The 169,271-nt window shown below is 67.2% G+C and carries 169 protein-coding genes, 2 tRNA genes and 4 pseudogenes; 66 read left to right on the top strand and 109 right to left on the bottom strand.

Annotation, left to right across the window (positions count from 1 at the left end; genetic code table 11):
- Positions 1-727: 727 nt before the first annotated feature.
- The 19 genes and pseudogenes from AB4Z47_RS05410 to AB4Z47_RS05320 all read right to left on the bottom strand — a co-directional run bounded on the left by AB4Z47_RS05410 (position 728) and on the right by AB4Z47_RS05320 (position 17,096).
- Positions 728-1,435 carry a DUF6390 family protein gene (locus tag AB4Z47_RS05410; RefSeq protein ID WP_441948292.1) on the bottom strand — a complete coding sequence of 236 codons (708 nt, stop codon included), beginning with the start codon at positions 1,433-1,435 and terminating at the stop codon, positions 728-730.
- A 20-nt stretch (positions 1,436-1,455) separates the two neighbouring features.
- Positions 1,456-2,523 carry a HoxN/HupN/NixA family nickel/cobalt transporter gene (locus tag AB4Z47_RS05405; protein WP_441948317.1) on the bottom strand — a complete coding sequence of 356 codons (1,068 nt, stop codon included), beginning with the start codon at positions 2,521-2,523 and terminating at the stop codon, positions 1,456-1,458.
- Between the two features lie 99 nt (positions 2,524-2,622).
- Positions 2,623-3,699: a hydrogenase expression/formation protein HypE gene (gene hypE, locus AB4Z47_RS05400; protein WP_441948290.1), complete on the bottom strand. Its 1,077-nt coding sequence runs from the start codon at positions 3,697-3,699 to the stop codon at positions 2,623-2,625.
- The gene (gene hypD, locus AB4Z47_RS05395; protein ID WP_441948289.1) at positions 3,692-4,804 is read right to left on the bottom strand and encodes a hydrogenase formation protein HypD; all 1,113 of its coding nucleotides are present in this window, start codon (positions 4,802-4,804) and stop codon (positions 3,692-3,694) included. Before hypD ends, hypE begins: the two co-directional genes overlap by 8 nt.
- The gene (locus tag AB4Z47_RS05390; RefSeq protein WP_441948288.1) at positions 4,801-5,127 is read right to left on the bottom strand and encodes a HypC/HybG/HupF family hydrogenase formation chaperone; all 327 of its coding nucleotides are present in this window, start codon (positions 5,125-5,127) and stop codon (positions 4,801-4,803) included. Before AB4Z47_RS05390 ends, hypD begins: the two co-directional genes overlap by 4 nt.
- 17 nt (positions 5,128-5,144) lie before the next feature.
- Positions 5,145-7,556, bottom strand: coding sequence for a carbamoyltransferase HypF (locus AB4Z47_RS05385; protein WP_441948287.1), 2,412 nt, complete (start codon positions 7,554-7,556; stop codon positions 5,145-5,147).
- Complete coding sequence (locus AB4Z47_RS05380; protein ID WP_441948285.1) at positions 7,553-7,795, bottom strand: HypC/HybG/HupF family hydrogenase formation chaperone; 243 nt, start codon at positions 7,793-7,795, stop codon at positions 7,553-7,555. The genes AB4Z47_RS05385 and AB4Z47_RS05380 overlap by 4 nt, the downstream gene beginning before the upstream one ends.
- A gap of 90 nt (positions 7,796-7,885) precedes the next feature.
- A pseudogene (locus AB4Z47_RS05375) lies at positions 7,886-8,404 on the bottom strand (hydrogenase maturation protease); the annotation flags it as partial.
- The gene (locus tag AB4Z47_RS05370; protein WP_441948283.1) at positions 8,355-8,672 is read right to left on the bottom strand and encodes a hypothetical protein; all 318 of its coding nucleotides are present in this window, start codon (positions 8,670-8,672) and stop codon (positions 8,355-8,357) included. The gene AB4Z47_RS05370 and the pseudogene AB4Z47_RS05375, both read right to left, overlap by 50 nt.
- A gap of 23 nt (positions 8,673-8,695) precedes the next feature.
- Positions 8,696-8,815 carry a DUF6893 family small protein gene (locus AB4Z47_RS05365; RefSeq protein WP_441948281.1) on the bottom strand — a complete coding sequence of 40 codons (120 nt, stop codon included), beginning with the start codon at positions 8,813-8,815 and terminating at the stop codon, positions 8,696-8,698.
- Positions 8,797-10,155 carry a hypothetical protein gene (locus tag AB4Z47_RS05360; RefSeq protein WP_441948280.1) on the bottom strand — a complete coding sequence of 453 codons (1,359 nt, stop codon included), beginning with the start codon at positions 10,153-10,155 and terminating at the stop codon, positions 8,797-8,799. The genes AB4Z47_RS05365 and AB4Z47_RS05360 overlap by 19 nt, the downstream gene beginning before the upstream one ends.
- A complete protein-coding gene (locus AB4Z47_RS05355) occupies positions 10,152-10,799 on the bottom strand; it encodes a DUF6084 family protein (protein ID WP_441948278.1) in 648 nt (215 codons plus the stop codon). Before AB4Z47_RS05355 ends, AB4Z47_RS05360 begins: the two co-directional genes overlap by 4 nt.
- Positions 10,796-11,434, bottom strand: coding sequence for a DUF5947 family protein (locus AB4Z47_RS05350; RefSeq protein ID WP_441948277.1), 639 nt, complete (start codon positions 11,432-11,434; stop codon positions 10,796-10,798). The genes AB4Z47_RS05355 and AB4Z47_RS05350 overlap by 4 nt, the downstream gene beginning before the upstream one ends.
- Positions 11,431-12,345, bottom strand: a complete 915-nt coding sequence (locus AB4Z47_RS05345) for a NifU family protein (RefSeq protein ID WP_441948275.1) — start codon at positions 12,343-12,345, stop codon at positions 11,431-11,433. The genes AB4Z47_RS05350 and AB4Z47_RS05345 overlap by 4 nt, the downstream gene beginning before the upstream one ends.
- A gap of 28 nt (positions 12,346-12,373) precedes the next feature.
- Entirely contained in the window at positions 12,374-14,170 is a 1,797-nt protein-coding gene (locus AB4Z47_RS05340) for a nickel-dependent hydrogenase large subunit (protein ID WP_441948274.1), read from the bottom strand.
- Between the two features lie 11 nt (positions 14,171-14,181).
- Complete coding sequence (locus AB4Z47_RS05335; RefSeq protein WP_441948272.1) at positions 14,182-15,237, bottom strand: hydrogenase expression protein HypE; 1,056 nt, start codon at positions 15,235-15,237, stop codon at positions 14,182-14,184.
- 91 nt (positions 15,238-15,328) lie between these two features.
- Complete coding sequence (gene hypB, locus AB4Z47_RS05330) at positions 15,329-16,159, bottom strand: hydrogenase nickel incorporation protein HypB (RefSeq protein ID WP_441948270.1); 831 nt, start codon at positions 16,157-16,159, stop codon at positions 15,329-15,331.
- The gene (locus AB4Z47_RS05325) at positions 16,117-16,491 is read right to left on the bottom strand and encodes a hydrogenase maturation nickel metallochaperone HypA (protein ID WP_441948269.1); all 375 of its coding nucleotides are present in this window, start codon (positions 16,489-16,491) and stop codon (positions 16,117-16,119) included. The genes hypB and AB4Z47_RS05325 overlap by 43 nt, the downstream gene beginning before the upstream one ends.
- Before the next feature lie 230 nt (positions 16,492-16,721).
- Positions 16,722-17,096, bottom strand: coding sequence for a PepSY domain-containing protein (locus AB4Z47_RS05320; RefSeq protein WP_441948267.1), 375 nt, complete (start codon positions 17,094-17,096; stop codon positions 16,722-16,724).
- Positions 17,097-17,216: 120 nt separating this feature from the next.
- Here AB4Z47_RS05320 and AB4Z47_RS05315 point away from each other — a divergent pair, with 120 nt between their 5' ends.
- The 3 genes from AB4Z47_RS05315 (at position 17,217) to AB4Z47_RS05305 (ending at position 20,325) form a co-directional block, all read left to right on the top strand.
- The gene (locus AB4Z47_RS05315) at positions 17,217-17,894 is read left to right on the top strand and encodes a response regulator (RefSeq protein ID WP_441948266.1); all 678 of its coding nucleotides are present in this window, start codon (positions 17,217-17,219) and stop codon (positions 17,892-17,894) included.
- Positions 17,887-19,383, top strand: a complete 1,497-nt coding sequence (locus AB4Z47_RS05310; protein WP_441948264.1) for a sensor histidine kinase — start codon at positions 17,887-17,889, stop codon at positions 19,381-19,383. Before AB4Z47_RS05315 ends, AB4Z47_RS05310 begins: the two co-directional genes overlap by 8 nt.
- Before the next feature lie 396 nt (positions 19,384-19,779).
- Positions 19,780-20,325, top strand: coding sequence for an antibiotic biosynthesis monooxygenase (locus AB4Z47_RS05305; protein WP_441948263.1), 546 nt, complete (start codon positions 19,780-19,782; stop codon positions 20,323-20,325).
- Positions 20,326-20,399: 74 nt separating this feature from the next.
- On the opposite strand, the gene AB4Z47_RS05300 is transcribed toward AB4Z47_RS05305, so the two are convergent.
- The 7 genes from AB4Z47_RS05300 to AB4Z47_RS05270 all read right to left on the bottom strand — a co-directional run bounded on the left by AB4Z47_RS05300 (position 20,400) and on the right by AB4Z47_RS05270 (position 27,978).
- Positions 20,400-21,545 (bottom strand): acyl-CoA dehydrogenase family protein, encoded by a 1,146-nt coding sequence (locus AB4Z47_RS05300; protein ID WP_441948261.1) that lies wholly within the window; start codon positions 21,543-21,545, stop codon positions 20,400-20,402.
- 216 nt (positions 21,546-21,761) lie between these two features.
- Positions 21,762-22,664: a lysophospholipid acyltransferase family protein gene (locus AB4Z47_RS05295; protein ID WP_441948259.1), complete on the bottom strand. Its 903-nt coding sequence runs from the start codon at positions 22,662-22,664 to the stop codon at positions 21,762-21,764.
- A 253-nt stretch (positions 22,665-22,917) separates the two neighbouring features.
- Positions 22,918-24,366 carry a GTPase HflX gene (hflX, locus tag AB4Z47_RS05290; RefSeq protein WP_441948315.1) on the bottom strand — a complete coding sequence of 483 codons (1,449 nt, stop codon included), beginning with the start codon at positions 24,364-24,366 and terminating at the stop codon, positions 22,918-22,920.
- A gap of 175 nt (positions 24,367-24,541) precedes the next feature.
- Complete coding sequence (gene dapF / locus AB4Z47_RS05285) at positions 24,542-25,423, bottom strand: diaminopimelate epimerase (RefSeq protein WP_441948314.1); 882 nt, start codon at positions 25,421-25,423, stop codon at positions 24,542-24,544.
- Positions 25,424-25,454: 31 nt separating this feature from the next.
- On the bottom strand, positions 25,455-26,291 hold the full coding sequence (locus AB4Z47_RS05280; protein WP_441948258.1) for a TrmH family RNA methyltransferase: 837 nt from the start codon (positions 26,289-26,291) through the stop codon (positions 25,455-25,457).
- The gene (gene miaA / locus AB4Z47_RS05275; protein WP_441948256.1) at positions 26,288-27,217 is read right to left on the bottom strand and encodes a tRNA (adenosine(37)-N6)-dimethylallyltransferase MiaA; all 930 of its coding nucleotides are present in this window, start codon (positions 27,215-27,217) and stop codon (positions 26,288-26,290) included. Before miaA ends, AB4Z47_RS05280 begins: the two co-directional genes overlap by 4 nt.
- Entirely contained in the window at positions 27,214-27,978 is a 765-nt protein-coding gene (locus AB4Z47_RS05270; RefSeq protein WP_441948255.1) for a hypothetical protein, read from the bottom strand. Before AB4Z47_RS05270 ends, miaA begins: the two co-directional genes overlap by 4 nt.
- Before the next feature lie 230 nt (positions 27,979-28,208).
- Here AB4Z47_RS05270 and AB4Z47_RS05265 point away from each other — a divergent pair, with 230 nt between their 5' ends.
- Complete coding sequence (locus tag AB4Z47_RS05265; RefSeq protein ID WP_441948253.1) at positions 28,209-29,585, top strand: DUF349 domain-containing protein; 1,377 nt, start codon at positions 28,209-28,211, stop codon at positions 29,583-29,585.
- Between the two features lie 63 nt (positions 29,586-29,648).
- On the opposite strand, the gene AB4Z47_RS05260 is transcribed toward AB4Z47_RS05265, so the two are convergent.
- Both AB4Z47_RS05260 and miaB read right to left on the bottom strand, forming a co-directional pair.
- Positions 29,649-30,377 carry an Rv2732c family membrane protein gene (locus AB4Z47_RS05260; protein WP_441948251.1) on the bottom strand — a complete coding sequence of 243 codons (729 nt, stop codon included), beginning with the start codon at positions 30,375-30,377 and terminating at the stop codon, positions 29,649-29,651.
- Complete coding sequence (gene miaB / locus AB4Z47_RS05255) at positions 30,374-31,927, bottom strand: tRNA (N6-isopentenyl adenosine(37)-C2)-methylthiotransferase MiaB (RefSeq protein ID WP_441948249.1); 1,554 nt, start codon at positions 31,925-31,927, stop codon at positions 30,374-30,376. The genes AB4Z47_RS05260 and miaB overlap by 4 nt, the downstream gene beginning before the upstream one ends.
- A gap of 251 nt (positions 31,928-32,178) precedes the next feature.
- Between miaB and AB4Z47_RS05250 the strand changes: the two genes are divergently transcribed.
- From AB4Z47_RS05250 to AB4Z47_RS05235, 4 genes are all read left to right on the top strand, one after another.
- Complete coding sequence (locus AB4Z47_RS05250) at positions 32,179-32,907, top strand: amino acid ABC transporter ATP-binding protein (protein ID WP_441948312.1); 729 nt, start codon at positions 32,179-32,181, stop codon at positions 32,905-32,907.
- A 159-nt stretch (positions 32,908-33,066) separates the two neighbouring features.
- Positions 33,067-33,903, top strand: coding sequence for a glutamate ABC transporter substrate-binding protein (locus AB4Z47_RS05245; RefSeq protein ID WP_441948247.1), 837 nt, complete (start codon positions 33,067-33,069; stop codon positions 33,901-33,903).
- Positions 33,904-34,012: 109 nt separating this feature from the next.
- Positions 34,013-34,693, top strand: a complete 681-nt coding sequence (locus AB4Z47_RS05240; protein ID WP_441948245.1) for an amino acid ABC transporter permease — start codon at positions 34,013-34,015, stop codon at positions 34,691-34,693.
- Positions 34,694-34,760: 67 nt separating this feature from the next.
- Positions 34,761-35,663 carry an amino acid ABC transporter permease gene (locus tag AB4Z47_RS05235; RefSeq protein WP_441948244.1) on the top strand — a complete coding sequence of 301 codons (903 nt, stop codon included), beginning with the start codon at positions 34,761-34,763 and terminating at the stop codon, positions 35,661-35,663.
- Positions 35,664-35,858: 195 nt separating this feature from the next.
- Here AB4Z47_RS05235 and AB4Z47_RS05230 read toward each other — a convergent pair whose 3' ends face one another.
- From AB4Z47_RS05230 to AB4Z47_RS05215, 4 genes are all read right to left on the bottom strand, one after another.
- Positions 35,859-37,046, bottom strand: a complete 1,188-nt coding sequence (locus tag AB4Z47_RS05230; protein WP_441948242.1) for an MFS transporter — start codon at positions 37,044-37,046, stop codon at positions 35,859-35,861.
- Between the two features lie 532 nt (positions 37,047-37,578).
- A complete protein-coding gene (gene recX / locus AB4Z47_RS05225) occupies positions 37,579-38,160 on the bottom strand; it encodes a recombination regulator RecX (RefSeq protein ID WP_441948310.1) in 582 nt (193 codons plus the stop codon).
- Between the two features lie 271 nt (positions 38,161-38,431).
- Entirely contained in the window at positions 38,432-39,478 is a 1,047-nt protein-coding gene (gene recA / locus AB4Z47_RS05220; RefSeq protein ID WP_441948240.1) for a recombinase RecA, read from the bottom strand.
- Positions 39,479-39,648: 170 nt separating this feature from the next.
- Positions 39,649-40,671 carry an Lrp/AsnC family transcriptional regulator gene (locus AB4Z47_RS05215; protein ID WP_441948238.1) on the bottom strand — a complete coding sequence of 341 codons (1,023 nt, stop codon included), beginning with the start codon at positions 40,669-40,671 and terminating at the stop codon, positions 39,649-39,651.
- Between the two features lie 99 nt (positions 40,672-40,770).
- Between AB4Z47_RS05215 and AB4Z47_RS05210 the strand changes: the two genes are divergently transcribed.
- Positions 40,771-42,180, top strand: a complete 1,410-nt coding sequence (locus AB4Z47_RS05210; RefSeq protein ID WP_441948236.1) for an MFS transporter — start codon at positions 40,771-40,773, stop codon at positions 42,178-42,180.
- 268 nt (positions 42,181-42,448) lie between these two features.
- On the opposite strand, the gene AB4Z47_RS05205 is transcribed toward AB4Z47_RS05210, so the two are convergent.
- The 5 genes from AB4Z47_RS05205 to AB4Z47_RS05185 all read right to left on the bottom strand — a co-directional run bounded on the left by AB4Z47_RS05205 (position 42,449) and on the right by AB4Z47_RS05185 (position 46,518).
- Positions 42,449-43,687, bottom strand: coding sequence for a phosphotransferase (locus tag AB4Z47_RS05205; protein ID WP_441948235.1), 1,239 nt, complete (start codon positions 43,685-43,687; stop codon positions 42,449-42,451).
- On the bottom strand, positions 43,684-43,878 hold the full coding sequence (locus AB4Z47_RS05200; RefSeq protein ID WP_441948234.1) for a DUF3046 domain-containing protein: 195 nt from the start codon (positions 43,876-43,878) through the stop codon (positions 43,684-43,686). The genes AB4Z47_RS05205 and AB4Z47_RS05200 overlap by 4 nt, the downstream gene beginning before the upstream one ends.
- Before the next feature lie 78 nt (positions 43,879-43,956).
- Positions 43,957-45,117 (bottom strand): glycosyltransferase, encoded by a 1,161-nt coding sequence (locus AB4Z47_RS05195; RefSeq protein ID WP_441948233.1) that lies wholly within the window; start codon positions 45,115-45,117, stop codon positions 43,957-43,959.
- Between the two features lie 376 nt (positions 45,118-45,493).
- Positions 45,494-45,667: a hypothetical protein gene (locus AB4Z47_RS05190; protein ID WP_441948231.1), complete on the bottom strand. Its 174-nt coding sequence runs from the start codon at positions 45,665-45,667 to the stop codon at positions 45,494-45,496.
- A gap of 380 nt (positions 45,668-46,047) precedes the next feature.
- Positions 46,048-46,518, bottom strand: a complete 471-nt coding sequence (locus AB4Z47_RS05185) for a MarR family winged helix-turn-helix transcriptional regulator (protein WP_441948230.1) — start codon at positions 46,516-46,518, stop codon at positions 46,048-46,050.
- An 82-nt stretch (positions 46,519-46,600) separates the two neighbouring features.
- Between AB4Z47_RS05185 and AB4Z47_RS05180 the strand changes: the two genes are divergently transcribed.
- Complete coding sequence (locus AB4Z47_RS05180) at positions 46,601-47,833, top strand: FAD-dependent oxidoreductase (RefSeq protein WP_441948228.1); 1,233 nt, start codon at positions 46,601-46,603, stop codon at positions 47,831-47,833.
- Between the two features lie 389 nt (positions 47,834-48,222).
- On the opposite strand, the gene AB4Z47_RS05175 is transcribed toward AB4Z47_RS05180, so the two are convergent.
- Positions 48,223-48,525, bottom strand: a complete 303-nt coding sequence (locus tag AB4Z47_RS05175; protein ID WP_441948226.1) for a hypothetical protein — start codon at positions 48,523-48,525, stop codon at positions 48,223-48,225.
- A 461-nt stretch (positions 48,526-48,986) separates the two neighbouring features.
- Between AB4Z47_RS05175 and AB4Z47_RS05170 the strand changes: the two genes are divergently transcribed.
- From AB4Z47_RS05170 to ctaD, 3 genes are read left to right on the top strand one after another with little or no spacing between them, the layout of a single operon-like run.
- On the top strand, positions 48,987-49,646 hold the full coding sequence (locus AB4Z47_RS05170) for a helix-turn-helix domain-containing protein (protein ID WP_441948225.1): 660 nt from the start codon (positions 48,987-48,989) through the stop codon (positions 49,644-49,646).
- On the top strand, positions 49,646-50,308 hold the full coding sequence (locus tag AB4Z47_RS05165; RefSeq protein WP_441948223.1) for an enoyl-CoA hydratase/isomerase family protein: 663 nt from the start codon (positions 49,646-49,648) through the stop codon (positions 50,306-50,308). The genes AB4Z47_RS05170 and AB4Z47_RS05165 overlap by 1 nt, the downstream gene beginning before the upstream one ends.
- A gap of 49 nt (positions 50,309-50,357) precedes the next feature.
- On the top strand, positions 50,358-52,034 hold the full coding sequence (gene ctaD / locus AB4Z47_RS05160; RefSeq protein ID WP_441948221.1) for an aa3-type cytochrome oxidase subunit I: 1,677 nt from the start codon (positions 50,358-50,360) through the stop codon (positions 52,032-52,034).
- Positions 52,035-52,048: 14 nt separating this feature from the next.
- Here ctaD and AB4Z47_RS05155 read toward each other — a convergent pair whose 3' ends face one another.
- The 5 genes from AB4Z47_RS05155 to AB4Z47_RS05135 form a co-directional block, all read right to left on the bottom strand.
- Positions 52,049-52,606, bottom strand: coding sequence for a hemerythrin domain-containing protein (locus AB4Z47_RS05155; protein ID WP_441948220.1), 558 nt, complete (start codon positions 52,604-52,606; stop codon positions 52,049-52,051).
- Positions 52,607-52,614: 8 nt separating this feature from the next.
- A complete protein-coding gene (locus tag AB4Z47_RS05150; protein WP_441948219.1) occupies positions 52,615-54,411 on the bottom strand; it encodes a thiamine pyrophosphate-requiring protein in 1,797 nt (598 codons plus the stop codon).
- Positions 54,412-54,821: 410 nt separating this feature from the next.
- Positions 54,822-55,580, bottom strand: coding sequence for a PRC and DUF2382 domain-containing protein (locus AB4Z47_RS05145; RefSeq protein ID WP_441948217.1), 759 nt, complete (start codon positions 55,578-55,580; stop codon positions 54,822-54,824).
- Between the two features lie 77 nt (positions 55,581-55,657).
- Complete coding sequence (locus AB4Z47_RS05140) at positions 55,658-55,825, bottom strand: hypothetical protein (protein ID WP_441948216.1); 168 nt, start codon at positions 55,823-55,825, stop codon at positions 55,658-55,660.
- A 255-nt stretch (positions 55,826-56,080) separates the two neighbouring features.
- On the bottom strand, positions 56,081-57,631 hold the full coding sequence (locus tag AB4Z47_RS05135; protein WP_441948214.1) for a bifunctional phosphatase PAP2/diacylglycerol kinase family protein: 1,551 nt from the start codon (positions 57,629-57,631) through the stop codon (positions 56,081-56,083).
- Positions 57,632-57,884: 253 nt separating this feature from the next.
- On the opposite strand from AB4Z47_RS05135, the gene AB4Z47_RS05130 reads away from it, so the two are divergent.
- Positions 57,885-58,085, top strand: a complete 201-nt coding sequence (locus AB4Z47_RS05130) for a hypothetical protein (RefSeq protein WP_441948212.1) — start codon at positions 57,885-57,887, stop codon at positions 58,083-58,085.
- 10 nt (positions 58,086-58,095) lie between these two features.
- Here the strand turns inward: AB4Z47_RS05130 and pspM are convergent, their stop codons facing one another.
- From pspM to pgsA, 5 genes are all read right to left on the bottom strand, one after another.
- Positions 58,096-58,986 carry a phage shock envelope stress response protein PspM gene (gene pspM, locus AB4Z47_RS05125; RefSeq protein WP_441948211.1) on the bottom strand — a complete coding sequence of 297 codons (891 nt, stop codon included), beginning with the start codon at positions 58,984-58,986 and terminating at the stop codon, positions 58,096-58,098.
- 140 nt (positions 58,987-59,126) lie between these two features.
- Positions 59,127-59,957 carry a PspA/IM30 family protein gene (locus AB4Z47_RS05120; RefSeq protein ID WP_441948309.1) on the bottom strand — a complete coding sequence of 277 codons (831 nt, stop codon included), beginning with the start codon at positions 59,955-59,957 and terminating at the stop codon, positions 59,127-59,129.
- Between the two features lie 198 nt (positions 59,958-60,155).
- Positions 60,156-60,611 (bottom strand): helix-turn-helix domain-containing protein, encoded by a 456-nt coding sequence (locus tag AB4Z47_RS05115; RefSeq protein ID WP_441948210.1) that lies wholly within the window; start codon positions 60,609-60,611, stop codon positions 60,156-60,158.
- A gap of 117 nt (positions 60,612-60,728) precedes the next feature.
- Positions 60,729-61,253, bottom strand: a complete 525-nt coding sequence (locus AB4Z47_RS05110; protein ID WP_441948209.1) for a CinA family protein — start codon at positions 61,251-61,253, stop codon at positions 60,729-60,731.
- Entirely contained in the window at positions 61,250-61,903 is a 654-nt protein-coding gene (pgsA, locus tag AB4Z47_RS05105; RefSeq protein WP_441948207.1) for a CDP-diacylglycerol--glycerol-3-phosphate 3-phosphatidyltransferase, read from the bottom strand. Before pgsA ends, AB4Z47_RS05110 begins: the two co-directional genes overlap by 4 nt.
- A 141-nt stretch (positions 61,904-62,044) precedes the next feature.
- Here pgsA and AB4Z47_RS05100 point away from each other — a divergent pair, with 141 nt between their 5' ends.
- Both AB4Z47_RS05100 and AB4Z47_RS05095 read left to right on the top strand, forming a co-directional pair.
- Positions 62,045-62,611, top strand: coding sequence for an amino-acid N-acetyltransferase (locus tag AB4Z47_RS05100; protein ID WP_441948205.1), 567 nt, complete (start codon positions 62,045-62,047; stop codon positions 62,609-62,611).
- A 28-nt stretch (positions 62,612-62,639) separates the two neighbouring features.
- Positions 62,640-62,924, top strand: a complete 285-nt coding sequence (locus AB4Z47_RS05095; RefSeq protein ID WP_441948203.1) for a YciI family protein — start codon at positions 62,640-62,642, stop codon at positions 62,922-62,924.
- Positions 62,925-62,948: 24 nt separating this feature from the next.
- Here AB4Z47_RS05095 and AB4Z47_RS05090 read toward each other — a convergent pair whose 3' ends face one another.
- Positions 62,949-63,941, bottom strand: coding sequence for a TerC family protein (locus AB4Z47_RS05090; protein WP_441948307.1), 993 nt, complete (start codon positions 63,939-63,941; stop codon positions 62,949-62,951).
- 807 nt (positions 63,942-64,748) lie between these two features.
- On the opposite strand from AB4Z47_RS05090, the gene AB4Z47_RS05085 reads away from it, so the two are divergent.
- Positions 64,749-64,825, top strand: a tRNA-Leu gene (locus AB4Z47_RS05085).
- A gap of 331 nt (positions 64,826-65,156) precedes the next feature.
- Here the strand turns inward: AB4Z47_RS05085 and AB4Z47_RS05080 are convergent.
- Both AB4Z47_RS05080 and AB4Z47_RS05075 read right to left on the bottom strand, forming a co-directional pair.
- Entirely contained in the window at positions 65,157-67,730 is a 2,574-nt protein-coding gene (locus tag AB4Z47_RS05080) for a DNA translocase FtsK 4TM domain-containing protein (RefSeq protein ID WP_441948202.1), read from the bottom strand.
- An 81-nt stretch (positions 67,731-67,811) separates the two neighbouring features.
- Positions 67,812-68,435 (bottom strand): TIGR03085 family metal-binding protein, encoded by a 624-nt coding sequence (locus tag AB4Z47_RS05075; protein WP_441948200.1) that lies wholly within the window; start codon positions 68,433-68,435, stop codon positions 67,812-67,814.
- A 391-nt stretch (positions 68,436-68,826) separates the two neighbouring features.
- Between AB4Z47_RS05075 and AB4Z47_RS05070 the strand changes: the two genes are divergently transcribed.
- Both AB4Z47_RS05070 and AB4Z47_RS05065 read left to right on the top strand, forming a co-directional pair.
- Positions 68,827-69,207: a DUF4189 domain-containing protein gene (locus AB4Z47_RS05070; protein ID WP_441948198.1), complete on the top strand. Its 381-nt coding sequence runs from the start codon at positions 68,827-68,829 to the stop codon at positions 69,205-69,207.
- 29 nt (positions 69,208-69,236) lie between these two features.
- Positions 69,237-69,794, top strand: a complete 558-nt coding sequence (locus AB4Z47_RS05065; protein WP_441948197.1) for a hypothetical protein — start codon at positions 69,237-69,239, stop codon at positions 69,792-69,794.
- Positions 69,795-69,860: 66 nt separating this feature from the next.
- On the opposite strand, the gene AB4Z47_RS05060 is transcribed toward AB4Z47_RS05065, so the two are convergent.
- Together AB4Z47_RS05060 and dapA are read right to left on the bottom strand one after the other, a co-directional pair.
- On the bottom strand, positions 69,861-71,840 hold the full coding sequence (locus AB4Z47_RS05060) for an RNase J family beta-CASP ribonuclease (protein WP_441948196.1): 1,980 nt from the start codon (positions 71,838-71,840) through the stop codon (positions 69,861-69,863).
- Positions 71,837-72,745 carry a 4-hydroxy-tetrahydrodipicolinate synthase gene (gene dapA, locus AB4Z47_RS05055; RefSeq protein WP_441948194.1) on the bottom strand — a complete coding sequence of 303 codons (909 nt, stop codon included), beginning with the start codon at positions 72,743-72,745 and terminating at the stop codon, positions 71,837-71,839. Before dapA ends, AB4Z47_RS05060 begins: the two co-directional genes overlap by 4 nt.
- 147 nt (positions 72,746-72,892) lie before the next feature.
- On the opposite strand from dapA, the gene AB4Z47_RS05050 reads away from it, so the two are divergent.
- Positions 72,893-73,336, top strand: a complete 444-nt coding sequence (locus tag AB4Z47_RS05050; RefSeq protein WP_441948192.1) for a hypothetical protein — start codon at positions 72,893-72,895, stop codon at positions 73,334-73,336.
- Between the two features lie 34 nt (positions 73,337-73,370).
- On the opposite strand, the gene AB4Z47_RS05045 is transcribed toward AB4Z47_RS05050, so the two are convergent.
- The 8 genes from AB4Z47_RS05045 to AB4Z47_RS05010 form a co-directional block, all read right to left on the bottom strand.
- Positions 73,371-74,570, bottom strand: coding sequence for a winged helix-turn-helix domain-containing protein (locus AB4Z47_RS05045; RefSeq protein WP_441948190.1), 1,200 nt, complete (start codon positions 74,568-74,570; stop codon positions 73,371-73,373).
- An 84-nt stretch (positions 74,571-74,654) separates the two neighbouring features.
- Complete coding sequence (locus AB4Z47_RS05040; protein ID WP_441948188.1) at positions 74,655-75,674, bottom strand: hypothetical protein; 1,020 nt, start codon at positions 75,672-75,674, stop codon at positions 74,655-74,657.
- On the bottom strand, positions 75,667-76,989 hold the full coding sequence (locus AB4Z47_RS05035; protein WP_441948186.1) for an ATP-binding protein: 1,323 nt from the start codon (positions 76,987-76,989) through the stop codon (positions 75,667-75,669). The genes AB4Z47_RS05040 and AB4Z47_RS05035 overlap by 8 nt, the downstream gene beginning before the upstream one ends.
- Positions 76,953-77,639: a response regulator transcription factor gene (locus AB4Z47_RS05030; RefSeq protein ID WP_441948185.1), complete on the bottom strand. Its 687-nt coding sequence runs from the start codon at positions 77,637-77,639 to the stop codon at positions 76,953-76,955. Before AB4Z47_RS05030 ends, AB4Z47_RS05035 begins: the two co-directional genes overlap by 37 nt.
- Before the next feature lie 111 nt (positions 77,640-77,750).
- Positions 77,751-78,203, bottom strand: coding sequence for a flavodoxin family protein (locus tag AB4Z47_RS05025; RefSeq protein WP_441948184.1), 453 nt, complete (start codon positions 78,201-78,203; stop codon positions 77,751-77,753).
- Positions 78,204-78,231: 28 nt separating this feature from the next.
- Positions 78,232-78,732 carry a hypothetical protein gene (locus AB4Z47_RS05020; protein ID WP_441948182.1) on the bottom strand — a complete coding sequence of 167 codons (501 nt, stop codon included), beginning with the start codon at positions 78,730-78,732 and terminating at the stop codon, positions 78,232-78,234.
- Positions 78,729-79,475 carry a 4-hydroxy-tetrahydrodipicolinate reductase gene (dapB, locus tag AB4Z47_RS05015; RefSeq protein ID WP_441948180.1) on the bottom strand — a complete coding sequence of 249 codons (747 nt, stop codon included), beginning with the start codon at positions 79,473-79,475 and terminating at the stop codon, positions 78,729-78,731. The genes AB4Z47_RS05020 and dapB overlap by 4 nt, the downstream gene beginning before the upstream one ends.
- Before the next feature lie 29 nt (positions 79,476-79,504).
- Positions 79,505-79,960 (bottom strand): hypothetical protein, encoded by a 456-nt coding sequence (locus tag AB4Z47_RS05010; protein ID WP_441948179.1) that lies wholly within the window; start codon positions 79,958-79,960, stop codon positions 79,505-79,507.
- 76 nt (positions 79,961-80,036) lie between these two features.
- Here AB4Z47_RS05010 and AB4Z47_RS05005 point away from each other — a divergent pair, with 76 nt between their 5' ends.
- On the top strand, positions 80,037-80,474 hold the full coding sequence (locus AB4Z47_RS05005; RefSeq protein ID WP_441948177.1) for a MarR family winged helix-turn-helix transcriptional regulator: 438 nt from the start codon (positions 80,037-80,039) through the stop codon (positions 80,472-80,474).
- A 229-nt stretch (positions 80,475-80,703) separates the two neighbouring features.
- Here AB4Z47_RS05005 and AB4Z47_RS05000 read toward each other — a convergent pair whose 3' ends face one another.
- Positions 80,704-81,816, bottom strand: coding sequence for an alcohol dehydrogenase catalytic domain-containing protein (locus AB4Z47_RS05000; protein ID WP_441948175.1), 1,113 nt, complete (start codon positions 81,814-81,816; stop codon positions 80,704-80,706).
- Positions 81,817-82,624: 808 nt separating this feature from the next.
- Here AB4Z47_RS05000 and AB4Z47_RS04995 point away from each other — a divergent pair.
- Positions 82,625-83,020: a VOC family protein gene (locus AB4Z47_RS04995; RefSeq protein WP_441948305.1), complete on the top strand. Its 396-nt coding sequence runs from the start codon at positions 82,625-82,627 to the stop codon at positions 83,018-83,020.
- Between the two features lie 288 nt (positions 83,021-83,308).
- On the opposite strand, the gene AB4Z47_RS04990 is transcribed toward AB4Z47_RS04995, so the two are convergent.
- A complete protein-coding gene (locus tag AB4Z47_RS04990; RefSeq protein ID WP_441948173.1) occupies positions 83,309-83,794 on the bottom strand; it encodes an FBP domain-containing protein in 486 nt (161 codons plus the stop codon).
- 210 nt (positions 83,795-84,004) lie between these two features.
- Positions 84,005-84,355 (bottom strand): LmrA/YxaF family transcription factor, encoded by a 351-nt coding sequence (locus tag AB4Z47_RS04985; protein ID WP_441948171.1) that lies wholly within the window; start codon positions 84,353-84,355, stop codon positions 84,005-84,007.
- Between AB4Z47_RS04985 and AB4Z47_RS04980 the strand changes: the two genes are divergently transcribed.
- The 4 genes and pseudogenes from AB4Z47_RS04980 to AB4Z47_RS04965 all read left to right on the top strand — a co-directional run bounded on the left by AB4Z47_RS04980 (position 84,245) and on the right by AB4Z47_RS04965 (position 85,778).
- Positions 84,245-84,628 carry a tautomerase family protein gene (locus AB4Z47_RS04980; RefSeq protein ID WP_441948304.1) on the top strand — a complete coding sequence of 128 codons (384 nt, stop codon included), beginning with the start codon at positions 84,245-84,247 and terminating at the stop codon, positions 84,626-84,628. The two genes, AB4Z47_RS04985 and AB4Z47_RS04980, sit on opposite strands and share 111 nt — an antisense overlap.
- Positions 84,526-84,975 (top strand): annotated as a pseudogene (locus AB4Z47_RS04975) (alcohol dehydrogenase catalytic domain-containing protein); the annotation flags it as partial. The gene AB4Z47_RS04980 and the pseudogene AB4Z47_RS04975, both read left to right, overlap by 103 nt.
- Before the next feature lie 98 nt (positions 84,976-85,073).
- The gene (locus AB4Z47_RS04970; protein WP_441948319.1) at positions 85,074-85,517 is read left to right on the top strand and encodes a hypothetical protein; all 444 of its coding nucleotides are present in this window, start codon (positions 85,074-85,076) and stop codon (positions 85,515-85,517) included.
- A 30-nt stretch (positions 85,518-85,547) separates the two neighbouring features.
- Positions 85,548-85,778: a hypothetical protein gene (locus AB4Z47_RS04965; RefSeq protein ID WP_441948169.1), complete on the top strand. Its 231-nt coding sequence runs from the start codon at positions 85,548-85,550 to the stop codon at positions 85,776-85,778.
- A gap of 201 nt (positions 85,779-85,979) precedes the next feature.
- Here AB4Z47_RS04965 and AB4Z47_RS04960 read toward each other — a convergent pair whose 3' ends face one another.
- Both AB4Z47_RS04960 and AB4Z47_RS04955 read right to left on the bottom strand, forming a co-directional pair.
- A complete protein-coding gene (locus tag AB4Z47_RS04960; RefSeq protein ID WP_441948167.1) occupies positions 85,980-86,558 on the bottom strand; it encodes a TetR family transcriptional regulator in 579 nt (192 codons plus the stop codon).
- Positions 86,559-86,603: 45 nt separating this feature from the next.
- Positions 86,604-89,606 carry a helix-turn-helix transcriptional regulator gene (locus AB4Z47_RS04955; RefSeq protein WP_441948166.1) on the bottom strand — a complete coding sequence of 1,001 codons (3,003 nt, stop codon included), beginning with the start codon at positions 89,604-89,606 and terminating at the stop codon, positions 86,604-86,606.
- 172 nt (positions 89,607-89,778) lie between these two features.
- Here AB4Z47_RS04955 and AB4Z47_RS04950 point away from each other — a divergent pair, with 172 nt between their 5' ends.
- Genes AB4Z47_RS04950 through AB4Z47_RS04940 form a run of 3 tightly spaced genes read left to right on the top strand, consistent with a single transcriptional unit; the run spans position 89,779 to position 93,299 of the window.
- Positions 89,779-90,951: a hypothetical protein gene (locus AB4Z47_RS04950; protein ID WP_441948164.1), complete on the top strand. Its 1,173-nt coding sequence runs from the start codon at positions 89,779-89,781 to the stop codon at positions 90,949-90,951.
- Positions 90,952-91,003: 52 nt separating this feature from the next.
- The gene (locus AB4Z47_RS04945; protein WP_441948163.1) at positions 91,004-92,041 is read left to right on the top strand and encodes an amidohydrolase family protein; all 1,038 of its coding nucleotides are present in this window, start codon (positions 91,004-91,006) and stop codon (positions 92,039-92,041) included.
- Between the two features lie 10 nt (positions 92,042-92,051).
- Entirely contained in the window at positions 92,052-93,299 is a 1,248-nt protein-coding gene (locus AB4Z47_RS04940) for an MFS transporter (protein WP_441948161.1), read from the top strand.
- 254 nt (positions 93,300-93,553) lie between these two features.
- On the opposite strand, the gene AB4Z47_RS04935 is transcribed toward AB4Z47_RS04940, so the two are convergent.
- The gene (locus AB4Z47_RS04935) at positions 93,554-94,207 is read right to left on the bottom strand and encodes a TetR/AcrR family transcriptional regulator (RefSeq protein WP_441948160.1); all 654 of its coding nucleotides are present in this window, start codon (positions 94,205-94,207) and stop codon (positions 93,554-93,556) included.
- Between the two features lie 498 nt (positions 94,208-94,705).
- On the opposite strand from AB4Z47_RS04935, the gene AB4Z47_RS04930 reads away from it, so the two are divergent.
- From AB4Z47_RS04930 to AB4Z47_RS04920, 3 genes are all read left to right on the top strand, one after another.
- A complete protein-coding gene (locus AB4Z47_RS04930; protein ID WP_441948158.1) occupies positions 94,706-95,944 on the top strand; it encodes an acyl-CoA dehydrogenase family protein in 1,239 nt (412 codons plus the stop codon).
- A 30-nt stretch (positions 95,945-95,974) separates the two neighbouring features.
- Positions 95,975-97,036 carry a phosphotransferase family protein gene (locus AB4Z47_RS04925; protein WP_441948156.1) on the top strand — a complete coding sequence of 354 codons (1,062 nt, stop codon included), beginning with the start codon at positions 95,975-95,977 and terminating at the stop codon, positions 97,034-97,036.
- A 108-nt stretch (positions 97,037-97,144) separates the two neighbouring features.
- Positions 97,145-97,309 (top strand): DoxX family protein, encoded by a 165-nt coding sequence (locus AB4Z47_RS04920; protein WP_441948154.1) that lies wholly within the window; start codon positions 97,145-97,147, stop codon positions 97,307-97,309.
- A 406-nt stretch (positions 97,310-97,715) separates the two neighbouring features.
- On the opposite strand, the gene AB4Z47_RS04915 is transcribed toward AB4Z47_RS04920, so the two are convergent.
- Both AB4Z47_RS04915 and fabG read right to left on the bottom strand, forming a co-directional pair.
- Positions 97,716-98,168, bottom strand: coding sequence for a MaoC family dehydratase (locus AB4Z47_RS04915; protein WP_441948152.1), 453 nt, complete (start codon positions 98,166-98,168; stop codon positions 97,716-97,718).
- Between the two features lie 13 nt (positions 98,169-98,181).
- Positions 98,182-98,943, bottom strand: a complete 762-nt coding sequence (fabG, locus tag AB4Z47_RS04910; RefSeq protein WP_441948151.1) for a 3-oxoacyl-ACP reductase FabG — start codon at positions 98,941-98,943, stop codon at positions 98,182-98,184.
- A gap of 278 nt (positions 98,944-99,221) precedes the next feature.
- Here fabG and AB4Z47_RS04905 point away from each other — a divergent pair, with 278 nt between their 5' ends.
- From AB4Z47_RS04905 to hemB, 7 genes are all read left to right on the top strand, one after another.
- Positions 99,222-99,395, top strand: coding sequence for a hypothetical protein (locus tag AB4Z47_RS04905; RefSeq protein WP_441948149.1), 174 nt, complete (start codon positions 99,222-99,224; stop codon positions 99,393-99,395).
- A gap of 384 nt (positions 99,396-99,779) precedes the next feature.
- A complete protein-coding gene (locus AB4Z47_RS04900) occupies positions 99,780-100,019 on the top strand; it encodes a hypothetical protein (protein ID WP_441948147.1) in 240 nt (79 codons plus the stop codon).
- Between the two features lie 44 nt (positions 100,020-100,063).
- Complete coding sequence (locus AB4Z47_RS04895; protein WP_441948146.1) at positions 100,064-100,363, top strand: hypothetical protein; 300 nt, start codon at positions 100,064-100,066, stop codon at positions 100,361-100,363.
- A complete protein-coding gene (locus tag AB4Z47_RS04890) occupies positions 100,360-101,151 on the top strand; it encodes a maleate cis-trans isomerase family protein (RefSeq protein WP_441948144.1) in 792 nt (263 codons plus the stop codon). Before AB4Z47_RS04895 ends, AB4Z47_RS04890 begins: the two co-directional genes overlap by 4 nt.
- Positions 101,148-102,296: an FAD-dependent oxidoreductase gene (locus AB4Z47_RS04885; protein WP_441948143.1), complete on the top strand. Its 1,149-nt coding sequence runs from the start codon at positions 101,148-101,150 to the stop codon at positions 102,294-102,296. The genes AB4Z47_RS04890 and AB4Z47_RS04885 overlap by 4 nt, the downstream gene beginning before the upstream one ends.
- A gap of 1 nt (position 102,297) precedes the next feature.
- Positions 102,298-103,089, top strand: coding sequence for an aspartate/glutamate racemase family protein (locus tag AB4Z47_RS04880; protein ID WP_441948141.1), 792 nt, complete (start codon positions 102,298-102,300; stop codon positions 103,087-103,089).
- On the top strand, positions 103,086-104,063 hold the full coding sequence (gene hemB / locus AB4Z47_RS04875; RefSeq protein ID WP_441948139.1) for a porphobilinogen synthase: 978 nt from the start codon (positions 103,086-103,088) through the stop codon (positions 104,061-104,063). The genes AB4Z47_RS04880 and hemB overlap by 4 nt, the downstream gene beginning before the upstream one ends.
- A 214-nt stretch (positions 104,064-104,277) precedes the next feature.
- Here the strand turns inward: hemB and AB4Z47_RS04870 are convergent, their stop codons facing one another.
- The gene (locus AB4Z47_RS04870; RefSeq protein WP_441948138.1) at positions 104,278-104,700 is read right to left on the bottom strand and encodes a hypothetical protein; all 423 of its coding nucleotides are present in this window, start codon (positions 104,698-104,700) and stop codon (positions 104,278-104,280) included.
- A 2-nt stretch (positions 104,701-104,702) separates the two neighbouring features.
- Entirely contained in the window at positions 104,703-105,230 is a 528-nt protein-coding gene (locus tag AB4Z47_RS04865) for a DUF2231 domain-containing protein (RefSeq protein ID WP_441948136.1), read from the bottom strand.
- Positions 105,231-105,804: 574 nt separating this feature from the next.
- On the opposite strand from AB4Z47_RS04865, the gene AB4Z47_RS04860 reads away from it, so the two are divergent.
- The 5 genes from AB4Z47_RS04860 to AB4Z47_RS04840 all read left to right on the top strand — a co-directional run bounded on the left by AB4Z47_RS04860 (position 105,805) and on the right by AB4Z47_RS04840 (position 110,052).
- Positions 105,805-106,533, top strand: a complete 729-nt coding sequence (locus tag AB4Z47_RS04860) for an SDR family oxidoreductase (protein WP_441948134.1) — start codon at positions 105,805-105,807, stop codon at positions 106,531-106,533.
- 268 nt (positions 106,534-106,801) lie between these two features.
- Positions 106,802-107,203, top strand: coding sequence for a DUF302 domain-containing protein (locus AB4Z47_RS04855; protein WP_441948132.1), 402 nt, complete (start codon positions 106,802-106,804; stop codon positions 107,201-107,203).
- A 621-nt stretch (positions 107,204-107,824) separates the two neighbouring features.
- Positions 107,825-108,157 (top strand): hypothetical protein, encoded by a 333-nt coding sequence (locus tag AB4Z47_RS04850; RefSeq protein ID WP_441948131.1) that lies wholly within the window; start codon positions 107,825-107,827, stop codon positions 108,155-108,157.
- The gene (locus AB4Z47_RS04845; RefSeq protein ID WP_441948129.1) at positions 108,154-109,329 is read left to right on the top strand and encodes a hypothetical protein; all 1,176 of its coding nucleotides are present in this window, start codon (positions 108,154-108,156) and stop codon (positions 109,327-109,329) included. The genes AB4Z47_RS04850 and AB4Z47_RS04845 overlap by 4 nt, the downstream gene beginning before the upstream one ends.
- 228 nt (positions 109,330-109,557) lie before the next feature.
- A complete protein-coding gene (locus AB4Z47_RS04840) occupies positions 109,558-110,052 on the top strand; it encodes a DUF6933 domain-containing protein (protein WP_441948128.1) in 495 nt (164 codons plus the stop codon).
- A gap of 125 nt (positions 110,053-110,177) precedes the next feature.
- Here AB4Z47_RS04840 and AB4Z47_RS04835 read toward each other — a convergent pair whose 3' ends face one another.
- From AB4Z47_RS04835 to AB4Z47_RS04825, 3 genes are all read right to left on the bottom strand, one after another.
- Positions 110,178-110,582, bottom strand: coding sequence for a type II toxin-antitoxin system VapC family toxin (locus AB4Z47_RS04835; RefSeq protein WP_441948127.1), 405 nt, complete (start codon positions 110,580-110,582; stop codon positions 110,178-110,180).
- The gene (locus AB4Z47_RS04830) at positions 110,579-110,815 is read right to left on the bottom strand and encodes a FitA-like ribbon-helix-helix domain-containing protein (RefSeq protein ID WP_441948125.1); all 237 of its coding nucleotides are present in this window, start codon (positions 110,813-110,815) and stop codon (positions 110,579-110,581) included. The genes AB4Z47_RS04835 and AB4Z47_RS04830 overlap by 4 nt, the downstream gene beginning before the upstream one ends.
- A gap of 239 nt (positions 110,816-111,054) precedes the next feature.
- A complete protein-coding gene (locus AB4Z47_RS04825) occupies positions 111,055-111,465 on the bottom strand; it encodes a hypothetical protein (RefSeq protein WP_441948123.1) in 411 nt (136 codons plus the stop codon).
- Between the two features lie 311 nt (positions 111,466-111,776).
- On the opposite strand from AB4Z47_RS04825, the gene AB4Z47_RS04820 reads away from it, so the two are divergent.
- Together AB4Z47_RS04820 and AB4Z47_RS04815 are read left to right on the top strand one after the other, a co-directional pair.
- The gene (locus AB4Z47_RS04820; protein ID WP_441948122.1) at positions 111,777-113,726 is read left to right on the top strand and encodes a TOTE conflict system archaeo-eukaryotic primase domain-containing protein; all 1,950 of its coding nucleotides are present in this window, start codon (positions 111,777-111,779) and stop codon (positions 113,724-113,726) included.
- Entirely contained in the window at positions 113,614-114,861 is a 1,248-nt protein-coding gene (locus tag AB4Z47_RS04815; RefSeq protein WP_441948302.1) for a restriction endonuclease, read from the top strand. Before AB4Z47_RS04820 ends, AB4Z47_RS04815 begins: the two co-directional genes overlap by 113 nt.
- Positions 114,862-115,139: 278 nt before the next feature.
- On the opposite strand, the gene AB4Z47_RS04810 is transcribed toward AB4Z47_RS04815, so the two are convergent.
- From AB4Z47_RS04810 to AB4Z47_RS04800, 3 genes are read right to left on the bottom strand one after another with little or no spacing between them, the layout of a single operon-like run.
- Complete coding sequence (locus AB4Z47_RS04810; protein ID WP_441948121.1) at positions 115,140-115,925, bottom strand: DUF6119 family protein; 786 nt, start codon at positions 115,923-115,925, stop codon at positions 115,140-115,142.
- 40 nt (positions 115,926-115,965) lie between these two features.
- Positions 115,966-116,271, bottom strand: coding sequence for a hypothetical protein (locus AB4Z47_RS04805; protein ID WP_441948119.1), 306 nt, complete (start codon positions 116,269-116,271; stop codon positions 115,966-115,968).
- On the bottom strand, positions 116,268-116,570 hold the full coding sequence (locus tag AB4Z47_RS04800) for an alcohol dehydrogenase catalytic domain-containing protein (protein ID WP_441948118.1): 303 nt from the start codon (positions 116,568-116,570) through the stop codon (positions 116,268-116,270). Before AB4Z47_RS04800 ends, AB4Z47_RS04805 begins: the two co-directional genes overlap by 4 nt.
- Before the next feature lie 142 nt (positions 116,571-116,712).
- On the opposite strand from AB4Z47_RS04800, the gene AB4Z47_RS04795 reads away from it, so the two are divergent.
- Both AB4Z47_RS04795 and AB4Z47_RS04790 read left to right on the top strand, forming a co-directional pair.
- Positions 116,713-117,273, top strand: coding sequence for a TetR/AcrR family transcriptional regulator (locus tag AB4Z47_RS04795; RefSeq protein WP_441948117.1), 561 nt, complete (start codon positions 116,713-116,715; stop codon positions 117,271-117,273).
- Between the two features lie 328 nt (positions 117,274-117,601).
- Entirely contained in the window at positions 117,602-118,369 is a 768-nt protein-coding gene (locus AB4Z47_RS04790; protein ID WP_441948116.1) for an alpha/beta hydrolase, read from the top strand.
- A gap of 57 nt (positions 118,370-118,426) precedes the next feature.
- Here AB4Z47_RS04790 and AB4Z47_RS04785 read toward each other — a convergent pair.
- The 5 genes and pseudogenes from AB4Z47_RS04785 to AB4Z47_RS04765 form a co-directional block, all read right to left on the bottom strand.
- A pseudogene (locus AB4Z47_RS04785) lies at positions 118,427-119,421 on the bottom strand (IS5 family transposase); the annotation flags it as partial.
- 125 nt (positions 119,422-119,546) lie between these two features.
- On the bottom strand, positions 119,547-120,539 hold the full coding sequence (locus tag AB4Z47_RS04780) for a hypothetical protein (RefSeq protein ID WP_441948115.1): 993 nt from the start codon (positions 120,537-120,539) through the stop codon (positions 119,547-119,549).
- A 79-nt stretch (positions 120,540-120,618) separates the two neighbouring features.
- On the bottom strand, positions 120,619-121,935 hold the full coding sequence (locus AB4Z47_RS04775; RefSeq protein WP_441948113.1) for a hypothetical protein: 1,317 nt from the start codon (positions 121,933-121,935) through the stop codon (positions 120,619-120,621).
- Positions 121,936-122,057: 122 nt separating this feature from the next.
- Positions 122,058-122,133: transfer RNA gene (locus AB4Z47_RS04770), tRNA-Gly, on the bottom strand.
- A 74-nt stretch (positions 122,134-122,207) separates the two neighbouring features.
- Positions 122,208-123,428, bottom strand: a complete 1,221-nt coding sequence (locus tag AB4Z47_RS04765) for an MFS transporter (protein WP_441948111.1) — start codon at positions 123,426-123,428, stop codon at positions 122,208-122,210.
- A 93-nt stretch (positions 123,429-123,521) separates the two neighbouring features.
- On the opposite strand from AB4Z47_RS04765, the gene AB4Z47_RS04760 reads away from it, so the two are divergent.
- Positions 123,522-123,851, top strand: coding sequence for an ArsR/SmtB family transcription factor (locus AB4Z47_RS04760; RefSeq protein WP_441948110.1), 330 nt, complete (start codon positions 123,522-123,524; stop codon positions 123,849-123,851).
- Positions 123,852-123,880: 29 nt separating this feature from the next.
- Here the strand turns inward: AB4Z47_RS04760 and AB4Z47_RS04755 are convergent, their stop codons facing one another.
- The 4 genes from AB4Z47_RS04755 to rpsO form a co-directional block, all read right to left on the bottom strand.
- A complete protein-coding gene (locus AB4Z47_RS04755) occupies positions 123,881-124,297 on the bottom strand; it encodes a hypothetical protein (RefSeq protein ID WP_441948109.1) in 417 nt (138 codons plus the stop codon).
- A gap of 176 nt (positions 124,298-124,473) precedes the next feature.
- The gene (locus AB4Z47_RS04750; protein ID WP_441948301.1) at positions 124,474-125,814 is read right to left on the bottom strand and encodes a M16 family metallopeptidase; all 1,341 of its coding nucleotides are present in this window, start codon (positions 125,812-125,814) and stop codon (positions 124,474-124,476) included.
- A 38-nt stretch (positions 125,815-125,852) separates the two neighbouring features.
- Complete coding sequence (locus AB4Z47_RS04745; protein WP_441948108.1) at positions 125,853-128,129, bottom strand: polyribonucleotide nucleotidyltransferase; 2,277 nt, start codon at positions 128,127-128,129, stop codon at positions 125,853-125,855.
- 857 nt (positions 128,130-128,986) lie between these two features.
- The gene (rpsO, locus tag AB4Z47_RS04740; RefSeq protein WP_327119649.1) at positions 128,987-129,256 is read right to left on the bottom strand and encodes a 30S ribosomal protein S15; all 270 of its coding nucleotides are present in this window, start codon (positions 129,254-129,256) and stop codon (positions 128,987-128,989) included.
- A gap of 238 nt (positions 129,257-129,494) precedes the next feature.
- Here rpsO and AB4Z47_RS04735 point away from each other — a divergent pair, with 238 nt between their 5' ends.
- The gene (locus AB4Z47_RS04735) at positions 129,495-130,313 is read left to right on the top strand and encodes an alpha/beta fold hydrolase (RefSeq protein ID WP_441948106.1); all 819 of its coding nucleotides are present in this window, start codon (positions 129,495-129,497) and stop codon (positions 130,311-130,313) included.
- A 3-nt stretch (positions 130,314-130,316) separates the two neighbouring features.
- On the opposite strand, the gene AB4Z47_RS04730 is transcribed toward AB4Z47_RS04735, so the two are convergent.
- A complete protein-coding gene (locus AB4Z47_RS04730; protein WP_441948104.1) occupies positions 130,317-131,288 on the bottom strand; it encodes a bifunctional riboflavin kinase/FAD synthetase in 972 nt (323 codons plus the stop codon).
- A 623-nt stretch (positions 131,289-131,911) separates the two neighbouring features.
- On the opposite strand from AB4Z47_RS04730, the gene AB4Z47_RS04725 reads away from it, so the two are divergent.
- From AB4Z47_RS04725 to AB4Z47_RS04715, 3 genes are all read left to right on the top strand, one after another.
- Positions 131,912-132,367 carry a cupin domain-containing protein gene (locus AB4Z47_RS04725; protein WP_441948102.1) on the top strand — a complete coding sequence of 152 codons (456 nt, stop codon included), beginning with the start codon at positions 131,912-131,914 and terminating at the stop codon, positions 132,365-132,367.
- Between the two features lies 1 nt (position 132,368).
- Complete coding sequence (locus tag AB4Z47_RS04720; RefSeq protein ID WP_441948100.1) at positions 132,369-133,556, top strand: aminotransferase-like domain-containing protein; 1,188 nt, start codon at positions 132,369-132,371, stop codon at positions 133,554-133,556.
- Between the two features lie 156 nt (positions 133,557-133,712).
- Positions 133,713-134,114, top strand: coding sequence for a hypothetical protein (locus tag AB4Z47_RS04715; RefSeq protein ID WP_441948099.1), 402 nt, complete (start codon positions 133,713-133,715; stop codon positions 134,112-134,114).
- 108 nt (positions 134,115-134,222) lie between these two features.
- On the opposite strand, the gene lhgO is transcribed toward AB4Z47_RS04715, so the two are convergent.
- Together lhgO and AB4Z47_RS04705 are read right to left on the bottom strand one after the other, a co-directional pair.
- On the bottom strand, positions 134,223-135,464 hold the full coding sequence (lhgO, locus tag AB4Z47_RS04710) for an L-2-hydroxyglutarate oxidase (protein WP_441948097.1): 1,242 nt from the start codon (positions 135,462-135,464) through the stop codon (positions 134,223-134,225).
- Positions 135,465-135,499: 35 nt separating this feature from the next.
- Positions 135,500-135,674, bottom strand: a pseudogene (locus AB4Z47_RS04705) (M24 family metallopeptidase); the annotation flags it as partial.
- A 148-nt stretch (positions 135,675-135,822) separates the two neighbouring features.
- On the opposite strand from AB4Z47_RS04705, the gene AB4Z47_RS04700 reads away from it, so the two are divergent.
- Complete coding sequence (locus tag AB4Z47_RS04700; protein WP_441948096.1) at positions 135,823-137,832, top strand: polyprenyl synthetase family protein; 2,010 nt, start codon at positions 135,823-135,825, stop codon at positions 137,830-137,832.
- A gap of 228 nt (positions 137,833-138,060) precedes the next feature.
- Here the strand turns inward: AB4Z47_RS04700 and AB4Z47_RS04695 are convergent, their stop codons facing one another.
- From AB4Z47_RS04695 to AB4Z47_RS04685, 3 genes are all read right to left on the bottom strand, one after another.
- A complete protein-coding gene (locus tag AB4Z47_RS04695; RefSeq protein WP_441948094.1) occupies positions 138,061-138,801 on the bottom strand; it encodes an SDR family oxidoreductase in 741 nt (246 codons plus the stop codon).
- 310 nt (positions 138,802-139,111) lie between these two features.
- The gene (locus AB4Z47_RS04690) at positions 139,112-140,044 is read right to left on the bottom strand and encodes a hypothetical protein (protein ID WP_441948092.1); all 933 of its coding nucleotides are present in this window, start codon (positions 140,042-140,044) and stop codon (positions 139,112-139,114) included.
- Between the two features lie 119 nt (positions 140,045-140,163).
- Complete coding sequence (locus tag AB4Z47_RS04685; protein ID WP_441948300.1) at positions 140,164-140,457, bottom strand: recombinase family protein; 294 nt, start codon at positions 140,455-140,457, stop codon at positions 140,164-140,166.
- 558 nt (positions 140,458-141,015) lie between these two features.
- Here AB4Z47_RS04685 and AB4Z47_RS04680 point away from each other — a divergent pair.
- The gene (locus AB4Z47_RS04680) at positions 141,016-141,762 is read left to right on the top strand and encodes a metal-dependent transcriptional regulator (RefSeq protein WP_441948090.1); all 747 of its coding nucleotides are present in this window, start codon (positions 141,016-141,018) and stop codon (positions 141,760-141,762) included.
- Positions 141,763-141,829: 67 nt separating this feature from the next.
- Here AB4Z47_RS04680 and AB4Z47_RS04675 read toward each other — a convergent pair whose 3' ends face one another.
- The gene (locus tag AB4Z47_RS04675; RefSeq protein WP_441948089.1) at positions 141,830-142,912 is read right to left on the bottom strand and encodes a tartrate dehydrogenase; all 1,083 of its coding nucleotides are present in this window, start codon (positions 142,910-142,912) and stop codon (positions 141,830-141,832) included.
- A gap of 90 nt (positions 142,913-143,002) precedes the next feature.
- Complete coding sequence (locus AB4Z47_RS04670; protein ID WP_441948088.1) at positions 143,003-144,475, bottom strand: NAD-dependent succinate-semialdehyde dehydrogenase; 1,473 nt, start codon at positions 144,473-144,475, stop codon at positions 143,003-143,005.
- Positions 144,476-144,608: 133 nt separating this feature from the next.
- Here AB4Z47_RS04670 and AB4Z47_RS04665 point away from each other — a divergent pair, with 133 nt between their 5' ends.
- Positions 144,609-145,850 carry an aspartate aminotransferase family protein gene (locus tag AB4Z47_RS04665; RefSeq protein WP_441948087.1) on the top strand — a complete coding sequence of 414 codons (1,242 nt, stop codon included), beginning with the start codon at positions 144,609-144,611 and terminating at the stop codon, positions 145,848-145,850.
- An 85-nt stretch (positions 145,851-145,935) separates the two neighbouring features.
- Positions 145,936-146,430: a DUF3830 family protein gene (locus AB4Z47_RS04660; RefSeq protein WP_441948085.1), complete on the top strand. Its 495-nt coding sequence runs from the start codon at positions 145,936-145,938 to the stop codon at positions 146,428-146,430.
- Between the two features lie 51 nt (positions 146,431-146,481).
- Here the strand turns inward: AB4Z47_RS04660 and AB4Z47_RS04655 are convergent, their stop codons facing one another.
- Both AB4Z47_RS04655 and AB4Z47_RS04650 read right to left on the bottom strand, forming a co-directional pair.
- Positions 146,482-147,867, bottom strand: a complete 1,386-nt coding sequence (locus AB4Z47_RS04655) for an amidase (RefSeq protein ID WP_441948299.1) — start codon at positions 147,865-147,867, stop codon at positions 146,482-146,484.
- A gap of 27 nt (positions 147,868-147,894) precedes the next feature.
- A complete protein-coding gene (locus tag AB4Z47_RS04650; protein WP_441948084.1) occupies positions 147,895-148,860 on the bottom strand; it encodes a D-2-hydroxyacid dehydrogenase in 966 nt (321 codons plus the stop codon).
- Positions 148,861-148,946: 86 nt separating this feature from the next.
- Here AB4Z47_RS04650 and AB4Z47_RS04645 point away from each other — a divergent pair, with 86 nt between their 5' ends.
- Genes AB4Z47_RS04645 through AB4Z47_RS04635 form a run of 3 tightly spaced genes read left to right on the top strand, consistent with a single transcriptional unit; the run spans position 148,947 to position 151,100 of the window.
- Complete coding sequence (locus AB4Z47_RS04645) at positions 148,947-149,687, top strand: maleate cis-trans isomerase family protein (RefSeq protein ID WP_441948083.1); 741 nt, start codon at positions 148,947-148,949, stop codon at positions 149,685-149,687.
- A gap of 14 nt (positions 149,688-149,701) precedes the next feature.
- Positions 149,702-150,433 (top strand): maleate cis-trans isomerase family protein, encoded by a 732-nt coding sequence (locus tag AB4Z47_RS04640; RefSeq protein ID WP_441948082.1) that lies wholly within the window; start codon positions 149,702-149,704, stop codon positions 150,431-150,433.
- Positions 150,420-151,100 carry a GntR family transcriptional regulator gene (locus AB4Z47_RS04635; protein ID WP_441948080.1) on the top strand — a complete coding sequence of 227 codons (681 nt, stop codon included), beginning with the start codon at positions 150,420-150,422 and terminating at the stop codon, positions 151,098-151,100. Before AB4Z47_RS04640 ends, AB4Z47_RS04635 begins: the two co-directional genes overlap by 14 nt.
- Before the next feature lie 111 nt (positions 151,101-151,211).
- Here AB4Z47_RS04635 and AB4Z47_RS04630 read toward each other — a convergent pair whose 3' ends face one another.
- On the bottom strand, positions 151,212-151,634 hold the full coding sequence (locus AB4Z47_RS04630; protein ID WP_441948078.1) for a DUF4345 domain-containing protein: 423 nt from the start codon (positions 151,632-151,634) through the stop codon (positions 151,212-151,214).
- Positions 151,635-151,772: 138 nt separating this feature from the next.
- On the opposite strand from AB4Z47_RS04630, the gene AB4Z47_RS04625 reads away from it, so the two are divergent.
- Complete coding sequence (locus tag AB4Z47_RS04625) at positions 151,773-152,378, top strand: TetR/AcrR family transcriptional regulator (protein ID WP_441948077.1); 606 nt, start codon at positions 151,773-151,775, stop codon at positions 152,376-152,378.
- 99 nt (positions 152,379-152,477) lie between these two features.
- On the opposite strand, the gene truB is transcribed toward AB4Z47_RS04625, so the two are convergent.
- From truB to rimP, 11 genes are all read right to left on the bottom strand, one after another.
- Entirely contained in the window at positions 152,478-153,377 is a 900-nt protein-coding gene (gene truB / locus AB4Z47_RS04620; RefSeq protein ID WP_441948076.1) for a tRNA pseudouridine(55) synthase TruB, read from the bottom strand.
- Complete coding sequence (gene npt, locus AB4Z47_RS04615) at positions 153,377-154,045, bottom strand: 4'-phosphopantetheinyl transferase Npt (protein WP_441948074.1); 669 nt, start codon at positions 154,043-154,045, stop codon at positions 153,377-153,379. The genes truB and npt overlap by 1 nt, the downstream gene beginning before the upstream one ends.
- Positions 154,046-154,075: 30 nt before the next feature.
- A complete protein-coding gene (locus AB4Z47_RS04610; protein ID WP_441948297.1) occupies positions 154,076-155,020 on the bottom strand; it encodes a metallophosphoesterase family protein in 945 nt (314 codons plus the stop codon).
- A gap of 153 nt (positions 155,021-155,173) precedes the next feature.
- Positions 155,174-156,517 carry an MATE family efflux transporter gene (locus AB4Z47_RS04605; protein WP_441948073.1) on the bottom strand — a complete coding sequence of 448 codons (1,344 nt, stop codon included), beginning with the start codon at positions 156,515-156,517 and terminating at the stop codon, positions 155,174-155,176.
- On the bottom strand, positions 156,514-157,515 hold the full coding sequence (locus AB4Z47_RS04600; RefSeq protein ID WP_441948072.1) for a DHH family phosphoesterase: 1,002 nt from the start codon (positions 157,513-157,515) through the stop codon (positions 156,514-156,516). Before AB4Z47_RS04600 ends, AB4Z47_RS04605 begins: the two co-directional genes overlap by 4 nt.
- Before the next feature lie 13 nt (positions 157,516-157,528).
- Positions 157,529-157,972 carry a 30S ribosome-binding factor RbfA gene (gene rbfA, locus AB4Z47_RS04595; RefSeq protein ID WP_441948071.1) on the bottom strand — a complete coding sequence of 148 codons (444 nt, stop codon included), beginning with the start codon at positions 157,970-157,972 and terminating at the stop codon, positions 157,529-157,531.
- A 102-nt stretch (positions 157,973-158,074) separates the two neighbouring features.
- Positions 158,075-158,365: a DUF503 domain-containing protein gene (locus AB4Z47_RS04590; protein WP_441948069.1), complete on the bottom strand. Its 291-nt coding sequence runs from the start codon at positions 158,363-158,365 to the stop codon at positions 158,075-158,077.
- Positions 158,366-158,444: 79 nt separating this feature from the next.
- Positions 158,445-161,507 carry a translation initiation factor IF-2 gene (gene infB, locus AB4Z47_RS04585; RefSeq protein WP_441948067.1) on the bottom strand — a complete coding sequence of 1,021 codons (3,063 nt, stop codon included), beginning with the start codon at positions 161,505-161,507 and terminating at the stop codon, positions 158,445-158,447.
- A 108-nt stretch (positions 161,508-161,615) separates the two neighbouring features.
- The gene (locus AB4Z47_RS04580; protein ID WP_441948296.1) at positions 161,616-161,936 is read right to left on the bottom strand and encodes a YlxR family protein; all 321 of its coding nucleotides are present in this window, start codon (positions 161,934-161,936) and stop codon (positions 161,616-161,618) included.
- A 134-nt stretch (positions 161,937-162,070) separates the two neighbouring features.
- The gene (nusA, locus tag AB4Z47_RS04575) at positions 162,071-163,102 is read right to left on the bottom strand and encodes a transcription termination factor NusA (protein WP_441948065.1); all 1,032 of its coding nucleotides are present in this window, start codon (positions 163,100-163,102) and stop codon (positions 162,071-162,073) included.
- Positions 163,099-163,767: a ribosome maturation factor RimP gene (gene rimP, locus AB4Z47_RS04570; protein ID WP_441948063.1), complete on the bottom strand. Its 669-nt coding sequence runs from the start codon at positions 163,765-163,767 to the stop codon at positions 163,099-163,101. Before rimP ends, nusA begins: the two co-directional genes overlap by 4 nt.
- A 201-nt stretch (positions 163,768-163,968) precedes the next feature.
- Here rimP and AB4Z47_RS04565 point away from each other — a divergent pair, with 201 nt between their 5' ends.
- Positions 163,969-164,526, top strand: coding sequence for a hypothetical protein (locus tag AB4Z47_RS04565; RefSeq protein ID WP_441948294.1), 558 nt, complete (start codon positions 163,969-163,971; stop codon positions 164,524-164,526).
- Positions 164,523-164,957: a ferritin-like domain-containing protein gene (locus AB4Z47_RS04560; protein ID WP_441948062.1), complete on the top strand. Its 435-nt coding sequence runs from the start codon at positions 164,523-164,525 to the stop codon at positions 164,955-164,957. The genes AB4Z47_RS04565 and AB4Z47_RS04560 overlap by 4 nt, the downstream gene beginning before the upstream one ends.
- 64 nt (positions 164,958-165,021) lie before the next feature.
- Here AB4Z47_RS04560 and AB4Z47_RS04555 read toward each other — a convergent pair whose 3' ends face one another.
- Complete coding sequence (locus AB4Z47_RS04555; RefSeq protein ID WP_441948060.1) at positions 165,022-166,773, bottom strand: acyl-CoA dehydrogenase family protein; 1,752 nt, start codon at positions 166,771-166,773, stop codon at positions 165,022-165,024.
- 484 nt (positions 166,774-167,257) lie between these two features.
- Here AB4Z47_RS04555 and AB4Z47_RS04550 point away from each other — a divergent pair, with 484 nt between their 5' ends.
- From AB4Z47_RS04550 to AB4Z47_RS04540, 3 genes are all read left to right on the top strand, one after another.
- Positions 167,258-167,668: a hypothetical protein gene (locus AB4Z47_RS04550; RefSeq protein ID WP_441948058.1), complete on the top strand. Its 411-nt coding sequence runs from the start codon at positions 167,258-167,260 to the stop codon at positions 167,666-167,668.
- An 86-nt stretch (positions 167,669-167,754) separates the two neighbouring features.
- Positions 167,755-168,243, top strand: coding sequence for an AlbA family DNA-binding domain-containing protein (locus AB4Z47_RS04545; RefSeq protein ID WP_441948057.1), 489 nt, complete (start codon positions 167,755-167,757; stop codon positions 168,241-168,243).
- Between the two features lie 231 nt (positions 168,244-168,474).
- Positions 168,475-168,963 carry a hypothetical protein gene (locus AB4Z47_RS04540; protein ID WP_441948055.1) on the top strand — a complete coding sequence of 163 codons (489 nt, stop codon included), beginning with the start codon at positions 168,475-168,477 and terminating at the stop codon, positions 168,961-168,963.
- The last annotated feature ends 308 nt before the right edge of the window (positions 168,964-169,271 follow it).

Genomic DNA, 169,271 nt, shown 5'->3' with positions numbered 1-169,271 from the left:
GGGTACCACGACATAGACTGCTTCACCGAGAAGGTGCTCCTGCAACTGCGAACTTCGGTCCTAGACAAATCGAATTATCGCAGTTCAGAGCACCTTTTCCCTAATTCCGGCACGCAGTGCCGGAATTAGCGTGAATGGCCGAGGTTAGCCCGTCGGTCGCAAGCGTCGGGGGCTGGCAACTCAGCGACGGAATCTCTTACAACTTCGTCGGGAATCCGCCTGAGATGGGAGGAGGCTTTTATGGAAGCTACACCCGGAAACCCTCGCCCCGCTGAGCGTGCGACGACCTCCAGGAGCGGGACCAGAACGGGACCACACGCTATGAACGATGCCAAACAACCCGCTGCTCGTAGTGAGCTAGTAAGCTAACGAAATTTGCTGTCTACCTGCCGTTTTCGAGCCGCGGCCGACCTGGGGGTCAAGTGGTCGTTGCAACATCTCAGCTTGAAGGGCGGTGGGTGGAAGTTCCGGATCCAGGATGACCGCAGTGGGGCGGAGGCCGCCGGTTGACGTGTGGGCGGGACGCATACTTCCAGCTCATGCGTCAGGGCTACAGCAGTCGAGAAGCCTGCTGAATCGTCGGCGTCAACGTGCGCGCAGGTGTGAGATGACGCAACGGTTGGCACTCACCGCCGACAGGGAAGCCGGAAACTCCTATCCATGTGGAAGTTTCGACTGCCCGCCCGTCGGCCTGCCGGTGAGGATTGCAGTCACCAAGACAGCGGTCTCAGCGGCGTGCGGCAAGGCGCCTGTTGGTGACCTCCAGCTGGCGCACCGTGCCCGCCGCCAAGGCGCGCACCTGAGCATCGTCGAGCCGTCCGCACAGCCGCCCCCAGTGCACCGCGACCTGTTCCCCCACCGCGATATCCGGCACCGCCGCGTAGCCGTCTACCCGAATCGGCATGGGCCGCACCGTTTCCGCCGACAGCGCGAGCCGCCCGTCCCAGCTCAGCCTGCGACAGCGCAGCGCGATCTCGGTGTCGGTGCGGTCGACCACCGTCCCCCACGTGATCCGGCAACTGTCGAGCACATGCAGCGGATGTCCGTTGCCGCGGTCGAGCAGGCGGGACCACGGATACACGCCGAAGACGTGGAAGCAGTGGTTGGCTACGGCCTCGTTGGCGAGGTCCGGGGTCAGATGCGTCCAGTAGCCGCCGGCGACCGGGCCGAGCAAAGCCAGCAACTCGGCGGTGAACTCGGCCGGGTCCAGCTCGGCGCCGACCCCGCCGCCCAGCCAGTAGGACTCGACGAGGCGGCGATCCAGCGGGTCGGAGATCCCCGTCATCCCCGCCATCACCCGCAAATACGGCCACGCGCCGGTGAATCGCCGAGCCACCGCCCGCACCTGCTCGTCCGTCCCGTCGCGCAGCGCGACCGCATCGGGTGGCCCGCAGTAGCCGAGCCGGTTGGGGGCGTAGGCATACCGGGCGAACATCTCCGCTCCGCCGCCTGCCATCAGCCGGGCCGTTCTGCGATGCGGTCGGCGCGCCACCGCTGTTCGAGATCGCCGAATCGCCACACCCCGACAGCGATCGCCCAGGTGAGCAGGAACAGGCCGACAACGAGGAAGCCGAGCGCGCCGAGATCCAGATCGCCGACCCAGGCCAGCGGACCGTTGGTGACGCCGAACTGGTCGGTCAGGATCGAGATCATCTCCTGCGCGCCGATCAGGAAGGCGACGGCGACCGACAGCCCGGTCACGACGATGTTGTAGTAGATCGTGCGGAGCGGACCGGTGAATGCCCACCCGTAGGCGTAGTTCATGCAGGCGCCGTCCAGCGCGTCGAACAGCGCCATGCCCGCCGAGAACAGCACGGGCAGCACGAGAATCGCATACCAGGGCAGGTCGGTCGCCGCCGCGCCGCCCGCGATCACCAGCAGGCTCACCTCGGTGACGGTGTCGAAGCCGAGGCCGAACAGCAGCCCGACCGGATACATCCGCCACGGCGTGCGCACTGCCCGAGTCAGCGGTCGCAGTATCCGGTTCAGCGCGCCGCGGTGTTCCAGTTGCCATCGCAGCGCGGCCTCGTCGTAGTTGCCGCGCCGCACCCCGCGGAACATCCGCCAGATCCCGATCAGCGACACCAGGTTCAGCAGGCCGATGAGGAGGAGGAAGGTCCCCGAGACGCCGGTGCCGAACACACCGGTCCACCGCTGCAGCCTGGAGTCCCCGTCGCGCAGGTTCGCCGCGAGCGTCTTGACGCCGAATGCCAGCCCCGCGACCAGGACGAAGACGATGGTCGAGTGTCCGAGCGCGAACCAGAACCCGACCGACAGCGGTTTCCGCCCGTCCGCCACCAGTTTCCGGGTGGTGTTGTCGATCGCCGCGATGTGGTCGGCATCGAACGCGTGCCGCATCCCGAGCGTGTAGGCGGTGACGCCGAGCCCGACGCCGAACACCGCCCCGTCCACGATGTAGCGGCCGGGAACGACCAACAGGAGCAGCGCACCCCACCCGAGGACGTGCAGCGCCAGGATGACGAGCGCCATCGCGACGACGCCGCGCCGCTGCCTCCGGTCCAGCCGGGCCCATGCGCCGCGCGGCACCACAGAATGGTCGGCGACCTGGACGATAACGGACACCTCGCCTTCTTGCTCGGACGGGCGGTCGCGCCCGCCGTCTCAACAGATACGCGGCAACTGCTCTCCCGCGGGCAGATCCACCACGCGGGTCCCGCCGAGGGCCGTGCGGGCAACCACCATCCCAGGATGCTCGGCGACACACCGGCCGATGGCCGCCGCCTGCGCGCCCAGCGGGTGCTCCCGCATCGCCGCGAGCACGCGGTCTGCGTCCTCCGCGGCGACGAACGCGAGAAGCTTGCCCTCGTTGGCCACGTACAACGGGTCCAGCCCGAGCAGCCCGCACGCGTCCCGCACACCGGCGGGGACCGGAAGCTGCCGCTCGTCCAGCGCCACACCGACATTCGCGGCGCGAGCGATCTCGTTGAGCGACGCGGCGACGCCGCCGCGGGTGGGATCGCGCAGCATGTGCACGTCGGCGCCGGTCGCCAGCATCGCCGCGACCAGTCCGTGCAGCGGCGCGGTATCGCTGAGCACGGTGGTGCCGAACTCCAATCCCTCGCGACAGCTGAGCACCGCGACGCCGTGCACCCCGATGTCGCCGCTGACCAGCACGACGTCGCCCGGGGTCGCGCGCTGCGGCCGGATGTCCACGCCAGGGTCCACGAGGCCGATTCCGGCGGTGTTGAGATAGATCCCGTCCCCGTGCCCGGCGTCGACCACCTTGGTATCTCCGGTGACCAGCTGGACCCCCGCCGCCAAGGCCGCGGTGCCGACCGCCTGCGCGATGCGCGCGATGTCGGCCAGCGCGGTGCCCTCCTCCAGGATGAACGCGGTCGACAGCACCATCGGGCGCGCGCCCGCCATGGCCAGATCGTTCACCGTGCCGTTGACCGCGAGCTCCCCGATCGTGCCGCCAGGGAAAACGATCGGCTTGACCACGAACGAGTCGGTCGAGAATGCCAGCCGGGCGCCGCCGAGCGTGACCACCGCGGAGTCGCCCATGTCCGCCTGCGCGGCCGAGCCGAACGCGGGCAGGAACAGGTGCTCGATCAGCTCGCCGGACATCGCGCCACCACCGCCGTGGCCCATCACAATGTTCGGCGAATCCCGCAACGGCATCGGACACACCCAGCCGTCCATGTCGATCGTCACAGGAGCTGTGCCTTCCTCAGGCATGGGCCACCTCCGCCGGGAGATCGAGCCGACGGTAGAGGTAGTAGGCGGCGCATGCGCCTTCCGAGGACACCATGGTGGCACCCAACGGGTTTCGTGGCGTGCACTCCTTACCGAAGGCCGCGCACTCATTCGGTTTGATGAGCCCCTGCAACACCTCACCCGAGCGGCAGATCGACGACTCGGCGGTGTGCAGATCCCCCACCGAGAAGCGCTCTTCGGCATCGAACTCGCGGTAGCGCTCCGACAGCCGCCAGCCGCTGCGCGGGATCATGCCGATGCCACGCCACGCCCGGTCGGTCACCTCGAAGACATCCTGCAACATGGCTTTCGCGGCCGGGTTGCCCGCCGCGGCCACCGCACGCGGATAGGCGTTCTCCAGTTCGTGCCTGCCGGTCTCCAGTTGCAGCACCGTGCGGCGAATGCCCTCCAGGATGTCCAGCGGCTCGAAGCCGGTGACCACCATGGGAACCCGGTACTGCTCAGCCAGTGGCGGGTATTCGTCGGTACCCATCACCGTGCAGACATGCCCGGCCGCGAGGAATGCCTGCACCCGACAGGTGGGCGACTCCATGATCGCGGCGATGGCAGGCGGAACGAGCACATGCGACACCAGCAGCGAGAAGTTCCGGATGCCGAGTCGTTTCGCCTGGTAAACCGTCATGGCGTTGGCCGGGGCGGTGGTCTCGAAACCGATGCCGAAGAACACGACCTCGCGATCGGGGTTCTCCTTGGCCAGGTTGAGCGCGTCCAGCGGCGAGTAGACCACCCGGACATCGCCGCCCTCGCTCTTGACCCGGAACAGATCCTTGGTGCTACCCGGCACGCGCAGCATGTCACCGAACGAGCAGAAGATCACGCCGGGCCTTGCCGCGATCTCCAACGCCTTGTCGATCACCTCGAGCGGAGTGACGCAGACAGGGCAGCCAGGGCCGTGGATCATCTCGATCTGGTCGGGCAGTAGCTGGTCGATTCCGTGGCGGATGATCGAATGCGTTTGTCCGCCACAGACTTCCATGATCGACCAGCGTCTGCTGGTGGCGGCACGGATCCGGTCGAGCAGGTGCTTGGCGAGCTCGGGGTTGCTGAATTCATCCAAATACTTCATGGCGTCACCTCTGGTTCCTCGCGTGGCGGCTCGGCCGCGGGGTTGTCGAGACCCGCCTGCTTGGCAGCGATGGCGAAGCCGTCGCCGAATTCCTCGTTCAGTACGCCGAGATGTTCGAACTCGGCCAATGTCTTCAGCGCGGACTCCTCGTCCAGCCGCTGAATCGCGAATCCCACGTGAACCACGACGTAGTCGCCGACGGCCGCGTCCGGGATGTATTGCAAGCACACGTCCTTGTGCACGCCGCCGAAGTCGACGACCGACATCATCGTGCCGTCGCGCTCGTGCAGGCTGAGCACTTTCCCTGGCACCGCTAGACACATCGTTGCTCTCCTTCCGCTCATCCCCCGCTGCCCGCGAGGAGTTGCCCGAACGCGAGGCCGCCGTCGTTGGGCGGCAGCCGGTGATGGCTGATCACGGTGAACCCGCTGTCCCGCAGTAGCGCACAAGACCGCGTGAGCAGCAGGGCGTTCTGGAAGACGCCGCCGGACAGAGCGACGGTCGTCGGGGCCGCGGCGTAGCGGACCGCGAGATCGACCACCAACCGGGCGACGGCCGCATGGAACCGCGCGCCGACCACCGCGGCGGGTACGCCGCTGCGCACGTCGGCCACCACGGCCGCCAGCATCGAGGCAGGATCGATGGCGGCGGGATCGCCCTCGCCGAGCGTGAACCGGTATTCGGTCGCGCCTTCCTCCGCGCCACGCGACCGCCCTTCCAGCTCGATCGCCGCCTGCGCCTCGTAGTCGACCACGTGCCGCACGCCGGTCAGCGAGGACACCGCGTCGAACAGCCTGCCCATGCTGGAAGTGGACGCGCAGCCCAGCCCTGTCTCGAATTGGTGTGCCAGTACCGACCTTTCGTCCGCCGGACACGCGGCGACCGCGGGAATATCCTCGCTCCAATCGATCCCGGCAGACCAGAGATGTGCCAGCGCCATGCGATAAGGCCTGCGGACCGCGAGATCACCACCGGCGAGTGGCACATATTTCAGGTGGGCGAGCCTTCGGTAGCCCTTATAGCCGGCCAGCAGGACCTCACCGCCCCATACCGCGCCGTCCGGACCGAATCCGGTGCCGTCGAAGGCGATGCCGACCACCTGCTCAGAGGCGCCGAGCCCGTGCTCGCCCATCACGGCGGCGATGTGCGCGTGGTGGTGCTGCACGGTGTACATCGCTCGCTCGCCCGCGTGCCTGCGCGCCCACGCGGCGGAGCGGTAGCCGGGATGCGCATCGGCGACGAGCTGCACCGGGCGCACTCCGGTGAGATCGCCGAGATGCCGCTGTGCCGCGTCGAAGGATCGCAGCGTGGCCAGATCATCCATGTCACCGATGTGTTGACTCAGCCAGGCATAGCGGCCGTCGGCCACGGCGCAGGTGTTCTTGAGGTCGGCACCGACCGCAAGGGTCGGCGGCAGCGGGACCGGCAGCGCCAGTGGCAGTGGCGCATAGCCGCGCGAACGGCGCACGGGCAGCTCATGGCCGTCGAGCCAACGCACCACCGAGTCGTCGCAGGGCACGAGGATGCGCCGGTTGTGCGAGAGCCAGCCGTCGGCGAGCCCGGCGAGACGAGTGTGGGCGTCGTCGTCCTCGTAGCAGATCGGCTCGCCGCCGAGGTTGCCGGAGGTCATCACCAGCGTTCTCGGGCCGGGCGGATCGTCGGGTAAGCCGAACAGCAGGAGATGCAGTGGGGTGTAGGCGATCATGACACCCAGGTCCGGATTACCGGGCGCCACGGATTCGGCTGGGGCCGGGCAACGGTGTCGATCGGCGTTCGGCGCGGCGGAAACCGGCGCGCCGGACCTGGCTGCCATCGGTGCCGCGGTGCCACAAGATCCGGGAGCGGACCCGGCCGTCTCGGGATCTCCGTCGACCGCGTGGGGTGCCGCGGGCGCCGCCCGGCGGGAAAGCAGCACGATCGGGCGGGCCGGGCTGGTCAGCAGCGCGGCGGCCGCGTCATCGACCGCGACGATATCGCGAGCTGTCGCGAGGTCGGGCACCATGAGCGCGAAGGGCTTGTCGCCGCGGCGTTTACGCCTGCGCAGTTCGGCAACGGCGGCCTCGTTCGCGGCATCGCAGGCGAGGTGATAGCCACCGATGCCTTTGACCGCGAGGATTCCGCCCGCGCGCAACAGCTCACGCGCGGCGGCCAGCGGGTCACCCGCACCCGGTCCGGAGTACGCCAGCGTCGGGCCGCATTCCGGGCAGGCGATCGGCTGGGCGTGGAAACGCCGGTCGGCGGGGTCGGCGTACTCCCTGGCGCATCGATCGCACATGGCGAAGTCCGCCATCGAAGTCCGTTCGCGGTCGTAGGGCAGGCCGGCGATGATGGTGAACCGCGGCCCACAATTGGTGCAGTTGACGAACGGGTGGCGGTAGCGGCGGTTACCGGGGTCGCGCAGCTCACCCTCACAATCGGCGCAGATCGCGACATCGGGCGAGGCCAGCGTGCGCCCGCCGCAGGCACGGGTGGTGTCGGCAATGTGGAATCCGGTGCCGCCGCGCACCGGAAGGTCGGTCTGGTCGACCGATTCGACCACCGCGAGCGGTGGCGGCCGCAGGCGCAGCCGCTCGGTGAATTCGTCCAGAGCCGTTGGCGTGCCCTCGATTTCGATAACCACCCCGTTGCTGTCGTTGCTCACGCTTCCGGCCAGCGCCAGTTCGGCCGCGGTGGTGTAGACGAACGGCCGGAATCCGACGCCTTGGACCACGCCGCGCACGAGCAGGCGGCGCCGCAGCCGCGCGGCGGTCATAGCTGGTCTCCGCGCTGCAGCAGGCGCAGCCCGTCCAGCGCCGCCGCGGCGCCGGCCTCGTCGGTCTTCTCCACGACGAAGCCCATGTGGATGATCACCCAGTCGCCCGGCCGCGCCGGATCGTCCCCGAGCAGTCCGATATTCACTTTCCGCTGCTCACCGGACACGTCGACGAGCGCGATCTGGTCGTGATAGCCATCGAGGATGTCCACCACTCGTCCCGGGATGCCAAGACACATCGGTCATTCCTCCTGTCGCACTCGCGTCGGTGTCGGCGGCGATCCGTCCCGGGCCGTGCCGACCTGCGCCGTGTGGCCCTCGACGGGCTGGGCACCGGCGGGCATCAAGTCCGCAAGGACACGGCCGACAGCGGCGACCGCGTCGTCCACCGCGGCGGCGACGGGCTCGGACAGTCCGATCCCGTCGTCCACGGAGGCGACCTGGCAACCGACCACGACGGTCGGCGGCAGCGCGCCGCCCAGCGCCCGCACCCCGGCGAACACGGCGGCCGGAGTCATCGCGTGCGCGTCGAGATGCGCGGCGCCGGCGTCGTCGGTCGCGGCGCGGAACACCTCGACACGGCCGGGCTCCCCGTGATCGGGCAGCGCGTCGATCAGCACCAGCGCGTCCCAGGCGTCCAGCAGGTCGTAGGCGAGGTGCATGCCGCGAATGCCGTAGTCCATCACGCGCACACCGGCGTGGGGGTAGTGCGGCAGCCGCCGCACGACCTCGGGTCCGAATCCGTCGTCGCCCAGGAAGATGTTGCCGATCCCGGCGATCAGCACCGTGGCCGTCTGATCACCCCTCCCCTTCGGTCGGCGCCGTCGCGCCGCCGACGTTCGCGTCATCGACCTTGCCGGTCGCCGTCTCGTCCGGTTCGTTCGCGGTCTGCTTGCGTCCCTCGTAGGGCGGGGTGGCCGGTTCATCGCGGTGCCCCTGCGCCGTGCTGGACTCGCTTCGCCGTTCGGTATCGGTGCCGTGGGCCGAGGTGGTCTCCTCGTGTCCGATATCGCCGGGTTCGCGGTCGACGGTTCCGGCGGCCACGGTGTCGGAGCCGGTGTCGCGCGTACCGGGCTCGCCGCGGGCGTCTTGTGGCTCTTCGCGTTGGTTACCCATCATTTTTCCCTTCCGGTCGGCCGCTACATGTGCCGAATCTTCAGATATCGCCGGATATCCGGTATCGCCCGCAGGCCGAGGTACAGACCGGCCGCCGCGAGCACTGCGACGACGGCCGTCGAGATCACTCCCACCGATTCCATAGCGGACTTCCTTTCACTTGTCGGGGGTTGTCGAGCGGCTCCAGTTCGTCGGGCGCGAAATACAGGTAGCGGCCGTACCATTCGTGCAGATCGGCCGCTGGGTCGTCGTCCAGCACGACACCGACGTGCGCTTGCCCGTCCACGTCCGCGTGCACCGAGACGACCCGGGCTGCCTTGCCGTCGAAGAACAGGTCCTGGGCATCGGCCCGCCGAGACGGATGCAGCCGGACGCGGCTTCCCTTGCGCACCAGCACACCCGCGACCGGTACCGCATCGGACTCCGGGCGAACATCGTTGTCGGCCAACGGGTCCCACCAATCGATACCTTCGGGAACCTCCGGTATCAGTCGCGGCGGGTCGAGGTGCGGGTCGCGCAGCACACCGTGCAGCCGGCGCAGGTCCTCGGGCGTCATTCCGTCACAGCGATCGATGATCTCGGCGGCACGCGGATCGGTCGCCCGGGCCAGCACCTTCTCCTCGTCGGTCATCGTCATGACGCGCAGGGTGAGGATTTCGTCGATCTCGGTGGAGTCGAACAGGGGCCCCTCGCTCTGCTCGGCGATCTCCGGGTGGTCGTAGAGGATGATCGGCGAGATCAGCAGCAGGCTGTGGTCGCCGGAGGGTCCGGCAAGCACCGGGAAGCAGCGGTGCCGGTCGCAGCGTTCGGCCGCAGCCGCGGCGTCGGGTGGCGGATCCAGCAGCGAAACAAATTGTGCACCAGCGATTTCCGCGATGACGTGCGTCCCGATCAACGAGCGGGCAATGGCATCCTGCTTGTCGGCGGCCGGCGCGCCTACGTTGCGGACCGCGATCGTGAGCCGCAGGTATCGGTCGTCCCGGTCGATCGTGAGATCGAATCGCCCCGCGAGCGGCAACCGGTTGCGCACGAACGCGCCCACCAACCGTCCCGATGCGTCGGTGATCTCCTCGGTGTCGGTACCGCCCGGAACAGCCAGTGGCCGAACGAGATTCGCGGGCGTCAGCGGGCCGACGACGAGTTCCCGCGCGACGGCCTCGTCCCAGGACAACCACGACCGCGTATCGACGGTCAGCTCGGCGATCGGCGTACCAGCGCCGTCCACCACCTGTCGCCGCTGGAGCTGGAGGAATCGGATGGTGCAGGTGAGCACCGGGTTCTCGGCCGGATCGATCAGGCACTGCGCCGACATCGTGGACTCCTCACCGAGCCCGGCCGCGGCGGCACCTTCTGGACCCAGCACGCCGAACTGCCAGCGCGACTGGTTCTTGCGCGAGTTCGCCCGATACGGATACAGCAGGTAGCCCTCATACAGCACCGCGTCGGCGACGGCACGGGCGCGGGCGCAGGGGTCGGCGGTCACGGTAGCTCCTCCTCGCGGGCCAGCAGCTTGGTCACCGTGTCATCGAACCCGAGCAGGCCGTGCCCGGACTTGTAGGCGGCGAGGGCATCGAGGGTGTCCCGATGCAGGCGCAGCCAGCCGGTGTTCGGGAAATGCGCCGCCATCAGGTCGTGCCAGACCGAGATCGGCATGTCGAACTTGTCCTCGCGGTCCCAGGGAATCTGCTGGATCGCGAATCCTCCGCTGCCCTTGATGAAGACCGTGCCGCTGAAGAGGAACAGCAGTGGAACGACGCCCTCGCGCAGTGCGTGCAGATACTTCGACCCGGTCACCTCGAAGTCATAGGTGCACGGCATCGGCAGATCCACCTCCGCGCCACCGGTGAACCCGGGAACCATGGTGGCGCAGTGCATCCAGAGAAACGACCGCTGCGTGAGGTGCCAGCGCTCGCGCGGGCCGAACAGGTCGGCCAGCCCCGCGCCCTCCTCCTCTGAGTAGCCACGACGGAACGGCTCGATGCGCACCTGCGCGCGCAGGGCGATCGCGTGCACGGGCTCCTCCGCGAGTGCGGCGATACCGACTCGCGCGGACAGGATCGGTGTGACGGCGTACGGTTCCGGCTTCATTTCGAGCACAGCGAACGTCGTCGAGTAGACGGGGCTCATGCCGCACCGCCGCCCCGTCGCGCGCGCGCCGACACGGTGGCGAAGAACTCGTCCAGGTAGCGCCGCACGTCCTGCCCACCGTCGAATCCGCGCCACAGCAGCCGTATCCGGCCGACGAACTCGTAGCAGGTGTCGATCGGCAGCAGCAGGCAGCTCGCCGCCGCGGTTCCGCGTTCGGGCACCCGGATCAGGAGCGCCTCGACGTCGGCGGCCAGCACGTCCAGCTCAGGGTGCCGCTCCAGGATCGAGTTCCACTGTGCCAGAGGAAGTTCCGATTCAGTCGCACCCGCCGGCCCTGGATAGAGGGCCACGGTCCTGCCCAGCGCGGAGTTGCGGAAGAAGAACGCAAGGCCGACCGGTATCTCCAATGCGTCCCATTCGCCCTGGCTGATCGTGAAATCGGGAAACGCGATATACCGGTCCGGCACCGCCCGATAACGCAGCGCCGCGTTCTGGTCCACGAACAGCAGATAGCAGCTGCGGCATACGCACATCAGTTGGCGGCCTTCGACATTCACCACGTGCTGGTGCTCGTCGGCGATCTGTTCGGCGCACATCTCGCACCGTTCGCCCGCCCGCGGCGCGGACTTGCCGTCGGCGGTGATCCGCTGCAGGACCCGGAACGGCGTATTCACCCGCGCACCTCCACCGGCACCGCCACCGACAGTTCACCGGAGCGGACGAGCACCGGGAGTGGCTCGAGGTGTCCCTCGCCATCCACCCGCGCACCGGCGTGCACGACGTCGAAGTGCGCCCGGCAGGTCGGGCAGCGCAGCACCGCATCGCCGACCGGAAACCCGGCGCGCCGATGCAGCGCGGCGCCCGCCAGCGAGTTGTCGCATACCGGGCAGTGGTCCCGGTAGGCGAACACGTCCGAACTCACCCGGCAGGCCAGCACCGCAAGCCCGGCGACGGCGAATCCGCCCACTTCGCCGGCACGCAGCTCGGCCAGTTCGGGAACCGCGATCCAGCTTCCGGACCGGTCGCCGTTCGCGTGCACCCGTGCGAACAGTGAGTCGGCGGAGATCAGCCCCGCCGACTCCGTCTGCGCGACGACTTCGATGGACTCGATCTCCGGCGCCGCCGCGCGTACCGCGTCCTCGACGGCCAACTCCAGCGTCACCGACGAGGACGGGCAGCTGCGGCAACTGCCCGCCAGCTCCAAGCGAACCACGCCGTCGGAGATGCCGACCAGGCTGACGTCACCGCCGTGCGAACCGAGGTAGGGGCGCACGCTGTCCAGCGCCGTGCGTACCCTGGTGTGCACGTCATGCGGGTGTAACCCGTGCACGAGCAGCAGACTCGCGACCAGATCGTCGCGGGCCAGTCGCTCGATCGCCGCCGCGTCCAGCAACCCGAGCACGCGGGCCAGACCCGCGCCGTAGAGGTCGGCGACCTCACGCACCAACTGTTCGGCGCGCTCGCGGGCGAGAGTACCGCCCGCCGAACTCGCCTCCAGCAGCGTCTCGATGCGATCACCCGCCTCGCGCCACCGGCTGTCGGGCGTTGCGTTGTCCTGGCTGTCCGGGCGATCGTCCACCGTCATCTCCCGTCCCGTCGCCGGATCCGGACGCTCACTCCCCGGTGAGGGTCTGAGTCGGTGAGTGCAGTTTCTCCACTGTCTGTCCGTTGCCGAGATACATGTGCACGCCGCACGGCAAGCAGGGATCGAAACTGCGCACAGTGCGCATGATGTCGATGCCCTTGAAGTGCTCGCGGTCGTTCTCCTCGAAGATCGGCTGGCCCTGCACCGCGTCCTCATACGGACCCGGTGTACCGAAGCCGTCGCGCGGGCTGGCATTCCATGGCGTCGGCGGATACGGGTGATAGTTCGCGATCTTCCCGTCCCGGATCACCATGTGGTGCGACAGCACACCGCGCACCGCCTCGGTGAAACCGCAGCCGATGCTCTCGTCGGGCACCTCGAACTTCTCCCAGGTCTTGGTGTGGCCCGCCCTGATCTCCGCGAGGGCTTTCTCCGCGAAGTGCAGCGCGCAGGCCGCCGCGTACGCCTGGAAGTAGGTGCGGGCACGGTTGCGTTCGATCGTGTTGCTGCCCTGCGCGGGAATCTTCCATTCCAAGGTGGCCGGGCCTTTGACCGCGGTCTTGGGCAGGTTGATCTGCACGCTGTTCCCGGTCGCCTTCACGTAGCCGATGTCGACCAGGTTGGCCAGCGCCGTCGACCACAGCCGTGCCAGCGGGCCGCCGCCGGTGTCCAGGGCGAGGTGGTCGGCGCCGTCGAACCAGCGCGGCGACATCACCCAGCTGTATTTGTCTTCCAGGTCGCGCTTCTGCGGCTTGGGATTCGTGTGCTGGTTCCAGGGATGGCGCCGGTCCACCGGGTTGCCGAGCGGATCGGTCGGCACGAACATCTCCTGATCGGTCCAGTCCTCGTAATACGAACTGCCCAAATGGATTCGGATGCCGAGGTTGATATCCAGCAGGGAGGTGGTGCGAAGCTTCCCGTCCACCACGATGCCCGGCGTGACGAACATCTTGCGGCCCCAGTTCTCCATGTCCTTGTACTCGAAGTTGCAGACCTCGGGATCCTGGAACGAGCCCCAGCAGCCCAGCAGCGTGCGCCGCAGGCCGACCTGGTCGTAGCCGGGCAATGCCTCGTAGAAGAAGTCGAACAGGTCGTCGTGCATGGGCACGACCTTCTTCATGAACTCGACGTAGCGCATCAGCCGGGACATGTAGTCGGTCATCAGCTGAACCGTCGCGACGGTGCCCACACCGCCGGGATACAGCGTCGAGGGATGCACGTGCCTGCCTTCCATCAGACAGAACATCTCGCGGGTGGTGCGGCTGACCTGCAACGCCTCTCGGTAGAAATCGCCGGTGAACGGGTTGAGGGCCCGCATGATGTCGGCGATCGTGCGGTAGCCGTGGTCGCCCGCGTGCGGCGCCTCGGTGTTCTCCGCCCTGGCCAGCACGCCGGGATTGGTCTCCGCGACCATCTTCTCGCAGAAGTCCACACCGACCAGGTTCTCCTGGAAGATGTTGTGGTCGAACATGTACTCGGCGGCCTCGCCGAGGTTGACGATCCACTCGCCGAGGTGCGGCGGCTGAACGCCATAGGCCATGTTCTGGCAGTAGCACGAGCACGTCGCGTGGTTGTCCCCGCAGATACCGCAGATACGGCTGGTGATGAAGTGGGCGTCGCGCGGGTCCTTGCCGCGCATGAAGATCGAATAGCCACGGAATATGGACGAGGTGCTGTGGCACTCGACCACTTCGCGGTTCTCGAAGTCGATCTTGGTGTAGATGCCGAGGCTGCCGACGATCCGGGTGATCGGATCCCAGGCCATCTCGACGAGACGGTCCGGTTCGATCGTGCGGTGCGACGGCTCCGGGATGATCTGTGCCATCAGAGACCCTCCTACCAGGTGCGAGTCGCGCCGGTGTCCAGCTTCTGGCCCTTGTGCCGCCAGTGCGGCTCTTTGTCGACCGTGCGGGCGGTGATGTGACGGAGGCTGCGGATCACCGATCCGTAGAGCCCCGACGCGGCGGATGAGAACTTTCCGCCGGGCGGTTCATCCATGAACGGCATGAACTTGTCGGGGAATCCAGGCATAGTGCAGCCGATGCAGATACCGCCCACGTTCGGGCAGCCGCCCACGCCGTTGATCCACCCACGCTTGGGCACGTTGCACTTGACCACCGGGCCCCAACAACCCAGTTTCACAATGCATTTCGGCGAACCGTACTCGGTGGCGAACTCCCCCTGCTCGTAGTAGCCCGCGCGGTCGCAACCTTCGTGCACGGTCGCGCCGAACAGCCACTTCGGCCGCAGCGCTTCATCGAGCGGGATCATCGGCGCCTGTCCTGTCGCCAAGTAGAGCAGGTAGGTGAGCGTCTCCGACAGGTTGTCCGGCTGGATCGGGCAGCCGGGCACGCACACGATCGGAATGCCTGCTTTGCTCGTCCAATCCCAGCCGAGATAGTCGGGTACGCCCATCGCGCCGGTCGGGTTTCCCGCCATCGCGTGGATACCGCCATAGGTCGCGCACGTGCCTGCCGCTACCACGGCGGTCGCCTTGGGCGCGAGACGGTCCAGCCATTCGCTGGTCGTCATGGGCTGGCCGGTGGCGGGATTGTTGCCGAACCCGCACCAGTAGCCCTCCTCGTGGAGCTGCTCGTTCGGGATCGAGCCCTCCACCACCAGCACGAACGGATCGATCTCGCCGCGGTCGGCCTTGAAGAACCACTCCAGGAAATCGTCGGCGCCGCCATTCGGGCCGCACTCGAAATCGATGAGCGGCCAGTGCACGGCGATCTTCGGCAGGCCGGGAAGAGCGCCGAGGGCGATCTCTTCGACGCTCGGCTGAGTGGCCGCGGTCAGCGCGACCGAGTCACCGTCACAACTGAGTCCTGCGTTGATCCAGAGAACGTGGATCAATGTGTCCTCGGCTTGTACTGCTTCTCGTGTAGGCATCGGACTGCCACCTTCCGCAGCGGATCATCGGGAGCCGATCTCACCTTTCTCGAAGAAGGCCACCCGTCGATGTGATCCTTGTCACGTCATTTTAGAGCTCGCCCCATACGTTGCTCAAGGCCACGCCACCGGACCGGCGACGCTGCGCGGTGAGCCAGTCGTACCAGCGAGACAGCCCTTCTCCGGTGGTCACCGAGAGCGGAAGGACCTCGACACCGGGGTGTACCGAGGCGGCGTACGCACGACATCTGTCGAGGTCGAAATCGACGTAGGGCAGCAGGTCCATCTTGTTGACGAGCACCAGGCCCGCCGCCTGGAACATGTGCGGGTACTTCAGCGGCTTGTCGGTCCCCTCGGTCACCGAGATGATCACGACCTTGTCGCGCTCGCCGAGATCGAACAGCGCCGGGCAGACCAGGTTGCCGACGTTCTCGACGAACAACAGCGTGCCCGGCCCGGGATCGAGGGTCTCCAGCGCGCGATACATCATCTCGGCATCGAGGTGGCACCCCGCACCGGTGTTGATCTGGACGACGCGGCAGCCGGTCGCCCTGATCCGTTCGGCGTCCAGCAGCGTCGCCTGGTCGCCCTCGATCACCGCGATCGGCGTCTGACCGAACTCGCGGATGGTCCGCTCCAGCAGGGTCGTCTTGCCCGCACCAGGGGAACTGGTCATGTTGAGTGCCAGGATGTCGCGCTCGGCCAGCCAGGCCCGGTTGCGCCGCGCCAGTTCATCGTTCTTGGCGAGGACCTTCAATTCCAGGCTGACCGTCTCGGTGGCGGGCAGGTGGACGTGGTCCGCGCCATGTGGATGGTCGTGCTCGGACGAGTGGGCGTGGTCGTGCCCGTCGTCGTGGTGATGCTCGTGCGGGACGCGGATCACGGCCGCCGCATCGTCGCCACATCCACAGGTTGCGCACATCTCTCGCTCACCTCCATCGATCGGATACGCAGCTCGCGCCCGGACCGGATCTCCACATCGGCGCTGCCGCACGGACACAGCGGGATCGGATCGGCGAGCCGGAATTCGGCGCCGCAGCTGCGGCATGCCGCGACGCCCGGAATTTCCACGAGGATCAGCTCCGCCCCCGCCGCCACCGTCGCCTCGGCCGCCAGTTCGAAGCAGAACCGCATGGCCCCGGGCACGACGGCGCAGAGCGCGCCGACTTCGACGGTGACGGAGTACACCCGCCGTCCCGCCGCGTGCTCACAGACGGCGTCGATGACACTCTGGGTGATAGCCATTTCGTGCATCGCGGCCTCCGCTCCTCGAGAGGACTCTTCGAGGCTACTCCCGCGCCGAGGCCCGCCGTGCGAAAACAGCGACACCCTGGCAAATGCCGAGAATCCGGCGTGCGACGCACATGCCTGCCGCCGGAGCCCGGTCTCTCGCGCCAGCGAATGATCTCCTGCTGATCTCGGCCGGTGGGAAGAAGATGGCTCATACCGCTACGCCGAGGGGATGCGCCGGCATGCGGCAGGAGTCAGTCGCGGTTGACGGTCGCGAGTACTTTGCCGCTGTTCGCGTCGATGGTCACCTCGTGCTCCACACCGTCGGGGGTGACGAGTTCGACCTCCCACACCGCGCTGGCGCCGTCGGTGTCGAACTCGGCGGACTCAGTCCGGCCGCCGGGCACGGCTTCGACCGCTTTGTCGATGGCTTGCTGCCGGGTGATTCCGGGATCCGCGATCAACGACCAGTCCGTGGCGGTCGCGGAGAAGGAGACGGTGTGCCCGAATTTTTCGCCGGTGGCGACGACCCCGAGGGCGAGGCTCACGCCGGCGACGACGGCCACGGCGGCGGCGCCGACGAGGATCCAGCGAAGACCGGCGAACGCGCGGTGGAGAACGGTTGCCATGGTGAAACCTCCTGCGGGAGTGGTGCTCTCGAATGGAATCATCACTGTGGCAAAGCGAAGCTGAAGGCGAGCTGAAGCCACCTGAAGATCGCTTCAGGGACAGTCTGCCACCCTTGGGGGATGCGTCTGCTGATTGTGGAAGACGAGAAGCGTCTGGCCCTCGCCCTCGCAAAAGGGTTGTCCGCCGAGGGATTTGCCGTGGACGTCGTCCACGACGGCACCGAGGGACTGCACTCGGCCACCACCACCGACTACGACCTGATCATCCTCGACATCATGCTGCCGGGCATGAACGGCTACCGGGTATGCGCCACACTGCGCGACGCGGGCCATGAGACACCCGTGCTGATGCTTACCGCCAAGGACGGCGAATACGACGAGGCCGAAGGCTTGGACACCGGCGCCGACGACTACCTCAGCAAGCCGTTCTCCTATGTGGTGCTGCTTGCCCGCATCCGCGCCCTGTTGCGTCGCCGAACACGCGGCGGTGCACAGGTTTTGCGCATCGGCGATCTGATCGTGGACCCCAACACCCGCACATGCCGGCGCGGCGCACACGACGTGACACTCACCGCGAAGGAGTTCGCCGTCCTCGAGCACCTGGCCGTGCGCGCCGGGGAGGTGGTGTCGAAAGCCGATATCCTCCAGCATGTCTGGGACTTCGCCTACGACGGCGACCCGAATATCGTCGAGGTCTACATCAGCACGCTGCGCCGCAAGATCGACGCTCCGTTCGATCGCCGATCGATCACCACCGTCCGCGGCGCGGGCTACCGGCTGGTGGCCGACCGTGGTTGATCGACCGAGACGCAGTCGAGGGTGGTGGAGTTCGGTCCGGGCACGCACCACCGTCGCGGCCACCGCCGTCGTCGCGGTGGCCCTGACCGCTGCCGGGCTGGCGGTTCTCGCGGTGCTGCGGCACAACTTGGTCGAGAGTGCGAGTCTGCACGCGGAGACGACAGCCCGCGACGTGGCCACCCAGCTCGCGGCGAGCACCGACCTCACCCGGTTGAAGCTGCCCGACGCCGACAGCCAACCGGTGCAGGTTGTTTCGGCCGACCGCCGGGTATTGGCGGCCGACGACGACTTCCGCGGCCAACCGCCCATGGCCGACTTCGGCCCGTACTCGACGTCCCATGAAGACGAGGACGAGCCGGACAACGAGGTGGACGGCGACCAGGACGACGAGGACGACCAGGACGACGAGGACGGGCCGCCCACTGCCGCCACCAACGACCCGACCACCACCGAGGTCGTATTCGGTGATGTGCGGCTGACGGTGAACGGGGGCGAACCAAGCCCCTTCCGGGTGGCCGCGGTCGCGGCGACCACCGCGGGCGGGCAACCCGCCACGGTCTATGCCGGCGTCTCCCTCGACACCGCCGACAGCGCGGTAGCCGACGCGCGGCAAGCCATGCTGATCGGCCTGCCGCCGCTGCTCGCTGTGGTCGCCGGGGTGACCTGGCTGGTCACCCGCCGTGCCCTGCGCCCGGTGGAGTCGATCCGGTCCGAACTCGCGGAAATCATGGACGACGGCGACCTCTCCCGCCGCGTCCCGGAATCCGCCTCGCGCGACGAAATCGCCAGGCTCGCAACCACTACCAACGCCACGCTCGCCGCTTTGGAGGCCTCCGCGGAACGCCAGCGCCGCTTCATCGCCGACGCCGCGCACGAACTGCGCAGCCCCATCGCCAGCTTGCGCACCCAACTCGAGGTCGCCCAGGCACACCCGCACCTGCTCGAACTGGACGGCGTGATCGGAGACACCGTCCGGCTGGAACATCTCGCCGCCGATCTGTTGCTGCTGGCCCGGCTCGACGCGGGCGAGCAACCACGTGCGGACCGGGTCGACCTGGCCGCACTGATCCGTGACGAACTGGCCCATCGGGTCGGCGACCGGATCACCGTCGACACCGCTCTGCCGAACGACCCCGTCTTGGTCACCGGCAGCCGACTCCAGCTCGCTCGCCTACTGGGCAACCTCGTCGACAACGCCCAGCGGCACGCGACCAGCACCGTGCGAGTCGGCCTGCACCACACTGGCGATCACACCGCCGTGCTGGACGTCGCCGACGACGGTCCCGGCGTTCCGGAAGCCGACCGGGCCCGAATCTTCCAGCGTTTCGTCCGCCTGGACGATGCCCGCAGCCGCGACGAAGGCGGTGCAGGACTCGGCCTCGCCATTGTCCGCGACGTCATCGAACGGCACGGAGGCGATATCCGCGTAACCGACGGTATCGACAGCGGCGCCCGCTTCGTCGTCACCCTGCCCACGGTCGATGTGTGACTGCTCCCTGCACGCATCTGCCAAAGGAGTCCGCGAAGCGGAAATCACTTATATGAGAAACCAGAATCATCACGACACTGTCGAAACAGAACCGATACACGCGCAACCATCGATCCTTTTCCGCGCCTTTATATTTCATCATTTCGAGAAGGTGCTCGCCGCGGCAGAGCATTTCAGTAAGAAAATTTGCGCCCAGTTCGAATAACCGGAGAATCTGCCCGAGAAATGAGGCATTGCGCGCACGCCGACACTGGAGGATGGTGAGTATGTCCGGTGGCGCCACCGGGGCGCCGCCCTGACCAGGGCAGGAGGTGGCTCGTGTACGCACGTTCAAGCACAATTGCGGCCCAGCCGTCATCAATCGACAACGGGATCGCAAACCTCCGCGATGAAGTGATGCCGAATCTGTCCGAGATCGAGGGGTGGGTTGGCCTGTCGTTGATGGCAGACCGGGCATCAGGGCGCTGCATTGCCACAACCGCGTGGGAATCCGAGGGGGCGATGCATGCCAGCAGAGGGCGGGCCCAAGCACTGCGTGATGGTCTGGCCCACATGCTCAACGGCCCGGTAGAGCGGGTCGAAGAATGGGAAATCGCGGTTATGCACCGTGATCACCCGGCCGGCGACGGCGCGTGCACTCGCTGCGCGTGGCTGCAGACCGCTCCGGACAACATCGACCAGGTGATCGACACCTTCAAGGTGGGAGTGCTGCCGGAGACCGAGATGATCGACGGGTTCCGCAGCGCCAGTCTGTTCGTCGACCGGGCAACCGGCCGAGTGGTAGGTGCGACGGTCTGGGCGAGCCGCGAGGCGCTGGACAACAGCCGCGAAAAGGCGGATCAGATCAGGGCCGCGGCGACCCGGCGGATGGGTGCCGACGTGCTCGAGGTGGCGGAGTTCGACCTGGCTTTCGCTCATCTGCGCGTGCCCGAGATGGCTTGACATCATCCGTCATCCGGCCGCGAAGTGGGAGACTTCCCGGCCGGATGTCTTGATTCTTTGGAAACCGCCTCCTATCAGGCCAGTTTCAAGCTGCGACCGATGATTTCCTTCATGATCTCGGTGGTGCCGCCATAGATGGTCTGGACGCGGGCGTCCATATAGGCCTTGGCGATCGGGTATTCCTTCATGTAGCCGTAGCCGCCGTGCAGTTGCAGGCAGCGGTCGATCAAATCGAGCTGCTCTTCAGTGCTCCACCACTTGGCCATGGCGGCGTCCTCGGCGGTGAGCTCACCCTGGTTGAGCATTTCGATGAACTTGTCGACCATGAGGCGCACCGCGGTGGTCTTGGTGGCCAGCTCGGCGAGCACGAAGCGGGTGTTCTGCAGGGCGCCGATAGGCTTGCCGAACGCCTTGCGGTCGCGGACGTACTGAACGGTCATCTCCAGGCAGGCCTCCATCGCCGCGGCCGCCATGACGGCGATCGACAGGCGCTCCTGGGGCAGGTTGCGCATGAGGTGGATGAAGCCCATGCCCTCGGTGCCGAGCAGGTTCTTGCCGGGCACGCGCACGTCGGTGAAGCTCAGTTCGGCGGTGTCCTGTGCCTTCAGGCCCAGCTTGTCCAGGTTTCTGCCGCGTTCGAAGCCGGGCATGCCGCGCTCGACCACGAGCAGGCTGAAGCCCATGGCGCCCTTGTCCGGGTCGGTCTGTGCGACCACGATCACGATGTCGGAGTTGATGCCGTTGGTGATGAAAGTCTTGGCGCCGTTGAGGATCCAGTCGTCACCGTCGCGCACCGCGCGGGTCTTGATGCCCTGCAGGTCCGAACCGGTGCCCGGCTCGGTCATCGCGATCGCGGTGATGATCTCGCCGGAGCAGAAGCCCGGCAGCCAGCGCTGCTTCTGCTCGTCATCGGCCAGCTCCAGCAGGTAAGGGGCGATCACATCGTTGTGCAGAGCGAAGCCGAGACCGGAGTATTGACCGCGCACCGACTCTTCGGCGACGATGGCGTTGTAGCGGAAGTCCTCGACCCCGCCGCCGCCGTACTCCTCCGGCATGGCCATGCCGAGGAAGCCCTGCTTGCCCGCCTCCAGCCAGACCTCGCGGTCGACGATGCCCTGCTCTTCCCACTTCATGTGGTTCGGCGCGACATGCTGATCGAGAAACTTGCGGTACGACTCCCGGAAGAGTTCGTGTTCGGGTTCGAACAGTGTGCGCTGCACGCCAACCTCCTAGTGACCCACACCAGCCGGACCGAACCGGCCTTCGTTGCCACATACGCTACCCGGAAGGGGAATCCGTGTTCACTTCTGGGCCCGAAGCCTTCCCTCACCTGGCCTGGGGGCCGTGACTTCGGAACGTCGAGCGAGATTCTCGGCAAACACGCAAAGGTCGCGGTGCCGACCCCGGTCATCTCGAAATGATTGCGAATCCGGTTCTCAGACGCTCAGCCAACCACGCAGACGACCGACCAAGGTGCGCCCCTGGTCGCGCTCACGTTCGGCGAAGAGGAACGTCATCTCCTCCTCCAGCGCCTTGCGCACCACGTCGCGCAATTCCTTGGCCGCCGCGTGCATGTCGTCGGCTTCGCGCCAGGGCGCAGGGTCGATCGGGGCGCCTACGGAGAAGTAGAAGCGCTCCGGGCGCGGGATAACGGTGGGGCCGACGCCGCGGATGAGCGGAGGGGTGAGATCGGGGCTGAGCCCGAGGGCTTCGACGGTCGAGCGCAGTGGGCGCAGAACCGGATGATCGCCGTCGACGACGATGTCGTAAGCGTCATCGACGCCGATCATGGCGACCGGGACGATCGGGGCACCCGCCTCGATGGCCATGCGAGCGAAGCCGGTGCGACCTTCCCACTTCAGCAGGTACTTCTCGTTCTTGCGGCGCACCGCCTCGCGACCGCCGCCCGGGAAGACCATGACGACCTCGCCCCGCCGGAGCAGGGCAAGACAGTTGCCCCGGGTCCCGCGCACCGCACCGTAGTAGTGCAGGAGGTGGCGCAGTCCGGGGACATTGATCAGCACGTTCTCGGCCAGGCCGCGGATCAGGCGGCCACGGCGGCGCAGCACCTCGGGCAGCAGCAGCGGTGCGTCGATGCCGCCCATCAGGTTGTGGTTGCCGACCAGCAGCACCGGGCCGTCGACGGGAAGGTTCTCCAGGCCGTAGAAGCGCGGGCTCGTCCACGCGCGCAGCGGCGCCAGCAGGGTGTCGAGCACCCGCAGATCGGTGTCGGTCAGCGAAACTGACAGTGGCGCACCGTCACTGAGCACCGGATCGGCGCTCTCGGCACCGGAATGCCGATCGCCGGAAACGGCGGATCCGGGGCGGTCGTACGACATGTACCCTCCTGCTGTCGATGCGTCGACGATATAACGAAATCGACTGTGTCGCATTCGACGTGCCAGTCGTCCGCCGACACATCCGACCAGTTCGGGCGTTCGCACCGACGACCCCGTAGCGATTCCGCGGGCAACGGCTGACGCGACATCCGCACGGCCGCTCGCGCCTGAGCCCGATGTGAATCCACCCAGACCACCCACGAGATCCTGCGCGGTCGGCGAGATCCACCAGGACAGACCGGCGACCTTGTCGCTACCCGGACGAATGCCCGTCGGTGTCCGGCGCACCGGCCGTTCCCGCGTGCGCGTACGCCGAGAGGGCCGCGGCTAGGGCGTGCGGGACGCGGGCACGAACGCGGGTTCCGCCCTCCTCGTGGCCGGAGGTCAGGATGCGGCCGTCGGCGTGGATGCGGGCGAGCAGGTCGCCCCGCGTGTACGGCAGCAACACGCTGATCTCCACGTCCAGCCCACCGAGCAGTTCGGCGAGGCGCGCGCGCAGTGCGTCGATGCCGAGACCGGTGTGGGCCGACACGAACGAGGCGTCGGCGAGCAGTCCGCGCAGGTGGGTGCGCTCCATCGGATCGATCGCGTCGATCTTGTTGACCACGAGCAGTTCCGGCGGGGCAGGCGCGCCGGATTCCTTGATCACATCCGTCACCACTTCGCGGACCGCTTTGATCTGTTCGGCGGGCAGCGCGTCGGAGCCGTCGACCACGTGCAGCAGCAGGTCGGCGCCGGTCACCTCCTCCAGGGTGGAGCGGAACGCCTCGACCAGTTGGGTCGGCAGATGGCGAACGAAGCCGACGGTGTCGGTGAAGACGACCTCGCGCCCGTCATCCAGGCCGGCTCGGCGGGTGGTCGGGTCCAGGGTGGCGAACAGCGCGTCCTGCACCAGCACGCCGGAGCCGGTGAGGGCGTTCATCAGGCTCGACTTGCCTGCGTTGGTGTAGCCGATGATCGCCACCGACGGGATGCCGCTGGAGTTGCGGCGCGCGCGCATGGTGTCACGCGCGGTCTTCATCTCACGAATATCGCGGCGCAGCTTGGCCATTCGCTCGCGAATACGGCGGCGGTCGGTTTCGATCTTGGTCTCACCGGGACCACGCAGGCCCACGCCGCCGTTGCTGCCCGCGCGGCCGCCGGCCTGACGGGACATGGACTCACCCCAGCCGCGCAGGCGCGGCAGCATGTACTCCATCTGGGCCAGCGAGACCTGCGCCTTACCCTCGCGGGAGGTCGCGTGCTGGGCGAAGATGTCCAGGATCAAGGCGGTCCGGTCGATCACCTTCACCTTGACCACCTTCTCCAACGCGGTCAGCTGCGCGGGGGTCAGCTCACCATCGCAGATCACGGTGTCCGCACCGGTCTCCAGCACCACGGAACGCAGTTCGTCGGCCTTGCCGGAGCCGATGTAGGTGGCTGGGTCCGGCCGGTCGCGGCGCTGGATCAGCGCCTCGAGCACCTCGGAGCCCGCGGTCTCGGCCAGCGCGGCCAACTCGGCCATGCTCGCCTCCGCCTGCATGGCGGTCCCGGTGGTCCAGACACCGACCAGTACGACGCGTTCCAGGCGCAGCTGGCGATACTCGACCTCGGTGATGTCGGTGAGCTCGGTGGACAGACCCGCCACACGACGCAGCGAGCTGCGGTCCTCCAACTGCAGTTCGCCGACCGTCGGGTCGGCAGACCAGCCGGAGCGGTTCATCCGAGCAGCGTGCTCGGCGACGACATCGCCGGTCACAGTGTCATCGAACTCCTCGGCGGCACCATCGCTCGCGGCCGCCGGGGTGAATTGGTACGTCTTCGATTTCCTCATACGCCATCCATGCTGCCAGAAAACAGCGGCAGGTTCACTCGGTTATTTCGCGGACCCGCGCAGCTCACATGCCATCCCACCAGGAGAAGGCGAGTCGGCCGGTAGCCACCAGAACGGAAGGTCCGCGTAGCCACGCCGTGCCGTTCTCCAGTCCTACGGTCACCTCGCCGCCCGGCACACGGACGGTCGCCCGGCCGGTGTCCTCGGCGATCCGGAAGCCTTCGGCGGCCAGTGCCGCGGCCGCCGCGGCGACGGTTCCCGTTCCGCACGAGCGTGTTTCGCCGACGCCGCGCTCGTACACCCGCATGTCGACCGAGCGATCGGCGTCCAGCGCCGTGACGATCTCGACGTTCACGCCGTGCGGGAACAGGTCGGGATCGAAGCCGGGCGGCACGGTCAGGTCGAGCTTGCCGAGGGCTTCCGACGACAGTCCGGGATCGACGCACGCCAGATGCGGGTTGCCCACATCGATGCCGATCCCCGCCATCGCCCAGCCCGCGACAGTCGCGGTCGATTCGCCCAGTTCGCGCACCCGCCCCATGCCGACGGTAACATCACCCGTGACCAGGTCCCCGGCGTGCACGGTGACTGGTCGCGCCCCTGCGCGGCTGCCGACGACGTAGCGGTCGCGGGTCTCTAGTCCCGACGCCGCCAGGTAGTGGGCGAACACGCGCACGCCGTTGCCGCACATCTCGGCGATCGAGCCGTCGGCATTGCGGTAATCCATGAACCAGTCGTCGGCGCCGACACCCTCCGGGATCTCTTCGAGCACACCGGCGGCCCGCAGCGCACCGGCTCTGGCGACCCGCAGCACGCCGTCCGCACCGATCCCACGCCTGCGATCGCACAGCGCGCTGACCCGCTCGGGGGTCAGGGCCAGACCCACCTGTGGGTCTGGCAGCACCACGAAGTCGTTCTCGGTGCCGTGCCCCTTGGTGAATTCGATGTCCGGCACGTGCGATATCTCCCTCTTGTCGTCACTTGGCAAACGTCCGGCGCTGCCGGGAAATTTCGTAGAGGGCCACCGCTGCCGCCGACGGCGCGCCCAGCGAGCTTGCGGTGCCGCCCATCGGGATGTGCACCATGTCGTCGCAGGTCTGCTGCCAGGCCGCGCTCATCCCACTGGTCTCGTTGCCGACGACGAGGATCGTCGCCTCGGTGAAATCGTGATCGTAGGCAGCGCGGGGTCCCTTCTCATCGGTGCCGACGATCCGCGTCGGAATGCCGCGGAGCACCTGGCGGTCGCGGAACTCGCGCACCTGGGCGGGTCCGGCGGCACGAATCACCGGCACGGAGAACAGCGAACCCGTCGACGCGCGCACGGTCTGCGGGTCGTACTGATCGGCACCGTGCCCGGTGACGATGACGCCGCTGGCGCCGAAGGCGTCGGCCGACCGGATCAGCGTGCCGAGATTGCCGGGCGAGTTGGGGCGGTCGAACACCACGACCACCGGTGCGTCCTCCCCCGGCTCACCCGGTTCGAAGGTCTCCAGTTCCGGCTGTCTGGACATCGCGACGGCCACCAGTTCCGGTATGCCGCTGGACTTTTCGCCGAGTTCGGCCATCAGCTCCGGCACCAGGCCGACCTGCGGCACTCCGCTGGCGTCCAACAGCTCGCGCGCCCAGCTGGACAGGTCGGGCGCGCCGAGGCGGTAGAGCAACGTCTCCAGCGGCCAGTCGTTGGCGACGGCCTGGGTGATCGGTCGAACCCCCTGGACCAGGAACCGGCCGTCGCGGTGGCGCTTGGTCCGGTTGTTCAGATAGGCCTGCCACACCTGGACCGAGGCGTTGCGGGTGCTCACACGTCGGGTCACTGCGTCCGTTCTTTCTCGTCGAGCAGGGCGAGCGTCGTCGCCAACAGATCCGGGGCGGCACCGTCCACCCAGCGCACCCGGGCATCCCGCCGGAACCACGAGCGCTGCCTGCGGACGTAGCGGCGCGTGCCGATCAGAGTGCGTTCCCGCGCGTGGCTCAGGTCGTATTCGTTGTCCAGATAGGACAGGACTTGTGCGTAGCCGATGGCGCGCCTGGCTGTGACGCCGTCGCGGAGGCCGCGCTCGATCAGGCCGCGCACCTCCTCGACGAGTCCGCCCGCGAACATCAGGGCGGTGCGCTGCTCGATGCGCGCGTCCAGGGCCGCGGTCTCGCGATCGACGCCGATGATGACAGTGCCCCACCGCGGCTGTCCGATACGCGGTGCCGATGCGGCGAATGGACGGCCGGTGAGCTCGACGACCTCGAGCGCGCGCACCAGGCGGCGGCCGTCGGTGGGCAGGATGGTAGCCGCGGCCACCGGATCGGCTTTCCGCAGCGCCGCGTGCACCGACGCGACGCCGCCGTCGGCGAGCACCGCCTCCCAGCGCGCCCGCACGGCCGGATCGGTCGCCGGGAAATCCCACTGGTCCAGCAGCGCCTGGACGTACATCATCGAGCCGCCGACGATGATCGGCACCCGCCCTCGGTCCATGATCGCGGCGACGTCGGCGCTCGCCGCGGCCTGATAAGCCGCGACGGACGCGGTATCGGTTACCTCCAGCACATCGAGCTGGTGGTGCGGAATGCCGCGCCGCTGCGCGACCGTCAGTTTCGCGGTGCCGACGTCCATGCCGCGGTAAAGCTGCATCGCGTCGATGTTCACGATCTCGCCGCCGAGCCGTTCGGCCAGGTCGAGGGCGAGGTCGGACTTGCCGGTGGCGGTCGGACCGACGACCGCGATCGGACGGATGCGTGCGCCGGTCACGGGACGTCCTCTCCCGAGGGCCGCCAGAGGCTCACGTGGTAGCCGACACCGAACGGCGCGTCGCGGTAGCGCGTCTCGACCACCGGATCGGTGTGGAACAGCCCGGCCAGCATTTGGTGAGCCGGGCGGCCGGAGAGGCCCAGTTCGGCGCACAGCGCCGGGTCGAGCGCGTGGATTCCGGCGCGGTCGCCTGCGGTCAGGGCGCGATCGAGTTCGTTTTGCACCGCCTCGGCCCGTTCGTCGAGGTAGCCGGGCGCTTTGGTGGACAGGGTGGCCGCGCCGTCGGCGACCACGAGCACGCCGCGCGGCGCATCGTCGGCGTCCAGCTCGGCGCGCAGCTTCGTCCCCAGTTCGGCGCAGCGATCGGGTCGCGCGTCCGCCGACAGGATGTGTGCCTCGGCGACCGCCTCGGGCGCGACCCGCCCACGCAACCACCCGGCGATCAGCGCGGGCAGCGGAAGCCAGGGATCGGCCCCGGACCGGCCGGCGAGCGCGGCGGCGGAGAGTCCGACCCGCACGTCGACGCCGAACCCGCGGAATGTGCCGACCGTTTCCGGCCCGAGCACACCGGTCTCGGCGCCCGCACCGAGCACCGTCCACCGGCCCGTCACGGCCGCAAGGACATTCACCGCGTCCACCACCACGGCCCGCAGCACGGCGCGCGGATCGGGTTGGTCGATTCCCGACGCGTCCGCCACGCCGCCACACAGCTCGGGCACCAGGATCGGCGGCGAAGGAACCAGGGCGGCGATGGAGAACACGTCGTAACCGTAGTCGTTGCCGAGACCGCGGGTACTTTCCGGCTTCGAGTGTCTCTGCCGGAAACACCGCCGAGATTGATAGTGTTCGAGAAGCTACAACCCAGGTCATCAGGGGTTGCAATCCCCCGGATTTAGGCGTGGATCGATGGTCACAGGAGCTCGGACCGGGTTCAATGGGATGAGCTAGGGCGTAACCAGGCAGCCGTGACGCGCGGCAGGGACGAGGAAAAATGACCGACAGCAACGGAACCGCGAAAACCGGCCCGGGCAAGATGCCGCGCACTTCCGGTGCCCCGAAACCCGGCGGCTCGATTCCACCCCCCAAGCCGCACGCGGTCAAACCCGCCCCGGGCCCCGCCCAGCAGCATCCGCATCCCGTCGTCGTGCCCACCGTCTCCGATCCCAGCAGGTGGGGCCGGGTCGACGAGGACGGCACCGCGTGGGTGAAGACCGCCGAGGGCGAACGCCAGGTCGGCTCCTGGCAGGCGGGCGACGCCGCCGAAGGCCTGGCTCACTTCGGCCGCCGGTTCGACGATCTGGCCACCGAGGTCGCCCTGCTGGAGGCGAGACTGGCCGCGGGCGCGGACGCACGCAAGACAAAGGCCGCCGCCGTCACGCTGGCCGAATCGCTGCCGACCGCCGCCGTCATCGGCGACATCGATGGGCTCGCCCAGCGTTTGCGGGCCATCGCCGAGCACTCCGAGGAGGCTGCGGCGCACGCCAAGGAGGAGAAGGAGCGCGCCCGCCACGAACACACCGAACGCAAGGAGGCGCTGGCGGCCGAGGCGGAAAAAATCGCTGCCGAGTCCACCCAGTGGAAGGCCGCCGGCGATCGGTTGCGCGAGATCCTCGACGAGTGGAAGTCCATCCGCGGCGTGGACCGCAAAGTCGACGACGCGCTGTGGAAGCGATACTCCAAGGCGCGCGAGGCGTTCAACCGCCGCCGCGGCGCACACTTCGCCGAGCTGGATCGCGAACGCGCGGCCGCGAAGTCCCGCAAGGAAGAGCTGTGCGCGCAGGCCGAGGAACTGTCCGGCTCCACCGACTGGGTAGGCACCGCGGGCGTCTTCCGTGATCTGCTCACCGAATGGAAGGCCGCTGGTCGCGCCCCACGCGAGGCCGACGAAGTACTGTGGCGGCGCTTCAAGAGCGCGCAGGACGTGTTCTTCGCCGCCCGCAATGCCGCCGTCTCCGAGCGTGACGCCGAGTTCGAACAGAACGCGACGGCCAAAGAGGAGCTGCTGCGCGCCTACGGCCGCATCGACCCGTCCGCCGACCTGGACAGCGCCCGCACCGCGCTGCGCGAGCTGCAGGACAGGTGGGATGCCATCGGCAAGGTGCCGCGCGAGCGCATGCAGGAACTGGAAGGCAAGCTGCGCGCTATCGAGAAGCGCGTCCGCGACGCCGTCGATGCGCAGTGGCGGCGCACCGACCCGGAGGCGATGGCCCGCGCGGCCCAGTTCCGCGAGCGGGTGGCCCAATTCGAGGAGCAGGCCGCCAAGGCGCAGGCCGCGGGCAACACCCGAGACGCGGAGAAAGCGCTGGAGCAGGCCAAGCAGTGGCGCGAATGGGCCGAGGCCGCCGAAGGCGCTGTGAGCAACCGCTGATCCCTGGCAACGACGGTGGCCCCTCCCGATCGGGAGGGGCCACCGTCATCTGATCTCGTCGTGTCAGGATTCGCCGGAACGGCGACGGCGGTCGCGCTCCTCCGCGGCCGCGGCGGCGTTGCGGCGCTGCTCTTCGGCCGCCAGGTGCAGGGCGGTGCGGCTCCACACCACGCGCACCCAGTGGAAGGTGAGCACGATCGCGACGATGGCCCCGAGGATCAGCCCGACGCCGGGGCCCGCACCGTGGTAGTTGCCCAGGCCGGGGGTCTGGCGGTGCCAGATCGAGAAGATGCCGAACGCGCTCGCGACAGCGCTGCCCGCGACCGCGATCCAGGCCAGCACCCAGCGGCGGGTCATCAACGCCAGCGTCGAGAAGCCGATGCCGAAGACGACGAGAAACCACACGAAGACGCGGGACGGCAGCCCGATGTGCTCGATTCGCGCCGCGTCGGTACCGAGCAGCACGTCGAATCCACGTGCCGCGCCCGCATGCGGCAGAACCAGCGACAGCAGCAACAGGAACACCGCGCCCGCCACCACCATGGCGCGCACGCCGGGGTCGATCTCGCCGGCGATCCGCCGCTCGACGGCATCGAGATCATCGCGGAATTGTTCGAAGTCGCTTGTGCCATCCACCGAGTTCACCGAGTCCTCGTTTCGTTCGTCGTTCGCTGGACCATCCGCGGGGTTGGTCGTCCCGCCCGGCCCCGGGGTTCCCGCGGACGCGCTCCGCTCGTCGCCGGACGCGGAATCGGCTCCCGCGGCGCCGTTCTTTTCCGGCCCGGTGCTCATCCGCCGCAGCCGGTCGAGCAGCCCGCGGCCGCCGGTTCCGGGGCGGGCGCGCCGACGCGGGGCAGGCCGAGACCGACGCCGATGGGCTCGGTCTTCGGGGTGACGCCGCGCTCGTGCGCGTCGCCGGCGCGGGTGCGGCGGTGGGTCTTGATCGCGGCGTCGGCGATCAGGTGGTGCGGAGCGGCCTCGGTGATGTCGACGGTGACGAGATCGCCGGGGCGGATGGGCTCGGCGGTCCCACCGGGCCGGAAGTGCACCAGCCTGCCGTCGCGCGCGCGCCCGCTCATCCTGGCGGTCGCGGCGTTCTTCTTGCCCGCCCCCGCTGCGACAAGTAGCTCGACCTCGGTACCGACCAGCGCTTGATTCCCCGTCAGGGAGATCTCCTCCTGCAGCGCGATCAGCCGGTCGTAGCGCTCCTGCACGACGGCCTTTGGCAGCTGGCCGGGCATATCGGCGGCGGGTGTACCGGGTCGCTTGGAGTACTGGAAGGTGTACGCGCTGGTGAAGCGCGCCTGCCGGACCACGTCCAGGGTCTCCTGGAAGTCCTCCTCGGTCTCGCCGGGGAAGCCGACGATGATGTCGGTGGTGATCGCCGCGTGCGGCATCGCGGCACGCACCTTGTCGATGATCCCGAGATAGCGGGCCTTGCGGTAGGAGCGACGCATGGCTTTGAGTACCCGGTCCGACCCGGATTGCAGCGGCATGTGCAGCTGCGGGCAGATGTTCGGGGTCTGGGCCATCGCCTCGATCACGTCATCGGTGAACTCGGCCGGGTGCGGTGAGGTGAAGCGGACCCGCTCCAAGCCCTCGATGGCACCACACGCGCGCAACAGCTTGGCGAACGCGCCACGGTCGCGGGGCTCGCCGGGGTCGGCGAACGAGGCGCCGTAGGAGTTCACGTTCTGTCCGAGCAACGTCACCTCGAGCACGCCCTGATCGACCAGCGCCTGCACCTCGGCGAGCACGTCGCCAGGGCGACGGTCGACCTCCTTGCCGCGCAGCGAAGGCACGATGCAGAAGGTGCAGGTGTTGTTGCAGCCGACCGAGATCGACACCCAACCCGCGTAGGCGGATTCGCGCTTGGCGGGCAGCGTGGACGGGAAAGCCTCCAGCGACTCCAGGATCTCCACCTGGGCTTCCTGGTTGTGCCGCGCCCGCTCCAGCAGTACCGGCAGCGAGCCGATGTTGTGCGTGCCGAACACCACATCCACCCATGGCGCCTTGCGCACCACGACATCGCGGTCCTTCTGGGCCAGGCAGCCGCCGACGGCGATCTGCATGCCAGGGCGGTCCGCCTTGATCGGCGCCAGATGCCCCAGGGTGCCGTAGAGCTTGTTGTCGGCGTTCTCGCGCACCGCACAGGTGTTGAAGACGACGAGATCGGCCGTCGCGCCGAGCTCGGCCTTCACGTATCCCGCGTCCTCCAGCAACCCCGATAAGCGTTCGGAATCGTGCACGTTCATCTGACAACCGAAGGTACGGACCTCGTAGCTGCGTGCTGTGCCCTCGACGGGCGCCGGAGACAACCCTGCCTGTCCGATCGAATCCACCCGTCCAGGGTACGGGTCCGCGTCTGGCGGGTTTCGTGGGCATCACCGCAGAAACCAGGGCGCCTGGGTAGGGAAACCGTAAGTTACGGCCACGTGTCGATTCGGCGCGGCGTGACGGCGTGTCGCAGAAACTCGGGCAAATTTCCAGAATCCGCTTAAGGTCATTGACCATGACCGACGACGCCGCCGCGCCCGACACGACCGGGAACGCTTCGACCGGGGACGTCAGCGCCGCCACCAGCGCGCCGCCGATGATCTCGATGCGCAGTGTGGACAAATATTTCGGCGACCTGCACGTACTCAGGGACATCAATCTCGAGGTCCCCAAGGGACAGGTCGTCATCGTTCTGGGCCCCTCGGGTTCCGGAAAATCGACGCTGTGCCGCACCATCAACCGGCTGGAACCGATCGACTCCGGTGACATCGCCATCGACGGTGTCCCGCTGCCCGCCGAGGGTCGAGCGCTGGCCGCGCTGCGCGCGGACGTCGGCATGGTGTTCCAGTCGTTCAACTTGTTCGCGCACAAGACGATCGTGGAGAACGTCATGCTCGCGCCGATCAAGGTCCGCAAGGCCAAAAAGGACGACGCGCGCACCCGCGCCATGGAATTGCTCGACCGAGTAGGCATCGCCAATCAGGCGGACAAGTACCCGGCCCAGCTGTCCGGCGGGCAGCAGCAGCGCGTCGCCATAGCCCGCGCGCTCGCGATGAATCCCAAGGTGATGCTGTTCGACGAGCCGACCTCCGCGCTGGACCCGGAGATGGTCAACGAGGTGCTCGAGGTGATGGTGTCGCTGGCCAAAGAGGGAATGACCATGCTGGTGGTCACCCATGAGATGGGCTTCGCCCGCCGGGCCGGGAATCGGGTGCTGTTCATGGCCGACGGCCTGGTGGTGGAGGACGCGACACCGGACACCTTCTTCACCGCGCCGAAGTCCGACCGCGCAAAAGACTTCCTCGGCAAGATATTGAGCCACTGAACTGCCCGATAGCAACACCGCACTGCCGGACCGAACTGCCGAACAGCAACACCGAACTGCCGAACAGCAACACCGAACTGCCGAACAGCAACACCGAACTGCCGGATAGCAAGACCGAACTGCCGGATAGCAAGACCCACTAGAGGGAGAAGGAACTCGATGAGGATCAACCGTGCCCTGCGACTCGGTATCGGGGCGATCGCCCTGACACTCGCGGCCGCGACCGCCACCGCGTGTGGCGGCGGCGGTGACAAATCCGCCCTGGACCACGCCAAGGACGGCAAGCTCACCATCGGCATCAAGTTCGACCAGCCGGGTCTCGGACTGCGCAACAAGGATGGCTCCTACAGCGGCTTCGACGTCGAGGTCGCCAAGTACGTGGCAGGCAAGCTCGGCGTGCAGCCCGGGAACATCACCTGGAAGGAATCCCCCTCCAGCCAGCGCGAGACGCTGATCGAGAACGGTCAGGTCGACTACATCGTCGCCACCTACTCGATCAACGACCAGCGCAAGGAGAAGGTCGATTTCGCCGGTCCGTACTACGTCGCGGGACAGTCGCTGCTGGTGCGTGCCGACAACACCGACATCACCGGCCCTGACAGTTTGAAAGGCAAGAAGGTCTGCTCGGTGAAGGGCTCCACACCCGCCCAGAACATCCAGAAGAACTTCCCCGACACCCAGCTGCAGGCCAACGACACCTATTCGCTGTGCCTCGAGGGACTACGCGCGGGTTCGTGGGACGCGGTGACGACCGACGACATCATTCTGGCCGGCTACGCCGCGCAGAGCACTGGGGCGTTCAAGCTCGTCGGCAAGCCGTTCACTACGGAGAACTACGGCATCGGCCTGAAGAAGGGTGACAAGGAACTCCGCGATCAGGTCAACAACGCGATCGAGGCGATGATCGCCGACGGGTCATGGAAGAAGGCGTTCGACACGACTGTCGGCGCCTCCGGCTACCAGCCGCCACAGCCGCCGACGGTGAACCGGTACTGAGTTCGGTTCGTCTTCCACCCGAGCCCGGGTGGCCCGGCCCCAACCCGGGCCGGGCCTCCCGCCGCACTTCCCTTGACCATCGAGACCCGATCGGAGGGACGCGTCCGCCGTGTTCGACCTGATCTCGAGGTATGACACCAAAATCCTCGAAGCCTTCTGGGTGACCATCAAACTGACCGTGCTGTCGGCGATCGGCGCGCTGATCCTCGGCACGATCGTCGCCGGACTGCGCGTTTCCCCCGTGCCGGTCGCGCGGTGGGTCGGTACCGCCTACGTCACCATTTTCCGCAACACCCCGCTCACGCTGATCATCGTGTTCATGTCGCTGGGCCTCTACACCACGATGGGCTGGCGGCTCGCGGGTGAGGGGCCGGATTCGGTGGCGCAGAACAACTTCCGCTTCGCCGTTATCGGCCTGAGCATCTATACCGCCGCGTTCGTCTGCGAGTCGCTGCGCTCGGGCATCAACACCGTGCCGATGGGCCAGTCCGAGGCGGGCCGCTCGCTCGGCTTCGGCTTCGTGCAGAATCTGCGGCTCATCGTGCTGCCGCAGGCGTTTCGCTCGGTCATCGCCCCGCTGGGCAGCGTGCTGATCGCGCTGACCAAGAACTCCACCATTGCCTCGGCCATCGGCGTTGCCGAAGCCGCGACCCTGATGGCGGAGATGAACGAGACCGAGGCCGCCGTGCTGGCTATCGGCGCGATCTTCGCGCTCGGCTTCGTGATCCTGACCCTCCCGACCGGCCTGTTCTTCGGCTGGCTGGCCAAGCGATACGAGGTGGCCCGATGAGCGAGCGAATCATGAACACAGCCGCGGATGCGGTCATGCCGGAGCCGAGCGTCAGCGAGGCGGGGGCATGACCACAGGCCCTTCGGTCCTGTTCGACGCCCCAGGCCCGAAGGCACGGCTGCGCAACAACATCTTTTCGGTCCTGGTCGGGGTCGCGGTGCTCGCGGCGGGTTGGGTGCTCTACCGCGGCTTCGCCGACAAGGGGCAGTTCACCACCGAGAAGTGGAAGCCCTTCCTGGATGCCGAGGTCTGGTCGACCTACCTGCTGCCCGGTGTGCGGGGAACCATCGTCGCCGCGCTGCTGTCGATCGTGTTCGCGTTGGTCCTCGGCATGGTCTTCGGCATACTTCGGCTGTCGGAGCACCGGGTAATGCGCTGGATCGCGGGCGCGATCGTCGAGGTGGCGCGTGCGATCCCGGTGCTGATCCTGATGATCTTCCTGTTCGCGGTGTTCTCCGACTACAAGGTCTTCAAGTCCGACGATCTCGCGCTCGCGGCCGTCGTCACCGCGCTGACCATCTACAACGGTTCGGTTATCGCCGAGATCGTGCGCGCGGGCATCCTGGCACTGCCGAAGGGGCAGACCGAGGCGGCCGTCGCGCTCGGCATGCGCAAGGGCCAGCTGATGCGGTTGATCTTGCTGCCGCAGGCGATCACCGCGATGCTGCCCGCGCTGATCTCGCAGATGGTCGTCGCACTGAAGGACTCGGCACTCGGTTACCAGATCACCTACGTCGAGATCGTGCGTTCGGGCCAGCAGCTCGGCGCGGCCGAACAGAACACCGTTCCGGCGCTGATGATCATCGCGGTCATCATGATCGCCCTCAACAGTGCGCTGACGCTGGTGGCGACCAAGCTGGAACGGCGGCTGCGGGCGCGCAAACGCGGCAAGGGTGGCGCGGCCGTGGTGGCCGCGGACTCCATCCTCACCGACGCGGCGCCCGGCGTCGACATCGGGAAGAAGGCGTGAGCATCGATCACCGAACGTCCGAGAAGTACCCGGCCGGGACGGCGAGCGCTGGATGAGGTGATCGGTTCCAGCGCACCGGCGCCGATCCCGAGCTGACCGAGGACGCGGGCGCGACCATCCTCGGGGATACGGCGAGTAAGCAGCGGCGGTGCGCGTCGGTGGTTTCGCGCTGCCAAGCTCGGGCCGTAGCGACAACTATGTCGACACCGAGGTTTCGGTGGCAGGTGTGCGGCGAGTGGCGATCAGACACAGTGCGGATATCGCGGTCAGAGTGGGGGCGACAGCGAAACCGGCGATCAGGCTGGTGTGGTCGGCCATGGTGCCGAGCAGGAAAGGGGAAGCCAGCACCACCACGCCGCCGAGCAGCTGGGCGTGAGCGTTTGCGACGTCGGTGCGGTTCGACGCGGCAGCCAACGCCAATGCCAGCACCAGTGGGAACTGGTTGGCGATGCCCAGTCCGGTGGCGAACAACCCGATCACCGCCACCGCGGCGGTTGTGCTGAACAGCAGCGTGAGCAATCCGGCCAGGGTGATCATCAGCGACCAGCCGACGAGGACAACGGTGCGGCCCGGACGGCGGGTGAGCCGGGCGCCTGCGACGCGGCCGAGCAGAATGCCTGCGTAGAACGCCGTCATAGCTGTCGCAGCCACCGAGATCGACATGTTCGTTGTGGCAATGAGCAATTCGGTGCCGAAGTAGACCACACAGAATTCCACGCCTATACCGACGGCCACCAGTACACACAACAGCCGACACGTCCAGGGCAGTACAGACCAGCGATTCCCGCCCTGGCGGACGACGGTGTGCTCTGCCGCCGGGAAGGATTCCCGGCGGCAGAGCAGATACAGCACAACCATGCCCACGGCGGGCACTGCCATACCGGTACGCCAGGTGGCTGGGGTGGACTGCAGGATCCCGAGCGCCAGTGGCGCCAGCACTGCGGCCGCGCCGGCTCCGATATTGGACTCCACGAATGCGATGTCTCGGCGTGGGCCGTGCCGATCGGCAAGCACCGATTGGGTCGTGGTCTGCACCGTGGTGCCGGCACATCCCATGACCAACGCCGCCACGAGCGTGGGTGCGATGCCGTGGCTGAGGGTGAACATCGCCGCACCGCAGGTAGTCACCAGCGCCGACCACCACAGCAGCACACGCCGCTCGACCCGGGCGGCCAGAGCCGGGAAAACCAGCCCGGCCAGGATCGACCCGGCCGCCCACAGTGCGGAGTACACACTGATCATCGTGTAGGAGAAGTCGAGCTCGGCGCGCAGCAACGAAAGCGCGGGCCCGAAGGCATACAACCAGAACGTGTACGCACCCAGCACGCTGTAGGACAGCACGGTCATCCGGTCACGAACGAAAGGCTGGGTGTCGGCAGTCACCGTGCGATTGTCCGGTCGTGCTCGTGAACGTTCAACCGATACGTCTTCGCCTGGCAGAGAACCCATGTCGGAATCCTCGCGCAGCATCTTCCCATATGCTTCGACACAATCTACCTCCGCTTTCGACGGGCGCGGCCCGCGTCCGGTGGTTCGGGGCCGCCGCCTGAACTCGGCTGTTGATCTCGATGAAGTGGAGTGTGGGGGTGATCAGCGTGATCACGGAATCGCAGCGAGAGCACGAGGGTCTCCATCATGTAGCCCGACCATCCGGATCAGCCCTCGACCCGACTCGGAGATGGCAGCTATCTCCGCTTTCTCGCCGCGGTCCCGGAACTGGATGGAATTTCGGAGATCACGAAGTTTGTTCCCAACTCAGCCGTAGGGTCATGGGACCTGCCTGTCGAAAAGCTCGTGCAGTAAGGATTCAACATATGCCGCAGCCGCACGGGATTCCGGTAGCGCATCGAGATCCGGGGCTCGTGGCCGGGTTCATTGGCGCTCGACATCGCGGGAGAATCGCCGCAGGCGCGGTTCAGTCGATGGTGGGATCGACTAGGTCGTCCTCGGCGCCGTGACCGGCCAGCTCGGCTTTGACCACACGGTAGGCCGTGGACTGGCCGTAGCCGCGGCGGGCCAGCATGCCGACGAGGCGGCGGATCATCTTGTCGCGGTCCAGGTCTCGGGGCAGAGAGCGTAGTTTGCGGCGAACCAGGTCGGCGGCGCGGGAATCCTCGTCGTCGTCGGTGATGGCGGCCAGGGCGGGCGCGACATCCGACTGCGCGACGCCCTTGCGGCGAAGTTCCATAGCGAGCGCCTTTTTGCCTTTGCCGGCGAAGGTGTGGCGGGAGTGCACCCATTGTTCGGCGAACGCAGCGTCATCGATGAGACCTACTTCGGTGAGGCGATCGAGCGCACGATCACTCACCTCGGGCGGGTACCCCTTGGCGGTCAGGTGCTGGACGAGCTCGGCGCGGCTGCGGGCGCGACCGGCGAGCATGCGAAGGCACGCGTCCTTCGCCTGCTCGACCGTCCCACCACCGGATCCCGGCGCCGGATCCGCCCCTCGGGCGTCGGACCGTTCGGGGCCAGCCGATTGGGAGTCGTTGCGCAACATCGTGTTTCGGCGCTCACGCCGGGACCCGACCGAACGCGCCCGCTGCGGATCGGACGCGCTCGACCGGGTTTCCATGGTGTCCGGCCCAGCCGAACCACCTTCGGCCCTCCGGACTCGTTCAGGTTCCTGTCCACCGGGCCGGGAGTCAGCTGACCGGCCGGAGGCGGACAGGAGTTCGTCCAACCGGCGCCGCATCTCGTGCACCGCGTCGGACCGCGACCCCTCGGGCGCGGCCCGACGCGGTCCGGGCGATCGCCGGCCGCTCATCGGCTCAGAAATCGGCGGGCACCTCAGCGGCGGCCTGCTCCGCGGTCACGTCGGCGCCGATGCCGAGCTTCTCCTTGATCTTCTTCTCGATCTCGTCGCGCACGTCGATGTTCTCCAGCAAGAACTTGCGGGCATTCTCCTTGCCCTGGCCGAGTTGGTCGCCCTCGTAGGTGTACCAGGAGCCGGACTTGCGGATGAAGCCCTGCTCGACACCCATGTCGATGAGCGACCCCTCCTTGGAGATGCCGTGCCCGTAGAGGATGTCGAACTCGGCCTGCTTGAACGGCGGCGAAACCTTGTTCTTCACGACCTTGACGCGGGTGCGGTTGCCGACCGCGTCACTGCCGTCCTTGAGCGTCTCGATGCGGCGCACATCCAGGCGCACCGACGCGTAGAACTTCAACGCCTTACCGCCCGTGGTGGTTTCCGGCGAGCCGAACATCACGCCGATCTTCTCGCGCAACTGGTTGATGAAGATCGCGGTGGTACCGGAGTTGTTCAGCGCACTGGTCATCTTGCGCAGCGCCTGACTCATCAGGCGGGCCTGCAGACCGACGTGGCTGTCGCCCATCTCGCCCTCGATCTCGGCGCGCGGCACCAGCGCGGCCACCGAGTCGATGACGATGATGTCGATGGCGCCGGAGCGGACCAGCATGTCGGCGATCTCCAGAGCCTGCTCACCGGTGTCGGGCTGGGAGACCAGCAGCGCGTCGGTGTCGACGCCGAGCTTGCGGGCGTAATCCGGATCGAGCGCGTGTTCGGCGTCGATGAACGCCGCCACACCGCCCGCGGCCTGCGCGTTGGCCACCGCGTGCAGCGCGACAGTGGTCTTACCCGAGGATTCCGGACCGTAGATCTCGACGATGCGGCCGCGCGGCAGGCCGCCGATGCCCAGTGCTACATCCAGCGCGATGGAGCCGGTGGGGATCACCGAGATGGGCTGGCGGGCCTCCTCGCCGAGGCGCATGACCGCGCCCTTGCCGAAGCTCTTCTCCACCTGGGCCAGCGCGAGCTCGAGCGCCTTGTCGCGGTCGTACGCCTGTGGTGCCATGGTCCTGATCCCCTTTTCGACGGGTAGGTCTTGTTCTGTGGTTGGCGCCTACAGTAGAGGGCGGCACCGACAAGTTCTGCCGTCAAGATTAGGCGAACGGATGTTCGAGTCAAGCGACGCGCCAGCCAACGCGCGAACGGACTTCGCCGTTCCCGGCAAACCTCGCGCGATCACCGCACCAGCGCGATCCGATCGCTATCCAGCAGCGTCTGCGCCTGTTTGAGCACGCGCAGCGAGGGCGTCACCTCGAGGCCGGCGATCCCGTCCAGCGCACCGAGCCGCTCCGTGACATACCGGTAGAGGTGGGCGGTATCGCGGCAGATGATCGACGCCATCAGATTGGTCGGCCCCGTGGTGGCGGCAACGAACACGATCTCGGGATGCGTCGCCATCGCCCGCCCCACCGCGTCCAGATCGGAGGGGCGCACCCGCAGCCACAGCGCCCCGCGCACGCCGTAGCCCATCCGCTCGATCGCGAAGTCGAGGTCGAAGTACAGCACGCCCGCCGCCACCAACTCGGCCATGCGCCGCGCGACTCGCGGTGCCGTCCACCCGGTTTCGGCCGCGAGCTGGGCATATGGCGCACGCCCGTCCCGTCCGAGCAACGCAAGCATCGCCTCGTCCGCCGCGGACAGGTCCACCGGCGCGTCCGGCCCCACACTCGCGGGACGAGACCGGTAGGGCCCCAACTCCTCGAGCTGTTCGGCGGTGAACAGGTGCCGGTAGCGCGGCCACTCCTCGTCGGGCGGGAACCGGTGCATCACCTCGTGCGCGGTCAGCTCGAGCACCTGCGGAGCACGCGGCAGGGTGTGCAGTAGTAGCGCGTCCCGCCTTTCGACCGAGCGCGGCCTGCTGACGCAGGTCACCTCGGAACCGGTGGACAGCAATGTGACCCAGCTCAGATCCGGGAACCTGGCCAGCGACTCGGCCAGGCGCAACGCCTTGTCCGGCGTCGACTTCAGCCGCAGCACCCATCTCGCGTGCCCGAGCGGTACCGCGTTCACCTGTCCCGAAACATGCAGGATCCCGCGCTGTCGCAGCGAGCGATAGCGCCGCGCCACCGTCTGCTCGGATGCCCGGAGAATGCCGCCCAGCTTGGCGAACGGAATCCGGGCATCGTGCACAAGCGCGTGCACGATCTGTTTGTCCAGCACATCCAGTACGGAGGATTCCGTCGGGTCATCGTACGACATAGGAGGAATCTAACGCCGATACCGCTACAGCTAGGGGGATACGTTCGATTGCCGCACGCTTGGCGTCGATATCGTTCGAATCCGTCATGGAGGCCCCTCGTGAGAAAATGGCTCCCCTTGTTCGCCGCGTGCCTCGGCACGCTCATGCTGCTCATCGACGTCACCATCGTGAACGTTGCGCTGCCCGACATCGCCACCGATCTGGATACCGGGCTGTCCGGGTTGCAGTGGGTGGTGGATGGCTATGCCCTCGCGCTGGCCGCGCTGTTGCTGGTGCTCGGGTCACTGGCCGACCGGGTCGGCGCGAAGCGCGCCTATCTGGCCGGACTCGCCGTTTTCGCGGTCGCGTCGCTGGGCTGCGGTGTCGCCGAGTCCGCGGCGAGTCTTGTTGCGGCGCGGGTGCTGCAGGGCGTCGGCGGCGCGGCCATGTTCGCCACCACGCTCTCGCTGCTGCACGCGACCTACACCGGTCGTGACCGCGGCATAGCCTTCGGCACCTGGGGCGCGGTGTCCGGCGCGGCGGCGGGTATCGGGGTGGTGCTGGGCGGCGTACTCACCGAGGCGCTGTCGTGGCGGTGGATCTTCTTCGTCAACTTGCCGATCGCGGTGCTGGCCATCGGGCTGACCGCCACCGTGTTCCCGCCGTCGGAACGCAGGGCGGACCGGTCGGTGGATGTGCTGGGCATGCTGGCCTTCGCCACCGCGGCGACAGCGGTCACCTACGGCGTCATCCGCGGTGGCGAGCACGGGTGGACCGACGCGGCCGCACTGACCGCACTCGCGCTCGGCGCCGTCGCGACGCTGACCTTCGGGTTCGTCGAATCCCGCGGCGCCGCACCGATGTTCCCGCTCGCACTGCTACGCAATCGCGACTTCGGCGCGACACTGTTCGGCGCGTCCGGGCAGACTTTCGCCGCGTTCGCGAGCACTCCCCTGATCTCGCTGTGGCTGCAGCAGCAGCTGCACATGTCGCCGCTGCACGCGGGACTGGCGATGCTGCCGATGGCCGCGACCGCGTTCCTGGTGGCCGGTATGTTCGGACGACTACTGCACGACACCGCGCCGAAGTGGACCATCGGTGCGGGGCTGGTCGTGGTCGGGCTCGGCACCGGACTGCTCACCCTGATCGGCACCGGATCCTCCTGGGTCGCACTGGTTCCCGGATTCGTGGTGATCGGTGTCGGGATCGGTGTGAACGCGCCCGCCCTGGTGTCGGTCGGTATGGCGGCCGTGCCGCCGCGGCAGGGCGGCACCGCCGCGGGCGCGGTGAACACCGCGCGGCAGCTGGGACTTGCGCTCGGCGTCGCGGTGCTCGGCACCGTGTTCCGTGGCGTGGCCACCGCCGACCGGCCGACGACGTTGCCGCACTTCGTCGACGGGCTCGACGCGGCGTTCCGCGTCGCGTCCGCGGTGGGCGTCGTGTTCGGACTGATCGCGTTCGGGCTGTTCCATCGGCAGCGGGCGGAGGTCGAACCGGCCGGAGCCGTGCCGGAAGTCGTCGCCGCCTGACCGTGCCGCGAGGTGGCGACCTCCCGCCCACAGCCGGCCACCCAACTGGCTTGGCCAGCAACCGGATCTGTGCCCGAGTTCAGGAGCCCGAAGCACGGGCCCCGGATAGCAGCGCCCGCCGACGGGACGGCTCGCACACCCCCTTTTATGGGGGTGTGAAACCAGCCCGGACGACACGGAACCGGTAACCCCACCTCAACGGTTTTGGCACCTAACGGCCGAGAAGGACGGCGTCACAAGCTCCCCCACGCAGTTCTCGGACGCGCTGTCAGAACAATTCGTCGAGCAGCCGGTAGTACGCGAGGCGGCGGGGGTCCGGCTCGGTCGAGCCGTAGGCGCCGAAGAACGCCACCACCGCCGCCTCGCCGAAGTCCTCGCGCAGATCGCGCATGGCAATCGCCACATCCCGATACCGATCGGCCACGCCGAGCGCGGCGACATCGAGCAGGATCTCGCCCTCCAGCACATTGGCCGGGGTGAAATCACCGTGCGTCACCACCAGATCCTCGTGGTCCGGACGTTCGGCCAGCAGCCGCGCCAGCAGGTCCGCCGGGCTCGAGCCCCGGTTGTCGTCGCCGAAATCGTCGATATCGACAAGACCTTCGATCACCTGGCGGCGCGCCCGCGCCAAGACGACGTCCAGGCGGCCGTCGAACGGGCACTCATCGATCGGAATGCCGTGCAGCCGCCGCAGGATCGAGCCCATGACGGTGCCGATCGAGGCCGGCTCTTCGGAGTTGTCCCGCGCGGCCAGGCTCGGCGCGCCCGCGTCGGCGAGCACCAGCACGTCGTCCTCGAATGCCGCGACCTCTGGCAAGCGAATCCCGCGGTCCCGCAACCAGTTCAGGCGTTCGTGCTCGGCGACCGCCTTCGGACCGCGCTTCAGCCAGTAGGCGCCGTTGACGAGCACGACGCCACCGCTCATGCCCTCGTGCTCGTCCGACCAGGTGGGCGCCTCGCCGAGTAGCGCGGCGACCGTGGGCGGCAACGGTGTCGGCAGCTCACCGAGCATGTCCAGGGCGGCGCGGGTGGATTCGATCTCCTCGGGGTCGCCTTCGGCGACGCGCAGTTCCATCGCCTCCGCCAGCAGCGTATGCGCTTCGCGCAGCTGGTTCTGTTCGGCCAACGCCTTACCCAGGTGCTGGACGGCGAAGGAGAGCACCTCCGGCGCGGACGCGCGCGCGTGCTCGACGGCGCGGCGATAGAGCCTCTCGGCCGTGACAGCGTCGCCTCGATAGCGGTAGACGTCGCCCAGATTGATCCACACGGTGATTCGACGCTGCTCGGTGTCCACCAGTTCCAGCGCACGATCGAGGTGGTCGAGCGACTCGTCGTAGCGGCCGAGAAGCATCAGCTCGATGCCGGTTTGCCGGAAACCCGCGAAGTCGACGGGATGGGCGTGCACCACCCGGGCGGCCAAGCGCTCCGGATCCAGCGGGATCATCCGACGCCGCTCATCGAACCGGTAGAGCGGCCCGCCCTGATCGACCTGCCCGGTGGCGCTCACCAGCGCGCCCGCGGCACGTCGAACTCCGCGCACAGCGCGCGCCACACGTCCCGCGGATCCACCCCCGCCTCGATGGCGGTGGCTCCGGTGCGTCCCCCGAGCGCGGGGACAACGTGGTCGGTCAGCAGGGCGTCACCTCGCGCCACACCGAACTCGGCGTGCAACAGTTCCTGGAACTCGGTCAACCGCACCGTCCCCAAGATACTCCCGGCACGGGCACACCGCGGAGAGGGCTTCTCGGGCGTTTTGCCGCGGCCGTACGCCACTCGTCAGGTTTGGACGGGGTGGAGGGTTTGGTGGCAGAGGGCCACGGGGTCCTCCAGGGCGGTCGCGGTAGCGGCTGCTTCGGCGGCCGCGGCGGAGTAACGCGGGTCGGTCAGGATTTCATGGACCGCGGCGCGGAGGGCGTCGGGCGACAGCGGACGGACGAGGATCGAACTTCCTTGGCGGGCAGCGCGATTGGCAAGTTCCCACTGGTCGCCGCCGCCGGGAACGGTGACGACCGGGACGCCCGCGGAGAGGGATTTGGCGAGCAAACCGTGGCCGCCGCCTCCGACGACCGCGGAGGCGCGGGTGAGCAGCTCGTCCTGACGACCGAGACCCGCGCTGGCCCACGGAGGCAGATCGGCGGGCGGAGTGTCCAGCATCGAGACCGCCACCCGGACACCGGTTCCGTCGAGGGCCGCCAGCACGGTCTCGACCATGCCAGCGACGCCGGTGTGGGCGGTCGAGGGGGCGACCATCACCAGCGGCCCGTCGCCGGCCGGAAGGTCGAGGATGGCGTCGGTCGGCTCCCACAGCAGCGGACCGACGACGTGCGCGGATTCCGGCCAATCGGGACGCGGCACCTCGAGGGCGGGCAGGGTGGCGATCAGGCGAGCGGCGGGGCCCGGGTCGGCAGCGGGGAGACCGACGCTCTCGCGTGCCTGCTCGCGCTGAAGTCGCCCGTGGCGGATCGCGCGCGAGGTCATGGTTCGCAGCACACCGTCGCGCACACGCCCGCTCAGGCCCGCGCCGGGAGCGAGCCCGCTTCCGATGGGCGGCAGCGCCTTCGACGGCAGATACAGCGGATGCGGTGACAGTTCCACCCATGGCAGACCGAGCCGTTCGGCGGCCATCCCGCCGCCGGCGGTCAGCACGTCGGAGACCACCAACTCGGGCAGCATGGCGCTCAGGTCGGGCAGGATCTCGGTGGAGATGTGCGCGGCCCGCTCGTGGATGCGCTGCCCCGCGTCGCCGTCGTCGTCCATCGGTCGCGGTGCCAGGCCCTTGAGTCTGCGCACGCCGATCCCGGCCCCGAGTGCCGCATCGAACCAGCGCGGGCCGGTGAACAGGACCGGCTCGTCACCGGCCGCCAAGAATCGCAAGCACAACGCGATAGCAGGAAAAGCATGCCCGGGATCGGGCCCCGCGACGACGGCTACTCGCATCCGCCTAGCCTGCCACACCGGCCCGCGGTCGAATGAGGACCTCCAGGGAGCGGCGATGCGCGGCGAACGGTGGCGGCGGCCCGGTCGATGGTGTCCGTGACGTCCACGGCATGCGTGGCGGTGGGACCGAGGACGGCCGCCCCTCGAGCCGACCACGGCTTCTGGTTGGGCGAGCTCGGGGAAGATCCATTCGTTGCCCGCGTCCGAGATAGCGTGCACCGTATTCGATATTGCCGGGATGCGCGACGATCACCGGACCGCGTTGCCGGCCTTCGCGAACATGCTGCACGAGAACCCATCCAGGCACTGCCGACACGGCGACGGGCCGTGCGGCGTCCGGATCGGACGGCACACGGCCCGTAGCGGTGTGGTCGCGCTACAGCTTGCTCACCGTGGAGTTGTCCGAACCCGATACCGCCTTGTACAACAGGTACAACCCGAACACGATCGCGCTGATCACCAGGATCGGGAACAGCCCCTTGATCAACGCACCGATCACGACCAGCGCGATCCAGACGACCGCGACGATACCGATGATCTTCCACAACATGTCGTGCCTCCCAGAAGTATGTGTTGCCTCTTCGAGCATGACACCTGGACGTATACGAATCACCAGGCAAGCCGGGATATCCGGGTGAAGATCAGGGTTCACCCCGACACCTCGTCACCACCGTCTCGGTGAGCCCTCCTACGTAGTGGGCCGGACGACAGCGGTCCGGCTCCGCGTTCGCGACACCATCTCGGTGGTGACCATGGACGTGGTCGTCCTCGCCTTCGTCGCGGCAACGTTCACACGCACCGCTATTGCCTGAGCCTTTCTCGCGGGCAGCGGAGCCGCGGGCGGACTACGACGTGCCGCGATTCTGGTGGAACTGGCTCGGTGTAACGGGCCTGCGTCCGCGACTCGGTGACGGAATCGCTCGCGGGTAGCTATCGCTGAGGAAGGCCGGCGATGCGGATCCGGTGCCGCTCTTGCAGATCCCGGGAGCGACGCAAATAGTCGATGACGGTGCGCAGTTCGGCGGCACTGTAGCGGGCGACCTCGTCCGCGCCTTCCTCGGCGATCGGACCGTAGATCTGCATGACCTTCGCCATCGCCGAGTCGGTGATGCGAATGATGACCTTCCGGCGGTCTCCCGGTTCAGGGTGGCGGACAACATAGTCGAGTTTGGACAGGCGGTCCAGCATCGTGGTGACGCTTCCGCTGGTGAGACCGAGCTCCGCCGCGAGCCCACCCGGTGTGGACTGGCCGTGCCAGAGGATTTCCAGACACCGCAGGTCGGTGCGGTTGACCCCGAGGACGGTCGCGGCGGCCTGATCGACAGCGTCAACGGAGGCCTGGAGCGCCTGCGACTCACGTCCGGCCTGCTCACGCAGCGTTGTCAAATTTTCCCTTGACATTCAAACCTCTTGGTCGTCAAACTAAATGCATCTTGATTATCAAGATACATCAACGTCAAGTGAGAGTTCGAGGAGACACACGATGAAGAAGGCACTCATCATCGGCGGCGGGATCGCCGGGCCGGTGACCGCGATGGCATTGCAGAAGGCGGGTATCGAGCCGATCGTGTGCGAGGCTTATGCCGAAGCGGCAGGCGAGCAGATCGGCGCGTACCTGACGGTAGCGGTGAACGGATTGTCGGCGCTGGCACTGCTGGACGCCCATCATGTGGTGACAGAGATCGGGCATCCGACCGCCACGCTGTCGTTCTCGACCAGCTCGGACAAGCACATCACCGATCTGCCGATCGGCGGCACTCTCCCTGACGGCACAGTCACGCACAGCGTCAAGCGACGCGATCTGTATCGGGCGCTCAATGCTGAGTCGACCCGCCGGGGAGTGCGGTTCGAGTACAACAAGCGCCTGGTGGATGCGCATGCCACGACAGGCGGTGGCGTGCGCGCGACCTTCGCCGACGGCACCACGATCGAGGCCGACGTATTGATCGGCGCCGACGGAATCCATTCCCGCACCAGGGAACTCATCGATCCGGCCGCACCGAAGGCACACTATCTCGGCATCTACGGGTTCGGCGGTTTCACCACCGACAGGGCGCTGCATCGCGAGATCGGCTTGCGCCCCGGGGTGTACAGCATGATTTTCGGCAAGAAGGCATTCTTCGGCTACTTCGTCGCCCCCGACGGCGAGATCTGGTGGTTCGCCAATGTTCCTCGAGCTCAGGCCTTATCGCCCGCAGAGAGCACGGGCACCACGATTACCCAGTGGCGAGAGCAGCTGGTGGAGTCGCTGTCGGTGGACCGCGGCCCGGCGGCCCGCATTGTCTCCGCCACCACGGAGGACGCTTTCGTCCCTGCGTTCAACCAATACGACATGCCGACGGTCGCGCACTGGCACACCGACAACATGGTCATCGTCGGTGATGCCGCGCATGCCGTGGCATCATCCTCGGGTCAGGGTGTGTCGATGGCGGTGGAAGATGCTGTGACGCTGGCGGTCTGCCTGCGCGATATTCCCGACACCGCTACGGCGTTGGCCGCCTTCGAACGCCGCCGCAGAGAGCGCGTCGAACGTGTCGTCGCCTACGGCGCGGAGACCAGCAGCGACAAGGCTTCGAACGGGCTCGGCCGCCTGCTGGTCCGACTGCTCACCCCGTACTTCCTGAAGAAGGCCGCCAAAGCCGGAGTCGGCTCGTTGAACTGGATGTTCGACCACCAGATCGACTGGGAGAGCCAGTCGGTGGCGCACATAGCCTAAACCTCGTCTGTCATAAAGACTTTCGGTGCGGCCCGTCCGCACCGACAATCCCAATGCAGATGACGACCTGGGCCTCCGGCGAGGAGCCTGTCATGGGGCGACCACACGGGTATCAACACTTCTCGAGGTCCCGCGCGGCAGTCCGGGCGCCGATCACCGACGGATATCACCTCATGCGGTTGCTCATAGGCTGTCGGGCGGGATCGTGACGTCCAGTGCTGTCCCGCTTCCGACGGGGCTTGTCAACAGCATGCGGCCGCGAGGGCCTCGACCCGGCCTTCGAGCCCGATCAGCCCTGCCCCTTTGCCCAGGTCGGCGCCATCGATACCGTCACCGCCGGCCCGAACCGCCACATCGTGGAGACCACCGAGACGCGAACGTCCTGCGTGCTAGGCACGGCCTGGTGCATGGACACCACCGATGTGCGCCTCCGACAGGAAGTCGGTGAGCGTGACAGACAACCGCGCGCTGACTTCGATCAGCCCGGCCACCAGCGCTTGCACCGGTCCCGGCGCGGTCGCTTGGAATCCCACCGGCGTCGGCCGCAACCCCTCGATCCGTAGCCGGCACAGATACCCCCGGCCAGCGGCAGTCGACGGAAACTGCTGCGGCTCACCAACGGGCACGAGTACGGACCGACCATTCAGCCGCAGCACCCTGGTGACCAGCACTTTTCCAATCTCGCCAGTCATCGCGAGTGATGATGACAGATCCGGGACAACGGCATCGGTCGACGGTGCGGGCTCTGTGACGGTCATTATCGTGCCTCTCGGTTGATGGATCGAACGGTTACCGGACCGCTGTCGGCGGCGACATCAGGGTTGAGCGCGACGAGCATGGTGCCGCCTTGATGTGTTGGGCCGCCGCGTACACCCACCGCGTCGGCCCGGCGAACATCCCACGGCCGGACCGACGATGAGTCCTCGAGTTGCCCTATCGGCTTCCAGAACCGCCCCCCGCGAGGGTTGTCGTCAACGCTTGCCTCCATCGCCATCCTCCGCCGGTCCCACTCTGCGTATACCCGCTAGCCGCAAATCGACCCATGCCGCGGCGACCGCCGCACAGCACGTCGATCTGCGGCGGCACCCAGTACAGGCGACGGGCGAAAACCTACCCGCTGGTAACAGAGCATCAGCTCTGTTATTGTGCGAGCATGCCAAGGCCACGCGTACACGACCTCGACGACATCCTCGATGCCGCCGAACGGTTGGCGGTGGAGGGCGGCCCGAGCACGGTGACGATTCGAGCGGTGGCCGAGGCCACTACCGTGTCCAATGGCGCGATCTACCACGCATTCGGTTCCCGGGGTGGACTGGTCGGGCGCGCATGGTTGCGCGCCGCCCGCCGGTTTCTCGACCTGCAGCAGGCGGCGGTCGACACAGCGCTCGCACCTGCGCCCGCGGATGGTTGGGCGGCCGCCGTCGACGCGGTGGTCGCGGCCGCCGACGCCCCGGCGGTATTCGCCGAGCAGTTCCCGCGTTCGTCGCAGTTGCTGCTCGGCGTGCGTCGTGACGAGCTGCTCGGCTCCGGCGTTCCCGAGGACGTCGCGGACGAGCTGGCGCGGCTGGACTCCGTTCTGGTCGAGCTGTTCATCCAACTGGCAGGAGCGTTGTGGGGACGCGCTGACGGGCCAGCCGTCGAGGTGGTGGAGGCCTGCGTCGTCGGTCTTCCCACCGGCCTGTTGTTGCGTGGGCATCGGGCGCCGAACTCCGCGATGCGCCGGCGCCTGGAAACGGCAGTACGCGCCGTCCTCTCCCTGGACCCACCACCACAGCGAAAACGACAAAGCGACAACGAAACAGGAGCACACTGATGACTGCCACCCTGACCTACCGAGACAAGATCGCCGTCATCGACCTCGGAGACGACGAGAACAGGTTTTCTCCCGGGTGGCTCGACACCGTCGACCAACTCCTCGACGAGACGCAGCAGAACGGTGCGCAGGCGCTGGTCACCACGGCGACGGGCAAGTTCTACTCCAACGGACTCGACCTGGACTGGCTGATGTCGCATGGCGACCAGGCCGAATGGTACGTCGGGCAGGTGCAGGCACTGTTCAGCCGCATTCTGACCTGCCCGTTGCCGACCGTCGCGGCGGTCAACGGGCACGCATTCGGCGCGGGCGCGATGCTCGGAATCGCCCACGACTACCGGGTAATGCGCGTCGACCGTGGCTACTACTGCTTCCCTGAGGTCGATATCCACATCCAGTTCACCCCGGGCATGGCGGCAATGATCCAAGCCAAACTGACGCCGCAGACCTCGATGACCGCCATGGCCACCGGCCACCGCTACGGCGGCGCCGAAGCGTACGCCAGCGGGCTGATCGACCGCACCGCGCCGGAAGGTGCCGTGCTCGATACCGCCATGGAACTCATCGGACCAATCGCGGGGAAAGACCCGGGCACCCTCGGCGCCATCAAATCCACCATGTTCGCCTCGGCTGTCGCCGCACTGGCGCAAAACCCAGGCTGATCCTGCCTCGAAGCGGTTTCCGATACCGCGTCGAGGGTAGGACGCAGGCGTGACCGCAATTTCCACAGACACCAGGACCGCAGCACCGCGTCGGGTGCCGAAAGGGAGCCGACTGTGGGAACTGGTCAGCACCACCGATCACAAAAAGATCGGGATCATGTATCTCGTCACCGCGACCGGGCTGTTCCTCGTCGGCGGGCTGATGGCGTTGCTCATGCGCGCCGAGTTGGCCGCGCCGGGCATGCAGTTCCTGTCCACCGAACAGTACGATCAGCTGTTCACCATGCACGGGACAGTCATGTTGTTGCTCTACGCGACACCGGTGTTGTTCGGATTCGCGAATTTCGTGCTGCCCCTGCAGATCGGGTCGCCCGACGTCGCGTTTCCGCGGCTCAACGCGCTCGCCTACTGGTTGTACCTGTTCGGTTCGGCCGTACTGCTTGCCGGGTTCCTGACTCCTGGTGGCGCCGCCGATTTCGGGTGGACAGGCTATGTACCACTGTCCCTGAGCACGAGTTCACCGGGTAGTGGTGCGGATTTATGGATTGCCGGATTGATCGTCTCCGGCATCGGGACGATCCTGGGGGCGGTCAATATGACCACGACCATTATCTGCCTGCGCGCGCCCGGGATGACGATGTTCCGTATGCCGATCTTCACCTGGAACATCTTGTTCACCAGTGTGCTTGTGCTGCTGGCATTTCCGGTGCTGACCGCCGGCTTGGCCGGGCTCTACGTCGACCGCCACCTCGGCGGCCACATTTTCGATCCCGGCACCGGCGGGCCGGTGTTGTGGCAACACTTGTTCTGGTTCTTCGGACATCCCGAGGTCTACATCGTGGCACTGCCGTTCTTCGGCATCGTCTCGGAGATCCTGCCCGTCTTCAGCCGCAAGCCGATCTTCGGATACGCCGGACTGGTCTTCGCGTCTGCCGCGATCACGGGCCTGTCGATGGCGGTATGGGCTCATCATATGTTCGCGACCGGTGCGGTATTGCTTCCATTCTTCTCCGCGATGTCGATGCTCATCGCGGTGCCGACCGGTATCAAGTTCTTCAATTGGATCGCCACCATGTGGCGGGGACAGCTCACCTTCGAGACGCCGATGCTGTTCTCCGTAGGCTTCCTGGTGACCTTCCTGTTCGGCGGATTGTCCGGCGTCGTACTCGCTTCCCCACCTCTCGACTTCCACGTCACCGACACGTATTTCGTTGTGGCCCACATGCATTACGTGTTGTTCGGCACCATCGTCTTCGCCACGTTCGCCGGTATCTATTTCTGGTTTCCCAAGATGAGCGGTCGTATGCTCGATGAACGCCTCGGGCGGTGGCACTTCTGGCTGACGCTCATCGGCTTCCACACCACCTTCCTAGCCCACCACTGGCTGGGATCGGCTGGCATGCCACGCCGCTACGCCGACTATCTGCCCTCGGACGGTTTCACATTGCTCAATGCGATCTCCTCGGCCGGTGCGCTCACGCTCGCTGTTTCGATGCTGCCGTTTCTGTGGAACGTCATGACCGGCTACCGCTACGGCCCAGTCGTCTCCGCCGAAGACCCGTGGGGCAATGCCAACTCCTTGGAATGGGCCACTACCTGCCCACCTCCCCGGCACAATTTCCTCCGCCTGCCGAAGATCAGTTCGGAGCGCCCGGCCTTCGAATTGCACTACCCGCACATGGTCAACCGAATCCGAGACGAGAAGTACGTTCGTCAGCTCGGATAATGCAGCCGGCGCGCTCACAGGTCTTGCTTGTGCCGCCAATCGCGCACGGCGTCACGCACCCGGTCGAACAACGCCAAGGGCGGACCGGCCACCAGGTTCGCCAGCGCGGACTCCCCCGCGTGCGGATGCGGGCGGGTGGGGGCGACTGCCTCGGCTGCGCGCACCGACCCGGCCATGCGCTCCAGCTGATGGGACGAATACTGGTTGCGCAGCATGGTGAATTCCTCGGCTTCCTCGTGTGCGGCGTGGGCGGCTACCGCATCGGCGAACTTCGTGAGCTTCGCGTCGAAGTCGGGATGCTCGACACCGAGGTCGTAGAGTTCGGCGAGGGCGCGCTTGGCCTCGTTCTCCTCTTCCAGCCGGGGCCGCACGACGTCGTCGGCGCCGAACCGGGCACGCCGGGCAACCGGGTGCACGACCTCCTCCTCGGCGCTTTCGTGCACGGCCAGCAGCCGAACCAATTCGGTGAACACTTCTTGTTTCGCATCGTGCCCGCCGCGCAACTGCCGCAGCAGCGTGGTGATCTGTTCGTGCTGGGCGGTGAGCAGATCGACCACATCCTGTTCGATCATCGTGCTTCTCATTTCTGCCGAGACGGAACAAATTCCTGGGCTTTGGTTTTGGCACCCTGCACCATGAGGTGCCATCCGTCGGGGTCACCGCGCAGCACCGCTTCGGCGGTGTCCTTCATCTGCTCCCAGCTGACATGCGGCGGGATCGGCGGCACCTCGGGATCACAGTGCACATCCAGCACCACCGGCCCATCAGCGCCCAGCGCGCGATCCCAGGCCGTACCGAGCTGGTCAGGGTCATCCACCGTGATCGCCGCGAGCCCGGTACTGCGCGCGATATCGGCGTAGGAGATATCCGGAAGCGTCTGGGATTCCTCGAATTTCGGTGCCCCGCCCATCGCACGCAACTCCCACGTGACCTGGTTGAGGTCATTGTTGTGAAACACACACACCACCAGCCGCGGATCCGACCAGCGCCGATGATAGCGGGCGACGGTCAGCAACTCGGCGAGTCCGTTCATCTGCATCGCACCGTCACCCACGAACGCGATCACGGGACGATCGGGATGGGCGAACTTCGCGCCGATAGCGTAGGGAACGGCCGCGCCCATGGTGGCCAGCGTCCCCGACAACGAACCACGCATCTGTCCACGAAACCGCAAACAACGGGCGTACCAATTGGTCGACGACCCCGAATCCGCTGTCACGATTGCGTTCTCGGGGATACGCTCCGACAGCTCCCAGACCACCCGCATCGGATTGACGGGCTTCGCCACTAGCATCGACTGCCGCTCCACCGCCTGCCACCAATGGTCGACGTTCTTCTCCACTGACTCCCGCCACGACCGGTCCGCTTTCCGCTTCAGCAGCGGAAGCAACTCGGCCAAGGTGGTCTTCGCGTCACCGACGAGATTCACTTCCGTCGGATACCGCATTCCGATCATCGTGCCGTCGATATCGATCTGCACGCTCCGCGCCTGTCCGAACTCCGGCAGGAACTGGGTATACGGGAAATTCGATCCGACGATCAGCAAGGTGTCGCAGTCACGCATCAACTCGTAACTCGGCCTGCTGCCCAGCAACCCGATCGGCCCGGTAACGAACCGCAGATCATCGGGCAACACATCCTTACCCAGCAGCGCCTTCGCCACCCCAGCCCCGGTCCGCTCGGCGACCTCCACGACCTCCTCGGCCGCAGAGCGGGCACCTTGACCGATCAAGATCGCCACCCGCGATCCGGCGTTCAGCACCTCCGCGGCGCGCTCGATATCCTTCCGCGCCGGGATCACTCGCGCCGCCGAGAATCCCGGCGGGCTGGACGGTACCTGCTTGAACGCATGCCTGGGCGGCTGGTAATCCTCCTCCTGCAGATCGGAAGGAATGATCACGGCCGTCGGAGCGCGCCGAGATACCGCGGTACGAAACGCACGATCCAATGCGTTGGGCAGCTGATCGGAAACGTTCACCTCGACCAGAAAATCGGCGGCGACATCCTTGAACAAACTCTGCAGGTCCACTTCCTGCTGATAGCTGCCCCCCATCGCACTGCGCGCGGTCTGCCCCACTATCGCCACTACCGGAACATGATCACACTTCGCGTCGTACAACCCGTTCAACAAGTGGATCGCCCCCGGACCGGACGTCGCCATACACACCCCCACCTCACCGCTGAATTTCGCATAACCCGTCGCCTCGAAAGCCGCCATCTCCTCGTGGCGAGCCTGGACGAAGGCAGGACCGTCACCCTCCGCGCGGCCCATCGCCGCCACCAGACCGTTGATCCCGTCACCGGGATAACCGAAAATCTGACGAACGCCCCACTCCCGAAGGCGCCCCACCACGTAGTCACCGACCTGCTGCGCCATCAGCTCCTCCTCTCTGTATCCGACCGCGCGCTTGTCGCCAGCCGGATACCCGACAACCAGCAGGCCAATCAACGGGTGCGTCCGGCTTCCCAGCATGTGCTCCGCGAGTACGCGAGGATCGCATGCGGCTCGGACGATCGGTTCCGGCCGTGCCGCATCGCGAGCACTACGGCCGCCGCATCGCGGTGAAGCGCTCGGTGTGTGGCGGCGGAGCACGACGATCGGCCTCGGCATCGCCGACAGTCGGCCCCCGCCGCTCATGCGACTGTGTGTCGGATTACCTTGGTGCAGTTGAGGAGTCAGCCGTCCCGGTGCGGCTCTCGGCTATCTCTCCCCCGAAGAAGGTAGGCCCGTGCGCGGGGCGGCACCGGCCGCCTTCACAGCCGGTGCCGCCCCGTGCGGGCGGCGGATCACCGCCGACGACAGTCCGGGTCATCGACCCCTTCGGTGTCGATGCGCTGTTCGCGCACGGCGCCGGAGACGATGCGGCTGTCCTCGACGTCGTCGACATCGAGGCAGACCCGCTCGACCGGCCCCGATTCGTTGTTCACCATCATCTGGTCATGGTGCAGGGTGACCTCGGCTTCTTGCCCGCCGATGTCATAAGGACGGACAAAGTACGGGTCGGTGGTCGGCTCGCGGTCGACCCGCATCTCTTCGCGCCTGGTCGGTACTTCGACCGTCTGGTCGTCGGTCTCCAGATAGCCGCGCATCCGCGCCCTGCCCGCGATCTCCTGCTCGGTACCGAGGTCAGGCCGCTCCTGCGAGCGCACAGTCCCCTTGTCGGGACGCTGCCGGCCCTGGGCCGGGCTCGCAGCCTGCCGCGGCTGCATGTCGAAGGCGTCCAACCCGGATCGATTCGGGTCGATGTTGTAGTGGTCGAACAGTTCCAGCTCGGCCTCGGGACTGATCATCCCGTTCTGAGCCAGATTCGGCGCGGCCTTCACCGCGTCCTTCTTCACCTGCACCTGCAGCGCGCCCGCGTCCCACTGGTGCTGGGCACCGGCCAGCGGCACCAGCGAATCGTCGCTGAACAGCCCGGTGGATACGGCGACCCAGGTGGGCGATCCGGAATCGTTGTCGATATAGACCCGCTTGACCTTGCCGATCTTGTAGCCGCCCGGGTCGTACACAGCGCTGCCGATGAGCGCGTCCAGCATGTCAGTCATGGTTCCTCCGCGGTTCGTTCGATGCGGTGCGCAGGCCGCCGGAACGCGGGCTGTACACCGCGTCTGCTGAGAGTGGTTCAGTCGCTTGTCGATCGATCGGTCACGTCGAGCCCGGCAGTGCTCCGTCGCGCTCTGCGCGCCTGCCGCACCGGGTCCTCGTCGAGGTCACACGTCAGGTAGCGACTGACGTCCAGCTGCTGCGTGTCCTGGTCGAGCTGAGATATTCGGTCGGAAACATCAAACATGACGTTGCTCCTGCCCTGTAGTGAATGTTCCCGGCCCGCTGCGGGTCGGGCGGTCAGCAACATGGTGGCAACTACCCGGCTATCGACACCTCAAACAAGAATCCGGTGGCGATCCGATCGATTCGGCGAGAATTCGATCGTCGCGTGCTCTGCGGCGATGCCGTAGCAAGCGCGTCGTTTCGAGGCTCACCGGCCTCGGGATGGAATGTCGACAGGGTTGGCTTCCCGATAAGGCCGCCACAACGTTCGGCGAAGCTACTCGCGTGTCTCCCCCACCCAGCGATTTCCGTGCGCGGGGTCGGGCTCCTCGTCGGTGCTCTTGATCAGGACCAGCTCAGAGGGTCGGCTGGTGAACCGGAAGTTCCTGCCGCGGTAGTCGACTTCGCCGTCGGTCGCCAGCGAGACCGGCGCTTCGGCCACCCGCACGTCGAGCCGGACGACCCGGTGGTGCACATAAGTGGGCGAGTGTTCCAGCATGCCGGTGACGGTGGCAGCGATCAGTCGCAGCCGCGAGAACGGGAGGTCGGCGCGCAGATAGCGGACGTCGAGGGTGCCGCCGCGCAGTTCCGGACGCGACATCGGAATTTGATCGGCGGGCTGGTAGCTGCCGTTCCCGATGAACAGCATCCACAGGGCGGTGCGGGTGTCGTCGATGGTGACATGGACCGGCTGAGCGCGGAACAGCACACGAACCATCGCGATTCCCGCGGCGGGCCATTTGCCGACGCGGCGCTCCCATCGTTCCCGGATGCGAACGAAATCGGGATAGCCGCCGAGGCTGGCGGTATTCACGAAGACACTCTTGTCGGCGTCGTCGACACGCACCTCGGCCATGTCTACGCGGACCGCTTCGCCCGCCTCCAGCGCGGCGAGGGTCCGGTCGGCCTCGTCGACTCCGGCGTCCCTGGCGAAATGGTTCAACGTGCCGCCCGCGAAAACGGCAAGCGCCAACCGATGGCGCACCGCGCACTCCGCGACGGTGGACACCGTTCCGTCGCCTCCGACCACGCCGAGCGCGACGATGTGAACGTGGCGCAGCAGCTCCTCGACCCGCGCCTCGAAATCGTCGGCGCCGTCGAGTTCGAGCACCTCCGCCTCGGGGAGTCGGTCGCGCAGCAATGCGAGCGTGTCGTCGCCGTCGCCAGCTCCCGACTGCGGGTTGCCGATCAGCAGCAATCCGGCGCCGGCGTGGATCGGCTCGATCCGCTCAGCCGGTCCGAGCGCGGCGGGTTCGTCGGCGCGCACCGCCCACCACTGCCGGGTGACCAACGCGACGGCGCCACCGAACAGCGCCCCCGCGACCACGTCGGAGGGCCAGTGCACGCCGATGTGCACCCTGGAATAGCCGACCGCTACCGCGACCGGCGCCACCAACGCACCCGCCGCAGGCGACTCCAGCGCCAGCCCTGTAGCGAACGCGGCGGCCGAGGCCGAATGCCCCGACGGAAACGACGACGACACCGGCGGAACAACCAGCCTGCGTACGAACGGCACGGACTCGTCGGGCGGGCGGCGACGCGGGAACAGCGGTTTGGCAATCCCGTTGGCCACACCGCTGGCGATGCCCAACGCGAGGAGACCGCGGACCGCGCCGCGCCGGGTCGAGCGGTCCCCCGCTACGAACAGGACCGCGCCGAGCACGACCCACAGGCGGTTCTTGTCCGCCGTCGTGCTCAACCCTCTGAGGAGGCGGTCCCCCGAGGTCGGGCGAACGCGCGCGCTGCGGGCGACCAACCAGCGATCCACGCTGCCTGCCACATCGGCGACACGTCTGCTGCCCGATCCTCGAGTGGAAAGATGCCGCATCGCCGAAGCCTACCGACCGATCAGGCGCGGTGTCGGTCGTCCGTCAATTCCTTTGCCAGCACACGCGATTGCGTGTCTCGACCGAAGGGCCCCATTCGCAGTCCGCACCATATTCCTATTCAGTGCACGGATGTACTCTGATCGCGAGCGCACAGCACTGTTGAACGACAACCAGGAAGAGATGACCGATTGATGCAGACACCTCATTCAGCACACAGTCATGCGCTGAACCTCAGGTGAGGGTCGGGACCTGATGGAACACACGAACGAGCTGGCACAGGAACTCGCGGCCGCGGCACGGCGGCACGGTTCGGCGATCGCGGGGATAGTCGGCTCCGCCGCACGCAAGGCGTCGTGGGAGGTGCTCGACCTCATGGCCGAAGGCCGCGAGCTGGTGGGTGCGGCGCTGCGCGCCCGAGCCGAGGAACAACGCCACCGAGACCGGTTGCCCTGAGCCGGACCGATCAGATCGGTGGCCGAGGCGACGCGGGCACCGATTGATCGGCGACCTCGGTGAGCGCCTGTGCCCACCCGTCCAAGCGGTCGGACGCATGCCGTAGATCCGCGACGATGGTGTCGAAATCGTGCCGCAGCAGGGTGTTTTCGGGAACCGCGAGGATTCGGCCCGCCGCGGCAACCATCTGTTCGTACTCCGCTACCCCGGCATCGAGCCTGCCGAGGGTGAACCGCGAGTTCTCCGTGAGCGCCACCGCCGCAGGCGAATTCGAGTGCCCCATCGTGCCGAGCGCCTGCTCCATCGCGGTGATGTCGGCAGCGAGGGCGTGCAACGCCGCGGATCCCGAGGCAGCGGTTTCGAGCAGATCGGCCAGCTCGTCCTCGGGCAGTCCATTCGAGCGACGGATCTGTGCGCTCAGCCCATGCAATGCCTTCTCCGCGCGTACCAGTCGCCCGATCGGCTGGCGGGCGCTCGACCACAGCGGCGGCGGCTTGCGCGGGAGAAACGCCGCCTGCGGCAAGGGAGCACCACGTAGGCGCAGATAGCGGCGGGTGCTCAACGCCGCGCCGGTGACCAGCGCGACCGCTCCGCCGCCGACCATGACCACGGCCCACACCGGTGCCGAGATGACCGCGAGGCCAACGGTTCCCACGGTGGTGAGACCGGAAACAGTGCCGAGCTGGAAGCTGCGGCGGCGGACCCTGCGACGACGACGCAGCTCCCGTTCCCGGGGATCGGCCCAGCGCCGGACCGCGACAAGCGCGTTCTCGCCAACCTCGCGAATATTGTCCGGCAGGCTACCCGGCTGCGGCGCCAGGGCGGCCTGCGCCCGAATGATCGCGGACCCGCGGGCCCGACGAGCTCGGGGCCACGGTTCGCGAAATTCACTGCCGCTCATGCCTTTTCTCCCACCGGTTGCGTGGATCGGACGGACACGCACCCGATCTGGCCGACGGCCGGCCGGTCGGATATCCACGCATTGCCATCCAGTGAACCAGCCCCCACCGACATATCCTCTGCCGAGCGTCCGACCGCTACCTATTGCTGCGCAGTCTGGCCTTTGTTCATCTGCGGCTGCGCCGGATTGGACTGGGTCTGCGCCGGGTTGATGGCGGGCTGGGCGGCGCCACCGGCGGGCAACTGGTCACCGCGCATGGAGGCGCGGATCTGCTCCAGCTTGCTGTGTCCGGCCATCTGGACGCTGGCCTGCTGAACCTCGAGCATTCGGCCTTGCACCGAGTTCTGCGCGAGCTCGGCGGCGCCGAGTGCGTTGGCGTAGCGGCGCTCGATCTTCTCGCGGACCGCATCCAGGCTCGGGGTGCTGCCGGGCGCCGACAGTGTGGAATCCATCCGCTGCAGTGACGCGGAGACCTGCTCCTGCATCTTGGCCTGCTCCAGCTGGCTGAGCAGCTTGGTGCGCTCGGCGACCTTCTGCTGCAGCAGCATCGCGTTCTGCTCCACGGCTTTCTTGGCCTGGGCAGCCGCCTGCAGCGACTGGTCGTGCAGGACCTTCAGGTCCTCGACGGACTGCTCGGCGGTGACCAGCTGCGCGGCGAACGCCTCGGCGGCGTTGGTGTACTGGATCGCCTTCTCGGTGTCGCCCGCCGCGGCGGCCTGATCGGCCAGCAGAACGGCCTGGCGCGCGTTGGCATTGAGCTTCTCGACCTCGTCCAGCTGCCGGTTCAGCTTCATCTCCAGCTGACGCTGGTTGCCGATCACCGACGCGGCCTGCTGCGAAAGAGCCTGGTGCTGCCGCTGGGCTTCTTCGATAGCCTGCTGAATCTGAACCTTCGGATCCGCGTGCTCCTCGATCTTGGCATCGAAGAGGGCCATCATGTATTTCCAGGCCTTGACGAACGGATTAGCCATCGATTGATCCCGCCTCCATCTGACATGCCGCGCTCCGGCGCGACTCCGGTGCGCGACCGTCACGCACCCGACATCTGCCTATCCTCCACCATGTGGCATTGGGCCGGGCGAACCCGGCCCAATCGACACCTATGGAGAATCTATCCGCTTTCGGCGTCGGTCCCCAGTGTTGCGGCGGCGACCACGTCTCGTTCTGCGTCACACACCCTTCACCAAAACCAGCATGTCCGATTTCGGCGCGGGAATCACGATCCTGGTGTCCTCGGCGAGCGGCAGCGGGCGGGCACCAGCCACCGACATACTGGCGGTCGCGGGAGCCAGCGCCGGCTCGGCGGCCTCCGCGGGCTCGACAGCGGCCTGCTCCCGCTCCGCGGGAGCGGGGGCGGCCGCGGCGTCCGCCCGGGTGCGGGTGGGCAGTCCGTCGGCGCCGGCCATGACCGCGCTCACGTCCCATAGCACCCGCGACAGCGGTACGTCCAGCGCCTCGCAGATGGCGGCGAGCAATTCACTGGAGGCTTCCTTGCGGCCGCGCTCGACCTCGGACAGGTATCCGAGGCTCACACGCGCCGAGGTGGACACCTCGCGCAGGGTGCGGTTCTGGGCGAGACGAGCACGCCGCAGACTGTCCCCGATCGCCTCTCGCAGCAGCGTCATCTCGTTCTCCTTCGCTCCCGGTCGCCGGGCCGACGAGCTACGTCGGATCCCCACGCATGCCGTTCTTTCTCGCACAACGTCGGACGAGGGTCGGTTGGTTCCCACGGGGGCAGATCATTAGCTCCGCCCGACGCGTTCAGCCGGACTCGGGTCCGGCTCGCACACACATCGAAGCAACTCACGCACCGCGGTGTGTGCCGCGCCGATCCTGATAGTCCACCGGTCCCCCGGGAGTTTCAACCGCACCACTTCGGTATGCCCGGGACCAGCCAGACCGAGATAGACGGTGCCCACCGGGTGTCCGTCCTGCGAATCGGGTCCGGCGACGCCGGTCAGCCCCACACCCCAGTCCGCAACGCACTTTGTCCGCGCGCCCACCGCCAACTGTTCCGCGGTGCTCGCCGCCACTGGACCCTCCGTCGCCAGCACTTCCGCCCCGACGCCCGCGAGGCTCTGTTTGAGGTCTGTGGCGTACACCACCAACCCGCCGCGCAGTACGGCGCTGGCGCCGGGGACTCCGGCGATGGTCGCGGTGAGCAAGCCCGCAGTGAGCGACTCCGCGGTCGCCACCGTCTGCCGCGCGGCAATCAGCGCCCGCACGAGGTCGGCGGCGGGCACGCCCGCGGTGAGTGGATCGGTCATGTGCCCCGCGCCCGCCCCGCCCCGCCCGCGAACCACACCCTCGCCGCTTGGCCGACATAGTCCAGCCCGGTCACGACAGTGAGTGCGACGGCCAGGTACATCAGCGCCATCCCGGCATCGGCGAACCAGCCCGACAGCGGCAGCAGCAGCACCGCGATCGCCAACGACTGTACGAGCGTCTTCAGCTTGCCGCCGCGTCCAGCGGGAATCACACCGCGCCGCACGACCATGAGCCGCAGCAGCGTCACGCCGATCTCGCGGCCGCAGATGATGATCGTGATCCACCAGGCCAGATCGCCGAGCACAGACAGGCCGATCACCGCCGACCCGATCAGCGCCTTGTCCGCGATGGGGTCGGCGAGCTTGCCGAAATCGGTGACCAGACCGTATTTGCGCGCCAGTTGCCCATCGAACCGATCGGTGATCGCGGCGAGGCCGAACAGCGCGGCGGCGGTGAACCGCCAACCGGTCTCGTGCCCTTCTCCAACGAACAGCGCGACGACGAACAACGGCACGATCGCGATCCGCAGCATGGTGAGGATGTTCGCGATGTTCAACAGCGGCACCGCGGTCTCGGCTTGGGCGAAACCGGGGCGCATCGGGCTCGGAGCGCTCCACGGACGGTCCATTTCGTCAGGTTGCACGCTCATGCCCCACCTTGCCCACGGTCGGCTCGGTCATGGCAGCCTCGTCATCCCGTCGCGCTGCCCGGCGCGATGCGGTGAGCGGAACGACTGGAGGTGCGACACACGTTCAGACTATCGGTAGCCCGGCCGACTACTGTGCACCCCATGACCTCTCGGGGACCATTAGGTGGTTCGACCAGCGACGCGTATCCGGGCGCGGCTCCTGCCGCGCAGACCTCCGTCCCGGCTGTCCGACGCGCGCGAACCTCCGACGTGCCCGAGATCAAGCGCCTCGTCGATGCCTACGCGGGCCGGATCCTGCTGGAGAAGAACCTGGTCACCCTGTACGAGGCGGTGCAGGAGTTCTGGGTCGCAGAGCTGGACGGCCGCGTCGTCGGCTGTGGCGCGCTGCACGTACTGTGGGCCGACCTCGGCGAGGTACGGACGGTCGCGGTACATCCCGACGTCAAGGGCTCCGGTGTGGGCAAGCTCATCGTGCGGCGCCTGATCGCGGTAGCCCGTGAAATCGAGCTGCAGCGGCTGTTCGTGCTGACCTTCGAGGTGGAGTTCTTCGGCAGACACGGGTTCGTCGAGATCGACGGCACCCCGGTCACCGCCGAGGTGTACGCGGAGATGTGCCGGTCCTACGACACAGGTGTCGCCGAGTTCCTCGATCTGAGCTATGTGAAGCCGAACACCCTCGGCAATACTCGAATGCTGCTGACGCTCTGAGTCCGTCTCTACAGGAAGCGATCCACCCGTGCCGATCTTCGCCGTCCACTACATCTACTCCGACAGCACCATCGCCGACCGCGACACCCACCGTCCCGAGCATCGGGCCTGGTTGGCCGGTCTGGTCGAATCCGGCAGCCTGCTGAGCAGCGGGCCGTACCCGGACGGGTCCGGCGCGCTGCTCATCTTCCGGTCGGACGACGCGGGACAGCTGAAGGAATTGCTGGCGCGGGATCCGTTCGCGCGGGAGGGCCTCATCGACGACGTCCGCGCGGTCGAATGGGTTCCCGTGCTGGGCGCCTTCGCTCCCTGATCACGGTGGACCACGCTTCCCGAGCTATTCACCGACCCGGCTGCGCGCCGATCCGCGGGTCCGGATCAGGCTCGCGCCCGTCGCGACGATCAGGATGACGAGGATGACACCCAACGAGACCGGCGTGGAGATCTCCGGGACGACGACGTGCGCACCGCCGTTGACGAACGGCAGCGTGTTTTCGTGCAGCGCGTGCAGCACCAGCTTCACGCCGATGAACGCGAGGATGGCCGCCAAACCGTAGGAAAGGTAGACCAGCCGGTCGAGCAACCCGCCGATCAGGAAGTACAGCTGCCGCAAACCCATCAGTGCGAACGCGTTCGCGGTGAATACGAGATAGGGCTCGTCGGTGAGGCCGTAGATGGCCGGGATGGAGTCCAGTGCGAACAGCAGGTCGGCGAACCCTATGGCCAGCAGCGCGAGCAGCAACGGTGTGATCGCGCGGCGTCCGTCGATCCTGGTGACCAGCTTGTCGCCGTCGTACTCGTCGGTGGTCGGCAGCATCCGCTTGGCCAGGGCGACGATGCGGCTGTCGCGCTGCTGCTCATGCTCGACCTCATGGCCGCTCTCCCGGATCAATGTGACGGCGGTGTAGACGAGAAAGAGGCCGAACAGATAGAACACCCAGCTGAACGCGCTGATCGCGGCCGCGCCGACGGCGATGAACACGCCGCGCATCACCAAGGCGATCACAATGCCGATCAGTAGCGCCTTCTGCTGGTAGATCCGCGGTACCGCGAAGGTGGACATGATGATCAGGAAGACGAACAGGTTGTCCACCGAGAGCGCCTTTTCGGTGACGAAGCCCGCGTAGTACTCGCCCGCGAACGTCGGTCCCCACTGCCAGGCGACGATCCCGCCGAAGGCCAGCGCCAGCCCGATGTACACAGCGGACCAGAATCCGGATTCCCGGAACGTCGGCTCGTGTGGCGTGCGGACGTGCGCGAAGAAGTCGAAGACGAACAAGCCGAGGATCACCGCGACGGTGATTCCCCATTCGAGTGCGGTTACCTGCATGCGGTAGGCCGATCGGCAGCTGATGTCATGACGTCCATAATGCCCGATTTGTCCGTTCACGTCTGCTTGCGGGGTGATTGCCGACCATACTTTCACAGGCGTTCACCCGGGCACTGGGGCCAGGGTTTGCGACGGCGACCGATGCGCCGTGCCGGTTGCGAGCATCGAGCAATGGGCAAGTACCGTCTCCGGGCTGCCATGAGCACGCGTCCCTCGATCTCGTCACCGCCTTCCGAACTCGTCGGACACCGCAGCGCCCAGAGAACACCCGCTCACGGTCGACCAACTGACGACTCCGGCAACGGATGGCACCCCACCCGAATACGGAAAACCCGCCCTCAGCGACCCCATCCGAACTCGGTAAGACTGAACCCAACGCCCGCTCCGGGACAGTATCGAGAAACAAAAGTCCTGTCTCCGAGCGGAAAAGCGGTTCACAAGACGAAAATTGGGTGTTAGCGTCGAATCGAGCGAAACAACGCGAAAGGCGAGAACGATGACGGGGACGGTGCGGCGACAGCAGTCGCTGAGCGGCGCCTGGCAGTCGTATCCCTATGCCTTGCTATCGATCTCGTCCGCCGGATATCGGCGGATGATCGTCCGGAGCGGCCCCTGACCCTGTCTTTCGCAGACCCGCAGATAGGGGTCACTCCGCGGCGAATTGCCAAGGGGTGACTCCTTTTCCGCGTATACGGGTGTAGCTCGACCAACACACCGACGGTCTCCGTAACGGTAGGTCGGGGGTTCGAGTCCCTGCGTCCGTAACACAGGCCGGTGGTTCGATCCCACTCACAGGTACGACACCGATCCCTCGTAGCCCAATCGGTAGAGGCGCCGGATCTAGGTTCCGGGAGATGCGAGTTCGAATCTCGCCGAGGGAACCATTCCGCGCTACGCGAGCACGCGCCCGTAGCTCGACCAGCAAGAGCACCGACCGAAGAGAGCGATCTGCCGATGGCACGAGCATTGGTACATGACAATCCCACCGAGGCACAACAATTACAGACGTTTGTGTCATCGAGAATGCGCTCGGCCGGCCGGCCGATGGGGTCGCCAGCGCATGCGGTCTGGGGCGGTTCCCGTCAGGTGGCCGACGCGCTCATGCCACGAGCCGAAACACTGGCGGCGGCAGGGACATCGGACGATCGAGTCCGCTCGTTCACGCACATACGGTGAAGTCGGCCCAGTCGTTCGGCCGACCGTCACAACGGCGGATCACTCCTCCGGCTCGCCGCCGGCACCGCCGCCGCGGATCGACCACAGCAACCCTTCCAGTTCATCGGGTTTGACGAGGACGTCGCGCGCCTTGGACCCCTCGCTCGGGCCGACGACGCCGCGGGTCTCCATGAGGTCCATCAGCCGCCCCGCCTTGGCGAAGCCGACCCGCAGCTTGCGCTGCAGCATGGAAGTCGACCCGAACTGCGAGGTGACGACGAGTTCCACCGCCTGGAGGAATACGTCGATGTCGTCGCCGATGTCGGGGTCGACGTCCTTCTTCTCGCCCGGCTTGGCGGCGGTCACGCCGTCTTGGTAGTCGGGTTCGGCCTGGTTCTTGGCGAAGTCGACGACAGCGTGGATTTCCTCGTCGCTGATGAACGCGCCCTGCAGACGCGTCGGCTTGCCCGCGCCCATCGGCAGGAACAATCCGTCGCCCATGCCGATCAGTTTCTCGGCACCGGGTTGGTCGAGGATGACGCGTGAGTCCGTCAGCGAGGAGGTGGCGAACGCCAACCGGGACGGCACGTTGGTCTTGATCAAGCCGGTGACCACGTCCACCGACGGGCGCTGGGTGGCCAGCACGAGGTGAATGCCCGCGGCACGTGCCTTCTGGGTGATCCGGACGATGGCGTCTTCCACGTCACGCGGAGCGGTCATCATCAGGTCGGCGAGCTCGTCGACGATGGCCAGGACGTACGGATAGGGCTTGTACACCCGTTCACTGCCCAGCGGCGCGGTGATCGCACCGGATTTCACTTTCTTGTTGAAGTCGTCGATGTGGCGCACTTTGTTCGCCTGCATGTCCTGGTAGCGCTGCTCCATCTCCTCCACCAGCCAGGCCAGCGCGGCCGCGGCCTTCTTCGGCTGGGTGATGATGGGTGTGATCAGGTGCGGAATGCCCTCGTAGGGGGTGAGTTCCACCATCTTCGGGTCGATCAGAATCATCCGGACCTCGTCCGGCGTCGCGCGCTGCAGCAGCGAGACCAGCATCGAGTTCACGAAGCTCGACTTACCCGAGCCGGTGGAACCGGCGACCAGCAGATGTGGCATCTTGGCCAGGTTCGCCGATACGAACTGGCCCTCGATGTTCTTGCCGAGCCCGATCACCAACGGGTGATGGTCGTTGCGGGTGGATGGTGCCTTGAGCACGTCGGCGAGACGGACCAGCTCGCGGTCGGCGTTGGGCACCTCGATGCCGACCGCGGACTTGCCTGGGATCGGCGCGAGCAGCCGGACGTTCTCCGTCGCGACGGCATAGGCGATGTTGCGGGCCAGCGCGGTGATCTTCTCGACCTTCACGCCCGGCCCGAGCTCCACCTCGTAGCGAGTGACCGTCGGGCCACGCACGAAGCCGGTGACCGCCGCGTCGATCTTGAACTGCACCAGTACCTCGGTGATCGCCTCGATCATCGATTCGTTGGCGGCGCTGCGCTTCTTCGGCGGGTCGCCATCGGTCAGCAGGGACAGCGGCGGCAGCGTGTAGTCTCCCTCGACCACACGGTCGGTGACGAATTCGAGCTGCTTCGGCGCAGCCGGTGTCTGATCCTCGGCCACCGCGGCCGGAGGTTGTTTCTTCGGCTTCGGCTTCGGCTTCGGCGCGGGCTCCTCGACCGCGATCGGCTTGGCGTCGCGCAGCGGCGGTTCGCCGAGCACCTCGGTGACGGCATCGGAATCGCCGAACTCGTCGGCCGGGTAGTTCTCGGCAGGCGTGCGGCCACGCCGTTTCGAGCCGGAGCGGTGCAACGGGAAGCCGTCGGCGTCATAGTCGCCCGGTTCGTATTCTCCGAATTCGCTGCCATACTCGCCGTATTCGTCGCCACCGATCGCGGTGCCGAGGTATCGGCGGAGCTTGTCAGGCACCTCCCGCACTGTCGTCCCGGTCACCAACAGCACACCGAAGACGATCGCCAGCAACAGGATCGGTACCGCGAGCCAGGCGGTCAAACCATCGGTGAGCGGCCCGCCCACCACGAAGCCGACGAAACCGGCTGCGCGAGAACGCCCGTGCGCATCGGTGGGTGCGCCGGCCGCGATGTGCCACAGACCCAGGATCGGCAGGCCGATCAGCAGCCCGCCGAGCACGAGCCGCGGGCGAATCTCGGGACGCGGCTCGGTGCGCATGAGGACGACGGCGATCCCGCAGGCAACGAAAGGCAATCCGGCCGAAGCCGACCCGGACACCGCGCGGATGACGTCCTCGACCCAGTGCCCGACCGGACCGCCCGCCGACAGCCACACTGCCGCCGCGATCACGGCGCTGAGCGCGATCAAGGCGAGCGCGATGCCGTCGCGGCGGTGTCCATGTTCGATCTCCCCGGCCCGGCTCAACGTCCGGGTGGTGGCGCCGACGGCGCGGGCAAGCATGGTCCAGCCGCTGCTGATGCCGCGCCCGAGCACCGCGAGCGGAGCTGTATTCGACTTGCGACGCACCGGGCGCCGGACCGGCGTGGTGCGCCTGCGTGGCGCCCCGGACGCGCGGGGCGTGGCCGCGCGAGACCCTGCCGTCGCCCTCCCCCGCGCCGATCCCGCCCGCGCCCGAGTCGTCGTGGTGCTGCGGGACTTACCTGCCATGGACCCAGGCTAGCCGCAAACGCCCCATCCGGACCATCCGCAACACTGGTATCGCCGGTCTCGGCTACACGCGAGACGGAATCAGACCGAGCGGTCCAGGCCGAGCACCGCACGGACCGCGTCGGCATCGCCGCTGGTTTCCAGCCGGACCTCGTCTCGTCCGAAGGCATGCAACAGGAGTTCCGACGGCTTGCCGGTCAATGTCACGACCACGCCGGACGCGGACCGGGCCACCACGCGCCTGCCGTCCTGCGTCCGCAGGGCGACCGTGACCGGCGCCTTGCGGTAGGTCATCGACGCCATCCTGCGCAGCTGCGACCACAGCTTGTCCTCGTCGGCGGCGGTCAGCTCGCGTGGCTGCCAGCCGGGCGCGGCGCGGCGCACGTCCTCGTGGTGCACGAACATCTCCGACAGATTGACTACCGCGTCGATCGGCCGCAGCGGCGACCACCACGGCGGACCGGTACACACCTGCTCCAGCAGCGCGGGAAACGGCTTGCTCGCCGCCTTCGTCTGCACGCGGTCGAGGTAGCCCGCGAACGGCTTCAGCAGGATGCCCGGTGCGGCATCGGGCCGCCGCTCGCGAACCACCAAGTGCGCGGCGAGATCCCGCACCGTCCACTCTCCACAGAGGGTCGGCGCCTCCGGCCCCGCGGATCGCATCGCCTCGACGAGCCCCTGACGTTCGCGCTGCGCCATAGTCACACCCTGAACATACTCACCTGAGCGCCCAACCGAAGGGCATGTCACCCAGGCCGCGTTTCGGTTTCGCGGTGACTCCTGTGCCGCTCGACGGCAGCTCGAGGTGCTGGAAGAGCGAAATCATGTTCTGTCGAGCCAGGAGTATTCGGTGCCGCCTGCCTGTGGGCATGCCATCGGGAGGCGGCAATGGCATTGCTCTGCATGGGAATTCGGAGTCCGCGAGGCTCCCGTCGGGCGACGGTGTCCTGGCACAGGGGCCGAGCGCAGGTCCTCGTCGCGTGAACGCGTACTCCCTACCCCGGGAATCTCCGGCTAGCGCAATGAGAGTCGGCTATGTACCTTGTCACTCGGTCCATCGGGTCGTGGACCTAATGACAAGAAGGGCAAACCCTCTGTGAAGAAGCTTGCTACCGGCGTGGCCATGCTGGCAGCGGCGGGTACCGCGCTGTCCGTCAGCGCACCTGCGGCGCACGCCTACACCAACAACTACGGCGCCATCGCGCTGTCCACCTCGACCGGGCTGATCGGGTACTCCTACGACTACCCGGATTCCGCCGCCGCAAAGCGACGCGCCATCAGCTCCTGCGGCGCGGCGGACTGCAGCTCGGTGCTCTGGTTCGCCAACGGCTGCGGAGCCGTGGCGTACTCCGGCGACAACGGCACTTGGAGCTGGGCATACGCCTCGTCGCGCCGCGCCGCGCAGAGCCGTGCCCTGTCCAACAACTATTCCGACGCTTACATCGTGCACTGGAACTGCACGTCCAACCACGGCTGATGTCCGGGATCCGAGTCGAAGGAAACATCGTGAAGCACCGCACTTTCCGGGCCGCCGTAGCCGTCGTTCTCACCGCGGCAGCCTGCTCGCTGTCCGCCTGCGCCTCCAATGACGACTCGCCGTCTCCGAGTACCAGCGCCAACGCCAGCAATACCCCAGGCGAACTGCAGGGCGGCTCGGACAACGGCGAAAAGGAGACCGGCTCCGCGCCGACCACCCCATCCTCGCCCGCGCTGGCCAAGCCCTCGGTACAGCAGCTGAACGAGCGGCTGCAGAAGGCGTTCGATCCGAACGTGCCGAACAAGGAGAAGATCAGCTGGATCCAGGCCGCCGAGCAGGATCCCTACCTGGTCGCCAACCTGGTCGACGCGGCGAAGAAGCAGAACGTCAAAGTCGAGGTCACCAATGTGGGCGACCCGAAGGACGGCAAGCTGAAAGCCGACGCGAAAGTCACCATCGACGGCACCCCGGTGGACAACGCCTTCATCCAGTTCGTCTCCGAGGGCGGCGAATGGAAGGTCGACCACACCTTCGCATGCAACATCGTCAAGAGCGCGAAGATCGAGTCCGCGGCCTGCCAGGAGTGACCGCGCCCGCCTGAACGGAAAAGCGCCGAACGGCCCAGCTGTCCGGCGCTTTTCGTCGTTCAGGGATCAGACGCCGATCACGGTCGGCACGATCATCGGGCGACGGCGATACTTGTCGGCCACCCAGCGACCGACCACACGGCGCACACCCTGCGCGATCCGGTGGGTGTCGGTGACACCTTCACCCGCCAGCCTCAGCAGTTCGATTTCCACCAGTTCCGCCGCGTCGATGAGCGCGGTCGGATCGTCGGAGAAGCCGCGTCCGCTGAGCTCGGGGGTGCTGACCGCCTTGCCGGTGGTTTCATCGATGGCGATGGTGATCGCGATGAAACCGCCCTCGCCGAGCACGAGCCGGTCCGACAACGTCGATTCACCGACGTCGCCCACGGAGAGCCCGTCGACGTACACGTGCCCGACTGTCACCCGGCCGACGATCGAGGCGATGCCATCGACCAGATCGACCACTACGCCGTCCTCGGCGAGGACTACCCGGTCTTCAGGCACACCCGTCGCCACGGCCAGGGCCGCGTTGGCGCGCAGATGCCGCCATTCGCCGTGCACCGGCATAGCGTTGGTCGGCCGCACCGCGTTGTACAGGTACAGCAGCTCGCCCGCCGAGGCGTGTCCGGAGACGTGCACCTTGGCGTTCTGCTGGGTGATCACCGTGGCTCCGAGCCTGGCAAGGCCGTTGACCACCGCGAACACCGAGTTCTCGTTGCCGGGGATGAGCGAGGAGGCCAGCACCACCAGGTCGTCGGCGCGGATGTTGATCTGGCGATGGTCGCCGCGGGCCATCCGCGACAGCGCCGACAGTGGCTCGCCCTGCGAACCGGTCGAGATCAGCACCAGCCGGTCGCCGGGCAGCGTCGCGGCGACGTCGAGGTCGACGACCACGCCGTCCGGCACGGTGAGATAACCAAGATCCTGTGCGATTTGCATGTTGCGGACCATCGAGCGGCCGACGAAACACACTCGCCGCCCGTACTTCTGGGCCACGTCGACCACCTGCTGGATGCGATGCACGTGACTGGCGAACGACGCGACGATCACTCGGTTGCGGGCCTTGCCGATCACGGTGTCCAGCACGCCACCGATCTCGCGCTCGGGCGTGACGAAGCCGGGCACCTCGGCGTTGGTGGAGTCCACCAGGAACAGGTCGACGCCCTCGTCGCCGAGGCGGGAGAATCCGGCCAGGTCCGTGAGTCGTCCGTCCAGCGGAAGCTGGTCCAGCTTGATGTCACCGGTGTGCAGGACGACACCGGCGGGTGTGCGGATGGCGACGGCGATCGCGTCGGGAATGGAGTGATTGACCGCGAAGTACTCGCAGCCGAACGGCCCGTGCGTGGTGTGCTGGCCCTCGGTCACCTCGACCAGCTTCGGATGCTGGCGGTGCTCCCGGCATTTCGCGGCGACCAGCGCGAGGGTGAAGCGTGACCCGACGACCGGTATGTCCGGCCGCAGCCGCAGCAGGAACGGCACCGCGCCGATGTGGTCCTCGTGTCCATGGGTGAGCACGACGGCAACCACGTCATCCATCCGGTCCTCGATGGGGCGGAAGTCGGGCAGGATCAGGTCGACACCGGGCTGCTGGTCCTCCGGGAACAGCACGCCGCAGTCGACGATCAGCAGCTTGCCGCCGTACTCGAAAACGGTCATGTTGCGGCCGATCTCGCCGATGCCGCCGAGGGCGAACACGCGCAGACCCTGCTTGGGCAGTGCGGGCGGGGCGCCGAGACGGTCGTGCGCGGCGACCGGATTCGGCGGCGGCGCGGGCGCTTCGGCACGCCCACGACCGGACTGCTGGCGTCCTCGTCCCGAACGCCGCGGCTGCCCGTCGCGCGGCGTGGGCTCCTGCTTCGCCTGCGTGGACTTCTTCGCCTTCTTCTCGGGCTGCACGGTGACTTCGGCCTGGACGGTCACCTCGGCGGAGGCCGCGCGCTCAGGCTGTTCGGCGCGCTTCGGCTGTTCGGCCGGCGCGGACGGTGCGGGCGCTCCCACGGCGCGGGAAGCGCCGCGGCGGGGGCGACGGGCCACAGGATCACTCATGAAATCACCCCGACCGTCCGCAGATCGGCGGCCAGCGCTTCCAGTTGTCGGGTGTCGGGCATCAACTGTGGCAGCCGCGGTTCACCGACCTCGATGCCGAGCAGCCGCAGCCCGCCCTTACTCATCGCGACGCCGCCGAGCCGCGCCATCGCCGCGTTCAGCGGCAGCAGCGTGGCGTTGATCTCGCGGGCACGGACCACCTCGCCGGCGGTGTAGGCGTCCAGTAGCGCACGCAACCGCTCAGGCACGAGATGCCCGATGACACTGATGAATCCGACAGCGCCGACCGAAAGCCAGGGCAGGTTGAGCGCGTCGTCGCCCGAGTAGAAGGTCAGGCCGGTGCTCGCGATGAGCTCCGCGCCCATGTTCAGGTCGCCCTTGGCATCCTTGACCGCGACGATGCGTGGATGCTCGGCAAGCGTCCGGATGGTGTCACTGGCAATCGGGACCACCGATCGGCCCGGAATGTCGTACAGGGTTACCGGCAGCTCGGTGGCATCCGCGACGGCGGTGAAGTGCGCGACCAAGCCCTCCTGGCTGGGGCGGGAGTAGTACGGCGTCACCACGAGCAAACCGTGCGCGCCCGCGCGCTGCGCGGTGCGCGCGAGCTCGATCGAGTGCGCTGTGTCGTAGGTGCCCGCCCCCGCGATCACGGTGGCACGGTCGCCGACGGCATCGACAACGGCGCGCAGCAGGTCTGCCTTCTCCGATTCGGTCGTGGTCGGCGATTCACCGGTGGTCCCCGAGATCGCAAGCAGGTCGACACCGCGGTCGACCAGGTGGGCCGCGAGCGCGACCCCGGCATCGACGTCGAGCTTGCCGTCGGCACTGAAGGGGGTCACCATCGCGACACCTACTGTGCCGGACGCGCGCAGCTCCGTTGGCGTCGATTCACCGTTCATCATGGTCAGAAAGGCTACCCGGTCTGGGACACGCCCTCGACACCCTCGTCGACGTTCGGATCTGCCCGGTCTGGCGATTCCGATATCACCCAGCACCGTGATGTCATTCCTACCCTTGTAGGACATCATAAATGACGTCACAATGATGTCATGGATTTGAACAAGTACACCACCCAACTGCGCGAGAACCTGGTCGCGGCCGGGGCGCTCGGCGACGAGAAGACCCAGGCCACGGCGGCAGCGCTGGCCTCGGCGACGGAAGGCTCGGCGCGGCTGGTGTTGCTCGCCGCGCTGTCCGAGCTCGCCACCGAGGTCGGTACAGCGCTCGGCGACCGAACGGTGCACGTGTCGGTCGACGGCACGGACGCCTCGATCGATGTGCGCAAGAGCACCGCAACCGACGAGCCACCGACGTTCGAGGAGATGACCGGCGACATCAGCCGCGTCACGCTGCGGCTGGTCGAGCAGATGAAGGCGCGCGCGGAAGAGGCTGCCGCACAGAGCGGTCAGTCGCTGAATTCGTGGCTGTCCGGCGCCGTGCACGGCGCGCTGCGTGACCAGATGCGGGGATACGGGTCCAAGCGCGACTCCTGACTTCGCGGCGCGGCCGAGCCGGCCATGTCACCTGCTACAGCAGCGGGGCGAGATTGCCGCGGTCACCGATCACCACCTCGTCGAGTTCGAGCCAGTCGGCCATCTCACGCAGCGCGCCGGTGAGTTCGTGCGCGGTGGCCGGGGTGTCGTACCCGGGTTCGGCGAACGCACCAGGCACCCAGAGGCGACCGGTCGCGCGTTCCGCGCGCAGGTCGACGCGACCGACGAGTTCGCCGTCGAGCAGGAACGGGAAGACGTAATAGCCGTGCACCCGTTTGTGTTCCGGGGTGTAGATCTCGATGCGGTAATGGAAGTCGAAGATCCGCTCGGTGCGAGCGCGGAAGAAGATCAGCGGGTCGAACGGGCACAGCAGCGCGGCACCCTCGACGCGGCGCGGCGTGGGCGCACCGGCCCGCAGGAAGCCGGGTTTGTCCCACCCCTCGACCGCCACCGGGATCAGCTCACCCGCGTCCACCAGGTCGGCGATGGCCGGTTCGGTTTGGGTGCGGTGCAGGCGGTAATAGTCGCGCAGGTCGGTCTCGGTACCGATGCCGTGCGCGGTGGCTGCGCGCCGCACCAGCTCGCGCACCGCGTCCTGTTCGGAAACGGTGCGCGCCAGCACGTCCGCCGGGATCACCCGCTCCGTGAGGTCGTAGTGCCTGGCGAACCCGACGCGTTCGGCCACGGAGAGGGAACCGGCGGCGAAAAGCTGCTCGCAAATCATCTTGGTGTCACTGAGATTCCACCAGGAACCCTTGGGGCGCGGCTTGTCCAGTTCGAGATGGCGCTCCACCTCACCGGCGGTGGCCGCTCCGACCTCGGTGATCACGTCGAGGATGTCCTTGCCCAGCGTGGGATTGCGCTCCACGACCTTGCGCATGCCGGACCAGCGCCCGTGCTCGTACTTCCTCATCCGCCAGCGCATCAGCGGCCAGTCCTCGACCGGAATGAGCGCGGCCTCGTGTGCCCAGTACTCGACCAGCGCACGCGGTCGCCGCACGCCGTTGCTCCACGCGGCCTGGTCGAGCAACGCGCGGTCGTAAGCCCCGATCCGGCTGAACACCGGCGCGTAGTGCGCTCGCACCACCGCGGACACCGAATCCAGTTGCAGCAGTTGGGTTCTGTCCAGCACCCCGAGCACCGACCGCCGGGTGACCCGTGCGGGCCTGCGCGCACCGAAACCCTGCGCCACCAACGCCGTTCGACGCGCTGCCGCCGCACTCATGTTCCGCATGAAGGGAACTTTGCCATGCGGGACCGACAGGTTTGTCGCGGCGGTGGGGCCGCCGATCGGCCTGCCGGTCCGCCGTGGACCGCGCTAGGTCGAGACGGTCACCACGCCCGCCGCGTCGATCTCGAGGCGTCGGTCTTGATTCGACGCCGTCGCAAGCACGGTGGCGAGAATGCGCCGGCCCACCGGCAGGACACGGACCGTGACCGACCCTTCGTTCGCGGCGTCCAATTCACGAGTGGCCGCTTCGATCACCTGCCGACGCACCCCGCGCGGGACGCCCGCGAAACCGCCGTCATCGAGCAGGACCACCTCCACACCGCGCGAGCGTGCCCCACGTGCAGCGCTGCTGAGCCGGTCGGTCACCAGCTGCGGCGCCCGAAGTGCATCGCGCAGTTCGGCTTCCAGGAGTCTGCACTGCTCGCGCTCCCCCGCGGTGAGCTCGTCGCCGTCGGCGATGCGTTCCAGGATCGGCCGCGCCACCGCATCAAGCCTGGCCAGCTGCCGGTTCCGTTCCCCGTTCTCCGCGGCCATACCGGCCTCCGCGGCGGCCCGCACGGTCGCCTCCTCGCGCAGCAGACGCAACGAACGCTGGGTCGGGCGCATAATGGCCGCGAACGACGACACCCCCGCGACCGTGGCGACCGGAACTATCGAGCCGACGACCACACCGAACCGCGGTCCAGCCACCACACCGACCACCGCGATCACCACACCGATACCCACGACACCGAGCCAGGCCGCGACCAGCCGTCCGCGCAGCACCAGCACCGCGAGCAGGTACGACGAGGCGAACGCCGTCCACACCTGCTTCGACCACCCGTGCTCCACGTCGAACGAGGTCAGGATGGTCGCCAGCGAACCGGAGGCGGCAACGAACACGGTTGCGGGCCAGGGCAGCGGATCCACCGGGACCACCAGCACCACGACCCCGGCCACCGCGAGCAGCGCCAGTGCGGCGATGGCGGCGCCCAGCGGTGATTCCGAAAAATTCCGAACCATGTACAAAACGATCGTCGCCTCGAGGATCATCAGGAACAGCCAGGCCGCCCGGTCGCGCAGGCCGAGCAGATCGCGCAGGCCGAACCACGTGTCCTGGTCAGCCATCGCGACCCCACGCCAGAGTCACAGTCGTACCCTCATCCGGCCGCGATTCCACGAATCCGGCACCGCCCGCGAGGCGGCGCATGCGGCCGAGGATGCTCACCGAGATGCCGAGCCGATCGGCGGGTACTTCACTCGGGTCGAAACCCGCGCCGTCGTCCCCGAACACCACGCGGATTCCGCCCGCACTGATCGTCACGGTGACGGTACGGCGCACCTCGCGGCCCGCGACGGTGGCGTGACGCAAGCTGTTGCGCGCGGCCTCGGCCAGCGCCGCGGCGATCGTGTTCGCGGCCTCCACCGGCAGGTGCAGATCATCGAAACCGGCCCAGCGCCGCGCGGTGAACCGGATGCCGGGGTTCACCTCGTGCACGGCCGAGCGCAGGAACCCGATCGCGGACTGCGCGTCCAGCCGGTCGGGTTCGACCTCGCCGACCCGGCATGCGTCGAGTTGTTCCAAGGTCCGCTCGGCCTGTCGGCGCAGCACCGGTGATTCGGTCCCGCCGCGCGAAGCGTCCAGCAGAGTCGAAAGCACCGCGTCGTGGATCAGCGCGGCGAAGCGTGCCCGTTCGCGCTCCCTGGCTGCCGCGCCCGCGACCGCCGCGGCCCGGCTGCTCTCTATCGCCGATTCGCGGTCGACTCGGTCGGCCGCGACCCTGGCATGGATAGCGCACCAGAGAAACAACGCGCTGAGCCCTGCTGCCCTGGCGAAATCGCCGAGCAGTGTGAGCACTGTGGTCTCCCGCAGCACGGACAGATTCGCGAGCGCACCGAGTGCGGCGCCGACCACCAGGTACGCAATGGCCAGCGGCGGACGCCAAGCGAGGACGGCCGCAAGGACACCCAGCGCGAGTACCCGGTACAGCCACACCGAGGCCCCCTCGGCGTCCGGCTGCGAATAGGCGAACGGGACCACCGCTATCGCAGCGACGAAACTCACGGCCGCCACACCAGCGACGTACTGGATAGCGCGACAACTCATTCCGACCGAGACGACCGCGAGCACCGGGAACAACCCGAAGGCCAGCACCACCTCGACCACCGTCCAGCCAAGCGGCACGAACCGGCTCTGGTCGGCGATCTCGGGTAGCTCGACGGTGGCGGCGATTACCCCCGCGATGCCGATGGCCAGACCGAGCCTGCGCAGAATGCGGTCGCCGGCGCTCTCGGACACCTTCTCCCTGGACACCACGACAACCCCGCGGCGCCAACGGCCCGCGCGGGGGCGGTCGAGCGGCATGGAGCGGGTGGGCCGCGAGGTGTCCAGCATGCTGGACGCGATCACCCGCGGGGATGCCGCTCGGGAACCGGTAGCCATCCGTCCTCCACCGCCCGCTTGTACAGATCGGTCTTGGTGGGCGCCGGACGCCCGGCGTCGGCGTACTTCTGCCTGATCCGGCCGAGGTAGTCGTTGACCGTCTGCTCGGACAAGCCGGTCAACCGCGCGACCCGGGACGCCTTCTCACCGGACGCGTACAGCGTGAGCACTTCTTCCTGGCGCGGGCTCAGACCCACATCGGACAATTGCGGGTCACCGTCGATGGCGGCCGCCCAGTCGGTGGTGACCACCTGTTCGCCGGAGGCCGCGCGGCGTACCGCGGCGACCACGGTCGGCACATCCTCGGACTTGCGCACCACGCCGAGCACACCGGCGCGCGCCGCGGAGCGCACCAGGAACGCGTTGTCCGCTCCGGTGAAAACCAACACCTCGATGCCTCGGTCACGTAGTGCGCGCACGTTGTCCTCGGGTGTAGACCCGTCGGCCAGTCGCAGATCGAGCACGACCAGGTTCAGCTTCGGCGCTTCATCGGCGGCGGTCAGCAGGTCCGGCACGGTGCCAGTGGCCAGCACCAGATCGAGATCGGGTTCCGGCGCAAGCATCGCGGCCAGACCGATCGCGACGGATTCGTGATCTTCGACCAATCCGATCCGGCGCGGTGCGTTCTCACCTCCTTCTGCCCACGTCACGTGACTCTCCAATCCCGAATACTCGTCCAAATCCTCACCGGAACAATCGCTGTGCCAGTATGCCGGGCCATCACTCGGAATGGTCGAACACCAGAAATCGGGGGCCGCCCCTTACTCCATGAGTCCCGCGGCCAGCGTCGCGCCCAGCTCCCAGCAACGCTGGATGTCCTCCTTGTCGGGCGGGCCCGCGACGACAACCGTCGCGGTGGCGCGCTCCCAGCCCAGGCCGGTCGTCACGCGCTCCACGCCGCGCTCCGCGCCCTCGGTGCCCTCGTTGCCGTGCAGGTAGAGCCCGTAAGGGCGGCCGCGGGTGGAGTCGAGGCACGGGTAGTAGAAGGTGTCGAACGCGTGCTTGAGCGCACCGCTCATGTAGCCCAGGTTCGCCGGGGAGCCGAGCAGGTACCCGTCGGCCGCCAGCACGTCCGGCGTGGTGACGGCCAGCGCTGCCCGGCGCACGACCTCCACGCCTTCGATCTCGGGGTCGGTGGCCCCGGAGACGACGGCCTCGAACATCGCCTGCATATGCGGGGACGGCGTGTGATGGATGATCAGCAACCGGGCCACAGTGCGATGGTATCGACCGCCGCGACGGTCAGGTGTCGCCGCGCTCGTGCCGCTCCAGCGCGACCGCCCGGCGCATCGTCTCCCTGGCTCTGGTGCGGTCGCCCGCGTAGTCGTAGGCGCGTGCGAGCCGGTAGGAGACACGCCAGTTGTCCGGGTCGGCTTCCCATTCCGCCTTGATCTTCGCGAACAGCGCGTCGGCGGCCTCGCGCTCGATGCGGCCGGACGGGCGGTGCGGCAGCTGCGAGGTGTCGAGCTCGAGACCCTCCTCGTGGATGCGCCGGGCCAGATGCTGATGCGCGAGGCCCGCGCGCACGGTCGCCGCGACAATCCAGACACCCAGGAGTGGCAGGATCAGCACGCCGACGCCGATGACGATCGCCGCGATGTCGCCGGAACCGATCAGGCTGAACGCGATGCGGCCGAGCAGCAGGAAGTAGAAGCCGAGCACCAGCACCAGTGCGGCGATCGGCGCGACAACCTTGACGATTTCCTTGCTCTGCCCGTTCGGGACCGGTTCCGCGCTGCTCACAGGTCCAGGAACGGGTCGAGTCCGACGGTGAGACCCGGACGGTTCGCGATCTCACGCACGGCGAGAAGCACGCCGGGGGCGAAGGACGAGCGGTCGATCGAGTCGTGCCGGATGGTGAGGGTCTCCCCCTGGGTGCCGAACAGGACCTCTTGGTGCGCGACCAAACCGGCCAGCCGGACCGAGTGCACCCGCACCCCGTCCACGTCGGCGCCGCGCGCGCCGTCCAGTTCGGACGTCGTCGCGTCGGGGCTGCGGCCGACGCCCGCCTTGTCGCGGGCGGCGGCGATCAGACCCGCAGTGCGGTAAGCAGTGCCCGACGGTGCGTCCGCCTTGTTCGGATGGTGCAGTTCGATGACCTCGACCGACTCGAAGAACCGGGCGGCCTGCTCGGCGAAACGCATGGACAGCACGGCGCCGATGGCGAAGTTCGGGGCGATCAGCACGCCGGTTGCCCGGCGGTCGGCCAGCCAGCCGCGCACTTCCGCCAGGCGGGCCGCATCGAACCCGGTGGTCCCCACCACCGCGTGAATGCCGTGGTCCACCAAGAACTTCAGATTGCCCATCACCACGTCAGGGTGAGTGAAGTCAACCACCACCTGGGCGCCGGCCGCGGTGAACCGGTCGAGGGAATCGTCCTTGTCGACGGACGCGACCAGGTCCAGATCGGCCGCTGCGTCCACCGCCGCGCAGATCGCCTGTCCGACTTTGCCGCGCGCTCCGAGCACTCCGACCCGAATGGTCACCGCACCTCCTCATTCCGCTTCGGTTCGTGTCAGCCTATCGACCGCGCCGGGGTGTCGGTCGGTTGACCTGCGCTCGGCGCGCACGCCATGTTCTCCGCCATCCGCCGCAGCACCCGCATGGTCTCCGCGTACTGCTCGTCGGTGATCCCCTCGACCATCCGTCGCCGCCGCTCCCCGATCCGGACCCATGCCTGATCATGCGTGACGCGTCCTGCCTCGGTCAGCGCCAGCATGCCCGCATCGTCGGCTACCCACCCTCGGTCCGTCACGTCGGCCAGTTCCCCGCCCCATTCGGAGTCGTGGGTCCAGAACGCGTCGAGTGCGTCCCTGACGTCGTCGGCGCGCTGCGGCCCGTCTGCCAGTGAGTGCAGCATCTGCCAGTGCCTGCGGCTCAGTTCACCCGCGGCGAGGTCCTCGTCGAAGCGCTCGCTGATCAGTCGATCGAGTTCCACGAGCCAGTACCCGATCGGGCGCTGAATAGCCATCTCCACTCCTAATCAATGTCATTGGACAATTACATGTATTCTTACATAGATTTCGGAGGCGTGGCAGAGTGATCGAATGGACCAGCACGATGCGATCACCGTGGCCGTGGAAGCGGCCATGGTCCGGATTCGGCGCAGGCAGACCCGCGGTGCATTGGGAGGCGGCCGGACCATACCGGTCGCCGTGTTCCGCGTCCTCGATGCTGTCGCCGACGGCGACGCCGTCACGGTCGGAACGCTGGCCCCGACGCTCGGCGTCGACCAGCCGCGCGCGAGCCGCCTGGTGGCCCAGGCGGTTTCCTCCGGGCTGCTGGAACGGGTCGCCGATCAGCGCGACGGACGGCGCGCCGTCCTGCGCCTCACTCCCGGTGGACGCGACGCCGTGACGGACGCCAAAAGGGGACGCCGTTCCGCCATGGCCGCCGCCATGGCGGACTGGACACCCGTTGAGCGTGCCGAATTCGCACGCCTGCTCGAGCGGTTCGTCGACGCGATGGACCGACCCACCGCCTGACGGCAGGCCCATGGGAACGGCTCGACCGAGAGGATTCCTACCGCGCGGCCAGACGGTTCGGGTCCGAGGTGACCGTCTTACTGCCCAAAGCAGCGCCCCCAAGTGCCCCGAAAGGTCAGCACACCGGAACCGATCCGAGGTCGAGCTACCACCAGCACCGGACGGCGCGAGGCCACGGGACCCACTCCACCCGCCGGGGCCGAACCCCGACCCAGGGCCGCTTACCGCCTCAATCGAAGATGATCACCTGACGCAACGCGTGACCCGCGGCGAGTTCGTCCATGGCGCGATTGATTTCGTCGAGGCCGATGTGGGCGGAGACGAGCCGCTCGACCGGGAGGCGGCCCGAGCGCCACATATGGACGTACTCGGGAATGTCGCGGGAGGGAACGGCGGAGCCGAGGTAACTGCCGACGATCGAGCGCCCCTGGGCGACCAGGGCCAGTGGCGAGATACTGGCACGCGCGCCGGGAGCCGGGAGGCCGACGGTGACGGTAGTACCACCGGGCGCGGTCGCCGCCACCGCGGTCTCGAAGGCGCGGATATTGCCCGCGGCCTCGACCACCACCTCCGCCTGCACACCGAGTTCGGTGACCTCGGCCGGGGTGTACACCGCGTGAGCACCCAATTCTCGTGCGAGGGCGAGCTTTTCGGGAATGGTGTCGACCGCGATGACCTCGTGCCCTTCCGCCGCAAGTGAGATCGCGACGAGCACTGCCGCCATGCCGACACCGCCGAGACCGACCACCATGATCCGGTCCCCCGGTCCCGGCTTCGCCGAATTCAGCAGGGCGCCACCACCGGTCAGCACGGCACACCCGAGCACGGCGGCGACCTCTGGCGGCACATCGTCATCGACCGGCACCACCGACCTCCGGTCGACAACCGCATGGGTGGCGAAGGCCGACACACCGAGATGATGGTGCACCTCGGCGCCGTCCCGGATCAGCCGCCGCCCGCCGCCGAGCAGTTCGCCCGCATTGTTGGCGACGCTGCCCGGCACACACGGCGTCCGCCCCTCCGTCGCGCAGCCCGCGCAATCCCCACAGCGCGGCAGGAAGGTCATCACGACGCGCTCTCCGACCCCGATATCGCTGTCGCCGGGACCGATCGCCTCGACCCGCCCTGCGGCCTCGTGTCCGAGCAGCATCGGCACCGGCCGCACCCGGTTACCGTCCACCACGGACAGGTCCGAGTGGCACAGCCCCGCCGCTTCGATCCGAACCAACAGCTCACCCGGCCCCGGTTCGCCCAGCTCCAGCTCGCATACGGTGATCGGCGCCGACTCGGCGAACGGCACCGGCGCCGCGATCCGCTCCAGTACTGCCCCACGAATCTTCATAGTGCATTTTTGCACTGTGTTTTTGGCCGCGCGGGCGCGGCGTGTTCGCGGCCCCCTTTTGGCTCGCGTCCGAGCGGCCGACGCTGGCGACTGCGTCGCGGACGCGTCGACCGCTCGGACGCGAGCCGGGCCGCGAACAGAAAATGCTCGATCTCGCTTCGCTCGGAAACGGCAGCGGGGCCGACGTGGTCGCAGCGGGTGGCGAAGGCGGCAAAGGTTTGTCCGCTTTTCACGCTGGGTGTTCACGCCCCTACGTGGCTCATCTGCGAAGCCGCCAACGCTGACAACTACGTCACGCACGCCGCGGACTCTCACACGCGAGCCGGGCCACGAACAGAAAAATGCTCGATCTCGCTTCGCTCGGAAACCGCAGCGGGCCGACGTGGTCGCAGCGGGTGGCGAAGGCGATATCGGTTTGTCCGCTTTTCACACTGGGTGTTCACGCCCCCTACCTGGCTCATCTGCGAAGCCGCCAACGCTGACAACTATGTCACGCACGCCGCGGACTCTCACACGCGAGCCGGGCCACGAACAGAAAAATGCTCGATCTCGCTTCGCTCGGAAACGGCAGCGGGGCCGACGTGGTCGCAGCGGGTGGCGAAGGCGATATCGGTTTGTCCGCTGCATACCGGCTGCTGACAGACAGTTGACCGCCGCTGGCGACTTCGTCGCGGCGCGTCGCTACTCGGATGGGCACTGGCGCTCTCCGCCAGAACGGTGCTATTTTCTTCGATCGTGACGGTGCTCCCGTTGGCCGCCTTGTACCGAGCCCGGGGTCGGGATCGTCACGACCAGAGGAGAAATTCCACTGTCTGTACAGTTCAATCACACCGTTGTCGGTTGTCGCGACAATCGGGTGTCCGCCGAATTCTGGGCGGACATCCTAGGATTGGAAATCGGAACACCCTGGGGGCCGTTTATTCCGGTTCTCCTGGATAACGGTGTCACGCTCGACTTCGCGAACGTGCCGCCACACATCACCGAAATCCAACCCCAGCATTACGCATTCCTGATCTCCGAGACCGAGTTCGACACGGCCTACACCAAGATCCGGCGCTACAGGCTGGAGCATTGGGCCGATCCCCGCCAACAGGGGGTCGGCGAGATCAACCACAACGACGGCGGTCGCGGCGTCTATTTCCTCGACCCCAGCGGTCATTTCCTGGAATTGATCACTGTCCCGTACGGCGGCTGGCCGACGTAACGACGAGGGGCGGCGTCCGCGTGGCGCCGACCCCGCGTTCGGCATCCGCCTCAGGCGGGGCGAAACCGACGTGTCGGCCGACTGGCCGTGCTATCCAGACTGGTCCGGCCGGTGTCCGGGACGTCTCGATCGGCGCCGGAATCCGGGCCACCACCCCGAGTCCTGTTGCGGTGTCGCTGAACTCGGGGCGCCTCGGCAGGCCGGTCCTCGAGTGTCGGCGCATGGCATCTACCTCCGTTCGGGTGCGCAGCCCGTCGGCCGCGTGCCGGGTCGTTGTCGAGTTCGGGATCAGGTGTAGAGCTTTGCCAGGAACGCGCTCATGTTGTCGCGCACCCGCTCGACCTTCTCCTCGGGCGTGAGGTCTTCGCGATACCGACTGCCGAGCGCGGGCCTCTTCTTGTTCCGGGCGTAAAGCGAACACGCGAGATCAGTGCACATGTAGGTGCCGACCGAGTTGCCTTTTCGCCCGGATTCGCCTGCCTTGTGCGCGGTCATCAGCGAGACGCCGCCGGTGTGCGTGGTCAGGCAGATCGTGCACATCTGCGCCCGCCCGGAGCCACCGGTCGCGTAGCGGAGCGCGACACCGACCAGCCGATCGTCCTGTGGGACGACGAGATAGCCCCGCCCGGGCAAGGAGGGGTCGCCCCAGCCGAGGAAGTCCAGATCGTCCCACGGGCGATCGTCCAGGTCACGGGGCACGGGTAGCCGCTTGGCCTCGCCTTTCGAACAGTTGACGAACGACGACCTGATGTCGCGTTCGGTGACGGCGTGCATGACGGATCTCCTTCGGTTCATCGATGGGCAAACCGAAGCGACGTTACGGGCCCGCCGTGGAGCAGAACAACGGATTTTGGCGCGCAGTGCTGCCCGCATGATCTCCGACCGGTCAGACGCAGGAAGACGTTGCGGGCACCCTGAAGTCGGCGGCGTAGACGCCCTCGCCGGCGCCGCGATCACCACCGGTTCCCGTCCGCACCGAGGTGATCAGTCGCGGTCGGGGTCGGTGACGGCTCGGACGAGGAATTCGAGTTTGTCGACGGTTCGGTCGAGCGGGCGGGTGCTGCGTTCGGCCCGGCACATCGCTACCGTGCCCTCGATCGCGGCCACGATCACCGTAGCGGTCTGTTCGGCGTCGACTTCGCCGGCGCCGTGCTCGCGCAGCGACTCGGCCAACAGCCCTGTCCAGTTCCGGAATGCGGCGGCGGCTGCCTGTTGTGGTGCGTCATCCTCGGAGGGGTCTTCGACGGACACGGCCAGCACTGGGTATCCGGCGCGGAATTCGCTGTCGAGCACCACCTTTCGCCACATGTCCACGAACCCTCGCAGCCCCGCCACCGGGCCTGCGGGCAGCTTTTCGGCGAGCTTGCGCGCGGCCAGCGTTTCCGCGTCGACGTCACCGTCCCCGAAGGCGCACTGTCCGATCGCCGCAAAGCGGGAATGCTCGAGCAGGTCACCGCCGACGTGCTGACCGCAGCCGGGCTCGGCGAGGCCGACGCGCTACGGGTATGGGTCCTGATCCACGAACAGCCCGAAGGCACCTGGGGTGCGGCTGGCAATGTCGTCCGCTTCGCCGAGCTGGCCGCCCTCGCGAAAGATGCGCGCGGCTGATGCGCGAGCTGCAGTTCATCCGCACCGGACACCTTGAATGGCGCGCGCGGCCCGACCCTGTCCTGCAGGAGCAGGGCGATGCGATCGTGCGCCCGTTCGTCGCCGGCCGCTGCGACGGCGATACCCTACCCATCCACCGCCACGTCTCCCGCGCCATGCAGATCGGCATCCACACCGGCCTCATCGACCCCGTGGTCTCCAGCATCTGCGGACCGGTGCCGTTCCAGGGACCATTCGCTATCGGGCACGAATGCATTGCCGAAGTCCTCGAAACCGGCTCCGACGTCACCGGCCTCCACCGCGGAGATGCTGTAGTCGTGCCGTGGGCGGTGTCGTGCGGCGGCTGCCGCGAATGCGCGCGCGGGCTCACCGCCGAATGCGCAACCACTCGCACCGGTACCCTGGCTGCCTTCGGGTTCGGCCCAGCCAGCGGACCCTGGGTGGCATGGTCGCCGACCGGCTGCGCATCCCGTATGCCGATCACATGCTCGTACGCCTGCCCGAGGGCCTCGACCCGCTGCGCGTCGCCGCGGCCAGCGACAACCTGTCAGACGCCTGGCGCTGCATCGTCCAGCCCCTGACCCGACGCCCCGGTGGATCGGTGCTCATCCTCGCCGGCGCGGCCCAGAGCATCGGCCTCTACGCCGCGGGGCTGGCCGTCGCGCATGGCGCCGACGTCGTCGACTACATCGACCACCGTCCCGAGCGACTCGTCATCGCCGAAAAACTCGGTGCCCAACCACATCCCACGGTCAAGAAGAAGATCCGTGCCACGGACATACCGGACCGCCGCTACGACATCGTCGTAGCGGGCACCTCCACCTCTACCGGTGTCGAACTCGGCCTGCGCGCACTCGAACCCGGCGGAATCTGCACACCAGTCGGCTAGTATCCAGCACCCGGGACGAAAGTGCCGCTCATGCATATGTACGCCACCAGTGCCACCCTCGAGATCGGCGTCTCCAACGTCCGGCCCGTCCTGCCCGATCTCCTGAAGTTCGTCGCCCACACCGGATTCCCCGCCGAACAGGTCACCACCATGCTCGCCGACTGGGAGGACGCACCCCACGCCTACGGCGCCCACGCCTACGGCGCCCACACCACCGAACTCGTCCTCCACCGAACGCCGATCACCACCAGCACGCGATGAGCGTTCACGTACCGCGTGTGTCAGAGCATCGATCGAAATTCGACACCAATCCAACAGCCGTAAGCGGTCTGCCGCCGTACGTCTTCAGGTAGCACCGCCTGCACATCCCGCGGCCGCCGCCCGCTCGATGTGAGACATCTTGCTGCCGCAGAGACGATTTCGATATTACTGACCGGATCGGTCGTCGGGATTATCGTCTTGTCACACAGGTCGGTCGTTCTCGGGGTCCCCGTGGGCGAGGTGGTGCATCGCGGGACGAAGTAGCGCACTGACCTGTTCCGATGACGCGTCGCGGAGGCCGTCGAGTTGCAGGAGGTGTCGTCCGATGACGACGCCGACCGTGAGCGCGCCGAGAAGTCCGGCGCGCAGTTCGGCGTCGTCGTCCGCGAGGTGTTCAGCGGTCTGGCGCTGGCGCTCGACCATCGCCGCGCGCAGTTCGTCGGCCAGCTCGTTGGGAGTGAGCACGGAGCGCAGCGCGGCCAGCGTGCCGCCGGGTTCGTCGAGCTTCGTGGCCAGCATGCGGAGCAGCTGCTCGGCGGCCTGCGCCGGGGTTCCGGTCACCGGTTCATCGGGCTCGGGCACGGTGACGCGGGCGAACAGATTCTCCTTGGACCCGAAGTAGCGCATCACCAGTCCGGGATCGGTGGCCGCCGCGGCGGCGACCGCCCGGATGGTGGTCCGGTCGTAGCCGGTCTCGGCGAACAGGCGAGTCGCCGCCGTCAGGATTCGCTCCTCCGTGCGGCGGCGCTGCTCGGCTCGGGAAATGGGCTGAGTGGACACGGATCCAGCCTAGAGTCGCGCGATCCGCATAGCCGGTGCCGCGGGTCACGTACGCGGACGGATCCGGTCGCTGGCCGCGAGGGCGGCGAGTTCCGCCCGGGAGGAGACCCCGAGCTTGGTGTACAAGCGGGTCAGATGGGCCTCGACGGTCTTCTCACTCAGGTAGAGCTCCTGCGAGATCTGGCGGTTCGTCCGGCCGAGTACGACGCGGTTGACGATCTCGGATTGCCGCTCGGTCAGACCGCCCAGGCGGACCGTGGTCGCGCGGGACCGGCTCCGCGGTCCTGACGTCTGCCGCTCACCTACCCTGTGCAGAGCCAGGCGCGCGCGCTCGGCGAGCCGTTCGGCGCCGCACAGCTCGAATACCACGAGTGCCGTGTCGAATTCGGTTTTCGCCGCGGTCACATCACCCAGATCGACGAGCGCGTGTCCGAACAGCAGACGAGCGCGGGCCGCGTCCAGGGGAGTCCCGCTGGCGGTGTACTCGGCGACGGCCTGCTCCGCGCTTCCGGCGGCCGCCCGCACTTCCTCACGGGTCAGCTGTACGTGCGCGCGGCAGTACCGCGTGTCGCCGAGTCGCATATGCATCGCGGGCATGGCGTCGACGATCGCCTCGACCTGTCGCGTCGTCCGCTCCGCGGCGTCGACGCGTCCGAGGGCGAGTTCGGCATCGACCAGAAACCGGTAGAAATGGGGCATGAGGGTCGGGTAGATCGCGAGAACGTCGCCACCGGCGATCTTGATGAGTTCCTGGCGCCCACGGCGGTAGTGGCCCGCCTCGATCAGCGCGGAGCCGTAGACCAGCGGGGCGTGCCAGGCGTACAGGGCGTTCGGCATCTGGGCGTTGACGCGCATGCTGAGCGCGCCGGACGCCAGGGCGTCGGTGGTGCGGCCCATCAACGTCAGTATCCAGCAGCGCGTCGCCTCGGTCATCGCCATCATCGGCGAATTGTCCAGCAGCAGTGCGGTTTCCGCGGCTATCGCCGCGGCGGACAGGCCGATGTCGAGGCGACCCTGCAACAAAAGGCCCAGCGCCCGCAGATGCTGGAGTTCGACCAGGTGCCTACCGTGTCCGGTGTCGCGGCACAGTCGGATGCCCCGGTCCGAGTGCGCCACGGCGTTCCCCCACCGCTCCATGGACATCTCGGCGTACACCACGTTGGTGAGCCCGTCCAGCAGCGCCGGCGCGACCTCGGTGTCGGTGAGGGCATCCAGCGCCGAAGCCGCCTCGTCCAAATAGCGGCGACCGTCTACCAGCGACTGTCCGCAATGCAGCGTGCCCATGTACGCGCTGGCCGCCGTCGCCACGAGATACAGCCGCCGGTCGTCGCGCGCGGTGCCGGACTTCCGCACCTCCCCGGTGACCCGGACCGCCTCCTGCCAGTCGTGCATCATCAGGTGGTTCTTGGCCAATTCCAGCTGGAGGCCGGCGGCCTCCAGACTGCCCTGCGTGCTGAGCGACAGTGCCGCGGTAAGGAGCCGCCGCCCCTCCGCGGCATTGCCGAGCCCCTGCTCGGTCAGGGCGATCCGGGCCATGACACGGACACGGTCCCCGGCCTCGTCCGACGGGATGAGTTCCAGCGCCTGCCGCAGCACGGCGCTGCATTCGCCCAGTCGACCGGTCACGCTCAGCGCATCGGCGAGAGCCATGGACAGCGACAGCCGCCGCTGCGCCGGTGCGTCGTCGGGTAGCAGGCGCAATGCCGCGCGGAACCAGCGCGCAGCGGCGACCGGTGCGCGCGGCGCCGCGGTCACTCCTGCTTCGGTCAGCAGATCGATAGTCTGCTCGTCTCCCACCCGACCGCAGAATTCGAGATGGTGGGCGCGCACGGACAGCGCCGCGCCCCGGCGGGCCAGCGCCGCCGCGGCCCGGCGATGTGCTCGCCGCCGCCAGCCGTATCCGGTGCGCTGGTAGATGGCCAGGCGCACGATGGGATGACGGAACACGAGCCGCCCGGGCGCTTCCGTCTCGTTCACCAGCCCCGCGCGTACCAATTCATCTGCGGCGCAGCGTGACTCGGGTTCAGCCAACTCGGCGACCTCGATGGCCAGCTCGAGGTCGAAGAGTCCGCCCGTCACGGCCGCGGACTGCAGCAGCAGACGCGCCTGCGGCGAGAGGGCGTGGACTTCCTGCTCCAGCGCGACCTGGATCGCGGCGGGGACGCCGGAGGAGTCGAGAGCATCCACAGCGCCGAACGCGAACCCTCCGGATCGAACGCGGGCCCGCGCGAGTTCCTGGAGATAGAAAGGGTTGCCGCCGCAATCGCGATGCAGGTCCGCCAGCTCCACGCGGTCGAGATGATCGCCCGGGAGCAGATCGGCGGTCTCGTCCAGCGACAGCGGACCGAGCTCGAGCCCGGTCAGGTTGCCGTCGTAGGTAGCGCGGGCCAGGACGGAGGCGTGTGTGCCCGGCAGCTGCCGCGAACGATGGGCCAGCAACAACGCCAGTCTCGGCACGCGATGGCGCACGAGGTGCGCGATCACCTCCAGCGACGCGTGGTCGGCCCAGTGCACGTCGTCCAGCACCAGCAGCACCGGTCGCCGCGCCGCCAGTTGATGCAGGACCATCCGCACGGCGCGGTGGCAGCGGTGCCGCTCGATCTGTAACGGCGTCGCCAGCGGGGACGCCAACGCGCTCAGCGAAGGAAGTAGCCGTCCCAGCTCCGCGAGTTCTTCGGCGCCGAGGAATCGCAACTCCGTCCGGCGCAACTCGCCGAGGGGCTGGTCGAGGGCATCGATCACCACGGCGTACGGAATCTCGCGTTCCAGCTCGGTGCCTCGTCCGTCGAGTACCTGGAGACCGAGGGCTTCCGCTTGCAGCGCCGCCTCGCGGAGCAGCCGGGTCTTGCCGATGCCGGGTTCCCCGGTCACCGAGATCGCCGCGGTCGCTCCCTCTCGCACGGCGCCGAGTGCCGCGTGCAGGGTTCGCATCTCTGCCACACGACCCACCAGTGGTCCGACACCTCGCCCCGGTGACTCCACCGACACGTCACCTCCGGGCGGTCGCCGGCCCGGTTCCGAATCTTCCGGGCTCTGCCGGTGGATCATAATCCGGCCGAGTCCCGTTGTCGCACCGAAATATTCGCAGGGAAGATCGAGATGTAGGGATGTCCCTACTGTCGACGCCAGGGCGAAACGTCCGATTCTACGGAGCAGCAGTGTTGCCGACACATCGAATCACCCGGCAGCCTGTCGCACAGAGATTGGACGAAACAGATCCGTGAACTCGCCCGCGATACATCCCAGACTATCGGTCCCGGTGGTGGCGGTGCCGCCACACGAGGTATCCCACGACATATTGGTCGCCGCCGTTCGACAGCAGTACGAGGGAGTCTTCCCCGCGGGCAGCCCGTTGGCACTGGCGGCGGAGCGGGCGTTCGGCATGGCGGGTCGGCTCGCCATCGACGTGCACCCGCTGCATCTGACCACCGACGAGATCGTGTCCGCGCGCGGCCTCGCGGCCCGTAACACCGCCGCCTGGGACGCCTTCCACGCCTATGCCGTGCCCGCCGCCCAGGCGGCGCTGCGGTCGACGGGTCTGGCCGGTAGCGACGTGGACCTGGTGATCCTCGAGACGTCCACGCTGATCGCCATGCCGTCGCCGGTCACCGTATTGACACAGGCGCTGGGACTGCGGTCGACCTGCGCGGCGCTGCCGGTGTTCGGAATGGGCTGCCGGGGCGGAGCGCATGCGATCACGATGGCCCATGCGTGGTTGCGGGCGCACCCGCGTGACACGGTGCTGATCGTCACCTCCGACTTCGCCTCGCCACATTTCCACGTCGAGCGGAACCTGGACGTGGCAGCACTGGTCGGCAGCATCGTGTCCAGCACCTTGTTCTCCGATGCCGCCGCGGCGGCCGTCGTGTCCTGTTCGCTCGACGAGGGCATCGAGCTGCTCGACGTCGCGCGGTACGAGGTGCCAGGCACCCCGGATTCGATCCGCTGGGTCGCTAGCGACGACGGGCTGCGATTCCGGCTGACGACCGATGCGGTGCGGTCCATTCCGGCGCTGGGCCCGACCTTGCGCACCCTGCTCGGCGCGCAGGGCTGGACCGGTGCGGATCTCGCGATATGCGCGCTGCACTCGGGCGGAAACCACATCATTCGCGATGCCGCGCAGACTCTCGGGCTCAGCGCCCATCAGGTCGCCCCCGCCTGGCTGTCGCTGACCCGGGGCAACCTCATTTCTTCGGCGGTATTGGACGCGATAGCCCTGATCGCCGCCCACCCCCAGCTGCGCCCGACCTGGGGTGCGCCGGTGCTGGGCGCCGGGTTCGGTCCTGGGTTCGGCATAGACGCCTTCGTCGGGCGGGCATTGCTGCCCGACACCGCGGGCGGCGCCATCGGTACCCGTGTGGCAGAGAGCCGTCGCGACCTCGTGGTCGGCTGACCCCGACCGCTGGATCGACGCAACAGAAAGGACAGCGATGTCGTCATCGCCGATGCCCGGACCCCTCGACCGGATCGTCACCATCGAGGAGCACATGCTCCCCGACTTTCTCATCGAGTACGTGGGTGGAGCCCGCGCCAACCTGGACGCCGCCTACTGGACGGAGGCCGAACGCAAACTCCGGGACGTCAGCTACGAGCGGATGGCCGACATGGACGCCAACGGCGTGAGCATGCAGGTCCTCTCGCCGACGGCCCCTGGGATCCAGGTCGAGCCGGATCCGGCGAAGGCTGCCCGCCTGGCGATCCGCACCAACGACCTGATCGCCACGGTGGTGGCCTCGGCGCCCGATCGGTTCGCCGGATTCGCCACCGTCGCGCTGCAGGACCCGGAAGGCGCGGTGCGTGAGCTGCGGCGCGCGGTACTCGAGCTGGGCATGGTCGGAGTGCTGGTCAACGGTCACACCTGCGGGTCCTACCTCGACGCACCGCAATATCAGGACTTCCTGGCCGCCGTCGCCGACCTGGGCGTCCCGTTGTACCTGCATCCCGCGAACTCTCCCGACGCGTGCGCATGGACGGCGGGGCATCCGGAGCTGCGTGGGCCACTGTACGGGTGGGGTGTGGAGACCGCGGCGCATTTCCTGCGGCTGCTGTTCTCCGGCGTCTTCGATCGCACGCCGACCGCCGGGCTCACTGTGATACTCGGCCACGCGGGCGAAGGGCTGCTCGCTGCGCCGTCGCGGCTGGACTCCCGTTGGAAGGCGGCCAATGCCGAGCGGCACGGATATCGGCTCGACCACCCGCCCTCGCACTACCTGCGCACCAACCTGTTCGTCACGACCTCGGGAGTGACCGATCCGGTGGCATTCTGGGCCGCGGTCTGCGGTGCCGGACCGACCAGAGTGGGGATGGCGCTGGACTACCCGATGGAGGAGATGGGTCCGCAACTGGCGGCGCTGCGCACACGGTGGCGGATCGAGGAACTGGGTGTCGGCGCCGACGAAGAGCTGATCGAGAATGTGGCCTGGCGCAATGTCAGCAGACTGCTCGGTCTGCCGTTGGATCGACCCCAGCTCGCCACAACCTGAGGGCGGGGCGATGACTCGCACACAAGAGGCAGCACCCGGTACGGTCCCCGCGGAGTCGGGTGGGGTGGCGTGGGCACCGGTCGCGGTCGCCATGGCCGCCGCGGGGTTCTGCCTGCGCCCGCCGATCACCGGCATGGGCGCGGCGCTCGGGTTCGTCCCGGACGCGACGGGCCTCGACCCGGCTCTCGTCGGGTGGGTCGTCACGGTCCCACTGTGGTGCTACGCGGCGGGCGGGATCCTGACGCCTCGCCTCGCCGCCCGATGGGGCCCGGCTCGGGCCGTCGCGATCGCGCTGGCGATCATGGCGCTCGGCCAGGCCGTGCGCGTGGCAGGCGGCGCGGGGCTGCTGCTGGCGGGCACCACGGTCACGGCCATGGCCACCGCGGTGGTGGCGACCCTGCTTCCGGTGATCGCCGGTCGCTCCGACGCCGGGATGGCGCGGCTGACCGCGATCTACGTCCCCGCCATCGGAATCGGCAGCGCCGCAGGAGCATTCCTGACCGCGCCGGTGAGCGCCGCGGCCTCGTGGCGGTGGGGACTCGGGCTCTGGGCGCCGCTCTGCGCACTGGCCGCATTTCTCTGGCTTCACGCGCAATGGTGGCCCGTCGAGCGGTTCAGCTTCGCGAATCCCTCTGCTTCACAAGGTAATTCTGTGCCGTGGTGCTGGGCGCTGCGGCGCAGGTTGTCCTGGTCGATGGCGTTTCTGTTCGCTGCGTGGGCGGTCACCGCGTTCGGAGTGTCGAGCTGGCTGCCGTCGATCTATCGCGATGCCGGCATCGACAGTGCGCACGCGGCCGTGCTGCTCGGAATCGCAGCCGTCGCAGGCCTTCCGGTCGCCACGGTGCTGCCGGGCGTGCTGCGCCGATCCTGCCGCGGCCGATGGCGCGATCTGCCGATCGTCGTCGCCACCGCGATACCGGCCGCGGGGCTGCTCGGCCTCTGGCGGATGCCGACCACAGTTCCATGGCTGTGGGCCGTCGCCATCGGTGTCGGGCTGGGGGCACTGTCGCTGGTGCTCACCCTGGTTCCCCTGAGCACGCCCGAACCGGAGTGGGCCACCACCGTGTCGGCGGTGACCCATGGCCTGGGCTACGCCTTGGCCGGAGGGGGTGTCGCAACGCTCAGCGCGCTGCACGTCCACACCGACGACTGGGGACCGATCCTATGGTCGCTGCTGGCGATGTGCGTCGTCCAGGTCGCGGCGGGCATGACGGCGCTGCGGAGCGGGCTGGAACCGGAGGCAGTTCGGACACCCTGACCGAACGCGCCCCGAGCCACACGGAAACCTCAGCGGATCAACGATTTTCGGCGATATGGGTGGTCGAATCCGTCCCGAACGCGACGAGCCGCGCTCGGTCCGCGCGCGCTCAGCTCCTGCTCGAACGCCGCTCGAATCTCCTTCCGGAGTGCAAGACCCTGTTCGGTGCGGACAGCCGGCTCACGCCGCGTTCTGCGGGGTCGGTCTCCCTCGGCTGAGCGCCTCGGAGGAGATCGACCCGAGGTGTCGAGCGATCACCTGGCCGGGTCCAGTCGAAGCGCGTTCCACCAAAGCCGGTTCAGGGTGTCGACCAGCTGCTCGAAAGTGATCTTCTCCCGCTGCACAAACACCGTGTAAGCCATCCGGCTGACCATATTCGACAGCGCGAGCGCGGTTACCCACGGATCGAGCTCCGGATCGACCTCGCCACGTTCCTGCAGCTCGCGGATCATCGCGGTATTGCGCTCACCGAACGCCATCGCGCGCTCGTACCGCATCGTCTGAAACTTCTCGTCGATCTGCGACACCTGTTCGAGCAGAGCCATGAGGCGCGCATTGCGACGATAGGACAACAGGTATTCGCGATTGGCCGCAGCGATCAGCTCCCGCGGGTCGTCGATTCCGGTCCGCTGCCGCACATGCGGGTGCAGCATCTCCTCGCGCACTTGTTCGACGACGGCGGCGAAGATCTCGTCCTTGCTGTCGAAGTAGGTGTAGAACGACCCCGATGCCACCCCGGCGGCCTTGGAGATGTCACTGATCCGTGCGTCCAGGTACCCGTCCCGCTCGAACACCTCCCGAGCCGCTGCCACCAAGGCGCTACGGGTCCGTATCCCGCGTTTGCTCCGCGGAGCACCGCGGCCGGCGTCCCCCTCGGCAACGTCCTGGGCTCTCAACGTCTCACTCACTGTCGTCGGATCACATGCTGATTCCGGGGATCGTAACAGCGCTGTAGAGCTACCCCGCTGGACAGCGCCGGACGGACAATGCGCTCTACTGCTCGGCCAGGAGCCGGACAGCTGTTGGATTCGATTCTCGCATTGCCACACAGCTCGGGGCATCGCCCGGACTGCCGAGTAGAGGAGAGCCGGGAAGCCCGAAGGGCATCTCCAGTGCGCCGAACTTTCGCACCGACGTCTCGCAAACCGACCCGAGGGCAATGGTTGAATATGACGTCAAATTCGAATACGATCGGCCCGGCCTGTGCGGCGGATGCAGCAGAAGCGATGGCCCATGACCAGCGAGGTGGTAGTGCCCGACGCACCCGGAATCAAACAGCCCTGATTCGGCCCGAAAATGCCGGAGTCAGAGTTGGGCCGGCCCGACCAGCCATCCCGGTAGCTACACAACCCGCGCCGTCGCTCACAGCGAGCAGCCCGCCAACGCCCCGACCATCGGAGGTCCCCATGGATCCGTTCACCTCGTCCGAACGCTCACAGCAGTATCAGCGGGAGCTGCTCGCCTTCATGGCCGAGTGCGTGTACCCGGCCGAATCGGTCTACGAAGAGCAGATGACCGCGTCCGGCAATCCGCATCACCATCCGCGGATTCTGGAGGACCTCAAGGTCGAGGCACGCCGCCGCGGGCTGTGGAACCTCTTCCACCCGCACCCGGAGTGGGGTCCGGGACTGAGCAATCTGGAGTACGCCCCGCTGGCCGAGATCATGGGTCGCAGCCCCCACCTTGCTCCAGAGGCATGTAACTGCAACGCTCCCGACACCGGCAATATGGAGGTGTTCACCCTCTTCGGCTCGCAGGAGCACAAGGAGCGCTGGCTCGAACCGCTGCTGGCCGGCACCATCCGCTCGGCATTCGCGATGACCGAACCGGCAGTGGCCAGCTCGGACGCCACCAACATCGAAATGCRCATGGAACGCGACGGCGACCACTATGTGCTCAACGGCCGAAAGTGGTTCGCGTCCAATGCGATGCACCAGAACTGCAAGGTGCTCATCGTCATGGGCAAGACCGATCCGGACGGCCCGAAGCATCGCCAGCAGTCGATGATGGTCGTGCCCATCGACGCTCCCGGTGTCACCGTCGTCCGCAACCTTCCCGTGTTCGGGTATGCGGATCGCGAGGGCCACGCGGAGATCGTCTTCGCCGACGTGCGCGTACCCGCGACCGATGTACTGAAGGGCGAGGGCGAAGGCTTCGCCATCAGCCAGGCCCGGCTGGGCCCCGGCCGCATCCACCACTGCATGCGCGCCATCGGCATGGCCGAACGCGCCCTGGAACTGATGTGTGCTCGCGCCGAATCACGTAACACGTTCGGACAGAAGTTGAGTGAGCGCGCCAATATCCAGGATTGGATCGCAGAGGCCCGCATCGCGATCGAGCAGACCCGGCTGCTGACGCTGAAGGCCGCGTGGATGATGGACACTGTCGGCAACAAGGCGGCGCGAGTCGAGATTGCCGCGATCAAGGTAGCGGCGCCCACCATGGCACTGCAGATCGTCGACCGCGCCATCCAGGTGCACGGCGGCGGCGGTGTCACCGACGATTTCCCCTTGGCCAGCATGTACGCACACCTGCGCACGCTGCGTCTCGCCGACGGGCCCGACGAGGTGCACAAACGTTCTATCGCTCGGGCCGAGCTGGGAAAGGTCCGCGCCCAGGCGGACACATCGGCCGCACTCGGCTGATAACAGCACACCTGTAGCGGGAGTTAGGGAATGCAACACAACAGCAGGACGGCACTCATCCGTCCCACCGGGGATTCGTCGGCCTTCGACATCGACGATGCGGAAATCACCGCCTGGTTGTCGGCGCTGGACATAGCCTGCACCACGCCGGTTCAAGCCGCCCGGATCGGTATCGGACAGTCCAACCTGACCTTTCTGCTCACCGATGCCGACGGCCGGCGCTGGATCCTGCGTCGGCCGCCCTTGGGGCACCTACTGGCGTCCGCGCACGATGTAGCCCGCGAGGCGCGAATCGTGTCCGCACTGGAACCCACCGATGTCCCCGTGCCACGGATCCACGATGTGCGGCACGAGGGTGAAACAGCATTGGTGTTGATGGAGTACGTCGACGGCTTGGTGGTCGATCGGATGGACCGCGCCGTCCAGCTGACCGCCGAGCAGCGTCGCACAACCGCCATCGACTTGGTGCGCACACTGGCCCGCATCCACGCCGTCGACCTGACGGCCACGGGTCTGATCGACCTGGCCAGCCACAAGCCGTACGCCGGGCGTCAGCTGAAGCGCTGGTCCGATCAGTGGGAAAGATCCAAGACCCGCCAGCTTCCGCCGCTGGACCGGCTCACCGAACGCCTGCTCGCCGACGTTCCCGAACAACAAGAACTCACCCTTGTGCACGGCGATTTCAACCTGCGCAACGTCATCGTCGCACCCGCTACCGGTGACATCGCGGCGGTGCTCGACTGGGAACTGTGCACCCTCGGCGATCCGCTTGCCGACATCGGCAGTCTTCTGGCCTACTGGCCGACCGCCGGCGAACCGACCATCGCGGGCCTGGAGATCTGCACACTGCCCGGCTTCCCCGTTCGCGAGGAGCTGATCGAGGAGTATCTCGCTATCACCGGGCGCGATCGGCGAGCGTTGGGGTTCTGGCATGCGCTGGGACTGTGGAAGCTGGCGATCATCGCCGAGGGCGTATTCCGGCGCACCCTCGACGATCCCCGCAATCGAGCCGCCGCAGGCACCCCGACCCGCGAACTCGTCGAAGGCCTCATCGATACCGCCGACCGCGTCGCGACCGAGGCCGGTCTCTGACCCGGAGCCCGCTCCCCCTCGGCACCGCCTGGACACAACGAACACGCGAACACCACAGTGCAGGGGATGGTTCAGCCAGAAACTCGCGGTCGGTCCGGTCGACACCGCATGGTGCCGGTGACCGCCGTTTGCTGGGTTTTGCTCATGGTCGGCGCGATGATCACCCATGGCCGCCTTGGTCAATACAAGCTCGTGCTGCTGAACTCGGTCTATCTCGCGCTCGCAGCCTTCATCGCGTGGGGCCGCTTCGTCCTCGAGCCTTTCACCGGCTGACGAAGATGTACCGCCGGCGGGGCTCGGCGTGTCATAGCCGTGCGCGGGTCAGCGTGCCACTTTCGATCGCACCGAACAAGTAGGTCGGATCGAACGGCTACCAACGAAAGGGACCTTACTGTGGATGCACGATCGACCATCGTCGGAAACCAGGGCCGGGCGCGAGGGAGAGGGATTTGAGCGACTCCGCCCACCACCGACCCACCGGCTCCGGTCGACCTCGACGATCCCGAAGCACCGCCAGAGGGCCGAACGGATCACAATATTCGGCCTTCCAACAATTTTCGTCAGATGGCAGGGAGATCGATCCGGTCGGCCCACTGTGTGACGTGCCCGCAGCGGCCACCGATCTGTCAGGATCGTCGGCGGCCGTGTCGTCCGTCATAGTTCATCCTGCCGAGCAGGATCAGGGCACCAGCACGGACAGTGTTTCCGCAACACAGGCCGGTTTGTCGCCACCCTCACGTTCGATGATCACCCGGGCTGTCACCTGAGCCCCCGCGCCGGTCTGCTTCAGCTCCACCAACTCGACACCGGCCCGCACCCGGCTGCCCACAGGTACCGGGGACGGGAAGCGAACCTTGTTGCAGCCGTAGTTGATCCCCATTTTCAGACCGTCGACTCGATAGACTTGCGACACCAGTAGTGGCAGCAGCGACAGTGTCAGATAGCCGTGCGCGATGGTGGTGCCGAACGGGCCCCGCGCGGCCCGCTGCGGATCCACGTGAATCCACTGACGGTCACCGGTGGCCTCCGCGAACAGATCAACCTGCTGCTGAGTCACCGTGAACCAGTCGCTGTAGCCGAGATGGGTGCCGAGGGCCTGCTCGAGTTCGGCAATTCCGTTGAATACTTCCATGTTTCGCCCTTCCTCAGCTCGTCGGCCCACCGGCGAGGTAGAGCACCTGACCGGACACGAACCCGGCGCCCTCGCTGACGAAGAACGACACGGTGTTCGCGACGTCCTCCGGTTTGCCGGAGCGGCCGACCGGGATCTGCGCCACCAGGGCATCGCGGAACTTCTCGAACGACACACCTATCCGTGCGGCGGTCGCGGCGGTCATATCGGTCTCGATGAATCCGGGCGCGATCGCGTTCACAGTCACCCCGAACTTGCCCAGCTCGATCGCGAGCGTCTTGGTGAAGCCCTGCAGGCCCGCCTTGGCCGCGGCGTAGTTGGCCTGGCCGCGGTTGCCGAGCGCTGAAGTGCTGGACAGGTTGACGATCCGCCCCCACTTGGCCTCCGTCATGTACTTCTGCGCGGCCCGACTCATCAGAAACGAGCCCCGCAGATGCACGTTCATGACGGAGTCCCAGTCGGCGACTGTCATCTTGAACAGTAGGTTGTCCCGGAGGATGCCGGCGTTGTTCACCAGTACAGTCGGCCCGCCCAGTTCGGTGGCGATCCGCTGCACCGCGGTCGTCACGGCCTGCTCGTCGGAGACGTCGGCACCGACCGCGATCGCCTTTCCGCCGGCCGATTCGATCTCGTCCACAACGGATTTGCATGCCGATTCGTCCAGATCTACGACGGCGACGGCGAATCCGTCCTTCGCCAAACGCCGGGCCGTCGCGGCACCGATGCCGCGGGCGGCGCCGGTGACGATGGCGGTACGGGTTATTGCTGTGCTCATAACTTCTCTCCTGTTCGGGTCGAATCCCTCGGACGGTTCAGGTGGTCAAAGCAGGAAGACCAAGCACCCAACGGTCTTGCCATCGGCGAGCCGTTGCAGTACGCCCGGGAAGTTCGCTGCCGTGGCACGCACGCGAGCCGGCAGCCGGCCGTGCCACACCTCCGGTGCCAGTGGTACCACCGTCGACCACGATTACCCGCCCGGTCACCCACGCGGCGTCGTCGGACGCCTGAAACGCAGTGACGGTGGCGTAGCAGGCGCCCCCAGGAGCCGGCCTGATGCCGGCAACCGAGGCGACAACGACGATGGTGCCGCCGTACTCGCCCATCCATGTTCTGTGTGCCGAGCCCTGGTTCGCCCTGCCGATCGGCGACCGCGCGGTCGCAACGATTGCTGCTCCAGGCATGCCATTCCTTCCACACCCTGACCGGGTGCGGGAAGTTCGCACCTGACCGGACAAGACAACCTGATTTCGACGTCGATTTCATATCACACCAGACGGGCTCTGCGGCCGGTCGACAGGCAATCACGCCCGCCGCGCCACCCTCACATGCTCGTCGAAGTGGTGGAGCACGCACCCGCGCCGGGTGCCTCGGATTGCGGAGTCGTAGCTGCTCGAACGCCCATGGGTCCTGTCGAAGTATAGGGATTTCCCTACTGCGTCGGACCACCGCCGGAGCCCGATCCTTGTTGTGGCGATGCAGCCGAATCCTCTGAACTGACGACGGTTCGACAAGTTCGGCATCCCCGGTCCATCCAGCACCGGGGTCCGCTGGTCGCCGGGAACGCCTGAGCAGCACCCGCTGACCAGCGCTGAATACCTGTAGGAGCGCCGCATGCTCGATGAAGTGTCCCGTCGGCCTTATCACAGCCACCGCCGGAGGCCGCAGAGCCTCCCTGTCACGATCGAGCCCGGCGCGAGGTCGACCCGGCGCCAGCAGGACGAGTTGGCGGCCAGGGCGGACGCCGCGGTTCGCCGCAACGACGTGCGCGGCGAGGACGCCGCCGACCCGGTGCCGGATGCCATGGCCCGCCGAGAAGCGGCAATCCGCACCGCGTGGCCGGGCTGCCGATGAGCACGGCGTTGCTATCTCCTACCGCCGCAGCACGGAGCACCCGGATGAGGTCGTTCGACCCGGGCGCGAGCGCCGCCCCTGACCAGCCTTTGATCTTGGGCGCCCCGGCAACGCTGGCGTCGCTGCGGAATTGGGTGGCGGCCGTGTCCGAGGCGGAGTTGCGACGCCTGGAAGCTCGCGCGCCGGGGCTCGACGCCCGCGCCCGCGACGAGGTTTCCCGCGCCATCGAGCGGGTGGTGGACGGCCTCTTCGGTGATCTCGGATCCCGGTTGGCCCGCGACACCGCCCTCATCGACGCGCTCCGCGTGCTCTTCGCACTCGACCCCTCGGGAGGCAAACCGTGACCAAGGTGGGTGTCGTGGTGCCACCGGCCAATCCGGCCGTGGAACCCGAATTCGCGCGTCTCCTCGGCGCGCGGGCGGACATCCACGTCACCCGCTTCCCCGTCCAGCCCGGCCTTTCGCTGTCCGAGCGCTTGAACGCCTACAACGGTGCGTTGCCCGGCATGATCCGCTCGTTCGGCGGTCTTCCACTCGACGCGCTGGTCATGGCCTGCAGTGGCGCACGCTACCTGCTGGGCCCGGTCGAGGACCGCCGCCGCTGTGCCGAGCTGAGCGCGGAGTTCGGGCTGCCCGTCGCCTCCGCTACCGAGGCCACCAGGCGTGCTTTGGAACACCTCGGCACCGAGACGATCACGCTGATCTCGCCGTACCAGCCGTGGCTGACCGTCCGCGCCGACGAATTCTGGACTGCGGCCGGCGTGCGGATCGCCCAGGTGGTGACGGTGCAGGCCGGCCATCACTTCGCCCCCTACGAGGTGACCACGGATCAGCTCGTCGCGCAGATCGAGCAAGCCGGGGTTGCGCAGGACGGGGTGCTTCTGCTGACCGGAACCGGAATGCCGACGCTGCGCGCGATCGACCGGCTCACGGAAGGAAACGCGCGAGTAATCCTGACCTCCAACCTGTGCGGCGCCTGGTGGGCCCTGACCAGCACGGGCCAGCGCGCCACCCTCGGCGGCGCCGAGCATGCGGCACGGGTCGAGCGGGTCGCGACAATGAGCGAGCGATCAATCGACACAGCCGGGTTCTCTGTCATGGCGGACCCGCGCGCCAGCGAGGCGGAGGCATGACCGCCGACGTTATCGTGGTGGGAGCCGGGCCGGTCGGGTTGATCGCGGCACTCACCCTGGCCAGGGCCGGGGTGTCGGTACTGGTACTGGAGCGCGAGGCGGGGCTGGTCACGAGTTCGCGCGCCGCCACCATTCATCCGGCTACGCTCGACCTCCTCGACGATCTGGAGGTAGCCACGGAGCTGGTGGCGCGCGGCATGATCGTGGACCGCATGCAGTGGCGCGACCTGTCCGGGACCGTGCTCGCCGAGATGACGATGGCCGCGCTGGAGGGTCTGACCGAGCATCCCTTCCGGCTGCACGTGGAACAGGCGGTGCTTACCCGGCTGTTGCTCGGCGCTCTCGAGGCACATCCGGAGGTCGCTGTCCGGTTCGGCGCTCCGATCGAAACCGTCACCGACACGGGCGGGGCCGTGCGGGCCAGGACCGCGAGCGGCTGGGAACAAGCGCAGTACCTTGTCGCGGCAGACGGCGCACACAGCACCGTCAGAACCTCGCTCGGTCTGTCGTTACCGCAGTCGGTCTACCCGACGCACGCGCTACGGATCTTCACCCGTTCACCACTCGATGAACTGCTTCCCGGACTGGCGCCGGTGACCTACATCCGCGACCCGATCCAGTCGTGCAGTCTGTTGCGGTTGCCCGACCATTGGCGGATCATCCTCAGGCTGGCGCGCGACGAGCCGATGCCAGAGCACGTAGCCGGACTGGAATCGAGCGCACTGAACGTCATCGACGCGCACCGCTACACCCTGGCCAGCGGGGTTCTGGGCGCCTTCTGCCACGGCCGGGTGCTGTTCGTCGGCGACGCCGCGCACGTCACCTCCACCGCGGGCGGACTCAACATGAACGCCGGTATCCACGACGCGGTCGACCTCGGCAGGACACTCGCCGGCGTGCTGGCGGGGCCCGCGTCACCGGCCGCCTTGGAAAGCTGGTCCCGGCGCCGTCGCGCGGTCCTGACCGACCATGTCGTCCCGACCAGCGAGGCAAGGGTCGCGGGCGTGCAGGACGGCGAGCCCGCCCGGCTGCCCGCCGCGGTCGCCATGTTGCGGGCCATCGCCGCCGACCGCGAAGCCACCAGGGCCTACCTGGCCACAGCCTCCATGCTCGACACCGTCCCCCTTGTGATAAGGCACACTTGACATGCAAATTCGGTTCCAGAAACACGCCGTCGAGGGGCGCTCGCCGCTGCTCGACAAGCTCTACGCCGACCATCTGACCAAGGTGTCAGGGCCCGGCACCACGGTCGAGATCCACACCCTTCCGCCGCTGACCTATACGACTGAGCTGCCTGAGGAGTTGGTCGGTTTCGGGTCGCTCGGGTTGCTGTTCGGCGACTACTTCGCACGCACGGCCGTGTCCGCCGAACGCGACGGCTGCGCCGCGTGGATCAGCGGCGCCGGCCAGGACCCCGGGCTGGCCGCCGCGCGCGTCCGCGCCACCATCCCCGTGATCGGGTACGGAGATGCTACTTGGCAGGCTGCCCGGCAGGAGCGTCACCGGCTCGGCGTGCTCGGCTTCATCCCCCACCTGGCCGAGCCGATCACCGACAACATCGCCTCCGCCGGCGCCACCCTGGCCTCATACCAGGTGATCGACGACGGTGCTGCTGTCGTCTCCCGCGCGCTGGCCGAGGATTTCGAGCCGTTCGTGCGGGCGTACACAGCCGCCGCCGAGCGAGCGGCGAAGGCGGGTGCGCAATGGTTGGTGCCCGCGGAAGGCATACCCAACGAGATCCTCGTCCACCTGGAGATCCGGGAGCTGTGCGGGCTGCCGGTCATCGACCCCGGCGGGCTGGCGGTCAAGACCGCCGAGCACCAGGTGGGCCTGCGCGATCTCCGCATAACCGCCAGGGCCGAGACCGGGTACTGGTACCGGCAGCCGTCCCTGGCCGTCGTCGAGCACATCGAGCGGATACTGGAGCCCAGGTCATGAACTTCCCCACAGTCCGACCGCGGCGGCTTCGCCGTACCGCAGCACTACGCGCACTGGTGGCCGAGAACCGACTGCACCCGTCAGAGCTGGTCCAGCCCCTGTTCGTGCGCGAGGGAATCGAGGAGCCCCGGCCCATCCCCGCGATGCCCGGCCAGCTCCAGCACACGCGCGAGAGCCTGCGCAAGGCGGCCGCGACCGCCGCACAGGCGGGCGTGGGCGGAATCATGATCTTCGGTATCCCCGAGGCCAAGCATCCCGACGGCCGCGGTGCCTGGGACGAGCACGGCATCGCTCAGCTCGCGATCGCCGACGTCGCGGCCGAGGTGGGCGACACGACCGTGGTGATAGGCGATATCAATCTCGATGAATACACCGATCACGGGCACGTCGGTCTCCTCGGGACCGACGGCGACGTGGACAACGACGCCACGCTTCGCGCCTACACTCGGGTCGCGCTGGCACAGGCCGGAGCCGGAGCCCACCTGGTAGCGCCGAGCGGCATGATGGACGGCCAAGTCGCCGCCATCCGCGCCGGGCTCGACGCCGCCGGGTATGAGCACGTAGCCATCCTCGCCTACGCAGCGAAATACGACTCCGCGTTCTATGGGCCCTTCCGCACGGCCGTCGAATCCTCGTTGGTCGGCACCAGATCCACCCATCAACAGGACCCGGCCAACCTCCGCGAGTCGCTGCGCGAGGTGTTGCTGGACATCGAGGAGGGCGCCGATCTGGTCATGGTCAAACCCGCCGGACTCTATCTCGACGTGGTGCGCAGGGTGGCCGACATGGTGGATGTGCCGGTCGCCGCCTACCAGGTGTCGGGTGAGTACGCCGCAATCGAGGCCGCTGCGCAGCATGGGATGCTGCAGCGTGAGCGGGCCATCGAGGAGAGCCTGACCGCGATCCGCCGGGCCGGGGCGCGGATCGTCATCACCTATTGGGCCACCGAGGTCGCGCAGCGACTACATGGGTAGCTGCCGACGAGCGGAAGCGGTGTCACGACTATCGGTTCGAGACGACACCGCGACGGCGGCTACTACCGCTGAGGCCGGCGCGAGTCCTATTACACGACCTGATCGGAGCCGCGCCGACGCAATTCGAGGCGCCGGCCGCAGGCAGGTGAAGTTTGTTCGGCGGCCGCCTGCGACACCGAGCCCGGCGTGGCGCGGCTGACAAGCCTGGCTGTGCTCAGCTGCTGCCGACACCCGCTGAGGCCAGGAGTACGAGTACGACCGTGATGACGGCGAGAAGTCCGTGGCCGACGACGACGGCGACTGGGAAATGTTGCTCGGGCAGTTCGCTGCCGACGGTGTCGTTCGTGGTGCGATTCTGATAGGTCGGCAACCACCGGATCAGCATGAGGAAGCCGAGCAGGGCGACGGGAACAAGCAGCGCGAACGCGATCCAGGCGAGCGTGCGGTTGTCGGTGGGGAGATAGATGATCCAGATGATCAGTCCGATCGCGGCCAACGCGAAGTGGCCGAAGATCACTGCGGGTGGGAAATGACTGGCGTCGTTTCGACGCAGGCCGCCCTTGGCGATCCAGGTTCCCAACAGGAAAGCGCCACCCGACGCGGTCAGCACCCAGGTGACGAGCGCGGCAATATCCATGATCAATGCTCCTCCGATGTTTTTCGGTAGCCCTCGGCCTGGATCTGTTCGTCGGCAACGCGGACGCCGTAGTGGTAGGCCAGCTTTCCACCCAGAAATCCGGATATCGCCAGCACGGCGAGGCAAATTACGGACAACACGATCGGTCCGATGGTGACTGCACCCGTCGGACCGTTGCCGGCGCCGCGCCACAGGAAGTTCACGACATAGGCCAGGGTGACAGCGAGATTCAGGGTCATGTGCGCCAGGGCGGTGCGAAACGTCGCGGTACCGGTCGGTATGGCAAGCAGATCCAGGAACCCCACCGTCGCGGCCGCCAAGGCGCCGACGACGCCGATGCCGGTCAGCCACAGCGAGCCCTTCGCAAGGAAATCCGGGTCGTCGACGAAGCGGCTGGCGATATCGAACACCAGACCGGACACCCACGCGCCGATCGGAACAGTGACCATGATCGGATGGAATGGGTGCCCGTACGGACCCGCCAGTACCGTGCTGACCGGACGCTTCGCATGCTGCAAATCGGCCTGCATATCCGGCTCCCTTCAGCCTCGACTACGCGCAGAAATTTTGCTGCCCTCCCGGCGGACACGGTGAAGGCCGTGCTGCACCTGCGGCCCGATGTCGTGTCGAGGTTCGAAAGAACCACCGGACCGCTAGAGCCCGCTCAGCCTCGGTGTCAGCAGCCGTCTTACAGGCGTTCCGCGGTGGATGATCACATCATCATCGGCATGCCGGGAAACATTTGATTCAACCAGTCGCGTGCCATCGCCATCATCTGATCCATGGTCATCATCGTGCTCATCTCCTCTCGCTCGAGACTCACCAGAACGGATACCCACGAATCCGCATTCAAACGGCGAGACCGCAGCGCCCGCCGCTGTAACTCGAGCCTCGACGTCACCTCCGCCGCTGCTCTTGCAGGTCACAGCGAGCATCCGATCGGTGTCAGCTCGATGTCCGGCAGCCGAATCCGCCGCGACCTTGTTCGGTTTCGATGTAGCAGTCGGTGGATATCCCGGGGAGCATGGTGACCCCTCCGGCTCCCGCCTGCCGTAAGCGGAATTGTGTCCAGCAGGAAAACCCACTTCCGAAGGGACCGAGAACATGAGCGCCCGAGTGGCGATTGTGACCGGCGGATCGCGGGGCATCGGACGGCGCAGCGCCGAGCGGCTGGCCGCCGACGGTATGGCGGTCGTCATCGCCTACGCGGCCGACACCGCCGAGGCCGACGCCGCGGTCAAGGGCATCACCGCAGCAGGGGGCAAGGCCGTCGCGGTCCGTGCCGACGTCGCCGACGAAGCCGCCGTCGCCGCCCTGTTCGACACTGCCGAGCAGCAGTTCGGCGGCGTCGACGTCGTAGTCAACGCGGCCGGAACGATGAACCTCGCACCGGTTGCGGACCTGGCCCTGGACGCTATGGATCGGATGCACCGCACCAATATTCGCGGCACCTTCGTCGTCGACCAGCAGGCCGCCCGCCGGCTCCGACCCGGTGGCGCGATCATCAACTTCTCCACCTCGGTCCTCGGCCTGGCACTGCCCGGCTACGCCGCCTACGCCGCCACCAAAGCTGCCGTCGAAGCTGTCACCCGCATCCTGGCCCGGGAACTGCGCGGCCGCGACATCACCGTCAACGCCGTAGCTCCCGGCCCCACGGCCACTGCCCTGTTCTTCGACGGTAAGGACGAACAAACCATCGCCCGCATGGCCGCACAGCCGCCGCTCGAACGCCTCGGCACACCCGACGACATCGCCGAAGTCGTCGCATTCCTGGCCGGCCCGAGCCGATGGATCAACGGACAGGTCATCCGCGCCAACGGCGGCATCGTCTGATCCCCGCCTGACCGAGTTCGTTCTCGGGGTATCGAAGTTGTTCGGATGTGAACGGGATCGGCGGCGCCGAACGCTCCCGATCGACACCATGCCGGAGCCCACCCTTCACCTCGAGATACCCCGGGGTATTGACTTCCCACTCGTACTGCTGCGGCTGGTGCCCGGCGACGCTGCAACTCCTGCGACTCGGTGTCCCCGCCAACTCGACCAGCTCGACGCCTTTGACGTCTCATCACCGAAGCCGAACCGACAGAAAGCAGGCCGCACCATGAACCTGGCCCTCTCCACCACACTCCACACCAGCTTCGACGACGCCGTCGAACGAACCCGTGCGGCACTGTCCGACCAGGGATTCGGCGTGCTCACCGAAATCGATATGAAATCGACGTTGAAGACCAAACTCGGCGAGGACATGGAGGACTACCGCATCCTCGGCGCCTGCGCTCCCGCATTGGCCCACCGCGCGGTCGGCGTGAACCGTCAGATCGGGCTGCTGCTCCCCTGCAACGTGATCGTTCGCCGCGACACCGCGACCGACAACACCATCATCATCGAAGCGATGAACCCCGAATTGATGGTCCAGGTCACCAGCGAGCCCGCACTCGAGCCCATCGCCACCGAGGCCACCACCAAACTCCGCACAGCAATCGAATCCCTCCGCGACCGCTGACCTACCGCAGGATTCACCTGATCAGCCAGCGGCGATCCGGCCGATGGCAGCGACTGGGCGCCACCAACATTGCGCCAAAACCTGATCTGGCCTCACCCAGGTCAGCTCGTCGGCGTGCGCATCGTTGCCCGCTCGGAACCAGTTCACAGCGGAGTAGCCACCAGTCCACGATGAGATCGTCGGTGTGGTCGAAGTTCAGCCCGGCCAATTCACACGCTCGAGTCGATTTCGGACGGTGACACCACCGCCACGTTGCCTGTCCATTCAGTGGCTGACCTGGGCTTTTCGTGGAGCGGATGACGGGATTCGAACCCCGCTGAGACGCTTCACAAAAGCCCTGGTCAATCGCCTCAGCTAACCCAAATGCTGGGCCTCAACAGACCTTTCAGAACTTTTCAGTACGTTGTGGGGCACCAAGCTACCATCTGCCTGGTGACGTAGTCACCAGCCCTCAGTGGGTGACGGGATGTCTCCCGCACCGGACCACGGGACTGGCTTGGTCGCTGCATCATTGAACCTGATGTGCCACATAGTGTTCGGGTGTGACCGGTCACCAACCGGCAGTGGCATGACCATGACTATCCTCGCCGGGATGTTGGACACACCTGGACGGGAATGTCGATGACTGTGGCGGGACGTTGGCGCATCGTGGCGATGGACTTGTGGGATCGCGAAGCCATCGATCTTGTCGAGCCTGGATTCATGGAGTTCCACCCTGGTGGGACGGGTGAGTTCGGATTCATCGCCGTGCGCGGGTGGATGGATTGCTGTATCGGGATCCGTGACGGTCGTGAGTGCGTGAAGTTCAGTTGGGAAGGTGATGACGAGGGGGAGCCGGTCAACGGTCGCGGCTGGGCTGTCCTGACCGAATCCGCCACGCTACGCGGACACCTGTTCTTCCATCTCGGTGATGACTCCGCTTTCACCGCAGAGCCGTTCGAGGTGCTGTCGTGAGTGAGTACCAGTACTACGAGTTCGTCGCCCTCGACCGCCCGCTGGACGACCGTCAGCAGGCGGAGGTGCGAGCCTTGTCCACCCGGGCGCGCATCACCGCGACGAGCTTCGTCAACGAATACCACTGGGGCAGTTTCCGGGGTGATATACGCCGGATGGTCGAGCGCTACTACGATGCGCACCTGTATCTGGCGAATTGGGGGACTCGCCAGCTGATGTTCCGACTGCCGCGCACACTGCTCGGTCCCGAGGTGGCAGAACAGTACTGTCTCGGCGACTGTGTCACCGCCGAAACATCCGGCACGAACATCATTCTCGGCTTCTCGAGTGAGGATGAGTCCGGTGACTGGGCGGAGGACGCGGAGACTTCGTTGTCGGCCATCGTCGGAGTGCGCGCCGATCTTGCCGCCGGAGATCTGCGACCACTGTATTTGGCTTGGTTGGCCGGGTACGGCATGTGGGAACGCGATGCGTGGGCCTTCGGCCGCGATCATGATGACCAACTCGAGCCGCCGGTGCCGCCGGGACTGCGTACAATCACCGCCGCTCAGCGGGCGATGGCCGACTTCCTGCGGCTGGACCGCGATCTGCTGCACGTCGCGGCGTCGGCGAGCCCCGATCTCGACGCGGTGGCCGATGATCCGCGTGCGCTCGCCGCATGGATCGCCGATCTCGATGTGGCAGAGAAAGATCGGCTGTTGCTGCGTGTCGCCGATGACGACGCGGCGAGTGTTCATATGGAACTTCTGCGCCGATTCCGCGAGTCCACGACGGCCGCACCCGACCAGGCGCCACGGCGTACCGTCGCTGACCTGCTCGACGGTACGGCCCGACACCGGAGCGAGCGGGAACGCCGTGAGGCAGCTGTCCGGGCCGAACAGCACGCTCGGCTCGAGGCCCGGCGGGCACGTCAACGCGAACGGCGGTTGAACGAGCTCGCCCGCGACCAGGACGGTGCCTGGCAACGAATTGAAGTAATGGTCGCGACCAAGAAGTCCGGCCAGTACGACGCCGCGATCGAGCTGCTCACCGACCTGCGCGATCTCGCCGAACGGGACGGCCACACCGATGTCTTCACGCGGCAGGCGAGAGCATTGTGTGAACGGCACACCAGCAAGCCGGCCTTCATCAGACGTCTGGTCACCGTCGACATCGAGGCGAATCGGGGCTGATAGGCGGTGCGCGATCGACTTCGGTGCCGCGGACGGATAAACGACATTGAGGCGACACAGACGGTGACTCGCCATGGGGAAAGCACTCCGTCGCCGGAGTGCAGTCGCTAGTGCTGTTCGGAAGTTGACTTGATCGGGGTCGATGATGCGGTGCGATGGGAGAATTTGCGCGATGAACGCTTCCCACCACCGCGAGACGCTACGACCGAGAAACCCGACCATCGCGAAATGATCCTACGGTGCACCAAGAAACTCTTGACTGTCATCGGCACCCAGCGGCTCAACAAGTCGACGCCCGAGGCCGATCCCGATGACTGGTACGCCAACCTGCTGTGGTTCAACCGCCGCAAATGTCTCCTGCTGACCCACTCCGCGACCTTGTTCACCGTCTTCGAAGCGGACGTCACCGCAGCCGACCTACGCGCCACTGGCACCCTCACGACTCGCCTTATCCAGCGGGAACTCCGCGACGAGCAACTACCCCTGGACACGTTTGCCGACACCGGGGCACGCGAACTCGTCCTGGCCACGACGGCGGATCGTCAGGTGCTCGGGTGCATGAACGACTTGGCCTTTACTTGCCAACACGTCATCGATGGCTCCGGCGGCCTCGACCATACCGACAGCATGTACCTCAACCGGAGCCTGCGCCGCGTCATCTCGAGTGCCCGCGACTATCGGCCGCCGATCGAACTCGTTGCCAAGGGGTGGACAGCGAGATGAATCTTGTTACTCAACATCGAAATCGAAGCCGGTCGAGATATGTGCTCGTCGGTGGGGACAAGTGCGGTCGCGCACGTCGAGACACCGGACGCGAGGGGCTCCGCGCCAATGGCACGCACGCCGAATCAGAGCAACGTGACGCGGATGTCTGGTTTGGTCTGTTCGGCGGCTTTGGCGAGCCGGGCATCGAAGGTTATGAGCGGAGCGTCGTGGAGGACAGCGACCGCCAGGTAGGCCGCGTCGTATACCGAGACGTTGTGGCGCATCGCCCAGACCGTATGTAACAGAGAGACATCGGTTCCTACGTAGACGATCTGCATAGCGGCGAGCGCTCGGAACGCGGCGTCGGCGTCGTTGGCGGTCAAGCGATTGCCGAGCACGGCTTTGCGGAGGGTGCGCAGCACCTCCAATGGCATGTGCGAGGGAGCGATCCAGTCGTCGTCGGCGAGCATCGCCGCTCGCGCGGTGTTGCCCTGAGTCGCAGGGCTCGACAAGGCCATAACCATGACGTTCGCGTCGACGACGATCACTCGTCGTCCTCGCGGCCGCCACGAATCTCCTCGACGACATCCTCAGCGCTTACGCCGAGGCTGCGGTGCCCTGTCAAGCTCTCGAGCAGATGCTTGTTCCGCTCGGCACGCAACTCTCGTTCCAGCAGGGCACGAAGGTACACCTGAGTGGACTGACCGCGAGCTGCGGCACGTGCGGCGATAGCGTCCCGCACTTCCTCGGGCACGTCCTTGATCTGAATCGCAACGACCATACCTACAGGCTACATGCGAATGTCATGCGCATGTGCCGATACGGTGTCCTCTGCCGATACCGGTGTACCGCCGTCCACCTACGGCGGTGGATCGACGCCGGATTTAGTCAGGCATCGCTGGGGCGAACAGCCTCACCGAGGCTTGTTGGCGGCGAAGCACGGCTGGGTTCGGATGGCTGGCCGGGCCCGCCGTGTGTCGGCCACGATGTCGGCGTGGAAGTGCTCTTTCGCAGCCGCGTTCATGCCGAGTGCCGGATGCTCTGAAGAGACTTGCCCGACCCATCGTTCAATATCCAGAAGGACCACCCATTGCGGTTGGGGCTGACAGTCGGCTTGTAGTGCGCTACCACAGCCCCGGCCGCTCCGGTCGGCGTCTTGAAGCTGCGTCCGGCGAGTGGTCCCGATGTGATGTCGATCCGGGTGGTGTTGCGGTCGTAGGAGCCGTGCGTACGGTGACCCTCGTAGTCGGCGTAGACCGAGACCTTGATTGTCGTCTTGGTTTTCTCTGCCTCCACGCTCGTCGTGGGGATAGGGATGCTTGCATCAGCCACCAGTTTGGCCACAACATCACCCGGCGTGCTGCCGCTCATGCGTGCTGCGAACTCCAAGGATCTGTAGGTCCGATCGTCCACTTCGATGGTTGCGCTCACAGGACTCCTTGTTCTTGCCCCTGACGGTCAGGGTAACGCAAATAGAGAATTTTACGCAAGTAAATAGAGGAGAGGACGTAAAAATAGTACGCCGTAGCGTGTTCCGGCTGGACGACTCGACACTCGGAACCAGACGCGGAGTCGCGCGATTCGTATAGGCCGAAATTTGCCGTCATGGTCGGAGGCGGGCGGAGTTGCGGGAGCAATCGCGTCGGTCGATTAGGCTTGTACGCAACCTCACGCGGTGGGCGGAATGAGCAACCCATCCCGTAACCACTCTCAGCGGTAGAAACGATGGCACGGCACACTGGATGGCCGTGGAACGCTTCCCCGGCGAGCTCGAGTCCCTCCGTGCCGACAACGCCCGCCTGCGGCGGTTACTCGACCTCACCGAAAACCAGGCGCGCGCAGCCGATCCGGACCAGATCGCGGTGTCGACCCCGGTCGACATGCGTTCGGCTCCGGAAGCCAAGGTTCGGTTCTACCTCGACTTGTTCCGTTGCCGCCCCGATCTTTACGCGATTCGCCGGGAGAACCGCCAGGACGGTCGATCGGGCTGGATGCCCGCGATCCGGGGACGTTGGCGCACTGGCATGTCACGATCGGAGGCGTCGTACCTGCCGCTCACCGACGAGGTCGTCGCCGCCCATCTGCGGGGGGCGCACCACATTGGCTTGTATCCGCTGGGCGACGACGACACCTGCTGGTGGGTCGCCGCGGACTTCGACAAAGACACCGCGATGCTCGATGCCTTGGCATACCTCAAAGCGGCCCGCACCAAGGACATCCCCGCAGCGCTCGAGGTGTCGCAATCCGGTCGAGGTGCGCATGTGTGGATCTTTTTGGCACAGGCCACCGCCGCTGCTCTAGCTCGACGGATCGCCACCGGTCTGCTGGCCGAGGCGATCCAGCTGCGCGGCAGCATGAATCTGTCCAGCTATGTCCGACTGTTCCCGTCACAGGACACGCACACCGGCCGCGGCATAGGCAATCTCATCGCCGCACCACTGATTGGAACCCGACGCCAACACGGCACCACCTTGTTCCTGGATCCGGCCACTCTCGAACCTTTCGAGGACCAGTGGGCCTACCTGTCGAGCATCCCCCGACTGTCACCGAAACAAGTCGCCGCACTTGCCAACACGCTGCCCGAACCAAAAGTCGGACACGATGTTCGGCGCCTGCAACTGCCGACCTCTTCGCGGATCATGCCACGCCCGGCAGCCGTGGTGCGCGCAACGTTCGCAGCCAGACTCCAACTGACCGCTGCCGATCTGGGCCCAGCCATGATTTCGGCGGTCAAACACGCCGCGTCCATCCCGAACCCCGAGTTCTACACCGGCCAGCGCGCCCGCCGAAGTACCTGGGACACACCACGATACCTGCGCAGCTACGACGAAACCCTCGACTGCGACCTCGTCCTCCCCCGCGGACTATTGCCCTTGCTCACCACACTAGTCGAATCCGCCGACAGCACACTGCGCATCGAAGACAACCGAATCGAAGGCGACCCACAGTCATTCCATTGCTCGGCGGAATTGCGCCCCGACCAGCGAGCCGCCGTAGGCGACATCGAGGTCGACGACACGTGTGTAATTGTCGCACGGCCCGGCACCGGCAAAACCGTCATCGCCTGCGCCGCAATCGCATCCCGCGCCACGACCACACTGATCCTCGTCGACCGCAAAGCCCTGGCCGACCAATGGCGGGTCCGGATCGCTGACCATCTCGGATTCAAGTGTGGACAAATCGGCGGCGGCCGATCCAAGACCACCGGCGTCATCGACATCGCCTTGCTCCCCACCCTGGCACGCCGCACCAACGTAGCCGAACTCACCAACGGCTACGGATTCGTCATCGTCGACGAATGCCACCACATCGCCGCCTCCGCCTTCACCGAAGTCCTCAACCAAATACCCGCCAGATACTGGCTCGGACTCACGGCCACCCCCTACCGGCGCGACCAACTCGACGACCTGATCTACCACCAACTCGGCTCACGCATCCACACTGTCGACAGTCCCGCGGCAGGACAACTACCGACCAACGGTGAAACGCCTGCACCCCCACCCCGTGCTCGAGATTCATCCGACGCAATTCGCCTACAACGGGGACGCCGATCCGTCCCAACCGGGCGGAATGGCCGAGATCTATCGGGCGCTGGTCGCCGACGAAGCCCGCCTACAGCAGATCACTACAGACATCCAGACCGCGCACCACGCCGGCGCACAAATACTGGGGACTGCTGCAAGATCAGGTGACAGTTTCGGTCACGCGGCCTGGGCCGCCGCCATGGAGGAGCATGACGCCACGGAGCAGACTCGTGCGGAAGCGGTCGAACAGCACAACAGCCGAGTCGACGCTCTTCAGCTCGGCGTCGACGGCGCAGTACCGGCCTCGGTCGAAGAATGCTTCGAAGTGCTCCTGGAAGCGACGCAGCTGCCTGTGGATCTGCCGATCGATGTCGAAGTTGCCTACCAACCAGACCCACAGCGACTATTGATCGACCGGAAACTCCCCGGCATCGAAGTCATTCCGACAGAACGCGAATATCGTTACGTGCAGGCGCGTGACGACATCGTAAGCGCGGCCCGTCCGGTAAAGGAGCTGCGACAGCGGTACGCCGATCTGCTCGGGCAACTGGTCTTGCTGACAATGCGCGACGCATTTGCCGTGCAGCCTGCGTCGTTGGTCGACGAGGTAGCGATCAACGGTCTGGTGGCCGGGCGGAACAAGGCGACTGGTCAGCCGGAGGACCAGTGCCTGATCAGCGTCTCCGCTACGCGCGAGCAGTTCGAACAGCTGGTACTCACAGAGCTGGATCCGGTTGAGTGCCTTCGGTTTTTGAATGCGATCGTTTCACCGCATCCGTGGGATCTCGAGCCTGTTCGGCCGATCTTCGATCCCGACCTGTCCCGCTATAAACTCGACGCTTCTGTCGACGTGGCCAGCAGCCTCGACTCACGGCCCGTGCTGTTGGACATGACGCCATACGACTTCGAACGGCTGGTACGGCAACTGTTTGAAGCGATGGGCATGCAGTCGTGGAACACCCAGGCATCCAAGGACGACGGCATTGACGCCGTCGCGATCAACACCGACCCGGTCATGGGTGGCGAGTGTGTAATTCAGGCCAAGCGGTACCGCGACGTCGTCGGGATCGACGCGATTCGGGCGCTGGCTGGCGTCATGGAGGACATGCATGCCAGCCGCGGCGTGCTCGTGACGACGTCATGGTTCGGCAAGGCCAGCAAAGATTTCGCGTTGCGGCACCGCCGCATGCAACTCATCGATGGACCGGAGCTGAAATATCTGATCAAGGAGCATCTCGGCAAGGACGTCATCCCTGGCACGATGAAACCCTCCCGCCGCAGAAAGCCGACCACTGGGCGATGACGACCGGAAGGAAAGCAGGCCCGCTTGCCCCCATGGAGCTGCCGGTATCGTCAGCGCGCAGCAGCCATCGGCGATGGATCCGCACAAAATGCTTGGCTACTGTCCATCAACCCAGCCCCGGACGAATCCTAGCCATCGCTTGCGAACGTGCCGAAAACTTCGCGGCGCACCACCGCGAACTGCCGCCCGGACCGGGCAAACGGATCGCGGTAGTCGGTGCAGCACTTCACTGTTCGTGTCCAGACCGCGCCCCGCGCCGTCGAACCTAACGCACTGCGTCAGATGGAAATCGAGACCACTCGGACATTCACCCCCAGATTCCGCAGTAGGTCGTACTGCCGGATCAGGTTCACCTTGGAGAACGTGAACAGGGTGTTCGTCGTTACCGGTTTAGCGCCCGCGATGGCCAGCACGACCTCGGTGGCCGTAGCGTGCGATACCGCTCCGCCTGATACCGATTCGATCTTTTTCATCCATGCTTCGCGGGCAAACTCGTCATGCGCGAGGGCTTCGGCGGATACCAATGCCTGGGCAAGCAGATGGCTGATCGAGGCGGATTTGTCGGCTCGTTTGACGTGAATGAGGATGCCGGGCGGAACAAAGATATCGCACGACTCTATGCCGCGTGGATGGAGCGGCGTATGAATCATCTTCTTGTCCAATAGGTATCCGCCGATGACACCTGCGGCGCGAATATTGTAGTCACCTTCCGTTTCCCCGGGGACCCAGGCGGGCAACGAGATGCTTGCCGGTTGCGACAGAATGTCGTCCGTCCGTTGATCAACGCGTTCGAGATTCCGGGTATCCATGCGATACCAGGCGCCGTTGTGCAGGCAGTAGCGCTGAGCACCGTCGCGCAGCTCGAATGCGAGCCAGTTCCGGATCGTGACCGGCCACGATACCGCTGACGTTTTGGTCGGATTCGCTTCACCGTGGAGCTGCAGGGTGATCGAGCGGAGGCGATGTCGAACGGCTTCCGGCGATTGCCCTACAAACCACTTCTGCACGTCGGCGATGTCGGGGAGGCCGTCGAAGACCCGGGCTTGGCGGTCACCGAATCCCATTGCCATGCAGCTCACCACCGGAGCGTGCACGCCAAGGCGCTCATAGGGCCAGCTGAGGCGGGCCGATCGGCTCGTCGGAGGTTCCGAGCAAGCGGCTCACGAGTCGCTCGTGCAACTGGGGCACCTGCGGATGATTGGCTTTCAGTGCCACCAGCTGTTCAATCCCCTCCAGCCCGGGCAGGATCGGGCCGTTGCGCATTCCCTGCAGCGTGTTGAGGTCTGAGACCAAACCGAGTACCGTCTTTGCGAGCCGAAGGCTGAGAGAATAGGCGGCTCGAAGCTGAATATCCTTGTCGCCGACTGTCAATCCATCGATTTGCGCTGCGGCCTCGATGTGGCTGATCATCTCGCAGTACCCATCGACGCCGAGATCCCACAGCCGACGGTCGTTGCGACAACTGTTTTGCCGACCAATGTCTCGTCCGCGCCGGGGCCGACCGCGAGTACGCGCCCGGCGCCCTCGAGGCCGGGAATCCCGGGCAGCGGCAAGGGGTATCGGCCCGATCGGACAATCACATCCCCATAGGCGACCCCCGCCAGGTCGACCTCGACCAGGACTTGCCCCTCGCCCGGTACCGGGTCGTCCACCTCGTCGACGGCCAGCACCTCCGGTGCGCCGAACCGGGTCACCCGAACAGCACGCATGCCACACTCCTTCATTGACAGACGGTTCATATCGAGACAATCTGTCTCGTACGCGATGACTAGTCCAGTTTCTGGGGACCCGCAGCGGCGGCGCAAGGATCACATTCGTCAGACTGTGTAGAACGAGACAAGGAGCCCATGAATGTCTCGCCCGGATAATGTGCGGGTGCGCCGGACACGCACACTGCTGCGCGCGGCGCTGGTGGAATTGATAGAGGACCGCGGCTTCGACCGCATCACCGTCGGTGAACTCACCTCCCGCGCGATGATCAGCAGAGCCGCGTTCTACCGGAACTACCGCGACAAATACGACCTCGTCGAGCAGATCTTCGACGAGGCCATGGCGGAGATGACCGCTACCGAGGACGACACCCGCTCACCCGGACAACGCTGGGCCGATTTCCTGCGCCACATCGACAGTTACCACCGCCTCTACCGCGCGTTACTGGGACGCAAGGGCAGCCCCTGGTTCGCCGACCGGATGCGCAACGCGCTCGCCACCATGTCGACCGCGCATCTGCCCGATCGAACCCCGGACGATCTGGTGCCCAGCATCATCTCAGCGATGTTCGTGCAGTCGATCCTCTGGTGGCTCGAACACGACCGGCCCTATCCCCCCGCCCGGATCGCCGAACAATCCTCCGACCTCATCCGCGCAGTGCTTGAAGCAGCCACCGAACAACAACGGCCACCACCGACCTGACCACGCCAAAAGCCAACCGAGACAAAGACCAGCCCGTCGCTGCGTGATCCATAGAATTTGACAATATCTCGTGAGGGACGACCCGGTCGTCCCTCACCCATTGACCGGACTAGGGCCTGTCTGGAGTCGTAACGACGTGGCGGGGAAATGGGTTGAGGGATGATCATCGGGCTGGTAGCTTTCTGTCGACCGTGACACCACCCGAGGAGGTGAAACCCATGAACGCTGTATCAACGTGGGTGCTCCTCCCTTCCCATCACGGCTGGCGATTGACATAGATGACGCCGGGAGCGCCTCGACAACAAGGCATTCCCGAAAGGCAACACCTATGCACTCTCTGCAGTTCACCGCCGAGTCGTCGTCGAACGGCATGGTCGAACGCGACTTCATCGTGGGCGGCGTCCCCGGCGTTCCCTGGTCGTCGGCTTCCGGCGCAGCCAATCGCACACCCCTGGTCCTGATGGCCCACGGCGGCGGCAACCACAAGAAGCATCCGGCGATGTCCGGCCGCGCCCGTCTCCTCGTGACCGGCTGCGGCTTCCACGTCGCCGTCATCGACGCGCCCGGTCACGGCGACCGGCCGAGCACGACGCACGACGAGGCGGAAATCGCCGAGTTGTTCCGGGCGCGGGCGGCGGGTGAGCCGGAAGGCCCGATCGTCGTGCGCTACAACGCGCACCTGGCGGAGCTCGCCGTGCCCGAGTACCAGGCGACCCTGGACGCCCTCCAGGAACTTCCGGAGATCGGCACTGACGGGCCGGTCGGCTTCTGGGGCATCAATATGGGCACCGCGATCGGCATACCGTTCGTGGCGATCGAACCCAGGATCACCGCCGCGGTCTTCGGCCAGCACTGGCCTGATGTCCTGGCCGAGAAGGCGAAGCAAATCACCATCCCGATCGAGTTCGACCTGCAGTGGGACGACGAGCACATCTCGCGCGAGGAGGGTCTCGCGCTGTTCGACGCCTTCGCCTCAAAGGAGAAGTCGTTGCACGTGAACTCGGGCAAGCACAAGGAGCTGCCCCGGTTCGAGGCCGACAGCGCGGTCCGGTTCTTTGCCCGGCACTTCGGCCGGCCGATCACCTCGCCGGCCTGACGTGCGCGGTTGCGGCGTCCGGCTTGCCGCCGGGCGTCGCGATCGCGGCCCCGGGTTGAGGCTGCGCATCCAGATGATGGATCCGCGTAGTTGGAGCCCCGCCATGTAGCTCGCGGGCGTCTTGTCGTAGCGCGTGGCCAGGCCCCGCCATGCTCGGATCTTGTTGATGCAGCGTTCCACTGTGTTGCGCTCCTTGTCCTGCTCAGCGTCATGGGCCACCGGTCGACCGCCGTCCCTGCCGCGCTTCTTGCGATTCGCAGCCTGATCGGCCTTCTCCGGGATGACCGCCTGATCCCGCGTCTGCTCAGGTAGGCGCGGTTCGCCCGCGAGGAGTACGCCTTATCGGCAGCTACTGTGTCCGGTCGGGTGCGCGGACGGCCCACTGGTCCGCGCACCTTGACCTTCTCCAACACCGCGACGAACCGGGGCTGTCGGCGGCCTGCCCAGGCGTGAGCGCGAACGCCAGCGGGCGGCATCGCCGGTCTGCCGCGAGGTGGACCTTGCTGGTCAGCCCGCCGCGCGAAGCCCCAGCGCAGCGGCCTCGAGCCGGGCCCGGCGGCGCCGACGCAGCCGCCGGCGCTCGGCCCGCTCGGACTCCCCAGCCAGCGAATCGCCAGCCAGCGAGTCGACGGTCGCAGGGGCGATTTGCGCGGTTTCCGTAGCCCCTTTTTCTGCGCCGCGGCCTCTTCCAGCGCCGCCAGGACCTCCGGTTCCACCACCATCCCGGCCGCGTCGTAATGGGCGCGGGCCACCGTGGAGTCCACGCTGACCAAAGACATATCCGCCTGGCCGCGCCAAGCGGCCTCGGCCATCATCCCCTCCATCAGTGCGGCGAACATGCCGACGTCACGCCACTGCGTGAAGCGGCCGTAGACCGTCTGCCAGGCCCCGAACTCCTCTGGCACCTCTCGCCATTGGCTGCCAGTGCGGAACCGCCAGATGACGCCCTCGAACTGCTCCCGCAGGCGCTGTGGGAAAGGGCCGTACCGCACTATCGGCAGAAACGGCTCTATTAGTTCCCACTCGTCATCGCTCAGTTCACGTTGCGTCACCGGAGCGTTCTACCAGCTCGGCGCGACCCTCGGGCCCGAAAACAGACCGCATTGATCACGACTCCAGACAGGCCCTAAGACCCTGACACACCGGCGTGCATGCAACCATGCGGTGACGTCGTGGTTCATGGCATGGAAGCCGAACGCCGTGCCCGGTCCATCTTCAGTCCTAAGCAGACGGCCGATGTTGTAAGGCCGACCAGATCGGCAGCGGCTGTGCTCTGTTCGAGCTGGCGTTCGGTGTGTATCGGACTGATCGGCCCGCGGTATGTCCACAGGATCTCGCTGACTTGGTCGCGGTGTTCGCGGGCGGCGCGGTCGGCCATGGCGTGGGCAGCGGTAATAGCGCGGGAGTACTCCATATCGCGTTGTTCGACCTGGTGTTGGTGTTCGGTGGCTTGGTCCTCGAGCCGTTGGCGTAGCGTCGCGTTCTCTTGCGCTGCGGTCTTGGCGTTGGCGATTGCGGCATCTCGTTCGCCTTCGGCGTGGGCCTGTGCAGCACGGGCAGCGTCGAGGTGTCCGCGCATTTCCTTCAAGACCGCTTCGGCCTCCGCGTACACCCGGTCGCGATCCGCTTCCACCTCGGCAATGCGCTCTTGTACGTCGGTAGCAGCTTGTGCGGCAAGGTCTTTGGCCTGCTGTGCTTCCTCGGCGGCTTCGTCGGCGGCGACCAGGGCCAGCTCCTCGAGTTCGACCGCGCGGTCGAGCCGACGTGCCATGACCGTGGCCGATTTCTCCGCATCGGCGCGAGCCTGTTCGGCGGCGGCGATGCGGACGGTCGCGTCCCGTCGCACCTCGGCGATCTCGCGGTCGATGACCGCGGGGTCGGTGACCTCGGCGATCAATTCACCGGCGTCGACCAGCATGGCTGCCAGTTCCGCACGCGTCAGCTCGATGCGGTCGACAAGATCGTCGAAGACATTCATGCCGTCGGTGACCGGACGCGACGGGCGCTGCTCCATGCGTTTGACGGCCTGGTCGTCGGCTCTGCGCCTGTGGCGCAGTGCTTTCTGGGCGGTGTGGTCGGGGTTGTCGCAGTATTTGCGCGGTGCGCCCGGTCTGCCGCTGATCAGGACGGCGGCCTCGCATGTGCCCCCGTTGTCCAAGGGAACTGGCATCGCGGCGGGGTGTCGGTGGTTGTGGTGTGTGCGTCGACGGCTTTCAGCATCATGGGATTCCGTTTCATTCCATTTCATTTCATTCCGACGCTGCGGTCATGAAATGAATCCTGGTGGGCAGGTCGAGTACTCGGAGCAGCTGGTTCAAGCGACGGTGCGCAGCATCGCGGCGCGGGCGCGGGGCAGCCGATTGGCGATGATTTGGGCGGCTGCGGCGCTGGCGCGGCGGTCGTTGTGGCCGTAGCGGGCGTCGGTGGTGTTGACCGATTTGTGTCCGGCGTCGCGGGACACGACGAACAGCGGCACGCCATCCTGGAGCTTCCAGGAGATGCCGGTGTGGCGCAGCGTGTAGGGCGTCAGGCGCTTGCCGCGCATCGAGGCGATCGCGTCGGCGAACCGTTCCAGCAGGTAGTCCGGATCCGCGCCCTTCCATTGGGCGTTGGGGCCGAACGGTTCGAGGTTGCCGTCGGCGAGGGCGCGCAAGCGGCGTATGGCGGGTACCCAGGCTTTGGCGTAGAAGTAGCCCGCGCTGATCGGGGTGTCGTTGCTGGGTGTGGACCAGCAACTCGTCCCCCGGGCGGTCGAGGTCGAAGCGCTCGAGGGTTTCCAGAGGAACCGTGACGGTGCGAATACCGCGCGAGGACTTCGGCTTTCCCAGCTTCATCTCACCGCCGACGTGCTTCCACGCCTTGTTGATGCGCACGTCACCGGTGCGCTTGTCGATGTCGCGGATCTGGATGGCGGTGACCTCGCTGGGCCGTGCCATCGAGACGAGGTTGAACTCGGCGTGCGGGCGCCACCGCGGCGGCATCAACTGTTCGAACAACTCCCATTCGTCGTTGTCGAAGATGTCGAGTTCCGGCGCGTCGTGGCGCGGCAGCCGGATACCCAGGCACGGGTTGTAGGGAATCAACGGCGACGGGCGTTCGGCCACGGCCGCGTTCAAACCGGCGGAGAGGAATCCGTGTTTATTGTGAATGGTTTTCGCGCCGTTGCCCTTGTCCTGTTCCAGGTGCACGATCCACGCCGCGTCCAGATCCTGGTTGAACGCGGTGATCGGGAGCGAGGAGCCCCTGAACGGTTCGATGTCGACATCGATGTAGCGGATGTAGCCGGCGCGGGTGCGTTCCTCGATCCCGGTCAGCCGCGCGGTGTACTTGCGCAACCACTCCACCAGCGTCGTATACCGCACTCCGGATCCGAGCTGAATCTCCCGGATCCGGCGCGCCTCGCCGACCCCGACCACCTCGGCCAGCTCACACCAGCGCACAGCCGCCTCGAAATCGTCGAAAGTCTCCGACGTCGACCGTCGACGCCCGGATTCGTCGTAGTAGTGGAACGGAACCTGCCAAGCGATCGACCCGTTACTACGGGGCCGCGGGCGGGGAGTGAGCATGAAGCCTCCAGAGCCGGTAGTTGCCCTGAGAAGCTGTCGTGACCGCAAATGGTGACGTGGTGACACAAGTGGTGACATGCACGTCTACACCGGTAGCTCACGCTACTGACCTGGCGTTTTCGTGGAGCGGATGACGGGATTCGAACCCGCGACCCTCACCTTGGCAAGGTGATGCGCTACCAGCTGCGCTACATCCGCATTCGCATCGCGGCTTTGTCCGGGATGCGACACAGAACATTAGCGGACACCCGGGGGCAAATGCCAATTGCCGCTCACGCCGTGTGCCTGGCCGCCGCCTGGTTGCGGCGCACGCCGAGTCCGGCCGCGAACAAGCAGGCCAGGGCGACGACCCCGATGAACCACGGGAAGACGGTGCTCAGGCCCCAGGCGGTGGCCGCCCAGCCGGCCAGGATGGTGGGCAACGCCATGGCCGAATAGGCCAGGAGGTAGTATGCCGACATCGTTTCGCCCCGCTTGTGTTGTGGCACAACGTCCGACAGGTGGCGGAGTGAACCGCCGAAGCCGAGTCCGAAGGTCGCTCCGAGCGCGACACCGGCGCCGAGCACCGCGACCCAGTTGTGTGTGGCCAGCGCCGGCACGGTCAGCAGCAGCGCCAGCGCCATGCCGGTGTCGCCGATGATCGCGGCCCACCGTGCGGGCACCCCGGTCGCGAACAGCTGTGCGGTGGCGGCGGAGAGCGCGGTCGAAGCGACGACCGCTCCGCCGAAGACCAGGTTGTGGATGCCGGTCTGCTGAGTGGCCAGCGAGGGGTACAGCGACAGCAGCACACCGAGCACCGACCAGGCGGCCATCACCCCGATCGCCGAGAACCAGAAGTCGCCGCGGATCTCTTGCGGCACCGCCGGTTTCGCGATCCGGATACGATCGGCCACCCGCGCCGAGTGCGGTTCGCGCAGTGCGAGCACGCCGACGCCGATCGCCAGGCAGACAACGGTGATCACGATGTAGGGCGTGCGCAGCGGATGCGGGGCGTACTGCGCGAGCAGCGCCGAGCCCAGGATCGCCACGGCCATGCCCACGTTGAACGCCACGCCGCTGAGCTGCCCGGACCGCGCGCCGCGATGCGGACGCAGATCCAGTAGCGCGGCGGCGCCCGCGACCACGGTCGAGCCCACCGCGACGCCATGCAGCGCACGCGCGAGCAGAAGCAGCGGGACGCTGTCGGCGAGCACGAACACCACCAGCCCCGCCACCATGGTGGCGAAAGCGCCGAGCAGCACCGGCTTTCGACCGACTACGTCGGAAATACGTCCGGACACCAGCACCGCGCCCAGCGCGGCGACCGCGTAGACGGCGAACACGATGGTCGTCGTGAGTGGCGAGAGGTGCCACTGCCTCTCGTAGATGCCGTACAGCGGTGCGGGCACTCCCGACACCCCGAGTGCCACGCCGGTCGCGGCCAGCACCAAGGCGTACGCCCAACGTTGTTCGGTCTGCTCGTCCGCTGCGGCCACCGTCATTGTCGCTGCCATCGAAACTCCGATCAGGTAAGTTTGATAACGGTCGAACCGCAATCGACCATACATCTAGTACGATGATCATCAAACCTGGGAGTGAGCTAGATCATGGCGAATGCTGAAGAGGCAGCATCCGACGCGCCGCCGGTGGCCTCGCTACCCACGGTGCTCGGCGCGCTCCAGGACCCGGTGCGCCTGGAAATGGTACGACGACTCAGCAACGCGGGGACGGCCGTCCGCTGCGGAGCGCTCTATGAGGTGATCAACAAATCGACCGCCACCCACCACTTCAAGATCCTGCGCGAAGCCGGCGTCATCGAGCGCCTGATCATCGCGGGCCAGACCTGCCAGCGCCTGCGTACCGAGGATCTCGAATCCGCCCTGCCCGGGCTGGTCCGCACGATCGTCGAAGCCGCCAATCGGGCCCAGCGTGAGTGATACGGTCGCCTTCGCTGCCGCAACCGCGTTCAGCAGCTGTCGAATCGCCACTGCCCGTCGATGAACGTCCAGGTCCGCGGCTTCGTATCGTCCTCACCGGCGCGGGCATCGAAGTTCTTGATCGTGACCGTTCCCGTCGATCCCGACGTGGTGACGGTGACCTCCGACGGCTTGTTCTTCAGGTCCCTGCCGTCGTAGAGCTGCGCCATGGACGCCGCGTAATCGTCCTCGTTCAGCGTGAGTTTGCAGCGCGCGGAGCGGAACTGATAGGCGGCAGCGTAATCGTGGCTCGCCAACGCGGCCGTCATCTTCGAGGCTTCGTCGCGTAGCGCGGCAGCAGTCGGCCCGCCTGTGGTGCCCCCGTTCTCACCGCCGCACGCGGACAGCACGAGGATCGGCATCGACCCCATGCACAGCGAGCGAAGGGCACGATTCGTTCGGTTCATCTCGACTCCTAGCCACAGATTGCCGGAACGGTACCTGGACAACCGAGTTCAGCACTACACCAACGCGGATGCCGACCCCCGGTCGGCCGAAACCGTATCGCAGCAACGGATTCTCCACCAAGCCGGACACGGAGATCCGGGCCGGCCGACGTGATCACATCGCAGCGGTACCGGGATCAGCTGGGCACCAGCCGCCGAACGGTCGCGGGCAGATCGCGAGTGCGCTTGTACGGCCCCGCGACCGACGCGGCGAAGGGCCGGGACAGCAGCGTGCGCGCGATGGCGGACACTTCCTCGGTCGTGACGGCGTCGATGCGGGAAAGGGTTTCGGAGACGCTGCGATGGTTGCCGTAACTGAGTTCGCTGCGTCCGAGCCGATTCATCCGTGAGGCGGAGTCCTCCAGGCCGAGCACCAGGCCGCCGCGCAGCGAGCCTTTGGCCCGCGCGCACTCGGCGTCGCTGATACCGTTGGCCGCCACCTCCTCCAGCACATCACGTGCCAGTGTCGCCACCTGGCCGAGGTTCTCCGGCTGGCATCCGATGTAGACCGAGAACGCACCGGTGTCGGCGAACGTGTCGACGCTCGAGTACACCGAGTAGGCGAGCCCGCGTTCTTCCCGGATGCGTTGGAACAGACGGGAACTCAGCCCGCCACCGACTACCGCGTTGAGCACCGACAACGGCCAGCGCTGATCCCCCTCGTGCCGCCCGAAGGCGCGCACCCCGAAGGCCAGATGCGCCTGCTCGCTGTCGCGGTGGCTCCAGTGCAGCTGCGGCGTGCCGTGCGGGCGGAACCGTCCCTCCCGCCGCGGCGCGGGCGTCGCCGAAAGGTCGAGTCGATTCTCGAAAGCACGGTGCACCAACTCCACCGTGTGGTCGTGCTCGACGTTGCCCGCGACCGCGACCACCATCCGGTCCGGCCGGTAGCGCCGCAGATGGAACGACCGCAGCTGCGCGGCCCGCATGGCCTCGATGGACTCGATGGAGCCGATCACCGGGCGCCCGATCGGGTGGTCGCCGAACAGCGCGGTGAGGAACGCGTCGCCGACCAGGTCCTCGGGGTCGTCGTCGCGCATGGCGATCTCCTCGAGCACGACCTGACGCTCGACGTCGACATCCACGGACCGGCACAGGCCATTCAGCACCACGTCGGACACCATGTCGACAGCCAAGGGCAGGTCCTCGTCGAGCACGTGCGCGTAGTAGCACGTCTGCTCCTTGGCGGTGAACGCGTTGAGTTCACCACCGACCGCGTCCATCGCCTCGGCGATGTCCAGTGCCGACCGCGTGGGCGTCGCCTTGAACAGCAGGTGCTCCAGGAAATGCGCGGCGCCCGCGACCGTCGGGCCTTCGTCGCGCGAACCGACCCCCACCCAGACACCGATCGAGGCCGAGCGCACCCCGGGCAGGTACTCGGTGACCACGCGCAATCCGCCGGGCAGCACGGTACGCCGCACTCCGGTTTCGCTCTCCACCCGCAGCTCCAGTGACGAACCCCCCCGCCCGGTGTTGAGCAGAGGGGTTGCCGTCTTCTTCTTCGTCACAGAGACAAGTACTACTCGGTCCCGGCCGCGCCGGCATCGGCCGCGTCGTCGGCTGGCTCTTCGGCGTTCTCGTCGACCGGTACCAGGGAGATCTTGCCCCGGTTGTCGATGTCGGCGATCTCCACGCGCAGCTTGTCGCCGACGTTCACCACATCCTCGACCTTGGCGACGCGCTTGCCGTTGCCCAGCTTGGAGATGTGCACCAGACCGTCACGGCCCGGAAGCAGCGAGACGAACGCGCCGAAGGCAGTGGTCTTGACGACCGTGCCGAGGAAGCGCTCGCCGACCTTCGGCAGCTGCGGGTTGGCGATGGCGTTGATCGCGTCGATCGCGGCCTGCGCCGACGGGCCGTCGGTCGCGCCGACGAACACGGTGCCGTCGTCTTCGATGGAGATATTGGCGCCGGTGTCCTCGGTGATCTGGTTGATCACCTTGCCCTTGGGGCCGATCACCTCGCCGATCTTGTCGACCGGGATCTTGATCGCGGTGACGCGCGGCGCGTACGGGCTCATCTCGTCCGGGGTGGTGATGGCCTCGGCCATCACGTCCAGGATGGTGGTGCGCGCGTCGTGCGCTTGGCTCAGCGCACCGGCCAGCACCTGCGAGGGGATGCCGTCCAGTTTGGTGTCCAGCTGCAGCGCGGTGACGAACTCGCGGGTGCCCGCGACCTTGAAGTCCATGTCGCCGAAGGCATCCTCGGCGCCGAGGATATCGGTCAGCGCGACGTAGCGGACCTCGTCCTCACCCTTGTCATTGGTGATGGTGTCCGACACCAGACCCATCGCGATGCCTGCGACCGGCGCCTTGAGCGGCACACCGGCGTTCAGCAATGACAGTGTGGAGGCACATACCGAGCCCATCGAGGTGGAGCCGTTGGAGCTCAGCGCCTCCGAGACCTGCCGGATGGCGTACGGGAACTCCTCCTGGCTGGGCAGCACCGGGATCAGCGCGCGCTCGGCCAGCGCACCGTGACCGATCTCGCGCCGTTTGGGCGAACCGACTCGGCCGGTCTCGCCGGTGGAGAACGGCGGGAAGTTGTAGTGGTGCATGTAGCGCTTGCTGGTCTCCGGGCCGAGCGAGTCGACCTGCTGGGCCATCTTCACCATGTCCAAGGTGGTGACACCCATGATCTGGGTCTCGCCCCGCTCGAACAGCGCCGAGCCGTGGGCGCGCGGTACCACCGCGACCTCGGCGGACAGCGCACGGATGTCGGCGAGCCCACGGCCGTCGATACGGAAGCCGTCGGACAGGATGCGCTGGCGCACCAGCTTTTTCGTGACGGAGCGGAACGCGGCGCCCAGTTCCTTCTCGCGACCGGCGAAGTCGTCGCCGAGCCGGTCGAGCACGGCGAGCTTGATCTCGTCGATCTTCTCCTCGCGTTCCTGCTTGCCCGCGATGCCCAGCGCCTCGCTCAGCTCGCGCTTGGCGGTGCCTTCGACGGCTTCGTACACGTCCTGGCCGTACGGCGGGAACAGCGGGAACTCTTCGGTCGGCTTCGACGCCAGCTCAGCGAGGTCCTGCTGTGCGCGGCACAGGCGGGCGAGGAACGGCTTGGCGGCCTCGAGGCCCTCGGCGACGACGGCCTCGGTCGGCGCCTGCGCGCCGCCCTCGACCAGCTCGATCACCTTGTCGGTGGCCTCGGCCTCGACCATCATGATGGCGACGTCACCGGACTCGACCACGCGCCCCGCGACCACCATGTCGAATACGGCGCCCTCGAGCTGCTCGACGGTCGGGAACGCCACCCACTGACCGTCGATCAGCGCGACACGCACGCCGCCGACCGGGCCGGAGAACGGCAAACCGGCGATCTGGGTGGACGCGGACGCGGCGTTGATCGCCACCACGTCGTAGAGGTCGTTCGGGTCCAGGCTCAGCACGGTGACCACGACCTGGATCTCGTTGCGCAGGCCGTCGACGAACGACGGGCGCAGCGGCCGGTCGATCAGGCGGCAGGTCAGGATCGCGTCGGTGGAGGGACGGCCCTCGCGGCGGAAGAACGAACCGGGGATGCGGCCTGCGGCGTACATCCGCTCCTCGACGTCGACCGTCAACGGGAAGAAGTCGAACTGGTCTTTGGGATGCTTGCCCGCGGTGGTAGCCGACAGCAGCATGGTCTCGTCGTCCAGGTAGGCGACGACCGAGCCGGCGGCCTGCCTGGCCAGGCGTCCGGTCTCGAACCGGACGGTGCGGGTGCCGAAGCTGCCGTTGTCGATCAGTGCGACGGATTCGAATACGCCGGGCTCGACCTCGATGGCCGATGTCTTGCGTTCAGTTGTTTCGGTCATTCTCTTCTCTCAACCTCTCGTCTTCGCCGGCTCGAGCGCGTTGTGGGCGCGATCCGGCTGTTGTCAGCCGTACCGGGCACGGGCGCGCGGCAACCCTCCTGGCTGCGACGCGCACACCCGGCCGAATCCCCTTGGACACGGCGACGCGGAGGCGGTCATCGATCGAAGCCCGACGGCGCGAACCCGCTGCCGAAAGGCCACTACCGAAGACCGACGCCACGCGGCGGGTGCATACGGCTGTGCATGTTGTAGTGCGACGGGGCAAATCCACCCCTGATACACAAGTAGCCAACGAGGCGATTGTACGTCTCCCCGTTGGCCGAGCTGTCGACCGCCTCGGACACACCACGTAATCGAGCAGTCACTTGCCACTCAGGCAACCACGATGCGAGCCCCGAGGATGCGCGAATCATGAAAGGCCGCCGGATACGCGACGAAGTCGCCAGCGGCGGTCACGTCAGCCACAAGTCACCGCAGCGACGAATCCGCAGTCACGCGTTACCCACACCGGCCCATCCGTCATCTTCGAGCGAAGAAGGAGCCTTCACCAACGGGACCGCACGGCACGCAGTAGCAGGCCGCACAGCCCGCCACCGCTCCCCCCTGACGCGACCACACCGGCCGAACCCCAGTTTCCGAGCGAAGCTGTTCAGGGGCGCTGCGCGCTCCGCCGTGGGTGGGGAAAATTCGCTATTTTCGTAACAGAGCGAGGCCTAGCATTCCCCTGTTCGCGGCCCGGCTCGCGTCCGAGCGGCCGACGCGCCCGCGACGAAGTCGCCAGCGTCGGTCGCTCGGACGCGGGCCACAAGGGGGCCGTGAACACGCCGCGCCCGCGCGGCCGAAAACACAGCCGAATGTTACCGCCGGAGACCGAGGCGCTCGATCAGCGAACGGTAGCGGTGGATGTCGTTGTCCTGCAGGTACTTCGACAGCCGCTTGCGACGACCGATCAGCGCCATCAGACCGTGGCGGGTGTGATGGTCGTGCTTGTGCTTCTTCAGATGCTCGGTGATGTCGGCGATCCGCTTGGACAGCAGCGCGATCTGCGCCTCCGGCGAACCGGTGTCCTTCTCGTGCAGGCCGTACTCGGCGAGAATCGCCGACTTCTGCTCGGTGGTCAGCGCCATGCGGCATCCACTCCTATTTCTCAGTTCCGCGCTCGGATATCCGGTGACCCGGTGCGGGCGCCGCCGCGGACCGCAGCAAACCCGAGGATCTACCCTACCGGACCGGGCTGTTCCCGCCGAAATCGCGGGCGGTGCACCCGATCGGCAGGGAAGAACCAGCATTACCTCCGGAGTAATCGACTCGCCGCATTGCGGGTGCGAATCTTCTTCTCGAACCGCCGAATACGAGGAGAGAACGATGCCCTACCTGGAAACGACAGACGGAACCCGCCTGGCCTACGAGGACTATGGAACCGGTGCACCGATGGTGTTTCTGGCCGGGTGGTCGCTCAACGCGGAGATGTGGGAATACCAGGTCCCGTTCTTCGTGGAGCAGGGTTACCGCTGTGTTCTGCTGGATCGGCGCGGGCACGGCCGCTCCGACCGCCCGTCCGTCGGCTACGACCTTGACACCCGTGCCGACGACGTGGCCGCGCTGATCGAACGACTGGATCTGCGCGACATCACCCTGGTCGCCCACTCTGCGGGCGGTGCGGAGGTCGCCCGCTATCTCGCCAGGCACGGCGAGTCCCGCGTTGCGCGGATCGCTCTGTTCGCCACCACGCTGCCGTTCCTGAAGCAGACCGAGGACAACCCCGAGGGTCTTCCGGAGGCGCTGAGCCGCGCGTCGATCGCCCAATGGCGCACCGACCGGCCCAAATGGTTCGCCGACCGCGCACAGGGCTACTTCGCCACTCATCTCGGCAGCGACGTCTCCCCCGCGCTGATCGAGCACGAGATCCGCCGCTGCCTGTCCGCCTCGCCGTGGGCCACGATCGCGGTAGGGGAGTCGACCTTCGAGTCCGACCACCGGGAGACGCTGCGGAACTCGACGGTTCCCGCCCTGGTCGTGCACGGGGAGCCGGATCAGTCGATCCCGATCGACGCGAGCAGCAGGCGGACCGCGAAGCTCATCCCGAACTGCGTCTACAAGGAGTACCCGACCGCGGGGCACGGGCTGTACATCACGCATGCCAGGCAGCTCAACGATGATCTGCTCGACTTCATGAAGTCCTGACGCTCAGCGGTCGTCGACGGCGGCCAGGATCTTGCGTGCGGTCTCCACGTCGCGGCCCATCGTTTCGATGAGCTCGTCGATCGAGTCGAACTTGCGCTGGCCGCGGACGTGCTCGACGAAATCGACCGCGACGTGCTGGCCGTAGAGGTCCGCCTCGCCGTCGAGCACGTACGCCTCGACCGTGCGGGCGCGGCCGGAGAAGGTCGGGTTGGTACCCACCGAGATAGCGGCCATGGCCCGCTCGCCGGGTGTGACGGTGCCGATCGTGGGGCCGGGGCCGAGCACGGTGAACCAGCCCGCGTACACGCCGTCGGCCGGGATCGCGGCGTGCATCGGCGGAGCGACGTTCGCGGTCGGGAAGCCGAGCTGGCGGCCACGGCCGTCGCCGTGCACCACGACACCCTCGACCCGATGCGGACGGCCGAGCGCCTCGGCGGCGGCCGCCATATCGCCCGCGTCGACGCAGGCGCGGATGTAGGTGGAGGAGAAGGTCACCGCATGTTCGCCGAGCAGCGTGACGCCGTCGACCTCGAACCCGAAGCGCTGACCGAGTTCTCGCATGGTCGCGACCGTTCCCGCGGCCTTCTTGCCGAAGGTGAAGTTGTCACCGACCACGACCTCGACCACGTGCAGCCGCTCGACGAGCAGATCGTGCACATACCGGGCGGGGGTGAGCTTCATGAATTCCTGGGTGAAGGGCATCACACAGAACACGTCGACGCCCAGTTCCTCGGCCAGCTCGGCCCTGCGGGTCAGGGTGGTCAGCTGGGCGGGGTGCGAGCCGGGGCGGACCACTTCCATCGGGTGCGGGTCGAAGGTCATCAGCACCGCGGGGACACCGCGCGCGGCGGCGGATTTGACGGCCCGGCTGATCAGCTGGGCGTGGCCGCGGTGCACACCGTCGAACACACCGATCGTGAGGACGCAGCGCCCCCAGTCCGCGGGCACTTCGTCGAGACTTCGCCATCTCTGCACAGTTCAGACCCTACTTTGCAGCTCAGGGACAAACCCAAACGAACTCACCGGACCCTCATTCCAACTTTGTTCCAACTTCGGCCGGAGCCAGCGACTCTAGAACATCCGCATTGTCGACCGCCGAGCGCATGTACCCGCTCTCATCAATGTAGTGACGACCCGCCACCGTCGTCCCCTCAGAGTGCCCCAACTGCGCACTAGCACGCGCACTGTCACCCGTCACCCCAGCCACCATGTCGGATCCGACGGGGCTGTGGAGATCGGGTCGGCACACCGGAACCGCCTGTCCGCGTGATTGCGGGCGGCGGACCTTGTGGTGACGGCGACGCCACGTTCGCCGAACCCGCCCGGCTCCGGGAGACAGCGGATACCGCACGTCCACCGGAAAGGTAGTGGACTGCTACGCCACAACGTCGCAGTTCACGACACCGACGGCCGCATCTACTTCGCCGAGACAACCGCCGTGCGAATTCTCGATGCCCAACTCGGAAACGAGCAGGGTCGATTCGCGAATAGCCTGCGCATGCCGGAATTTCCCCGACCAGAACTTTCACCTCACGCCAGTGGTGGGAATGGTCTAGCGTCCGACCCTGTCGGCGCCAGCAGTATCCGGGAGTAACCCCATGAAAAGTGCAGCCAAGCGAGTCCGTGTGATCGGTCCGTCCGAATCGGCGGAGACAATCGGACGGCAACGACAACGCTTGATCCCTTGTGTCACAAAAGAAACCTGCGGTGCGACGGGCATCTCTGCGGGCATGGTCAACATGGCTCCCGGCGCGATGTCGAAAGCGCATTACCATGCGCACAGCGAGATCATCGTCGTCTGCCTGCGCGGTAGGGCGGTCACGCTGATCGGGCCCGAATTGACTCCACACTTTCATGGCCCAGGCGAGTTCATCTACATCCCCGAGGGTGTCATCCACGTGGCCGTGAACCTCGACGAGGCCGAGGACCTGGTCGCGGTGGAGATGCGGACCGATCCCCTGTTCAACGACGACGTCGTGTTGGCGCCGGAACACGACGTCGACGTACCCGATGTCGTGGCCGGGCTGCGGCGACGTCACCCGATCGGTTCGTGAGATGGCTCTCGGCAAACGCAGCCGCGGTGCGACCGCGGTGACCAGCGGCCCGATCGACGACATCTTTGCGGCGCTCGCACAACGCCCTGAGGTGGTCTCGTTCGCCGTCGGCGCGCCGGACCCTGCACTGTTGCCGGGCGAACTCGTCTCGGCACTGTCCCGAGACGTCATCGGCAAATACGGAAGTGCGGTCCTCCAGTACGGTATGACCAGGGGATTCGCACCCCTACTCGATCAGGCCCGAAACCTTTTGAGTCACCGTCATATTCGGTGCTCACTCGACAGACTGCATATCGCGACCGGCGGGTCCGGAGCATTGCACAACGTGTGTTTGGCGCTGCTCGACCCTCACGACGTGGTTCTGGTGGAAACCCCGACCTATGGACCGGCCGTCAAGGTATTCCGTAGCCACGGCGCGACCGTTGTCGAGGTGGCATCCGACGATTTCGGAATCGTGCCGGAAGCGCTGGACGAGGCCCTGGCCCGATATGACGTCGCCTTCGTGTACCTGCTGCCGACCTTCCAAAACCCTACTGGGCGAACGATGCCGACCGAGCGGCGAATCCAGATAGCCGATATCGTTGTCCGCCGAGGCGCGCTGGTGGTCGAAGACGACGTATATACCGACCTGCGCTACCGCGGGGTGTCACCACCTGCGCTCTATTCCTTTGCGCCGGACAACTCGGTCTACATCACGTCGCTGTCGAAAACCCTTGCGCCGGCGATCCGTGTCGGTATCACCGTCATGCCTCCCGAGCTGCTGAACAATGTGCTCGCTCTGAAGCAGGGCATCGATATGCAAACATCGACGTACTGTCAGGCGATAGCCGCGGAGTTTCTGGGTAGCGCGGCGGGAGCGACGCACCTCACCCACGTCGTCGGCACGTACTCGGCCAAATTGGACTCTCTGGTCGACGCCGTCGAGCGGCACTTTCCGAACGGCTTCCGGTGGGTCGAGCCCGAGGGCGGGATGTTCCTGTGGATCGAGGGCCCGCGAGGTTTCGACGCCGACGCGCTTCTGGACAAGGCCCTGCGGCACGGCGTCGCCTTCCTGCCTGGGAGCGTCTTCTTCGCCGACAGCGAGGCCGACCACCACAACACGATGAGACTGAGCTTCGCGAATGTGCCGCAAGACGACATCGACCGCGGCATCGAACTGCTGGCCACCGTATGCAAGGACACCGCATGAGCGAGCGCAGCGAGCGAACAATGAACACAGCCGAGTTCTCGGTCATGCCGGAACCGAGCGCCAGCGAGGTGGAGGCATGAGCGAGCGCAGCGAGCGAACAATGAACACAGCCGAGTTCTCGGTCATGCCGGAACCGAGCGCCAGCGAGGCTCAGCCGTGAGTGATCAGCATCCCGTTCTCGGGACATGGGAGGTCATCGCCGATGGCGCTCCGTTCGCTTACCACGTGATGCAGTTCCACGCCGGCGGCACCATGCTGCAGTCGAACCCTGACCACGGCAATCGTGCCACCAGCGACAGCAACGGCATGGGCACGTGGCGCTCCGACGGCGCCCTCGTTTCCGGCGCGTTCGTGGAGTTCGTTGTCGATCGGGACGACCCCGCAGTGGTGAGTAAAGGGATCGTCGCCTTCGAACTCGAGGTGACCGGCGACCGGTTCACGGGATCGGCCACCGCGACGTTCTACAACCTCTCCGGTGAGCCGCTGCGTGCCCCGTCGACCGCGCGGCTGACCGGCCGAAGATTCGATGGTGTTGCCGAGGCTCGCCGGTCAACCTAGCGGTCACGGCCCGGGTTTCGGGCGTCCGAGCAGGGCTTCGACATTGGCGGGGGTCGGTGTAGCCGATGACGCCTTGGTTGCCGAAGGTTCGCGATGCGGCGGGGCGGATCAGCCGGTGACGGAGTGCTTCTCGAAGCGGTCGGCCAGTTCCCGCGCCAACGCGAACGCCGACGTCGCGGCCGGCGACGGAGCGTTGCGGACATGGACGACGCCCGCAGTCTGCGACAGCACGAAGTCGTCGACGAGCGTCCCGTCGCGGGCGACCGCTTGCGCCCGTACGCCACTTCCGGTGTGCTCGTCCAACCGCATCGAGGCCACGGCAGGTACGTATTTCGCGCATGCTCGCACGAAGGCGCGGTGACTGGAGGCCATGTGGATCTCGGTGAGGCCGACCCGCCAGAACCGCTGCGCCACCTTCCATGTCCCGGGCCAGGCGAGTGTGCTCGCCACGTCGCGCGCGGACACCTGCAGCGCACGGCGGCCTTCGCGCGAACCGACCAGCATGGCGGTGGGCCCCAGCGACACCCGACCGTCGATGTGCTTGGTGATGTGGACACCGAGAAACGGCAACGCCGGATCCGGGACCGGATACACCATCCCCCGCACCACCGGCTCCTGATCGGCGGCCAGGTGCAGGTACTCGCCGCGAAACGGAAGGATGCGCGGATCCGGTGCGGCCCCGGCCGACACCGCGAGCCGATCGGACCACAAGCCTGCGCAGCAGACCGCCCGACCCGCGCGGAATTCGCCGTCGGCGTGCTCGAGCACGGTGTGCGCGCCGGTCCGGCGCATCCCGGTGATCTCGCGGCCCAACGCGAAATGCACTCCCTTGTCCCGTAGCTCGCGCTCGATCGTCCGGGCAACAAGACCGTAGTCGACGATGCCGGTGTCGGGTGCGTGCAGTGCGCTCACACCGCGAGCCGCCGGTTCGATGTCGGGGATCTCCTCGGCACCGACCCGCCGGAGCCCCGGCACGCCGTTGGCGTGTCCTCGGGACTCCAGTTCGTCGAGACCCGCGAGCTCCCGGTCCGCGACGGCCACGATCAGCTTGCCGCATCGCTCGTACGGAATGGCGTGCTCGTCGCAATAGTCGTACATCAACCGCGCGCCCTCGACGCACAAGCGTGCCTTCAACGATCGGGGTGTGTAGTAGATCCCACCGTGAATCACACCCGAATTGCGCCCGGTCTGGTGCCGCGCAACGGCGTGCTCCTTGTCGATGACGATCAAACGCGCCGCTGGACGCCGCGACAGCATCTCCCGCGCGACCGCAAGCCCGACTATGCCTGCACCGACAATGGCGACATCGTAGGTACCGGCGTCATCTCCGGCGGCCGGATCATCGCTCATGGCGTCCTCTCCTGATGAAATCGTGTTCATACCGATGGGTTCCACATGATGCCGTACAGGTGGTCGTGCGGGATGTCCTCGGGAACGCCTTCGTTCCAGGTTCTCAACAGGTGGATGTCGCCGGTTTCGCGGACGCGGACAGTCGGGGCCGAACGGCCTGGTCCCCGCCGTCCACAGTCGCGGCGTACCGGTCACATAGCGGATATTCACCTGTCTGCCGAGTACGAGGAGATCGAGGCGCCCTCACTTGCCGCATCAAAATTGGCCGATACCAACATCTTCCGCGTAATGGTGGTGTCGAATTGCCATTGATCGGCGGTGTTGTAGATGACCGATGTAACCAGTCAGGAGTGCCCGCGTGCCACGTGAAATCGATTCCGCTGTCTTCCCGCATCTGGATGCGGACCTCGACCGCGTCCGCGATGTTCTCGGACCTGTGCGGTTCGAGGGTAGACCCGAGCTGACCGCACTCACAAACGAAGGGCCCGACACCTCTCGCCGCCTGGTCCGTCCCACCTTGACCTTGCTGTCGTACTACCTGCTCACCGATCCCGCGGTGCCGGCCGACGACCGCGCGGTGCGCGCCGCCGCCGCGATAGAGTTGCTGCATCTGGGCTCGCTCTACCACGACGACGTCATCGATCACGCGTACGAGCGTCGCGGCCGCCCCAACGCCAACGCGGTGTGGGGATCGCATATGGCGGTATTGGGTGGAGACGCCGTGACGGCCTCGGGCGGGCGCTTGATGGCCGAACTGGGCCTGCGCGAAGTTCTCGCGGGGGCGATCGCGAGCGAGCAGATGTGCGCGGGCATGGTGATCGAGGCCGCCGACCTCTACGTGTCCGCCCGCAGTGAGCAGGCCTACCTGGAGTCGATCGACGGCAAAACGGCGGTGCTGCTGTCGCTGGCGTGCCGGGTGGGCGCGATGCAGGCCGGCCGCTCCGAGGAGGAAGAAGAGGCATTGGCCCTGTTCGGCCGGTACTTCGGGTTGGCCTACCAGCTGCGTGATGACATCCTCGACCTCACCTCGACCGCCGAAGAGATGGGCAAGCCCGTCAACGCGGATCTGCCCGAGGGCATCTACACACTTCCCGTGATCCGCGCGGCTGCCCGCGACCGGGACCTTGCCCGCCTGCTGGGCAGAGCAATGACGGGTGCGGAAGCCGCACGTGCGCGTGACCTCGTCATCGCCTCCGGTGCCGTAGACGAAGCGCGCTCGAGAGCCGATGAATTCATGGACCAGGCGGCCGATCAGCTCGCCGCTCTGGCCGCTGACCCGCGCGCACGCCACGCGATCATCACTTACGCCCGGTCCGCACTCGACCGGCGAACTCATGTTCCTGCGACGGTCTCCCGGCAGTCGACGCAGCTACCCCAAGCCCACCGTGCGGCGCTCTCGCAGGAGGCCGCGCGTTGGCTGCGGAGTTGGATGGTGGACACCGGCCTTGCCGTCTCCGCGGCCGAAGCCGACTACCACCGGTGGGCGGGCGCGCTCCGGATCGGGGCGTTTGACTTGGCCCCCGCGGACGCTGCCCGTGAACAGACCAGCGTCGGCCTGGCCGTGCTGGCCTTTCTGTGGGACGACCTGTTCGAGGATCCGCAGCTGCGGGACCCGGAAGCCGTCACCGCGCTGCGGCGTGGCCTGGTGGCAACGCTGCGCCAGGACCCACAGACACCGTGGCGTCCTGGCGCGATCCCGAGGGCATGGGCGAGTTTGTGGCCGCGCCTGCGCGAGGGCCGGAGCACCCGCTGGCAGCAGCGGTTCCTCGACAACCACGAGGAGTGGTTCGAAGCCTGCGAACGCGAAGCACACCATCGCATCAACGGCTACATCCCCTCCACGGCCGACTACCTACCACTGCGGAAGTCGACCAGTGGCATCGATGTCGCCCTCGCCTACCTGGAGGTGCACCAGGACCGGGAACTGCCGCCGAAGCTGCGCAACCACCCCGTGATCCGGCGTCTCGAGGAACTCGCCTTCTGGGTGACCTTCGTGGAGAACGACCTGGTGGGGTTGGAACGCGACGAGGCGGACCATGTCCCCTACAACCTGGTCCGGGCGGTCCGGCACGAGACCGGCTGCACCCGCAGCGAAGCCATCGAGCAGGTACAGCGCCAGCTGGCGGAGCACCGCGCCCAGCTCGACGCGACGCTCCGCTACGCACCCGCTCTCTTCCGCATGCTTCCCGGCCTGTCGGGTCAAGGGAAAAAATACGCGTCGATGTACAAAATCATTGCGCAAGGGGCGCTTCGGGTGAATCAGAGCGATCGGTTCACGCAGAATTCCGCTCCCGCAGCGCCGGACTTGGAACGCTTGCGCCGTGAGATCTACCTCCCGGCGGCCGAACCCGCTCCTACCGCGCCGTAAGCCCCCGCCACCGGCAAAGCCGGGGTGCTCCGCGGGCCGGAACACCCGCCGAGGAACTGACCTGGCGGACGCCTACTGGCATGACGCAACCCCGTTGGTGCTCGACGACGCCGGCAAGGACAGCGATCGCCCTTTCGAGACGCGGCCCGAGCGCTGAGAACAAGTCGGTCAGGTACTCGAGTCGTCGAGTGGCCTCTTTCCATGCGGCCGGTCCGTGGAAGCCCTGGTTCAGTGGGCCCTCTGGATCCAGTCCCGGTAGTGCGTGGCTGCCAGGTGTGCGTCCGGCCCTGCGGTGAGCACATCACCGGTGACGGCAGCGAACATGCCGGCCTTGTCGTCGGTGACGACGGTGCGGCTGTCGTGCTGTGCCGCCAGGGTGACCATGCCGAGTTCGTCGAGGGGGAAGACGTCCGGTCCGGCGACGTTCCGGATCCCTCGCAGCGGGCTACCAGTGGAGACCTCGACGACCGCGTCGACGACGTCCGCGGCGGCGATCGGCTGCACGCGGGTGGCGGGTAGTCGGACGGTGTCGTCGTCGGAGGTGTCGGACAAGACCGCGTCCACGAACTCGAAGAACTGGGTGGCGCGCACGATGGAGTACGGCGTGGGCCCCTGTCGGAGCAGGTCCTCCTGCAGGGTCTTGGCCCGGTAGTAGTCCAGCTGGGGCACCTGGTCCACTCCGACGATCGAGAGGACGACCTGGTGCCGGACACCGGCCCTGTCTCCTGCGGCGAGCAGGTTGGTCATGGAGGTGCGGAAGAAGTCCACAGACGCCTCATCGAAGGTCGGCGAGTTCGCCACGTTGACAACGACGTCGGCGCCCTCCAGCGCCTGGTCCAAACCCTTTCCCGTGATCAGATCGACGCCGGTGGACGGTGACGCGGGGACGGCCTCATGTCCGGCTGCGGTCAGCTTCTGGACCACCTGCGAGCCGATCCGTCCGGTACCGCCGATGACTATGAGCTTCATGGTTCTCACCTTTCACGGCGCGCGGGCACGCCGGAGGTTCATAGAGGTCGATTGCACTGATGTCCGAAGCCCTGGTCACTGCGGCGGCCCGAATTCGATCGGGCCTTTCCAGCGACCGCCGGCACAAGTAGCCGACTACCCTGCCACCCTTCCAGCATCCCATCAGCAAACCTGTGGCGGAATGTTTCTGTCAGAGGTTCATGAATTCGAGCCCTGTGGCGTCATGCCGGGCTCCTAGAGGCGACCAGTTGCTGGTGCAGGAGGCATGGGTTCGCTATGGCGGCGGTACGCGATCGCAGGACCCTGGGCCCTACTTGTAGGGACCGTCGATGTCGGTGCTATTGCCGGCGGCGCTACCATCACTTCCCGGGGCAACCCCGGCGTTGCCGGGCAGACTGCCGGGCGAATCGGGCGGCGGCGTCCCGGTGACTTCCTCCCAGCGTTTGTCCAGGTCTTTTCCATAATAGTCGCGATACCCGCCGGGATGATCACGCAGATGGTCGGCGAGCAGGTCGACCGCGGCCTGTCTGGTGAGATCACCGGCGGCGTAAGCGTCGTAAGAGGTCTTGGTGATGTCGTCGATGTGGTCGATATCCGGCCCGCCGTTGTCGAGGATTTCCCGCCGCACCTTGGCGGTCATCAATCCCGCATTGGACTCGTCCTGATACGCCTTGTACAGATTCTTGTCGTACCACTGCCGGTAGTCTTCGCCGGGTCCGGGGTCGGTGATCGAGTAGATGTATTCGGAGCCCGCGGTGGCATGGCCGGTCTCGTGCGCCAATTCCGCTGTGATCAGCAACGGATCGTTCTTTCCGTCCGGGTTGATCAGGATCTTCTTCTCGCCTCGGTTCGTGGTGCCACCGGCCTTGATCGAGCCGTAACCGATCGTCCAGCCCGCGGCCTGAAGTTCCCGCACGTTTTTCGACAAGGTGGGCGACATCGCGACCAGCCGGTCCACCTCCGGACCCAGGTCTTCCGAGTCGCCGCTCGGTGCGAGGACGTCGGCGACTTCGTTTCCGATGTCGGGACCCACACTCGCGCCCACACCGACAGCGAACGCGAGTCCGGAAGCTTTCACCAGCATCTGTGTTCGGGTATCAGCCTCGGCCAAGCCGACGGCCCCCGAGCGCAAGGCGGATTCGGTCGCACGGTAGCGCGCCGAGAGCGCCTTAGCGGTGTCTCGGAACGCGGAGGCCAGCGCCCGCGTGGCAGCCTGAACGGTCTCGGCGATTGGCGACTTCATCCTGTTTTGACCGCCAACACCCGAAATGCGCCACCGGTGCGGTTGCGTTCCGGCGTGACCGCGGCCGGGTCCACCTTACCGTGCAGGCAGGCCACTTGTGCTGCAGGAGTTTCCATGTACTACGACTTATCCGGTGGCCGATGCGCCGGCCCGTCGCTTCGGCGGCCGCGCGGGCGCGCAGCCCGCTCGGCGGTGCAGGTGCGTTCCACCTCGGTGAACAGCGCCAATGGCAGCACCGCCACCTGGCCCACGCCCTCGCCGGCGATGTCGATCGGCACCGGATCGGCAAGGGATTTCACCCCGATCCCGTTCTCCCGCAGGCCGTGGATAAGGTTCAGAATCCGCCGCAGGTTGCGACCCAACCGGTCCGGGATGTGCATCACGATTCCGTTCCCGGACCGAGCGTAGGCCAGCAGCCTTCAGGCCGGGCCGGTCGACGGTCGCGCCGGTCTGATCCACCGTCATCATGGCGCGACCGTATCGGAAATTGATTCCGCACGGCGGTTCCTGAACTCATCCCGGCGACTTCCAGTGAGACGATTTGTGGAACAGGGCGCAATCGTATCGACCCATGTCGCAGTCCGGACATCCGTCCCACCATCTGCCGACCCGAAGCTTCGTTCGAGCTGTTCCACTTCTCAGAACTGGAACGGTTTGCCAGCTCGGAATCCGGTCACTGAAACCTCATGGATGATCGCACTACCTCCTGACCTACATTGCGGCTCGGGCCAGCTTTCCTGACCGACCGCAAGACCAAACCCGTTGTGGCCGATAGAGTACCCATCTCGAGACAGGGCGGGCCCGGCTGCCGTACCGGCGGGCACCCGAGTTGTTCGAGCACCACACCGCCGACTCTCCCGCGAAGCCGCGAGCGGTGAGGCATGACCCGATGAACACGCATATTGTGCGAGTTTGCCGCGTTCAGGTGTCTGAATGTGTGTATGGGCACCCTTGTGCCTAAGCTCGGGTATGTGCCTGGTAAACGAGATATCGCCACGCGACGCGAGCTGGCCGACGCCCCCGTGCAGGGGGAACCGCACGGCGGTACCGCGACGATCGCCCTCTCGTCGGTCGCCCAGGATTACCTGAAGGTGATCTGGACCGCGCAGGAGTGGTCGCAGGAGAAGGTCTCGACCAAGTTGCTCGCCGAGCGGATCGGCGTGTCCGCGTCGACGGTCTCCGAGGCGGTGCGCAAGCTCGCCGACCAGGGACTGGTGGAACATGCCCGCTACGGCGCGATCACCCTCACCCCGGCGGGGCGCCGCGCCGCCGTGGCCATGGTGCGCAGGCACCGGCTGCTGGAGACGTTCCTGGTCAACGAGCTCGGCTACCGCTGGGACGAGGTGCACGACGAGGCCGAGGTGCTCGAGCACGCGGTCTCGGAACTGCTGATGGCCCGCATCGACGCCAAACTCGGCTACCCCGACCGCGACCCGCACGGCGACCCGATTCCGTCGGTGGACGGAGCGGTGCCCACTCCGCCCGCGCGTCAGCTCAGCGACTTCCACGCGGGAGAGTCCGGCCGCGTCGCCCGCATCTCGGACTCCGACCCGGACATGCTGCGTTACTTCGACTCCGTCGGCATCGCTCTGGACACCACCATCACGGTCGTCGAGCGCCGCGACTACGCGGGCACCATCGCCATCCGTATCGGCGCCACCGAGTCACCGACCGACCTGGGCCGCCCTGCCGCCGAGGCCATCTGGCTCACCGCCTGACCAGGGCGGTCTGCGGGTCGGCGACGGGATAAGACTCTGCAGGACAGGGGTTTTCGGACCGAGCCGGTCAGCTTCGTTCGACGGGGGCCGGTTGCCGCGCCAGTTCCGCGGCGCGGTCGGCGATCACGGCGCCGAGATCGGCGGTGGTGGCGGTGCCGCCGAGGTCCGGGGTGCGGACATCGCCCGCCGCAAGCACATCGCACACGGCTCGATCAACCGCGAAAGCCGCCGCGGACTCGCCGAGGTGATCGAGCAGCATAGCGCCGGCCAGGATCTGGGCGACCGGGTCGGCGATGCCCTGCCCGGCGATATCGGGTGCGCTGCCGTGCACGGCCTCGAACATCGACGGGGCGGTGCGGTCGGGATTGATATTGCCCGAAGGCGCAAGGCCCAGCCCTCCGGTGACGGCGGCGGCAAGGTCGGAGAGGATGTCGCCGAACAGATTCGAGCCGACGATCACGTCGAGCCGGTCCGGATGCAGCACCAGTTCGGCAGCCAGCGCGTCGACATGCATCTGGCGAGTCGTGACCTGTGGATACTCGGTCGCGATGCGCTCGAAGACGCTGTCCCAGTACGGCATCGAGTGGATGAGTCCGTTCGATTTCGTCGCCGAGCACAGCCGCCCGGACCGTTCGGTGGCCCGCTCGAAGGCGTAGCGAATGATCCGTTCGCACCCGACGCGGGTGAACACCGATTCTTGGAGCACGAATTCGTCGGAACGGCCTTCGTTGTGGATGCCGCCGATGCGGGAATACTCGCCCTCCGAGTTCTCCCGCACGATGAGGATGTCCAGGTCGTCGGCGGTGCGGTCGCGCAGCGCGGACTGGGTTCCTGGCAGCAGGCGCACCGGACGCAGGTTGACGTACTGGCCGAAGGCGCGGCGCAACGGGATCAGCAGGCCCCACAGCGAAACATGGTCGGGCACACCGGGAAAGCCGACCGCGCCGAGCAGGATCGCGTCGAAACCCGCGAGCCGTTCCGCACCGTCGGCCGGCATCATCGCGCCGGTGCGCAGGTAATTCTCACAGGACCAGTCGAATTCGGTCCATTCCAGCCCGGGCAGCACCGCGTCGAGCACGGCTACCGCCGCCGCGGTGACGTCGACGCCGATGCCGTCGCCCGGGATGGTGGCGATGCGGTATCCACTCACGACTGCGCCTCGCTGACGCTCGGCTTCGTCGTACGCGAGTGCGCGCTGTGTCCTCGGTTCGCTCGCTGACGCTCAGTCACTGTGACTCCTTCACAGTCGTACTCCGATGTACTTGGTCTCCAGGAACTCGTCGATCCCGGTCAGGCCGCCCTCCCGGCCGAGCCCGGACTCCTTGACGCCGCCGAACGGCGCGGCCGGATTCGACACCACGCCCTGGTTGAGCCCCACCATGCCGGTCTCCAGCGCCTCGCACACCCGCAGTCCGCGTCGGAGGTTCTCGGTGAACACGTAACTCACCAATCCGTAGGGGGTGTCGTTGGCACGGGTGATCGCCTCGTCCTCGGTGTCGAAGATACCGATCGCGGCGACCGGACCGAAGATCTCGGTGTGGCACAACTCCGCGTCGTCGGGCACGTCGACCAGCACGGTCGCGGGATAGAAGGTGCCAGGCCCGTCGAGCACGGTGCCGCCGGTGAGCACGGTGGCCCCGCGGGCGCGGGCATCGCCGACCAGATACTGCACCTTGGCCACGGCGTCGGCGTCGATGAGCGGGCCGACGACCACGTTCGGTTCGGTGCCACGGCCGATCGGCAACGCCGCCATTCGGTCCGCCAGGCGGCGTGCAAAGTCGGCGGCGACGGAGCGCTGAACCAGAATGCGGTTGGCGGCGGTGCAGGCCTGACCGATGTTGCGCATCTTCGCCGCGAGCGCGCCCTCGACCGCCTCGTCGAGGTCGGCGTCGTCGAACACCAGCAGGGGGGCGTTACCGCCGAGCTCCATCGACGTGCGCATGACCGTTTGCGCGCACTGCGCGAGCAGCTGTTTACCCACCGCGGTCGAGCCGGTGAACGACAGTTTGCGGGAGCGGCCGTCGAGGATGAGCGGAGTCATCACCCCTGCCGGGTCGGCGGTCGTGACGACATTGACCACTCCGGCGGGGAGCCCGGATTCGGACAGCACCTCGGCCAGCGCCAGCATCGAAAGCGGCGTCTGCTCAGCTGGTTTCACCACGCTGGTGCAACCGGCGGCGAGTGCGGGCGCGATCTTGCGCGCCCCCATGGCGATCGGGAAGTTCCATGGTGTGATGAGCAGGCTCGGGCCGACCGGCTGCCTGGTCACCAGGAACCGTGAGCCGCCGGTCGGTGCGGGCAGATAGCCGCCATCGAGGCGCACGGCCTCTTCGGCGAACCAACGGAAGAACTCTGCGGCATAGGCGATCTCACCGCGCGCCTCGGCCAGCGGCTTACCCATCTCGAGCGTCGCGATCAGTCCGAGCCGGTCGACGTCGGCCAGCAGCGCGCGGTGCACGCGCATCAGCAGGTCGCTGCGCTCCCGCGGCGGTGTGCGGGCCCAGTCCGCCTGTGCCGCGCACGCCGCGTCCAGGGCCGCGAGTCCGTCCGCCGGGTCGGCATCCGCTACCTCGCAGAGCAGCTGTCCGGTCGCCGGATCGACGACCGGCAGCGATCCGGCGGTTTCTCGCCACTGCCCGTCGATGAACAGACCCCGCGGCACTGTGTCGATCGCGGCGCGCTCCCCCGCGCTGAGGGTGCTCTCGGTGAGCATCGGCGGCTCCTCTCATCCCCGCGCAGCGTCCGGCCATTGCTGCGACCCGTGCGGCCATGTTATGCATATTGTCGACAATCCGACAATAGACAACGTCGGATGTACGCCCAAACGCACACGGAGGCGGATCACCATGACCGAGCTATCGCCCGTCCTGAAACAGGCCACTCCGGTGACCGTCGACCACGGCACGGGGTGCTATCTCTACGGCACCGACGGCCGTCGATATCTCGACTTCACCGCGGGCATCGGCGTCACAAGCACCGGCCACTGCCATCCGCACGTGGTCGCGGCGGCGCAGGCGCAGGTCGCCTCGCTGATCCACGGCCAGTACACGACCGTCATGCACCGGCCGCTGCTCGAGCTGACCGAGCGGCTCGGCGCGGTACTTCCCGACGGACTGGACGCGCTGTTCTTCGCCAACTCCGGCAGCGAGGCGGTCGAGGCGGCGCTGCGGCTGGTGCGACAGGCCACCGGGCGGCCGAACGTCGTCGTCTTCCACGGCGGATTCCACGGCCGCACCGTCGCCGCCGCGACCATGACCACCTCCGGCACCCGGTTCTCGGCGGGATTCAGTCCGCTCATGTCGGGTGTGCACGTCGCGCCCTTCCCCACTGCGTTCCGCTACGGCTGGAGCGAGCAGGAGGCTACCGCCTTCGCGCTGCGTGAGCTCGACTATCTGTTCGCCACGCTCACCTCTCCGGCGGAGACAGCGGCGTTCATTGTCGAGCCAGTACTCGGCGAGGGCGGCTACATCCCGGGCAACACCGAGTTCTTCCGCGGATTGCGCGAGCGCGCGGACCGGCACGGCATCCTGCTGGTCTTCGACGAGATCCAGACCGGCTTCGGGCGCACCGGAAAGTTCTTCGGCCACCAGCACTTCGGCGTGCGCCCTGACGTGATCACCATCGCCAAGGGACTGGCCAGCGGCTTCCCGCTCTCAGGCATCGCGGCATCGCGCGAACTGATGGCGCGGGCGTGGCCGGGGTCACAAGGCGGCACCTATGGCGGCAACGCCGTAGCGTGCGCGGCGGCAATCGCTACGCTCGACGTCATCGAATCCGAAGGGCTGGTGCAGAACGCCGCCGCCCGGGGCACACAGCTGCTGCGCGGCCTCCGCGATCGCGCTACCAAGGCGATCGGCGACGTGCGCGGACTCGGGCTGCTCGCGGGCGCCGAATTCACCACGGCCACCGGCGAACCCGATCCGGCCACCGCGGCGTCCGCCCAGCGTGCGGCGGTGGCCAAGGGGCTGCTGCTGCTGACCTGCGGCGCACACATGAACGTAGTACGGATGATCCCGCCGCTGATTGTGACCGATACTCAGATCGACGATGCACTCTCGATCTGGTCCGAGGTCCTCGCCGAGCTGTAGCACTATCCCGCGGCGACCGCCGCAGGTCGCTCGCTCCGTGACCGCTGTGCTCGATCGCCGAGCACCAACCAGGAAGCAGGACCGCATGGCCCGCTACATCACCATCAGCCTCACCAAAGCCGGAGTGTCTTGTCGCGCACGGCTGCTGGACGCGGAGGCTCCGCAAACCTGCGCGGCCGTGTGGGATGCGCTGCCACAGGAGGGTGACGCGTTTCACGCCAAGTACGCCCGCAACGAGGTCTACACCCTCGTCCCGCGGATCGGCGCGGCGCCACATCGGGAGAATCCGACCGTCACACCGATCCCCGGCGACGTGTGCCTGTTCGACTTCGAGCCGTGGGAGATCGGCAACCCGGCCTACGGCTACGAGGCCGGGTCGGCGGCCGGGCACGAGCGCGGCGCCACCGACCTGGCCCTGTTCTACGGCCGCAACAACCTGCTGATCAATGGTGATCTGGGCTGGGTTCCCGGCAATGTCTTCGCCACCATCGAGGACGGGCTCGCCGAGATCGCCGCGGCCTGCAATGCCCTGTGGGTGCAGGGAGTGCAAGGCGAGACACTCGCCTTCGCCCGCGCCTGACCACGTCCACAACCCAGCGGCCCCGGATCACTCCGGGGCCGCTGTTCGCGTTCAGGACGCCAGCACGTGTTCGGCGTAGCGGGCCACGGCCAACACCAGATCGTCGGAGTGGCGCGGGCCGACGATCTGCAATCCGACCGGCAGTCCGGCGCGCGTGGTGCCCGCCGGGATGCTGATCGCGGGCTGCTGGGTGAGGTTGAACGGGTAGGTGAACGGCGTCCACTGCGGCCAGCTCCGCAGACCGCTGTCGGGCGGCACGTCGTGACCCGCCTCGAACGCGGGAATCGGCACCGTCGGCGTGATCAGGACGTCGTAGTCGGTGTGGAAGGCGCCCATCGTGATGCCGATCTGTGCCGCCACGTTGCGCGCCACGAGATAATCGACGGCGCCGACGGTTTCGCCGCGCTCCCACACCGCACGCAGCCCGGGGTCGACCCGCTCGCGTGTGCCCTCCAGGAAGCCGGACAGCATGGTGGCCGCACCCGCCGCCCACAGCAGCTCGAACGCCTCGCGTGGATCGGTGAAACCCGGATCGGCCGCGCTGACCAGCAGTTCAGCGTCGGCAAGGCGGGCCACCGCCGCGTCAACGATCGTGGCGACTTCGGAGTCGACCTGGGCGTAGCCGAGCGTCGCCGAGTACGCCACGCGGAGACCCTGCACCTCGCGATGCATCTCGGCGCGGAAAGCGGTGAGCGTCGGCGCAAGCGCCGTCGGGTCGCGCGGATCGGGCAGCGAAAGGATGTCCATCAGCAATGCCGCGTCCTCGACGGTGCGGGTCATCGGTCCCGCGTGCGCCAGCGGACCGAAGGGGCTGGCCGGGTACAGCGGAATCCGGCCATAAGTGGGCTTGAAGCCGACGATGCCGCAGAAGGCGGCCGGAATGCGCACGCTCCCTCCGCCGTCTGTGCCGACCGAGACCGGGCCCATGCCCGCCGCCACGGCGGCGGCGCTGCCGCCGGAAGACCCGCCCGCGGTAGTGGACGGATCGGCCGGGTTGCGGGTGATGCCGGTCAACGGGCTGTCGGTCACTGCCTTCCACGCGATCTCGGGGGTGGTCGTCTTGCCGAGAAACACCATCCCGTCCTCGCGTAGCCGCGCGGCCACAGGGCTGTCCACCGGCCACGGCCCGCTCGGGTCGATCGAGGTGGAGCCGCGCCGAGTGGGCCACCCCTCGGTCAGGAAGACGTCCTTGATCGAGATCGGCACGCCGTCGAGCAGTCCGCGGGCGTGGCCGGAATGCCAGCGCGCCTCGGAATCCTTCGCCTGCACCAGGGCGCGGTCGCGATCGACGAGGCAGAAGGCGTTGAACGCGCCGTCGCGGTCGGCGATGGCCCGCAGGATCGCCTCGGTCGCCTCCACGGGCGACAATACGCCCGCCGCGTAGGCCGAGACCAGCTCGACCGCCGTCATGGCGGCCGGGTCGGTTGGGGTGTTCATGTCGGGGTAGCTCATGACTGGGCTCCTTCAGCCGGGCACGTACCCCAGCCTTTTGTCGACCACGTTGTCCAGCGGACGTCCGGCGATCCATTTGTCGAAGTTCTCGGTGAATGCGGTGACGATCTCGGTGCGCCAGCCGATGAAGTCACCCGAGTTGTGCGGGGTGATTCGGACATTCGGCAGCTCCCATAGCGGATGCTGCGCCGGAAGCGGCTCCGGATCCACCACATCGAGCGCCGCAGCGGCGATCGATCCGGTGCGCAGCGCGGCGACGAGATCGTCGGTTACAACGAGTTCCCCACGACCGACGTTGACAAACCTGGCATGCGGCTTCATCGCTGCGAAAGCGCTGGCGTCGAACATGTTTCTGGTCCGCGGCGTCAGCGGGGCGATCGCGATGACGTAGTCGGCGCAGGGCAGTTCGGCGTGCAGGTCGGTGGCGACGGTGCCGAAATCCGGGTCCGCGGCGCGCTCCCGCCTGCCCACCGCTCGCACGGAGATCCCCGCCGCGCGCAGCAGCCGGGCGATGCGGCGCCCGATCGAGCCGGTGCCCACGATGAGTGCGGTAGCCCCCTCGATTCGCTCGGACTCGCGGTGGCGCCACTCGTGCCGCTGCTGCAACAGCAGCGAGCCGGACAGGTCCTTGGCGAAGCTCAGAATCTGCCCGAGCACGTATTCGGCGATCGCGCCATCGAAGACGCCTCTGGTATTGGTCACCACCACATCACTCGCCCGCAACTCGGGAAACATCGCCGGGTCCACACCGGTCGATCCCATGTGCAGCCACCGAAGCCGGTCGGCGGCGTGCCACGCGCCGGGGAGCGCGCGAGTGCCGAAGTCGTAGACGAACAACGCCTCCGCCCCGCGCAGTGCGTCGGCGAGCCCGGACGCCTCCGTGTAGCGAACCACGGCGCGGTCTGCCACGGAGGCCATCCGCTCGGCGTCGGGCACACTGTCACTATGCAGGACGACGACAATCGGGCCCTGATCCATATTGACACGTTAAGATCACATCGTATGATTGTCAACAATCCGATCGTGTTCGGAGGTCGTCCCGGCTGAGCGCGAGAGGGGCCGCAGTGGATTTGAGCTTTCCCGACCTCGATGGGCCTGTTGCCCAACGTGGTATCGGGGTCATCGCCCCGTTCGACCTCGCACTCGAACGGGAACTCTGGCGGTGGGCGCCGCTGGAGGTGAGCCTGCACCTCGCCCGCACCCCTTACGAGCCGGTGCCGGTGTCGTTGGAGATGGCCGAGCTGGTGTCCGACGCGGTGCACTTGACCGCGGCTACCCGCAACGTGCTGCACGTGGAGCCCGAAGTGGTCGCCTACCTGTGCACCTCGGGCAGCTTCATCAAGGGCCTTGCCTACGAGAAGTCGTTGCGCCACACCATCTGCCGGGCCGGTGCCCAGGACGCGGTGACCACCTCGGGCGCGTTGCTCGAGGCGATCCGCCATCTGGATCTCACCCGGATCTCCGTGCTCACCCCGTACGACGAGATTCTCACCCATAAGCTGCACGACTTCCTCGCCGAGGCGGGCTGCGCCGTGGTCCGCTCCGATCACCTCGGGCTCGGCGGCGGGATCTGGAAGGTCAGCTACCGCACCATCGCCGAGCGGATCGTCGGGGCCGACGATCCCGCGGCCCAGGCCATCTTCGTCAGCTGTACCAACCTGCCGACCTATGACGTCATCGAGCCGCTGGAACAGGCGCTCGGCAAACCGGTCCTCACCGCCAACCAGCTCACCATGTGGGCCTGTCTCGGCCGGATGAAGCTGCCCATGATGGGTCCGGGAAAGTGGCTCCTCAACGTTTTCTGAAGGAAGAACATCGCATGCAGGCACCCATCGTCGGATTCATCTACCCCGACCACGCGGCCGAGGACGATTACCCGCTGGCCGCCGCGACGCTCGGCGCGCAACTTCCGGTGGCGCACATCTACGGCACCGATCTGCACGCCGTCCCCGAACTGCTCGACCTGGGCAGCCCGGAGAAGTTGCGCGGCGGCGCCGCACTGCTCGCACCACACCGGCCGGACGCGGTCGTCTGGGCCTGCACCTCGGGCAGTTTCGTCTACGGCCCCACGGGCGCCCGCGACCAGGTGCGCGCGCTGGCCGAGGTCGCGGGCGTTCCCGCGACCAGCACCAGCCTCGCGTTCACCGACGCCGTCCATGCGCTCGGCCTGCGCAGAGTTGCCGTCGCCGCCAGCTATCCCGACGACGTCGCGCGGCTGTTCGTGGAGTTCCTCGCCGACGCGGGCATCGAGGTCGTCTCGATGTCCAGCGCGGGCATCGACACCGCCGCCGAGGTCGGCACCCTCACCCCCGCCGAGGTGCTGCGGCTCGCGGTCGACAACGACCACCCCGACGCGGAGGCGCTGCTGATCCCCGACACCGCCATGCACACCTTGGCGGTACTGCCGGAGCTGGAAGCCACGCTGGGGAAGCCGGTGCTGACGGCCAACCAGGTGACGATCTGGGCGGGCCTGCGGCTGGCCGGCACCGAGCCGGTCGTCCCCGGGTTGGGCATTCTGTTCGCGGAAAGGCAGACCGATGTCCGTCGTTGATTTCGAGCCGGTGAACCGGCAGTCCACCGCGGAGATGATCGCCGATCGGCTCCGCGAGGCGATCATGCGCGGCAACCTCGCCCCCGGCGAGCAGCTCGGCGAGGCCGACCTGGCGGCGCAGTTCGGGGTGTCGCGTGGGCCGGTCCGCGAGGCAATGCAGCGCCTGGTGTCCGAGGGGCTCCTGCACAGCATCCGCCATCGCGGCATCTTCGTCATCGAACTGACCCTCGACGACGTCATCGACATCTACCGAGCCAGGACAGCGCTGGAGGGCGGCGCGCTCGAGCTGATCCTGGACGGTCGCCGACCCCGCGCCTACGAGGCACTGGGGCCGAGCATCGAGGAGATGCGCGCATGCGCCGAACGCGGTGACGTGGTCGGCGTGTCCGATGCCGATCAGGCCTTCCACGAGGCACTGGTCGAGAGCGCGGCCAGCCCCCGGCTGGTCCGGGCCGCCCGCACCCTGCTGATCGAGACCCGAATGTGCCTGGGCGCCCTGCAGATCACCTACCCCGATCTTCGGGAACAGGTTCGCGAGCACGTCGACCTGCGCGAGGCGATCGTCGCCGCGACACCCGCCCGAGCCAGAGCCCTCCTCGTCGAGCACATGGACGATGCCGTGCAACGCCTCCGCTACCAGATCAACGCCGCGCCGAGCGCGACCTGAGCGCGGGGCGGTCCCGTTCGGCTGATTGTCAGCGGAGCGAAAGCCCAGCAGCGCTGCCGTGCGGTTCCGGATGCTGCGGGCGGGCTACGCCAAGCGCGTCGGCGAATGCGGTCAGCTCGCCTCGGGCACCCGAACGCCGAGCGGCGCCACGCCGACCCGCTTCTCATCGGCGTCGGCGGCGAGCCAGAAGTAGATCGGTGGCAGCACGACCTCCAGGGCGGTCAGCACGAGCTGAAACCAATGCGGCCAGCCGTACACTGCCATCGAGACGAATCGGGCCACGGCGCCGAGCAGGAAGATCCCGGCCAGCCAGCGCACCGCGGCCGCCGGGATCGGCGACTGCCGCGCCGCCCAGATCCAGGCGAGGCCGTATCCGACGAAGATCGCGCCGAAAAACCGGCTTTGACTGTCAGCGGTCACGCCTGAGGAGCCCATGTCGGGCACCGCGTCGATGCCGAGTGCGATGTGCAGGAACCCGATCCCGACGCAGGCGAAGCCCATCACCATGGAAAGCCACTTCAGTGCTGCGGACATACATCCCTCCCGGATGACATCACGTATTCGACAGGCATGCGGGGGATCGACCTCCCGAGTACCACCGCGCCCTTAGTAGACGTTTGTCTACTAAGACCCTACGACCTTTGGTAGACGTACGTCAACTAAGCTCACGAGGTGAGTACCCGCCGCCGCCTCTCCCCCGAAGAGCGCCGCCGCGTGCTGCTCGACGCCGGGGCGAAGCTGTTCGCCGAACGCCCGTACGATGGCGTCCTCATGGAGGACGTCGCCGCCGCGGCGGGCGTCTCCCGCGCTCTGCTCTACCGGCACTTCCCGAGCAAGCACGACCTGTTCGCAGCCGTCTACGAACTCGCGTCCGATCAGCTGCTGATCGCGACGACCTTCGACGCCGATGCCCCGCTGGCCAACCAGCTCGCCGCGGGCCTGGACACGCACTTCGATTACTTCGAGGCCAACGCCAACAGCGTGCTCGCCGCCAACCGCGTACTGGCCGCCGATCCCACGATCCAGGCGATCATCACGGGCGAACTCGGCGAACTGCGCAACCGCATGCTCGACGCGATGCGGCTGGAGGGGCGCCTTCGCGCGACCGCCTCCTCGATCCTGATGAGCTGGCTTACCTTCGTCCGGGCGCTCACCGTGGACTGGCTGGAAAACGGCACGCTGACGCGGACCGAAATGCGCGAGACGTCCCTCGGGGCGCTACTCGGCGCGCTACGGCCGATCATCGACCTCGACGCCGAACGCACTGCCGATCGATGAAAACCATTGTCCACAAATGAATTCCGCCCTCCGAGCCAGGCGCTCGGAGACATCCGGTTTCCCACGCCGCACGGGCTCGCGTGGTCCGAATTCCGCCCGCTACAGGTTGGCTGGGCGCACAACCATGACCGACGCCGCCCGCTTTCCGTTCTCCCGCAGCAGCGCGATCGCACGCCCCTCCGAGTCGATGGCGGCGTACACGCCCGCGATGCCGACGGGTTCGAGCCAGCGACCGTTACGCAGATCCTCGGCCTGCGCGGCGTCGATCTCGCGGTGCGCGAAGGCGGTGCGCACGGCTTGGTCCATGTCGAGACTGAGCAGCGGTACGTCCGCTTCCGCCGCGGCCGCCACCTCGTCTAGGGTGCGGGCGTGGTCGAGGGTGAACGGGCCGACTCTGGTGCGGCGCAACGCGGTCAGGTGGCCGCCGACGCCGAGCGCAGCACCCAGATCGCGGGCAAGCGCCCGCACGTAGGTGCCCGAGGAGCATTCGACCACCACATCCAGGTCGACGAAATCGCCGTCGTCGCGGCGGGCGAGCACGTCGAACCGCGACACCGTGACCGGGCGGGCGGCCAGCTGCACCTCCTCGCCCGCGCGGTGGCGGGCATAGGCGCGTTCGCCGTTCACCTTGATCGCGCTCACGGTGGCCGGGACCTGGTCGATGTCGCCGGTCAATTCCGTCGCACGTGTGGCGATGTCGTCATCGGTGAGGTGCGCGGCCGCGATGGTCGACAGCACCTCGCCCTCGGCGTCGTCGGTGGTTGTCGCCTGCCCGAGGCGGATGGTCGCCGTGTAAGCCTTCGTCGTCAAGGTGAGCAGGCCGAGCAGCTTCGTCGCACGTTCTACGCCGAGAACGAGCACGCCGGTGGCCATGGGGTCCAGCGTGCCCGCATGCCCGACCTTCTTCGTGCGCAGCAGCTTCCGGCATTTCGCGACGACATCGTGACTGGTCCAGCCGCCGTCCTTGTCGACGATGAGCAGCCCGCCGAGACCGCCCATCAGGCGTGCACGATCGCGGTCAGGATGTAACCGTCGGCGATAAGCCAGCGACCGTCGAACGAACGCAGCGCAACCCCGCCGTCGGTGGTCTGGCCGGGCACCAGCAGCTCGCTGTGGAAGCTGCCGTGACCGGAATCGGCGGAGCAGTCCTCGGTCTCGAAGCTGATGTGCGCTTCCTCGAAGCCGAGCCAGCGCAGGGTCAGCGGGAACCACGCTTTGTAGGTGGCCTCCTTGGCGCAGAACAGCAGACGGTCCAGATGCAGCGGGGAGTCGGTGGTCTTCAGCCACTCCCGCTCCTGCGGGAGGCTGACCGAGTCGAGCACCCCGTGGGGCAGCGTGGCGTGCGGCTCGGCATCGATACCGATCGAACGGAACCGCAGCTTGTGGCCGAGCGCGGCGGCGCGGTACCCGTCGCAGTGCGTCAGGCTGCCGACGATCCCGCGCGGCCACACCGGAGCGCCGCGCTCCCCCTTGCCGATCGCGACCTGCGGCTCGCCGAGCTGCGCGAGGGCGAGCCGGGCACAGTGCCGCGCGCCGATGAAATCACGACGCCGCTTCTCTACCGACTTGGCGATGAGATGCTCCTCGGCCGGATGCGGCTTCAGATCCTCCGGGTAGTCCAGCAGCTCAGCCGATGCGACACCCGCGGGCAAAATGTTCTCGATCATCACCAACGAGCCTAACCGAGCCGGTCCGCGCTACTGCCGTCCGCGCCGCTGCTGCGCCTTGCTACGCATTTCGGCGGCGGCGGCTTCCATTTCGGGGGTCACCTGGAAGTGGCCACCGAATTTGTTCAGCGTGCCCGGCGGGTACTGCGGAGTCGGCAGAATCTGGCGCAGCAGCTGCTCAGGCATGCCGCGGCGCTGCCATTCCCGCGGGTAGCCGAGCGAGACCTCCTCGAACCGCACACCGTCGTAGTACGACGTGCGCGGAATGTGCAGGTGGCCGTAGACCGAGCAGACCACGTTGTACCGGGTGTGCCAATCCGCGGTGAGTTCGGTGCCGCACCACAGCGCGAACTCGGGGTAGAACAGCACGTCCGTCGGCTGGCGGACCAGCGGAAAGTGGTTGATCAGCACGACCGGCGTGCCGGGCGCGAGTGCGTCGAGCTTGCGCTTGGTCACCTGCACGCGGGCCTGGCACCACGCGTCCCTGGTCAGGTATGGCTCGGGCGAGAGAAGGAACTCATCGGTGGCCACCACGTTGCGCTCCCGGGCGATGGCAAGACCCTCCGCCTTGGTGGTCGCGCCCTCCGGCAGGAACGAATAGTCGTACAGCAGGAACATCGGCGCCAAGGTCACCGGTCCGCCGTACTCCTCGGCGCCCGCGCCCTCCCATACCGGAAACGGGTCCTCCGGGGTGAGCACATCCAGATCCCGGCACAGCGAGACCAGGTAGTCGTAGCGCGCCACGCCGGAGATCTGTGCCGGGTCCTTCGCCGTTGTCCACAGCTCGTGGTTGCCCGGCACCCAGATCACCTTGGCGAACCGGCCGCGCAGCAGCTCCAACGCCCACCGGATGTCCTCGGTCTTCTCCCCCACGTCCCCGGCCACGATGAGCCAGTCCTCCGGAGAGTCCGCCGTGATCTGCTCGACAACCGGCCGATTCCCCTGGTGCCCGACATGAATGTCGCTCACCGCCATCAACTTGGGTATCACCACACCTACCTTGGCACATCCGTTCCGATCCACGTGCACCGACCGATCGGGGTGTCGCTCATTGGGGCACCTCGCCGGCCCCCGGCTCCGTCATGCGCGACTGCGCGCTGTCTCCTCGATTCACGCGCCGACGCTCCCTCACGTCGGCACCTCGGCGCCGACTCGGGCCCACCGGCCGGACAGCGCACGCCACGCCACGGCGATCAGCCGCACCAACATGAACGCGACCAGGCCGGACCAAATTCCGGCGACCCCCCAGCCGAAGGCCAGCGACAGCCAGATGGCGGGCAGGAAGCCCAGCAACGCCGCGGTCAGCGTGGTGGTGCGCAGGTAGGCGGCATCGCCCGCACCGAGCAGGACGCCATCGAGGGCGAAGACGATGCCCGCCACCGGAATCAGGGCGACGAAGAACCACCACACGACGTGGGTGCGATCCAGAACCTCCGGGTCGTCGGTGAACAGCGTCGGGATGGCCCCCGCCCCCGCCGCGAACCCGGCCGCGAGGACCAGGCTGAAGATCTCCGACCAGCGCGTAACGCGCCGGGCCAGGTGGCGGGCGCCCTCGGCGTCGCCCGCGCCGAGCGCGGCGCCGGTGAGCGTCTGCGCGGCGATGGCCAGCGAATCCAGGGTGAGCGCGAGGAAGTTCCACAGCTGTAGCACCAACTGATGGGCTGCCACCGAGGCCGCGCCGAACCGGGCCGCGACCGCCGCAGCCGAGACGAAACAGGCTTGGAAGGCGAAGCTGCGGACGATGAGGTCGCGACCGAGGACGAGCTGCGCGCGCATCACCGACCAGTGCGGGGTGAGCGAAACCCGTTCACGGATCAGCGCGTTCAGGAACAGGGCCGCCGTGACGGTCTGACCGGCGACGTTCGCGACAGCCGAACCGGACAGTTCCAATCGCGGCGCACCAAGCAGCCCGTGCACCAACATCGGGCACAGGATGCCCGAAACCACGAGTCCGGCAACGACATACGTCAGCGGCCTGCGCGTCTCCTGGACACCGCGCAGCCAGCCGTTGCCCGCCATCGAGATCAAGATCAGCGGGACACCGAACAGGGCGATCCGCACCCAGGCCAGCGCGGTGGCGGCGATATCGCCGCCACCCGCGATCGCACTCGTCAATGGAACGGCGAAACCCTGCACCAGCACCACGATCGCGGCGCCGACCGCGATCGCTATCCAGGTGGCCTGCACGCCCTCGGCGACCGCGCCCCGCTCGTCACCCGCGCCGTGACGGCGAGCCGACCGTGCGGTGGTGCCGTAGGACAGGAAGGTCAGCTGCGAACTCGTCTGCGCCAGAATCAATCCACCAACCGCGAGACCGGCCAGCGCGAGCGCGCCGAGACGGCCGACGACGGCGAGATCGAACAAAAGGTAGATCGGCTCGGCGACCAGCACGCCGAGCGTCGGCAACGCCAGCCCGAGAATGCGCCTGGGCCCGACCTCGGTGGCCGGTTCGGTGCGAGGAGGCCCGATCACCCGAGTGCGGCCAACAGCGCGCCGACCAAATCGTCGGGTGTGCCGTACGCGGTGTAGCCGGCCGCGAAGCGATGCCCGCCGCCGCCCAGCGCGGTGGCCACCTCGGCGAGATCGATACTGTCCCCCTCGTTCCGCTCGCTGTCCCGCGAGCGCAGCGACACCGTCCACCGGTCGGGCACGGTACGGGATTCTTTGAATACCGCGGCGATTCCGGCTTCGGCGGTCGTGCGGACGATATCGATCACGCTCTCGACCTCCTCCGACCGCACCCCGTCGACATCGTCGCGTCGCACGAACGCATAGACCAGTCCGACGCCGCCACGCACCTCCGGCGCCAACTGCGCCGTACCGAGCACCCGCGACAGCATCATCAGCCAGCCGAACGGGTGGGTATCCAGCAGGGTGCGAGCGATGTCCGCGCCATCGATGCCGGTGGCCAGCAGCCGCTCGGCCAATTCGTGTGTACCCGGCTGGACCCACCGGAACGACCCGGTATCGGTGACCAGGCCGGCGTACAGGCAATGCGCCACGTCCGGATCGATCGGTACTCGCCACGCATCGAGCAGCCGCGCGATCACACTTGTCGTGGACTCGGCGCCGGGATCTACCACGTTGATCGCACCGAAGCGCGTGTTCGACCGATGGTGATCGATCACCAATGTCGTGGCGGCGCCGGGCAATCGGTCGGCGAGCGCACCGAGCCGCCCCGCGCTGCCGCAGTCCACCGCGACGAGCAGGTCGACCTCAGCGGGCACCTCGGCGGGTGCGACCAGGTGCCGCACTCCCGGCAGCGTGGTCATCGACATGGGCAACTCCGCCGGTTCGGCGAACGACACCCGAACAGGGATTCCGCGCCGGTGCAGGACCAGTGCCAGCGCAAGACCGCTTCCGATGGTGTCCGCGTCGGGCTGCACATGGCAGACGACGGTGACCGAGCGCGCCGCGTCCAGCGCCAGCACGGCCGCGTCCAGGTCGGCCGTTTCCCGCATCGTCGTCATCGACTACCGCATGTCACTCGTCGCCGTCGCGTTCGACCTTGTACGGGTCGACGTCGCCGGCATGCCTGGCGTTGGCGGCCACCTTGGCGACCGCGTCGTCCGCGGCCCGCGCCTTGGCGAGCAGGTCCTCCATCTGCCGCGCCGCGTCGGGCACGGTGTCCAGCACGAACGCCAGCGTCGGAGTGAACTTCACCCCGGTTCCCGCGCCCACCTTGGAGCGCAACACACCCTTGGCCTTCTCCAGGCCCGCGGCCGCGCCGACGTAATCCGGTTCGGCGTCGATGGTTTCCCCCATCACGGTGTAATACACCGTCGCCTCCCGAAGATCGCCGGTGACCTTGGCGTCGGTGACGGTCACGAAACGCAGCCGCGGATCCTTCACCTCGTATTCGATCGCGGTCGCCACGATCGAGGAAATCCGCTTGGCGAGTCGGCGTGCCCTGGCTTGATCCACCATGGCCGTTTCCTCCTCACTACTAACTCTGTTCGATGGCGGCGGGAGCAGAACCCTCCGTGGCCACGCAAGTGACGTCCGCTGGGCCCGTCGCTCCCGCCGCGGTCAGTCTTCGGGTCCGAAGATCCGGCGGCGCACCGCCAGCAACTGTAACTCCGGACGCGCCGCGATGTGCCGCTCACATTTGTCCAACACCTCGGTCAGATGGCCCATGCCCGCGCTGACCATGGCCACCCCCAGCACCGAGCGGCGGTACAGATCGTGTTCCCCGCCCTCGGCGGCGCTGACACCGAAACGCTGCAATTCGGCAAGGATCGGCCGGATCACGGAGCGCTTCTGTTTCAGCGAATGCACATCGCCCAGCAGGAGGTCGAACTCCAGGGCACCCAGATACACCCACTTACCTCTTTTGTGGTTCGGACGACCGGTCCGGACGCCGCACCTACTCGGCGCGGCGCCCGGTCTCTTCGGTCTCTCAGTCGCGCGGCTTCTCTCGCAGCTCGTAGGCCTCGATGATGTCGCCTTCCTTGATGTCGGAATAGGTGACCGTCATACCGCATTCGAAGCCCTCGCGGACCTCGGTGACGTCGTCCTTCTCCCGGCGCAGCGACGAGATCGTCGTGGTTTCGGCGATCACCACGTTGTCACGGAGCAGGCGCGCCTTGGCGTTGCGCTTGACCGAACCCGAGGTGACCATGCAACCGGCGATGTTGCCGACCTTCGACGAGCGGAAGATCGCCCTGATCTCGGCGCGACCCAACTCGACCTCTTCGTAGATCGGCTTGAGCATGCCCTTGAGGGCCTTCTCGATCTCGTCGATGGCCTGGTAGATCACCGAGTAGTACCGGATGTCGACACCCTCGCGGTTGGCGAGCTCGGTCGCCTTGCCCTCGGCACGGACGTTGAACCCGATGATGATCGCGTTCGACGCCGAGGCCAGGTTGACGTTGGTCTCGGTGACGCCACCGACACCGCGGTCGATGACCCGCAGCCGCACCTCGTCGTCGACCTGGATACCGAGCAGCGCCTCTTCGAGGGCCTCGACGGTACCGGAGTTGTCGCCCTTGAGGATCAGGTTCAGCTCGCTGGTTTCCTTCAGCGCGGCATCCAGATCTTCCAGGCTGATCCGCTTGCGGCTGCGTGCGGCCAGCGCGTTGCGCTTGCGGGCGTTGCGCCGGTCGGCGATCTGCCGTGCGATCCGGTCCTCATCGACTACGAGGAGGTTGTCACCGGCGCCCGGCACCGACGTGAAGCCGATGACCTGGACCGGCCGCGACGGCAGCGCCGCCTCGACGTCCTCGCCGTGCTCATCGACCATGCGACGCACACGACCGTAGGCGTCGCCCGCGACGATCGAGTCGCCGACGCGCAGCGTGCCGCGCTGCACCAGCACCGTGGCGACCGGGCCGCGGCCGCGGTCGAGGTGTGCCTCGATGGCCACGCCCTGCGCGTCCATATCCGGGTTCGCCCGCAGGTCGAGGGCGGCGTCCGCGGTGAGCAGAACCGCCTCGAGCAGTGCCTCGATATTGGTGCCCTGTTTGGCCGAGATGTCCACGAACATGGTTTCGCCGCCGTACTCCTCGGCCACCAGGTTGTACTCGGTCAACTGCTGCCGGATCTTTTCCGGGTTCGCGCCTTCCTTGTCGATCTTGTTGACCGCCACCACGATCGGCACGTCGGCCGCCTGCGCGTGGTTGATCGCCTCCACCGTCTGCGGCATGACACCGTCGTCGGCGGCGACCACCAGGATCGCGATGTCGGTGGCCTTCGCACCGCGGGCACGCATGGCGGTGAACGCCTCGTGACCCGGGGTGTCGATGAAGGTGATGAGCCGGTCTTCCTCGCCCAGGTGGGTGAGTACCTGGTAGGCGCCGATGTGCTGGGTGATGCCGCCGGCCTCGCCCTCGCGGACGTTGGCCTTGCGGATGGTGTCCAGCAGTCGGGTCTTACCGTGGTCGACGTGACCCATGACGGTCACCACCGGTGGACGCTGTTCGAGGTCTTCCTCGCCGCCCTCGTCCTCGCCGTAGGTGAGGTCGAACGACTCCAGCAGCTCGCGGTCCTCGTCCTCCGGGCTGACCACGTGCACGACGTAGTTCATCTCGCCGCCGAGCAGCTCGAGCGTCTCATCGTTCACCGACTGGGTCGCGGTGACCATTTCGCCGAGGTTGAACAGGGCCTGCACCAGCGCGGCCGGGTTCGCGTCGATCTTCTCCGCGAAGTCCGACAACGACGCGCCGCGGGCGAGCCGAATGATCTCTCCGTTGCCGCGCGGCAGCCGGACGCCACCGACGGCGGGCGCCTGCATCGAGTCGTACTCTTGCCGCTTCTGCCGCTTCGACTTACGGCCACGACGGGGCGCACCACCGGGACGGCCGAACGCACCGGCCGCACCACCGCGGCCGCCGGGACCACCCGGACGACCGCCGCCACCGCCGCCGGGACGACCGCGGAATCCACCGGTAGCGCCACCGGCACCGGGCGCACCCGCGCCCGCACCGGGAGCACCGCCGCCACCGCCACCGCGGTAACCGCCGCCACCACCACCGCCGCCGGGACGACCGGCACCGGCGCCACCGGGACGCCCCGGACGACCGGCACCGGGACCACCGGCACCGCCCGGACGCGCCGCACGGGACGGCATAGCACCGGGGTTCGGACGCGGCGGCATCGAACCGGGGCTGGGCCGCGGACCGCCGGGCCGCGGACCACCCTGACCGGGCGCCGGACGCGCACCCTGCGCGGGACCGGGACGCGGACCACCCTGAGCCGGACCCGGACGCGGACCACCCTGAGCCGGACCCGGACGCGGACCACCCTGACCGGGGGCCGGACGCGGCGCGGGACGCTCGGGAGCCGACGAATACGGGTTGTTGCCGACGCGCGGGGTCTTCGGCCCCGGACGTGGACCGGAAGCAGCGCCGCCCTGGCGCTGGCCACCCGGCGCGGAGGCACCGGGACGCTGCTGCTGACCGGGACGCGGGCCACCGCCCGGCGTCGGACGCGGACCGGCCGGCGCCTGCGCGGAACTCGCCGGCGCCTGCGCGGAACTCGCCGGCGCCTGCGCGGAACTCGCCGGCGCCTGCGCGGAACTCGCGGTCGCGCCGGGGACGGCCGAGGCCGAGGGCGCAGGCGCGACGGATTCTCGCACCGGTTTGGGGGACGGCCCGGGACGCGCGGCGGGTCCCGGCTTCGCGGCCGGGGACTCTCCGGTACGCGCGGCGGGACGAGTGGTCTCCTGGGCGGCAGGTGCCGCCTGGACGGGGGCCGACGGCCGCGGGCCGGGACGCGGGCCGCCAACTACGGGCTTCGCGACCGGACGGGCCGACGACGGACCGGGGCGTGTACCCGATTTGGTGCCGTTCGACGGGGCGGATTTCGCCGCGAACGACTCACGCAGCCGACGTGCGACGGGTGCTTCCACCGTCGAGGACGCCGACTTCACGAACTCGCCTTGCTCCTTGAGCGTTGCGAGTAGTTCCTTGCTCGTGACACCGAGTTCTTTGGCCAACTCGTGCACGCGGGCCTTGCCTGCCACTGCTCTCCTCACTGAGAGGTCGAGCAGCGCCACCGTTTTGGGGACGGGGGCCCGCACGACCTCGGGTTATCTCCGATGGACGTTCATCGTTGGTACTTCACGGTGTGCTCATGAGTGCTCGTGCCTGTTCTCGAGGTAACGCTCCAGGGCTGAGATATCCAGTTGTCCGGACACTCGTAGTGCTCTGCCGATCGCTCGGCGTCGCTCTGCCGTGCTCAGACAAGCCGAAAAGGGGTGCAGCCAGGCACCCCGTCCGGAAAGTCTACGCCGCGGATCGGGAATGATCCCGATGATGTGAGAGCCGTCTCCGGTCTCACGATTTCGAGCCACGATCCGCAACAGATCGACGGCTAGTTCGCGCTTTCGGCACCCGATACACGTCCGCACGGGAACTGCCGGACGCCGGGGCGCCGCGTGCTGTTCGGTGATGCGGTCGGGCAAAGGAACCGAAGGCTCGGACTGAACCTTGGACCACTCTACCGCTGCCCCGCTCGGAACGCCGAACCCCGCCCCCGCGGAAGTTACCGACATGCCGTCCCGAGCATTCCGCGGACAGGTTTCCGTCAACTGCGGTGTGCCTCCGTTCGAACCGATCCACCACCCATGTCGGGCGCGGCGTCGCTGCGTATATCGATGCGCCAGCCGGTAAGTCGCGCCGCGAGGCGGGCGTTCTGCCCCTCTTTACCGATAGCCAGCGAGAGCTGGAAATCGGGGACCACGACGCGGGCCGCGTGGGCTTCCGGGTCGACGATAGTGACGGAAACCACTTTCGACGGTGAGAGTGCGTTGCCGACGAACGTCGCCGGGTCGTCGGCGTAATCGATGATGTCGATCTTCTCGCCGGCCAGCTCGCTCATCACGTTGCGCACGCGCTGCCCCATCGGGCCGATGCAAGCGCCCTTGGCGTTGACGCCGGGCACTGTGGTGCGCACGGCGATCTTGGAACGATGGCCAGCCTCACGCGCCACGGCGACGATCTCCACCGACCCGTCGGCGATCTCCGGCACCTCCAGCGCGAACAGCCGCCGCACCAGGTTCGGGTGGGTGCGCGACAGCGTGATCTGCGGACCGCGCTGACCTCGGGAGACGCCGACGACGTAGCACTTGATCCGGTCGCCGTGTTCGTAGGTTTCTCCCGGCACCTGCTCGGCGGGCGGGATCAGCCCCTCGGCGCCGTGCAGCTCGCTGCCGATACGCACCACGATCGTGCCGCGGGCATTGGCGCGTGCGTCGCGCTGCACGACCCCGCCGACGATATCGCCCTCGTGCGTGGAGAACTCGCCGAAGGACTTCTCGTTCTCCGCGTCCCGCAGCCGCTGCAGCACGACCTGGCGCGCGGTGGTCGCCGCGATGCGGCCGAACCCCTCGGGGGTGTCGTCCCATTCGGAGATCACGTTCCCGTCGACGTCCAGTTCGCGTGCCATCACCCGGACCACGCCGGTCTTCTGGTTGATGTCGATGCGGGCGTTGGGCTGGTGCCCTTCGGTGTGGCGGTACGCGGTGAGCAGCGCCGACTCGATCGCGGAGATCACGGTCTCGATCGAGATCCCCTTGTCGGCGACTATCGCGCGCAGGGCTTCGATTTCGATGTTCATTCCACGATCCCTTCGGTCGGCGAATCGGACGCTGTTACGGATTCGGGTTGTGCATTCGGTGTTCCTCGGACATCAGCGGCGTCGTCGACCGCTACCGCATCTTCCTGGCCCGGGGTGGGACGCCCCGAGACGACTCCGCCGGCGAGTTCCAGCTCCCGCGCGCCGGGCGGGGAGAACTCGACTTGGACGACGGCTGCGGCGATGTCGGCGAGCGGGACCGTCACCCGGTGCGGGTTCCGTTTGCCGCCGAGCACCAGCGCCACCGAATCATCGGCGAGAGCACCGACCCTGGCCTCGAATGTCGCCGACCCCTCCGGGGACTGCGCGCCCTCGTGTAACGAGATCCGCACCTTCCTGCCGCGCGCCCGGCGCCAGTGCCGGTCCGCGGTCAGCGGACGATCGATGCCCGGGGTCGAGACTTCCAACAGGTAGGGCGTCTCGCCGAACTCGCCCGCCTCGTCGAGCTGGATCGACAGTTCCGAGCTGAGCGTGGCGATCGAGTCCAGATCGGAGGTCTCGTCGCTGTCCACCGTCACCCTCACCCGAGCCTGCGCATCCGCATGCTTGCCCGACGTCGAGATCTCGACACCCTCGAGGTCGTATCCTCGGCGCTCGACGAGTCCAGCCACGAGCTGGCTCACCCTTTCCTCGGTCGGCATCGGCATGTGGGGCGGCTCCTGGTTCAGTTGTGACGCGGTGGGAAATTTCTCTACCGAAGGTCTAGCGTAACGCGCCCCGAGAGTGTAAGGGACCGGCGGTCGAGGAGTCCGCGCGCCACGGCCGACGCCTCGTCCGGTGGCGCGTCGCGAATCTGGCACGATGATGCGGTGCCCATCCGCCTTCCCGCCCCGCCGCGTGCCGGGTGCATGTCCGGCATCCCCTCCGACCGGCGCGAGCCTCGTCGCGCCGCCCTGGACCGTCGCAGCGCGCTACGTCTGGCGGGCGGAGGAACGGTCGGAATCCTCGCCATGGGCGCGCTGCCGGGCTGCGGCACCGACGACGTGGTGCACGAACCGGATCCGCTTGCCGCGCAGGAGGTTCTGGCCCGCGCCGACGCGGCGGCGGCGACCGCAGCCATCGCGCTGGCCCCGCAACGGCACGCAGCGCTGACCGCGATCGCCGCCGAGCGCACCGCGCACGCCGACGCGCTGAAGGCCGAGATCGATCGCGTGATCGGTGTGTACGGCGACGGCACCAAGCCGGTGCACCGCACCCGCGCCAACGGACCAGCCCGGTCCTCGAGTCCGTCCGCCGTAGCTTCCGGCAGCGCCGTGCCGCCCGGTGTCGAGGCGCTGCGCGCCCAGCTGTCCCAGTCCCAGAAGTCGGCAGCCGACCTCGCCCGCACCCAGTCCGGGTACCGGGCGGGGCTGCTGGCCTCGATCAGCGCGGCCTGCGCCGCCCAAGCGGGGGTGCTGCTCGCGTGACCGACGCTGAACGTCAGGTGCTACTGGATGCGCTGAACGCCGAGTACGGCGCGGTGTACGCCTACGGGGTGATCGCCGCGTACGCCTCGCCCGAACGCACCCGATTGATCGCCGAGCACACCGCCGCGCACCGTGCACGGCGCGACAGCACCGCCGACGCGCTCGCCGCCAGCGGCGCGACCGTGCCGCCGCCGGACGCCGCCTACACAGTGCCGTTCCCGGTCACCGATCCGATCCCGGCGGCACGGCTCGCCGTGACCGTGGAGTCCGACACCGCCATCGCCTGGCGCTCGGTGGTGGAACACGGCGAATCCGAGTCCGTTCGGCGCACCGGTGTCGACGCGCTCACCGAAGCCGCCGTCCGCCTGGCCCTCTGGCAGTCGATCCTCGGCGCCAACCCGCCGACAACCGCGTTTCCCGGGAAAGCCTGATCACCATCCCACCGAAATCCGTTGGGCCGCAGATGTTTTCGGCGTGGACCTCGAAACCCGGCCGCTACGGGCGCATTTCGTAGGCGCCGTCGTAGGATGCGACCTCGGCCCACACACGGTCGAACCGTGGTCGGTCCGCGACCGGCGGGCGCAGCGCGGACGCGGCCCAGCCCTGCTGGTCGGGGGTGGCTGACGGCTTGCCGTAGAGCGTAGTGGCGTAGGTGTTGAAGTCGCGGACCTGGAAGTCGAAGATCTGGTCGATCAGATCGCGATCCAAGCCGGTGATCGCAGCCTGCTCCAGGATCAGCTGGCCGTAGACCACCAAGGAGAACAGATGGCCGATGGTCAGCATGAAGTCCAGATCCTTCTGCTGCTCGGCGTCGGGCGCCGCGATGGTCAGCAGCGTACGCAGCTCCTGCGCCTGCTCGTAGAAGCGGCCGACGTTGGGGATGTCGGCGTGCTTCTCGTACACCGGAGTCCAGTCCGCGAACTGGACCTTGCCCGCGCCGCGGGCCGGGCCCTGCCGCCAGAAGAAGTCGTCGTCGGCCGCGTCCTGCCGGGTGCTGGTCTCCGGGTAATCCTTCGGGTTGAACACATAGTTCGGCATGAACTTCAGGATCTGGCCGACGTTCACGTGCACTGTGCCCTCCAACCGTGGCAACGTGTTGATCAGCCGCTGCACCTCGGCAAAGTACGTGTTCTTCTCGAAACCCTTGGCAGCCAGCACATCCAGCAGCAGCGTCATGACCGTCTCCCCCTCGGACGTCACCTTCGACTTCGTCATCGGGTTGAACAGCAGGTAGCGCCGGTCCTCCGGGCTCGCGGTGCGGAAGTAGTCGACGGCGCGGTCGCTGAACAGCTTCATCGCGACGATGCGCGCGTAGGCGTCGACGAAGTTCGTCCGAACGTGCGGGAAGTCGGTGACCGGATTGCCGTACAGGATGCGGTTGTGGGCGTGCGTGATCGCCTCGTAGAACGAATGCTCGACCATGCCGATGCCGCCGTGGCAGAGGTTGAACTTGCCCACGTTGACGGTGTTCAGCGCCGCGGAGAACGCCTCGGGGCCGGTGTGCAGGAGGTCCTCGGCGCGCACTGGGTAGTTCTCCAGGCCGAAGGTGCTGACGTACATCTGCTGGTGCACGACGTTGCCGAGCAGGCGGTAGTTCTCGTGCCGGGAGTCCGCCGCGAACCAGACGTACCCGTCGGCGCCCTCGATATCGGCGCGTCGGGAGAACACTGACACCATGCTGGCCACGTTGCCGTTGCCGATGTAGTACTTCGCGCCGTTGGCGCGGAACAGGATTCCGGCCTCGGCGTCCGCGCTGTCGGGCTCGGTCGGGGTGAGCACCAGGTCGGTGTTGTAGATGTCGGCGCCGTGCGTCTGCTCGGACAGGCCGAACGCCATCACCTCGCCGGCGGCCAGATCAGCGGCGGCGCGCTTCTTGGCGACCTCGTTGTCGCTCTGCCAGATCGGGCCCAGACCGAGGATGGTCACCTGCTCGGCGTACCAGTAGGCCAGGCCATAGAAGCCGAAGATCTCCGACAGCGCCGCATTGCGCGCCGCGTCCCAACGCCGGTTCGGATCGCCGTCGGCGTAGGCGGCCGGGGTCAGGAAGGTGGCGAACAGCTTCTCCTTCTTGACGAAGTCGAGGAAGTCCGCGGTCCACACCGCGTTCGCGTCGTCGGCGAGCAACCGCTGCTTGCCGCGCCCCTCGAACCACTCGATGGTGGCGCACAGCAGCCGTCGCGTCTCGACGTCGAACTGCTGCGGGTCGTAGGTGGCCGGGTTGAACAACAGCGCGTCGGTGCTTGTCATGCCGGTTAACTTACCAGCGGGTAATCGCAGCTTGTGCCAGGTATGCGGATTTCTGACCAGCAAATTCACGCTACGGCTGCGAAGGGTAGCCGCCGCCCGATCAGTGGCATCGCACTCCCCCTTGAGCGGTCTGCCGAGCTGCGTCCCGCCCGAGTGGACCCCTGACGCAAAGCGTCAGGGGTCGTCGGAACTCCTGAATTCGTAAGCACATGGGTAACTCCATGTACTCACATGGAAGTAGCTTGCGATTGGCATCGTTGTCAAGAGCGGACCGCGTTGGCGGTAGTGGGTCGAAGTTCGGTGGTAGCGCGGGCACTCGCGAAGGCCGCCCCATTTCACCGGCAACGCAACAGCGTGGAGGACGCGCTGCTGATCGAGATGTATGCGACGGCCCTGACCGATGCTGGCCCTGGTGACACCTTCGCGTTCGTGACGTCGAACTCCCTTGATTTCTCGGCCACACACGGCGACCAGCGCCAGCCCCATGAAGACTTGGCCGAGATGTTCGCCGCTGACCACTCGACGTATCGGCTCGGGACTCGAGCAGTGCCTGCGCGACGAGTTCGATAGCTATCTGGACGAACTCATAGCCGAGATGTGGTTTCCGGACGACCCGCGCGGGCTGAACGAGATACTTGCCGCTGAAAAGGAGATGTTCGACAAGGTTTGGTATAAGCGCTCAATGCGGTATGACCGCGAGCTGATCGCCGAAGGCAAGACCGCAGAACTCGAGAAGCACGAGCGCGTCGCTCGTCAGGGACGTAAACGGATCGAAGAAACCTACGGTCTTGAGAATATCGGGCCGTACGATGCCTTCGAATTGGGAATGCTCAACGGCAAACTGTCGGCGTTGCGTTGGGTGCTGGGTGACGAATGGGACTTCCTCGATACCTAGCGGGCTGGTCCCCCATCCACGAGATCCTGGGCGGGCTCTGCCGAAATAAAACGTGTCGGTGCCTGGCATTACGGTGACTGCCTGTGATGACCTCCGGCCCCTTTTGGACGCCCCGCACTGAGGATGAACTGCGCACCGCGCTGGCGGACAACCTGCTGGTCGAAGTCCATTACCGCGATCTCAAACGAACCGTCGATCCGGGCAGATCGGCGAACAAGAAGATCGCGTGCGACATCGCCGCCTTCGCGCTCGACGGCGGCACCGTCATCATCGGGGTAGCCGAAGGCGATATCGCAACGAGCACACCACCGAGTCTGTCTCCGGTCGAACTCAAGGGGCTGCCCGAACGAATCGAGAGCATCGCCGTCACCGCTGTCCACGAGCCCGTCCGGATCACTACGACGGTGATCGCCGCAGACGGTCAACCCGGCCGCGGCTATCTGCTGGTCCATGTCCCGCAGTCCCCGCGCGCGCCACACATGGTCGATGGCCGTTACTACGGCCGCGGCAAATGTGGAAAACCGAGTCCTGCCCCACGAGGAAGTGTTGCGCTGGCACCAACTCCGCTTAGGTAGTGTCTCCCAATAGATTTCGCGGCGCTTGTGCGCCGGGCTCATTTACGTCAACGCGTTCCCAAGACTCAACCGCGCGCGATCCCCGACCGTCTCTGGGACGAACTGTTCGATGCGATGCGGAACGACCGCGATCGGGCATTGCTGATGTTCTATGTCTCCAGTGCCGCACGAGCCAACGAGCTGCTGGGTATCGGCTCGGACGACATCGACTGAGGCGGGCTACGGATCTGGGTGATTTCCAAGGGCAGCCGAGCTCGTGAAGACATCCCGGCCTATCCGAGGGCGTTCACCTTTCTGGCCCTGTACACATGCACCGAGCTCTCGTCGGTCCACCCGGCATTCAAGAACCTTCACTTCACGCCCCACGACTACCGGAGACTATTCGCGACCGAGCTGGCCAATAGCGGGCTCCCGATTCACATCGGCGCAGCACTGCTCGGCCATCTGGATTTGGATACCTTCCGCGGCCACGTCACAGTCTTCGATGACGACGTTATCCAGCACTACCAGGCACACCTGGAAAACCGGCGGCAGATGCGCCCCGCCGACGAATACCGCGACGTGACACCCGAAGAGTGGGCCGACTTCGAGGAGCACTTCGACAAACGGAAGGTCGAACTCGGCGGCTGCGCCCGCCCATACGGGACAGGATGCCAGCACGTACATGCCTGCATCCGGTCCCCTATGCTCAATATCAACCCGAGATGCTCTCGCGACTGACCGAGATCGAAGACGACCTTGTTCGCCGACGCGAACGAGCCGAGCGAGAAGCTTGGCTCGGCGAGATCGAGGGCATCGATCTCACCTTGTCCTTGCCTCCGGCAAAAACGTTCGGAAACAGAATGATTGGCGCGACTGGCCCCCGCCGGACCCACGATGTGAATCGCCCCGGGTTTGGTGCTCACCTTCTTTCTTGAGGAGGATGGGCACACCATGCCAGCGAAGTACGACGAAGCGACCAAGGCCAAGGCTGTCCGGCTGGTTGTCGAGCATCGAGATGATTACGACAGCGAGTGGGCCGCGATGAA

The sequence above is a fragment of the Nocardia sp. 2TAF39 genome (assembly GCF_052114905.1).
Lineage (GTDB): Bacteria > Actinomycetota > Actinomycetes > Mycobacteriales > Mycobacteriaceae > Nocardia.
The sequence above is the reverse complement of the archived record's forward strand: the minus strand, read 5'-3'. Positions and strand labels throughout refer to the sequence as shown.

Coding starts and splice junctions, on each gene's coding strand:
- AB4Z47_RS04735 (WP_441948106.1), top strand. CDS start 129,495: ATGCCCTACCTGGAAACGACAGACGGAACCCGCCTGGCCTACGAGGAC.
- AB4Z47_RS04555 (WP_441948060.1), bottom strand. CDS start 166,773: ATGACAAGCACCGACGCGCTGTTGTTCAACCCGGCCACCTACGACCCG.
- AB4Z47_RS05315 (WP_441948266.1), top strand. CDS start 17,217: ATGCGTCTGCTGATTGTGGAAGACGAGAAGCGTCTGGCCCTCGCCCTC.
- AB4Z47_RS05130 (WP_441948212.1), top strand. CDS start 57,885: ATGGAACACACGAACGAGCTGGCACAGGAACTCGCGGCCGCGGCACGG.
- hypB (WP_441948270.1), bottom strand. CDS start 16,159: ATGTGCGCAACCTGTGGATGTGGCGACGATGCGGCGGCCGTGATCCGC.
- AB4Z47_RS04885 (WP_441948143.1), top strand. CDS start 101,148: ATGACCGCCGACGTTATCGTGGTGGGAGCCGGGCCGGTCGGGTTGATC.
- AB4Z47_RS05260 (WP_441948251.1), bottom strand. CDS start 30,377: ATGAGCACCGGGCCGGAAAAGAACGGCGCCGCGGGAGCCGATTCCGCG.
- AB4Z47_RS04655 (WP_441948299.1), bottom strand. CDS start 147,867: ATGAACACCCCAACCGACCCGGCCGCCATGACGGCGGTCGAGCTGGTC.
- AB4Z47_RS05150 (WP_441948219.1), bottom strand. CDS start 54,411: ATGGCGCAGCAGGTCGGTGACTACGTGGTGGGGCGCCTTCGGGAGTGG.
- AB4Z47_RS04780 (WP_441948115.1), bottom strand. CDS start 120,539: ATGCCAGTTCCCTTGGACAACGGGGGCACATGCGAGGCCGCCGTCCTG.
- AB4Z47_RS04830 (WP_441948125.1), bottom strand. CDS start 110,815: ATGGTCGTTGCGATTCAGATCAAGGACGTGCCCGAGGAAGTGCGGGAC.
- AB4Z47_RS04880 (WP_441948141.1), top strand. CDS start 102,298: ATGCAAATTCGGTTCCAGAAACACGCCGTCGAGGGGCGCTCGCCGCTG.
- AB4Z47_RS04790 (WP_441948116.1), top strand. CDS start 117,602: ATGCACTCTCTGCAGTTCACCGCCGAGTCGTCGTCGAACGGCATGGTC.
- AB4Z47_RS04600 (WP_441948072.1), bottom strand. CDS start 157,515: ATGACGACGATGCGGGAAACGGCCGACCTGGACGCGGCCGTGCTGGCG.
- truB (WP_441948076.1), bottom strand. CDS start 153,377: ATGGGCGGTCTCGGCGGGCTGCTCATCGTCGACAAGGACGGCGGCTGG.
- AB4Z47_RS04805 (WP_441948119.1), bottom strand. CDS start 116,271: ATGATCAGCCACATCGAGGCCGCAGCGCAAATCGATGGATTGACAGTC.
- AB4Z47_RS05295 (WP_441948259.1), bottom strand. CDS start 22,664: ATGTCGTACGACCGCCCCGGATCCGCCGTTTCCGGCGATCGGCATTCC.
- AB4Z47_RS04660 (WP_441948085.1), top strand. CDS start 145,936: ATGGCCCGCTACATCACCATCAGCCTCACCAAAGCCGGAGTGTCTTGT.
- AB4Z47_RS05305 (WP_441948263.1), top strand. CDS start 19,780: ATGCCGAATCTGTCCGAGATCGAGGGGTGGGTTGGCCTGTCGTTGATG.
- AB4Z47_RS04955 (WP_441948166.1), bottom strand. CDS start 89,606: ATGATCCACCGGCAGAGCCCGGAAGATTCGGAACCGGGCCGGCGACCG.
- AB4Z47_RS05115 (WP_441948210.1), bottom strand. CDS start 60,611: ATGACGCTGCTGCGAGAGGCGATCGGGGACAGTCTGCGGCGTGCTCGT.
- hemB (WP_441948139.1), top strand. CDS start 103,086: ATGAACTTCCCCACAGTCCGACCGCGGCGGCTTCGCCGTACCGCAGCA.
- AB4Z47_RS04545 (WP_441948057.1), top strand. CDS start 167,755: ATGACCTCCGGCCCCTTTTGGACGCCCCGCACTGAGGATGAACTGCGC.
- AB4Z47_RS04550 (WP_441948058.1), top strand. CDS start 167,258: ATGAAGACTTGGCCGAGATGTTCGCCGCTGACCACTCGACGTATCGGC.
- AB4Z47_RS05185 (WP_441948230.1), bottom strand. CDS start 46,518: ATGTCAAGGGAAAATTTGACAACGCTGCGTGAGCAGGCCGGACGTGAG.
- AB4Z47_RS04755 (WP_441948109.1), bottom strand. CDS start 124,297: ATGAACCGAACGAATCGTGCCCTTCGCTCGCTGTGCATGGGGTCGATG.
- AB4Z47_RS05180 (WP_441948228.1), top strand. CDS start 46,601: ATGAAGAAGGCACTCATCATCGGCGGCGGGATCGCCGGGCCGGTGACC.
- AB4Z47_RS05355 (WP_441948278.1), bottom strand. CDS start 10,799: ATGAGCCCCGTCTACTCGACGACGTTCGCTGTGCTCGAAATGAAGCCG.
- AB4Z47_RS04920 (WP_441948154.1), top strand. CDS start 97,145: ATGGTGCCGGTGACCGCCGTTTGCTGGGTTTTGCTCATGGTCGGCGCG.
- AB4Z47_RS04940 (WP_441948161.1), top strand. CDS start 92,052: ATGACTCGCACACAAGAGGCAGCACCCGGTACGGTCCCCGCGGAGTCG.
- AB4Z47_RS04900 (WP_441948147.1), top strand. CDS start 99,780: ATGCTCGATGAAGTGTCCCGTCGGCCTTATCACAGCCACCGCCGGAGG.
- AB4Z47_RS04855 (WP_441948132.1), top strand. CDS start 106,802: ATGAACCTGGCCCTCTCCACCACACTCCACACCAGCTTCGACGACGCC.
- AB4Z47_RS05195 (WP_441948233.1), bottom strand. CDS start 45,117: ATGCGAGTAGCCGTCGTCGCGGGGCCCGATCCCGGGCATGCTTTTCCT.
- AB4Z47_RS04860 (WP_441948134.1), top strand. CDS start 105,805: ATGAGCGCCCGAGTGGCGATTGTGACCGGCGGATCGCGGGGCATCGGA.
- rpsO (WP_327119649.1), bottom strand. CDS start 129,256: ATGGCGCTGACCACCGAGCAGAAGTCGGCGATTCTCGCCGAGTACGGC.
- AB4Z47_RS04895 (WP_441948146.1), top strand. CDS start 100,064: ATGAGGTCGTTCGACCCGGGCGCGAGCGCCGCCCCTGACCAGCCTTTG.
- AB4Z47_RS04775 (WP_441948113.1), bottom strand. CDS start 121,935: ATGCTCACTCCCCGCCCGCGGCCCCGTAGTAACGGGTCGATCGCTTGG.
- AB4Z47_RS04765 (WP_441948111.1), bottom strand. CDS start 123,428: ATGGCAGCGACAATGACGGTGGCCGCAGCGGACGAGCAGACCGAACAA.
- AB4Z47_RS05090 (WP_441948307.1), bottom strand. CDS start 63,941: ATGCAGGTAACCGCACTCGAATGGGGAATCACCGTCGCGGTGATCCTC.
- AB4Z47_RS04670 (WP_441948088.1), bottom strand. CDS start 144,475: ATGCTCACCGAGAGCACCCTCAGCGCGGGGGAGCGCGCCGCGATCGAC.
- AB4Z47_RS05165 (WP_441948223.1), top strand. CDS start 49,646: ATGACTGCCACCCTGACCTACCGAGACAAGATCGCCGTCATCGACCTC.
- AB4Z47_RS05250 (WP_441948312.1), top strand. CDS start 32,179: ATGATCTCGATGCGCAGTGTGGACAAATATTTCGGCGACCTGCACGTA.
- hflX (WP_441948315.1), bottom strand. CDS start 24,366: ATGAACCGCTCCGGCTGGTCTGCCGACCCGACGGTCGGCGAACTGCAG.
- recX (WP_441948310.1), bottom strand. CDS start 38,160: ATGTTGCGCAACGACTCCCAATCGGCTGGCCCCGAACGGTCCGACGCC.
- AB4Z47_RS04635 (WP_441948080.1), top strand. CDS start 150,420: ATGTCCGTCGTTGATTTCGAGCCGGTGAACCGGCAGTCCACCGCGGAG.
- AB4Z47_RS04945 (WP_441948163.1), top strand. CDS start 91,004: ATGCCCGGACCCCTCGACCGGATCGTCACCATCGAGGAGCACATGCTC.
- AB4Z47_RS04905 (WP_441948149.1), top strand. CDS start 99,222: ATGCCGGCAACCGAGGCGACAACGACGATGGTGCCGCCGTACTCGCCC.
- AB4Z47_RS05335 (WP_441948272.1), bottom strand. CDS start 15,237: ATGCCTACACGAGAAGCAGTACAAGCCGAGGACACATTGATCCACGTT.
- recA (WP_441948240.1), bottom strand. CDS start 39,478: ATGGCACCACAGGCGTACGACCGCGACAAGGCGCTCGAGCTCGCGCTG.
- AB4Z47_RS05170 (WP_441948225.1), top strand. CDS start 48,987: ATGCCAAGGCCACGCGTACACGACCTCGACGACATCCTCGATGCCGCC.
- npt (WP_441948074.1), bottom strand. CDS start 154,045: ATGATCGAGAACATTTTGCCCGCGGGTGTCGCATCGGCTGAGCTGCTG.
- AB4Z47_RS04795 (WP_441948117.1), top strand. CDS start 116,713: ATGTCTCGCCCGGATAATGTGCGGGTGCGCCGGACACGCACACTGCTG.
- AB4Z47_RS05045 (WP_441948190.1), bottom strand. CDS start 74,570: ATGCGGAACATGAGTGCGGCGGCAGCGCGTCGAACGGCGTTGGTGGCG.
- AB4Z47_RS04640 (WP_441948082.1), top strand. CDS start 149,702: ATGCAGGCACCCATCGTCGGATTCATCTACCCCGACCACGCGGCCGAG.
- AB4Z47_RS05175 (WP_441948226.1), bottom strand. CDS start 48,525: ATGACTGGCGAGATTGGAAAAGTGCTGGTCACCAGGGTGCTGCGGCTG.
- AB4Z47_RS05345 (WP_441948275.1), bottom strand. CDS start 12,345: ATGACGGTGGACGATCGCCCGGACAGCCAGGACAACGCAACGCCCGAC.
- AB4Z47_RS05340 (WP_441948274.1), bottom strand. CDS start 14,170: ATGGCACAGATCATCCCGGAGCCGTCGCACCGCACGATCGAACCGGAC.
- AB4Z47_RS05110 (WP_441948209.1), bottom strand. CDS start 61,253: ATGACCGATCCACTCACCGCGGGCGTGCCCGCCGCCGACCTCGTGCGG.
- AB4Z47_RS04760 (WP_441948110.1), top strand. CDS start 123,522: ATGGCGAATGCTGAAGAGGCAGCATCCGACGCGCCGCCGGTGGCCTCG.
- AB4Z47_RS05320 (WP_441948267.1), bottom strand. CDS start 17,096: ATGGCAACCGTTCTCCACCGCGCGTTCGCCGGTCTTCGCTGGATCCTC.
- AB4Z47_RS04970 (WP_441948319.1), top strand. CDS start 85,074: ATGGTCGCCGACCGGCTGCGCATCCCGTATGCCGATCACATGCTCGTA.
- AB4Z47_RS05080 (WP_441948202.1), bottom strand. CDS start 67,730: ATGGCAGGTAAGTCCCGCAGCACCACGACGACTCGGGCGCGGGCGGGA.
- AB4Z47_RS05060 (WP_441948196.1), bottom strand. CDS start 71,840: ATGAGTGATCCTGTGGCCCGTCGCCCCCGCCGCGGCGCTTCCCGCGCC.
- AB4Z47_RS05145 (WP_441948217.1), bottom strand. CDS start 55,580: ATGACTGACATGCTGGACGCGCTCATCGGCAGCGCTGTGTACGACCCG.
- AB4Z47_RS05245 (WP_441948247.1), top strand. CDS start 33,067: ATGAGGATCAACCGTGCCCTGCGACTCGGTATCGGGGCGATCGCCCTG.
- lhgO (WP_441948097.1), bottom strand. CDS start 135,464: ATGAGCGATGATCCGGCCGCCGGAGATGACGCCGGTACCTACGATGTC.
- AB4Z47_RS04925 (WP_441948156.1), top strand. CDS start 95,975: ATGCAACACAACAGCAGGACGGCACTCATCCGTCCCACCGGGGATTCG.
- rbfA (WP_441948071.1), bottom strand. CDS start 157,972: ATGGTGGATCAAGCCAGGGCACGCCGACTCGCCAAGCGGATTTCCTCG.
- AB4Z47_RS05380 (WP_441948285.1), bottom strand. CDS start 7,795: ATGTGTCTTGGCATCCCGGGACGAGTGGTGGACATCCTCGATGGCTAT.
- AB4Z47_RS04810 (WP_441948121.1), bottom strand. CDS start 115,925: ATGGGATTCGGTGACCGCCAAGCCCGGGTCTTCGACGGCCTCCCCGAC.
- AB4Z47_RS04690 (WP_441948092.1), bottom strand. CDS start 140,044: ATGAAGTCGCCAATCGCCGAGACCGTTCAGGCTGCCACGCGGGCGCTG.
- rimP (WP_441948063.1), bottom strand. CDS start 163,767: ATGCCGATGCCGACCGAGGAAAGGGTGAGCCAGCTCGTGGCTGGACTC.
- AB4Z47_RS04725 (WP_441948102.1), top strand. CDS start 131,912: ATGAAAAGTGCAGCCAAGCGAGTCCGTGTGATCGGTCCGTCCGAATCG.
- pspM (WP_441948211.1), bottom strand. CDS start 58,986: ATGAGCGGCAGTGAATTTCGCGAACCGTGGCCCCGAGCTCGTCGGGCC.
- AB4Z47_RS04915 (WP_441948152.1), bottom strand. CDS start 98,168: ATGGAAGTATTCAACGGAATTGCCGAACTCGAGCAGGCCCTCGGCACC.
- AB4Z47_RS05365 (WP_441948281.1), bottom strand. CDS start 8,815: ATGGAATCGGTGGGAGTGATCTCGACGGCCGTCGTCGCAGTGCTCGCG.
- AB4Z47_RS05135 (WP_441948214.1), bottom strand. CDS start 57,631: ATGCGGCATCTTTCCACTCGAGGATCGGGCAGCAGACGTGTCGCCGAT.
- AB4Z47_RS05215 (WP_441948238.1), bottom strand. CDS start 40,671: ATGTCGTACGATGACCCGACGGAATCCTCCGTACTGGATGTGCTGGAC.
- AB4Z47_RS05100 (WP_441948205.1), top strand. CDS start 62,045: ATGACCTCTCGGGGACCATTAGGTGGTTCGACCAGCGACGCGTATCCG.
- AB4Z47_RS04800 (WP_441948118.1), bottom strand. CDS start 116,570: ATGCGTGCTGTTCGGGTGACCCGGTTCGGCGCACCGGAGGTGCTGGCC.
- AB4Z47_RS05120 (WP_441948309.1), bottom strand. CDS start 59,957: ATGGCTAATCCGTTCGTCAAGGCCTGGAAATACATGATGGCCCTCTTC.
- AB4Z47_RS05325 (WP_441948269.1), bottom strand. CDS start 16,491: ATGCACGAAATGGCTATCACCCAGAGTGTCATCGACGCCGTCTGTGAG.
- AB4Z47_RS04840 (WP_441948128.1), top strand. CDS start 109,558: ATGATCCTACGGTGCACCAAGAAACTCTTGACTGTCATCGGCACCCAG.
- AB4Z47_RS04850 (WP_441948131.1), top strand. CDS start 107,825: ATGACTGTGGCGGGACGTTGGCGCATCGTGGCGATGGACTTGTGGGAT.
- AB4Z47_RS04745 (WP_441948108.1), bottom strand. CDS start 128,129: ATGACCGAAACAACTGAACGCAAGACATCGGCCATCGAGGTCGAGCCC.
- AB4Z47_RS04650 (WP_441948084.1), bottom strand. CDS start 148,860: ATGGATCAGGGCCCGATTGTCGTCGTCCTGCATAGTGACAGTGTGCCC.
- dapA (WP_441948194.1), bottom strand. CDS start 72,745: ATGATGAACGGTGAATCGACGCCAACGGAGCTGCGCGCGTCCGGCACA.
- AB4Z47_RS05140 (WP_441948216.1), bottom strand. CDS start 55,825: ATGTTTGATGTTTCCGACCGAATATCTCAGCTCGACCAGGACACGCAG.
- AB4Z47_RS05010 (WP_441948179.1), bottom strand. CDS start 79,960: ATGGCTATTCAGCGCCCGATCGGGTACTGGCTCGTGGAACTCGATCGA.
- AB4Z47_RS05035 (WP_441948186.1), bottom strand. CDS start 76,989: ATGGCTACCGGTTCCCGAGCGGCATCCCCGCGGGTGATCGCGTCCAGC.
- AB4Z47_RS04665 (WP_441948087.1), top strand. CDS start 144,609: ATGACCGAGCTATCGCCCGTCCTGAAACAGGCCACTCCGGTGACCGTC.
- AB4Z47_RS05235 (WP_441948244.1), top strand. CDS start 34,761: ATGACCACAGGCCCTTCGGTCCTGTTCGACGCCCCAGGCCCGAAGGCA.
- AB4Z47_RS04720 (WP_441948100.1), top strand. CDS start 132,369: ATGGCTCTCGGCAAACGCAGCCGCGGTGCGACCGCGGTGACCAGCGGC.
- hypD (WP_441948289.1), bottom strand. CDS start 4,804: ATGAAGTATTTGGATGAATTCAGCAACCCCGAGCTCGCCAAGCACCTG.
- AB4Z47_RS05155 (WP_441948220.1), bottom strand. CDS start 52,606: ATGATCGAACAGGATGTGGTCGATCTGCTCACCGCCCAGCACGAACAG.
- AB4Z47_RS05370 (WP_441948283.1), bottom strand. CDS start 8,672: ATGGGTAACCAACGCGAAGAGCCACAAGACGCCCGCGGCGAGCCCGGT.
- AB4Z47_RS04565 (WP_441948294.1), top strand. CDS start 163,969: ATGTCCGGCATCCCCTCCGACCGGCGCGAGCCTCGTCGCGCCGCCCTG.
- AB4Z47_RS04990 (WP_441948173.1), bottom strand. CDS start 83,794: ATGCACGCCGTCACCGAACGCGACATCAGGTCGTCGTTCGTCAACTGT.
- fabG (WP_441948151.1), bottom strand. CDS start 98,943: ATGAGCACAGCAATAACCCGTACCGCCATCGTCACCGGCGCCGCCCGC.
- AB4Z47_RS05385 (WP_441948287.1), bottom strand. CDS start 7,556: ATGACCGCCGCGCGGCTGCGGCGCCGCCTGCTCGTGCGCGGCGTGGTC.
- AB4Z47_RS04870 (WP_441948138.1), bottom strand. CDS start 104,700: ATGGATATTGCCGCGCTCGTCACCTGGGTGCTGACCGCGTCGGGTGGC.
- AB4Z47_RS05410 (WP_441948292.1), bottom strand. CDS start 1,435: ATGTTCGCCCGGTATGCCTACGCCCCCAACCGGCTCGGCTACTGCGGG.
- AB4Z47_RS05005 (WP_441948177.1), top strand. CDS start 80,037: ATGGACCAGCACGATGCGATCACCGTGGCCGTGGAAGCGGCCATGGTC.
- AB4Z47_RS04865 (WP_441948136.1), bottom strand. CDS start 105,230: ATGCAGGCCGATTTGCAGCATGCGAAGCGTCCGGTCAGCACGGTACTG.
- AB4Z47_RS04820 (WP_441948122.1), top strand. CDS start 111,777: ATGGCCGTGGAACGCTTCCCCGGCGAGCTCGAGTCCCTCCGTGCCGAC.
- AB4Z47_RS05000 (WP_441948175.1), bottom strand. CDS start 81,816: ATGAAGATTCGTGGGGCAGTACTGGAGCGGATCGCGGCGCCGGTGCCG.
- pgsA (WP_441948207.1), bottom strand. CDS start 61,903: ATGAGCGTGCAACCTGACGAAATGGACCGTCCGTGGAGCGCTCCGAGC.
- AB4Z47_RS04695 (WP_441948094.1), bottom strand. CDS start 138,801: ATGAAGCTCATAGTCATCGGCGGTACCGGACGGATCGGCTCGCAGGTG.
- AB4Z47_RS04630 (WP_441948078.1), bottom strand. CDS start 151,634: ATGTCCGCAGCACTGAAGTGGCTTTCCATGGTGATGGGCTTCGCCTGC.
- AB4Z47_RS04610 (WP_441948297.1), bottom strand. CDS start 155,020: ATGGCGGTGAGCGACATTCATGTCGGGCACCAGGGGAATCGGCCGGTT.
- nusA (WP_441948065.1), bottom strand. CDS start 163,102: ATGAACATCGAAATCGAAGCCCTGCGCGCGATAGTCGCCGACAAGGGG.
- AB4Z47_RS05265 (WP_441948253.1), top strand. CDS start 28,209: ATGACCGACAGCAACGGAACCGCGAAAACCGGCCCGGGCAAGATGCCG.
- AB4Z47_RS04965 (WP_441948169.1), top strand. CDS start 85,548: ATGCATATGTACGCCACCAGTGCCACCCTCGAGATCGGCGTCTCCAAC.
- hypE (WP_441948290.1), bottom strand. CDS start 3,699: ATGCCTGAGGAAGGCACAGCTCCTGTGACGATCGACATGGACGGCTGG.
- AB4Z47_RS05390 (WP_441948288.1), bottom strand. CDS start 5,127: ATGTGTCTAGCGGTGCCAGGGAAAGTGCTCAGCCTGCACGAGCGCGAC.
- AB4Z47_RS05190 (WP_441948231.1), bottom strand. CDS start 45,667: ATGTTGTGGAAGATCATCGGTATCGTCGCGGTCGTCTGGATCGCGCTG.
- AB4Z47_RS05040 (WP_441948188.1), bottom strand. CDS start 75,674: ATGGCTGACCAGGACACGTGGTTCGGCCTGCGCGATCTGCTCGGCCTG.
- AB4Z47_RS05050 (WP_441948192.1), top strand. CDS start 72,893: ATGGATTTGAACAAGTACACCACCCAACTGCGCGAGAACCTGGTCGCG.